The organism is Rhizobium esperanzae, from assembly GCF_002204185.1.
GTDB classification, from domain to species: domain Bacteria; phylum Pseudomonadota; class Alphaproteobacteria; order Rhizobiales; family Rhizobiaceae; genus Rhizobium; species Rhizobium esperanzae.
In genome coordinates this window covers 1-223,433 of sequence record NZ_MXPU01000007.1, presented here as the reverse complement: position 1 = coordinate 223,433, position 223,433 = coordinate 1, and the positions used below count along the sequence as shown (strand labels likewise).

Annotated in this window: 219 protein-coding genes, 2 tRNA genes and 8 pseudogenes (2 of these 229 only partly in view); 115 read left to right on the top strand and 114 right to left on the bottom strand. The window is 61.4% G+C overall.

The features are described 5' to 3' along the window. Positions 1–8, top strand: partial view of a UbiH/UbiF family hydroxylase gene (locus B5E41_RS13005; RefSeq protein ID WP_088394138.1) — the 3' portion only. Its footprint begins 1,204 nt before the window's first position; 8 of the gene's 1,212 nt are visible here — the last part of the coding sequence; the start codon falls outside the window, past its left edge; it ends in the stop codon at positions 6–8. Here the strand turns inward: B5E41_RS13005 and B5E41_RS13000 are convergent. Next, positions 1–938, bottom strand: the 5' portion of a protein-coding gene (locus tag B5E41_RS13000) for an AEC family transporter (protein ID WP_088394136.1). It extends 25 nt beyond the left edge of the window; only the first 938 of its 963 coding nucleotides appear in the window; the start codon lies at positions 936–938; its stop codon lies off the left edge, out of view. The genes B5E41_RS13005 and B5E41_RS13000 overlap by 33 nt on opposite strands. Positions 939–984: 46 nt before the next feature. Continuing rightward, a complete protein-coding gene (locus B5E41_RS12995; RefSeq protein ID WP_088394134.1) occupies positions 985–1,734 on the bottom strand; it encodes a cytochrome c biogenesis CcdA family protein in 750 nt (249 codons plus the stop codon). A gap of 211 nt (positions 1,735–1,945) precedes the next feature. On the opposite strand from B5E41_RS12995, the gene B5E41_RS12990 reads away from it, so the two are divergent. Further along, positions 1,946–2,021, top strand: a tRNA-Lys gene (locus B5E41_RS12990). 308 nt (positions 2,022–2,329) lie between these two features. Here the strand turns inward: B5E41_RS12990 and B5E41_RS12985 are convergent. Beyond that, entirely contained in the window at positions 2,330–2,941 is a 612-nt protein-coding gene (locus B5E41_RS12985; RefSeq protein WP_088394132.1) for a L,D-transpeptidase, read from the bottom strand. Between the two features lie 345 nt (positions 2,942–3,286). Here B5E41_RS12985 and B5E41_RS31660 point away from each other — a divergent pair, with 345 nt between their 5' ends. Both B5E41_RS31660 and B5E41_RS12980 read left to right on the top strand, forming a co-directional pair. Continuing rightward, complete coding sequence (locus B5E41_RS31660) at positions 3,287–3,457, top strand: hypothetical protein (protein ID WP_176439381.1); 171 nt, start codon at positions 3,287–3,289, stop codon at positions 3,455–3,457. 347 nt (positions 3,458–3,804) lie between these two features. Beyond that, complete coding sequence (locus tag B5E41_RS12980; protein ID WP_088394130.1) at positions 3,805–5,322, top strand: FAD-dependent monooxygenase; 1,518 nt, start codon at positions 3,805–3,807, stop codon at positions 5,320–5,322. On the opposite strand, the gene B5E41_RS12975 is transcribed toward B5E41_RS12980, so the two are convergent. Continuing rightward, positions 5,319–6,050 (bottom strand): hypothetical protein, encoded by a 732-nt coding sequence (locus B5E41_RS12975; protein WP_088394128.1) that lies wholly within the window; start codon positions 6,048–6,050, stop codon positions 5,319–5,321. The genes B5E41_RS12980 and B5E41_RS12975 overlap by 4 nt on opposite strands. Positions 6,051–6,331: 281 nt before the next feature. Between B5E41_RS12975 and B5E41_RS12970 the strand changes: the two genes are divergently transcribed. After that, positions 6,332–7,738: an adenylate/guanylate cyclase domain-containing protein gene (locus B5E41_RS12970; RefSeq protein WP_088394126.1), complete on the top strand. Its 1,407-nt coding sequence runs from the start codon at positions 6,332–6,334 to the stop codon at positions 7,736–7,738. Between the two features lie 416 nt (positions 7,739–8,154). On the opposite strand, the gene B5E41_RS12965 is transcribed toward B5E41_RS12970, so the two are convergent. Both B5E41_RS12965 and B5E41_RS12960 read right to left on the bottom strand, forming a co-directional pair. Next, positions 8,155–9,945 carry an ABC transporter ATP-binding protein gene (locus B5E41_RS12965; protein ID WP_088394124.1) on the bottom strand — a complete coding sequence of 597 codons (1,791 nt, stop codon included), beginning with the start codon at positions 9,943–9,945 and terminating at the stop codon, positions 8,155–8,157. A gap of 394 nt (positions 9,946–10,339) precedes the next feature. Further along, positions 10,340–11,203 carry a Rossmann-fold NAD(P)-binding domain-containing protein gene (locus B5E41_RS12960; RefSeq protein WP_088394347.1) on the bottom strand — a complete coding sequence of 288 codons (864 nt, stop codon included), beginning with the start codon at positions 11,201–11,203 and terminating at the stop codon, positions 10,340–10,342. A 570-nt stretch (positions 11,204–11,773) separates the two neighbouring features. Between B5E41_RS12960 and B5E41_RS12950 the strand changes: the two genes are divergently transcribed. Next, the gene (locus B5E41_RS12950) at positions 11,774–12,055 is read left to right on the top strand and encodes a DUF982 domain-containing protein (RefSeq protein WP_088394120.1); all 282 of its coding nucleotides are present in this window, start codon (positions 11,774–11,776) and stop codon (positions 12,053–12,055) included. A gap of 167 nt (positions 12,056–12,222) precedes the next feature. Here the strand turns inward: B5E41_RS12950 and B5E41_RS12945 are convergent, their stop codons facing one another. Then, positions 12,223–13,050 carry a nickel-binding protein gene (locus B5E41_RS12945; protein WP_088394118.1) on the bottom strand — a complete coding sequence of 276 codons (828 nt, stop codon included), beginning with the start codon at positions 13,048–13,050 and terminating at the stop codon, positions 12,223–12,225. 413 nt (positions 13,051–13,463) lie between these two features. Here B5E41_RS12945 and B5E41_RS12940 point away from each other — a divergent pair, with 413 nt between their 5' ends. From B5E41_RS12940 to B5E41_RS12930, 3 genes are all read left to right on the top strand, one after another. Continuing rightward, positions 13,464–13,721 carry a DUF982 domain-containing protein gene (locus B5E41_RS12940; RefSeq protein ID WP_011425300.1) on the top strand — a complete coding sequence of 86 codons (258 nt, stop codon included), beginning with the start codon at positions 13,464–13,466 and terminating at the stop codon, positions 13,719–13,721. Between the two features lie 120 nt (positions 13,722–13,841). After that, positions 13,842–14,012 carry a hypothetical protein gene (locus B5E41_RS12935; RefSeq protein ID WP_164517744.1) on the top strand — a complete coding sequence of 57 codons (171 nt, stop codon included), beginning with the start codon at positions 13,842–13,844 and terminating at the stop codon, positions 14,010–14,012. Next, the gene (locus B5E41_RS12930; protein ID WP_088394116.1) at positions 14,012–14,263 is read left to right on the top strand and encodes a hypothetical protein; all 252 of its coding nucleotides are present in this window, start codon (positions 14,012–14,014) and stop codon (positions 14,261–14,263) included. Before B5E41_RS12935 ends, B5E41_RS12930 begins: the two co-directional genes overlap by 1 nt. 48 nt (positions 14,264–14,311) lie before the next feature. Here B5E41_RS12930 and B5E41_RS12925 read toward each other — a convergent pair whose 3' ends face one another. Further along, positions 14,312–15,823 carry an FAD-dependent oxidoreductase gene (locus B5E41_RS12925; protein ID WP_088394114.1) on the bottom strand — a complete coding sequence of 504 codons (1,512 nt, stop codon included), beginning with the start codon at positions 15,821–15,823 and terminating at the stop codon, positions 14,312–14,314. A gap of 43 nt (positions 15,824–15,866) precedes the next feature. On the opposite strand from B5E41_RS12925, the gene B5E41_RS12920 reads away from it, so the two are divergent. After that, positions 15,867–16,379: a MarR family winged helix-turn-helix transcriptional regulator gene (locus B5E41_RS12920; RefSeq protein WP_088394112.1), complete on the top strand. Its 513-nt coding sequence runs from the start codon at positions 15,867–15,869 to the stop codon at positions 16,377–16,379. 129 nt (positions 16,380–16,508) lie between these two features. Here B5E41_RS12920 and B5E41_RS12915 read toward each other — a convergent pair whose 3' ends face one another. The 4 genes from B5E41_RS12915 to B5E41_RS12900 form a co-directional block, all read right to left on the bottom strand. Further along, positions 16,509–17,057, bottom strand: a complete 549-nt coding sequence (locus B5E41_RS12915; RefSeq protein ID WP_088394110.1) for a nuclear transport factor 2 family protein — start codon at positions 17,055–17,057, stop codon at positions 16,509–16,511. An 80-nt stretch (positions 17,058–17,137) separates the two neighbouring features. Next, the gene (locus B5E41_RS12910; RefSeq protein ID WP_088394345.1) at positions 17,138–17,941 is read right to left on the bottom strand and encodes an SDR family oxidoreductase; all 804 of its coding nucleotides are present in this window, start codon (positions 17,939–17,941) and stop codon (positions 17,138–17,140) included. Between the two features lie 53 nt (positions 17,942–17,994). Next, a complete protein-coding gene (locus B5E41_RS12905) occupies positions 17,995–18,393 on the bottom strand; it encodes a GlcG/HbpS family heme-binding protein (RefSeq protein ID WP_088394108.1) in 399 nt (132 codons plus the stop codon). A 171-nt stretch (positions 18,394–18,564) separates the two neighbouring features. Then, positions 18,565–19,452 carry a helix-turn-helix domain-containing protein gene (locus B5E41_RS12900; protein WP_088394106.1) on the bottom strand — a complete coding sequence of 296 codons (888 nt, stop codon included), beginning with the start codon at positions 19,450–19,452 and terminating at the stop codon, positions 18,565–18,567. A 189-nt stretch (positions 19,453–19,641) separates the two neighbouring features. Here B5E41_RS12900 and B5E41_RS31265 point away from each other — a divergent pair, with 189 nt between their 5' ends. After that, positions 19,642–19,950 (top strand): hypothetical protein, encoded by a 309-nt coding sequence (locus tag B5E41_RS31265; protein WP_141098764.1) that lies wholly within the window; start codon positions 19,642–19,644, stop codon positions 19,948–19,950. Here the strand turns inward: B5E41_RS31265 and B5E41_RS12890 are convergent. From B5E41_RS12890 to B5E41_RS12860, 7 genes are all read right to left on the bottom strand, one after another. Beyond that, positions 19,928–20,317 carry a RidA family protein gene (locus B5E41_RS12890; protein ID WP_088394102.1) on the bottom strand — a complete coding sequence of 130 codons (390 nt, stop codon included), beginning with the start codon at positions 20,315–20,317 and terminating at the stop codon, positions 19,928–19,930. The genes B5E41_RS31265 and B5E41_RS12890 overlap by 23 nt on opposite strands. Continuing rightward, complete coding sequence (locus B5E41_RS12885; RefSeq protein WP_088394100.1) at positions 20,318–20,899, bottom strand: NAD(P)H-dependent oxidoreductase; 582 nt, start codon at positions 20,897–20,899, stop codon at positions 20,318–20,320. Next, positions 20,899–22,305, bottom strand: a complete 1,407-nt coding sequence (locus B5E41_RS12880) for an FAD-binding oxidoreductase (protein ID WP_088394098.1) — start codon at positions 22,303–22,305, stop codon at positions 20,899–20,901. Before B5E41_RS12880 ends, B5E41_RS12885 begins: the two co-directional genes overlap by 1 nt. Position 22,306: 1 nt before the next feature. After that, entirely contained in the window at positions 22,307–23,620 is a 1,314-nt protein-coding gene (locus B5E41_RS12875; RefSeq protein WP_088394096.1) for a cytosine deaminase, read from the bottom strand. After that, entirely contained in the window at positions 23,620–24,462 is an 843-nt protein-coding gene (locus tag B5E41_RS12870) for an ABC transporter permease (protein ID WP_088394094.1), read from the bottom strand. The genes B5E41_RS12875 and B5E41_RS12870 overlap by 1 nt, the downstream gene beginning before the upstream one ends. After that, the gene (locus tag B5E41_RS12865; protein WP_088394092.1) at positions 24,459–25,286 is read right to left on the bottom strand and encodes an ABC transporter ATP-binding protein; all 828 of its coding nucleotides are present in this window, start codon (positions 25,284–25,286) and stop codon (positions 24,459–24,461) included. The genes B5E41_RS12870 and B5E41_RS12865 overlap by 4 nt, the downstream gene beginning before the upstream one ends. A gap of 66 nt (positions 25,287–25,352) precedes the next feature. Then, positions 25,353–26,369: an ABC transporter substrate-binding protein gene (locus B5E41_RS12860; RefSeq protein WP_088394343.1), complete on the bottom strand. Its 1,017-nt coding sequence runs from the start codon at positions 26,367–26,369 to the stop codon at positions 25,353–25,355. Between the two features lie 182 nt (positions 26,370–26,551). On the opposite strand from B5E41_RS12860, the gene B5E41_RS12855 reads away from it, so the two are divergent. Continuing rightward, positions 26,552–27,502, top strand: coding sequence for a LysR family transcriptional regulator (locus B5E41_RS12855; protein ID WP_011425315.1), 951 nt, complete (start codon positions 26,552–26,554; stop codon positions 27,500–27,502). Between the two features lie 18 nt (positions 27,503–27,520). Here the strand turns inward: B5E41_RS12855 and B5E41_RS12850 are convergent, their stop codons facing one another. Next, positions 27,521–28,318: a creatininase family protein gene (locus tag B5E41_RS12850; RefSeq protein ID WP_088394090.1), complete on the bottom strand. Its 798-nt coding sequence runs from the start codon at positions 28,316–28,318 to the stop codon at positions 27,521–27,523. Positions 28,319–28,552: 234 nt separating this feature from the next. Here B5E41_RS12850 and B5E41_RS12845 point away from each other — a divergent pair, with 234 nt between their 5' ends. Continuing rightward, positions 28,553–29,032, top strand: a complete 480-nt coding sequence (locus B5E41_RS12845) for a DUF2938 domain-containing protein (protein ID WP_088394088.1) — start codon at positions 28,553–28,555, stop codon at positions 29,030–29,032. Positions 29,033–29,240: 208 nt separating this feature from the next. Here B5E41_RS12845 and B5E41_RS12840 read toward each other — a convergent pair whose 3' ends face one another. The 3 genes from B5E41_RS12840 to B5E41_RS12830 are packed head-to-tail and all read right to left on the bottom strand — an operon-like array spanning position 29,241 to position 32,233. Beyond that, complete coding sequence (locus B5E41_RS12840) at positions 29,241–29,882, bottom strand: ThuA domain-containing protein (RefSeq protein ID WP_010065671.1); 642 nt, start codon at positions 29,880–29,882, stop codon at positions 29,241–29,243. Between the two features lie 18 nt (positions 29,883–29,900). Continuing rightward, positions 29,901–31,001, bottom strand: coding sequence for a Gfo/Idh/MocA family protein (locus B5E41_RS12835; RefSeq protein WP_088394341.1), 1,101 nt, complete (start codon positions 30,999–31,001; stop codon positions 29,901–29,903). 32 nt (positions 31,002–31,033) lie between these two features. Further along, positions 31,034–32,233: an ROK family transcriptional regulator gene (locus B5E41_RS12830; RefSeq protein WP_088394086.1), complete on the bottom strand. Its 1,200-nt coding sequence runs from the start codon at positions 32,231–32,233 to the stop codon at positions 31,034–31,036. A 199-nt stretch (positions 32,234–32,432) separates the two neighbouring features. Between B5E41_RS12830 and B5E41_RS12825 the strand changes: the two genes are divergently transcribed. From B5E41_RS12825 to B5E41_RS12810, 4 genes are all read left to right on the top strand, one after another. After that, positions 32,433–33,737 carry an ABC transporter substrate-binding protein gene (locus tag B5E41_RS12825; protein WP_088394084.1) on the top strand — a complete coding sequence of 435 codons (1,305 nt, stop codon included), beginning with the start codon at positions 32,433–32,435 and terminating at the stop codon, positions 33,735–33,737. 81 nt (positions 33,738–33,818) lie between these two features. After that, positions 33,819–34,757: a carbohydrate ABC transporter permease gene (locus B5E41_RS12820; RefSeq protein ID WP_064802485.1), complete on the top strand. Its 939-nt coding sequence runs from the start codon at positions 33,819–33,821 to the stop codon at positions 34,755–34,757. Continuing rightward, entirely contained in the window at positions 34,750–35,598 is an 849-nt protein-coding gene (locus B5E41_RS12815) for a carbohydrate ABC transporter permease (protein ID WP_064802487.1), read from the top strand. Before B5E41_RS12820 ends, B5E41_RS12815 begins: the two co-directional genes overlap by 8 nt. Positions 35,599–35,620: 22 nt before the next feature. Continuing rightward, positions 35,621–36,694 carry an ABC transporter ATP-binding protein gene (locus B5E41_RS12810; protein WP_088394082.1) on the top strand — a complete coding sequence of 358 codons (1,074 nt, stop codon included), beginning with the start codon at positions 35,621–35,623 and terminating at the stop codon, positions 36,692–36,694. 289 nt (positions 36,695–36,983) lie between these two features. Here B5E41_RS12810 and kdgD read toward each other — a convergent pair whose 3' ends face one another. From kdgD to B5E41_RS12795, 3 genes are all read right to left on the bottom strand, one after another. Then, the gene (gene kdgD, locus B5E41_RS12805) at positions 36,984–37,910 is read right to left on the bottom strand and encodes a 5-dehydro-4-deoxyglucarate dehydratase (protein WP_088394080.1); all 927 of its coding nucleotides are present in this window, start codon (positions 37,908–37,910) and stop codon (positions 36,984–36,986) included. A 32-nt stretch (positions 37,911–37,942) separates the two neighbouring features. Continuing rightward, entirely contained in the window at positions 37,943–38,917 is a 975-nt protein-coding gene (locus tag B5E41_RS12800) for a mannonate dehydratase (protein ID WP_064802501.1), read from the bottom strand. Between the two features lie 65 nt (positions 38,918–38,982). Then, the gene (locus tag B5E41_RS12795) at positions 38,983–39,693 is read right to left on the bottom strand and encodes a FadR/GntR family transcriptional regulator (protein WP_064802503.1); all 711 of its coding nucleotides are present in this window, start codon (positions 39,691–39,693) and stop codon (positions 38,983–38,985) included. Positions 39,694–39,825: 132 nt separating this feature from the next. Between B5E41_RS12795 and B5E41_RS12790 the strand changes: the two genes are divergently transcribed. From B5E41_RS12790 to B5E41_RS12770, 5 genes are read left to right on the top strand one after another with little or no spacing between them, the layout of a single operon-like run. After that, positions 39,826–41,421 carry an ABC transporter substrate-binding protein gene (locus B5E41_RS12790; protein WP_088394078.1) on the top strand — a complete coding sequence of 532 codons (1,596 nt, stop codon included), beginning with the start codon at positions 39,826–39,828 and terminating at the stop codon, positions 41,419–41,421. Positions 41,422–41,441: 20 nt separating this feature from the next. Next, a complete protein-coding gene (locus B5E41_RS12785) occupies positions 41,442–42,470 on the top strand; it encodes an ABC transporter permease (RefSeq protein WP_064802506.1) in 1,029 nt (342 codons plus the stop codon). 11 nt (positions 42,471–42,481) lie between these two features. Then, on the top strand, positions 42,482–43,384 hold the full coding sequence (locus tag B5E41_RS12780) for an ABC transporter permease (RefSeq protein WP_064806121.1): 903 nt from the start codon (positions 42,482–42,484) through the stop codon (positions 43,382–43,384). Beyond that, a complete protein-coding gene (locus tag B5E41_RS12775; RefSeq protein WP_088394076.1) occupies positions 43,371–44,231 on the top strand; it encodes an ABC transporter ATP-binding protein in 861 nt (286 codons plus the stop codon). The genes B5E41_RS12780 and B5E41_RS12775 overlap by 14 nt, the downstream gene beginning before the upstream one ends. Beyond that, positions 44,228–44,971 carry an ABC transporter ATP-binding protein gene (locus B5E41_RS12770; protein WP_088394074.1) on the top strand — a complete coding sequence of 248 codons (744 nt, stop codon included), beginning with the start codon at positions 44,228–44,230 and terminating at the stop codon, positions 44,969–44,971. Before B5E41_RS12775 ends, B5E41_RS12770 begins: the two co-directional genes overlap by 4 nt. A gap of 23 nt (positions 44,972–44,994) precedes the next feature. Here B5E41_RS12770 and B5E41_RS12765 read toward each other — a convergent pair whose 3' ends face one another. After that, positions 44,995–45,534, bottom strand: coding sequence for an NADPH-dependent FMN reductase (locus tag B5E41_RS12765; protein ID WP_088394072.1), 540 nt, complete (start codon positions 45,532–45,534; stop codon positions 44,995–44,997). A gap of 4 nt (positions 45,535–45,538) precedes the next feature. Beyond that, positions 45,539–46,603, bottom strand: coding sequence for a LacI family DNA-binding transcriptional regulator (locus tag B5E41_RS12760; RefSeq protein WP_088394070.1), 1,065 nt, complete (start codon positions 46,601–46,603; stop codon positions 45,539–45,541). A 189-nt stretch (positions 46,604–46,792) separates the two neighbouring features. Here B5E41_RS12760 and B5E41_RS12755 point away from each other — a divergent pair, with 189 nt between their 5' ends. From B5E41_RS12755 to B5E41_RS12735, 5 genes are all read left to right on the top strand, one after another. After that, positions 46,793–49,315, top strand: a complete 2,523-nt coding sequence (locus B5E41_RS12755; protein WP_088394068.1) for a hypothetical protein — start codon at positions 46,793–46,795, stop codon at positions 49,313–49,315. Between the two features lie 65 nt (positions 49,316–49,380). Then, positions 49,381–50,640, top strand: a complete 1,260-nt coding sequence (locus tag B5E41_RS12750) for an ABC transporter substrate-binding protein (protein WP_088394066.1) — start codon at positions 49,381–49,383, stop codon at positions 50,638–50,640. A gap of 11 nt (positions 50,641–50,651) precedes the next feature. After that, complete coding sequence (locus B5E41_RS12745) at positions 50,652–51,689, top strand: carbohydrate ABC transporter permease (RefSeq protein WP_088394064.1); 1,038 nt, start codon at positions 50,652–50,654, stop codon at positions 51,687–51,689. Then, a complete protein-coding gene (locus B5E41_RS12740; protein ID WP_064810363.1) occupies positions 51,686–52,735 on the top strand; it encodes a carbohydrate ABC transporter permease in 1,050 nt (349 codons plus the stop codon). Before B5E41_RS12745 ends, B5E41_RS12740 begins: the two co-directional genes overlap by 4 nt. 18 nt (positions 52,736–52,753) lie before the next feature. Continuing rightward, a complete protein-coding gene (locus tag B5E41_RS12735) occupies positions 52,754–53,833 on the top strand; it encodes an ABC transporter ATP-binding protein (protein ID WP_088394062.1) in 1,080 nt (359 codons plus the stop codon). A 56-nt stretch (positions 53,834–53,889) separates the two neighbouring features. Here the strand turns inward: B5E41_RS12735 and B5E41_RS12730 are convergent, their stop codons facing one another. Further along, positions 53,890–54,072, bottom strand: a complete 183-nt coding sequence (locus B5E41_RS12730) for a hypothetical protein (RefSeq protein WP_088394060.1) — start codon at positions 54,070–54,072, stop codon at positions 53,890–53,892. 378 nt (positions 54,073–54,450) lie between these two features. Between B5E41_RS12730 and B5E41_RS12725 the strand changes: the two genes are divergently transcribed. From B5E41_RS12725 to B5E41_RS12700, 6 genes are all read left to right on the top strand, one after another. Further along, positions 54,451–54,660, top strand: a complete 210-nt coding sequence (locus B5E41_RS12725; protein WP_064708964.1) for a hypothetical protein — start codon at positions 54,451–54,453, stop codon at positions 54,658–54,660. Between the two features lie 9 nt (positions 54,661–54,669). Next, on the top strand, positions 54,670–55,044 hold the full coding sequence (locus B5E41_RS12720; protein WP_088394058.1) for a GFA family protein: 375 nt from the start codon (positions 54,670–54,672) through the stop codon (positions 55,042–55,044). A 214-nt stretch (positions 55,045–55,258) separates the two neighbouring features. Then, on the top strand, positions 55,259–56,551 hold the full coding sequence (locus B5E41_RS12715; protein WP_088394056.1) for an efflux RND transporter periplasmic adaptor subunit: 1,293 nt from the start codon (positions 55,259–55,261) through the stop codon (positions 56,549–56,551). A gap of 12 nt (positions 56,552–56,563) precedes the next feature. Then, positions 56,564–57,280 (top strand): ABC transporter ATP-binding protein, encoded by a 717-nt coding sequence (locus tag B5E41_RS12710; RefSeq protein WP_088394054.1) that lies wholly within the window; start codon positions 56,564–56,566, stop codon positions 57,278–57,280. Continuing rightward, positions 57,270–58,472 (top strand): ABC transporter permease, encoded by a 1,203-nt coding sequence (locus B5E41_RS12705; protein WP_088394052.1) that lies wholly within the window; start codon positions 57,270–57,272, stop codon positions 58,470–58,472. The genes B5E41_RS12710 and B5E41_RS12705 overlap by 11 nt, the downstream gene beginning before the upstream one ends. A 267-nt stretch (positions 58,473–58,739) precedes the next feature. Beyond that, the gene (locus B5E41_RS12700) at positions 58,740–59,354 is read left to right on the top strand and encodes a GntR family transcriptional regulator (RefSeq protein ID WP_088394339.1); all 615 of its coding nucleotides are present in this window, start codon (positions 58,740–58,742) and stop codon (positions 59,352–59,354) included. Between the two features lie 52 nt (positions 59,355–59,406). Here the strand turns inward: B5E41_RS12700 and B5E41_RS12695 are convergent, their stop codons facing one another. Then, the gene (locus B5E41_RS12695; protein WP_088394050.1) at positions 59,407–60,219 is read right to left on the bottom strand and encodes a ferredoxin--NADP reductase; all 813 of its coding nucleotides are present in this window, start codon (positions 60,217–60,219) and stop codon (positions 59,407–59,409) included. Positions 60,220–60,571: 352 nt separating this feature from the next. Here B5E41_RS12695 and pcsA point away from each other — a divergent pair, with 352 nt between their 5' ends. From pcsA to B5E41_RS12620, 14 genes are all read left to right on the top strand, one after another. Continuing rightward, on the top strand, positions 60,572–61,300 hold the full coding sequence (gene pcsA, locus B5E41_RS12685; protein WP_064802532.1) for a phosphatidylcholine synthase: 729 nt from the start codon (positions 60,572–60,574) through the stop codon (positions 61,298–61,300). 10 nt (positions 61,301–61,310) lie between these two features. Continuing rightward, complete coding sequence (locus B5E41_RS12680; protein WP_088394048.1) at positions 61,311–62,291, top strand: quinone oxidoreductase family protein; 981 nt, start codon at positions 61,311–61,313, stop codon at positions 62,289–62,291. 39 nt (positions 62,292–62,330) lie between these two features. Beyond that, on the top strand, positions 62,331–63,899 hold the full coding sequence (locus B5E41_RS12675) for an ABC transporter ATP-binding protein (protein ID WP_088394046.1): 1,569 nt from the start codon (positions 62,331–62,333) through the stop codon (positions 63,897–63,899). Continuing rightward, positions 63,889–64,974 (top strand): ABC transporter permease, encoded by a 1,086-nt coding sequence (locus tag B5E41_RS12670; protein ID WP_088394044.1) that lies wholly within the window; start codon positions 63,889–63,891, stop codon positions 64,972–64,974. Before B5E41_RS12675 ends, B5E41_RS12670 begins: the two co-directional genes overlap by 11 nt. After that, the gene (locus tag B5E41_RS12665; RefSeq protein WP_088394042.1) at positions 64,971–65,891 is read left to right on the top strand and encodes an ABC transporter permease; all 921 of its coding nucleotides are present in this window, start codon (positions 64,971–64,973) and stop codon (positions 65,889–65,891) included. The genes B5E41_RS12670 and B5E41_RS12665 overlap by 4 nt, the downstream gene beginning before the upstream one ends. A gap of 55 nt (positions 65,892–65,946) precedes the next feature. Then, positions 65,947–67,023 carry a BMP family ABC transporter substrate-binding protein gene (locus B5E41_RS12660; protein WP_064810375.1) on the top strand — a complete coding sequence of 359 codons (1,077 nt, stop codon included), beginning with the start codon at positions 65,947–65,949 and terminating at the stop codon, positions 67,021–67,023. 143 nt (positions 67,024–67,166) lie between these two features. Then, on the top strand, positions 67,167–68,129 hold the full coding sequence (gene ytfQ / locus B5E41_RS12655; RefSeq protein ID WP_088394040.1) for a galactofuranose ABC transporter, galactofuranose-binding protein YtfQ: 963 nt from the start codon (positions 67,167–67,169) through the stop codon (positions 68,127–68,129). 119 nt (positions 68,130–68,248) lie between these two features. Then, positions 68,249–69,772, top strand: coding sequence for a galactofuranose ABC transporter, ATP-binding protein YtfR (gene ytfR / locus B5E41_RS12650; RefSeq protein WP_088394038.1), 1,524 nt, complete (start codon positions 68,249–68,251; stop codon positions 69,770–69,772). Then, positions 69,769–70,773 carry an ABC transporter permease gene (locus B5E41_RS12645; RefSeq protein ID WP_088394036.1) on the top strand — a complete coding sequence of 335 codons (1,005 nt, stop codon included), beginning with the start codon at positions 69,769–69,771 and terminating at the stop codon, positions 70,771–70,773. Before ytfR ends, B5E41_RS12645 begins: the two co-directional genes overlap by 4 nt. A gap of 5 nt (positions 70,774–70,778) precedes the next feature. After that, positions 70,779–71,747, top strand: a complete 969-nt coding sequence (gene yjfF / locus B5E41_RS12640; protein WP_011425356.1) for a galactofuranose ABC transporter, permease protein YjfF — start codon at positions 70,779–70,781, stop codon at positions 71,745–71,747. A 14-nt stretch (positions 71,748–71,761) separates the two neighbouring features. Then, a complete protein-coding gene (locus tag B5E41_RS12635) occupies positions 71,762–72,538 on the top strand; it encodes a FadR/GntR family transcriptional regulator (RefSeq protein ID WP_020921274.1) in 777 nt (258 codons plus the stop codon). An 83-nt stretch (positions 72,539–72,621) separates the two neighbouring features. Continuing rightward, positions 72,622–73,983, top strand: coding sequence for a bifunctional UDP-N-acetylglucosamine diphosphorylase/glucosamine-1-phosphate N-acetyltransferase GlmU (gene glmU, locus B5E41_RS12630; protein WP_088394034.1), 1,362 nt, complete (start codon positions 72,622–72,624; stop codon positions 73,981–73,983). Between the two features lie 101 nt (positions 73,984–74,084). Next, complete coding sequence (gene glmS / locus B5E41_RS12625; protein ID WP_088394032.1) at positions 74,085–75,911, top strand: glutamine--fructose-6-phosphate transaminase (isomerizing); 1,827 nt, start codon at positions 74,085–74,087, stop codon at positions 75,909–75,911. 134 nt (positions 75,912–76,045) lie between these two features. Beyond that, a complete protein-coding gene (locus tag B5E41_RS12620; RefSeq protein ID WP_088394030.1) occupies positions 76,046–76,753 on the top strand; it encodes a DUF502 domain-containing protein in 708 nt (235 codons plus the stop codon). On the opposite strand, the gene recG is transcribed toward B5E41_RS12620, so the two are convergent. Next, positions 76,750–78,855 carry an ATP-dependent DNA helicase RecG gene (gene recG / locus B5E41_RS12615; protein ID WP_088394337.1) on the bottom strand — a complete coding sequence of 702 codons (2,106 nt, stop codon included), beginning with the start codon at positions 78,853–78,855 and terminating at the stop codon, positions 76,750–76,752. The two genes, B5E41_RS12620 and recG, sit on opposite strands and share 4 nt — an antisense overlap. A gap of 92 nt (positions 78,856–78,947) precedes the next feature. Here recG and B5E41_RS12610 point away from each other — a divergent pair, with 92 nt between their 5' ends. The 3 genes from B5E41_RS12610 to B5E41_RS12600 are packed head-to-tail and all read left to right on the top strand — an operon-like array spanning position 78,948 to position 83,236. After that, complete coding sequence (locus B5E41_RS12610; RefSeq protein ID WP_088394028.1) at positions 78,948–79,253, top strand: FAD assembly factor SdhE; 306 nt, start codon at positions 78,948–78,950, stop codon at positions 79,251–79,253. After that, positions 79,250–82,753 (top strand): transcription-repair coupling factor, encoded by a 3,504-nt coding sequence (gene mfd / locus B5E41_RS12605; protein WP_088394026.1) that lies wholly within the window; start codon positions 79,250–79,252, stop codon positions 82,751–82,753. Before B5E41_RS12610 ends, mfd begins: the two co-directional genes overlap by 4 nt. Before the next feature lie 15 nt (positions 82,754–82,768). Then, positions 82,769–83,236, top strand: a complete 468-nt coding sequence (locus B5E41_RS12600) for an OsmC family protein (RefSeq protein WP_088394024.1) — start codon at positions 82,769–82,771, stop codon at positions 83,234–83,236. Positions 83,237–83,251: 15 nt separating this feature from the next. Here the strand turns inward: B5E41_RS12600 and B5E41_RS12595 are convergent, their stop codons facing one another. The 3 genes from B5E41_RS12595 to B5E41_RS12585 all read right to left on the bottom strand — a co-directional run bounded on the left by B5E41_RS12595 (position 83,252) and on the right by B5E41_RS12585 (position 86,352). Beyond that, positions 83,252–83,740 carry a GrpB family protein gene (locus tag B5E41_RS12595; protein ID WP_245303084.1) on the bottom strand — a complete coding sequence of 163 codons (489 nt, stop codon included), beginning with the start codon at positions 83,738–83,740 and terminating at the stop codon, positions 83,252–83,254. A gap of 77 nt (positions 83,741–83,817) precedes the next feature. Next, on the bottom strand, positions 83,818–84,489 hold the full coding sequence (locus B5E41_RS12590) for a DsbA family oxidoreductase (RefSeq protein WP_088394022.1): 672 nt from the start codon (positions 84,487–84,489) through the stop codon (positions 83,818–83,820). A gap of 60 nt (positions 84,490–84,549) precedes the next feature. Continuing rightward, positions 84,550–86,352 carry an extracellular solute-binding protein gene (locus tag B5E41_RS12585; RefSeq protein WP_088394020.1) on the bottom strand — a complete coding sequence of 601 codons (1,803 nt, stop codon included), beginning with the start codon at positions 86,350–86,352 and terminating at the stop codon, positions 84,550–84,552. A 287-nt stretch (positions 86,353–86,639) separates the two neighbouring features. Here B5E41_RS12585 and B5E41_RS12580 point away from each other — a divergent pair, with 287 nt between their 5' ends. After that, entirely contained in the window at positions 86,640–87,302 is a 663-nt protein-coding gene (locus B5E41_RS12580; protein ID WP_064802569.1) for an invasion associated locus B family protein, read from the top strand. Positions 87,303–87,422: 120 nt separating this feature from the next. On the opposite strand, the gene hspQ is transcribed toward B5E41_RS12580, so the two are convergent. From hspQ to B5E41_RS12565, 3 genes are all read right to left on the bottom strand, one after another. Next, positions 87,423–87,752 carry a heat shock protein HspQ gene (gene hspQ, locus B5E41_RS12575; protein WP_064802571.1) on the bottom strand — a complete coding sequence of 110 codons (330 nt, stop codon included), beginning with the start codon at positions 87,750–87,752 and terminating at the stop codon, positions 87,423–87,425. Between the two features lie 157 nt (positions 87,753–87,909). After that, a complete protein-coding gene (gene glnA, locus B5E41_RS12570; RefSeq protein WP_011425369.1) occupies positions 87,910–89,319 on the bottom strand; it encodes a type I glutamate--ammonia ligase in 1,410 nt (469 codons plus the stop codon). 78 nt (positions 89,320–89,397) lie between these two features. Then, positions 89,398–89,736, bottom strand: a complete 339-nt coding sequence (locus tag B5E41_RS12565) for a P-II family nitrogen regulator (RefSeq protein WP_003539626.1) — start codon at positions 89,734–89,736, stop codon at positions 89,398–89,400. Between the two features lie 343 nt (positions 89,737–90,079). On the opposite strand from B5E41_RS12565, the gene B5E41_RS12560 reads away from it, so the two are divergent. Next, positions 90,080–91,552 (top strand): NAD(P)H-hydrate dehydratase, encoded by a 1,473-nt coding sequence (locus B5E41_RS12560; RefSeq protein ID WP_088394018.1) that lies wholly within the window; start codon positions 90,080–90,082, stop codon positions 91,550–91,552. 21 nt (positions 91,553–91,573) lie between these two features. Here the strand turns inward: B5E41_RS12560 and B5E41_RS12555 are convergent, their stop codons facing one another. The 3 genes and pseudogenes from B5E41_RS12555 to uvrA all read right to left on the bottom strand — a co-directional run bounded on the left by B5E41_RS12555 (position 91,574) and on the right by uvrA (position 95,472). Continuing rightward, a complete protein-coding gene (locus B5E41_RS12555) occupies positions 91,574–92,380 on the bottom strand; it encodes a DUF72 domain-containing protein (protein ID WP_088394016.1) in 807 nt (268 codons plus the stop codon). A gap of 23 nt (positions 92,381–92,403) precedes the next feature. After that, positions 92,404–92,520: pseudogene (locus B5E41_RS32190) on the bottom strand (GNAT family N-acetyltransferase); the annotation flags it as partial. A gap of 30 nt (positions 92,521–92,550) precedes the next feature. After that, on the bottom strand, positions 92,551–95,472 hold the full coding sequence (gene uvrA, locus B5E41_RS12545; protein ID WP_088394014.1) for an excinuclease ABC subunit UvrA: 2,922 nt from the start codon (positions 95,470–95,472) through the stop codon (positions 92,551–92,553). 280 nt (positions 95,473–95,752) lie between these two features. Here uvrA and B5E41_RS12540 point away from each other — a divergent pair, with 280 nt between their 5' ends. Both B5E41_RS12540 and B5E41_RS12535 read left to right on the top strand, forming a co-directional pair. Continuing rightward, positions 95,753–96,268 (top strand): single-stranded DNA-binding protein, encoded by a 516-nt coding sequence (locus B5E41_RS12540; protein WP_004671899.1) that lies wholly within the window; start codon positions 95,753–95,755, stop codon positions 96,266–96,268. Positions 96,269–96,492: 224 nt separating this feature from the next. Beyond that, positions 96,493–97,059: a DUF2569 family protein gene (locus tag B5E41_RS12535; RefSeq protein ID WP_088394012.1), complete on the top strand. Its 567-nt coding sequence runs from the start codon at positions 96,493–96,495 to the stop codon at positions 97,057–97,059. Positions 97,060–97,193: 134 nt separating this feature from the next. On the opposite strand, the gene B5E41_RS12530 is transcribed toward B5E41_RS12535, so the two are convergent. Continuing rightward, positions 97,194–97,841, bottom strand: a complete 648-nt coding sequence (locus tag B5E41_RS12530) for a MarC family protein (protein WP_088394010.1) — start codon at positions 97,839–97,841, stop codon at positions 97,194–97,196. A gap of 235 nt (positions 97,842–98,076) precedes the next feature. Here B5E41_RS12530 and gyrA point away from each other — a divergent pair, with 235 nt between their 5' ends. Further along, positions 98,077–100,866: a DNA gyrase subunit A gene (gene gyrA, locus B5E41_RS12525; protein WP_088394008.1), complete on the top strand. Its 2,790-nt coding sequence runs from the start codon at positions 98,077–98,079 to the stop codon at positions 100,864–100,866. A 173-nt stretch (positions 100,867–101,039) separates the two neighbouring features. On the opposite strand, the gene B5E41_RS32565 is transcribed toward gyrA, so the two are convergent. The 3 genes and pseudogenes from B5E41_RS32565 to B5E41_RS12520 all read right to left on the bottom strand — a co-directional run bounded on the left by B5E41_RS32565 (position 101,040) and on the right by B5E41_RS12520 (position 101,811). Further along, positions 101,040–101,174 carry a hypothetical protein gene (locus B5E41_RS32565; protein ID WP_010056528.1) on the bottom strand — a complete coding sequence of 45 codons (135 nt, stop codon included), beginning with the start codon at positions 101,172–101,174 and terminating at the stop codon, positions 101,040–101,042. 36 nt (positions 101,175–101,210) lie between these two features. Then, entirely contained in the window at positions 101,211–101,366 is a 156-nt protein-coding gene (locus B5E41_RS31655) for a hypothetical protein (protein WP_176439380.1), read from the bottom strand. A 132-nt stretch (positions 101,367–101,498) separates the two neighbouring features. Beyond that, a pseudogene (locus B5E41_RS12520) lies at positions 101,499–101,811 on the bottom strand (hypothetical protein). Between the two features lie 90 nt (positions 101,812–101,901). On the opposite strand from B5E41_RS12520, the gene coaD reads away from it, so the two are divergent. The 5 genes from coaD to tgt all read left to right on the top strand — a co-directional run bounded on the left by coaD (position 101,902) and on the right by tgt (position 105,836). Continuing rightward, positions 101,902–102,396, top strand: coding sequence for a pantetheine-phosphate adenylyltransferase (gene coaD / locus B5E41_RS12515; RefSeq protein ID WP_064802587.1), 495 nt, complete (start codon positions 101,902–101,904; stop codon positions 102,394–102,396). Positions 102,397–102,439: 43 nt separating this feature from the next. Continuing rightward, complete coding sequence (locus B5E41_RS12510; RefSeq protein ID WP_012483798.1) at positions 102,440–103,012, top strand: peptidylprolyl isomerase; 573 nt, start codon at positions 102,440–102,442, stop codon at positions 103,010–103,012. Positions 103,013–103,040: 28 nt separating this feature from the next. Then, positions 103,041–103,550 (top strand): peptidylprolyl isomerase, encoded by a 510-nt coding sequence (locus B5E41_RS12505; protein WP_010029525.1) that lies wholly within the window; start codon positions 103,041–103,043, stop codon positions 103,548–103,550. Positions 103,551–103,622: 72 nt separating this feature from the next. After that, positions 103,623–104,705, top strand: coding sequence for a tRNA preQ1(34) S-adenosylmethionine ribosyltransferase-isomerase QueA (queA, locus tag B5E41_RS12500; RefSeq protein WP_088394006.1), 1,083 nt, complete (start codon positions 103,623–103,625; stop codon positions 104,703–104,705). Further along, the gene (tgt, locus tag B5E41_RS12495) at positions 104,706–105,836 is read left to right on the top strand and encodes a tRNA guanosine(34) transglycosylase Tgt (protein ID WP_088394004.1); all 1,131 of its coding nucleotides are present in this window, start codon (positions 104,706–104,708) and stop codon (positions 105,834–105,836) included. 19 nt (positions 105,837–105,855) lie between these two features. Here tgt and B5E41_RS12490 read toward each other — a convergent pair whose 3' ends face one another. The 5 genes from B5E41_RS12490 to B5E41_RS12470 all read right to left on the bottom strand — a co-directional run bounded on the left by B5E41_RS12490 (position 105,856) and on the right by B5E41_RS12470 (position 109,245). Continuing rightward, positions 105,856–106,284: a DUF4864 domain-containing protein gene (locus tag B5E41_RS12490; RefSeq protein ID WP_088394002.1), complete on the bottom strand. Its 429-nt coding sequence runs from the start codon at positions 106,282–106,284 to the stop codon at positions 105,856–105,858. 92 nt (positions 106,285–106,376) lie between these two features. Next, the gene (gene fabF, locus B5E41_RS12485; protein WP_088394000.1) at positions 106,377–107,642 is read right to left on the bottom strand and encodes a beta-ketoacyl-ACP synthase II; all 1,266 of its coding nucleotides are present in this window, start codon (positions 107,640–107,642) and stop codon (positions 106,377–106,379) included. A 13-nt stretch (positions 107,643–107,655) separates the two neighbouring features. Beyond that, positions 107,656–108,162, bottom strand: coding sequence for a winged helix-turn-helix transcriptional regulator (locus B5E41_RS12480; RefSeq protein ID WP_088393998.1), 507 nt, complete (start codon positions 108,160–108,162; stop codon positions 107,656–107,658). A 507-nt stretch (positions 108,163–108,669) separates the two neighbouring features. Then, on the bottom strand, positions 108,670–108,963 hold the full coding sequence (locus tag B5E41_RS12475) for a hypothetical protein (protein WP_088393996.1): 294 nt from the start codon (positions 108,961–108,963) through the stop codon (positions 108,670–108,672). A gap of 93 nt (positions 108,964–109,056) precedes the next feature. Further along, entirely contained in the window at positions 109,057–109,245 is a 189-nt protein-coding gene (locus tag B5E41_RS12470; RefSeq protein WP_088393994.1) for a hypothetical protein, read from the bottom strand. Positions 109,246–109,453: 208 nt separating this feature from the next. Here B5E41_RS12470 and B5E41_RS12465 point away from each other — a divergent pair, with 208 nt between their 5' ends. The 7 genes and pseudogenes from B5E41_RS12465 to B5E41_RS12440 all read left to right on the top strand — a co-directional run bounded on the left by B5E41_RS12465 (position 109,454) and on the right by B5E41_RS12440 (position 114,871). Next, positions 109,454–109,849: a hypothetical protein gene (locus B5E41_RS12465; RefSeq protein ID WP_088393992.1), complete on the top strand. Its 396-nt coding sequence runs from the start codon at positions 109,454–109,456 to the stop codon at positions 109,847–109,849. A 191-nt stretch (positions 109,850–110,040) separates the two neighbouring features. Next, positions 110,041–110,748 (top strand): annotated as a pseudogene (locus B5E41_RS12460) (metallophosphoesterase family protein); the annotation flags it as partial. Further along, positions 110,678–110,956: pseudogene (locus B5E41_RS32675) on the top strand (ATP-binding cassette domain-containing protein); the annotation flags it as partial. The pseudogenes B5E41_RS12460 and B5E41_RS32675, both read left to right, overlap by 71 nt. 98 nt (positions 110,957–111,054) lie before the next feature. Beyond that, on the top strand, positions 111,055–111,834 hold the full coding sequence (locus tag B5E41_RS12455; protein ID WP_342588078.1) for an ABC transporter ATP-binding protein: 780 nt from the start codon (positions 111,055–111,057) through the stop codon (positions 111,832–111,834). Then, a pseudogene (locus tag B5E41_RS12450) lies at positions 111,827–112,750 on the top strand (carbohydrate ABC transporter permease). The gene B5E41_RS12455 and the pseudogene B5E41_RS12450 overlap by 8 nt, the downstream one beginning before the upstream one ends. After that, positions 112,747–113,580, top strand: a complete 834-nt coding sequence (locus tag B5E41_RS12445) for a carbohydrate ABC transporter permease (RefSeq protein WP_088393990.1) — start codon at positions 112,747–112,749, stop codon at positions 113,578–113,580. The pseudogene B5E41_RS12450 and the gene B5E41_RS12445 overlap by 4 nt, the downstream one beginning before the upstream one ends. A gap of 25 nt (positions 113,581–113,605) precedes the next feature. Beyond that, positions 113,606–114,871: an ABC transporter substrate-binding protein gene (locus tag B5E41_RS12440; RefSeq protein ID WP_088393988.1), complete on the top strand. Its 1,266-nt coding sequence runs from the start codon at positions 113,606–113,608 to the stop codon at positions 114,869–114,871. 68 nt (positions 114,872–114,939) lie between these two features. Here B5E41_RS12440 and B5E41_RS12435 read toward each other — a convergent pair whose 3' ends face one another. Then, a complete protein-coding gene (locus tag B5E41_RS12435) occupies positions 114,940–115,908 on the bottom strand; it encodes a substrate-binding domain-containing protein (protein WP_088393986.1) in 969 nt (322 codons plus the stop codon). Between the two features lie 99 nt (positions 115,909–116,007). Continuing rightward, complete coding sequence (locus B5E41_RS12430) at positions 116,008–117,177, bottom strand: MFS transporter (RefSeq protein ID WP_176439379.1); 1,170 nt, start codon at positions 117,175–117,177, stop codon at positions 116,008–116,010. A gap of 145 nt (positions 117,178–117,322) precedes the next feature. Between B5E41_RS12430 and B5E41_RS12425 the strand changes: the two genes are divergently transcribed. Then, complete coding sequence (locus B5E41_RS12425; RefSeq protein ID WP_088393982.1) at positions 117,323–118,831, top strand: winged helix-turn-helix domain-containing tetratricopeptide repeat protein; 1,509 nt, start codon at positions 117,323–117,325, stop codon at positions 118,829–118,831. A 35-nt stretch (positions 118,832–118,866) separates the two neighbouring features. Here B5E41_RS12425 and B5E41_RS12420 read toward each other — a convergent pair whose 3' ends face one another. The 6 genes from B5E41_RS12420 to B5E41_RS12395 all read right to left on the bottom strand — a co-directional run bounded on the left by B5E41_RS12420 (position 118,867) and on the right by B5E41_RS12395 (position 126,061). Then, positions 118,867–119,547, bottom strand: coding sequence for a peroxiredoxin-like family protein (locus B5E41_RS12420; protein WP_064802623.1), 681 nt, complete (start codon positions 119,545–119,547; stop codon positions 118,867–118,869). A gap of 67 nt (positions 119,548–119,614) precedes the next feature. Further along, on the bottom strand, positions 119,615–122,860 hold the full coding sequence (locus B5E41_RS12415) for an adenylate/guanylate cyclase domain-containing protein (RefSeq protein WP_088393980.1): 3,246 nt from the start codon (positions 122,858–122,860) through the stop codon (positions 119,615–119,617). Between the two features lie 177 nt (positions 122,861–123,037). After that, positions 123,038–123,841 carry an ABC transporter ATP-binding protein gene (locus B5E41_RS12410; protein WP_088393978.1) on the bottom strand — a complete coding sequence of 268 codons (804 nt, stop codon included), beginning with the start codon at positions 123,839–123,841 and terminating at the stop codon, positions 123,038–123,040. 12 nt (positions 123,842–123,853) lie between these two features. After that, positions 123,854–124,552 (bottom strand): ABC transporter permease, encoded by a 699-nt coding sequence (locus B5E41_RS12405; protein ID WP_088393976.1) that lies wholly within the window; start codon positions 124,550–124,552, stop codon positions 123,854–123,856. Next, positions 124,552–125,277, bottom strand: coding sequence for an ABC transporter permease (locus B5E41_RS12400; protein ID WP_088393974.1), 726 nt, complete (start codon positions 125,275–125,277; stop codon positions 124,552–124,554). The genes B5E41_RS12405 and B5E41_RS12400 overlap by 1 nt, the downstream gene beginning before the upstream one ends. 34 nt (positions 125,278–125,311) lie before the next feature. Then, positions 125,312–126,061: a GntR family transcriptional regulator gene (locus B5E41_RS12395; protein WP_088393972.1), complete on the bottom strand. Its 750-nt coding sequence runs from the start codon at positions 126,059–126,061 to the stop codon at positions 125,312–125,314. A gap of 128 nt (positions 126,062–126,189) precedes the next feature. Here B5E41_RS12395 and speB point away from each other — a divergent pair, with 128 nt between their 5' ends. The 5 genes from speB to B5E41_RS12370 all read left to right on the top strand — a co-directional run bounded on the left by speB (position 126,190) and on the right by B5E41_RS12370 (position 132,718). Beyond that, positions 126,190–127,236, top strand: coding sequence for an agmatinase (gene speB / locus B5E41_RS12390; protein WP_088393970.1), 1,047 nt, complete (start codon positions 126,190–126,192; stop codon positions 127,234–127,236). A gap of 75 nt (positions 127,237–127,311) precedes the next feature. After that, a complete protein-coding gene (locus tag B5E41_RS12385; protein WP_064802640.1) occupies positions 127,312–128,154 on the top strand; it encodes a transporter substrate-binding domain-containing protein in 843 nt (280 codons plus the stop codon). A 120-nt stretch (positions 128,155–128,274) separates the two neighbouring features. Further along, positions 128,275–129,657, top strand: coding sequence for an aspartate aminotransferase family protein (locus B5E41_RS12380; protein ID WP_088393968.1), 1,383 nt, complete (start codon positions 128,275–128,277; stop codon positions 129,655–129,657). Between the two features lie 17 nt (positions 129,658–129,674). After that, complete coding sequence (gene ggt, locus B5E41_RS12375) at positions 129,675–131,267, top strand: gamma-glutamyltransferase (RefSeq protein ID WP_088394335.1); 1,593 nt, start codon at positions 129,675–129,677, stop codon at positions 131,265–131,267. Between the two features lie 17 nt (positions 131,268–131,284). Next, positions 131,285–132,718 carry an NAD-dependent succinate-semialdehyde dehydrogenase gene (locus B5E41_RS12370; RefSeq protein WP_088393966.1) on the top strand — a complete coding sequence of 478 codons (1,434 nt, stop codon included), beginning with the start codon at positions 131,285–131,287 and terminating at the stop codon, positions 132,716–132,718. A 5-nt stretch (positions 132,719–132,723) separates the two neighbouring features. Here B5E41_RS12370 and B5E41_RS12365 read toward each other — a convergent pair whose 3' ends face one another. The 5 genes and pseudogenes from B5E41_RS12365 to B5E41_RS12345 form a co-directional block, all read right to left on the bottom strand. Then, the gene (locus B5E41_RS12365; RefSeq protein ID WP_088393964.1) at positions 132,724–134,985 is read right to left on the bottom strand and encodes a bifunctional diguanylate cyclase/phosphodiesterase; all 2,262 of its coding nucleotides are present in this window, start codon (positions 134,983–134,985) and stop codon (positions 132,724–132,726) included. 372 nt (positions 134,986–135,357) lie between these two features. Then, positions 135,358–135,861 (bottom strand): annotated as a pseudogene (locus B5E41_RS12360) (GNAT family N-acetyltransferase); the annotation flags it as partial. 92 nt (positions 135,862–135,953) lie between these two features. Beyond that, positions 135,954–137,699, bottom strand: coding sequence for a mechanosensitive ion channel family protein (locus tag B5E41_RS12355; RefSeq protein WP_088393960.1), 1,746 nt, complete (start codon positions 137,697–137,699; stop codon positions 135,954–135,956). Positions 137,700–138,032: 333 nt separating this feature from the next. Next, positions 138,033–138,413: a hypothetical protein gene (locus B5E41_RS12350; RefSeq protein ID WP_064810417.1), complete on the bottom strand. Its 381-nt coding sequence runs from the start codon at positions 138,411–138,413 to the stop codon at positions 138,033–138,035. 58 nt (positions 138,414–138,471) lie between these two features. Beyond that, a complete protein-coding gene (locus B5E41_RS12345) occupies positions 138,472–139,149 on the bottom strand; it encodes a hypothetical protein (protein ID WP_088393958.1) in 678 nt (225 codons plus the stop codon). Positions 139,150–139,405: 256 nt separating this feature from the next. Here B5E41_RS12345 and B5E41_RS12340 point away from each other — a divergent pair, with 256 nt between their 5' ends. Beyond that, positions 139,406–140,014, top strand: a complete 609-nt coding sequence (locus tag B5E41_RS12340; protein WP_088393956.1) for a TerC family protein — start codon at positions 139,406–139,408, stop codon at positions 140,012–140,014. Between the two features lie 82 nt (positions 140,015–140,096). On the opposite strand, the gene B5E41_RS12335 is transcribed toward B5E41_RS12340, so the two are convergent. Genes B5E41_RS12335 through metG form a run of 3 tightly spaced genes read right to left on the bottom strand, consistent with a single transcriptional unit; the run spans position 140,097 to position 143,256 of the window. Further along, positions 140,097–140,915: an MBL fold metallo-hydrolase gene (locus B5E41_RS12335; RefSeq protein WP_088393954.1), complete on the bottom strand. Its 819-nt coding sequence runs from the start codon at positions 140,913–140,915 to the stop codon at positions 140,097–140,099. A 3-nt stretch (positions 140,916–140,918) separates the two neighbouring features. Continuing rightward, entirely contained in the window at positions 140,919–141,701 is a 783-nt protein-coding gene (locus B5E41_RS12330) for a TatD family hydrolase (protein ID WP_088394333.1), read from the bottom strand. A gap of 4 nt (positions 141,702–141,705) precedes the next feature. Next, positions 141,706–143,256, bottom strand: coding sequence for a methionine--tRNA ligase (metG, locus tag B5E41_RS12325; protein WP_088394331.1), 1,551 nt, complete (start codon positions 143,254–143,256; stop codon positions 141,706–141,708). 232 nt (positions 143,257–143,488) lie between these two features. On the opposite strand from metG, the gene B5E41_RS12320 reads away from it, so the two are divergent. After that, a complete protein-coding gene (locus B5E41_RS12320) occupies positions 143,489–144,277 on the top strand; it encodes a sulfite exporter TauE/SafE family protein (RefSeq protein ID WP_088393952.1) in 789 nt (262 codons plus the stop codon). Between the two features lie 21 nt (positions 144,278–144,298). Here B5E41_RS12320 and B5E41_RS12315 read toward each other — a convergent pair whose 3' ends face one another. The 4 genes from B5E41_RS12315 to B5E41_RS12300 all read right to left on the bottom strand — a co-directional run bounded on the left by B5E41_RS12315 (position 144,299) and on the right by B5E41_RS12300 (position 148,592). After that, positions 144,299–145,321, bottom strand: a complete 1,023-nt coding sequence (locus tag B5E41_RS12315) for a DNA polymerase III subunit delta' (protein ID WP_088393950.1) — start codon at positions 145,319–145,321, stop codon at positions 144,299–144,301. Positions 145,322–145,329: 8 nt separating this feature from the next. After that, positions 145,330–146,010, bottom strand: coding sequence for a dTMP kinase (gene tmk, locus B5E41_RS12310; RefSeq protein ID WP_088393948.1), 681 nt, complete (start codon positions 146,008–146,010; stop codon positions 145,330–145,332). Positions 146,011–146,224: 214 nt separating this feature from the next. Continuing rightward, on the bottom strand, positions 146,225–147,418 hold the full coding sequence (locus B5E41_RS12305; protein ID WP_088394329.1) for a D-alanyl-D-alanine carboxypeptidase family protein: 1,194 nt from the start codon (positions 147,416–147,418) through the stop codon (positions 146,225–146,227). A gap of 70 nt (positions 147,419–147,488) precedes the next feature. Further along, a complete protein-coding gene (locus tag B5E41_RS12300; RefSeq protein ID WP_088393946.1) occupies positions 147,489–148,592 on the bottom strand; it encodes a septal ring lytic transglycosylase RlpA family protein in 1,104 nt (367 codons plus the stop codon). A 532-nt stretch (positions 148,593–149,124) separates the two neighbouring features. Between B5E41_RS12300 and B5E41_RS12295 the strand changes: the two genes are divergently transcribed. Continuing rightward, on the top strand, positions 149,125–149,946 hold the full coding sequence (locus B5E41_RS12295) for an Ig-like domain-containing protein (RefSeq protein WP_088393944.1): 822 nt from the start codon (positions 149,125–149,127) through the stop codon (positions 149,944–149,946). Positions 149,947–150,276: 330 nt separating this feature from the next. Further along, positions 150,277–150,366: transfer RNA gene (locus tag B5E41_RS12290), tRNA-Ser, on the top strand. A gap of 308 nt (positions 150,367–150,674) precedes the next feature. On the opposite strand, the gene B5E41_RS12285 is transcribed toward B5E41_RS12290, so the two are convergent. Next, positions 150,675–150,992 carry a sunset domain-containing protein gene (locus B5E41_RS12285; RefSeq protein ID WP_088393942.1) on the bottom strand — a complete coding sequence of 106 codons (318 nt, stop codon included), beginning with the start codon at positions 150,990–150,992 and terminating at the stop codon, positions 150,675–150,677. 304 nt (positions 150,993–151,296) lie between these two features. Here B5E41_RS12285 and B5E41_RS32770 point away from each other — a divergent pair, with 304 nt between their 5' ends. Next, entirely contained in the window at positions 151,297–151,533 is a 237-nt protein-coding gene (locus B5E41_RS32770; protein ID WP_425350127.1) for a DUF2750 domain-containing protein, read from the top strand. Positions 151,534–151,564: 31 nt separating this feature from the next. On the opposite strand, the gene B5E41_RS12275 is transcribed toward B5E41_RS32770, so the two are convergent. Genes B5E41_RS12275 through B5E41_RS12255 form a run of 5 tightly spaced genes read right to left on the bottom strand, consistent with a single transcriptional unit; the run spans position 151,565 to position 153,762 of the window. Then, positions 151,565–151,939 (bottom strand): thermonuclease family protein, encoded by a 375-nt coding sequence (locus B5E41_RS12275; RefSeq protein ID WP_088393940.1) that lies wholly within the window; start codon positions 151,937–151,939, stop codon positions 151,565–151,567. Continuing rightward, positions 151,936–152,160: a hypothetical protein gene (locus B5E41_RS32180; protein ID WP_088394328.1), complete on the bottom strand. Its 225-nt coding sequence runs from the start codon at positions 152,158–152,160 to the stop codon at positions 151,936–151,938. Before B5E41_RS32180 ends, B5E41_RS12275 begins: the two co-directional genes overlap by 4 nt. 5 nt (positions 152,161–152,165) lie before the next feature. Then, a complete protein-coding gene (locus B5E41_RS12265; protein WP_425350126.1) occupies positions 152,166–153,239 on the bottom strand; it encodes an SOS response-associated peptidase family protein in 1,074 nt (357 codons plus the stop codon). Further along, positions 153,239–153,559 (bottom strand): hypothetical protein, encoded by a 321-nt coding sequence (locus B5E41_RS12260; RefSeq protein WP_088393938.1) that lies wholly within the window; start codon positions 153,557–153,559, stop codon positions 153,239–153,241. Before B5E41_RS12260 ends, B5E41_RS12265 begins: the two co-directional genes overlap by 1 nt. A 2-nt stretch (positions 153,560–153,561) precedes the next feature. Next, on the bottom strand, positions 153,562–153,762 hold the full coding sequence (locus B5E41_RS12255; protein ID WP_088393936.1) for a hypothetical protein: 201 nt from the start codon (positions 153,760–153,762) through the stop codon (positions 153,562–153,564). Positions 153,763–153,895: 133 nt separating this feature from the next. Here B5E41_RS12255 and ligD point away from each other — a divergent pair, with 133 nt between their 5' ends. Then, on the top strand, positions 153,896–154,948 hold the full coding sequence (gene ligD, locus B5E41_RS12250) for a non-homologous end-joining DNA ligase (RefSeq protein ID WP_088393934.1): 1,053 nt from the start codon (positions 153,896–153,898) through the stop codon (positions 154,946–154,948). Positions 154,949–155,245: 297 nt separating this feature from the next. Here the strand turns inward: ligD and B5E41_RS12240 are convergent, their stop codons facing one another. The 3 genes from B5E41_RS12240 to B5E41_RS12230 all read right to left on the bottom strand — a co-directional run bounded on the left by B5E41_RS12240 (position 155,246) and on the right by B5E41_RS12230 (position 156,418). Beyond that, positions 155,246–155,536 carry a CopG family transcriptional regulator gene (locus B5E41_RS12240; protein ID WP_088393930.1) on the bottom strand — a complete coding sequence of 97 codons (291 nt, stop codon included), beginning with the start codon at positions 155,534–155,536 and terminating at the stop codon, positions 155,246–155,248. Positions 155,537–155,720: 184 nt separating this feature from the next. Next, positions 155,721–155,984 carry a hypothetical protein gene (locus B5E41_RS12235; RefSeq protein ID WP_425350130.1) on the bottom strand — a complete coding sequence of 88 codons (264 nt, stop codon included), beginning with the start codon at positions 155,982–155,984 and terminating at the stop codon, positions 155,721–155,723. A gap of 8 nt (positions 155,985–155,992) precedes the next feature. Continuing rightward, positions 155,993–156,418: a hypothetical protein gene (locus tag B5E41_RS12230; protein WP_425350129.1), complete on the bottom strand. Its 426-nt coding sequence runs from the start codon at positions 156,416–156,418 to the stop codon at positions 155,993–155,995. A 753-nt stretch (positions 156,419–157,171) separates the two neighbouring features. Between B5E41_RS12230 and B5E41_RS12220 the strand changes: the two genes are divergently transcribed. The 4 genes from B5E41_RS12220 (at position 157,172) to B5E41_RS12205 (ending at position 161,226) form a co-directional block, all read left to right on the top strand. Continuing rightward, entirely contained in the window at positions 157,172–157,477 is a 306-nt protein-coding gene (locus B5E41_RS12220; RefSeq protein WP_088393922.1) for a hypothetical protein, read from the top strand. A gap of 531 nt (positions 157,478–158,008) precedes the next feature. Next, complete coding sequence (locus B5E41_RS12215; RefSeq protein ID WP_088394324.1) at positions 158,009–159,229, top strand: SIR2 family NAD-dependent protein deacylase; 1,221 nt, start codon at positions 158,009–158,011, stop codon at positions 159,227–159,229. Next, positions 159,229–161,013, top strand: coding sequence for an ATP-binding protein (locus B5E41_RS12210; RefSeq protein ID WP_088393920.1), 1,785 nt, complete (start codon positions 159,229–159,231; stop codon positions 161,011–161,013). The genes B5E41_RS12215 and B5E41_RS12210 overlap by 1 nt, the downstream gene beginning before the upstream one ends. Beyond that, positions 161,014–161,226, top strand: a complete 213-nt coding sequence (locus B5E41_RS12205; protein WP_088393918.1) for a KTSC domain-containing protein — start codon at positions 161,014–161,016, stop codon at positions 161,224–161,226. A 210-nt stretch (positions 161,227–161,436) separates the two neighbouring features. Here the strand turns inward: B5E41_RS12205 and B5E41_RS12200 are convergent, their stop codons facing one another. The 7 genes from B5E41_RS12200 to B5E41_RS12170 form a co-directional block, all read right to left on the bottom strand. Further along, entirely contained in the window at positions 161,437–161,847 is a 411-nt protein-coding gene (locus B5E41_RS12200) for a transposase (protein WP_088393916.1), read from the bottom strand. Continuing rightward, a complete protein-coding gene (locus tag B5E41_RS12195) occupies positions 161,844–162,302 on the bottom strand; it encodes a hypothetical protein (RefSeq protein ID WP_088393914.1) in 459 nt (152 codons plus the stop codon). The genes B5E41_RS12200 and B5E41_RS12195 overlap by 4 nt, the downstream gene beginning before the upstream one ends. 35 nt (positions 162,303–162,337) lie before the next feature. Beyond that, positions 162,338–162,556, bottom strand: a complete 219-nt coding sequence (locus B5E41_RS12190) for a hypothetical protein (protein ID WP_088393912.1) — start codon at positions 162,554–162,556, stop codon at positions 162,338–162,340. After that, entirely contained in the window at positions 162,553–162,756 is a 204-nt protein-coding gene (locus B5E41_RS12185; protein ID WP_088393910.1) for a hypothetical protein, read from the bottom strand. The genes B5E41_RS12190 and B5E41_RS12185 overlap by 4 nt, the downstream gene beginning before the upstream one ends. A gap of 82 nt (positions 162,757–162,838) precedes the next feature. Beyond that, positions 162,839–163,126, bottom strand: a complete 288-nt coding sequence (locus B5E41_RS12180; RefSeq protein WP_088393908.1) for a hypothetical protein — start codon at positions 163,124–163,126, stop codon at positions 162,839–162,841. A gap of 316 nt (positions 163,127–163,442) precedes the next feature. Further along, on the bottom strand, positions 163,443–165,458 hold the full coding sequence (locus B5E41_RS12175) for a toprim domain-containing protein (RefSeq protein ID WP_088393906.1): 2,016 nt from the start codon (positions 165,456–165,458) through the stop codon (positions 163,443–163,445). A gap of 111 nt (positions 165,459–165,569) precedes the next feature. Beyond that, positions 165,570–165,785, bottom strand: coding sequence for a hypothetical protein (locus B5E41_RS12170; protein WP_088393904.1), 216 nt, complete (start codon positions 165,783–165,785; stop codon positions 165,570–165,572). 169 nt (positions 165,786–165,954) lie between these two features. On the opposite strand from B5E41_RS12170, the gene B5E41_RS12165 reads away from it, so the two are divergent. Together B5E41_RS12165 and B5E41_RS12160 are read left to right on the top strand one after the other, a co-directional pair. Beyond that, positions 165,955–166,590: a hypothetical protein gene (locus B5E41_RS12165; protein ID WP_088393902.1), complete on the top strand. Its 636-nt coding sequence runs from the start codon at positions 165,955–165,957 to the stop codon at positions 166,588–166,590. After that, positions 166,590–167,822, top strand: coding sequence for a tyrosine-type recombinase/integrase (locus tag B5E41_RS12160; protein ID WP_176439378.1), 1,233 nt, complete (start codon positions 166,590–166,592; stop codon positions 167,820–167,822). The genes B5E41_RS12165 and B5E41_RS12160 overlap by 1 nt, the downstream gene beginning before the upstream one ends. A gap of 396 nt (positions 167,823–168,218) precedes the next feature. Here the strand turns inward: B5E41_RS12160 and B5E41_RS12155 are convergent, their stop codons facing one another. Continuing rightward, on the bottom strand, positions 168,219–168,701 hold the full coding sequence (locus tag B5E41_RS12155) for a RidA family protein (protein ID WP_088393898.1): 483 nt from the start codon (positions 168,699–168,701) through the stop codon (positions 168,219–168,221). 175 nt (positions 168,702–168,876) lie between these two features. Here B5E41_RS12155 and B5E41_RS12150 point away from each other — a divergent pair, with 175 nt between their 5' ends. Next, positions 168,877–169,572, top strand: coding sequence for a TetR/AcrR family transcriptional regulator (locus tag B5E41_RS12150; protein WP_088393896.1), 696 nt, complete (start codon positions 168,877–168,879; stop codon positions 169,570–169,572). Positions 169,573–169,993: 421 nt separating this feature from the next. Here the strand turns inward: B5E41_RS12150 and B5E41_RS32670 are convergent, their stop codons facing one another. Continuing rightward, positions 169,994–170,116: a hypothetical protein gene (locus B5E41_RS32670; RefSeq protein ID WP_261340622.1), complete on the bottom strand. Its 123-nt coding sequence runs from the start codon at positions 170,114–170,116 to the stop codon at positions 169,994–169,996. Positions 170,117–170,280: 164 nt separating this feature from the next. Here B5E41_RS32670 and B5E41_RS12140 point away from each other — a divergent pair, with 164 nt between their 5' ends. Then, on the top strand, positions 170,281–170,505 hold the full coding sequence (locus B5E41_RS12140; RefSeq protein ID WP_088393894.1) for an alkylphosphonate utilization protein: 225 nt from the start codon (positions 170,281–170,283) through the stop codon (positions 170,503–170,505). A gap of 38 nt (positions 170,506–170,543) precedes the next feature. On the opposite strand, the gene B5E41_RS12135 is transcribed toward B5E41_RS12140, so the two are convergent. The 3 genes from B5E41_RS12135 to B5E41_RS12125 form a co-directional block, all read right to left on the bottom strand. Further along, positions 170,544–171,350 (bottom strand): transglutaminase-like domain-containing protein, encoded by an 807-nt coding sequence (locus B5E41_RS12135; RefSeq protein ID WP_088393892.1) that lies wholly within the window; start codon positions 171,348–171,350, stop codon positions 170,544–170,546. Between the two features lie 126 nt (positions 171,351–171,476). Then, complete coding sequence (locus tag B5E41_RS12130; RefSeq protein ID WP_088393890.1) at positions 171,477–172,370, bottom strand: transglutaminase family protein; 894 nt, start codon at positions 172,368–172,370, stop codon at positions 171,477–171,479. 491 nt (positions 172,371–172,861) lie between these two features. Beyond that, positions 172,862–173,020: an entericidin gene (locus B5E41_RS12125; RefSeq protein WP_088393888.1), complete on the bottom strand. Its 159-nt coding sequence runs from the start codon at positions 173,018–173,020 to the stop codon at positions 172,862–172,864. 552 nt (positions 173,021–173,572) lie between these two features. Between B5E41_RS12125 and B5E41_RS12120 the strand changes: the two genes are divergently transcribed. After that, a complete protein-coding gene (locus B5E41_RS12120) occupies positions 173,573–173,827 on the top strand; it encodes a GlsB/YeaQ/YmgE family stress response membrane protein (RefSeq protein WP_088393886.1) in 255 nt (84 codons plus the stop codon). 79 nt (positions 173,828–173,906) lie between these two features. Here the strand turns inward: B5E41_RS12120 and B5E41_RS12115 are convergent, their stop codons facing one another. Further along, entirely contained in the window at positions 173,907–174,188 is a 282-nt protein-coding gene (locus B5E41_RS12115) for a hypothetical protein (RefSeq protein WP_088394322.1), read from the bottom strand. 220 nt (positions 174,189–174,408) lie between these two features. Between B5E41_RS12115 and B5E41_RS12110 the strand changes: the two genes are divergently transcribed. The 5 genes from B5E41_RS12110 to B5E41_RS12090 are packed head-to-tail and all read left to right on the top strand — an operon-like array spanning position 174,409 to position 179,867. Continuing rightward, the gene (locus B5E41_RS12110) at positions 174,409–176,301 is read left to right on the top strand and encodes a SurA N-terminal domain-containing protein (protein WP_088393884.1); all 1,893 of its coding nucleotides are present in this window, start codon (positions 174,409–174,411) and stop codon (positions 176,299–176,301) included. Between the two features lie 8 nt (positions 176,302–176,309). Next, positions 176,310–177,326, top strand: coding sequence for an anthranilate phosphoribosyltransferase (trpD, locus tag B5E41_RS12105; protein WP_088393882.1), 1,017 nt, complete (start codon positions 176,310–176,312; stop codon positions 177,324–177,326). A 9-nt stretch (positions 177,327–177,335) separates the two neighbouring features. Further along, positions 177,336–178,148, top strand: coding sequence for an indole-3-glycerol phosphate synthase TrpC (gene trpC / locus B5E41_RS12100; protein ID WP_088393880.1), 813 nt, complete (start codon positions 177,336–177,338; stop codon positions 178,146–178,148). A gap of 1 nt (position 178,149) precedes the next feature. Next, positions 178,150–178,647 (top strand): cyclic pyranopterin monophosphate synthase MoaC, encoded by a 498-nt coding sequence (moaC, locus tag B5E41_RS12095; RefSeq protein WP_088393878.1) that lies wholly within the window; start codon positions 178,150–178,152, stop codon positions 178,645–178,647. Continuing rightward, on the top strand, positions 178,644–179,867 hold the full coding sequence (locus tag B5E41_RS12090) for a molybdopterin molybdotransferase MoeA (RefSeq protein WP_088393876.1): 1,224 nt from the start codon (positions 178,644–178,646) through the stop codon (positions 179,865–179,867). The genes moaC and B5E41_RS12090 overlap by 4 nt, the downstream gene beginning before the upstream one ends. Positions 179,868–179,883: 16 nt before the next feature. Here the strand turns inward: B5E41_RS12090 and B5E41_RS12085 are convergent, their stop codons facing one another. The 5 genes from B5E41_RS12085 to B5E41_RS12065 all read right to left on the bottom strand — a co-directional run bounded on the left by B5E41_RS12085 (position 179,884) and on the right by B5E41_RS12065 (position 186,291). Continuing rightward, positions 179,884–180,543: a class I SAM-dependent methyltransferase gene (locus tag B5E41_RS12085; RefSeq protein WP_088393874.1), complete on the bottom strand. Its 660-nt coding sequence runs from the start codon at positions 180,541–180,543 to the stop codon at positions 179,884–179,886. A 43-nt stretch (positions 180,544–180,586) separates the two neighbouring features. Beyond that, positions 180,587–182,542 (bottom strand): DEAD/DEAH box helicase, encoded by a 1,956-nt coding sequence (locus B5E41_RS12080; RefSeq protein ID WP_088393872.1) that lies wholly within the window; start codon positions 182,540–182,542, stop codon positions 180,587–180,589. A gap of 98 nt (positions 182,543–182,640) precedes the next feature. Next, entirely contained in the window at positions 182,641–184,497 is a 1,857-nt protein-coding gene (locus tag B5E41_RS12075) for a CHASE2 domain-containing protein (protein WP_088393870.1), read from the bottom strand. A gap of 5 nt (positions 184,498–184,502) precedes the next feature. Continuing rightward, positions 184,503–185,021 carry a FecR domain-containing protein gene (locus B5E41_RS12070; RefSeq protein WP_088393868.1) on the bottom strand — a complete coding sequence of 173 codons (519 nt, stop codon included), beginning with the start codon at positions 185,019–185,021 and terminating at the stop codon, positions 184,503–184,505. 124 nt (positions 185,022–185,145) lie between these two features. After that, positions 185,146–186,291 carry a citrate synthase gene (locus B5E41_RS12065; protein WP_088393866.1) on the bottom strand — a complete coding sequence of 382 codons (1,146 nt, stop codon included), beginning with the start codon at positions 186,289–186,291 and terminating at the stop codon, positions 185,146–185,148. 84 nt (positions 186,292–186,375) lie between these two features. Here B5E41_RS12065 and B5E41_RS12060 point away from each other — a divergent pair, with 84 nt between their 5' ends. Continuing rightward, entirely contained in the window at positions 186,376–187,464 is a 1,089-nt protein-coding gene (locus B5E41_RS12060; protein WP_088393864.1) for a citrate synthase/methylcitrate synthase, read from the top strand. 58 nt (positions 187,465–187,522) lie between these two features. Here the strand turns inward: B5E41_RS12060 and B5E41_RS12055 are convergent, their stop codons facing one another. The 4 genes from B5E41_RS12055 to B5E41_RS12040 all read right to left on the bottom strand — a co-directional run bounded on the left by B5E41_RS12055 (position 187,523) and on the right by B5E41_RS12040 (position 191,730). Then, the gene (locus B5E41_RS12055; RefSeq protein WP_064806148.1) at positions 187,523–189,151 is read right to left on the bottom strand and encodes a CTP synthase; all 1,629 of its coding nucleotides are present in this window, start codon (positions 189,149–189,151) and stop codon (positions 187,523–187,525) included. Positions 189,152–189,295: 144 nt separating this feature from the next. Further along, positions 189,296–189,814, bottom strand: coding sequence for a preprotein translocase subunit SecG (gene secG, locus B5E41_RS12050; RefSeq protein ID WP_088393862.1), 519 nt, complete (start codon positions 189,812–189,814; stop codon positions 189,296–189,298). A gap of 119 nt (positions 189,815–189,933) precedes the next feature. Next, complete coding sequence (gene tpiA, locus B5E41_RS12045) at positions 189,934–190,704, bottom strand: triose-phosphate isomerase (RefSeq protein WP_088393860.1); 771 nt, start codon at positions 190,702–190,704, stop codon at positions 189,934–189,936. A 126-nt stretch (positions 190,705–190,830) separates the two neighbouring features. Continuing rightward, positions 190,831–191,730, bottom strand: coding sequence for a phospholipase (locus B5E41_RS12040; RefSeq protein ID WP_088394320.1), 900 nt, complete (start codon positions 191,728–191,730; stop codon positions 190,831–190,833). Between the two features lie 220 nt (positions 191,731–191,950). On the opposite strand from B5E41_RS12040, the gene parE reads away from it, so the two are divergent. From parE to B5E41_RS12025, 3 genes and pseudogenes are all read left to right on the top strand, one after another. Then, positions 191,951–194,038, top strand: a complete 2,088-nt coding sequence (parE, locus tag B5E41_RS12035) for a DNA topoisomerase IV subunit B (RefSeq protein ID WP_088394318.1) — start codon at positions 191,951–191,953, stop codon at positions 194,036–194,038. 153 nt (positions 194,039–194,191) lie between these two features. Next, a pseudogene (locus B5E41_RS12030) lies at positions 194,192–194,418 on the top strand (esterase-like activity of phytase family protein); the annotation flags it as partial. 115 nt (positions 194,419–194,533) lie between these two features. Next, complete coding sequence (locus tag B5E41_RS12025; protein ID WP_088393858.1) at positions 194,534–195,736, top strand: AI-2E family transporter; 1,203 nt, start codon at positions 194,534–194,536, stop codon at positions 195,734–195,736. Positions 195,737–195,753: 17 nt separating this feature from the next. On the opposite strand, the gene B5E41_RS12020 is transcribed toward B5E41_RS12025, so the two are convergent. Next, the gene (locus B5E41_RS12020; protein WP_088393856.1) at positions 195,754–196,212 is read right to left on the bottom strand and encodes a GNAT family N-acetyltransferase; all 459 of its coding nucleotides are present in this window, start codon (positions 196,210–196,212) and stop codon (positions 195,754–195,756) included. Between the two features lie 130 nt (positions 196,213–196,342). Here B5E41_RS12020 and B5E41_RS12015 point away from each other — a divergent pair, with 130 nt between their 5' ends. Next, positions 196,343–196,762: a hypothetical protein gene (locus tag B5E41_RS12015; protein WP_088393854.1), complete on the top strand. Its 420-nt coding sequence runs from the start codon at positions 196,343–196,345 to the stop codon at positions 196,760–196,762. On the opposite strand, the gene B5E41_RS12010 is transcribed toward B5E41_RS12015, so the two are convergent. The 3 genes from B5E41_RS12010 to B5E41_RS12000 form a co-directional block, all read right to left on the bottom strand. Beyond that, positions 196,759–197,904: a DUF2336 domain-containing protein gene (locus B5E41_RS12010; RefSeq protein WP_088393852.1), complete on the bottom strand. Its 1,146-nt coding sequence runs from the start codon at positions 197,902–197,904 to the stop codon at positions 196,759–196,761. The genes B5E41_RS12015 and B5E41_RS12010 overlap by 4 nt on opposite strands. A 101-nt stretch (positions 197,905–198,005) precedes the next feature. Continuing rightward, positions 198,006–198,623, bottom strand: a complete 618-nt coding sequence (locus B5E41_RS12005) for a flavin reductase family protein (RefSeq protein WP_064802717.1) — start codon at positions 198,621–198,623, stop codon at positions 198,006–198,008. Continuing rightward, positions 198,623–199,207 (bottom strand): nitroreductase family protein, encoded by a 585-nt coding sequence (locus B5E41_RS12000; RefSeq protein WP_088393850.1) that lies wholly within the window; start codon positions 199,205–199,207, stop codon positions 198,623–198,625. The genes B5E41_RS12005 and B5E41_RS12000 overlap by 1 nt, the downstream gene beginning before the upstream one ends. 113 nt (positions 199,208–199,320) lie before the next feature. Here B5E41_RS12000 and B5E41_RS11995 point away from each other — a divergent pair, with 113 nt between their 5' ends. Beyond that, on the top strand, positions 199,321–200,424 hold the full coding sequence (locus B5E41_RS11995; RefSeq protein ID WP_088393848.1) for a hypothetical protein: 1,104 nt from the start codon (positions 199,321–199,323) through the stop codon (positions 200,422–200,424). A gap of 258 nt (positions 200,425–200,682) precedes the next feature. Here the strand turns inward: B5E41_RS11995 and thrS are convergent, their stop codons facing one another. From thrS to B5E41_RS11975, 4 genes are all read right to left on the bottom strand, one after another. Beyond that, on the bottom strand, positions 200,683–202,689 hold the full coding sequence (gene thrS, locus B5E41_RS11990; RefSeq protein WP_088393846.1) for a threonine--tRNA ligase: 2,007 nt from the start codon (positions 202,687–202,689) through the stop codon (positions 200,683–200,685). Positions 202,690–202,811: 122 nt separating this feature from the next. Beyond that, on the bottom strand, positions 202,812–203,339 hold the full coding sequence (locus B5E41_RS11985; protein WP_088393844.1) for a DUF1697 domain-containing protein: 528 nt from the start codon (positions 203,337–203,339) through the stop codon (positions 202,812–202,814). A 115-nt stretch (positions 203,340–203,454) separates the two neighbouring features. Then, on the bottom strand, positions 203,455–203,859 hold the full coding sequence (gene yidD / locus B5E41_RS11980; protein WP_088393842.1) for a membrane protein insertion efficiency factor YidD: 405 nt from the start codon (positions 203,857–203,859) through the stop codon (positions 203,455–203,457). A 5-nt stretch (positions 203,860–203,864) separates the two neighbouring features. Beyond that, positions 203,865–204,311, bottom strand: a complete 447-nt coding sequence (locus B5E41_RS11975) for an iron-sulfur cluster assembly scaffold protein (RefSeq protein ID WP_088393840.1) — start codon at positions 204,309–204,311, stop codon at positions 203,865–203,867. Between the two features lie 310 nt (positions 204,312–204,621). Here B5E41_RS11975 and folE point away from each other — a divergent pair, with 310 nt between their 5' ends. The 3 genes from folE to B5E41_RS11960 all read left to right on the top strand — a co-directional run bounded on the left by folE (position 204,622) and on the right by B5E41_RS11960 (position 206,793). Then, the gene (folE, locus tag B5E41_RS11970; RefSeq protein WP_064802729.1) at positions 204,622–205,236 is read left to right on the top strand and encodes a GTP cyclohydrolase I FolE; all 615 of its coding nucleotides are present in this window, start codon (positions 204,622–204,624) and stop codon (positions 205,234–205,236) included. Positions 205,237–205,261: 25 nt separating this feature from the next. Then, the gene (gene hisI, locus B5E41_RS11965) at positions 205,262–205,714 is read left to right on the top strand and encodes a phosphoribosyl-AMP cyclohydrolase (RefSeq protein WP_064802731.1); all 453 of its coding nucleotides are present in this window, start codon (positions 205,262–205,264) and stop codon (positions 205,712–205,714) included. A gap of 116 nt (positions 205,715–205,830) precedes the next feature. After that, a complete protein-coding gene (locus B5E41_RS11960) occupies positions 205,831–206,793 on the top strand; it encodes a patatin-like phospholipase family protein (protein ID WP_088393838.1) in 963 nt (320 codons plus the stop codon). 50 nt (positions 206,794–206,843) lie between these two features. Here B5E41_RS11960 and B5E41_RS11955 read toward each other — a convergent pair whose 3' ends face one another. Beyond that, the gene (locus B5E41_RS11955) at positions 206,844–207,278 is read right to left on the bottom strand and encodes a CBS domain-containing protein (RefSeq protein ID WP_088393836.1); all 435 of its coding nucleotides are present in this window, start codon (positions 207,276–207,278) and stop codon (positions 206,844–206,846) included. A 94-nt stretch (positions 207,279–207,372) separates the two neighbouring features. Beyond that, positions 207,373–208,161 carry a rhomboid family intramembrane serine protease gene (locus tag B5E41_RS11950; protein ID WP_088393834.1) on the bottom strand — a complete coding sequence of 263 codons (789 nt, stop codon included), beginning with the start codon at positions 208,159–208,161 and terminating at the stop codon, positions 207,373–207,375. 260 nt (positions 208,162–208,421) lie between these two features. Between B5E41_RS11950 and B5E41_RS11945 the strand changes: the two genes are divergently transcribed. The 7 genes from B5E41_RS11945 to B5E41_RS11915 all read left to right on the top strand — a co-directional run bounded on the left by B5E41_RS11945 (position 208,422) and on the right by B5E41_RS11915 (position 215,131). Continuing rightward, positions 208,422–209,066, top strand: coding sequence for a PAS domain-containing protein (locus B5E41_RS11945; RefSeq protein ID WP_176439377.1), 645 nt, complete (start codon positions 208,422–208,424; stop codon positions 209,064–209,066). A gap of 124 nt (positions 209,067–209,190) precedes the next feature. Further along, positions 209,191–209,802: a PilZ domain-containing protein gene (locus B5E41_RS11940; RefSeq protein ID WP_088393832.1), complete on the top strand. Its 612-nt coding sequence runs from the start codon at positions 209,191–209,193 to the stop codon at positions 209,800–209,802. Positions 209,803–210,137: 335 nt separating this feature from the next. Continuing rightward, complete coding sequence (gene pip, locus B5E41_RS11935) at positions 210,138–211,109, top strand: prolyl aminopeptidase (RefSeq protein WP_088393830.1); 972 nt, start codon at positions 210,138–210,140, stop codon at positions 211,107–211,109. A gap of 352 nt (positions 211,110–211,461) precedes the next feature. Beyond that, a complete protein-coding gene (locus tag B5E41_RS11930) occupies positions 211,462–212,067 on the top strand; it encodes a transglutaminase-like cysteine peptidase (RefSeq protein WP_064802741.1) in 606 nt (201 codons plus the stop codon). 260 nt (positions 212,068–212,327) lie between these two features. Further along, complete coding sequence (locus B5E41_RS11925; RefSeq protein WP_088393828.1) at positions 212,328–213,074, top strand: hypothetical protein; 747 nt, start codon at positions 212,328–212,330, stop codon at positions 213,072–213,074. 142 nt (positions 213,075–213,216) lie between these two features. Further along, positions 213,217–214,743, top strand: coding sequence for a D-alanyl-D-alanine carboxypeptidase (locus B5E41_RS11920; RefSeq protein ID WP_088393826.1), 1,527 nt, complete (start codon positions 213,217–213,219; stop codon positions 214,741–214,743). Positions 214,744–214,855: 112 nt separating this feature from the next. Beyond that, on the top strand, positions 214,856–215,131 hold the full coding sequence (locus B5E41_RS11915) for a hypothetical protein (protein WP_088393824.1): 276 nt from the start codon (positions 214,856–214,858) through the stop codon (positions 215,129–215,131). A gap of 44 nt (positions 215,132–215,175) precedes the next feature. Here the strand turns inward: B5E41_RS11915 and B5E41_RS11910 are convergent, their stop codons facing one another. Both B5E41_RS11910 and B5E41_RS11905 read right to left on the bottom strand, forming a co-directional pair. Further along, positions 215,176–215,613, bottom strand: a complete 438-nt coding sequence (locus B5E41_RS11910) for a DUF1489 family protein (RefSeq protein ID WP_088393822.1) — start codon at positions 215,611–215,613, stop codon at positions 215,176–215,178. A 182-nt stretch (positions 215,614–215,795) separates the two neighbouring features. Continuing rightward, positions 215,796–217,199, bottom strand: a complete 1,404-nt coding sequence (locus B5E41_RS11905; protein ID WP_064810437.1) for an L-serine ammonia-lyase — start codon at positions 217,197–217,199, stop codon at positions 215,796–215,798. A 267-nt stretch (positions 217,200–217,466) separates the two neighbouring features. Between B5E41_RS11905 and B5E41_RS11900 the strand changes: the two genes are divergently transcribed. Together B5E41_RS11900 and B5E41_RS11895 are read left to right on the top strand one after the other, a co-directional pair. Next, on the top strand, positions 217,467–218,231 hold the full coding sequence (locus B5E41_RS11900) for a DUF599 domain-containing protein (protein WP_088393820.1): 765 nt from the start codon (positions 217,467–217,469) through the stop codon (positions 218,229–218,231). After that, positions 218,231–219,220: a heparan-alpha-glucosaminide N-acetyltransferase gene (locus B5E41_RS11895; protein ID WP_088393818.1), complete on the top strand. Its 990-nt coding sequence runs from the start codon at positions 218,231–218,233 to the stop codon at positions 219,218–219,220. The genes B5E41_RS11900 and B5E41_RS11895 overlap by 1 nt, the downstream gene beginning before the upstream one ends. Before the next feature lie 28 nt (positions 219,221–219,248). On the opposite strand, the gene B5E41_RS11890 is transcribed toward B5E41_RS11895, so the two are convergent. Further along, positions 219,249–219,641, bottom strand: a complete 393-nt coding sequence (locus B5E41_RS11890; RefSeq protein WP_011425479.1) for a MerR family transcriptional regulator — start codon at positions 219,639–219,641, stop codon at positions 219,249–219,251. A 65-nt stretch (positions 219,642–219,706) separates the two neighbouring features. Next, positions 219,707–221,119 carry a magnesium transporter gene (gene mgtE / locus B5E41_RS11885; RefSeq protein ID WP_088393816.1) on the bottom strand — a complete coding sequence of 471 codons (1,413 nt, stop codon included), beginning with the start codon at positions 221,117–221,119 and terminating at the stop codon, positions 219,707–219,709. A 239-nt stretch (positions 221,120–221,358) separates the two neighbouring features. Between mgtE and B5E41_RS11880 the strand changes: the two are divergent. The 4 genes and pseudogenes from B5E41_RS11880 to B5E41_RS11865 form a co-directional block, all read left to right on the top strand. Continuing rightward, positions 221,359–221,850, top strand: a pseudogene (locus B5E41_RS11880) (peptide deformylase); the annotation flags it as partial. Between the two features lie 73 nt (positions 221,851–221,923). Beyond that, the gene (locus B5E41_RS11875) at positions 221,924–222,436 is read left to right on the top strand and encodes a BON domain-containing protein (protein ID WP_088393814.1); all 513 of its coding nucleotides are present in this window, start codon (positions 221,924–221,926) and stop codon (positions 222,434–222,436) included. Positions 222,437–222,739: 303 nt separating this feature from the next. Continuing rightward, positions 222,740–223,105, top strand: coding sequence for a hypothetical protein (locus B5E41_RS11870; RefSeq protein WP_088393812.1), 366 nt, complete (start codon positions 222,740–222,742; stop codon positions 223,103–223,105). A gap of 86 nt (positions 223,106–223,191) precedes the next feature. Continuing rightward, the coding region (locus B5E41_RS11865; RefSeq protein ID WP_176439322.1) for a transposase at positions 223,192–223,433 on the top strand (242 nt) is incomplete at its 3' end.

Genomic DNA, 223,433 nt, shown 5'->3' with positions numbered 1-223,433 from the left:
AGGCCTGAGCGGATCGTAATCAGCCAGAGCGAAACGGTGGCCACCGAAAGCACTGTCGTGATCAGGATCGTCGCCGAGGCGCGCTCCTGCCACACGCCATATTGCTGGCCGATGACGAAGACATTGGTCGCCGTCGGCAGTGAGGCGAGCAGCACGGCCGACTGGATCCAGACCGGCTCGAAACCGCCGACGGTCGTCAGCGCGAGGAACACCGCGATCGGATGCAGGATCAGCTTCGCCGGCACGATATAGGAAATCTCCGCCGGAATCCGCTTCAGCGGCCTCAGAGCCAGCGTGACGCCCATGGCGAAGAGGGCGCAGGGAGCAGCTGCCTGAGCGAGGTAGTCGACAAGCCGCTGAAGGGCCAGGGGCTGGTCGATGTGAAAGGCGGCGACGGCAAAGCCTGCCGTCGTCGACAGGATGAACGGATGCAGCGCCACCTTGCGGGCAATATCGGCGGCGAGCCGGCCTGCCGAACGCTTGTCGTCGCCGGCTGCCGCCATCAACGCCGGCGCAACGATGAAATGCAGCGCATTCTCAAAGCAGATGATCAGCGCCACCGGCACGGCAGCGCCTTCGCCGAGCGCAAGCAGCGCCAGCCCCGGCCCCATATACCCTATATTGCCGTAGGCGCCGGCAAAGGACTGGATGGTGCATTCATCAAGCGGATTGCGGCGCACGAAACAGCCGATGACAAAGAGCAGGACGAAGACCGCATAGGTCGCGGCGATATCGGTGACAATGAAATCGACCCGCGTCAGCTCTTCGATCGGCGTGCGCGAGACGAGCTTGAAGAACAAAGCGGGCAGGGCGGCATAGATGATGAAAGTGTTCAGCCAGCCGAGCGCCTCGGCCGGCTGCTTCGTCGCCTTTGCGGCGACGTAACCGATCAGGATCAGGCCGAAGAACGGCAGGAGCAGGCTGACGATATCGGCCAAGGGAAAGTCCGGTTTTCGCGGGATAGTCGGCGGGGAAGAATCTCTTCTAGCCGATTTGCATCAGGATCGGAAAGGTCTGCTGGAACCAGATCGCCACATCGCTGACCCAGCCGAACAGGAAGGCGAGGCCGGTGAGGATGAGGAAGACGCCCATCACCTTTTCCACCGTGCCGAGATGGCGGCGGAAGCGCGACAGAAAGCGCATGAAGGCGCCGGAAAAGCCGGCGGCGATCCAGAAGGGAATGGCAAGGCCCAGCGAATAGATGGCGAGCAACCCGGCGCCGGAGCCGACCGTCTCGCGCGACGCGGCGACACCGAGAATCGCGCCGAGCACCGGGCCGATGCAGGGCGTCCAGCCGAAGGCGAAGGCAAGGCCCATGACATAGGCGCCGGTCAGCGTCGCCGGCTTGCCGCCGCCCTGGAAGCGCGCTTCGCGGGCAAGCAGGCCGATTCGGAAGAGACCGAGGAAATTCAGCCCCATGACGATAATGATCAGCCCGCCGATCTTGGAGAGCAGGTCGAGATGCTGGCGAAGCGCCATGCCGATGCTCGAAGCCCCGGCGCCGAGCGCCACGAAGACGGTGGCAAAACCGAGTGTGAAGAGCAGCGCCGAAAACAGCACGCCGCGCCGGATATCGGGCGAGACCGCCACCGCGCCGCCGCCGCGAAACTGCTCGACCGAAATGCCGGCCATATAGCAGAGATAGGGCGGGACGAGGGGAAGCACGCAGGGCGAAAGAAAGGAAAGCGCCCCTGCCAACAACGCACTCCACAGGGAAATATCGGCAATCGACACGCATTCTCTCCGGCTGCAATCTGCGCCCTGTTCCTAGCGTCGCAGGCCCTGGATTGCCAATCACCTTTTTGCGTAGGCGAGAAATCTGCCTTTGCGCGCCAGAGAAATGTGCCTTACCTTTGCAAAAGCCGAATTTTTCGGTTGACCGCAATGGGTCACCTGCCTATGTTCCGCCCACTTCCAGCCGGGGTGCCTCACACCCGCGGAGAGGGAGAGCGTAGCTCAGCCGGTAGAGCAACTGACTTTTAATCAGTAGGTCTCGGGTTCGAACCCCGACGCTCTCACCACAAGCAAAAGACAACCACAAATAGTGTATCGGATGCGCGGAACGATTGCTCCGGCGGATCGGCTGGGGAAAATCGACTCACCGTTTCCCCGGAGTTGTCATCCTTCCTCAATGCCCGTGCCGCCGAAACCAACGCCGCCCTCAAAATCGCATAACTCCTCGCCGGCGGTGACGGTTGCGAATAATCGTGTTTGCGAAAATACGCTCGTCCCCGCAAGAGCTATCCGGCAGGCGAGCACCGAGCCGTACACATACACCAAACGGAGTAAATTTCGCCTCGGCGGTGCGCCTATAGGATAATCGATCCGATTACCGTTGGACGATCACGCGGGTCCCCGGCTGGACCATGTCGTAAAGCTCCTCGACATCCTCGCGGTACATGCGGAAGCATCCGCTTGATGCATTGGTGCCGATGGAGGAGGGGTCGTTGGTGCCGTGGATGCGGAGCAGTCCGTCGGCAAGGTAGATCGCCCGGGTCCCAAGCGGATTTGCAGGCCCGGGTTTCACCACTGCCGGGAGCCTCGGGTTCTTCTGGCGCATGCTGGCCGTTGGCCGCCATTCGGGATGCAGTCGTTTCGACACGACCCGCGTTGTCCCGTACCATTGTTTGCCTTCGCGGCCGACAGCGATGGGGTAGGCAAACTGCTCACCCTCTGCCGTCGTGTAGATAAGCGTGTGCTCACGCGTGGCAATGACGATGGTTCCTCTTCCAACGCGCGTCGATGGATCCCGACGTTCTGGAAAGGGTTCCGGGTAGCCAGGCTCTGGCTCGTAGTCAGGAGGAGGGGGATAGGGGCTGTAAGGGTCATCATAGCCATAGCCGTCGTATTCATCGTATCCATCATACGGCGTGTAAACTTGGGCCTGGGCATGCACCACTGTCAGAAATAGGGCCGCAGCAAGGAGAACCAGCAATCTCATTCTTCGCATCCGCTTGTTATACAATCGTGATTGGTCCGAATTCTATGGCGGCACTATGGCGGGGTGGGACGGTGACCTTTCGTCGCTCCGAGAAGCCGACCAGCCAGAAACAAATGTGCGCTTGGCTGCTGGTGGCATGGCGACCTAGATGCTCAATAAGCGACTGGTTCAAACCTCGCAGAATCTCGGTTCGATAGAGTTCTGCCCCAACGCGCGAGCGTCACACCCGGACACGGCATCCAAATGTGGTTCGTTCAGACGCCGGCGGCGGTTCGAGACCTTCCTCCACGGAACCAAAAGCGCCCGCAACGACTTGACCCCAGAGTTACCTTGGAGGTCCCCCTGATGGACAGAACACCGAAAATGGCCATTCGCGGAATGTTGTCCTACGTGATCGCTCTTCTCGTCCTCGGCATTCTGGCGGGCGCCGTTTACACGCTCTACGGCCATCCCGCCGATCCGTCCGAGCAACCAGCGGCTGAGTCCATCCCGCAAAAGGCGACAGTTCCGCAATGAGAGGCGACACAACAGCAATTGAATCGGTCGCCCTTTGAGAACGAATGGTGAAACCGAAAGCGTTCTGCCAGATCCGGCGCCCACCCGGTCCGGTCGTGCTGAAACGCCCGCGCTCCACTGCGGGGCACCCCGCAAGCGGCAACCAACAAGGGCTTTGGAAAGCAAGGCAGAAATTCTGTCGCAAGTCCTTCCCACCAGTAGAGAGCTTATATTTATGGGGGGAACAACCTGCGACAGGGGAAATCGGACCCGCGCAGGCATTGCGAAACAGGGGAGAGGCAGCCGGCCCGGAACGGCCCGCTATGCCGGATTTTGCGCTCGGACAGGGTGAACAAAGGAGCTCGCCAATGAGAGACCATGCGGTCGTGATATCGGGAGGAGGGCCGACGGGGCTGATGCTGGCGGGTGAACTGGCCCTGGCGGGCGTCGATGTCGCCATCCTCGAACGTCGCGAGAATCAGGAGATCGTCGGTTCACGTGCCGGCGGTCTGAGCTCGCGCACGCTCGAAGTTTTCGACCAGCGCGGCATCGTCGATCGGTTCCTGGGGGAAGGGCAGATCGCCCAGGTCACGGGATTTGCGGTCACGCGGCTTGATATCAGCGATTTCCCGACGCGGCACAATTACGGGCTGGCCCTGCGGCAGAAGCACATCGAGCGCATCCTGGCCGGCTGGGTCGGTGAGCTGCCGGTGACGAGCTATCGCGGCCGCGAACTGACCGGTTTCGTGCAAGATGAGACCGGCGTCACCCTCGAACTCTCCGACGGATCGTCGCTGCGCGCGGGCTATCTCGTCGGTTGCGATGGCGGCCGAAGTCTGGTTCGCAAGGTGGCCGGCATCGCCTTTCCGGGATGGGATGCGACCACCAGCAATATTCTCGCCGAGGCCGAGATGGAGGAGGAGCCGCCGCTCGGTGTCCACCGCACCGCGCTCGGCATGCATGCCTTCGGCCGCGAGGAATATGAGATCCGCGACGGCAAGGTGATCTTCGCCAGCGAAGGTCCGATCAACGTCATGGTCACGGAACAGACGGCCGGCGGCGCAGGCGAGCCGACGCTTGATGATCTCAGGCAAGCGCTCATCGCCGCCTGCGGAACCGATTATGGCATCCACGGCCTGAAGTGGATCTCCAGGTTCACCGACATGTCGCGCCAGGCGGAGGTCTACCGCAAGGGCAGGGTGCTGCTGGCGGGTGACGCCGCGCATGTGCATTCCCCGGTGGGCGGGCAGGGCCTCAATACCGGTGTGCAGGATGCCGTCAATCTCGGCTGGAAGCTCGCCCAGGTGGTGAAGGGCATATCGCCCGAGGCCTTGCTGGACACCTATCACGCCGAGCGTCATCCGGTCGCCGCCCGCGTCCTGCGCACGACGATGGCGCAGGTCGCGTTGCAACGGACCGATGATCGCACCGAAGCCTTGCGCAACATCGTGTTGGAACTGCTTGGCCTTGAGGAGGCGCGCAAGAAGATTGCCGCCGAAATGTCCGGGCTCGGCATCCGTTATGATTTCGGCGAGGGGCACCCGCTGCTCGGCCGCCGCATGCCTGATCTCGACCTGGTCACGGCGGACGGCCCCTTGCGTGTCTTTACGCTGCTGAAAGATGCAAGACCGGTGTTGTTGAACCTCGGGCCGCGCGGCAGCCTCGACACCGGCCTATGGTCAGACCGCGTGGGTCTGGTCGATGCGCGCTATGACGGGCCATGGGAACTGCCGGCGCTGGGGGCGGTTGCGGCGCCGACCGCGGTGCTGATCCGGCCAGACGGATATGTGGCATGGGTGGGCGAGGGATCTCGGAATGGCCTCGACGCAGCGATGAGCACCTGGTTCGGGGCCGCCTCGCTAATAGAGGAAAAGCCGCAGCGCTAAGCGGCCAGCGAAATCGGCGCGCCGTCTGGCATTGGCTCCGGCATCGGTTTGCCGCGGCGCTCCCAGGTGCGGCGGCTGATGCCGAAGGCCTCCCAGGGGCGGGCTGCGCTGAGGGAATTGTCGATATAGTCGTCCCTGGTAACGGCGCCGGCGGCCCGCCGCTGCTCTTCCTTTCGGCTTCGGTCGCGCTGGCGCCGCTTTGCCTTCTGCAGTTTCGCCCTTTTCGCCTTCGGCACGTCGAAGGCGCCGATGGTGCGAATGTCGAGCGCGCTGCGTTCCGCATAGCTCAGATGCAGGGCGTGACCGAGCGCATCGGCGGTGAGGGGAGAAAAGCGCAGTTTCGTCCGCTCATAGATGATTTCCTCGATCGCGGCTTTCCGAGCCCAGGGCAGCCATCGCGCCGCCCAGCCGAGAACCACCTCGACAAACCCTTCCCTGAACTCGACGAAGGCGAGGCTGGCGATCACCTCGAGATAGATCAATGCGTCATCCGCCTCGGGAACGATTTCGCCGTGACGATGCCGGATCAATTTCTCGATCTCGCGCATCCGGCCGCGGAAGTGATTCCAGCGGCCGCCTCGCATGCGGCGCTGCACGGCCTTGTAACCGAGGAGGCAGTCGCCGATTTTGACCGCGGTAACGTCCCGCGCAAGACCCTCCGCACGCCCGGCCTCGTCAGCCCGATCTGCCGAGCTCGCCCCTTCATCCGCGCCGACGAGACGATCCATCGTTTCTCCTTTGCGATCTGCCCCATTGGGCCGAAACGACGGATTGTAGCGGAAGTCGAGGGGGTGACGTTCACTTTTTGTGCGCTGTTTCCACCGATTTTCGCGGTGCTGATGCAGCGGCGTAACGGCGAATCCGATGCCCTGTTCCCGGGTGGCGACGAAGCTTGACGGCCGGGAAACGAGCGGCATCCCGGGCCCCTTTGATTTCTATTGGCAACGTCCCGTGTTATGATCACGGGACTGGCCTTATCGGCCGTGTTGTCAGTACAGAGACTTGTCCGATGAGCGAAGTGGACGTGCTTTTTGCCAGCCTGCGACAGGCGGCTGACCCGCAGACGGTCGAGTGCATCGAAAATGTCGTCAAGCACGGCGCCGATCGTGATCTCAATCGCGTCAATGCGCTCGCCTTCGCCGCCAAGCACCATCTCGATGAAGAGAAAACCATCGCCGCCTTTCTGCATGCAGCCCGCATCGGCGCCTTCGAGATGACCTGGAACGTGCTTTGCCCAGGATGCGGCGGCGTCCTCGACAGCGGCGCAACCCTCAAAGGGGTCAACCAGGATACCTATCATTGCGCCCTCTGCGCGGCCGGATACGAACCGACTCTCGACGAGATGGTCGAGGTCACCTTCACGGTCAGTCCGCGCGTGCGCAGGATTGCCGCCCACGAGCCCGACCGGCTGCCGCCGCTCGAATATTACCGCCAGATTTTCTTCAGCTCCGGCGTCGACCTGCCGGAGGATCTGGAAGCCAGGTTCGACCGCATCCTGCTGGAAATGATCGAGCTGGCGCCGGGTGAGAAGGCTTTCGTGTCGCTGCAGCTGCCGGCGCAATTCGTCATCATCTTCGATGCGATGACCCATTCGGCGCAGTTCATCGACGTGCAGGGGGAACCCACCGACGAGCGCCAGAATCTTTCGATGGTGATCAGCCGCGGGCATGCCTTGAACGAAACCGTGACGCTGAGACCCGGCTTGCTGCGGCTCACGCTCGAGAACCACACGGATCGCCGGGTGGTGCCGAATGTCTGCATCGCCGGCGATGAGTTGCACGATCTCCTCGGCCGCAGGCGGCCATTTCTGACGGCCAAGCGCCTGCTGACGAACCAGAGTTTCCGCGACATCTACCGGACCGATACGCTCGATGTCGACCAGCGCCTGAAGATCACCAGCCTGACGTTCCTCTTCACCGATCTCAGGGGCTCGACCGCGCTTTATGAGCGTGTCGGCGATCTTGCCGCCTTCGATCTGGTGCGGGCGCATTTCCGCGTTCTTCACGAGATCGTCGCCACCGAGGCCGGCGCGGTCGTCAAGACGATCGGCGATGCCGTGATGGCGACCTTTCCGAGCCCGGACCGGGCGGTGGCGGCGGCACTCAGGATGCGCGAGGCAATGCGCCGGCTGAACACCGAACACGGCAGCGAAGACCTCCTGCTGAAGATCGGCATCCATGAGGGACCGTGCCTTGCCGTCAACTTGAACGACAGGCAGGACTATTTCGGCCAGACGGTCAATATCGCCTCCCGCGTCCAGGGCCTTGCCGATCCGAATGTAATCATGACGACGGAGGCGATCGTCGAAGATGCCAATGTCTCGGAGATCCTGCGCGACAGCGGCGTCACATCGGCCTCGCGGATGGCGGAGCTTCAGGGCATTGGCAGGGAGGTCAGGATCTTCGCCCTGTCGTGAGCCTCGACGTTGTTTTTCCGATCTAGCTAATAGCAGCCTGCCGTCAACCTGGCGCTCAACAGAAGTTGAGCTGACTTCAGGAATTGATCGTTGCAATTCTTATGGACCTATCGATTCTCGGGATAACGGTTTTCGCAATATCGTCGAAGACCGGATGATGCGGCAACGTCAGACGATATGCAGAAGAAGAAATGCCAGGACATCAGCTGGCGCTGGCTGCTGAAAGACCACTGCAAAACCCGCAACGTCATCCCCGGCCTTGTGCCCGAGGATCTGCGCCGGCCCGATTAAGTATCTGCAAATAAATATCTTTCCGTCAGGCAATTACAGTGGTTGAATGCTCGGCACAAGGCCGAGCATGACGGAGGAGACTTTGTCAACGAACTGCGCCAGAGCATCAGCCCCGGCGTTTCGATTCAAGCCACCAGCCCCTTGGTCAATTCCAGCGCCTGGCGCTCGAACAGCCGGCGATAGATGCCACCATTGAGCCGGATCAGCGCCTGGTGGTCGCCTTCTTCGACGATCTTGCCCTTGTCGAACACCAGCAGCCGATCGAGCGCCCGCACAGTGGACAGCCGATGGGCGATGACCAGCGTGGTGCGGCCGTCCATCAGCCGTTCCATCGCCTGCTGGATCTGCACTTCGCTTTCGCTGTCGAGGCTCGACGTCGCCTCGTCGAGGATCAGGATCGGGGCATCGGCCAGGAAAGCGCGGGCGATGGCGACACGCTGCCGCTCGCCGCCCGACAGCTTGACGCCGCGTTCGCCGACCATCGTCTCGTAGCCCTTCGGAAGGTCCATGATGAAGCCGTGCGCATTGGCCTGTTTCGCCGCCTGCTCGATCTCGCGCCGCGAGGCGTTCGGCCTGGAATAGGCGATATTTTCCGCCAGCGTCCGGTGAAACAGGATCGGCTCCTGCTGCACGATGGCGAGTTGGCCGCGCAGGCTCGATTGCCTGACCTCGGCGATATCCTGCCCGTCGATGCGGATGGCGCCCGAGTTCACATCATAGAGGCGCTGGATGAGCTTGACGAAAGTGGTCTTGCCCGAGCCTGAATGTCCAACCAGCCCCACACGCTCGCCCGGGCTGATGGTGACCGAAAAGTCCTCGTAAAGCGGGTCGGGATGAGCGCCATATTGGAAGGTGACGCGATCGAAGACGATTTCGCCCGCGCCGATCGAAATCGGCTTGGCGTCCGGCCTGTCCTCGATGCCGAGCGGCATCCTGTCGAGCAGCACCAGCTCCTCCATGTCGTTGACGGCACGCTGCAGATTGCGGATGTCCTGGCCGACATTGCGCAGATAGCCTTGCAGAACGAAGAACATGGCGAGCACGAAGGTGATGTCGCCCGGGCTCGCCAGCCCCTGCCGCCACATGATCAGGCCCGTTCCCAGAATGCCGGCCTGCATGGATACCATCATGAAGCCCTGGATCGTGCCGCTCAAGGTGCCGCGCTTCCATGTTCTGCGCGTGCGGCTGTCCCATTTGCCCAGCACATGGCGCAAGCGGGCTTCTTCGCGGGCTTCAGCGCCGAAGGCCTTGACCACCGAATTGCAGCTGATCGCATCCGCCAGCGCACCGCCGAGCCTGGTGTCCCAGGCATTGGCAAGCCTTGCCGCCGGCGATACGAAGCCCATGGAAAGCGCCACGGTGACGCCGATATAGACCAGCGATCCGAGAGCCACGATCAGGCCCATGACCGGCCAGTAGCTGCCGAGCACGATACTGGCGCCGACCAGCATGACGATGGACGGCAGCAGCGCGACAAGCAGCAGATCATTGAGCGAGTCGAGCGCCCACATGCCGCGGGTGATCTTGCGCACCGTCGAACCGGCGAAGCTGTTGGCATGCCAGTCGGTCGAGAACCGCTGCACCTTGTGGAAGCCGTTGTTGACCACATCCGCCATGATGCGCAGCGTCAGCCGGATGATGCCGTTGAAGATGAACCAGCGCAGTGCCACGCTGATAAAGCCGAGAACGACGACGACAACAAAGGCGCTGAGCGCGCCGTCAGCCGCATTGCCGCCGGCAATGGCATCGACGATCCGGCCGGAAAATACCGGCACCATGACTTCGGCCAGCGTGCTTGAAATTACCAGCACGATGATGATGCCGACCAATGCAGGCCGGTGGGTCCAATGATGAAAAACAAAGCCGAGCACGTGACGATAGGCATCGGCGCGGAAATCGAGCTTCTTGCGAGTCATTTTAACCAGTCCGGCTCGTATCTGAAACCGGTCCTCAAAATCGAGAGTTGAAAGGCGCAGCCCGCGCGGAAGACGAAATAATGCCGTCAGATCAATCGGGCTGAAGAAAGAGAAAACCGCATGTCGCGCGCGCTTAAGGCGGGGCGCGAATGGATATGACCTAGCGTCGGGACATACCACACGGGAAGACTTCGATGATTGCTGATGTCATTCAACGCCTCCCTTTGGTTCGATCTGAGCGGTAGCGTTTTGTAGCGAAGCAATTGCGCATTGCCAAGAGGGAATTTGCAACCCAAGGGAAAGTGATGCGGAAACGACACAATTTACGGACTTGGAAAGCTCGTGCGCGCCGAGGGTCGCGGGCCGGATCATGTCGAGGCGCAACGCCCGATCGTCAAGAGGTCGCCCACTCCATGAGTGCGTTCTGGGCATGCAGCAGGAATGCTTTTGCGGGACGGCTTTGGCAGGCTGGGTGCGACATCGCATCGGCCGTTACTTCCTGTCCCCTTGCGACTGGCGGGCAGGGCAAAAAGATCAGGTCGCGCCGCCCTTTGTCGAGGAGTGTTGCCGTCACCTGATACTCGACCAGCTCATTTTCCCTCGCGTCTTTCGGCCACGAGTCCGTGATGATGACATCCGCGTCAAGGGCATGCCTGATATCCCGGCTGATTTCGAAATTCGGGTTCAGGAGATTGGCATCGGCCACGTGCCAGCGCTCCGGATAGACTTGGACGACGCGGATGGGCATGGATTTCGATGCCTCGACCCAGGAACGAAGAATGTTGGCATCCGGCGCGATCCCGACCGCCTTGAGGCCGTCCAGTGATCCCCTGACGCTCTTGATATAGGCGAGATCGCCGAGCGTTTCACACGGATGATTTAGCTTTGTCCGGGCATTGATGACGGGCGCATCCATAACCGCCGCGAGCTCTTGCAAGGTAGCAAGTTCCTTCGTCCTGACGACGAGAAGATCGAACCAGTAATCGAGATAGCCTCCAAGGTCCGCTGTGGCCTCGCGGGTGTTGAGGCTGATCGGCGGTTGCACGCAGACGCCGCCCATGGCCTTGACGCCGAGATCGAAGGCCGCGGTGTTGCGCCATCCTGTGTCGTCGACGATAACACCAACTCGCTTGCCCAGCAGCGACTGTGGCATGGTGCGGTCCGCCCAATGCTTCGCAAGCTGGCCGGCTCTGTCGATAATTGCAGTGACGGTGTCCAGCGGCAATGAGTGGAACTCGAGGAAGTCTCTGTACGGCATGGAACTCACGGTGTTTCCAATGTTCTCGTGGCGATCGAGCGCTCGGCAATGGTTGTTTCCCGGCTCCTGATGCGCCAAACCGCCCATTGACGGAACGGATCTTTCAATAGCTGCACGAACGAGCATTGCCGGGTCTGAATCCGCCCGCACAGGCCGGGTTCCTCGAAGTATCCAACTGATATTGATAATCCTCCCGGTCCTGCGTTGCTGGCGAGGTGCAGGAAGCCGTGAGCGTGGACAAGCCGATGACCGCGCTGGTCGCGAACAAGGTGAGGAATCGGGTCATCTGCGCTTCTCCTGAGGTTGGTCTCGGCAATCTATCATGCCGGCACAAACAGATGCGAGAACCAGTGAGATCAATCACGCTCATCTGATGGGAAATGGCTTCGATGATCGGGACCGCTCTTCGCTCCATGGGAAAATTCGCGGATAATCTGGCCGGACTATTCTGCGGTTATGGAAGTAAATCCGCAGTGTCGTAAAGCGAGTGATTCCCGATTTTGTCTTGAACAAATCGCCGATTTTCAGTAATATAAATCCATAAAAAAGTAATATAAATGGGAGGTTACTATGTCGGAAGCTCGGTTCGAGCCGGTTTTTCTTCATCGTCATCATTTCGTCGCCGAGATCACATGTCTCGACGAAATCTTCGAACTTCTGGATGAGTGGCCGCAGGACAAGCGAGGTCTGGCATATGACACACTGCTGAAGGCGTGCAGGGATACCGCCAAGGGGGCATTTCCTCTCAGCGCCGCACGCGAGAATTTCCGCCGTTTTCTGAAGATGTCGGGCATGCTCGACAGCGGCCCCAAATTCGAGGGGATGGGCGATCGAAACGTCGGCAATGCTTGAAGAGCCAAGTCTGTTCGTGACGATCTGAGCCGCGTGCCGCCATGTCATAAGCGGCGCGTCCGGTCGCGAATCTCCAGTCATAGCCAACCGCGGCAAGCCGCGGGAAGCGGCAACAGTCTCAGCGGATTTCACCGGATCTATGCGCGTCGCACCGATCGCGACGCGCTTTAGCTAAGGCCGGCACCTGCCCAATCGCAGCGGAAGACCAGCATTGGTTTCGAAAATCCCTTGATGCGCCGGCGCGTCGCGTGGGCGAAGAGGTCGCCGGCGCCATATTCCCGGAATACATTCTCCGACACGAGGATCTGGTCACTGGCTGCGGCCGCGCAGAGGCGGGCTGCGAGCTGCACGGTGGAGCCGAAGAGGTCATTGCTGTCCTCGACCGGCTCGCCGCAATCGAGCCCGATGCGAACATGGATCGGCTCGGCCTTGCTGCCGTTGTAATGCTGGAATTCCTGCTGGATTGCCATGGCGCATTCGACGGCCGCGGTCGTCGCCGCGAAGGCGGCCATGATGCCGTCGCCGGTGTGCTTCACTTCGCGGCCGGAATTTTTGCCGAGGCACCGGCGCACGATCGCGTCGTGAGCCCTGACCAGCTCCGTCCCCATGCGGTCGCCGAGGCGCGCCGTCATCTCGGTCGAGCCGACAATATCGGTAAAGAGGATCGCCCGGTGGCCGGCATCCATCTGCGGCGTCGATTGGCCGGGGGCCGGATCGGGGTCATTAATGCGACCGAGAAAAGCCTCGACGGCCGACAGTGCCACCTCGACGACCTCATTGGCGACAAAACCGTGCGCCTCGCGATGCACGCAGTGGACGGTTTCGACATCGGGCGCATCCACCAGGCAGAAGGCCGTCCCGCGCCGCTCGTCGAACCAATACGTCAGAAACTTCACGCCGTATCGATCCTGAATGTCGATATCCATGCGATGCGCCTGCGCAACCTCGGCGGCTGACGTTCCTTCGAGAAAGTGCCGGTCCATGAAGATGGGCATCGCGCGTCCTCCCAGATCCGCCGCGTGCAGGAGGTGGCATTGTACGATCTGGAAGCATTCCCGTCCACCTTAGGGACAATCAATGGCCGATTGTTGCAAGGCGTTGCTTCCGGAAAGACAACCCGTTGCTGCAGATTCGATAGAATATGCATGGATACTGGCGGTTTTAATGAGTAGGCGTGGTGGGTTCCGTCTGATATTTACCATAATCGGTCGTTTAATGCTGATAGCCAGATTTCCGGAACCCCTCGAGAAGCTTCAGACGTTTCCCGTTTCAAGCGTCGCCTGCCGGATCCCGCTGTGAGAGACATGTCTGTCACGGTCATGGTGCCAAGGATCGAAGGCCGCTGCCAACGGCATGCTAATTGCATATATCGGTTAGCTTCGCTGAAATTAGGAAAAGCTGTAGCAAAGTGAGACAGACGGCAAATTTTCGACCGGTCGGCCTGGCCTCCATGGGGCTCGGGCATTATGCCGTTATTAACTCTGTATGGGATGCCGCGCGCACGCTGCTTCGTGACTGGCCGGTGGATGACGGCGAAGAATATTTCGAAGCGGTCAAAGCCTGCCTGGATGCGATTACCGGCGATCTCCCGCCGGATCATGTGCGCGCCGTCTTCATCAGGGCTGCGCAGGAGGCGGGCATCGCTGTCATAGAAGCTGCCGACTGACCAGCGGCCGCATCCTAGCTCCCCGTTTCTCCTCCTGTTTCCACGACAAGCTCGTCGTCGCGCTTGACTTCTTTGGGCGAAGGTCTAAATTAGAACAAAACAGGAACATTGGAGATGGTCATGACACATACGGAACAGGTGATCGCCAACGCCCTAGCCCTTGTCGAAGCCTCTCGGGCGGCCCGCGAGCGGGATCAGCAGCGCCGCGCCGCCTGGCAGAAAAAGGTGGAACTCAGCCGACCGCTGCCGCCTCTGCCGCGCCCGGTCCAATTGCCGCTGGCGTTGAACTGATGCAGCCGGCAAAGACATCCAAACCCGATGAGCCGCGGCCAGATCCGGCTTGCTCCAATCCGGCTTGGCCTGATCCCGCCTGGGAAGTGGAAGCCGTGCTCGCCTGGCATGACGACGACGCCAAGGCGGCGATCCGCTCGCTGCTCGACGACTGCAGACATCTGCGCCGGCAACTGGCGCTGGCGGAAAGCGTAATGAGCCGCGGAATGGCCCGCGGCTGGACGCCGCGATACGAACGCGACGCACTCTGAAATGTGCCTGTGGCGACGGCTGTTGCGATCGCCGCGACCCGGGCGTCATCACTGTTGGTCCGTAACCGGGCCAAGGCCGACGGTCGCGAGATAGGTCTCCAGCGCTGAAGCTTCACCGGATGAGACGATGGCGCCGATATAGCCGTCCGGGCGCACGAGCACCCACTCGCCGGGCGCCAGCGCATAGGCGTCGCGGAAATGCCCGCCTTCGTCAACGAGATCGCCGCGCCGGCCGATCCTGTGGATCTGCAGTCCTGGGCGTGGCGGCACGGCTGCTTGCTCCGCCTCATAACCGAGCAGCGTCCAGTGCGGACCCTTGATGAGGTCGAACAGACGCGTCGGTTGGCCGGCTGCGCGGGTGAGCGGCGCGTCCGGCGCGCGGTCGCCGGCAAGCACGCTGCCGCGGCGTTCCGGCTTTTCCAGCGCAAGCGAGGATTCGGGATAGCCGATATCGAGCTGATGGACCTCGCGGCCGCGCCTGATATCGCCGCGCGTCAGAGCGTCGAGCAGTCTGGTCGCCAGACCGAGCATCGCCGCAGCGATCGGGCGACGCTCTTCCTCATAACTGTCGAGCAGCGCATCGCAGGCCCCGGCGGCGACCGCCGCCAGTTTCCATCCAAGATTATACGCATCCTGGACGCTGGTATTGAGGCCCTGGCCGCCGGTCGGCGGATGCGTATGGGCGGCATCGCCGACGAGAAAGACGCGGCCGAGCCGGTAGCGGTCGGCAAGCCGGGCATTCATGTTGAAGGCCGAAGCCCAGGAAACCGCGTGTACCTGAATATCGTTGCGGCCGGTGCGCTCGCTCACCAGCGCCGTCAATCCCGCCGCCGACAGGTCCATCTCACCCTCGAGAGGGATCGGCCCTTGGATCTGGAACAGATCGGTTCCCGCCAGCGGGCAAAGTGCCAGCTGGCGCTGCATGTCGCCTTCACCGAAGCGATGCCAGGCATCGCGGTCCAGTCCCGTCAACTCGACATCGGCGACGATGGCGCGCACGCCGAGCGTCTTGCCGGGAAAGCCGATATCCAGCGCGTGGCGTACGAAGCTTCGGCCGCCATCGGCGCCCACCAGCCATCGCGCACGGATGATCTCTTCGCCGGATCGGCCCTTGAGCCGCGCCGTCACGCCCGTCTCGTCCTGCTCAAATCCGGTGAGCTCGCATCCGAGTTCCGGCCGGTGCCCGAGTTCGACGAGGCGCTCGCGCATCACCCCCTCGGTCAGGAACTGCGGCACCATCAGCGGAAGGTGATAGGGTTCGGCAGGCTTCGGCTGCTGGCGCAGCATGGCGTCGGATTCAACGAAGCTTCCGTCATCACGATATTCCCGCTGCGGAGGATATGCGCCGCCGCACGCGACGATCCGGTCGAGGATGCCGAGATCCTCGAAAACCTCCTGCGTGCGCGGCTGAATGCCCTTGCCGCGCGAACCGCGGAACGGGTCCTCCAACTTCTCGATCAGACGGAAAGATACGCCACGCCGGGCCAGCTCGATCGCCAGTGTCAGCCCGGCGGCACCGGCCCCCGATATCAGCACGTCGGTCGTCGAATTCTGTGTCATTGTGTTCTCCATATGTGTATTATGCACATAATAGGAGAATCATATGACGTCAAGAAAAAATGTGCAAAATACACATATATCGGAAAAACTACGGGAGTTGCATGGATCGCTGATCGAGATCGTCAGTGTCATGAACCGACCCCAGCGCGACGAGCAGATGGTCCGCGAGGCGGGCATTTCGCTCGATCGCGCCCTGTTTCCGCTGCTGGTGACGGTGGAGCGCCTCGGTCCGATCGGCGTGGTCGAACTCGCCGACCGGGCCGGGCGTGACTACACCACGGTCAGCCGCCAGGTCGCCAAGCTCGAAAGCCTTGATCTCATCGAGCGCCGCGGAAGTGCGTCCGACCGCCGCGTGCGTGAGGCCGTCATCAGCGCGAAAGGCAAGGCGATGACCGACCGCATCGACGCCGCTCGCGAAAAGATCGGCCGTGCAATCTTCGAAAGCTGGGACGAACACGACTTCAATGAACTGGTGCGGCTGATGCGGAAATTTGCTCAGGACATCGGTGGGGATATCGATAAGGGCGCGGAGAAACCGCAGGAATTGGGCGGCTGATCGGTATGACTGCCGTTCCTGTTAAACTTTCCACTAAAGCGCAGAGAAGGCGTCGGGCACCCAGCGATATGGTGCAGGATGCCCGCCGCGCCCCTAGGAACGGCAAGTTTGGTTCTGACCTGGAAAACGCTAGTCGGCCGGCGTCACACGGGTCCAAAACGCGTTGAACACGACCGAATCGAAGAAGGCCGAGGCACGGACGATACGTCCGTCGCGCATGTCGAGAAACCAGGCATAGGTGTTTGCGTATGGCTCTCCGTCGCGGGCGATGCCACGGGCGTCGAAAAAGACGATCACAGTGTCGCCGTCGGCATATAGGTTGCGGATCGCCGGCTTCAGCGGCGCCTTCATTCGGGCATTAAACGGGTGGATCACCTCACGCAAGAATGCCTCGCGACTTGGATAGGTCTTCGATGCCAGCGAGTAGCCCTCTATTGTCCAGCGGACGTCGTCGGCGAGGAGGTCATAAGGGCTGCCTGTGCCGGCCGCCCAGGCTTCGAAGCCAGCCTCGACGGCTGCCTTGTTGCGGCGTTCGGTTTCGGTGAGAGACTGGGCTGCGGCGCGAGCTTCGAGCCCGCCCAGAGCAAGGATGGTGGTGGCGATGCCGAGGATTGCATTGAAGACGCGCCTGGTCAGGGATTGCGGCCGACAGATGGCTGCCGTTGCGGTGTGGGACATGGTTATCTCCAGAGGGTCGAGTGAGTGGGGCGACACCCGCTGGCCGGGTGTCGCTTGCGGGCTCGCCGCTAGAAATCTGCTCAGATCTGGTTTTCCCAAGCTCTCAGCTGATGCTCCTTCAGCATGTCCTCGATAACCTTCGGAACGACATTGCGGAACCTGCCGGTGTCGGCCGGAACGACTTCGATCATCCGGTCGATCATTTCCTTCGGGTCCATCTTACCTTCGGGCGTCGCGAAGAAATCGTCGAAGCCCTTTCGCAGATCGGCGCGCTTGGTGAAGTTCTTGCTGTCATCCAGCCAGCGGAACGGATTGTCCGCCATCGTCTCATTGTAGCCGGTGTAATAGGCGCCCGGATTGATCGTCTGGACCTTGATGCCATAAGGGGCGAGTTCCTGCTGCAGTGCCTCGGCGATCGATTCCAACGCGTGCTTGGTGGAGACATAGGTGCCCCAGTTGGCCGGGGTGAAGAGGCCGCCCATCGAGGAGGTGAAGACCACCTTGCCCTTCTTGCCTTCGCGCACCCATCTCTGGACGACGCCCTGAGTCAGCACCAGCGGCAGAAAGACGTTGACTTCGTAGTTCTTGCGAACAAGTTCGATCGGGATTTCCCAAACCGGGCCGGCTTCGCCCATACCGGCATTGTTCCAAAGAACGTCGATATCCCATCCCTGCGCCTGTTTGATGTCGTAGGGATCGGTGAGGTCGAGTCGCTCGACACGGATGTTCTTCAGGCCGAGGGCGGCGACCTCCTCACGCAGCGGCGTTACCTGCGAGGAAACCTGCGTGGTTGCGATGATGCTGTGGCCGTTCTTGGCCATGCCGATGGCGGCACCCTTGCCGAAGCCGGAGCCTGCGCCGGTGATCAAAATGGTCTTGGTCATGAGACATTCCTTTCGATGGTTCGGGTTGGTCGAAATCAAGTGTCGCCGCAGCATCACGCGGCGGCTGCAGCCGCTGCCTGGGCTATTTCGAGATCCTGTGGAACCGCTCCGCCGGAAACGCCAACGGCGCCTATCACCGTGCCGTCGCGGGCAAAAAGCGAGATGCCGCCGGCAAAGGGAGCGAGGCCGCCGTTGGACAATTCGAGGCCATGGGCGGGAGCCCCGGGCTTGCAATAATCCCAGACGGCCTCGCTTGTGGTTTGAAACAAGACGGCCGTCCGGGCTTTGCCCATAGCGAGGTCGATCGAGCCGAGCACTGCGCCGTCCATTCGGCTGAACGCCTTGAGATGGGCTCCGGCGTCCAGGACCGCGATATTGACCGGCACACCGATCTCATTGGCCCGCGCCTCACCTGCGGCGATGATCCTGCGAGCTTCGTCAATGGTAAACATCTCCTGTCTCCTCTTTTCGTTCAGGGGCTGGCGCTCCCCGCTCGATGAGACAGGTGTATAGGCGGAACCGGTTTTGAAGTATTTTCAGCTCTTGCTGCGCTTTGTGCAAATCTTGCGCTCCGGCGTGCAGGCACGCACGAACGGCGAACTATCTCCGGCAGGCGGAACGCGCTAACCGCGGATGAGCGCGCGGAATTGGCCAGGCGTCAAGCCGGTCATCTTGCGGAAGACACGGGTGAAATTGGCCTGCGAGCCGAAGCCGGTATCGAGCGCGATCTCCGCGAGCGATGACCGTGCGAGCCGCAGCTTTTCCTTGGCCGCCTCGATCCGTCGCTCGGTGACGTAGCGATGCGGCGTCAGCCCAGTAGCCTTGCGAAACATCCTGGCAAAATGAAAGGGGCTGAGGCAAGCCTCCGCAGCAAGGTCATTCAGCGAGATTTCGGCTGCGATGCGGGCTTCAATGAAATCGAAGACGCGTTGCAGCCTTTTTGGGTCGACAGTCGGCGCCCGTGCGGCAGGTTGCCGGCGAACAGACGAATAGGTGCTGAGCAGGTGCGCCGCCAGCGCCGTCTGAATGCCGTCCAGATAGAGGCGATCAGTCGGTTCAAGGCTTCTGTTCAACAAACCTCGAAAGAGTTGACCGAACTGCAGCACCATGGGATCGGGGACGCCTCCCGCATAGGCGAGCTGCACCTTGGCCGGATCGATGTCGAAGTTTGAAAGTGCGCTCTCACCGACGAGCGACGGCGGTAGAAAGATGTGGAGGGACTCGGGCATGGTACCCATGATTTCCACGGCACTCTCATGGACACCCGCCGGACAAACCCAAGCGACACCGGGGCGGGCAATCGCCTCCCGCCTGTGGCCGTCACCCGTCCACCTGATCTTCGACTGCCCCGAGAGCAGGACAGCTATTTCCGTGCATTCGAGTGTAAGGTCGACCTGCCAGCCCGGATCGAAATGTCTGAGCTCGACCTGTAGCGATGAGCAATCAACAAGCCCACCCACTCGCTCGCTGGTCCGATACTTTCTGTCACCTTGCGATTCCACGAAAGACATGTCGCATCCATGCCGCCAATGAAACAAATTCGTATTGTTCAGTCCTGGTAGGCAGATTGCCGCTGCCACGCTGTGAAATCCGCACTCAATGTTGATTTATCGAATGAATGCGTAAAGGACACTGGATTGCTGTCGGAGCACAAGTATTCGATCAGTATTTTTGGCTAAATTTCAGAGGAGCGCAAGAGCTTGGCGCCAATCGATATGACACCTCATCTTGCGTTTTCCGCCCCCAGAGTGTCAGGCGTTCCGGTTGGATGTTCGTTCGCCTTGGCGACGCCCGGCAAGAGCAAATCAAGTCGTCTTTCGATGGCCAACCGCATCGATGCCGCACGCGAAAGCATCGGACGCGCGATCTTCGAAAGCTTGGACAACACGATCTCAATGAATTGGTACGTGCTGACGCGCAAATTCGCAGATGAGATCAGCGGCAAGATAAGCGTCAGCGCCCGTAAGCCGCAGAAAGCGTCTTGTGTCAAAATACTTTTGCGGCCGTAACTTCGACTTCCACAAGGAATTCGGGGCGGGTGAAGCCACCGACGACGATTAGCGTCGAGGTCGGCTTCGGCTCGAGCGTGTATCGATCCCGGACCTCCATATAATCTGCGAAGTGCTCGCGCTTTGTCACAAAACCCGAGATGCGAATAACGTCGGCAAAACTCATCTCCGCCTCGCCAAGAATCGCCTTGATCGCCTCGAAGCAAAGTTCTGCCTGCGCGCCGACATCCTCCGGCACCTCCTCCTCGAGGCTAATGCCAAGTTGCCCGGAGGTTACGAGCAACGAGGCGCCCGGTGGGACCAGCAAACCGTGATTGTAATTTCCGAATGGGAGGCGAACGGAGGAGGGATTGAAGATCCTCTTCATCTAGAAACGCTCCATCGCCATCTTCACCTTTTCCAGAAACCTCGCCCGTGTCTCCGGTGTGCAATTGTTCATGTCGTAATGCGCAAGAAAGGTGACCGGCCTTAGCGGGTTGATCTGCGCTCTCAGCACACGTTTGACGATCTTCTTCGGCGGATTGCCGGCTGCGAAGGCGCGAAACGGCGTGGCGCCGTATGTCAGAACCGCTGCGAGCTTTCTGATATGGCGCAGCCGCGATTCGACCTTGCCATCGACGAGATCGAAGGAAACACCGGGAAGCCAGACGCGGTCGAAATAGCCCTTCAGGATCGCCGGGAAACCGAAATTCCAGATCGGCGTCACCAGCACCAGCCCTTCGGCCTGCTTCAGCCGCTCGACATAGGGTTTCACCCGATCAGAATTGGCGGGATAGTCGTGATAGCTGAGCCGGTCGTTGCGTGAGAGAACGGGATCGAATTTCTCGGCGTATAGATCGCACGCATCCACGGCATGACCGGCTTTCCGAAGGCTTTCCAGGGTCTGTTTGTAAAGCGCCTTGCCGTAGCTTTCCTCAACCGGATGCGAATGTAGGACGAGAACGTTCATCAGGCCTCCATGACGCTCGCAAGCCCTGGAAACAGATAGTTCTTGCCGGCATTGAAATCGAAATTCGGATTCTCCCAGGCGATCATCTTGCCGGGGTTCAGCAGCCCGCGCGGATCGGTCTGGTGCTTGAAGGCGAGCTGCACCTTGTCGGTGCGCTTCATGCCGCCTTCCTCCAGTGTGTAGCGGTGCGGATTGAAGATCGGGCAGCCGTGATCCTGGTGGATCTTGATGATCTCCTCGAGCCGCGCCTCCGTGGTGTAGCGTACCAGCGGCAGGCCGGAGCACTGGATCTGCCCGTCGAACTTGATGAATTCGAGATGACCCGGCACTTCATCTCCGAAGATCTCCACCATCTTGGCGACCTTGGCCACATGATCCGGCCCCGGATACTGCACTTGCAGATAGGTGAAGTTGGGGTCGACCTTGAGAGCGCGCAGAGTCGTGTGGTTCCAGGCAAGCTCATAGGCATGCGGAATGCCTTTCATGCTTTCGACCCTGTCGGAGCGGAAGATGATCTCGCCCTTATGAGCGGCGGCAAAGGCGAGGAAGGCATCCATGGAATGCGGCGCGATCATCAGCACCACCACCGACTGGCCCTTGCTGATATAGGATTTATGGCGGCTGAAATAGTCGTGCGGTATGGGTGCGGCGATCGGTGCGATCTCCTTAACGAGGATGCCGTTGCATTTGGCGAGCGCATCGGAGAAGCGCACGGCAGCCATGAAGTCGTCATAGCCGACGAGAACGTCCACCCAATCATAGGCCGGCGCCAGCGGCATTTCGATCTCGGTAATGATGCCGTTGGTGCCATAGGCATGGCTGACCTTCTGCAGATCCCAGCCGGTGAGATCGAGCACACGTGGCTCGGCTTCCATGGTGACGACGCGCAGGCGCAGGATATTGCCGAGGTCGCGCAGGCCGCCCCAGGTAATCGAGCCGACGCCGCCGGAGCCGCCGGCAATGAAGCCGCCGACGGTTGCCATCTGCGCCGTGGACGGGTGGAACCGCAGCTCCTGGCCGGAATGGGCCTTGGTCTGCTTGTCGAGCTGGGCGATGATGATGCCAGGCTCGCAGATCACGCGGCCGGGATGGATTTCCTTGATCTTGTCCATGGCCGCCAGATTCAGCACGATGCCGCCGGAAAGCGGCATCGCCTGGCCGTAATTGCCGGTGCCGCCGCCGCGGGGCGTGACCGGCACGCCATGCGCGAAGGCAACCTTCAGCGTCCGGATGACCTCTTCTTGGTTTTTTGGCGTGACGACGAGATCGGCCGTCACGTTGTCCAGCTGCGCCTTCAGTATCGGTGAATACCAGTAGAAATCACGGCTCTTCTGGCGCACCAGCGCCGGATTGTCTTCAATGGCGATGCCTTCGAGTTCTTTCTTGATCGACTGATAATCCGGCATGTCAGGCTCCAACGACGCTGTCGAGTTCACGGTAGTCCGGCAGGCGGCGGTCGATCACCTTGCCGCGGCGAAGCACGACGCGGTCGGACTGCGGACGGGAAAGAAATTCGCTCCAGCGCCGGGCGCTGAAGAGCACCAGATCGGCCGAGGCGCCGGCGGCGATGCGCCCCTTATCGGGCCGGCCGAGAATATCGGCAGGTGAGGTGGTGACGACGCGCGCCGCCGTATCCAGCGGATGGTCGAGATGCAGGACGCGGACCGCCTCGCGGAACACCTCCACGGGGTCGAGATCGCCATAGGCATAGAAGGGGTCGCGGGTATTGTCGGAGGCGACCGCCGTTGCCACGCCGGCCGCGGCCAATTCCTTGAACAGGGTAACGCCGCGCCAGCGCGGTGTGCGGCCGGGGTAGCGGTCCTGCAGATACATGTTGCACATCGGCAGCGAAACGACGGCGATACCGGCCTCGGCGACGAGTGCGACTGTGCGCTTTGCCGTCTCTTGGTCGTGCCGGGCGAGCGAGCAGCAATGGCCGGCCGTCACCTTGCCGTCGAAACGGTTGCGCAACACGGCTTGCGCGATCGCCTTCAGTGTTTCAGCGCCCCGATCGTCTGTCTCGTCAACATGCAGGTCGACATCAAAGCCATTATCGGCCGCCGCTCTGAACAGCGTATCGAGCTGGCTGTCGAGATCCGGGCTCATCCGGGTGACGCCGCCCATCAGGCCACCCTTGTCGCGGACAACGGCGACAAGCTCGGCGAAATAGGCGGCATCCGCCATATTTTCCATCGGAAAGAGCGCCACCGCCTGCAATGCAATCCTGTCCTTCCAGGCCTCGCGCATCTCGGCGAAGACCTCGAAGGAAATGCGATGCTGTGGCGCCAGCGAATCGAGATGGGTTCGAATGAGGCTTGTGCCGTGCGCGTAGGCGCAGCGCAGGGAAAACTCCATGCGCTTCTTCACGTCGCCAGCCGACCAGTTCGCTTGGCGGTCTGCACGCACGGCCTCCAGCGCTCCCGGAAAGGTGCCGTCCGGATTGGCGTTGCGTGGCCAGATATGACCCTTGTCGAGATGCGTATGCATGTCGGCGAAGCAAGGCCAGACCATGCTCTCCTTCAGGTCGGACTTCGCCAGTTCCACGGGCGCTTCGCCGGGCGGCAGTACATCGGCAATGATGCCGTCGGCGATGACGATATCGGCCCTGACGAGCCCCTCGACAATAGGCGCCTCATAACCGGTGACGGCGGCGCTAGGCAGGGTCGCATTGCTCAGCACGAAGCGGCCGGAATTGGGCGGTGAAATGAAGGAATAGGTCATCAGTTTTCCCGTTTCAGGCTACTCTCGTGCCAGCGGTGCAGGGCAAGCCACGAAATGAAGGAGGTGACGGCGAAGATCGCCACACCTAGCAGCGAGAGCATCAGCAGGGCCGCAAAGAGTCGTGGAATGTTGAGCCGGTATTGCGCTTCGAGAAGCCGGAAGGCGAGGCCTGAGCCCGCACCCGCCGAGCCTGCGGCAAATTCCGCGACGACGGCAGCAATCAGTGCAAGGCCGCCGCCAATCCTGAGGCCGGTCATGAAATAGGGCTGGGCAGCCGGGAGCTTGAGAAAGAGCAGCGTCTGCCAGCGCGAGGCGCCGTAGAGCTCGAACAGATTGATGAGATTGTGATCGACGCTTTTCAGGCCCTGAACCATATTCGAAAGAATCGGGAAAAAGGCGACGAGGAAGGCGCAGATCAGAAGCGCCACCTGTGTTGACGGCGCATAAATCAGGATCAGCGGCGAAATCGCGACGATTGGCGTGACCTGAAGAATGACGGCGAGCGGATAGAAGGCGAGTTCGATCCAGCGCGACTGCACCAGGAAAATCGCGAAGCCGACGCCACCGACCAGCGCCAGCATCAACGATATCAGCGTGATTTTGGTGGTGACCCAGAGGGCAGGGGCAAGCGTACCCCAATCCGTGACGAAAGTGCTGGCGACGGCCGCCGGGCCGGGCAGGATATAGGGCGGCACGCCTGACAGTCTGACATAGGCATACCAGACCAGGACCAGGCACGCGATGACCAGCAAGGGCGTCAGGACGCGCAGCGCCAGTTCGCGGCGCCCGGCGCTTGAAGTCGCTTTGACAAACAGCGGCGCCGCGGATTTTTCGTCACTCATCGACGATCCTCCGCGGCGTTGATCGCTCCGATGAGCGCGTGCGAGACCGTCTCGCAGGCTTTGCGGTATTCTTCCGAAGTGCGATAACGGGCGTCGCGTCCCAGACTGGTCATCAGCGGCAGATCGGCATGTACACGCCCCGGCCTTGCCTTCATCACGACGATGCGGTTGGAGAGATAGGCGGATTCGAAGACCGAATGGGTGACGAAGATGACGGTGATGCCGGTCGTCTTCCAGAGCCTGAGCACGTCATCATTCAACTTCTGTCGGGTGATCTCGTCGAGAGCCGCGAAGGGCTCGTCCATCAGTAGCAGCTTCGGCTTCGTCACCAGAGCCCGGGCAATCGAGACACGCATCTTCATGCCGCCAGACAGTTCGCGCGGATAGGCCTTGGCGAAATCCTGAAGGCCGACGGTGGTCAGCGCCTCCACGATCTGATCATGTGCCGCCCTCTTGGAGACATGTCGAAGCTTCAGCGGCAGATGAGCATTGTCGAACACGGTCTTCCAGGGCATCAACGTCGGCTCCTGAAAGACGAAACCGATATCCCCTTCCGGAAGACCCTTGGAGTTGATCCGAGAACTCGGCCAGTCGATCGCGCCCGACGTGACATCGCCGAGCCCGGCGATGATCCGCAGCGCCGTCGACTTGCCGCACCCGGATGGGCCGAGCAGGCTGATGAACTCGCCGCTCTCCACTGTGAGCGACATCTCCGAAAGGGCAACGGTTCCGCTGGAGAAGACTTTCGAAACAGCTTGCATGACGACCAGCGGCCGTTTGCGCAACTCTTTCGGGGATAGGGCCTGAGCTTCTGCTGGGGGCATTGGCTGTCTCGTTCATCAGGGAATTGAATCCGCCGTATGAGGCGGATCTCCGACGGGGTCTTCGGCTTACTTCTTCATCGCCATTCCGGTGCCTTTGCAGACGAATTTCGTCGTGAAGGCTTTGGTGTAATCCGTCTCCGGCTTGAACACCTTGATCGCTACCATTTCGTCGAAGAAGGCCTTGTAATGCGCCTCGGTCAGGCAGCCGATGCCTTTGTCGAGGCTGTCGCCGGATTCGATGATGCCGTACTCCTTCATCTTGGCGATGGAATAGGCGATCTGACCATCCGTCATTTCAGGATTGTCCTTCTTGATCAGCTCGTTGGCCTTGGTGTTGTCACCGTACAGATAGTGGTACCAGCCTTCGATCGAGGCATCGACGAAGCGTTGGACGACATCGGGCCTGCTGTCGATCATCGCCTGCGTGGTGGTGATCATCGTCGAATAAGGGGAGTAGCCGTTGTCGGCGAGCAGGAAGACTTTCGGCTCGAAGCCGGCCTGCTTCTGAATCTCATAGGGTTCCGAGGTGAGATAACCTTGCTGCGCGGAATCCTTGTCGGCAAGGAACGGCGCCGGGCTGAAATTATAGGGCTTGTACTGTTCGTCCCTGAAGCCTTTGAAATTCGCCTTCATCCATTCGAAATATGTGAGATAGCCGTCCTTGCCGAGAAACAGCGTCTTGAGCTTGGCGAGATCTTCGAATTTCTCGATGCCGGCATCGGGATGTGCGATCAGCACCTGCGGATCCTTCTGGAAGATCGCCGCGACGTCGACGAGCGGAATGCCCTGTTCGACGGCCGAAATCTCGCCCTGCGGCCCGCCCATGTAGAAATCGATCTTGCCGGAGATCAGCAGCGCGCTGTTGGCCGCATTCGGACCGCCCTGGACGATGGTGACGTGGAGGCCGTGCTTGGCATAAGTGCCGTCGGCGACCGCCTGGTAAAAGCCGCCATGCTCGGCCTGCGCCAGCCAGTTGGTGCCATAGGTGACCTTGTCGGCCGCCTGAGCACAGGCGATGGAGGCAATCATGCCGCCAAGCCCGGCCAATGCGGAAAAGACCCTGTTCTTTTTTGTCATGGGCATGATCAACGTTCCCCTTCTGAGTTCGCAGCCGTCGCGGCGACGTCCGATTTTCTTCATAGGAGCCGTTGCTTTGCTCTTTGAAAAGCATCAAATTTCGTGCGCAATGATGCCTTTTCGGCATCTCACCGAAAGCCTGTGCCAATTTTGCGCTGCGTGCCTTATATTTGTGCAACGAGGTTCTGATGCTGCATTCCAGAAAGCTTCTCTATATCAACGAGATCGCGCGTTCGGGCTCGATCCGCAAGGCGGCGGCACGACTGAACGTGGCGTCTTCGGCGATCAACCGGCAGATTTTGGCCTTGGAGGAGGAAATGGGCGCGCCACTCTTCGAGCGCTTGCCGCGCGGGCTGCGGCTGACCGCCGCCGGCGAACTCTGCATCGAACATATCCGCGAGGTGCTGAAGAACTACGAGCGGCTGGAGGGTCGTATCCGCAGCCTGAAGATGCAGCAGGCGGGCAAGGTTCGGCTGGTGACAACCGTCGGCCTTGCGGCAGGGCCGCTGCCGGAAATCATCGCCCGCTTCCAGTCGGAACATCCGCGCGTCTTCATGCAATTGCGGAACGACGCCGGCACGATGACGGTCAACCCGGTGCTTTCAGGTGAGGTGGATATCGGCCTCGGCTTCAATATTCCGGCAACGCCCGGCATCCGCACGCTCGGCAATTTCGACATTCCGATCGGCGTGGTTCTGCCACCCGGTCACCATCTGATCGGTCCCGGCCCGATCAACCTGGCCGATATCGTCCAGGAGCGCCTGGTGCTGGCGCAGCAAGGGACCAGCCTGCGCGACGTGATCAATCTGGCTTTGGCGCGCCTCGACGTGCATGTCGAGCCGGTGCTAGAAACCAATGCCTCGGAGATGCTGAAAAAACTGGTCAAGTCGGGGGCGGGGCTAACGATCCTGAACCCGCTCGACGTCATCACCGAATGCCGGCAGGGCGAACTGGTCTTCCGGCCGATCGCGGAGCCGCATGCGCGCCACCAGCCGATGAAGCTTTTTGCCCGCGCCCGCGCGCCGCTCGACTCCGCCACCAGCCTGTTCGTCGAATATCTCCTGGCCGAGCTGGCCGGCCTCGTGCAGGAACTGCAGGCCAAGGGGCACATCGCGGCGGATACTTCCGTCGCGATCTGAGCCGCGGTTCGGCAGGCCCTACTTGGAATAAAGACTGGAAAGCGGATAGCGCTTCAGGTCGCAGAGCAGTTCGATGAAGCCCTTGACCTGATGGCGGCAGATCGCTTCGCCCTTTTCGGCCGTCCCGCGCGACGCGTCGCCGACGACCCCGTTGGGATTGAGATCGTGGGCGATCCAGGCGAGCGAATGCGGCGGCAGTGGCTGAATGTAATTCGATTGCTCCCGCATCCATACCGCCTTGGATTTGAAATTCTGCGCCTTCTCCATCCGTACCAGGTCAGGCCGGAAATGCAGCATCAGCGACGTTTCCACCTCGCCGCCATGGATGCCGTATTTCAGCTCATGCTCGCTGATCATGCCCCCGGGGTGACCGAAGCGGCCCCATTGCGTGGAGATGACGGCCATGGCGTAGCGCACGCGCAGCTCTCGCGCCACGATGTTCATGATATCGACATTGCCGCCATGCGAATTGATGATCACCATCTTGCGGATGCCGGCTTCGGCAACCTTTGCGCCAATCGCGGTCCAGACCGCGATGAGCAGTTCGGCGCCGAGCGACAGGGTTCCCGGACCATAGATATGTTCATTGGCCTTACCGATTTCCTGGGTCGGCAGCACCAGACAATCGAGATCGACGGGTTTCTGCTTGCGCAATTCGGCGAGCATGCCTTCGGCGATGGCCACATCGGTCGCGATCGGCAGATGCGGCCCATGCTGTTCCGTCGAGGCGATCGGCAGGATGGCGATCGTGGTGTCGGGAGACAGTCCGGCGAAGTCGTCGCTGACCAACTCGTTCCAGTAAAATGGCACTGTCATTGCCGTTCGCCTCTCATTGCCGTTCGAGACAGTGAGTAGGGAATAACGCTACCTGCGAAAAGCATCAATTTGCGGTCGCACCGATGCCTTTTTGCGGATGATGGAGCAACGGCCCCGTCGAACGCGGCGCTTTGCCGTGTGTCTCCGCGAAGGTCTTGCCGAAACCATTGCGCAAGTGCGTCCGCAATGGTTTTCTACCGCCTCTGCAATCGCAACGCTTTCCGGTGATTCCCAATGTTCGATATTCTGTGGCGCGGTCTGGTGATCGGCGCCGGCGCAACCATCCTCATGGACCTCTGGGCGATTGTGCTCACGAAGGTCTTCGGCCAGACGCCGCCGAACTGGGCGCCGGTCGGCCGCTGGTTCTGGCATCTTGGTGGCGGCAAGGTCTTTCATGAGAACATCGCCGATGCAGCGCCTTATGCGAATGAACTCGCGCTCGGCTGGATCAGCCACTACGCCGTCGGCATTCTCTATGGCGTGATCTTTGCGCTCATCATGGGAGAGGGATGGCTCGCCGCACCGACATTTCTTCCCGCCTGGATTTTCGGCATCGTCACCGTCGGGGCAGGGTGGTTCCTGCTGCAGCCGGGCCTCGGCCTCGGCTGGGCGGCTTCGAAACATCCGAAGCCGATGAAGGTCCGCTGCTTCAATCTGCTCGCGCATACAGTGTTTGCGCTGGGGCTATTTGGGACGGCGTTGATCATTCGCTGAGCCAAAAACCCGTCCCCAACCCTCCCCACAAGGGGGAGGGGCTAAGATGCCGCACCGCTTCACATAAACTCTATCGTATCAATCCGTCGGCGGGTAACAGCCAGCAAGACCTCTGCTTTTGGTCGCCGCCGGACGCCACAGCTTAGTCCCTCCCCCTTGTGGGGAGGGGTTGGGGAGGGGTCTTTTGGTTTCCCGCGAATTGAACAGACTACCGCGCCGCCCAGTTGGCGCCGCGGCGGAAGATCGTCTTCATCTCCGGGACGTCGAATTCCTTGGCCTGGTGACCGAGCGAGGAATAGAAGACGCGGCCCTTGCCGTATTTGCGCTTCCAGACGACAGGCATGACGACGCCGTCGATCCAGTAGGCGTGTTCGCCGGTGAACTTCGTCGTTGCCAGAACCTCGTTCGAGGGGTCGACATGCATGTAATATTGCTCGGAGGTGTAGGGAAAATCGGCAATCCCCTCCATCAGCGGATCATCCGGCCGGGTGATGTTGACGGTATAGTCGATGATGTTGCCGGGATGGGCCACCCACTGGCCGCCGATGATGAATTGGTAGTCGACGGAGTCGCGGAAGGCATCGCCGGCGCCGCCATGATAGCCTGATATGCCGACGCCGCTTTCGATCGCGGCGGCGAGGTTCTTGACCTCTTCCTTTTCGATCTTCGACATCGTCATGATCGGCACCACGAGGCTGAGATCATGGACCGAAGGGTCGGCAAGCGCCTCGGTACCGTGTTCGAGATAGACCTTGAAACCGTCTTCCTCGAGCATGGTCTTGATGATTTCGGCGCATTCCTGCGGCTCGTGTCCGCTCCAGCCACCCCAGACGATCAGTGCTTCACGCATTCTCTTTCCTCCTGAAACTTATTTCGCCAGCCGTCCGTCGACGATCGAATCGGACAAGGGGGCAGGGCGTTCCACCGCCGTGGTGATCGTCACCGTCCGGCCGGTCTCGGACGCTGTATGGAAGGCTTCCATGACTTCGAGCACATGCAGCGCCAGATCGCCGTTGGCGCGATGCGGCCGGTTCGTGCGGATCGCATGCGCCATGTCGGCAACGCCGAGCGAGCGAAAATTGCCCTCGGCATAGGGCGCGGTGACCGGCTGGTCCTCGAAGGCGCCGCCCTTCTTCAGATATTCGACGGGGCCGGCGAATTTGTTGGGGTCGGGGACAATAAGCGTGCCCTCGGTTCCATAAATCTCCAACGGCACATGCTTGTGGCCGGCGACGTCGAAGCTCATGGCGATCTGGACCACCGCGCCGTTGGCAAAAGCCATCAAGCCGGCGACATGGGTCGGCACATGCACGGGGATGCGCTCGCCATTGCGCGGCTCGCTGGTAATGAGCCGTTCGGCCCGCGGCGTCGTCGCAAAGCCGGCGACCTGGGAAACCGGCCCGAGGAGATTGACGAGATCGGTGATGTAGTAAGGGCCCATATCGAGCATCGGCCCGCCGCCGACCTCGTAATAAAAGGCCGGGTTCGGATGCCAGCGCTCGTGCCCAGGGCACATGAAGGTCGCCGAGCCGCCGACCGGCTGGCCGATAACGCCCTGGTCGATCAGGGCGCGCGCCGTCTGGTGACCGCCGCCGAGGAAGGTGTCGGGGGCCGCGCCGATGCGCAGATTCCGCGCCTTGGCCGCCTCCGCCAATTTTTTCCCTTCCGCGAAATTAATCCCGAGCGGCTTTTCCGAATAGGTATGTTTGCCGGCCTCCAGCGCCTGCATCGCCACGGCCACATGGGCCTTCGGGATGGTCAGATTGACGATGATCTCGACCTTGGGATCGGCGAAAAGCTCCTCGACGGATTTGACAGGCACGTTGAATTCGGCAGCTTTTGCCTCTGCCAGTCCCCGGTCGAGATCGGCGACGCCGCGAATGTCGAGAATGGGGAAGGATGCCATCGCCGTGAGATAGGCGCCCGAAATATTGCCGCATCCGATGATGCCGATACCGACCTTGTCCATGAATTCCTCCATTGATCTTGAGTGTGCGCTCCTCAGAGCGCCGGCCCTGTGGTGCTCCAGGGCGATTCGTAGAGTTCGTAGAGCGCGACTGCAGCAGCACCCTGTGCCCAGAAATCATCGCTCGAATCGTCGAAGACGAGTTCGCTGACGCCTTTCAGCGACGGCGGAATGGCGAGCGCATAGGCATCGCGCAGGCTGTTCAAGAAGGGTTCGCCGAGCGCCAGGCTGGAGCCGACCAGGATGACGCGCGGCGGCGCAAACAGCGTGACGATATTGGCAATGGTCAAGCCGACTGCTTCGCCGGCGCGGATGGCCGCGCCGATCAGCCGGTCGTCATCGGCCTTGATCAGCGCCTGGGCATGGGTCATGCCGCGCCCGAGACGGATGGCTTCGGCAAAACGCCCGTCGGTCTGATGCTCGCCGAGGATTGCGCTTTCGCCGGCCTGGCTGAAAAGCCGCACGATGCCGTTCGGTCCCATGCCAAGCACGAGATCGCCGAGATTGTGGCTGAGGCCGCCGGCGCCGCGGAACAGGCGGTTGCCGTGCAACACGCCGAGCCCCAGCGTCTGTTCCAGCGAAATCAACACCATATCCTCGAGATCCCTGGCTCTTCCGAACCAGTGATGGCCGAGCGTGATGGCGTGCGCGTCGCTTTCGACGATGGTCGGCGTCGATAGCCGCGTCGACATTTCGGCGGCAAAATCGACATTGGTGTCGCGAAAGATCGGGCTGCTTCTGATATAGCCGGTGCGATGCTCGACGACGCCGGGAAAGCCGAGGCAGATACTGTCGACATCTTCCAGCGACAGTCCGGCGTCGACGACGCAGCGCCTGACCCCGTCCTCGACCAGATCGGCGATGACGCCGATCGGCTGCCGGTCGATGCGGATCGGCAAAGCGAGCTTCGACAGCACGTCGCCGCGGAAATTGGTGACGACGAAGACCATGCGGCTGGCGGCGATCTTGCCGCCGACGACGCGGGCGGCGTCGGGATTGAGCTCCAGCGCCACACGCGGCCGCCCGCGCACCGCCTCATTACGGATATCGCCTTCGTGGCGCGGCAGGATCAGTCCGTCGTCGAGCAGTGACGCGGTAATGGCGGAAACGGTCGTGGTGGAAAGCTCGGTGCGTTCGCTGATCTCGATGCGCGAGATCGGACCGTGGCGCCGGATAGTGTCGAGCACGTTCAAGCGATTGATCGCGCGCATCAATTCTGGATCTGCGGTCTTCATGAAAAACTAGCCGGCATTGTTCGTTGGGCGGAAGCCAATATTTTTAACGGGTTACGAAATAAATAGCAGGCAATTCCGTGGGCCTGTCAAGCGCATTTGCTAAAAATAGCCGAAGTTGGGTTGACATCCGGCGCAAGCTCCGCTGAATTATTCCGTATAGGGGAAAAATTTTGAGGATAGGTCCCCTGGGAGGAAAATCATGAATTTTATGCTGAAGAACGCCGCTTTCGGCGGCAGGCGTATCGTATCCATGGCCGCGGCCGCCGGCATGTTGCTGGCCGGAGCAGGAGCTGCCTCGGCGACGACGGTGGTCAAGTGGCTGCATCTCGAAACCGATCCGAAAAACGTCGCGGCCTGGGAAGAGATCGTCAAGAAATACGAAGCCCAGCATCCCGATGTCGATATCCAGATGCAGTTCCTCGAAAACGAGGCCTTCAAGGCCAAGCTTCCTACGCTGCTGCAGTCCGACGACGTGCCAGATTTCTTTTTCAGCTGGGGCGGTGGCGTCCTGAAGCAGCAGTCCGAGACCGGCGCGCTGCAGGATGTGACGGCAGCCCTCGATGCCGATGGCGGCAAGCTGCGCAAGGCCTATACCCCGGCCTCGGTCGACGGCCTGACCTTCGACGGCAAAACCTGGGCGGTCCCCTACAAGGTCGGTCTGGTCAGCTTCTTCTACAACAAGGCGCTCTTTGCCAAGGCGGGCGTCAAGGCCGAGGACATCAAGACCTGGACCGATTTTCTTGCGGCGGTGAAAAAAATCAAGGCGGCCGACATCGTGCCGATTGCCGGCGGCGGCGGCGAGAAATGGCCGATCCACTTCTACTGGAGCTATCTCGTCATGCGCGAGGGCGGCCAGAAGGTCTTCGATGCGGCCAAGAAGGGCGAGGGTGAAGGTTTCCTCGATCCGGCCATCATCAAGGCCGGCGACGATCTCGCCGAGCTCGGCAAGCTCGAACCGTTCCAGCCCGGCTATCTCGGCGCGACCTGGCCGCAGACGCTCGGCGTCTTCGGTGACGGTAAGGCGGCGATGATCCTCGGCTTTGAAGCGACCGAAGCCAACCAGCGCAAGAATGCCGGCGACGGCAAGGGACTTTCATCAGACAATATCGGCCGGTTCGTCTTCCCCACGGTCGAAGGCGGCGCCGGCAAGCCGACGGATACGCTCGGCGGCCTGAACGGCTGGGCGCTTACCAAGAAGGCCTCCAAGGAAGCGGTCGATTTCCTCGCTTTCCTGACAAATGCGGACAATGAGCGCGCGATGGCCAAATCAGGCATGCTCCTGCCCGTCGCCGTCGGCGCCGATGACGGCGTGGTCAATCCGCTGCTGGCTGAATCGGCCAAACAGCTTGCCGGTTCGACCTGGCATCAGAACTTCTTCGACCAGGATCTCGGTGCGGCCGTCGGCCGTGTCGTCAACGACGTCTCGGTGGAAATCGTCTCCGGACAGATGAACTCCAAGGACGGCGCCCAGATGATCCAGGACGCTTTCGAACTGGAACAATAACCAGCGCCCGCAGAACCTTCCGGCGCTCCTGCCAATCGGGAGCGCCGGCATCGCTGCCGACGAAATGCGAAAGCAGGATCCATGGCCAATATCTCAGTCCTATCGACACCGAGCGCAGCAAGGCCGGCAAGGCGAGCCGCAAACCGGAAGAGTTCGGTCGCCCACGACCGCCTGACCGTGCTGTTGCTGTTTCTGCCACCGGCGCTGCTGCTCTTCACGCTCTTCGTCATCATGCCGATGGGCGAGGCGGCCTGGTACAGCCTCTACAAGTGGAACGGTTACGGCACGCCGACGGAGTTCATCGCGCTCCGTAATTTCCAGGTCCTGTTCCGCAACGCGGCGTTTACCCAGGCGCTGGTCAATAACGGCCTGATCATCATCATTTCGATCTGCATCCAGGTGCCGCTCGCCATCTGGCTGGCCACGATGCTGGCGCACCGCATTCCCGGTGTCGTCGCTTACCGCCTGATCTTCTTCCTGCCTTATGTGCTGGCGGATGTTGCCGCAGGCCTCATCTGGCGCTTCGTCTATGACGGCGACTACGGCCTGTTTGCCGCCATTTCCAGCTTCTTCGGTTTCGCCAATCCTTACGTGCTCGCCGACAAGGACGTGGCGATCTATGCCATCCTCGGGGTTATCGTCTGGAAGTATTTCGGCTTCCACATGATGCTGTTCATCGCCGGCCTTCAATCGGTGGACAAGAGCGTGCTGGAGGCGGCCGAGATCGACGGCGCCACCGGCTGGCAAAAATTCCGTTACGTCACCCTGCCGCTGCTCGGCTCCACCCTGCGCCTTTCGATATTCTTCGCCGTCGTCGGCTCGCTGCAGCTCTTCGACATGATCATGCCGCTGACCGGCGGCGGACCGTCGAACTCGACGCAGACGATGGTCACCTTCCTCTACACCTACGGCGTCATGCGCATGCAGGTCGGCCTCGGCAGCGCCGTCGGCGTGGTGCTGTTCATCATCTGCGTGACGCTCGCCTTCGGTTACAAAAGGATTTTCATGCGCCATGACTGATATGAGCTCTTCCGTCCGCATGAGGACATCCACCCGGATCTATCTCTACGTGTCGCTGAGCCTGATCGCTGCGATCGTGCTGGTGCCGCTGCTGACGACGGCGCTCGGCGGCTTCAAGACCCTGGGCGACCTGCGCACCAACCCCTTCGGCCTGCCGACGGAATGGCAATGGGCGAATTATACCGACATTCTCTTCGGCGAGCGCTACTGGCTGCAGATCGGCAATTCGCTTGTCATCGCAGCCCTCACCGTGCTCTTGACGCTGATCGTCTCGTCCATGGCGGCTTTCGCCTTCGCCCATGTCCGCTTTTTCGGCTCGTCCTTCCTGCTCAATTATTTCCTGCTCGGCCTGATGTTTCCGGCCGCAACCGCGATCCTGCCGCTTTTCATCCGCATCCGCGATCTCGGCCTGCTCAATACCTATTGGGGCGTGGTGCTGCCGCAGGTGGCCTTCGGCCTCGGCATGAGCATCCTTTTGTTCAGGAACTATTTCCGCAATCTTCCGGAAGAATTGTTTCAGGCGGCCTTCGTCGATGGCTGCGGTTATATGAGATTCTTCTGGCATATCTCGCTGCCGCTATCCCGGCCGATCGTCGCCACCGTCAGCATCATCTCCTTCGTCGGCAGCTGGAATAGCTACATCCTGCCGCTAATCATGCTGAACTCGGAATCCAAATATCCCTGGCCGCTGGGCATCATGGTCTATCGCGGCGAATACGGCACGGAGTGGCAACTGGTGCTGGCCTTCATCACGCTGACCATCCTTCCCACCATCATCGTCTTCTTCGTCGCGCAGAGACACATCATCGCCGGATTGACCGCTGGCGCCGTGAAGTCCTGAGCCGAACCATTGGAGTGCAATCATGGCATCCGTTGAGCTGAACAATATTCGCAAGGCCTATGGCGCCGTCGACGTCATCCACGGCATTTCGCTTCATATCGAGGATGGCGAATTCGTCGCCCTCGTCGGCCCGTCCGGCTGCGGAAAATCGACGCTGCTGCGGATGATTGCCGGCCTCGAGGAGATCACCGACGGCGAGATCGCCATCGGCGGTAACGTCGTCAACGCGATGACGCCGCGCGAGCGCAACATCGCCATGGTCTTCCAGTCCTATGCGCTCTATCCGCATATGACGGTCGCTGAAAACATGGGTTTCAACCTGAAGCTTGCCGGCGTTGCCAAAGCGGAGATCGAGGCGCGCGTTGCCGAGGCCGCCCGCATGCTCGATCTCGCAAAGCTGCTCGACCGCAAGCCGGCGCAGCTTTCCGGCGGCCAGCGCCAGCGTGTCGCCATGGGCCGGGCCATCGTGCGCAACCCCGCCGTCTTCCTGTTCGACGAACCGCTTTCCAACCTCGATGCGAAACTGCGCGTGCAGATGCGTTCGGAGATCAAGACGCTACACCAGAAGGTGAAGACGACCTCGATCTATGTCACCCACGACCAGATCGAAGCGATGACGCTCGCTGACCGCATCGTTGTACTCAATCACGGCAAGGTGGAGCAGTCGGGTACGCCGCTCGAACTCTATAAAAAACCCGCCAATCTCTTCGTCGCTGCCTTCATCGGGTCGCCGGCGATGAACATGCTCGACGGCACGGTCACCGGAGAAGACGGCCAACCCACCGCCCGCCTCGACGATGGCACAGCGATTCGCATCGCACCCGACCGCCGGGTCAGACCCGGCCAGGCCGTCACCATCGGCTTGCGTCCGGAACATCTCGTTCCCGGCCTATCGGCCGGTACGGCGCTCGCCGGCCGCACCATGCTGGTGGAACCCACAGGCGCCCAGACCCATATCGTCTTCGATCTAGCCGGCCAGCAGGTGACGGCGGTCGTCGACGGCGAATACCCCGCCCGCTACGGCGCTGTGTTCGAAGCGAGCATCGCCAGCGATCAGGTCCACGTTTTCGACCGCGGCAGCGGGGTGGCGCTGTAGGCGACGATCAGTCTGCTGGGGAATGGCGAGGGTGCGGCGCATCGTCTTCTCCCCTCGGGGAGAAGGTTTCGGCAGGCGGATGAGGGGGCGGAACGGTACCCCCCCAACGTAAATTCGATTCCGGCACGCGGCCGGAAATACCGTGCGCAGCATCCCGCACATAGTCGAGATGAGCTGGAGGAGAAGACCGGCATCGTCGGCCCCGTCATCCGCCCCACGGGCACCTTCTCCCCGAGGGGAGAAGAGGGAATCGAGAGGGCGCGGCAGATACTCCTGCCGTCCTCGGCGATTATTCGGCCGCAATCCGCGGGACGCCGTTGGCCTGCACGATTTTCTCCAGCAGCGCCAATTCTTCCTGGGTGAGATCCGTCAAAGGCGGGCGCACCGGGCCGGGGTTCTGTCCAAGCACGCGAAGCCCGGCCTTGATGATCGAGACGGCATAACCCTTCTTGCGATTGCGCAAGGCGACGAAGGGGAAGAAGAAGCCCTTCAGGATCTCGTCGACGGTCGCCTGGTCGCCGGTGCGCAAGGCGCCGTAAAAGCGCTGGGCCAGCGCCGGAACGAAGTTGAAGACGGCGGACGAGTAGGTCGTCACGCCGGCGGCGAAATAGGCTTGCGCATAGACCTCGTGGGTCGGCATCCCGCCGACATAGACGAGGCGGTCGCCAAGCCGCGTGGTGATCTCGATGACTTTGTCGACATCGCCGACGCCGTCCTTGAAGCCGATCAGATTCGGGCATTCCTCCGCAAGGCGAGCGATGCTGTCGGCGGTCAGGATGGCGTTGTCGCGATTATAGACGATGACGCCGATATCGACCGATTGGCAAACCGCCTTGACATGGGCGATCAATCCGGCCTGTTCGGCAAACATCAGATAGGGCGGCAGGAGCAGCAATCCGTCCGCGCCGGCCTTTTCGGCCGCCTGTGCGATCTCGATGGCAAGCGAGGTGCCGTAGCCGGTTCCCGAGATGATCGGCGTATTGCCGGCTGAGGCCTTGGCGGCGCGCACGACCTGAGGGATTTCGGACGGATTGAGGGAGAAGAACTCCCCGGTGCCGCCAGCGGCAAACAGCGCGGCGGCGTCATAACCGGCAAGCCACTCGACATGACGGCGATATTTCGCCTCGTCGAATTTCAGCTGGTCGTCGAAATGGGTGACCGGAAACGAGAGCAGGCCACTGCCGACGGCCTTCTTCAATTCAATCGGGTTCATCATCAAGTCCTATTCCTTACGTGTTGAAAATCGTGTCAGGCGTTCTCGAGCACTTGCAGAAGTGCCGCGATGTAGCCGTAGCAGAAGGCAAATGCGGTGGCGGACGGATCCTGGCCGCTGACGGTCGGCACATGGTCGGGCATCAGCATGTATTTGTAGCCGACTTCCTTGTAGATCCTGGCCGAGCGGACCATGTCCATGTCGCCCTCGTCCGGGAAGGTCTCCATGAAGGAGAGCTTGCCGCCGCGAATGTTGCGGAAGTGGACGTTGAAGATCTTGTTGCGCTCTCCGAACCAGCGAATGATGTCGTCGATCTCTTCGCGTGGATTTTCGAGCATCTCGCCGACCGAGCCCTGGCAGAAATTGAGGCCGTGATAGGGGTTCTCGCGCATCTGCACGAATTTCTTCAGCCCTTCCACCGTGCCGAGCACGCGCGTGACGCCGCGATAGCCGGGCGGCGTATAGGGGTCGTGCGGATGGCAGGCGAGCCTGACGCGATTGCTTTCGGCGACCGGCACGACGCGTTCGAGGAAATAATCGATCCGTTCCCAGTTTTCGTCCTCGGAGAGCACGCCGGCAAGGCCGGGGGCTGCCTGCTGATCGGTCTTCTCCCAGCGAAAGCTCGCGTTCAGCGAGCCGCCGCGTCCGGGTTCATCAGGCGTGCGCGGAATGCCGATCAGGTTGAGATTGTATTTCACAGCCGGAATGCCGGCCGCCGCGACATCCTCGATCATCTGGCAAACCGCGTCGATCTGCCGGTCACGCTCAGGCCCGGCAAGCAGGATGTCGGGATAGGAAGCCTTCTCGATCGGCTGCGAGGGCAGGGGCAGCTGGATCATGTCGAGGATCAGGCCGAAGCTCTCGACCTTGTCGCGATGGCGTTCGATGTCGGCAAGCGTCCAGCTGCTCGGCTGTCCCGGCGGATCGGCGCTGATATGCTTCACCCCCAATTGCGCGAAGATCCGATAATCGTCATCGTCGCGCGCCGCCACCTGTGTTCCAAGATACATCAGAGACCCTCTCCAAGTTCAACAATGTCATATGACATAATATGAATTTTTGAGAGTGTCGAGCCCTATTGCTGTTCGGCGAGCATCCGATAGCGACGTTGGCTCGCCATCAGATGCGCGCGCATCGCCTGGCGGGCACGGTCGGGATCCTGATCGGCGATTGCCGACAGGATTTCCACATGCTCGGCATAGACCTTCTGCAGATATTCGCGGTCATTGGCTTCCGGCAGCGTCGGAAACTGCCCGCGGGGAATGGCGCGCGGGCCGAAATGACGGAGAACATCGACATAGAACCGGTTGTTGGTGGCGGCGGCGATCGCCATGTGAAAGGCATAATCAGCCTCGACCGTCTGCTGTCCGCTTTCGATCAGTTGCGCCATTCGGCGGTTGGCCTCGCGGATTGCCGCTTCCTGCTCGGCTGTGCGGCGATAGGCGGCAATCGCTGCCGCTTCACCCTCGGTCGCCATACGAAACTCCAGCAACTCAAGGGTTTCCGGAATGCTTTTAATTTCCACCGGCGTCAGCGACATGACCGAATGAACCTTCGGATCCGCGACGAAGACGCCTTTGCCCTGGATCGGCCGGACAAAACCCGCAGCCCTCAAATCCGCAATCGCCTCGCGCACCACGGTGCGGCTGACGCCGAAGGTCGATTCGAGCTGCGGCTCGGTCGGCAGCTGGTCGCCGACGCGCAATTTCCCCGTCTCGATTTGCGCGCGCAATTGATCGATGACCTGCTGCGCCAGTCTTTGCCGACCACGGCCAAGTGTCGTCATTCTCGTTTCCCCAGTTCCTTCGCCTCACGCCTTCCGCACGGGTCTTGCAAATCAAATCGGACTTCGATAAATCATAATACGACATACGGACGACATAATATGTCTCTTATAGTAATCCAGGGAGGAGTTACAATGAAGCATTTTTCGAAAGGCCTGTTCGTCGGCGCCGTCATCGGCGCTCTGACGATCGCTGCGCCGCTCTCGCACGCCGCCACCCCTAAGGATCAGCTGGTGATCGGGACATCGCTGGCCCAGGTCCTGTCGCTCGATCCGCATCAAGCGACCGAGGGCAAGGCGGTCGAGATCATGTCGAACCTCTACGACCGCCTGGTCAACAGCACGCCGGATGGCAAGATCGTGCCGCAGTTGGCCGAAAGCTGGAAGGTCGATGACAAGGGTATCACCTTCACCCTGCGCCAGGCCAATTTCGCCTCCGGTAATCCGGTGACGTCAAAGGACGTCGTCTATTCCATCGGGCGGCTCCTGAAGCTCGACCAGGCTGCTGCGGCGAACCTCAAGCGCGTCGGCTACGACAAGACCAATGTCGACAAGCTCGTCACCGCAGTCGATGACAAGACGGTGCGCATCGATTTTTCCGGCCAGGTGACCGCCGAGATGCTGCTCTACCGGCTGACGACCTCGACCACCAGCGTCGTCGACAGCGTCGAAGTCGAAAAGCACGTCGCTGACAATGATTACGGCAATGCCTGGATGCGCACGCATTCGGCCGGCTCCGGTCCGTTCACCCTGAACCGCTGGTCCCCGAATGAGCTCGTGATCCTCGACGCCAACAAGGATTATGTCACCGGCGCTCCGAAGATGAAGCGCGTCATCGTCCGCCATGTGCCTGAAAGCCAGGTCGAGCGGCTGATGCTCGAACGCGGCGACATCGATATCGCCAGCGCCATGACCGCCGCCGACCTCGCCACCTTCAAGGACAAGCAGGGCTTTACCATCCAGCGCATTCCCACAGGCGGCTTCTACGTGCTGTCGATGAATGCCGGCAACCAGTACCTGTCCAACCCGAAGGTGCGTGAGGCCATTGCCTATGGCATCGACTACAAGGGCATCGAGAAGACGATCATGGGTCCCTACGGGCGGGCGAGAAACGTTCCGGTTCCGGAGAATTTCGAATCTGCGATCCCGAATCCCGACTGGCATCTCGACGTCGAAAAGTCCAAGCAGCTGTTGGCCGAAGCAGGGTTCAAGGACGGCTTCTCGCTGACGCTGAAGACGATCGCGCAGACGCCGCGCATCGATCTTGCCACGGCCATCCAGGCGTCGCTCGCCCAGGTCGGCATCAAGATCGACATCCAGCAGGGCAACGGCTCGGAAATCATCGCCGCCCATCGCGCCAGGGATTTCGATCTGCTGATTCCGCAGACCAGCGCCTACATGCCGAACGTGCTCGGCTCGATGGAGCAGTTCTCCTCCAATCCCGACAACTCGAAGGAAGCCAACAACGCCGGCAACTTCGTCTGGCGCTCGGCCTGGGACATTCCCGAACTCACGGCGCTGACGGCGAAGGCTTCGATGGAGCCGGACGCCAAGAAGCGCGGCGAGCTCTATGTCGAGATGCAGAAGATGTTCGTGGAACAGAAGCCGGCGGTGCTGCCGATGTTCGAACGCTTCGAGCCGATCGTCCTGTCGAGCAAGGTGCAAGGATATGTAGGGCATCCGACCCAGCTGACGCGTCTCGAGAACGTCACGAAGTCTGAAGCCCAGTAATACTCCCGAGGCAGCCGAACATGAAGGAACTCTCTGTAGCCGAATTCGGCCGACGCCTGGCGCATCTGCTGGTCAGCCTGTTCATCCTCCTCTGTGTGACCTTCGTGATCGGCCGCGTCCTGCCCACGGATCCCGTCGGCGCGATCGTCGGCGAACTCGCCGATCCCGCCGCCTATGCCGCGATGCGGACGCGTCTGGGGCTCGATCTGCCGATCTATCAGCAGTTCTTCCTTTATCTGAACGGCCTCGCCCATGGGGATTTCGGCACGGCCGTGCTCACCGGCAACCCCGTCTCTTCCGATCTCGCTCAGGCCTTTCCGGCGACCTTCGAACTGGCCACGCTGGCTGTGATCATTTCGACCTTCGTCGGCGTCCCGCTCGGCCTGGTCGCGGCGCTGTTTCGCGACAGCGTGATCGACAAGGTCGCGCGCGTAGTCGCCCTCGTCGGTCATTCGATCCCGGTTTTCTGGTTCGGCATCGTCGGCCTCGTCATCTTCTATGCCGGCCTGAACTGGGTCGGCGGGCCAGGCAGGATCGATGTGTTTTACGAAGGTCTCGTCACCCCGCAAACCGGGCTGCTGCTGGTCGACAGCCTGCTGCAGGGCGAGACGGAAATCTTCTGGAATGCCCTCGGCCATATCATCCTTCCGGCTATCATCCTCGCCTATGCCGCGATGGCCTACATCACCCGCATGACCCGCAGCTTCACGTTGGAGCAGTTGAGCCAGGATTACGTCATTGCGGCCCGCGCCAAGGGTGTGAGCCCCTTCGGCACGATCTGGCGCCACGTCCTGCCGAACATCGCCGTGCAGCTGATCACCATCCTGGCCATTTCCTACGGGGGATTGCTCGAAGGCGCCGTCGTGACCGAGATCGTCTTTTCCTGGCCGGGCATCGGCCAATACATGACGAATGCGCTGATGATCGGCGACATGAACGCCATCGTGGCCGGCACCATCATTGTGGGATTCATTTTCATGCTGTTGAACTTCCTCGCCGACGTCGCCTACGCCATATTTGATCCGCGCATGCGGGAGGTGGCGCGATGAGCCCCAGCCCGATGAGCAATGTTATCCGCGGCGAGATTCAGATCCGTCCTCCGAGCGTGCCGAGCCGCATGGCGGCGTCGTTTGCCCGTGCCGGCCGCAAGCTGGCTGCCGAGCCGCTCGGCCTTGCCGGCTTCGTCATCCTCGGCCTGCTTTGCCTGATTGCGATCTTCGCGCCGTTACTGGCGCCTTATGACCCGGTCATCCAATCGCTTGGCGACGCCCTGCAGCCGCCGAGCCTCGCACATTGGGCCGGCACCGACGAATTCGGTCGCGACATTCTGAGCCGCCTGATCTTCGGCACGCGCATCACCATTCAGACCGTGCTGTCGATCTCCCTGATCGTCGGGCCGATCGGCCTGTTGATCGGCGTGGTCGCCGGTTTTTTCGGCGGGCGCACCGATGCGCTGCTGATGCGGGCCACCGATATCGTTCTGTCCTTCCCGTCGCTGATCCTGGCGCTCGCCTTTGCGGCGGCGCTCGGCGCTGGCCTGACCACGGCCATCATCGCCATCTCCCTGACGGCATGGCCGCCGATCGCCAGGCTCGCGCGCGCCGAGGCGCTGGTCGTCAGAAATGCCGACTATGTCGTCGCCGCCCGCCTTTACGGCGCCTCGCCGATCCGCATTCTTCTTCTCTATATCGCGCCGATGTGCGTGCCGTCGGTCATCGTGCGCCTGACGCTCAACATGGCGGGCATCATCCTGACGGCGGCCTCGCTCGGCTTCCTCGGCCTCGGCGCCCAGCCGCCGGCACCGGAATGGGGCGCGATGATTTCCAACGGCCGCAAATTCATGCTCGATTACTGGTGGGTCGCCGTCATGCCCGGTATCGCCATCCTGCTGACGAGCCTTGCCTTCAACATCGCCGGAGATGCTCTGCGCGACATTCTGGATCCGCGCCATGCCAGATCGTGAAAAGAAGGATCGTGATTTGCAGCCCGTTCTGTCCGTCAAGGACTTGAGCGTTCGCTTCGGGCGAGGGGCCGTGCCCGCCGTCTCTGATGTCAGTTTCGATGTCGGGCGCGAACGGGTCGGCATCGTCGGAGAATCCGGTTCCGGCAAGTCGACGACCGGTCGCGCCATCATGCGTCTGCTGCCGCCGGCCGCGGTCATCACCGCCGAACGTCTGGATCTCGGTGGCGATCCGTTGCTGTCGAAGAGCGAGCGGCAGATGGGCGCGCTTCGCGGCAAGGATATCGCGCTGATCATGCAGGATCCGCGCTATTCGCTGAACCCGGTGCTCTCGATCGGCAAACAGATCGCCGAAGCCGCACGCCTTCACCTCGGTCTTGGCAAGAGCCAGGCGTTGGAAGCAGCCCGCGCCATGCTGGAGCGCGTGCGCATCAGCGATCCCGATCGGGTCATGGCGCTTTATCCACACCAAATATCGGGCGGCATGGGCCAGCGCGTGATGATCGCCATGATGCTGCTGGCCCGGCCGAAGCTTGTCATTGCCGACGAGCCGACCTCGGCGCTCGATGTCAGCGTCCGCAAGGACGTGCTGCTGCTGCTCGACGAACTGGTGCGCGAAAACAATTCTGGCCTTCTCCTGATCAGCCACGACATCCGCATGGTGGCAGCCTTCTGCGAGCGCATCGTCGTCATGTATGCCGGCCGCATCGTCGAAACGCTGACCAATCTCGAAGAGGCTCGCCATCCCTATACGCGCGGGCTGATAGCGGCGCTGCCCGACCCGAAGCACCCGGTTCGCCGGCTTGCCGTTCTCGACCGGGCGAAACTCGATCTGGAGACGGCGCAATGATCAATGTCCGTGGCCTCGACGTCGTCTTTTCCTCCGGCAAATCAAGCAATCATGTCGTCAGGAGCATCAGTTTTCAGGTGAGCCAGGGTGAGACCCTCGGTATCGTCGGCGAATCCGGCTGCGGCAAATCGACGGTGCTGCGCTGCCTCGCCGGCATGGAAGCCGGTTGGACCGGTCAGATCGAGCTTCGCGGAAGGCCGATCGGCAAGACGCGCTCCCGCGAGGAGCTGACCTCAGCCCAGATGGTTTTTCAGGATCCCTACGGATCCCTGCATCCGCGCCACCGCATCGGCACCGCGCTTGCCGAACCGCTGCGCGCCATGCGCCATTCCGACATCTGGTCGAAGGTCGAAAGGGCGTTGATCCAGGTGGGGCTGCCGGCAAGCTTCGCAAACCGGTTTCCACACGAGCTTTCCGGCGGCCAGCGGCAGCGCGTGGCGATCGCCCGGGCGCTGATCCTGTCGCCGCCGATCCTGCTGCTCGACGAGCCCACCTCGGCGCTCGATGTCTCCGTCCAGGCCGAAATCCTCAACCTGCTGGCCGATCAGCGTGAGGAGAAGGGGCTGACCTATCTGCTCGTCAGTCACGATCTCGCGGTCATTGCCCATATGTGCGACCGGGTGCTGATCATGAAGAACGGCGGCTTCGTCGACGAACTCACAAAGGCGGATCTGCAGGCCGGCACGACGCATGATGCCTATGCGCAGGAGCTGTTCGAGGCGAGCTTCATGGAGGCTTGACGGGGTCGTTGCGCAGCCGAGCCTCAGGCTGCACTGCAATAGCGTGCGAAAGCCTCGAGGAAATCGCGCATCTCCTCCTGATGCCGGGGCGCGGAAAGATGCTCGGCAATTTCTTCCGGGGAAAGCTTCATCAGATGGAGGCGAAGAAAGAGCTGCTCGTTGAAGCGCTCGCTCAGCGTGGCGAGAACGGTGCGAAGTTGCTGCAGCATGTCTTCGCCGCGATGCGACGCGTGCGCAAGCACGATCGGTTTGCCGATCACTTCGTTGCGGGAGACGAGCCAGTCGATGGCGTTCTTCAGCCCGCCTGGGATTGACCTGATATATTCGGGGCTCGCCAGGATCAGTCCGTCCGCATCCGCGATCGCCTTTGCAAGAGCCGCCACTTCGGAAGGAGGCTCGGGAAGTTCGAGATCGGGCGAGAAGACCGGGAGCTGGCCGATACGATCATAGACCGAGAGCATATGCGCCGGCCCGGCAGCCGACTGGAGGGCATATAGCATGGCCGTATTGGTCGAGGCTCTGCGGGCGCTTCCGGATATCGCCAGGAATTTCGTGATCGGCATAACCTCATGCGATTGGCTTGATGTGATCCATGGCAACCGGATGGCGGACGGCTGCGACGCTGCCTCTTTCGACGACATGGCAGGCAAGCTCGATACGGCGGCGCGGCAAGGCAAGGCGGAGCATCATGTCGCGCAACAGGTCCAGCGCGGTGGCGCCGAGTTCGCGCATCGGAATGTGCACCGTCGACAGTGGCGGATTGAGAAAGGCCGATTGCGGCAGGTCGTCTATGCCCATGACGGAGACATCCTGCGGCACCGCATAACCCATCGCCTGCAATCCGCGCACGGCGCCGTTGGCGAGACTGTCGCCCGCCGTCAGAACGGCGGTGAAGCAAAGACCCTTGTCGCCGACGAGACGGGTGATCGCCTCGGCGCCGAGTTCCGGCAGCCAGTCGTCGACCTCGAGCACCAGGTCGGCGTCGGCTGGAAGCCCGTGCTGCTGCAGCGCGTCGCGCCACCCCTCCAGGCGCCGCTCGATCGTCCGCCGTCCCGGCCGCAGCATGAACAGGATGCGTTGATGACCGGCCTCGATCAACCGCTCGGCGGCGATGAAGGCGGCCGAGCGGTTGCAGGGCGTCACACTCGAAAGCCGCATATAGGGATCGTCGCTGTTGACGAGCACGACAGGCTTCCCGAGATCGGCGGCGGCCGCCAGCATGTCCTCCTCGTCGACCGTCAGGATCAGCATGCCGCCGAAACTTGCATCATTGCGCATCTCAGCGATGACGCGGGTTTCATCGGCCTTGTCGGCCACCGGGCGCATCGCCATCTCGATGCCGAGGGCGGACGCGCGCGCGTTCAATCCTTCGAGCACGTGGAGCGTGAACTGGTTGCGGACATAGTCGATCATCGCCGCGCCGGAGGCGACGAGCATGACCTTCTTGCCGGCGACACTTGCGGGCAGGGCATAGCTGGCCGCACTTGCCGTTTCCAGCACCAGCTTGCGGATCTCGGGCCTGACGCCCTTTTCGCCGGCCAGCGCCCGCGACACTGTGCTGATCGAAACGCCGCAGCGGGCGGCGATGTCGTCGAGGCGTGTGCGCCTGCCTTTTTTCTGCTCCGCGGCCATGACATTTCCTCGCTCCAGCTCCTTTATGCAAAAATCTTTCACGTTGCGCAAATGGAATGCCTATGCACAATTGCCCCCGAGGAGTCCGCGACAAGCGGCAGAGCAGGGAGGCTTTGAAGATGCGGCTTGACCGCCATCCATGCGTCGGCGTTTTCTCGAAAATCCCAAGGCAGCCGGAGCAGGTTTCAGATGGCCGCTGAGCAGCTAGCCCATCTCCGCCGCGCAACCGCCAAGAATAGCCCAATCGTCTATTGGCAGCTCGGTCCTCTCTCGCAGGCGCGCTACGACGTCGCCGACCGGCCGATGGAAGGCAGCATGGATCCGTTTTTCTTCGTCACCAAGACGAAGAACTTCATCCCCCATGAATATCCCTGCCGCACCGAATTCAAGGCATGCTTCTCCGGCCAAAGACCGCAACCGGTTGGCGAATTCGAGCCCATCCGCTGGTGGCTTCCCTTTGCCTCGCCGCGAGTCGATCTCTCCGGCTTCTGGTTTCGCCCGACCCGCATCGGCTGCTGGGCGCGCACCTTCCTCGATGCCGGCATGGCCGGGTCCGCCAGGCTCCGTCTGTCGACCTGCGGCGGCGCCATCCTCTTCGTCAACGGCCGCGAGCAGGGCTTCATGGCGCCCTACGAGCGCAATCTGGAAGCCCAACAAATCTTCGAGGTTGAGCTCGCCGCCGGCCTCAATGAGATCCGCATCTATTTCGACGATCTCGCCGAGCGCGACGCCCGCTTCTATTTCCAGCTGGATTATCTCGATGGGCCGGAGGTCGAAACATCGGTGCCTGTCCCCATCGCGGCCGGTGACGCGGACGGGCTGGAAGCAATCCTCGAAGGCATGCGCTTCGACCGCACCGCCTATCTCGGCGAAGACGTGACGATCCTGTTTCCCGCGCGGCTGCCGGTGGCGTTGAGCTGTCAAGTAGAGATCGAAGGCGACTTCATGTCGGTCGAGCGCTTCGATTATGAATTCGCGCTGAAAGCGGGAGCAACGAAGCTGGAACTCGGCCCCTCGGCCGATATGCCCGCCGATTTCCGCCATTTCCGGATCACGTTCAAAGCAGGCAAACTTTCGCTCGGCCGCACGCTCGGCGTCGAAATTTGTCACGCCCAGCGCCAGGGGCAGGCACCCGCGGCGCTCAAGGATCGCGTCAATGAGGCGCTTGCCGAGGTCGCAGCCAACGCCGAGCCCGACACGATCTGCGCTTTTGCGCGGCTTGCATTGGGTCAGAGCGGCGAGGAGACCGAGGCGATGATTTCGGCCATGCTGCCGGTCATCGAGGATTGCCACGACTGTGCCGATTTCGTGCTGGTGCCACTGCTCTTTGCCTATACGCGCTGGAGCGATCTGCTGTCGCAAGCCCTGCGGCAGCGGATTGAGCATGCCGTTCTCAATTACCGCCACTGGATGGACGAGCCGGGCAACGACGTTCAGTGGTATTTTTCGGAAAACCACGCGCTGCTCTTCCACACCGCCGCCTATCTCGGCGGCAGGCTGTTCCCCGATGCCGTCTTCGTCCGTTCCGGCCGCACCGGCGCCGAGCAGATGAAGGTCGGCGAAGAACGCGTCCGCGCCTGGCTCGATCATTTCGAGCGCTGGGAAATGGCCGAGTGGAATTCTGTTCCCTATTTTCCGATCGACCTCAAGGGGCTGACGGCGCTTGCCGCCTGCGCCCCGGATGAGGCGATCCGCGCCCGGGCGAGCGCCAGCATCGTCCGCCTGATGGAAATTGTCGCCCGCTCGGCCCATCACGGCATGCTGACCGGCAGCCAGGGCCGCTCCTACGAACACACGCTGCGTCCCGGCCGCTCGGTCGAGCTGTCGGCCATCGCCCGGCTGCTCTGGGGCCGCGGCTGGTACGGCCGCCGCGTCCACGCGCTGCCGCAGCTGGCCGTCTGCATCCGCGATCATGGTCTGCGATTTCCGCAAGAGCTCGCGGCCATCGCTGCGCACCAGTCCGACGACGCGCAGGAATGGACCTTTTCCCAGGGCGAGAACCGCTTCGCCGCCCTCTATCACTACAAGACGCGCGACACCGCACTCGGCACCATCGCCCATTATCGCCCAGGCGCCTGGGGTTATCAGGAGACGGTTCTGCACCTGCGTTTGGGCGAGCGGCCGGAAGCGCAGATCTGGATCAACCATCCCGGCGAAACCATCCAGTTCGGCTACGGCCGGCCGAGCTTCTGGGGCGGCTGCGGAACGCTGCCGCGCGTGCATCAATATCGTGACCTCGCCATTCTCGATTTCGACATCCACGAGGGCCAGCCGGATTTCACCCATGCCTGGTTCCCGCTCGAAGCCTTCGACGAGAAGCTGGTCGACGGCAAGCTGGCGCTCGCCCGCTCTGGTGGCGGCCTCGCGATGCTGGTCGGGAACGGCCTGCTCGAACCGGTGAAACACGGGCCGGCGACGGATGTCGAGTTGCGCCTGGCCGGCCGCACGGGGCGCTGGATTGTCCGTCTCTCCGATCTCGGGCGCGAAGACGGCCTCGACGGCATGCGGGCGCGCTTCGCCACGCTTACAGCCCGCCGCGACAATGAGGGTGCACTGATCATCGTCGATCCGGATTACGGTCAGGTCGTCTTCGAAGAGGACGGCACCGTGCGCGCCGAAGGCCGTATTCTGAGACCCTCGGACTGGTCGGTGCGGGGAGAAGCGGTACATCTGGAGATACCAGGCAGGCAGCGGCGGCGCGCTGCCTCGTAGACGACTGTTCGGCCGGTGGAGGATCCGGCCGGGCGCAGGAATTCAGCGGTCAAGAGGAGGAGACTATGACCAGAATGAAATCGATCGGCGCGGCTTTTGCTGCGGTTCTCTTGAGTTCCGTTGCCACCCATGCCGGCGACGTGCGCATCATGTGGTATTCCGACGGCGGCGAAGGCGAGGTGATCAAGGATCTGCTGGCGCGTTTCTCCAAGGCCAATCCCGATGTCAACGTCATCCTCGACGAAGTCTCCTATGACGTCGTCAAGGAACAGCTGCCGGTGCAGCTGGAGGCCGGGAAGGGACCCGATATCGCCCGCGTCACCAATCTGAAGGCGCAGGCGCAGCATTGGCTCGACCTTCGCCCGCTACTCGCCGATGCGAAATATTGGGACGAGAATTTCGGCGCCCAGGCCGATTGGATGCGCCCCGATGGTTCGAACGCCATCACCGGCTTCATGACCCAGCTGACGCTGACCGGCGGCTTCGTCAACAAGACGCTGTTCGAGCAGGCCGGCGTCGAAATTCCCGGTCCGAAAGCCACATGGGATGACTGGGCGGCAGCGGCCAGGAAGGTCGCTGACAGCCAGAAAGTCTTCGCCATGGCGATCGACCGCTCCGGCCACCGCGTCTCCGGCCCGAATATTTCCTATGGCGCCAACTATATCGCCGCTGATGGCAAGCCGGCGCCCATCGATCAGGGCGCCAAGGAATTCCTCAGCCGCTTTGTCAAATGGAACGAGGACGGCACCGTCAACAAAGACGTCTGGGTCAGTGCTGCCGGCAGCACCTATCGCGCTGCGGCCGAAGATTTCATCAATGGCGGTCTCGCCTATTATTATTCCGGCAGCTGGCAGGTTTCCGGCTTCGCGCAGAAGATCGGCGACAGTTTCGACTGGATCATGGCCGGAAGCCCCTGCGGCACGGTCGCCTGCACCGGCATGCAGGGCGGTGCGGGTCTCGTTGCGGTCAAGTACACCAAGAACCCGAAGGACGTCGCCAAGGTGATGGACTACCTGGCAGGCGCCGACGTGCAGAAGGAATTTGCCGAGCGCAGCCTGTTCATTCCCGCGCATAAGGGTGTGGCCGCCGGCCAGGTGGACTTCAAGACCGATAATCCGCATGTGAAGGCGGCGCTGAAGGCCTTCGTCGAATCGGCCGGCCAGACAGCCGCTCCTGCGATGAAGCTGCCGGGCTGGAAGTGGTCGGACGCCTATTACAGCGCCATCGTTGCCCGCATCAGCCAGGTTATCGCCGGCGAAATGAAGCTCGACGACGCCTACGCCCGCATCGACGAGGACATCAAGGCCAAGGTTGGCGGCAACTGACGGACGAACGAATGGCGGAGAAGACGGTTTCTTCCGAACCACCGGCGAAAGCCGGTCTGCGGCAAGCGCTCCTTGCGCCTGTCAGGCTGGCCATGGGGATGATCGACATCCCGATGCGCGCCTGGCAGAAGCTGACGGGGCTGAACGGCATGGCGGGCGTCTTCCTGGCGCCCAACATGCTGATCTTTTCCATCTTCGTGCTCCTGCCGCTGGTCATCAACTTCATCTATTCGACGACGAGCGGCGGCGCCATCTTCCTGCCGAACAGGACCTATGTCGGCGCTGAGCAGTACCGCATCCTCTTCGATTGCCGCTCTTATCTCGACCCCTCCACTTGTGCCGCCGACACCTTCTGGGCCGCCGTGCGCAACACCGCCGTCTTCGTCGTTTTCCAGGTCTCGGCAATGCTGGTCGCGGCACTCGCAACGGCGTTGATCCTCAATCGCGAACTTTCCAATCGCGGCTTCTGGCGCGCCGTCTTCTTCTTTCCGGTGCTGCTGTCGCCCGTGGTCGTCGGCCTGATCTGGAAGTGGATCCTTCAGCGCGAGGGCCTGTTGAACTATGCGTTGAGCCCGTTCGGCTTCGAACCCTTCTCCTGGCTCAGCGATCGTTTCTGGGCCTTCTTCTTCGCCGTCTTCGTCTCGGTCTGGGCGCATATGGGTTTTTACGCGCTGATCCTGCTCGCCGGCCTGCAGGCGATCCCGAGGGATCTCTACGAAGCGGCCGCGATGGACAAGGCGAGCCCCACCCGTATCTTCCGGCGGATCACCCTGCCGCTGCTGATGCCGAACCTCATCGTCGTCCTGGTCCTGGCACTGATCCGCGCCGTGCAGATCTTCGATGAGGTTTTCGTGCTCACCGGCGGCGGGCCCGGCACCAGCACCATGTACATCACCCAGTTTATTTACGAGACAGGCTTTGCCAGTTCGCTGCGCAATCCCGGCCTGGCATCGGCCGCCTCGATCCTGATGGGCGTCGTGCTCGTTATCCTGACCCTGGTCCAGCTCGCCGCAAGCAGCCGCAACGAGAAGAAGGGGAAACGTCTATGAGCGCCGTCGCCACCTTCCTGCTTCGCCGCCGCGGCCGCGGCTGGCACTGGACCGATGTCGTCACCTGGATCTGGCTGATCTCAGGCGTCATCCTGATGTTCGGCCCGGCCATCTGGCTCGTCTTCTCCTCGTTCAAGACACCGGCCGCCCTTGCCGAGTTCCCGCCGTCCGTCCTGCCCTATGTCACCGAGCAGGCCGTGGTGCCGGGTTACGACAAGCCTTTGCCGCTCTATAATGTGACGATGCCGGATGGTAGCACCCATGTTCTCGCCGAAGTCCGCCGCATCGGCATCATGGGCCAGATGGTCGATCCGAAACAGCCTGGCGAAATCGTCAAGGTCAACATCAAGGACCGCACGCCGGTGCGTGAGGTCGAATTCGCGACCAACAACTACACCGAGCCGTTCCAACGCTTCGACTTCTTCCTGTTCCTGCGCAACTCCGTCTTCGTGACGGTGGTGGCGACGGCCATCACCCTGCTGGTCAATTCGATGGCCGCTTTCGCGCTGTCGAAATACCAGTTTCCCGGCCGCACCGCCGTCATGCTGATGATCCTGGCGACGCTGATGGTGCCGCTCTCGGTGATCGTCGTGCCGCTCTATTCGGTCATCGGCAGCTTGAACCTCTTCGACAGCCTCTGGGGCGTCATCCTGCCGACCGTCGCCACGCCGACGGGCGTCTTCCTGCTGCGCCAATATATGCTGACGATCCCCGACGAGCTGATCGATGCGGCACGCATGGACAAGGCCAGCGAATGGCAGATCTACTGGCGCATCATCCTGCCACTGTCGGCGCCGGCGCTCGCGGTGCTGGCGATCTTCTCGGTCGTCTGGCGCTGGAACGACTTCCTCTGGCCGCTGATCGTGCTGTCGCGCAAGGAACTCTACACCCTGCAAGTCGGGCTCAACGTCTATGCCGGCGAGCTCAACGTGCAATGGCACTATATCCTCGCCATGACCGTCGTCTCGATGATCCCCGTCGTGCTGATCTTCGTCTTCCTGCAGCGCTTCATCACGACTGGTATCGCCGGGTCGGGACTGAAATAGTATGAAACAGGAGAGTGCATGAGCGGACTCGAGCTCAGGAACATCGTCAAGAATTTCGGCGCCGTCGAGGTCATCCGCGATGTCTCGCTTGAGGTCAATGACGGCGAGTTCGTCGCTTTCGTCGGCCCATCCGGGTGCGGAAAATCGACGTTGCTGCGCCTGATCGCCGGTCTCGACAAGCCCACAGGCGGCAGTATCGCCATCGACGGCAGGGACGTCACCGCGATCGGTGCGGCCGACCGCGGCCTTGCCATGGTCTTCCAGTCCTATGCGCTTTATCCGCATATGAGCGTACGCGAAAACCTTGCCTTCGGCTTGGAGAACACCAAGGTGGCGAAGGCGGAGATCGAAGCACGCATCGCTGACGCCGCCCGCATGCTGGAGATCGAGCCGTTTCTGCAGCGCCGTCCGGGCCAGCTCTCCGGCGGTCAGCGCCAGCGCGTCGCGATCGGCCGTGCCATCGTGCGCCGGCCGGATGCCTTCCTGCTCGACGAGCCGCTCTCCAATCTCGATGCCGAGCTCCGGGTGAGCATGCGCGCCGAACTCGCCGCGCTCCACGCCCGCCTGAAGGCGACGATGATCTACGTCACCCATGATCAGGTCGAGGCGATGACCCTCGCAAACCGCATCGTCGTGCTGAGAGGCGGCAGGATCGAGCAGGTGGGAACGCCGCTGGAACTCTACAACAAGCCGGCCAACCGCTTCGTCGCCGGTTTCATCGGCGCGCCGCACATGAATTTTCTGGAAGCCTCAATCGTCGGTCACCAGGACGGTTTGGCGCAAGTCGAAACCGTCGGCGGCCACCGTTTTTCCGTCATTGCCAAGGAGGCGGGCCCCGTGGGCGAACGGATCAGTATCGGCATCCGGCCACAACATATCAGCCTCGCCGATGCAGCCGCCGCGGCCAGGCTGGACACGCGGATCACCCTTGTCGAGGAACTGGGTTCTGAAACCGTCGTCCACACCGAAGCCGCCGGCAAGAAGCTGATCGCCGTCTTTGCCGGCCAGCAGAAGATGAAATCCGGCGACAGCCTGCCGCTGCATCTGGACCCCCAGGTTCTCCACCTCTTCGGTGAGGACGGCCGGCGTCTGTCTTGAAACAAAAAGCCCGCGCCGGAATGGGGGCGCGGGCCGAGTTTCATGTCGCGACAGCTTTAGTGGCTGTTCTTGTGACTTTGTTGACCAGCCTTTACATGCTGCTCATGGCTGCCGCCGCGGGTTCCGCTGGACTGCGCGTCGCGGGTGCCTGAAGAGGCGCTGCGGGTATTGGAGTCGTTCTTGTGACTCTGCTGCCCAGCCTTGACGTGCTGTTCATGGGTTCCACCTTGGTTTGCCATTTGGTTTCTCCTTGGTTTTGAACTGAGGCCACGTCGACCTCGTCTTGACAACCTCGCCCCGGCGCATGCGTTCCGCATTTTAACATTTCGTGATCTCACCGGAGAATGAGGATTGAGGAAGCGGACCGGGCGGGTAGGGAGCTCGCCTGCCATTTCGTTGGCCATCGGGAGAAAGCGGAAAAATCCCGATGTTCTCCAGCGCCGCCGCGTCCGCTTGGCGCGGCCCGCAGCCCCGCTTCGAAAACCGTCGCTCGGCAAAAAGGTTCCAGGAAAATCAGCCGTATCCGCCCCGGTTGACGGCCCCGCCGAGGCCGCTCGACTCTTTTCAAATAGATGGACCGCTCTAACTTACAGGGAAGCTGAGGAAAGGAGAAAACCATGACCGACGCACCGAAAACGGCGACCCCGGCGCGAAGAGTGTTGCGTGGCCGCCCCTACAGCATGAGCGAATTTGCCAGGAAATACCGGTTGGACGACAAGGAGGCCAAGCGCCTCTATGACAAATTTGGCCCCTCCGCCACCGAGCTCGACCTGTTGATGGCGGCCAAGCGGCGCCCGCCGCGACTGCCCACCAAGCTCGACTCCTGACGGCAGTCCATGAGCATCAGAACGGGAAGCTGCCTTTGCGGAGCGGTCGCCTACCGAGTGGAGGGCGAGCCGCTTCGCGTCGGCCTCTGCCACTGCGCCGATTGTCGCAAATCGAGTGGGTCCGCCTTCGTCTTCTTTGCGCTCTGGCCCCGATCGGCTTTCTCCCATAGCGGCGAGATCGCCACCTTCGCCGGCCGCAGCTTCTGCCCCGCCTGCGGCAGCAGGCTGTTCTGCCTGCAGGAGGCGGCGGTGGAAATCCGCCTCGGCTCGCTCGATAGCCCGCCGACGGATCTTGAGCCGAGCCATGAAGTCTGGGTCAAGCGGCGCGAAGCGTGGCTGCATCCGCTGACGGGTGCCGGGCAACATGCCGAGGATGCCGATTGACCGTCGGCAATTTGCTGCCTGTCGGGAGCACGAAAGCGCTGCAGAATTTTGCGCGATAGGCTCCGCCGTGCGGAAACTTGAGTTTTCTTACCAATATTTCATTTCACCTGTCCGCAATTCCGTGCCAGTTCGGCGGCAACGCTAATTCCCGGTTCATCTGCGGTGTGATTATTTCATTGCAGGCCGATGCGGCCACCGACTGATCGAGGATGACATGAACAAAATCGTAAGCGGCGACGAAACCGGAGCAAAGGCCGGCGCGACGCCCGACCTCGCAGCGGTTCTTGCCGCGTCGGCAAGGCAGAACAAGCGGGGCCGCTGGCGCGGGCGTCTGCTCGTTCTGCTGATCATCCTCGCCGCCGCCGCGGGGGCCGCATACTTCTATGCTGGCCGGGGGGAAGGCGAAGTGAGCTACGCAACCCAGCCGGCAAAACGCGGCGACCTGACGGTACTCGTCACCGCCACGGGTTCGGTGCAGCCGACCGAGCAGGTGGACATATCGAGCGAACTTTCCGGCACCGTCCGCGACGTCAACGTCGATTATAACAGCACGATCAAGGCAGGCGACGTGCTGGCGCTGCTGGACACCAACAAGCTCGAAGCGGATGTGAAGAGCTCGCGCGCCAAGGTCAATTCGGCTAAGGCGAATGTCGCCAAGGCCAATGCCGATCTCGAATCGGCAAGCACCTCGCTCGAGCGGTTGAAGAGCCTGGTGAGGAGCAACGTCTCCACCCAGCAGAGCCTCGACGACGCCACCTACAAATATGATTCCGCCGTGGCCGCCAAACAGATCAACGAAGCCGAGGTTCTCGCCTCGGAGGCCGACCTGCAGCTTGCCGAGGTCAATCTCGCCAAGGCAAAGATCGTCTCGCCGATCGACGGCGTGATTCTCACCCGGTCCGTCAATCCGGGCGCCACCGTCGCCGCGTCGCTTTCGGCGCCAATTCTCTTCACCATCGCCGGCGATCTCAAGAAGATGGAGCTGCAGGTGGATGTCGACGAGGCCGACGTCGGCAAGATCGCCGTCGGCCAGAAGGCGAAATTTACCGTCGATGCCTATCCCGACCGGTCCTTCCCCGCCGAGATCGAGCAGATCCGCTTCGCCTCCGAAGTGGTCAACAACGTGGTGACCTATAAGGCGGTGCTCTCGGTCGACAATGCCGACCTGCTGCTGCGCCCCGGCATGACCGCGACCGCCGACATCACCGTCGAGGCCGTCAAGGATACGCTGATGGTGCCGAACGCCGCCTTGCGTTATGCCCCGCCGCAGGCGGAACGGCGCGGACGCGGCATTCTCGGGATCTTCGGGCCGCCACGCCGGCGCGGCGGCAATTCCGGTGAGATGCTGACCGGAGCGCAGCGCCGCGTCTGGGTGCTGCGCAACGGCCGCGCCGCGCCCGTCATTATCCTTGTCGGTTCGTCCGACGGCCAGTTCACCCAGGTGGTCTCCGGCGACCTCAAGGCAGATGACGCGTTGGTGACCGACGCCACGGTGCGGACGAATTAGGCGGAGAGACGGATGACAAACCCGCCGCTGATCGAATTCAGGAAGGTCTCGAAAATCTACGGCGAGGGCGAGGCGGCGATCCGCGCGCTCGACCATGTCGATCTTGCGATCGATGCCCATGAGTTCGTCGCGATCATGGGGCCGTCAGGCTCCGGCAAATCGACGGCGATGAACATTCTCGGCTGCCTCGACGTGCCGACATCGGGCGATTACATCTTCCAGGGCGTTCCGACCAGCGGCTTCGACCGCAGCCACCTGACGCTGTTGCGCCGCCACATGCTGGGCTTCGTTTTCCAGGGTTTCAACCTTCTGTCGCGCACATCCGCGGTCGAGAATGTCGAATTGCCGCTGATCTATCGCGGCATGGCGGTACGTGAACGCCGCGAACGGGCGCGCGAGGCACTGGCGTTGGTCGGCCTGTCCGGCCGCGAACATCACAAGACGCAGGAACTGTCCGGCGGCCAGCAGCAGCGCGTTGCCATCGCCCGCGCCATCGTCACCCAACCGGCGCTGCTGCTCGCCGACGAACCGACGGGCAATCTCGACACGAAGACCAGCGTCGAGATCATGGATTTGATGACGCGGCTGAACCGCGAGCAGGGCATCACCATCGTCATGGTCACGCACGAGCCCGATATTGCCGCCTATGCCGGGCGGCTGCTGCGCTTCGTCGATGGCAAGCTCGAGACGGAACTGGAGCATCGGAGGAGGGCGGATCATGTTCTTTGAGACGCTGAAGCTCGCGCTGCGCGCCATCAGCCGCAACATGCTGCGTTCGTTCCTCACCGTGCTCGGCGTCGTCATCGGCGTTGCCGCCGTCATCGCGCTCGTGACGATCGGCAACGGCACGACGGCGCAGGTTTCGACCGAACTGTCGCGGCTCGGCACCAACATGCTGTTCGTCCGTCCCGGCCAGTTCGGCCCCGGCCGGGCGAGTTCCGAGGCCAAGCGCTTCAGCGTCAAGGATGTCGCCGCCATCCGCGACCAGATCGGCGGCTTGAGGGCGGTGGCGCCGCTCAACCAGTCGACGGCAACGGTGATATTTGGCGGCCAGAACCATTCGACCAGCGTCTCGGGCACTACCAACGACTATTTCACCGCGCAGGACTGGAGCCTGGCGCTCGGCCGCACTTTCACCCCCGCAGAAGAGCGCGGCCAGTCCCGCTGCATCATCGGCGAGACGGTTCGCTCGCAGCTCTTCGGCGCCGGCGATCCGATCGGCCAGCAGATCCGCGTCGGCAAGGTTTCCTGTCCGGTCATCGGCGTCCTTGCCAAGCGCGGCCAGTCCGGCATGGGCACCGATCAGGACGATGTGGTCATCATGCCGGTCAAGGTGTTCCAGCGGCGCATCAGCGGCAATAGCAATGTGCCGCAGATCATCATCTCGGCGCGCGACGGTGTGCCCACGGCCAAGGTGCAGGCCGACGTCGAAAATCTGCTGCGCGAACGCCGCAAGATTATTCCCGGCCGGCAGGACGATTTCAACGTCAACGACATGACCCAGATCGCCGAGGCGATGACCGGCACGACGACGCTGCTCACCGGCCTGCTCGGCGCCGTCGCCGCCATCAGTCTGCTTGTCGGCGGCATCGGCATCATGAACATCATGCTGGTCTCCGTCACCGAGCGGACCCGCGAAATCGGGATTCGTCTCGCAATCGGTGCGCTCGAAAACCAGGTGCTCACCCAATTCCTGGTCGAGGCGGTGGCGCTCTCGCTCTTCGGCGGCATCACCGGCATCGTGCTCGGCCTGAGCCTCGGTCTGGTGGCGGTCACCCTCCTGAAAGTGCCCTTCGTCTTCAGCCCGATGATGGTCGCCGTCGCCTTTCTTTTCTCCGCGGCAATCGGCATGATTTTCGGCTATTTCCCGGCGAGACGGGCAGCGCAGCTCAATCCGATCGAGGCGCTGCGGCACGAGTGACGCATGATAAATGCGTCATGGGAAAATGCCTCTGTAGGCGAGCGAGTTGGCGAGAAAGCCAACCGCACTCTCCGTCCTTCTCGGCCCTGAGCCGAGCAGGACGGAGAGTGGGGCGGCCAATGAGTTCCTTCGGAGCGTAGACGCCTGAGTCCCCGAAGCTCATGGCGCTGTTATCTATTTGTCTCTTTTTTGATATTTCGATGGCGACTTGTCACCGGTTTTCGACCGTGCCAAAATGTGATATATCAGTTCGGCGGGATTTTCGGCATGGAGACGTCACAGAGCCATCGCGCCTATCTTGCGCTGGAGCACCTGATCGTCACGCTGGCGCTGAAGCCCGGCGCCCTTGTCACCGAAAAGGAGCTGATCGATATGGCCGGCCACGGGCGAACGCCGGTGCGCGAAGCCATTCAGAAACTCGCCTGGCAGGGGCTGATTCTGGTGAAGCCGCGGGTTGGACTGCAGGTTGCCGAGATCGCGCCGGAGGATCATGGCAATGTCATGCAGGTGCGCCGCGAGCTGGAGCCGATTGCGGCAAGCCTGGTTGCCGAACATGCGACGGACGAGCAGCGCCTCCGCCTCGGCGCTTGCGCCGACGCGATGGAGGAATGCGCCGCCACCGGCGATCTCACCGGCTTCTTCGCCGCCGATAAGACCTTTGACGAAATCCTCGAGGATGCCTGTCCGAACGGCTTCATCATGGCCGCGCTCGGCCGGGTGCAGACGCATGCGCGTCGCCTCTGGTATTCCACTGCAAGCCCCGAGCGCATGGACCGCGCCATCGCGTTGCATGTCGCCGTCATTCGGACGATTCAGCGGGGCAGGCCGGATGAGGCGCGTGCGGCCATGGCGGCCTTGATCGACTATCTCGCCCGCAAATAAAAACGGCCCCGTTTCCGGAGCCGCTTCAGATCTGCTTGTCGCAAAAAAAACGTCAGCCGACGAAAGCGCGTTCGATGACGAATTCGGCGGGCTTGCTGTTGGCGCCCTCGTTGAGGCCGGCCTTTTCGAGCAGTTCCTTGGTATCCTTCAGCATCGCCGAGGAGCCGCAGATCATGCCGCGGTCGATTGCGGGATCGAGCGGCGGGACACCGAGATCGGTAAAGAGCTTGCCTGACGAGATCAGGTCGGTGATACGGCCGCGATATTCGAAATCCTCGCGCGTGACGGTCGCATAATGGCGCAGCTTGTCGCCGACCACTTCCTTCAGCAGTTCGTCGTTCTCAATCTCGTGCACGAGGTCGAAGCCGTATTTCAGCTCGGCGACATCGCGGGTGGTATGGGTGAGGATGACTTCCTCGAACTTTTCATAGGTTTCGGGATCTCGGATCAGGCTGGCGAAAGGCGCAACGCCGGTTCCCGTCGAGAACATGTAGAGGCGACGGCCGGGGGTCAACGCATCGAGCACCAGCGTGCCCGTCGGCTTCTTGCGCATAAGCACCTGGTCGCCGGGCTTGATCGCCTGCAGATGCGAGGTCAGCGGGCCGTCCGGCACCTTGATCGAGAAGAATTCCAGCTCCTCGGCCCAGGCGGGGCTGGCGATCGAATAGGCGCGGAAAACCGGCTTGCCCTCGACCATCAAGCCGATCATCGCGAATTCGCCGGAACGGAAACGGAAGCCCTGCGGCCGGGTCATCGTGAAGCGGAAGAGCCGGTCGGTGTAATGCGTCACGCTCAGAACCGTCTCGGCGTAGACGCCGGCGGGGATGGACGAGGCGAAGTCTTCGGTCTTTGCAGGCGCGTTCATTTCGGTAGCGGATCCCGTATTCGTCGGATGAACTGTCGGATTGGGAGCGAGATATTACAAATCCGGCCGGAATTAAAGGCATTCCATTCCACGTGACGCTTCAGTAGGGAAATATGCATGTCATTGTCAGGATTCAATGGCGAGCGGAGAATGTCATATTTCCCGCTGGCGAAGCCGGGCAAAGGATGCATATTAGAGCGGCGGACCGCAGCGTAATGCTGATTTTCGGCAAAAGCGGTGCGACAACAAAGACCTACGGCGTCGAACCCAACCCGATTCAGGAACAGGGTCCGGTGATGATGGCGAAAAAAACACGCTTGCCGGGGCGAGCGCGACAGGCGGTCGGGGGACTATGAAGATTTTCAACTACAAGCGTGTTCCTTACGCCGAGATGCGCGCCTTTTCCGTTCATATCCTGACGGCGTCCGGCTCGTTCCTCGCCTTTCTCGGGGTCGTCGCCGCCGCCGAGCACCGCTTCATCGACATGTTCTGGTGGCTGGGTCTTGCCCTCCTCGTCGACGGCATCGATGGCCCGATCGCCCGCAAGGTGCGTGTCAAGGAAGTGCTGCCGAACTGGTCGGGAGATACGCTCGACAACATCATCGATTACGTCACCTATGTGCTGCTGCCGGCCTTCGCCCTCTATCAGAGCGGCATGATCGGCGAGCCCTGGTCCTTCGTCGCCGCAGGCATGATCGTCGTCTCAAGCGCCATCTATTACGCCGATATGGGCATGAAGACCGACGAGTATTTCTTCTCCGGCTTTCCTGTCGTCTGGAACATGATCGTCTTCACCCTATTCGTCATCGATGCGAGTGCGACGACGGCGCTTGTCGTCGTGACGATTTCGGTGGTGCTGACCTTCCTGCCGATCAATTTTCTCCACCCGGTCCGGGTGAAACGACTGCGCCCGCTCAATCTCGGCGTCTTCCTGCTATGGTCGGCGCTCGGCGTCTATTCGCTGCTGATGCATTTCGAAACGCCGGAATGGGCTCTCATTCTCTTTATCGTGACCGGGCTGTATCTTTACGTCATCGGCGCGGTGCTGCAATTCTTCCCCTCCCTTGGACGCGAAGCTTAGGATAGGCAATATGACGAAGACGCATGCGGTTTCATTCTCGCAGACGGGCGGACCTGATGTTTTCGATTATGTCGAGATCGATCTTCCGCCACCGGCGGCAGGCGAGGTGCAGATACGGCAGGCGGCGATCGGCCTCAACTTCATCGATGTCTACTTTCGCAACGGCTCCTATAAGGTGCCGCACCTTCCCTTTGTCACCGGCAAGGAGGGCGCCGGAACAGTGACGGCGGTCGGGCCCAATGTTACCGATTTCAAGCTCGGCGACCGTGTCGCCTATGCCAGCGCCGACGGCGCCTATAGCGTCGAGCGCAATATCGAGGCGCGCCATCTGGTGCATGTGCCTGACGGCATAGAGCTCGAAACGGCAGCGGCGATGATGCTGAAGGGCATGACTGCCGAATATCTCTTGAACCGCACCTTCAACGTCGGTCCGCAGACGGTGCTGTTGTTCCATGCTGCCGCCGGCGGCGTCGGCCTGATCGCCGGCCAATGGGCAAAAGCGCTCGGCGCCACCGTCATCGGCACGGCCGGTTCCGAGGACAAGATCGAGCTGGCGCTGGCCCATGGCTACGATCATGTGATCAACTACAAGAGCGAAGACTTTGTCGGCCGCGTCCGCGAAATAACGAGCGGTAAGGGTGTCGATGTCGTCTATGATTCGGTCGGCCGGGACACTTTTCCACAGTCGCTCGATTGCCTGAAGCCGCGCGGCCTTTTTGCCTCCTTCGGCCAGTCTTCCGGGCCGATCGAGAATTTCACCCTCGCCATGCTGGCTCAGAAGGGTTCGCTCTTCGCGACGCGGCCGTCGCTCTTCGCCTATATCGCCACGCGGCAGGAATTGGACGACAGTGCAAAGGCGCTATTTGATGTTGTGCAAAGCAACAAAGTGCGTATCAATGTCAACCAAACCTATCCGTTGCGTGAGGTTGGGCGGGCTCACGGGGATCTGGAAGCAAGAAAAACAACAGGAACGACGCTGCTGATTCCATGAGATCCGAACGGACCGGTCGGCAGAAGAAATGAGGGGAACGTGTCTGCATTGAATGTGCCGGATTCCGGTGCGTTGTTATCCGTCCAGAAGCTGACGAAGTTTTTCGGTGGCTTTGCCGCCTGCAATGACATCGATCTCGACATCGCGCCGGGCGAAATTCATGCACTTCTCGGCGAGAATGGCGCAGGCAAATCCACATTGGTCAAGATGCTGTTCGGCGTGCTGGAGCCGACGCACGGGCAGATCCGCTGGGGAGACAGACAGGTCGCCATCACCTCGCCGGGCGAAGCCCGCAAGCTTGGCATAGGCATGGTCTTTCAGCATTTTTCGCTGTTCGAGGCGCTGACGGTGGCCGAAAACATCGCGCTGTCGCTCGAGGACGCCATCCCGATCGACAGGATCGCCGCGGAGGCGAGGGCGCTGTCGCACGCCTACGGCCTGCCGCTCGATCCGCACGCCCATGTCGCCGATCTCTCCGTCGGCGAGCGCCAGCGCATCGAGATCGTTCGGGCGCTGCTGCAGAACCCGAAACTGATTATTCTCGACGAGCCGACCTCGGTGCTGACGCCGCAGGAAGCCGACAAGCTGTTCGAGACGCTGTTCAAGCTGCGCGCCGAGGGCCGTTCGGTTCTTTATATCAGCCATCGCCTGGAGGAGGTGCAGCGCATCTGCGATCGCGCCACCGTGCTGCGCCATGGCCGGGTGACCGGCGCCTGTGATCCCAGGCAGGAAACCCCTGCTTCGCTCGCCCGCATGATGGTCGGCAGCGAAGTGGCGACCGTCACCCATCCCGAGCGCAGCGACAGGGGCGAGGTGCAGCTTGCCGTTTCGAACCTGTCGGTTGCCGCGCGCACGCCCTTTGCCATGCCGTTGCGCGACGTCTCCATGACGGTGTGTTCGGGTGAGATCCTGGCTATTGCCGGTGTGGCGGGCAACGGCCAGAGCGAGCTGTTCGACGCGCTGTCGGGCGAGTATCCGGTTGCCTCCGCCGAAGCGATCATCATCCGCAAGAAGCCGGTGGGCACTGAGGGCATTACCGCCCGTCGCCTGCTTGGCGCCGGTTTCGTGCCGGAGGAGCGGCACGGGCACGCGGCCGTTTCCGCCATGAAGCTGTCCGACAATCTGGTGCTGGCCCGCAGCCAGTCGGATCGCAAAGCCTTTCTGGGCGTGCTCGGCATCATCAGACAGGGCGCGGTAAAGTCTGCGGCGCGGCGCATTTCCGAAGCGATGGATGTCCGCAAGAGCGGTGATGATCCCGCCGCCGGCTCGCTCTCCGGCGGTAATCTGCAGAAATTCATCGTCGGCCGCGAGCTCGACCGCCAGCCGGCCGTCCTCGTCGTCAACCAGCCGACCTGGGGCGTCGATGCGGGAGCCGCAAGCCGCATTCGCCAGGCGCTCGTCGATCTGGCAAAGGCCGGCTCCGCCGTCGTCGTTATCAGCCAGGACCTCGACGAAATCTTCGAAGTGGCAACCGATATCGCCGTCATCTCCGAGGGGCGCCTTTCCCGGCCCTATCCGGCCGGCGAACTCACCCGCGAAAAGATCGGCCTGCTGATGGGCGGTCTGCATGAAGGCAGCTCGGCCGCGGAGACTGCCCATGCGCATTGAACTGGAAAAACGTCCCGACGTCTCGAAGCTCTTCGCCTTCGTCTCGCCGCTCCTGGCCCTTGCCCTGACGCTCGCTTTCGGCGCCATCATGTTCGCCATGCTCGGCAAAGACCCCGTCGAGGCGCTCGATGCATTCTTCGTCGAGCCGCTGCTCGAGGTCTGGTCGCTGCACGAGCTGGCGATCAAGGCAGCACCGCTGATCCTGATCGCCGTTGGCCTTGCGGTCAGCTACCGCTCGAACAACTGGAATATCGGCGCCGAGGGGCAGTTCACCATTGGCGCCATCACCGGCTCCTATCTGCCGATTGTCTTTTACGACTGGCATTCGCCGCTCGTTCTGCCGCTGATGCTGCTGCTCGGAGCGCTCGGCGGCGCGCTTTTTGCCGCCATTCCGGCGCTGTTGAAGGCCCATTTCAACACCAATGAGATCCTGACATCGCTGATGCTGGTCTATATCGCCCAGCTCTTCCTCGACTGGCTGGTGCGCGGCGCCTGGCGCGATCCGCAGGGCTTCAACTTCCCGGTGTCACGGGATTTCGCTCCGGAAGCGGTGCTGCCGGCGATTTGGGAGGAATCGGGCCGGGCGCATTGGGCCTTCATCTTCGCCCTCATTGCGGCGGTCGGCGTCTGGTTCATGCTGCGCTATACGCTGAAAGGCTTCGAGATCGTCGTGCTCGGCCAGTCGGAGCGGGCAGGGCGCTTTGCCGGCTTCTCGTCGAAGAAGATGATCTGGTTCAGCTTTCTCTTCTCGGGCGCGCTTGCTGGCCTTGCCGGGATATCAGAGGTCTCCGGCTCGATCGGCCACCTGCAGCCGGCGATCTCGCCGGGATACGGCTTCACCGCCATCATCGTCGCCTTCCTCGGCCGGCTCAATCCGCTCGGAATCATCGCGTCCGGCCTGGTGCTGGCGCTGACCTATCTCGGCGGCGAGGCGGCGCAGCTGTCGCTCGGCGTCTCCGATAAGGTCACGCGTGTTTTCCAGGGGCTGCTGCTTTTCTTTGTGCTCTCCTGCGACACGCTGATCTACTACAAAATCCGCATTGTCTGGTCGCGGGTCAGGGGCGTGGGGGTATGAGCATCTTCGAAGCCATTCTGCTGACGGTTATCACCGCCTCGACGCCGCTCGTCATCGCCGCGCTCGGCGAACTCGTGGCGGAACGCTCCGGCGTTCTCAATCTCGGCGTCGAAGGCATGATGATCATGGGCGCGGTTGCCGCTTTTGCCGGCGCGCAGCTATCAGGCTCGCCCTATGTTGGGATCATCTGCGGCATAGCGGCGGGTGCGCTGTTCTCGCTGCTGTTCGCCTTCCTGACGCTGACGCTGGTGGCCAACCAGGTGGCGACGGGACTGGCGCTTACGCTTCTCGGCCTCGGCGCATCCGGCATGCTCGGTGAGCCCTATGTCAGCGTTCCCGGTATTCGCCTCGAAGAGATCGTCGTTCCCGTCCTGTCGGATATTCCCGTCATCGGCCATGTGCTTTTCAGGCAGGATCTGATCTTCTACCTGTCGATTGCACTTGTGATCGGCGTCAGCTGGTTCCTGTTCCGCAGCCGGGCCGGGCTGAAGCTGAGAGCGATCGGCGACAGTCATACGTCGGCCCATGCGCTCGGCATCGGTGTCATCCGCACGCGCTACTTGGCGGTAATGTTCGGCGGCGCCTGCGCCGGTCTTGCCGGCGCGCAGCTGTCGCTCGTCTATACGCCGCAATGGGCGGAGAACATGTCGGCTGGCCGCGGCTGGATAACCCTGGCGCTTGTCGTTTTCGCCTCCTGGCGGCCATGGCGGGTTTTTGCCGGCGGGTATCTCTTCGGCGCGGTCACCATCCTGCAGTTGCACGCGCAAGCCTTCGGCCTCGGCATTCCCTCGCAGTACCTTTCGATGCTGCCCTATGCCGCGACTATTGTGGTTCTCATCATCATTTCCCATAATCGGCGCACGACGTTGATCAACACGCCCGCGTCGCTCGGCAAAGCCTTCGTGCCGGAGCGATAAAGCAACAAGATCAAAGACGGCTTTCCGCAATAACTTCAAACCAACAGGGGTCACCATGAAGAAATTCGCATTCGCACTCGCCGCTTCGGCTGCCGCCGTGATCGGCATTTCCTCCGCCGCTCAAGCCGCGGACAAGACGAAGGTCTGCTTCGTCTATGTCGGTTCGCACACCGATGGTGGTTATTCGCAGGCCCACGACCTCGGCCGCCAGCAGGTCCAGGCAGAATTCGGCGACAAGATCGAAACGCCTTATCTCGAAAACGTCCCGGAAGGCCCGGACGCCGAGCGCGCCATCGAGCGCCTTGCCCGCTCCGGCTGCAAGCTGATCTTCACGACCTCCTTCGGTTTCATGGATGCGACAGTGAAGGTCGCCGCCAAGTTCCCGAAGGTCAAGTTCGAGCATGGCACCGGCTACAAGACTGGCCCGAATCTCGCGACTTACAACTCGCGATTCTATGAGGGCCGCTATATCCTCGGCCAGATCGCCGCCAAGACCTCGAAGAATCACGGCGCCGCCTACATCGCTTCCTTCCCGATCCCCGAAGTGGTGATGGGCATCAACTCCTTCGAGCAGGGTGCGAAGTCGATCGACCCGAGCTTCAAGCTGAAGGTCATCTGGGTCAACACCTGGTTCGACCCCGGCAAGGAAGCCGATGCCGCCAAGGCGATGGTCGACCAAGGCGTCGACGTCCTGACGCAGCACACCGATACAACTGCGCCGATGCAGGTTGCCGAAGAACGCGGCATCCATGCCTTCGGTCAGGCGTCCGACATGATCGCAGCCGGCCCGAAGGCGCAGCTGACGGCGATCGTCGACACCTGGGGCGCCTACTACTCCAAACGTGTGCACGCGCTGCTGGACGGCACCTGGAAGTCGGAACAGAGCTGGGACGGCCTGAAAGACGGCATCCTGAAGATGGCGCCCTATACCAACATGCCTGACGACGTGAAAAAGATGGCCGAGGAAACGGAAGCCAAGATAAAATCGGGCGAGTTGCATCCCTTCACCGGCCCGATCAACAAGCAGGACGGCACGCCCTGGCTGAAGGCGGGCGAGAAGGCAGATGACGCCACGCTGCTCGGCATGAACTTCTATGTCGAAGGTGTCGACGACAAGCTGCCGGCTCAATAATTCCGCAGGCTTTCTGCAACTTCCAAGGGCGTCCCGGCGGGCGCCCTTTTTTCTTCTGTAACGCTAAAAAAAGTGATTGCCAAAAGTAATACTATATGATTTTTTGACCCTGCGCCGCGAAGGAGCGGCATTGGGAGGATATCATGAAATTGAAGACTGCACTTTTGAGTGCCACGGTTCTGGCTGCCTGCATGTTCGGTTCGGCTTCGGCCGGTGGCTTGACGGTCGGCTTTTCGCAGATCGGCTCGGAATCCGGCTGGCGTGCGGCTGAAACCACTGTCACCAAGGAACAGGCCAAGAAGCGCGGCATCGATCTGAAGTTTGCCGACGCGCAGCAGAAGCAGGAAAATCAGATCAAGGCTTTGCGCTCCTTCATTGCTCAGGGCGTTGATGCCATTCTGATCGCTCCGGTTGTCGAAACCGGCTGGGACGACGTTCTGAAGGAAGCCAAGGAAGCCAAGATCCCGGTCATCCTTCTCGACCGCACCATCAAGGCCCCCGACGATCTGTACCTGACGGCTGTTACGTCGGATCTCGTTCACGAAGGCAAGGTCGCAGGCGACTTCCTGGTGAAGACTGTCGGCGACAAGAAGTGCAACGTCGTCGAACTGCAGGGCACGACCGGCTCGTCGCCGGCGATCGCTCGCAAGAAGGGTTTTGAAGAAGCTCTTGCCGGCCACGACAACCTCAAGATCGTTCGCAGCCAGACCGGTGACTTCACCCGCACCAAGGGCAAGGAAGTCATGGAAAGCTTCCTGAAGGCCGAGAACGGCGGCAAGGATATTTGCGCTCTTTATGCCCATAACGACGACATGGCCGTCGGCGCCATCCAGGCGATCAAGGAAGCCGGCCTGAAGCCGGGCAAGGATATCCTCGTCGTCTCCATCGATGCCGTTCCGGATATCTTCAAGGCGATGTCCGAAGGCGAGTCCAATGCCACCGTCGAGCTGACGCCGAACATGGCTGGTCCGGCCTTCGATGCGCTCGAAGCCTATCTGAAGGACAAGAAGGCTCCGGCGAAGTGGATCCAGACCGAGTCAAAGCTCTACACGCCGGCCGACGAGCCGATGAAGGTCTACGAAGAGAAGAAGGGTCAGGGCTACTGATTTGAACCTGGAACCGCACTGGCCCATAATGGGCCGGTGCGGAACTGCCGGTGCCGGATCGGGCGTCAGCCCGGTCTCGGCGCGGGCGCACGGCGCAATATCAGGACACAGCAGCCCTCATGGTTCACAATAACGAGAACATTCTCGCAGCCTCGGCCATATCCAAGTTTTTTCCCGGCGCCGTCGCCCTTGATAAGGTTGATTTCACGCTGCGCCGCGGCGAGGTTCATGCGCTTCTCGGCGAGAACGGTGCCGGAAAATCGACGCTGATCAAGTGCGTCACAGGCGCCTATCATCGCGACGGCGGCAGCCTGGTGCTCGACGGCCAGGAAATCAATCCGGCCAACACGCTCGCCGCCCAGAAGCTGGGTATCGGCACTGTCTATCAGGAGGTCAACCTTCTCACCAATCTGAGTGTCGCCGAAAATCTGTTTCTCGGACGCCAGCCGAGGCGGTTCGGTATGACCGACGTGCGCGCGATGAACCGCAAGGCGCGCGAACTGCTCGCCGGCTACGGCGTCGATATCGACGTCACCGCCGAACTCGGACGTTTCTCCGTCGCCGTCCAGCAGGTCGTCGCCATCGCCCGTGCTGTCGATCTCTCCGGCAAGGTGCTGATATTGGACGAGCCGACGGCCAGCCTCGACAACCAGGAAGTCGCGCTGCTCTTCCGGATTATCGAGGACCTGAAGAAGCGCGGGCTCGGCATCGTCTTCATCACCCATTTCCTCGAGCAGGTCTATGCGATCAGCGACCGCATCACCGTGCTGCGCAACGGCAAGCTCGTCGGCACCCGCAACGCCGCCGAGTTGCCGCGCCAAGGCCTGATCGCCATGATGCTCGGCCGCGAGCTCGCCCAGGCCGAAGAGACGGTCGGGGAACGCAGCATTCCAGCCGGCGAGGTCCGGTATCGTTTTTCCGGCTACGGCAAACGCGGCAAGGTCAAGCCCTTCGATCTCGATGTGCGCGCCGGCGAGGTGGTCGGCGTTGCCGGGCTGCTCGGATCCGGGCGCACCGAAACCGCCGAATTGCTCTTCGGCGTCGAACATGCCGACAGCGGCAGCGCGACGATCGATGGCCAGCCCGTCACCCTTTCCAGCCCGCGCGCTGCAATCGAAAAAGGTTTCGGCTTCTGTCCTGAGGACCGCAAGACCGATGGCATCGTCGGCGACCTGTCGATCCGGGAAAATATCGCGCTGGCGCTGCAGGCTCGCCGCGGCTGGACCCGACCGCTGTCGCGCGCCGAGCAGAATGCGCTCGCCGACCGCTATATCAAGGCGCTCGACATCCGCACCACCGACCGCGAAAAGCCGATCCGGTTGCTCTCCGGCGGCAACCAGCAGAAGGCGATCCTCGCCCGCTGGCTGGCAACCAATCCGAAGTTTCTCATCCTCGACGAGCCAACCCGCGGCATCGATGTCGGCGCCCATGCGGAGATCATCCGGCTCATTGAACAGCTCTGCGCCGAAGGCATGTCATTGATCGTAATTTCCTCGGAACTTGAAGAGCTTGTCGCCTATAGTTCACGTGTCATCGTACTTCGCGACAGGCAGCATATCGCCGAATTGACGGGCGAACGCATCACCGCGGCCGGCATCGTCGATGCCATCGCCGCCGCCGAGTACAAGAAGGAGGATGCATGAAGTCCTCTCGCAATGCGCTGGCCTATCGCCTGGCGCCGCAATTGATCGCGCTCGTTGTCATTCTTCTGTTGAATTTCATAACGTCGCCGCAGTTTTTTAACGTTGTTGTTCAAAACGGACGCCTGTATGGCAGCCTGATCGACGTGCTCAATCGCGGCGCGCCGGTGGCTTTATTGGCGATCGGCATGACGCTGGTGATTGCCACAAAGGGCATCGATCTTTCCGTCGGCGCGGTCATCGCCATTTGCGGCGCCGTTGCCGCATCCTCGATTGTTTCGGGAAATTCAGTCGCTTATACGATTGTCCTGACGTTGATGATCGGGCTTGCCTGCGGCGTTTGGAACGGCTTCCTGGTGGCAATCCTCAACATCCAGCCGATCATTGCCACGCTGGTGCTGATGGTGGCCGGCCGCGGCATCGCCCAGCTCATCACCGAGGGCGCCATCCTGACCTTCAACGATGACGGTCTGATCTTCTTCGGCAGCGGCTCCATGGCGCTCCTGCCGATGCCGGTCGTCATCTGGCTGCTCGTCGGCCTGCTCGTCATCCTGCTCGTTCGCCGCACGGCGCTCGGCATGCTGCTCGAGGCTGTCGGCATTAACCGACGTGCCAGCACGCTCTCCGGCATTCAGACGCCGGTGCTGCTGATGGCCGTCTATATGCTGAGCGGGCTCTGCGCCTCGATCGCGGGCATTATTGTCGCGGCCGACATCAAGGGCGCCGATGCCAACAATGCCGGTCTCTGGCTGGAGCTTGATGCCATCCTCGCCGTCGTCGTCGGCGGCAATTCGCTGCTCGGCGGGCGGTTCAGTATTGTCGGTTCGCTGATTGGCGCGATGATCATCCAGGCGGTCAACACCGGCATCCTGTCCTCCGGATTTCCGCCTGAGTTCAACCTGATCATCAAGGCGGTCATCATCATCGTGATCCTCGTCATTCAGTCGCCGGCGGTGCAATCGCTCGCCATCTTTGCCAGCCGCCGGCAGGGCGGAAGGGAGTAGCCGAAATGAACTCCAAATATCTGCCGCTGCTTGCGACCATCGTCATCTTCGTGCTCGCCTATGCCGGCTGCACGCTGCAATATCCGAACATGCTGTCGACGCGCGTCATCGGCAATCTTCTCACGGATAATGCCTTTCTCGGCATTGCCGCCGTCGGCATGACCTTCGTCATCATCTCCGGCGGTATCGACCTGTCGATCGGTTCGATCATCGCTTTCACCGGCGTCTTCCTCGCGGTGATCCTGCAGAACACCTCGATCCATCCGCTTCTTGCTTTCGCGCTCGTTCTCGTCATCACCACCGCCTTCGGCGCTATCATGGGCGCGATCATCCACTATCTCGAAATGCCGGCCTTCATCGTCACGCTTGCCGGCATGTTTCTGGCGCGCGGCATCGCCTTCGTGCTCTCGATCGACAGCATTCCGATCAACCACGACTATTATTCGACGCTGACGAGCCTCTACTGGCGGCTGCCCGGAGGCGGACGGCTGACGCTGATCGGCGCCGTCATGCTTCTGGTCTTTGCCGCCGGTATCTTCATCGCTCACCGCACCCGCTTCGGCACCAATGTTTATGCGCTCGGCGGCGGGCCGCAGACGGCGCGGCTGATGGGCGTGCCGGTTGGCCGTACGACGATCCAGATCTATGCACTGTCGGGTTTTCTCGCCGGTCTATCCGGAATCGTTTTTTCGCTGTACACATCTGCAGGATATTCTCTTGCTGCAGTCGGCGTCGAACTTGACGCCATCGCTGCAGTGGTCATTGGGGGGACGCTGCTGACCGGAGGAGCGGGCTTCGTGGCGGGAACCTTGATCGGGATTCTGATCCAGGGGCTCATTCAGACCTACATCACCTTCGACGGCACACTGTCGAGCTGGTGGACGAAGATTCTGATCGGCCTGCTGCTGTTTGCATTCATCCTGATGCAGAAGGCGATCCTGTTCCTTTCCAGCCTGAACAAGAGGTATGCCTGAGGGGGGCGGGTCCTTTGCGCAACAAATTCATCGAGACACGCAAGACAGGGCGCCGAACCCGGACGAGCCATGCACAGGTGGTCGACGAACTCGGCAAGGCGATCGTCGCCGGCACCTATCCGGTCGGTTCGATCCTGCCGGGCGATACGGAACTGGCGCAGCGCTTCAAGGTTTCGCGCACCGTTCTGCGTGAAACGATGAAGACGCTCGCAGCCAAGGGCATGGTCGTCGCCAAGGCCCGGGTCGGCACGCGCGTGACCGAAAAGAACCTCTGGAACATGTTCGACAGCGAGATTATCGCCTGGCACTTTGACAATGGCGTGACGGAAGAGTTCCTGCTGCAGCTTTACGATATCCGCCTTGCCGTCGAACCCTTCGCCGCCGGTCTGGTCGCCGAGCGCGCCAGCGCCGAGGAAATCGAGACGCTGCGCGAACTGGCGCTGGAAATGGCGGCGAGCGGGCATACGGCCGACAGCCTGGCGCTCGCCGATCTGCGCTTTCACCTGGCGATCGCCGAAGCCTCGCACAATCCCTTCATGCGCACCCTTGGCAGCCTCATCGAAGCGGCTCTGGTCGGCATGTTCCGCATCAGCACGCCGCCTTCCGAAAACGGGTTCGCCAATATCGCCGATACCCATATGCGCATCGTCGATGCCATCGTTTCCGGCGACAGCGCCGCGGCGCGGCGTGCGATGGAGGTCGTCATCGTGGATGGCCGCGATCACGTGCACGAGGCCTTCGCGGCCCACGGCTCTCCTGTTGTCCTGGGGCCGATTTCGCCCGCAATCTAATCCTGAAATCGATTTCCGATTTCAGGAATTATGCAGTATGAGGCAGAAAAGCCGCCTCATCGCGCGGATTCGCGGAGCAGATCATGGAACGTACTTGTCTTGCCGTCATCCTTGCCGCCGGTGACAGCACGCGGATGAAATCCTCAAAATCGAAAGTGCTGCATCCGGTCGCCGGCCGTCCGATGATCGCCCATGTGGTCGAGGCGGTCGCCTCTGCCGGCATCTCCTCCGTCGCCCTGGTCGTTGGCCGCGATGCCGGGGAGGTGGCAAAGGCTGCCAGCATCGACGGTGTCGGCGTTGAATCCTATCTGCAGCAGCAGCGCCTCGGCACCGGCCATGCGGTGCTGGCGGCGCGCGAGGCGATCGCCAAGGGCTATGACGATATCCTCGTCACCTATGGCGACGTGCCGCTGCAGACCGACGGCCCGTTGAAAGCCGCCCGCCAGGGTCTTGCCGATGGCAGCGACATCGTCGTCATCGGTTTCCACACCGACCGCCCGACCGGCTACGGCCGCCTGCTTGTCAAGGACGGCGAACTCATCGCCATCCGCGAAGAGAAGGATGCGACCGACGCCGAGCGGGCTGTCACCTGGTGCAACAGCGGTCTGATGGCGATCAACGGCCGCAAGGCGCTCGATCTTCTCTCGCGGATCGGCAATGCCAATGCCAAGGGCGAATTCTATCTCACCGATCTCGTCGAGATCGCCCGTTCGCTCGGAGGCCGCGTCACTGCCGTCGACGCGCCTGAAATCGAGATGACCGGCTGCAACAACCGTGCCGAACTCGCCGTCATTGAACGCTTCTGGCAGGAGCGTCGCCGCCGTGAGATGATGCTGGCGGGGGTCACCATGATCGCGCCGGAAACGGTATTCCTCTCCTACGACACCGTCATCGGCCAGGATGCGCTCATCGAGCCGAACGTCGTCTTCGGCCCCGGCGCGGTGATCGACAGCGGCGCCGTCATCCATGCCTTCTCGCATATCGAAGGCGCCCATGTCAGCGAAGGCGCGACCGTCGGCCCCTTTGCGCGGTTGCGGCCGGGGGCCGATCTTGCCATGGGTTCGAAGGTCGGCAATTTCTGCGAGGTCAAGAACGGCCGGATCGGCGTGGGCGCCAAGGTCAACCATCTCACCTATATCGGCGATGCGGTCGTCGGTGCCGGCAGCAATATCGGCGCCGGCACGATCACCTGCAATTATGACGGGGTCAACAAGAGCGAAACGGTGATCGGCGAAAACGCCTTCATCGGTTCCAACTCGTCGCTGGTCGCGCCGGTGACGATCGGCGACGGCGCCTATGTCGGCTCCGGAAGCGTCATCACCGCCGACGTGCCGGCCGATGCACTGGCGCTCGGCCGCGCCCGCCAGGAGATCAAGCCCGGCCGTGCGTCCTTGCTGCGCGAACGCGCGCTCGCCATCAAGGCCGCCAAGAAGGCGAAGGCTTAAACCGTAACCGGCGGAAATTGAAAGTGACCGCCGAGGCCATTGAGAAATAAGCAGGAATCGTTAGGACTGGCCTCGCTATCGAAGCCTTGTGGGGATGTTATATGTGCGGAATTGTGGGGATCGTCGGAACTCAGCCTGTTGCCGGGCGCCTGGTCGATGCGCTGAAGCGTCTCGAATATCGCGGCTATGATTCCGCCGGCGTCGCCACCATCCATGAGGGTGTGATGGATCGCCGCCGCGCCGAAGGCAAGCTGTTCAATCTGGAAAAGCGCCTCGACGTCGAACCGCTGCCGGGTCTCGTCGGCATCGCCCATACGCGCTGGGCGACGCATGGCGTTCCGAACGAGACGAATGCCCATCCGCATTTCGTCGAAGGTGTCGCCGTCGTCCATAATGGCATCATCGAAAACTTCTCCGAGCTTCGCGACGAACTGACCGAGGAGGGCTCGGTCTTCGAAACCCAGACCGACACCGAGGTCGTCGCCCAGTTGATGGCGAAATATCTGCGCGAGGGCCTCGGTCCGCGCGCCGCCATGCTGAAGATGCTGAACCGCGTGACCGGCGCCTATGCGCTGGCCGTCATGCTCAAGGCCGATCCCGGCACGATCATGGCCGCGCGTTCCGGCCCGCCGCTTGCCGTCGGCTATGGCCGCGGCGAGATGTTCCTCGGCTCGGACGCCATCGCGCTCTCGCCCTTCACCAATGAGATCACCTATCTCGTCGACGGCGACTGCGCCGTCATCACCCGCGATAGCGTCTCGGTCCTGGATTTCGCCGGCAAGCCGGTCAAGCGCGCCCGCCAGATCTCGCAGGCGACCGCCTATGTGGTCGACAAGGGCAATCACCGCCACTTCATGGAAAAGGAAATCTACGAGCAGCCGGAGGTCATCTCCCATGCGCTCAGCCATTATGTCGATTTCGCCGAGAACACGATCGGCGCCAATGCCGCGGCGATCGACTTCAAGGCGGCGACCGGCCTGGCGATCTCGGCCTGCGGCACGGCCTATCTCGCCGGTCTCGTCGGCAAATACTGGTTCGAGCGTTATGCCCGCCTGCCTGTTGAGATCGACGTCGCCTCCGAATTCCGCTACCGCGAAATGCCGCTCTCGCCATCGCAGGCCGCGCTCTTCATCTCCCAGTCCGGCGAGACCGCCGATACGCTGGCGTCACTGCGTTATTGCCGCGACAACGGGTTGACGATCGGCGCCGTCGTCAATGTCCGCGAATCGACGATCGCCCGCGAATCCGACGCCGTCTTCCCGATCATGGCCGGCCCCGAAATCGGCGTCGCCTCGACCAAGGCCTTTACTTGCCAGCTTGCCGTGCTGGCGTCGCTGGCAATCGGTGCCGGCAAGGCGCGCGGCACGGTCAGCGCCGCGGAGGAGAGGGCGCTGGTGCGCCATTTGGCCGAGATGCCGCGCGTCATGAGCCGGGTGCTGAACCTCATCCAGCCGCAGATGGAAAGCCTGTCGCGCGAATTATCGAAGTGCAAGGACGTGCTTTATCTCGGCCGCGGCACCAGCTTCCCGCTCGCCATGGAAGGCGCCCTGAAGCTCAAGGAAATCTCCTATATCCATGCCGAAGGCTATGCTGCCGGCGAATTGAAGCACGGTCCGATCGCGCTGATCGACGAGAATATGCCGGTTATCGTCATCGCCCCCTATGACCGCTTCTTCGAAAAGACCGTCTCCAACATGCAGGAGGTCGCAGCGCGCGGCGGCCGCATCATTTTCATCACCGACGAGGCGGGTGCGGCGGCCTCCAGACTGCCGACTATGGCGACGATCATCCTGCCTGTCGTCGACGAAATCATCGCGCCGATGATCTTCTCGCTGCCAATCCAGCTGCTCGCCTATCACACCGCCGTCTTCATGGGCACCGACGTCGATCAGCCCCGCAATCTGGCGAAATCCGTGACTGTGGAGTAAGCCGGCAAGGTCGGATCTCGGCGCCGAAACATATTGTGCGGCGCCTGGAATTCTGGCAATTTTACCAAATGGACAAGGGGGAAGGGTCGGCGTTCCGGCCCGTCCAGGACTGAGATGGAGTTCATCAGGAAACGATGGCCGACAACGCCCCCAGAATGCCGGTAGCGACCCGGCTGAGGAACAATTTTCTCGCAGGCCTGATCATCTGCGCGCCGATTGCGATTACCATCTGGTTGACCTGGACCTTCATCCACTGGTCGGACAGCTGGGTCAGGCCCTATATTCCGGCGCGTTGGAACCCCGAAAGCTATCTTAATTTCGCCATTCCGGGTTTCGGCCTGCTGATTGCTGTCGTGCTGATCACCGTCGTCGGTTTCCTCGGCAAGAACCTCATCGGCCAGAGCATCGTCCGTTTCGGCGAATCGATCGTCCAGCGCATGCCGCTGGTGCGCACGATTTATCGAAGCGTGAAGCAGATCTTCGAAACCGTGCTGAAGGAACAGTCGAACTCCTTCAAGAAGGTCGGACTGATCGAATATCCGGGTCCCGGCCTTTGGGCGCTGGTTTTCGTCGCCACCGACGCCAAGGGCGAGATCGCCTCGAAGTTTAACGCCATGGGTCAGGACATGGTGGCCGTCTTCCTGCCACCGACGCCGGTGCCGACGGCCGGTTTCCTCATTTTCGTACCGCGCGAAAAGATCGTCATGCTCGACATGAGCCCGGAAGACGCCGCCAAGTACCTGATATCAGGCGGCCTCGTGGCTCCGGAGCATAAGCCGTCCGAGCCGAAGCAAAAGCATTTGCCGCGGCCGAAGCCGGTGGCCGTTTCGAAAGCCGATTAACCAGCCCTCAGGAAGCGGATCGCCTCATCGCGGCGGAAGAGATAGAGCAGGGTGCGGATCGCCTGTCCTCTTTCACTGGTCAGCTCCGGATCGCGCTCGATCAGATAGGCGGCGTCCTTGCGGGCGATTTCGAGCAGGTCGGCATGCGCCTCGAGGCTGGCGATGCGGAAGCCTGGGGTGCCGGACTGGCGGGTGCCGAGCAATTCGCCTTCTCCGCGCAGCTTCAGGTCCTCCTCGGCGATACGGAAACCATCCTCCGTCTCCCGCATTATCGACAGTCTGGCATGACCGGTCTCGCCGAGTGGCCCCTTATAGAGCAGGATGCAGGTCGAAGCCTCGTCACCGCGCCCGACGCGGCCGCGCAGCTGATGCAGCTGCGCCAGGCCGAAGCGCTCGGCATGTTCGATCACCATGATCGTCGCGTCCGGCACGTCGACGCCGACCTCGACGACGGTGGTGGCGACGAGCAGGCGGGTCTCGCCGTTCTTGAAGGCCATCATCGCCGCATCCTTCTCGGCACCGCCCATGCGGCCATGGATGAGACCGATATCGGGCCCGAGCGAGGAGACGAGTGTCGCATGCCGCTCTTCCGCCGACATCAGATCGAGCTCCTCGGATTCTTCAACCAGCGGGCAGATCCAGTAGGCCTTCTTGCCGTCGGCGATTGCGCTGCGCAGCCGCCCGACGATTTCGCCGGTCCGCTCCATCGGCACGGTGATCGTCTGGATCGGCTTGCGCCCGGCCGGTTTCTCGGTGAGCTTGGAAACGTCCATATCGCCGAAGGCGGCCAGCACCAGGGTGCGCGGGATCGGCGTCGCGGTCATCACGAGCATATGCGGCGAGATGCCTTTGGCCGTCAGCCGCAGGCGCTGGTGAACGCCGAAGCGGTGCTGCTCGTCGACGACGGCGAGCATCAGATTGGCGTAAGTGACGCTCTCCTGAAACAGCGCATGCGTGCCGATGATGATCTGCGCGGCACCGGAGGCGATGCGCTCCAGGATTTCTTCCCGCTCGCGTCCTTTGGTGCGCCCCGTCAGCACCTCGATGCCGAGGCCGGCGAAGGCGGCGAATTTCGAGATGGTCGCGTGGTGCTGCCGCGCCAGGATTTCGGTCGGCGCCATCAGCACGGCCTGGCCGCCGCTCTCGATCACCGCCGCCATTGCCATCAGCGCCACCAGCGTCTTGCCGGAGCCGACATCGCCCTGCAGGAGTCGCAGCATGCGCTCGTGACCGGCCATGTCCTTCAGAATCTCGGCGATCGCATCGTTCTGGCTTGATGTAAGGGAAAAGGGCAACGCCTTCATGATCTTGCTGCTGACCGCACCGGTCGCATGCGCCGGCCGGCCCGCCACTTTGCGAAGCCTCTGGCGCACCAGGCTCAGCGATAGCTGGCCGGCCAGGAATTCGTCATAGGCGAGCCGCCGGCGGGCAGGGGCCTGCGGGTCGATATCGGCGGGGTCGCGGGGCTCATGCAGCATATGAAAGCTATCGCGGATCGACGGCAGCCCCTGCTTCTGCGTCAGCGTCAGGTCGATCCATTCCGGCATCTCCGGAAAGCGCGGCAAGGCGGCGTCGATGATCTTGCGCAGCGTTTTTGGCGAAAGCCCGGCCGTCAGCGGATAGATCGGCTCGACGAGCGGCAGGCTCTCCGCCTCCTCCGCTTTGACGATATAGTCGGGATGCACCATCGAGGCGCGGCCGTTGAACCAGTCGATCATGCCGCTGACCGTCACCTCCGCATCGATGGGCAGCTGCTTTTCCAGCCACGCCGCCTGGCCGCGGAAGAAGACCAGCGTCAGCTCGCCGGTGTCGTCATGCAGGAAGACCCGATAGGGGACATTGCTTTTGCCGCGCGGTGGCACCTGATGCCGATCGACACGTGCGGTGATGGTGACGATCGCGCCCTGCGGCGCCTGGGCAATCCCCGGCTGGTTGCGGCGGTCGATCAGCGAGAAGGGGGCGTGAAACAAAAGGTCGATGACCCGGCAATCCTCCGGCGTCTCGCATCCGAGCAGCTTGACCAGCAGTTCGGCGATCTTCGGGCCGACGCCCGGAAGGCCCGAAACGGGAGAAAACAGCGGATCGAGAATGGCGGGGCGCATGCGGCCAAAATGCGATGAACAATGCGGCCTTGGCAAGGCTGACAAGCCGCTTTCCAGGGTCTATAGAGGCGCATCAACAGGAAGGTAATGCCATGACAGGTGTCACGCTCACGAGTGCCGGTCTCGACCCGCGCCGCCGCAGGATCCTTTTCCGCTGCTGGCATCGCGGCATCCGCGAGATGGATCTGGTCTTCGGCCAGTTCGCCGAAGCCGAGATCGCGACGCTTTCGGACGCAGAGCTCGACGAGTTCGAGATGATCATGGCCGAAGAGGATAACGACCTGGTCCGCTGGATCATGGGAACCTGGCCGGTGCCTGAGCGTTTCCAGACACCGATGTTTGCCCGCCTTGCCGCCTATACGCCCGATTTCGATAAGCCCCTCAGGACGCCGGAATGATCCCTGGTTTCGATGCGAAGAAGCTTGCGGCCATTGCCGAGCCGCTGACGATCGGCAATGTGCCTGGCGGTCTGGAACCGCTGCTGCTCGCCGAACTCGCCCGCACGGGAGAGCCGGTCGCCTATGTGATGTCGGACGGCCACCGGATGGCCGATCTCGAGCAGATGCTGGGCTTCGTCGCCCCCGACATTCCGGTTCTCACCCTGCCGGCCTGGGACTGTCTGCCCTATGACCGCGTCTCGCCGAGCGCCGATACCTCGGCCCGCCGGCTTGCGGCACTCGGCGGTCTCATAGCCCACCGCAAAAAGCCGCATGCGGCCATCGTGCTCGTCACCGCCAATGCCATGTTGCAGAAGGTCGCGCCGCAGGATGTCATTGAAAGCCTGAGCTTTTCGGCCCGTCCCGGCAACCAGCTGCGCATGGACGATCTCGCCGGACGTCTGGAGCGCAACGGCTTCGACCGTGTCGCGACCGTTCGCGAAGTCGGCGAATATGCCGTGCGGGGCGGCATCCTGGACGTCTTCGTGCCGGGGTCGGAAGAGCCGGTCCGCCTCGATTTCTTCGGCGATACGCTGGAATCGATCCGCAGCTTCGATCCGGCAAGCCAGCGCACCACGGGCCAGGTGCGCTCGCTCGATCTCAATCCGATGAGCGAGGTAACGCTGACGCCGGATACGATCAGCCGCTTCCGCAAGAACTACCTCTCGGCTTTCGGCGCGACGACGCGCGATGACGCGCTTTATCTCGCCGTCTCCGAAGGCCGCCGCTACCCCGGCATGGAGCATTGGCTGCCGCTCTTCTACGAAAAGCTCGATACCGTTTTCGATTATCTCAGCGGCTTCCGAGTCGTCACCGACCATACTGTGCGTGAGGCGGCCGAGGAGCGCTCCAAGCTCGTCCTCGACTATTTCGACGCCCGCCTGAATTCCGGCCAGCCGGCCAAGGGCCAGATGGCGCAGGGCACGCCCTACAAGCCGGTGGCACCGGGACAGCTCTACCTGGACAGCAAGCTTTTCGCCAAAACCCTCGACGCGCTCGGCGCGATCCGTGTCAGCCCTTTCAATGAAATCGAGGGCGAGGCGAGGCGGGTCGTCAATATCGAAGCCCGCCAAGGTCAGCGCTGGGCTCGCTCGAATGCCGAGGGCGGCGGCGACGCAGAGCGCGTCAATATCTTCGACGTCGTCGTCAAGCATATTGCCGACCGGCGCGCCGGCGGGGCGCAGGTGCTGGTCACCGCCTGGACCGAGGGTTCGCTGGAGCGCCTGCTGCAGGTGCTGAACGAGCATGGCCTGGAAAAGGTCAAGCCCGTCGAGGCGCTGAAAGATCTCGCCACGCTGGGCAAAGGCGAGGCGGCCGCCGCCGTGCTCAATCTCGAATCCGGCTTCGAGGCCGGTGATCTCGTCGTCATCGGCGAGCAGGATATCCTCGGCGACCGCATGGTGCGCCGCTCCAAGCGTCGCAAACGCGCCGCCGACTTCATCGCCGAGGTCGCCGGCCTCGACGAGGGCTCGATCGTCGTCCATGCCGAGCACGGCATCGGCCGCTTCATCGGCCTGAAGACGATCGAGGCGGCAGGCGCCCCGCATGCCTGCCTCGAACTGCAATATGCCGATGAGGCCAAACTCTTCCTGCCGGTCGAAAATATCGATCTGCTCTCGCGCTACGGCGGCGAGGGCACCGAGGCCCAACTCGACAAGCTCGGCGGCGGCGCCTGGCAGATGCGCAAGGCCAAGCTCAAGAAGCGGCTGCTCGATATGGCGGACGCGCTGATCCGAATCGCCGCCGAGCGCCTGACTCGCCATGCGCCTGTTCTGACGACGCCGGACGGGCTTTACGACGAGTTTGCCGCCCGCTTCCCCTATGACGAGACCGAGGACCAGGACAATGCCATCGAGGCGGTGCGCTCCGATCTCGGCGCCGGCCGGCCGATGGATCGCCTGGTCTGCGGTGACGTCGGCTTCGGCAAGACGGAAGTGGCGCTGCGCGCCGCCTTCGTCGCTGCGATGAACGGCGTCCAGGTTGCCGTCGTCGTGCCGACGACATTGCTTGCCCGCCAGCATTTCAAGACTTTTTCCGAGCGATTCCGTGGCCTGCCGGTGCGTGTCCAGCAGGCCTCCCGCCTTGTCGGCGCCAAGGATCTGGCGCTGACCAAGAAGGAAGTCGCCGAAGGCAAGACCGATATCGTCGTCGGCACCCATGCGCTGCTCGGCGCCGGCATCAAATTCGCCAATCTCGGCCTGCTCGTCATCGACGAGGAGCAGCATTTCGGCGTCAAGCACAAGGAGCGGCTGAAGGAGCTGAAGAGCGACGTGCACGTTCTGACGCTGTCGGCGACACCGATCCCGCGCACGCTGCAGCTTGCGATGACCGGGGTGCGCGAGCTGTCGCTGATCACCACGCCGCCGGTCGACCGCATGGCGGTGCGCACCTTCATCTCGCCCTTCGACAGCCTTGTCATCCGCGAGACGCTGATGCGCGAGCACTATCGCGGCGGCCAGAGCTTCTATGTCTGCCCGAGGCTTGCCGACCTCGCCGACGTGCATGCCTTCCTGCAGTCCGACGTGCCGGAGCTGAAGGTCGCCGTCGCTCATGGCCAAATGCCGGCCGGCGAACTCGAAGACATCATGAACGCCTTCTATGAAGGCCGCTATGACGTGCTGTTGTCGACCACCATTGTCGAATCCGGCCTCGACGTCCCCACGGCCAACACGCTGATCGTCCACCGCGCCGATATGTTCGGCCTTGCCCAGCTTTATCAGCTGCGCGGCCGCGTCGGCCGCTCGAAGGTGCGCGCTTTCGCGCTCTTCACTCTGCCTGTGAACAAGGTACTGACGGCAACGGCCGACCGACGGCTGAAGGTGCTGCAGTCGCTCGATACGCTTGGCGCCGGCTTCCAGCTGGCGAGCCACGACCTCGATATCCGCGGCGCCGGCAACTTGCTCGGCGAGGAGCAGTCGGGTCACATCAAGGAAGTCGGCTTCGAACTCTATCAGCAGATGCTGGAAGAGGCAGTCGCCGAGGTCAAGGGTGTCGACGAGATCCACGACACCGGCTGGTCGCCGCAGATCTCCGTCGGAACGACGGTGATGATCCCGGAAGACTACGTGCCCGACCTGCATCTGCGCATGGCACTTTACCGCCGTCTCGGCGAACTCACCGAACTCAAGGAGATCGACGGCTTCGGCGCCGAGATGATCGACCGCTTCGGGCCGATGCCGATCGAAGTCCAGCATCTGCTGAAGATCGTCTACATCAAGTCACTCTGCCGCACCGCCAATGTCGAAAAGCTCGATGCCGGCCCGAAGGGCGTCGTCGTGCAGTTCCGCAACAAGGAATTCCCCAATCCGGCAAACCTCGTCGGTTATATTGGCAAGCAGGGCACGATGGCGAAGATCCGCCCTGATCACAGCCTGTTCCTGACTCGCGACCTGCCGACACCGGAAAAACGCCTGCAGGGCGCCGCTGTTATCATGACGCAACTGGCCGAAATGGCGAAGTAACGGAGCGAGACTGATATGGCGACATATGGCGCGACAATTGCCTGGGAGCGACACTGCGAGACCTTCACCGACAACCGCTACAGCCGCGCCCACCGCTGGACCTTCGACGGCGGAATCGAGGTGAGGGCATCTTCATCCGCGCATGTCGTTCCGCTGCCTTATTCAGCCGAAGACGCAGTTGATCCGGAGGAAGCCTTCATTGCCTCGCTTTCGAGCTGTCACATGCTCTGGTTCCTCTCCCTTGCGGCCAAACAGCGCTTTTGTGTCGACAGCTACACCGATGCCGCCGAGGGCGTGATGGAGAAGAATGCCGAAGGCCGTCTCGCCATGACTGTCGTGACGCTGAAGCCATATGTCGTCTTCAGCGGTGAAAAGCAGCCCTCTCTGAGTGAGTTCGAAGCTCTGCATCATCGCGCCCACGACGAATGTTTCATCGCCAATTCGGTGAAGACCGAAGTGCGCTGCGTTCCGGTTCTGGGCTGAGTTAAAGCCGCGGCTTCAGTCGCCCGGTGGCTCCGACCAGCCAATCAGCTTTGCCCATTCATTGGCGCCGTCCATGATGATGTCGAATACCGGGTCCTTGATGTCGTAGTAGAAATCGACGTCCTCGGGGAAACGCTGGGCGAGCCGCTGTTTGATCAGCGCATAGGCATTGGCCGCCGTCGGATGGGCGCGCAGGAAGTCTCGGCAGAGAAGGGAGTAGCGCTGATTGGAACGGCCTCCTTGCCGGATATGCAGATTGGCAGGGCGTCCTTTGCTGCGATAGAAGGCCTTGCGAAGTTCGCCTTCCGCCAGTTCAAGTCCCGGAGGGCAGTGATCGATGGTGATGGGCCGGCGCTCGAAGCCTGCCTGTTCGAATGCGTCGGCATCGACCTCGGCCAGATCGTTCACCGTAAGCTGGAGATCGATGATATCCTTGGCCGGAAGGCCGGGAATGGCCGTCGAGCCGATATGATGCAGATAAGCTCCGGCGGGTGCTGCGCCCATGACGGTGCGCTTGAGCGCTGCGAAATCCTCGATCCAACTTTGTCACGGCTGTTCGATCTCGATTCGCATCGATTGACTCAGTTCAATCCCGATCGCGCCTCGGCCTTTGCCTTTGCGATGTCGCGCAACGCGTTCGCCAGCACGTCAGGCGTCTGCGCGCCGCTCACGGCATATTGTTGGTCGAAGATGAAGAACGGCACGCCGTTGACGCCCATCTCCTGTGCCGCCTTGATTTCGGCGACGATCAGATCGCTATCGGCATTGGACGCAAGCAGCGAGGCGATGACCGAACGGTCGAGGCCGGCCTTCTCGGCGATGTCGAGCAGCACCGCATGGTCGCCGACATTGCGGCCTTCCTCGAAATTCGCCTTGAACAAGGCGGTGACGACCTTGTCCTGCTTCTCGCGGCCTTCGATCATCGCCCAGTGGATCAGCCGGTGGGCGTCGAGCGTGTTCGGGCCGATCTTGATCGCTTTGAAATCGAAGGCGATGCCGACCTCCTGACCGTAATCGGTCAGCATCTTGTGCGCCTGCGCCACGCGCTCCTCGCCGCCGAGCTTCTCCGCCAGCGCCTTCTTCTGGTCGACACCTTCCTTGGGATAGTCGGGATTGAGCCGGTACGGCCGCCAGTTGATGTCGACACCGATCTCGTCCTGCACTTCCGCAATGGCGAGTTCCAGCCGCGCCTTGCCGAGATAGCACCAGGGGCAGACGACATCCGAGACGACGTCGATGGTGATGCGCTCCATGATGATGTTCCTTCTGTGTGTCTCCGGGGGAGACATAGGGCCGAAGTGTTTCGGCCGCTTCTATTGGGCGCTTGTATCCCACCAAACCGGCAGCTGGTAGCCGTAAAGCGGTACCGCGTCGGGATGGCCGATGCGCTTGCTGCGGGCAACCCACTGCTGGTCCATATGATATAGCGGCAGCACATAATGGCTGGATAGCAGCAGCCGGTCGTAGGAGCGCACCGCCGCTGTGAAATCTTCCGCAGAGCGTGCCCTCAGTAGATGGTCGATCAGCGTATCGAGATCGGGATCGTTGGCGCCGGCAAAACTATCGGTCCCCTCGCGGGTGCGCGCAGCCGAAGACCAGCGGCCGAGCTGCTCGTTTCCAGGTGACAGCGACGAAGTATAGGACTTCATGATCATGTCGTAATCGAAGCTGTTCGTGCGGATCTGATACTGCGAATCATCGACAGTGCGAATCGAAGCCGCAATACCGATTGTCTGCAGCGAACGCTGATAGGCGACAGCAAGCTTCTCCTGGTCGGCATTCTGCGTCATGATCTCGAAAGCAAGTTGGCGGCCGGAGGCGTCAAGCATCTTGCCGCCCTGGATAGTATAGCCGCCCTGTTTCAACAACCCAACCGCCTGCTTCAGCACGTTGCGGTCACGGCCGGAGCCGTCGGTGACCGGCAGCTTATAACTGCCGTCGAGAATGTCGGGTGCGATTTTGTCCTTGATCGGCCCGAGCAACGCAATTTCCTTCGCATCGGCGGGAATGCCGAAGCTTGATAGATCGGAATTCTGCCAGAAGCTCTGGGTGCGCTTGTAGGCGCCGGAATAAAGGTTCTTGTTCGCCCATTCGAAATCGAACACCAGCGACAGGCCTTCGCGCACCTTCGCGTCGGTAAAGATCGGCCGGCGCGTGTTGAACACGAAGCCGAGCATGCCGCTTGGGAGTTTCGGCGTGAACACGTCCTTGATCACGGTCCCGGAGGTGGCGGCGGGGAAATTGTAGGCATTGGCCCAATGGCCGGGATTGCCGTCGGGATAGAGGTCGACATCGCCCTTCTTGAAGGCTTCGAACAGCGTTGTGTCCTGCAGGAAATACTGGACAGTGATCTGGTCGTAATTGTCAGTCCCGACCTTCGCCGGAATGTCCTTGCCCCAGTAATTCGGATCGCGCTCATAGGTGATGCTCTCGCCGGGCTTCACCGTCTTCACCTTGTAGGGACCGGAACCGACCGGTGGCGTCAGGGACGTGCGGTCGAAGGTTTCCGGATCGACCGCGTGTTTCGGCAGCACCGGAAAAAGACCGAAAATCAGAGGCGTCTCGCGGTCTGCCTTGTCGTTGAAGGTGAAGCGTACGCTGTGCTCGTCGACCTTCTCCATCTTGGCGACGACGTTGATGCGGTTGGAGTAGGGCACGCGTCCCTTGTCGCGCATCAGTTCGAAGGTGAACATCACGTCCTCCGGCGTCACCGGCTGACCGTCGGACCACTTCGCTTTCGGATTGAGGTTGAACTGGATGAAGCTCCTGTCCTCATCCCATTCGACCGTTTCGGCAAGCAGGCCGTAAAGCGTGAAAGGCTCGTCCCGGGAGCGCTGCATCAGCGATTCGTAGACGAGGTTTCCATATTCCGGATCCCACATGCCGCGCGCCGTCGTGCGCATGCTCTTCAGGATGAACGGGTTGAGGTTGTCGAAAGTGCCGACGACGCCATAGGTGATCTTGCCGCCCTTTTTCACGTCGGGATTGACGTAGGGAAAGTGCTTATAGTCAGGCGGCAAGGCCGGCTCGCCATGCATAGCGATGCCGTGCAGCGGCTCTGCGGCGACGGTGCCGCACAGCAAGGAGAGGACGAGAGGGACGATGATCCGGAGCATTCGGCAATCCTTGATCCGCGAAAAACAAGTGCATGATTCATCGCGAGATTAGCATGGGGTCGACTGATTCCAACACGCAGGCGCGATTTCTTTGGCCTGTCGATGAAATTGACTCTTAAATTGCCAAAGAAAAGCTGGATATCTTGAACGCTGCGATGTAACAGGTGAACCCGAAGTTTCGGGGTCATGCATTTGCCTTATTTTTCCATGAGGTGGAGTGCCGAACGACCCGATGGTTGGGGCGGCACGTCGCTGCTCCGAACGGATATCAGGAGACGGAATTCGTTATGATGTTCAAGTCTGAAAAGAAAATGCGGGCAGCACTGTCCGTTCTGGCAGTGGTGTTCGGCGCTTCGGCACCGGTCTCCTCCTTCGCACAGGATGCGGCGGCGCAGGCTCCGGCCGATGCCCCGGCACAGGCCGCTGGCGCGCCGAAGCTCGGCTGGTACAAGACCTGCAGCAAGCAGGAAGACAACGACATCTGCGTCGTCCAGAACCTGATTCTCGCCAATGGCGGCCAGCTCGTCACGGCTGTCGGCCTGATTTCGGTCACCGGCAAGATCAACCGCAAGCTCCTGCAGGTCTCCGTTCCCACGGCACGCCTCATTCCTCCGGGCATCAGCATGCAGATCGACGGCGGCAAGGGCCAGAAGCTCGATTACGCCGTCTGCCTGCCGGACAAGTGCACCGCTGAAATTCCGCTGACCGACGCGATGATCGCCAGCCTCAAGAAGGGCAGCGACGTGATCTTCACTTCGATCAACTTCCGCCGCGCCCCGAACCCGATCAAGATTTCGCTCGAAGGCTTCACCGGCGCTTATGATGGCGAACCGGTTTCCGAATCCAAGCTCGCTGAAAGCCAGCGCAGCCTGCAGGAAGGCATGCAGAAGAAGGCTGAAGAAGCCCGTAAGAAGCTGGAAGACGCTCAGAAGGCTGCCAAGGCTCAGTAATCTAGCCGACAGGCTTGAACAAAAAACCCGGCTTCGTGCCGGGTTTTTGTTTCTCGCCAAGAAAAAGGCCTCGCCGGGAGATGCGAGGCCTCGTTTAATCGATCGGCGTGTCTGATCTTATTAGTGGGCGAAGCTCATCTTGGGTTTGAACTGCCCTGACGGGGCCTGATCGAAAATCTGGTAGATCTGCGGGTTGCGAAGCGGCGTGCCGCTTTCGTCATTCACCAGGTTCTGCTCGGAGACATAGGCGACATATTCGCTTTCGTCGTTTTCGGCGAGCAGATGGTAGAAGGGCTGGTCCTTGCTGGGGCGCACTTCGGCGGGAATGGAGTTCCACCATTCCTCGGTATTCGCGAATTCCGGATCGACATCGAAGATGACGCCGCGAAACGGAAAAACCTTGTGCCGGACCACTTCGCCGATACTGAACTTTGCTAGTCTTTCTTTCATGGTACGACTTCCTTTCATCACCAAATTTGGTGATTGGTGCGGTGCAAATCAAGAATTTTGCACCAGCGCGTCACATGAACGTCATATCCTCCTTCTGCCGTTCATGACCGGGGAGGTAAAAGTCCCGGCGAACCGGGACTTTCCGCGTGGCGGCCGATCAGGCCGAATAATACATGTCGTATTCGACAGGATGCGGCGTCATCTCGAAACGCATCACCTCTGCCATTTTCAGCTCGATGAAGGCATCGATCTGGTCGTCGTCGAAGACGCCGCCGGCGGTCAGGAACTTGCGGTCCTTGTCGAGGCTTTCGAGCGCTTCGCGCAACGAACCGCAGACGGTCGGGATCTTCTTCAGTTCCTTCGGCGGCAGATCGTAGAGATCCTTGTCCATGGCCTTGCCGGGATGGATCTTGTTCTTGATGCCGTCGAGGCCGGCCATCAGCATGGCGGCGAAGGCGAGGTAGGGGTTGGCGGTCGGATCCGGGAAGCGGACTTCGACGCGCTTGGCCTTCGGGTTGGAGCCGAACGGAATGCGGCAGGAAGCCGAGCGGTTGCGGGCCGAATAGGCGAGTAGCACCGGCGCTTCATAACCCGGCACGAGACGCTTGTAGGAGTTCGTCGACGGATTGGTGAAGGCATTGATTGCCTTGGCGTGCTTGATGATGCCGCCGATGTAGTAGAGGCAGGTCTCGGAGAGGCCGGCATATTCGTCGCCGGCAAACGTCGGCTTGCCGCCCTTCCAGATCGACTGGTGCACGTGCATGCCCGAACCGTTGTCGCCGAAGATCGGTTTCGGCATGAAGGTCGCGGTCTTGCCGTAGGCGTTGGCCACCTGGTGCACGACATATTTGTAGATCTGCATCTTGTCGGCGTTGCGCACCAGCGTGTCGAACTTGATGCCGAGTTCGTGCTGGGCGGCGGCGACTTCATGGTGATGCTTTTCGACGACGACGCCCATTTCCGAGAGCACCGTCAGCATTTCCGAACGCATGTCCTGAGCGCTGTCGACCGGGGGAACCGGGAAATAGCCGCCCTTGACGCGCGGGCGATGGCCGAGGTTGCCGGTTTCATAATCGGTGTCGTCGTTCGACGGCAGTTCGGTCGAATCGAGCTTGAAGCCGGTATTGTAGGGATCGGCCTTGTACTTGACGTCGTCGAAGACGAAGAATTCGGCTTCCGGGCCGACGAAGATCGTGTCGCCGATCCCGGAGGCTTTGAGATAGGCTTCGGCCTTCTTGGCGGTGCCGCGCGGATCGCGGTTATAGGCCTCGCCGGAAACCGGATCGAGAATGTCGCAGACGATGACCATGGTCGACTGGGCGAAGAATGGATCCATATGCACCGTTTCGGTATCGGGCATCAGCACCATGTCGGACTCGTTGATGGCCTTCCAGCCGCCGATCGAGGAGCCGTCGAACATCACGCCGTCGGCGAACATGTCTTCGTCGACGACGGCAACGTCCATCGTCACATGCTGCAACTTGCCCTTCGGATCGGTGAAGCGCAGATCGACGAACTTCACGTCGTTTTCCTGGATCTGCTTCAGAATTTCGCTTGCGGTCGCCATTAAAAGCCTTCCTCCAATTAGCAATGACAATAGGTGGGCGCGGTGACGGTATCGGACTTTGCGCGGTAGGCAAAGTGGTCAGATGGCATCGATGCCGGTCTCGCCGGTGCGGATGCGGATAACCTCTTCGACATTGGAGACGAAGATCTTTCCGTCGCCGATGCGGCCGGTTTGCGCCGCCTTGCGGATCGCGTCGATGACCGCCTCGGCGTTTTCATCGGCCAGCACCACCTCGACTTTCACTTTCGGCAGGAAATCGACGACGTATTCGGCACCGCGGTAGAGTTCCGTATGGCCCTTCTGACGACCGAAGCCCTTGGCTTCCGTGACTGTGATACCCTGCAGGCCGACTTCCTGAAGGGCTTCCTTCACTTCGTCCAGCTTGAAGGGCTTAATGATCGCTTCGATCTTTTTCATGAGAAAATGTCTCTCCGCTTCTCCTGTTATGGCAGGGATGTTCCCGCTCGCGGATATGATGCAGATATCGTGCCAGTTTGAAATCCGCGTTATCGAAAAAAAACGTCGATTTTGTCGAAACCGGCGCGTCTGCGGGGAATTTAATGTCGATTTGGTGACGAGAGGGGTGGAAAAACGTCGGCTATCGGAGAAAAATCGGCCGAAAACCGGAAAAGCCAGGTTTTCCTTCGATTGCAAAACCAAGTTGCGAGGCGATTAAAAGATAAGCAAATGCACAAATTTAGATCTCTGTCGCTTCTCTCCAGACGGTTGTTTTTTGTGCTTTTTTGAATTGAATAGGCTGATGAGCAAACATCTCTCCGAGCTTCTGGTGACGCCTGCCGAAATGAGCGCCATCGATGCGGCCGCAGCTGCCTCCGGAATCGATTCCTTCGGCCTGATGGAAAGGGCAGGGGCCGCCGCCGCGGCTGCCGCGCTCAGGCTTCATCCCGGGGCGCTGCGTTTCGTCGTGCTCTGCGGCCCCGGCAACAACGGGGGCGACGCCTATGTCGCGGCAAGGCATCTGCTAGAGGCCGGAGCGACCGTGGCAGTTTTTCATCTCGGCGATCCCGCAAAGCTGAAAGGCGATGCCGCCCGCGCTCGGGCTGGCTGCGCATTGCAGGGCCAAGAACTCGGCCGCTATCGGCCGGAAGCCGGCGACGTCGTCATCGACGGTCTGTTCGGAGCAGGCCTCGGGCGCGCGGTGCCGGCCGATGTGGCTGCCTTGACCAAGCGTGTCGCCGAGGCCGGTATCGCGGTGCTCGCCATCGATCTGCCCTCAGGCGTCGATGGCCGCACCGGCAAGGTGCTGGGTGCTGCCTTCCAGGCTCGCAACACCATCACCTTCATGACCCGAAAGCCCGGCCATCTCCTGATGCCGGGCAGGGAGCTTTGCGGCGAGTTGGAAGTCTTCGACATCGGCATTCCCGCCCGGATCATCCGGGCTGAGGCGGGCGGCGCCGTCGCCGAGAACACACCTGACGCCTGGAAGGGCGTGCTGCCGGCCGAGCAGCTGGAAACCCACAAATACAAGCGCGGTCATCTGGTTGTTTTTTCGGGCGAGGCCGACAAGACCGGGGCTGCCCGCATGTCGGCGGTCTCCGGCCTGAAGGCCGGCGCCGGCCTGGTAACGATCGCCGCCCCCGGCGCAGCGATGGCCGCCAATGCCGCGCATCTCACAGCCGTCATGCTGCATGCAGTCGACGACGAGGCGGATCTGGCAGAGTGGCTGTCCGACAAGCGGCTGCAGACATTCGTCCTCGGTCCCGGCTTCGGTGTCGGCGCGAGAGCCCGCGGCTTCGTCACCGCGCTTGCCGATCGCCGACTCGTGCTCGATGCCGACGGCATCTCTTCGTTCAAGGACGATCCGCAACAGCTTTTTGACCTTTTCCAGGGCGAGCAGCGTCTGGTGCTGACGCCGCACGAGGGTGAATTTTCGCGGCTCTTTCCGGATATTGGCGACGACGAAACGCTGGGGAAGGTAGACAAGGCCGTGGCGGCCGCCCGCCGCGCCAATTCCGCGATCGTCTATAAGGGCGCCGATACCGTAATCGCCTCGCCGGACGGGCGCGCGCTCATCAATACCAATGCGCCTGTCTGGCTTGCCACGGCAGGTTCCGGCGATGTGCTTGCCGGCATCATCGGCGGATTGCTCGCCCAGGGCCTGCCGACTTTTGAAGCTGCGGCCGCCGCCGTCTGGCTGCACGGAGAGGCTGGCCAGCGCTCCGGCAAGGGGCTGACGGCGGAAGAGCTTGCAGCCGAGGTGCTGCCGCTTTAGCCCCGGCTAAGTCTCAATCGCCTATTTCGCCAGCAACTGCTGCAGCGCGATCGCCCCGTGCGGCGCATTGACCTTGCCCTCGTGGATCATGAAGGCGAAGACGTCGCGCGGCTCAGCCTTCACCTGACGATCCCCGTCGATCAGCGGCAGATCGTCCGGAACTTTGCCCTCGGCCCAAGTCTCGAGCCGCTTTGCCCAAGCCTTCAGATCCTTGTCGGGATAGCAGGTCGGAATATCATCCGATCCCTTCTGCAATCGGGCATAGACGAAATCTGCCGTCACATCGGCGATCATCGGATATTCGAAATGTTCGGCACAAACCGGCGCCACGCCATATCTAGCAAGCAGAGCAACGAATTCCGGCACCTTGAAGGAATCGTGCCGCACCTCCACCACGTGACGGAGCGCCAGTCCGTCCTGCTTTGCCGGCAGCAGCTTCAGGAAGGCTTCGAAATCGTCCGGATCGAATTTCTTTGTCGGCGCGAATTGCCAGAGCAGCGGCCCGAGATGATCCCCGAGTTCGCTGATTCCAGAGGTGAGGAAGCGCTCCATCGATTCACCGGCTTCCGCGAGCACCCGCCGATTGGTGACAAACCGCGTTGCCTTCAGCGAAAAGATAAAGCCATCGGGCACATCCGCTGCCCATTTCGCAAAGACTGCAGGCTTTTGCGTGCTGTAATAGGTGCCATTGACCTCGATGACCTTCAACTGACGGCTGGCATAATGCAGCTCGTCCTTCTGTTTCAGATCGGCGGGAAAGAAATGCCCCCGCCAGGGCTCGAAGGTCCAGCCGCCGATGCCGGTGCGGATAGTGCCGGATTTCGTCATGTCGTCCTCCCAGTTCGCGGCAGTCAAGCCGCATGAATCTCTTTCATCATGTCGACGAGCGTCCATCCTGGCCGACAAGGGTTCAGCCGACGACCCGTTTTCCGGAATCCGAAGACACTATAAAGCGCGATATACCGCTTGGAGATCGTCGGGCGACGCCAACCTCATCGTCATTCCGCCGCGACTGCCTTCTTCGCCGGCCGCCGCTCCAGCAATTCCTTCAGGAACTGGCCGGTATAGGAGCGCTTTTCCCGGACGATCGCTTCCGGTGTGCCGGTCGCGACGATTTCGCCGCCGCCATCGCCACCCTCGGGGCCGAAATCGAGCACCCAGTCCGCTGTCTTGATGACTTCGAGATTGTGCTCGATCACCACGACGGAATTGCCCTGGTTGACGAGCTCGTGCAACATTTCCAAGAGCTTTGCGACGTCGTGGAAGTGCAGGCCAGTCGTCGGCTCGTCGAGAATGTAGAGCGTGCGTCCGGTCGAACGTTTCGACAGTTCCTTGGCGAGCTTGACGCGCTGCGCTTCGCCGCCCGAGAGCGTATTGGCCTGCTGACCGACCTTGATGTAGCCGAGGCCGACATCCTTCAGCGATTGCAGCTTGTCGCGCACGGCGGGAACTGCCGCAAAGAAATCGACGCCTTCCTCCACCGTCATGTCGAGCACGTCGGCGATCGACTTCTGCTTGAAGGTCACGTCGAGCGTCTCGCGGTTATAGCGCTTGCCGTGGCAGACGTCGCAGGTGACATAGACATCGGGCAGGAAGTGCATCTCGATCTTGATGACGCCGTCGCCCTGGCAGGCCTCGCAGCGTCCGCCCTTGACGTTGAAGGAGAAGCGGCCCGGCTGGTAGCCGCGCGCCTTGGCTTCCGGCAGGCCGGCGAACCAATCGCGGATCGGCGTGAAGGCGCCGGTGTAGGTCGCGGGGTTCGAGCGCGGCGTGCGGCCGATCGGCGACTGGTCGATGTCGATCACCTTGTCGATATGCTCGAAACCGTCGATCCGGTCGTGGTCGGCCGGAATTTCGCGCGCGCCCATGACGCGGCGTGCCGCCGATTTATAGAGCGTCTCGATCAGAAAGGTGGATTTGCCGCCGCCGGAAACGCCGGTCACTGCCGTGAAGACACCGAGCGGGATCGACGCGGTGACGTTCTTCAGATTGTTGCCGCGTGCGCCGATCACCTTAATTTCGCGGCCCTTCTTCGGCTTGCGGCGCACTTCGGGAACGGGAACGCCGAGTTCGCCGGAGAGATATTTGCCGGTCAGCGATTTCGGATTGTCCATTATGTCCTGCGGCGTGCCATGGGCGATAACCTCACCGCCATGGATGCCGGCGGCCGGACCGATATCCACCACGTCGTCGGCCGTCAGGATCGCATCCTCGTCATGCTCGACGACGATGACAGTGTTGCCGATATCGCGCAGATGCTTCAGCGTGTCGAGCAGCCGCGCATTGTCGCGCTGATGCAGGCCGATCGACGGCTCGTCCAGCACGTAGAGCACACCCGTCAGCCCCGAACCGATCTGCGAGGCGAGCCGAATGCGCTGGCTCTCGCCACCCGATAGCGTGCCGGAATTGCGCGAAAGGCTCAGATATTCCAGGCCGACATCGTTCAAAAAGCGCAGGCGGTCGCGGATTTCCTTGAGAACGCGGACGGCGATTTCGTTCTGCTTGGCGTTGAACGTCGCCGGCAATGCCTCGAACCAGTCGCGCGCAATGCGGATCGACATGCTGGTGACTTCGCCGATATGCAGCTTGTCAATCTTCACCGCCAGCGCTTCCGGCTTCAGGCGGAAGCCGTTGCAGGCCGGGCAGGGGGCGGCCGACATGAAGCGCTCGATATCCTCGCGCGCCCAGGCGGAATCGGTCTCCTTCCAGCGGCGTTCGAGATTGGTGATGATGCCCTCGAAATTCTTGTGCGTCGTATAGGAGCGGGCGCCGTCGGCGTAGTGGAACTCGATCTTGTCGTCAGTGCCGTTGAGAATGACGTCCTTGGCCTCGTCGGACAGGTCGTTCCAACGGGTGCCGAGCTTGAAGCCGTAATGTTTGCCGAGCGCTTCCAGCGTCTGGTTGTAATAGGGCGAGGTCGACTTGGCCCAGGGCGCGATCGCTCCGTCGCGCAAAGTCCGCTCCGGTTCCGGCACGATCAGGTCCGGGTCGATCTTTTGCTGGGCGCCGAGACCGTCGCAGGTCGGGCAGGCGCCGAAGGGATTGTTGAAGGAGAAGAGCCTGGGTTCGATTTCCGGGATGGTGAAGCCCGAGACCGGGCAGGCGAATTTCTCCGAAAACAGCACGCGCTCATGCGTTTCGTTCAGCGACTTGTTAGCCGAACCGCCGGCCGAGGTCTCTTCGGGCGGCAGCGGCTTGTCGGCGAATTCGGCGATCGCCAGCCCGTCGGCGAGCTTCAGGCAGGTTTCAAGGCTGTCGGCCAGGCGTGCCGAGACATCAGGGCGCACGACGATACGGTCGACCACGACGTCGATGTCGTGCTTGTATTTCTTGTCGAGAACAGGCGCCTCGGCGATCTCGTAGAACTGACCGTCGATCTTGACGCGCTGGAAGCCCTTCTTCATCAGCTCCGCCAGTTCCTTCTTGTATTCGCCCTTGCGGCCGCGCACGAGCGGCGCGAGAATATAGAGACGAGTACCCTCGCCGAAAGCGAGGATGCGGTCGACCATCTGGCTGACGGTCTGGCTCTCGATCGGCAGGCCTGTCGCCGGCGAATAGGGAACGCCGACGCGGGCAAAGAGCAGGCGCATGTAATCGTAGATCTCGGTGACCGTGCCGACCGTCGAGCGCGGGTTGCGCGAGGTGGTCTTCTGCTCGATCGAAATGGCAGGCGACAGCCCGTCGATCTGGTCGACATCGGGCTTCTGCATCATTTCCAGGAATTGCCGGGCATAGGCCGACAGGCTTTCGACATAGCGCCGCTGGCCCTCGGCATAGATGGTGTCGAAGGCGAGCGAGGATTTGCCGGATCCCGAAAGCCCGGTCATGACGATCAGCTTGTTGCGCGGCAGATCGAGATCGATGCTCTTCAGATTGTGCTCGCGCGCGCCGCGGATGGAGATCGTCTTCAGTTCGCTCATCGTCTCTGCTTTGGTTTTCTGGATAACAGCCCTTATTTAGTGATGCCGACGGGCGAGTCGAGGCTGAATATCCTGGATGGCTCAAGGTTTTCGATTCTGTTGACAGGATCATACGGATAAACTAGAACAAATAAAGAACAAAATTCCTGATGAATGCATGCGGCATTCTGATGGATAAATTGTGGATTAAACGCCGTTCACGCGCATCTGCGGTCTCTATGGTTTAAGGTGCGCTGATCGATTAACGCCGCCGGGCAGGGCGGCAGGCAGGGTGAGAAGCATGGCTGGTAGCGTGAACAAGGTAATTCTGGTTGGAAACGTGGGTGCAGACCCTGAAATCCGCCGCACTCAGGATGGCCGGCCGATTGCCAACCTTCGCATCGCGACCTCGGAAACCTGGCGCGACCGCAATTCCGGCGAACGCCGCGAAAAGACCGAATGGCACACGGTCGTCGTCTTCAACGAAGGCCTCTGCAAGGTCGTCGAGCAATATGTGAAGAAGGGCGCCAAGCTCTATATCGAAGGCCAGCTGCAGACCCGCAAGTGGCAGGACCAGCAGGGCCAGGACCGCTACTCGACGGAAGTGGTGCTGCAGGGCTTCAGCTCGACGCTGACCATGCTCGACGGTCGGGGCGATGGCGGCGGCGCGAGCTCCGGCTTCGGCGGCGGCCGCGGCGGCAGCAGCAATAATGATTACGGCGATGACTACGGCGCCCCGGCTCCTTCATCATCGCCGAGCCGGGGCGGCGGCGGCGGCAACTTCTCGCGCGATCTCGACGACGACATCCCGTTCTAAAGAGAATTGTGCGAACCCCGGCGGATCAGCATTGGAAGAACGGGTTGAAATTGTCCGACTTCCTTGCTCGGGCTCGGTCGGCGAGACGCCAAGTGGTCTTTGGCGAGATTCATTGGTTCCAGATGCTCCGCGAATAAAAGCGGGTGATCGGCCAGAACTGGTGTCGGGGATGAACGGAACCGCCTTATGCAGGTGGAGATTTCAGGCTTTCGGGGGATTTGCTGATGGGATCGTTTTCTATTTGGCATTGGCTGATTGTTTTTCTATTTTTCGGAGTTCCAATTTACTTTGCTGTTAGATCAGCCAGGAGAACAACAGACCCAGTCAGCGGCCCGTCGGGTTTCGGTGGGTGGCTTCTGCTTTTAGCAATAGCAGAGGTCGTAGGACTACTTAAAACACTGGGAGCTGCTGCGAAGTCGATAGAAAATTACGCTGAATATGATGGTGGCGGAGGAGGCCAATTGGTGTTTATTGGCGAGGCCGCCTTGAACTTTGCGCTTATGGCGCTTCAAGTAGTGGTAGTCTGGTTTATGTTTAAAAAGGACAGAATATTTCCGAAGTTGTTCTTCTATCAGTGGATAGCTATCCCAGTCGCCCTCGTACTCGATATTGCCTTCGTTTCCACCGTCCTAGGAATCGGTGTTAATCAACTTCTGACAGCCGAGATTGTTGCCCCGAGCGTATTTGCGATTATCGTCACCGGCCTGTGGGTGTGGTACCTGTCCAAATCGGTAAGGGTTCGGAACACATTTATCCAGCAAGTCCGCACTCGGAGCGAGATATTTTCGTAGAAAGCGACGATTTGATCCTCCCATTCAGTCTATACGCCGTGTTCTGATTTTCCGTTCTGACCGGTGGACTTGCGTGGTAGTACTTCGGAGCAGGATGTTCGAAGACGGCGTCAATGCTCTCGTTGATTTTCCGATCAATGCGGCGTCGCGCTGATGAGATTGAGCGCCGCTTTCGCGCCGTCGACGACGAACTGCACCGCAAGGGCTGCGAGGATGACGCCGAGGAGGCGGGTCAGGATTGCCCGGCCGGTGACGCCCAGAAAACGGTCGAGCCTTTCGGCGATCAGCAGCATGAGGAAGGTCAGCAGCAGAATGGCGGCGATGACGCCGATCAGCTGGGCCTTTTCGACCGAGGTCGCAAGCGTGCCGGAAAGCAGGATGGTTGCCGAGATCGCACCGGGGCCGGCAATCAGCGGCAGGGCGAGGGGAAAGACGGCGATATTCTCGATATGATCCTTGGTGATCGCCACCTCGGTCGCCTTCTCCTTGCGGTCCTGCCGCTTCTCGAACACCATCTCGAAGGCGATCCAGAAGAGCAAGAGCCCGCCGGCGAGGCGGAAGGCGCCGATCGAGATGCCGAGCACGCCGAGCACACCTGCGCCGAACAGGGCGAAGACGGCAAGGATGATGAAGGCGATGGTCGAGCCGCGCAACGCCACCTGCCGGCGCTCGGCCCGGCTCATGCCGATCGTCAGCCCCAGGAAGAGCGGTGCGAGCCCCGGTGGGTCGATGGTGACGATGAGCGTGGTGAAGGCGTTGATCAACTGGTCGGCGCTTGCCATCGTCTCTCCGGAACATCATATGAATGCGTGGTCTCATGATTGTGAAGCGCCGCTTCCGATTTGGCAAATATCCCGCGGCGGCCCGCGACGGATTTGCCTGGTCCGGCCGTAAAACTTGCGCGCTTTACCGTCTTTACGCCGCAAAAGCCTGTTCAAAACGCGCTCAGAAATTGGCGTGGGAACAGGCTTTCCGCTATAAATCTTCAAGTGATTCTAGAAGAGATCGTGATCTGTTTTGACTGAGCAAACACCCCCCGGCGGCGGGAAGCTCCCGCCAGGCATCGAGCCCATCTCCATCATGGAGGAAATGCAGCGGTCGTATCTCGATTACGCCATGAGCGTCATCGTCAGCCGCGCGTTACCCGACGTGCGCGACGGCTTGAAGCCCGTGCACCGGCGCATCCTCTACGGCATGTCCGAGCTCGGCATCGACTGGAACAAGAAATACGTCAAATGCGCCCGCGTCACCGGCGACGTGATGGGTAAATACCATCCGCACGGCAACGCCGCGATTTATGACGCGCTCGCCCGCATGGCGCAGCCCTGGTCGCTGCGCCTGCCGCTGATCGACGGTCAGGGCAATTTCGGCTCCGTCGACGGCGATCCGCCGGCGGCCGAACGATACACCGAATGCCGCCTGGAAAAGGCTGCCCATTCGCTGCTCGATGATCTCGACAAGGAAACCGTCGACTTCCGCGACAACTATGACGGCACGCTCTCCGAGCCGGTCGTGGTTCCCGCCAAATTCCCGAACCTGCTCGTCAACGGCGCCGGCGGTATCGCCGTCGGCATGGCGACCAACATTCCGCCGCACAACCTCTCCGAAGTCATCGACGGCTGCATCGCGCTGATCAACGATCCGGCGATCGACCTGCCGGAGCTGATGCAGATCATTCCCGGCCCTGATTTTCCCACAGGCGCCAAGATCCTCGGTCGTGCCGGCATCCGCTCGGCCTACGAGACCGGCCGCGGCTCCGTCATTATGCGCGGCGTCGCCGCCATCGAGCCGATGCGCGGCGACCGCGAGCAGATCATCATCACCGAAATTCCCTATCAGGTGAACAAAGCGACGATGATCGAGAAGATGGCTGAGTTGGTGCGTGAAAAGCGCATCGAGGGCATCTCCGATCTGCGCGACGAATCCGACCGCCAGGGCTATCGCGTCGTCATCGAATTGAAGCGCGATGCCAATGCGGAGGTTATCCTCAATCAGCTTTACCGCTACACACCGCTGCAGACCTCCTTCGGCTGCAATATGGTGGCGCTGAACGGCGGCAAGCCGGAGCAGTTGACGCTGCTCGACATGCTGCGCGCCTTCGTCTCCTTCCGCGAAGAAGTCGTTAGCCGGAGAACGAAATTTCTGCTTCGCAAGGCGCGCGAGCGCGCCCACGTCTTGGTTGGTCTCGCCATTGCCGTCGCCAATATCGACGAAGTCATTCGCGTCATTCGTCAGGCGCCGGATCCGCAGTCGGCCCGCGAAGAGCTGATGACGCGCCGCTGGCCGGCTGAAGATGTCGAAAGCCTGATCCGTCTGATTGACGATCCGCGCCACCGCATCAACGACGATCTCACCTACAACCTTTCGGAAGAGCAGGCGCGCGCTATTCTCGAGCTGCGCCTTGCCCGCCTGACTGCACTCGGTCGTGACGAAATCGGTGATGAACTCAATAAGATAGGCGAGGAAATCCGGGATTATCTCGATATTCTTTCCTCGCGTGTCCGCATCCAGACCATCGTCAAGGACGAGCTTTCCGCCGTCCGCGACGAGTTCGGCACGCCACGCCGCACCGAGATCGTCGATGGCGGCCTGGAGATGGACGACGAGGATCTGATCGCCCGCGAAGACATGGTGGTCACCGTCTCGCATCTCGGCTACATCAAGCGCGTGCCGCTGACCACCTACCGCGCCCAGCGCCGCGGCGGTAAGGGCCGCTCCGGCATGACGACCCGCGACGAGGATTTCGTTAGCCGGCTATTCGTGGTCAATACCCATACGCCGGTCCTGTTCTTCTCCTCCCGCGGCATCGTCTATAAGGAGAAGGTCTGGCGTCTGCCGATCGGCACGCCGACCTCGCGCGGCAAGGCGCTGATCAACATGCTGCCGCTCGAACCCGGCGAACGCATCACCACCATCCTGCCCTTGCCCGAGGACGAGGCGAGCTGGGACAATCTCGACGTCATGTTCTCGACAACGCGCGGTACGGTTCGCCGCAACAAGCTGTCGGACTTCGTCCAAGTCAACCGCAACGGCAAGATCGCCATGAAGCTGGAGGAGGAGGGCGACGAAATCCTCTCCGTCGAGACGTGCACCGAGCGGGACGACGTTCTCCTGACCACGGCGCTCGGCCAGTGCATCCGCTTCTCCGTCGATGACGTCCGCGTCTTTGCCGGCCGCAACTCGATCGGCGTGCGCGGCATCAATCTCGGCGAGGGCGACCGCATCATCTCGATGACGATCGTCGGCCATGTCGATGCGGAGCCGTGGGAACGGGCCGCCTATCTCAAGCGTTCCGCCGCCGAGCGTCGCGCGACGGGCGTCGATGAAGAGGATATCGCGCTCGTCGGCGAGGAAGTCACCGAAGAGGGACAGCTTTCCGACGAACGCTACGAAGAGCTGAAGGCACGCGAGCAGTTCGTGCTCACCGTCTCCGAGAAGGGCTTCGGCAAGCGCTCGTCCTCTTACGATTTCCGTATCTCCGGCCGCGGCGGCAAGGGCATCCGCGCCACCGACACATCGAAGACCGGTGAGATCGGCGAACTGGTTGCAGCCTTCCCGGTCGATGACGGCGACCAGATCATGCTCGTCTCCGATGGCGGCCAGCTGATCCGCGTGCCGGTCGGCGGCATCCGCATCGCCAGCCGCGCCACCAAGGGCGTCACCATCTTCTCCACGGCCAAGGACGAGAAGGTCGTTTCGGTCGAGCGCATCAGCGAGCCGGAGGAGGATGAGACGGAAGGGACCGTCGAAGGCGCCGATGAGACGCCTGTCGCCGATGGCGATCCGGGCGGTGCTGCCGAAGAATGATCGACTGAACGGGGCGGCTTCCAGCCGCCCTTTTCTGTTAGAGCCTTGCTTCCAGGCTGAAGCATTCAGTTGGCTGACTCACCGCCCAAGAAAAAAGCCGGACGCTGGTTGCATCCGGCTTTGAAAGGCCCAGGCGGCGAACGGTGCCGCTCATGGGAGGGGAGAGAGGAATGTCAGAACGCGCTATGCTTTTCGTTCAGCGCCTTCACCTCTTCGCCTTCGCGCCGCAGCGCTGATATCGTCGAGGCCACAGACACGATGAACATGACGCTGATGAGGGCGGTGAGCACTGTCAAGATCGTGAACATAGGCATTCCTTTCCTGGGGAGTTGCGTACTCGCTCCTCAGTGCTGGCCCAGTACGGCCGTGCGAGCCGAAGCATAGGGGCCATAAACCTTGGAGGTATCGACCTTCTGATCGTAAAGAGCGACAGTTGCGGTGAGCATGCCCGTGACCATGACCATCCAGAGCACGTTAATCATCGTAATCTTGCCGGGCATTTTTGGTCCTTCCTGCCGCGCTTTGACGCATTTCTGTGTCGGTTAAGTGAACGCATCCGTTTAAATATGGTTCCGCCGGATGTTGAGCGGGTGTTTACCAATGGCGATCTGAAGCCTCCTTGAATGTCTCGTTCATCTGGCGTTCAGATTCGAAGTCCGTTTTTCCAAGCGCAGTCGGTCTTCATTTCCGCGCAGCGGCGTTTGGGCGCGCGCGATCGCCGCATGTTCTGCAAGCTCCGGCCGCACCCAGCTCACCTCGTAGCGATCGGCGAAGTGGCCATAGGCTATCTCGGCGGCGAGGGAGAGAACAGTGGCGAGTGCAACGAGCACGATCAGCATGGATTTCGGTCTTTCGTGGAGCGCCGGCTGCCGGAATGGCATCGGCTGGGTCGATGATCCGAATTAAACAGATCCCGTCTGAAACGGCCTTGAATGGCATGTTCATCCGCTGTTCAGCCGTGCGCCACGGCCGGGTAAATCACTTGCGACAAGTCCGCATCCGTGACAAAAGGCGTCAAACGAATGGCCGGGCCAGATGACGACAGCTTTTTATCCTGGGTCCTTCGACCCGATCACCAACGGACATGTGGATGTTCTGGTCCAGGCGCTGAACGTCGCCGAAAAAGTCATCGTCGCGATCGGCATCCATCCCGGCAAGGCGCCGCTCTTTTCGTTCGAAGAGAGAGCCGAGCTGATCCGCCTGTCGCTGGCCGAAGCCTTGCCCGGCAAGACCAGCGACATCACGGTCGTTGCCTTCGACAATCTGGTCGTTGATGCCGCCCGCGCCCATGGCGCCACCCTTCTGATTCGCGGCCTTCGCGATGGCACGGATCTCGACTACGAAATGCAGATGGCCGGCATGAACCGAACGATGGCGCCCGACATCCAGACCATCTTTTTGCCAGCCGGCACGGCGTCGCGGCCCATTACCGCCACATTGGTCCGCCAGATCGCCGCCATGGGCGGCGATGTCAGCGCTTTCGTCCCGGCCGCCGTCCTGCAAGCCCTCACATCCAAGCGCCCAAACTAGCAAGCGCAAAAGCCTAGGCGGATAACGCCGCAACGGAGCTCACATGAAACTCTTCTATCTCGCATTTGCCGGCGTGCTGTATCTGGCCTCCTTCGCGGGGGATGCCTTCGCCCAGGCGGCCGATCACTATCTCACCATCCAGCTGAAGAACGGCCCCGTCGTGATCCAGTTGATGCCCGAGGTGGCGCCGAAGCACGTCGCCCAGATCGAGGCGCTGGCCAAGAAGGGCGAATACGACAACGTTGCCTTCCACCGCGTCATCGAGGGCTTCATGGCCCAGACCGGCGACGTCAAATACGGCAACATGGAAAAGGGCTTCGATGCCAGCCTCGCCGGCACCGGATCCTCCGACATGCCCGACATCCCGGCTGAATTCTCCAAGACACCGTTCGTGCGCGGCACCGTCGGCATGGCCCGCTCGCAGGATCCGAATTCCGCCAACTCGCAGTTCTTCATCATGTTCGCCGATGGTTCCTTCCTGAACGGTCAGTACACCGTCGTCGGCAAGGTCGTTTCCGGCATGGAGAATGTCGACAAGATCAAGCGCGGCGAAGGCCAGAACGGGGAAGTCAAAAATCCCGACCGGATGATCAAGGTCACCCTGGGCAAGAAGTAGATTACGAGAGAAACAAGAGGAGAAGACAATGGCCGAGATCAAGGATCCCGAAAACACCATCATTCTGGAAACCACCAAGGGCAAGGTTGTCATTCAGCTTCTGCCGCAGGTCGCCCCGGAGCATGTCGCCCGTATCAAGGAACTCGCCCGCGAGAAGGCCTATGACGGCGTCGTCTTCCACCGCGTCATTCAGGATTTCATGGCCCAGACGGGCGATGTCGAATATGGCAAGAAGGGTTCTGAAACCTTCAATCCCGGCCGCGCCGGCATGGGCGGCTCCTCCAAGCCGGACCTGAAGGCTGAATTCTCCGCCACCTCGCATGTTCGCGGCACCTGCTCGATGGCCCGTTCGCAGAACCCGAACTCGGCCAATTCGCAGTTCTTCATCTGCTTCACCGACGCGCCGTGGCTGAACAAGCAGTATTCCGTCTGGGGCCAGGTGATCGAGGGCATGGACAATGTCGACAAGATCAAGCGCGGCGAACCGGTTTCCGATCCGGACTCGATCGTCTCCATGCGGGTTGCCGCCGACGTCTGATTGTGATTTCTGCTGAAACCCGCCCTTGCGCGAAAGCGCGGGGCGGGTTTCGCTTTGCCTGAAAGTACCTCGATGCGCGTAGACCTTTTCGATTTCGACCTGCCGGACGAACGCATTGCGCTGCGGCCCGCCGAACCGCGCGACAGCGCGCGCCTGCTCGTCGTCGATCCCAATGCGGAAAGCGCGCTCTCGGATCATCACGTCTGCGATCTGCCGTCGTTTCTTCGGGCCGGCGACGCGCTGGTGTTCAACGATACGAAGGTCATTCCCGCCCAGCTCGAGGGCATCCGCCATCGCGACGGCGCCGGCGGCCAGCAGGTCTCAGCAACGCTGCATATGCGCATCGGCCCCAGCCGCTGGAAGGCCTTCGCCAAGCCCGGCAAACGCATCAAGGAAGGCGACCGCATCGCCTTTGGCCATTCCGGCGAAAGCTGCATGATCGGCTCGCTCGATGCGACGGTGGAGGAAAAGGGGGAAGCGGGCGAAGTGACGCTCGCCTTCGATCTGTCCGGCCCGGTGCTCGACGAGGCGATCGCCGCCGTCGGCCATATTCCGCTGCCACCCTATATCGCCGCCAAACGGCCGGAGGACGAGCGCGACCGCGCCGACTACCAGACGATCTATGCCCGAGAGGAGGGCGCCGTCGCCGCCCCCACCGCCGGCCTGCATTTCACGCCAGCGCTGTTCGAAGCGCTCGACAGGGCCGGCATCGAACGCCATTTCGTTACGCTGCATGTCGGCGCCGGCACCTTCCTGCCCGTCAAGGCCGACGATACGGACGATCACAAGATGCATCTCGAAAGCGGTTATGTCAGCGCAGAAACCGCTGCCCGGCTGAACGCGGTAAAGCAAAGAGGCGGGCGCATCGTCTGTGTCGGCACCACCTCGTTGCGGCTGATCGAGAGTGCCGCCGAGGAGAGTGGAGAGATCAAGCCCTGGGCCGGGGCCACGGGCATCTTCATCACGCCCGGTTACCGCTTCAAGGTCGTGGACATGCTGATGACCAATTTCCACCTGCCGCGCTCGACGCTGTTCATGCTCGTCTCGGCCTTCGCCGGCTTCGAAACCATGCACGCGGCCTATGAACACGCTATTTCCACGGGCTACCGCTTCTACTCCTACGGCGACGCGAGCCTTCTTTTCCGGAAAGACTAGATGACAGAGAACTTCCAATTCACGCTCGAGAAGAGCGATGCCGGCGCCCGTCTCGGTGAGATTTCCATGCCGCGCGGCACGATCCGCACGCCGGCTTTCATGCCGGTCGGCACGGTCGGAACCGTCAAGGCCATGTATCTCGACCAGGTGCGCGAAACCGGCGCCGACATCATCCTCGGCAACACCTATCATCTGATGCTGCGCCCGACCGCCGAGCGCGTCGCCCGCCTCGGCGGCCTGCACAAGCTCATCCGCTGGGAACACCCGATCCTGACCGACTCCGGCGGTTTCCAGGTCATGTCGCTGTCCGGCCTGCGCCAGCTCGACGAGCAGGGCGTCACTTTCAAGTCGCATGTCGACGGCAGCCTGCATCACATGTCGCCGGAACGCTCGATCGAAATCCAGGGCCTGCTCGGTTCCGACATTCAGATGCAGCTCGACGAATGCGTGGCACTGCCGGCCGAGCCGAAGGAGATCGAGCGCGCCATGGAAATGTCGCTCCGCTGGGCCGAGCGCTGCAAGGTGGCATTCGGCGAGCAACCTGGCAAGGCCATGTTCGGCATTGTCCAGGGCGGCGATATCCCGGCGCTGCGCGTCCGTTCGGCCGAGGAGTTGACCAAGCTCGATCTCAAGGGCTACGCCGTCGGCGGTCTTGCGGTCGGCGAGCCACAGGACGTGATGCTGAATATGTTGAAAGAGACGCTTCCGGTCCTGCCCGTTGAAAAGCCGCGTTATCTCATGGGCGTCGGCACCCCTGACGACATTCTAAAATCCGTCGCCCGCGGCATCGATATGTTCGACTGCGTCATGCCGACCCGCTCCGGCCGCCATGGCCTGGCCTTCACCCGCCGCGGCAAAGTGAATATCCGCAATGCCCGCCATGCCGAGGATATGCGCCCGCTCGACGAACAGTCGAACTGCCCGGCCTCGCGCGATTATTCCCGCGCCTATCTCCACCATCTCGTCCGCGCCAACGAAGCCCTCGGCGGCATGCTGCTCTCCTGGCACAATCTCGCTTACTACCAGGAACTGATGCAGGGCATCCGCAAGGCGATCGCCGAGGGCCGCTTCGCCGATTTCATGGCGGAGACGATGGAGGAATGGGCGAGGGGTGATCTCGACCCAGTTTGATCGGCCGAACGCAGCTCGATCAGATTCCCTTGCTGTCCGCATCGGGCATGATCTGCACGCCATTGATCCTGTAGCTGCCGTCGGGCTGGCGGGTGACCTGGTAGATCGCCGTCCAGTCCTTGCCGTCACGGCCCGAAATCAGCACCTCGTGATAGATCAGCGCGCCGTTGTCGATCGAGCGGCTGCGGCCGAAGGCGTAATTGCCGGGATGATAGACCGGTTCGTAGCTCTTCTTCACCATGGCGAAGAACAGGTTCTTGTCGGGATACATCGCCTTGATGGCGGGAGCGGCGAAGGAATAGGCGGTCTCGACATCCTCGTTGAGGAAGGCTTTGATCTGCTCCTCGATCATTGTCCGTGTCGTGTCGATTGGGTCTTCGGCGCGGCTTGAGACGGTGGAGAGGAGGGACGCGGCACACAGGATGAGAACTGCGAAGAAGGCGCGCATGGATGATCTCCGGCTCTATCGGAGAAAGATCCCCGATAGCACGGAAGTGTAGGCGATTTCTGGCGCAATTCCAGCAAAACTGCGCAGCCGCGTTACGACCAGCGGCGGAAGAGGGCGCTGGCATTCACCCCGCCGAAGCCGAAACCGTTGGTGATGGCATAGTCCATCGCCAGCGGCCGCGCCGTCTTACCGACGATATCGATGCCGTCGGCGGCCGGATCGGCTTCGTTGAGGTTACGGGTCGGCGGCGCGATCTGGTCGCGCAGCGCAAGAATGGTGAAGATTGCTTCCAAGCCGCCCGCTGCGCCGAGCAGATGGCCAGTCGCCGACTTCGTCGCGCTGACGGCAATGGCGCCATTGCGGCCGAAGACCGTGCCGATCGCAGCGATTTCGCCTTTGTCGCCGACCGGTGTCGAAGTCGCGTGCGCGTTAAGGTGCCTGACCTCCGCGGCCGGAATCTTCGCCTGCCTGAGTGCGGCCTCCATCGCCCGGCGCGCGCCATCGCCATCTTCTGGGCCTGCGGTCATGTGGTAGGCATCCGCCGCGGTGCCGTAGCCGACGAGTTCGGCAAGCGGTGTCGCCCCGCGGGCCAGCGCATGGTCGAGCGTTTCGATCACCAGGATGCCGGCGCCTTCGCCCATGACGAAACCGTCGCGCGCCGTGTCGAAGGGCCGCGAGGCCAGTTCCGGCGTCTCGTTGAAGCCAGTGGAAAGCGCACGCGCGGCGGCAAAGCCGCCGAGGCTCACCTTGTCGATGCACGCCTCGGCGCCGCCGCAGATCGCCACATCGGCTTCGCCGGAGCGGATCAGCCGCGCCGCATCTCCAATCGCCTGGACGCTGGCGGCACAGGCCGTCACCGGCGCGCCGAGCGGCCCCTTGAAGCCGTAGCGGATGCTGACTTGGCCGGCCGCGAGGTTGACGAGGAAGGAGGGCACGGTGAAGGGCGACAGCCGCCGTACCCCGCGCGTCTCGCCGATGCGTACCGCCTCGGCAATGGCGGGAAAGCCGCCGACGCCGGAGGCGATGATCGTTGCGGTGCGTTCGCGCGCGCTTTCGTCGGTCGGCATCCAGCCGGCCTGCTTTACTGCTTCCTCCGTCGCCGCCATGGCGAAATGGATGAAGCGGTCCATCTTCTTCTGGTCCTTGGGTGTGATGTAGCGGTCCGGGTCGAAACCGGCCTCGCCATCCTCGGTAATACCGGGAACGATACCGCCGACCTTGGCCGCGAGTTCGCCGACGACATCCTCGGGCAGTGCCCTCAGACCCGCGGCGCCGTCGACGAGACGTTTCCACGCAGGCTCGACGCCGGTACCGAGTGGCGAGACAAGTCCCATGCCGGTGACAACGATGCGATCCATGATATTTTCCTCTCTATGCGTCGATGCCGAGGTACCAGGCGCGCATACGGGCGATCCGCCCACGCACCTCATCATCGGCGGCTGGGCCTGCAAGCAGGCTGGTGTTTTCGGGCGTTACTTCTTCGCCGGTCCGTGCGTCCACAAGCACCGTCTCGCGCGCTTTGCCGGAGTTCGAGTCGCTGAGCAGAAAGGCGAGATCCTCTTCCGGAATGTGCCGGCTCCCCCAGGAAAACAGCGCCATCAACACCGGAAAGAAATCGCGGCCTTTTTCTGTCAACAGATATTCGTAGCGGGCAGGGCGCTGCTGGTAGAGCCGTCGCTCGAACAAACCTTCATCCGTCAGGTGTTTGAGCCGCCGCGTCAGGATGTTCGGCGCCACGCCGAGGCTTTTCTGGAATTCATCGAAACGCGACAGCCCCTGGAAGGCATCACGCAATATCAGAATGCTCCACCAGTCGCCGACGCTATCGAGCGCGCGCGCCGCCGGGCATTTGAACTGGCTGAAACTTGTCCGCTGCATGGCAGATGTCAGTACAGGAGTGACTATCATCATGCAAGTAACATAAGTGCGGGAAATGCTCCTAGCAGGCTGCTGACTGACCAGTGCAAAACCCGCGATGTCATCCTCGGCCTTGTGCCGCGGCTGTCCGGTTTAAAAATGTGGACCGGATAAATGGTATTGATTCTTTTACCGTCAGACGCTTCCTGCGAATTGAGACACGAGCAGGAGTTCAATGCCAAGGGCATCCGGACACCGGAGATTGGCGGAACCAGCCCCTCATCCGCTTGCCGGCACCGACCGGGGTCGAGCCACTCGTCTCGCCCCGTCCTTCAGAGCCTAATCTAGCGCATGAGGGTTAGGGTTAGGGGCAAGCCGTCGACGCGAGCCGGACAGCAGTGGCCTTGTGCCGAGGATTTATGCGACCCAATAAGCATCTGAAAATAAACGTTTTCCCGTCAAGTATTGCGGTGCTCAGGTGCTCAGCACGAGGCCGAGCATAGTGGAGGAGACTTTGTCAACAAACTGCTAGATCCCGCCGCCTCCGAAGAAGCGAGCGAGCAGGATGCCGGTGACCAGCATGCCGGCCGCAGCGAAAATCGTATCGCCCGGAGTGCCGATATAGAGCGGCCCGATATTGGCAAAGAGCAGGAAGGCGATGAGGAAGTTCGCCCAGCCCCATATGACATTAACCGTCGGCGAACTGGGATTGGCGAATGGGGTGCGGAAGGGCCGGCCGCTGACTCCGTTGACGAAATGCGGGATGCCGTTGGCCAGAAATGCCGCGGCGATGAAATGGGCGATATAGGCGATCCAGGGCAAAGGCTTCTCCTGACCTGCGCGAGTGGCGTCAAAGGAGAATGTGGCCGGGATCAACTGGCCGGCAAGAGGAGGTTGTGGCCTTCCGTAGGCTGCTTAGACGAAGCCGAGCGGCAGTTTTTCCAGTTTTCTGTCGGCACCGTAATCGCGTTCATGCGGCGAGCGACGGCGGTCGTCGCGGCGCGACGAAAGGTCGATGCGGTTTTCGGCGAAAATCCCGTCGGGATAAGTGCCGGTGTCATGGCAGTCGGCTTCGATCTTGGGAGCAAGGATTTTCAGGATCATCGAGGTTCCTCCACGGCGCAGCACCAACATTCGGAAAGGTCGCTTTGTTCCAACCATAAACCTCGAATTATTAATAAATTAACCATAAATGCCAGCCGAGTTTCAGCCGATCTAATCCTCGGCGCGCATACACGCGCATTGAAATGGCCTCGTCGTGGAACTCCTGCTGCTGATCGCCGTTGGTTTGGCATGAACACAGGAGGTTCCCATGCAGTTGATCGATACGCGCGTGACACAGTCCGGCAACTTCTTCACGGTGGAATTCCTGGGCGAGGGAGGAGAGTCGATTGCCGTCAAAATCAACAATTCCCATGGCGAGCTCGACAGTTCGACGGCGCTCGACCACGCCAAGGTGATGATGGTTCAGCTGACCGCCTTTCCCGGCCGCAGCGCGGACGGCAGCATCAACCGGTACGACGCCTTGAGCAACGGCAACTTCGACGAAGGCAGCAAGGGCCTCGTCGGCCAGCCAAGCGCGCGTTCCACCCACGACAGCGAAACGCTGGAAGAGGAGTTGAACGAAGGTCTCGAAGACACCTTCCCCGCAAGCGACCCCGTTTCGGCGACCGTGTCGTCCATTCCCGCCAACGCGCCGCGGCACTGATCTCCACCCAATCCAGCAGATGGGCCGGCTCCCAGTCCGGAGGCGGCCTGCGGCTGTGTGACGGAATGATGTCAAAATTGGAAAACAACTGAAAACCGTGGATGTCTGATTGACATGGGAGCCCTCTAGAGAGGGGCCGAGTAGGGAGCGTCGAGGAGACGCTTCCAAGGTTCTCGGAGACGCGCGCGCCCATGAAAATCATTCAGATTACCGACACCCATTTCAGCCCCGGCAAGCCGCATTTCAACGGCAACTGGGCACCACTTTTGAGCTGGATCGAAGAGACCGGCGCCGATCTGATCGTCCATACCGGGGATCTCACCGTCGACGGCGCCGACAAGGACGAGGACATCGCCTTCTCGATGGATCTCATGCGCCAGGTATCGATCCCGATGCTGATCGTTCCCGGCAATCATGATGTCGGCCACCTCAAAGGTTCGGACCAGCCCGTGAATGCCGACCGGCTGGCTCGCTGGCGCAGCCTTGCCGGTGACGATCGCTGGCTGGAGAATGCGGCCGGCTGGCGCTTCATCGGGTTGAATTCACTGCTTCTCGGCCATGAAGATGATGAGGAGGAGGCCCAGTTCGAGTGGCTTGCCAAGGCGCTCGAAGATAGGGCAGGGCGGCGAGTGGCACTCTTCGCCCATAAGCCTCTGTTCGTCGATGCGCCCGATGAAGGCGATACCGGCTACTGGAGCGATCGCCCGGCTCAGCGCCGGCGGCTCTATGATCTGATATCGGCCCATGACGTGGCGTTGTTTGCCAGCGGCCATCTTCACTGGGCCTGGCAGGGTCGCTTCGACAATACCCAGCTGACCTGGGGTCCGTCTGCTGCGTTCATCATCGACAAGATGGAGCGCGAGATGCGTCAGCCTCGATGTCGGCGCCTGCGAATTCATCGCCCTGGTCGGCCCCTCCGGCTGCGGCAAGAGCACGCTGCTGCGCGTCCTTGCCGGCCTCGACCACGCCGATCGTGGCGAGATCCTGATCAGCGGGAAAGATATGTCCGGTGTCGCGGCCGCCGACCGCAACATCGCCATGGTTTTTCAGTCCTACGCCCTCTATCCGCATCTGACGGCCTCTGAGAATATCGCCGTGCCCTTGGCGATGCGCCGGCTGTCGACGACGCAGCGGCTGCCCTTCATCGGCTCATTGATGCCGGGCCAACGCGCGATCCGTGCGGCGATTACCCGCGACGTCAGGAAATGGCGACATCACTCAAGATCGAACCCCTGCTCGACCGCAAGCCCGGCCAGATGTCCGGCGGCCAGCGCCAGCGTGTGGCGCTCGCCCGCGCCATGGTGCGCCGGCCAAGCATCTTCCTGATGGACGAGCCGCTGTCCAATCTCGACGCCAACCTGCGCGTCCATGCCCGTGGTGAGATCGTCGACCTCCATCGCCGCGCCGGTGTGCCGACGCTCTACGTCACCCATGATCAGGCGGAAGCGCTGTCGATGGCGGATCGCGTCGCTGTGATGATGGGCGGCCGGTTGCTGCAGATCGCAAGCCCTGAGGTCATCTATGACGATCCCGCCCATATCGAGGTCGCCCGCTTCATCGGCCAACCGCGCATCAATCAATTACCGGCGGAAGCCGAGGGCGGTTTGGTTGCCTTTGGCGACCTGCGTCTGACACTGGAAAACCCGCCCGCCGGCAAGATGCCGGTCACGCTCGCCATTCGCCCCGAGTTCGTGTCTCTCGACCGGAACCGCCAGGATGGGCTCGCCGCCCGGATCGAGCGCATCGAGTTCCTGGGATCGGAGGTCATTCTCTATTGCCGCCTCGATGCGATCGGCGAGATCGTGATCGCCAAGGTTCAGCCGCCAGAAGCTGCAGGGCTCGCCGCCGGCGATCCGGTCGGGCTGCGGCTCGACACGAGCCGGACGATGGCCTTCGCCGAGGATGGTAGACGGCTGGCTGCTCGCGCCGAGGCCGGCAATGGGCTCGCCGCAGGCGACATCGCGCGGGAGAGGGCGCATGGCTAGCGTCGTTTCCATGGGCGTAGTTGGCAATCCCGCCGTTTCGCATCGGCGCAGCGAGGCCCGCATCGCCTGGATGCTGGTGCTGCCGGCGATCGTGCTGCTGTTCCTCTTCGTGCTTTTGCCGGTCGCGGCTGTCATCTTCCTGGGCTTTACCGATTTCGAACTCGGCTACGGCAAGTTCCGTTTCGTTGGCTTCGAAAATTACGCGCACCTGATCACCGACCGCACGTTCCGCAAGTCGCTGTGGAACACGACGGTCTATACGGCGATCGTCGCGCCCGTCTCGATCATGCTCGGCCTCGGTATCGCCATGCTGATCGAGAGCGAGACGGCAGCGCGCAGCTTCTTCCGCACCGCCTACTTCCTGCCGGTCGCTTCACTGATCGTCGCTATGGCGACCGTCTGGCAATATATGTTCCACCCGACCATCGGACCTATCAACGCACTTCTTGCATTGGCGGGAGTGCCCGGCCCCAACTGGCTGGGCAGCTCCGGCACGGTACTTTACAGCCTCTCGATCATCGGCGTCTAGCAGTCGGCCGGCTTCAACATGGTGCTGTTCCTGGCCGGACTGACCGCGATCCCGCGCGAGCTTTACGCAGCCGCCGAAGTGGACGGCGCCAAATCCGCCCTCGATCGCTTTCTGCTGGTCACCTGGCCAATGCTCGGGCCGACCACGCTCTTCGTCATCACGATCAGCATCACCAACGCCGTGAAGGTCTTCGAGACCGTCAAGACACTGACGGAAGGCGGCCCGAACAAGGCGTCGGAGGTGCTGCTCTTCACGATCTACCAGGAAGGTTTCGTCTACCTGCGCGTCGGCTATGCCTCTGCGATGACCGTCGTCTTTCTCCTGATCCTCGTGGTGCTGATGTTCCTGCAGTACCGCATCCTCGATCGGCGGGTGCATTACACATGACGAGCGCTTTTTCCCTCGGCCGGATTATCCGCCTGACGCTGCTTGCCCTGGGCGCGATCATCTTCCTTTCGCCCTACGTCTTCATGATTTCGGCGGCGGGCAAGGCCCAGAGCGATATTTTCACTTCGTCGCTGTCGCTGATCCCGGCGCACCTCACCTATCCGGAGAATTTTGCCAAGGCCCTGAGCCGGGTGCCGATGGTGCGGCTCCTGTGGAACGGCGTCGTCGTCTGCGGGCTGATCTTCTTCTTCCAGGTGCTGGTGGCGATCCCTTGCGCCTATGCGATGGCGAAGCTGCGCTTTGGGGCCGCCCGGGCCATGATGGTGCTTGTTATGCTCGGCCTGCTGGTGCCGATCCATGCGACCGCCTTGCCGCTCTATGTCGCCTTCGACCGCGCCTCGCTGCTCAACGGCTACGCCGCCCTCGTTGCGCCCTTCACCATTTCGGTCTTCGCGATCTTCATGTTCCTGCAGTTCTTCCGCGCCATGCCGGATGATCTCGTCCATGCCGCGCGTCTCGACGGAATGTCCGAGCTCGGCATCGTCGCCCGCGTCATCGTTCCGAATGCCTGGCCGGCCGTTACTGCCTTCGCTATCTTCTCGGTCGTCGCGCACTGGAACGATCTCTACTGGCCGCTGGTCGTCATCAGCAAGCAGGACTACGCCACGCCGCCACTCGGGCTGATGTACTTTCGCGCCGCCGAGGCCGGCGACGATTACGGCGCGCTGATGACGGCGACCCTCATTATTACCCTTCCCCTCGTTATCGCCTTCCTGCTTGCGCAGAAGCGTTTCGTCGAGGGCATCACCATGACCGGTCTCAAAGGCTGACCGGCTTCAACCAGGAGAACGAGCGATGAAACATATCACCCAGCTTCTCGCCGCAGCGGCCGTATCCTTGGCAATCGCGCTTCCCGCGCAGGCCGAGACGACGCTGACGGTTCATTACCCGATGCCGGGTTTCTTCAAGGACGTGATGGACACGATCTCGAAGAAGTTCATGGCTGAGAACCCCGACATCAAGATCCAGTTCGCCAGCCCCTCGGCGACCTATGAAGAAGGCATCCAGACGATCCTTCGTCAGGTCGGCACCAGCGAAATGCCCGACATCACCTTCATCGGCCTGAACCGCCTGCGCATGCTCGACGAACGCGACGTCGCCGTCGATCTCGGTCCGCTCGTCAAGAAGGACGGCAATATGGCCGAACAGGGCTTCTCGGACACGATCCTCAAGCTCGCCCAGGTCAAGGGCAAGCAGGTGGGCCTCGCATTCGCCACCTCCAACCCGATCATGTATTACAACGCCGATCTGGTGAAGGCGGCCGGCGGCAATCCCGACAATCCGCCGAAGACCTGGGACGAGGTCATCGCGCTCGGCGGCAAGATCAAAGCGCTCGGCAACGGCGTCGACGGTATCGATTTCCGCTGGCAGGGCGACGACTGGATGTTTTCAGCGCTGCTCTTCGGCGCCGGCGGCAAGATGCTGAGCGACGACGAAAGCAAGGTCACCTTCAACGGTCCGGAAGGCCAGAAGGCCGTCGAAGTCCTGCATCGCCTCGTTGCCGAAGGCGGCATGCCCGTCTTTACCAAGCCTGCCGGTGAGCAGGCCTTCGCGGCAGGTAAGGTCGGTTTCGAATTCCAGACGACGGGCGCCTTGCGCAATACGATCAAGAATGTCGGCAACAAGTTCGATTTGCGCACCGCCAAGATCCCGCTGATCGATCCGGTGAACGGCCGCCTGCCCACGGGCGGCAACGCCGTCGTCATCCTGACCCACGACGCCGCCAAGAAGGACGCCGCCTGGAAGTTCGCCAAATTCGCCGCCGGCCCCTATGGCGCCTCGGTCGTCGTGCCGGGCACCGGTTATGTCCCGAACAATGAGCTCGCCGCCAAGTCGCCCGACTATCTCGGCGATTTCTACAAGCAGAACCCGCTGTTCCAGGCAGGCCTCAGCCAGATGCCGGTGATGATCCCCTGGTATGCCTTCCCCGGCTCCAACGGCGTCAAGGTCACGCAGACGATCGTCGATAACCTCTCGCGCATCGTCGACCAGTCGGCCGATCCGAAGGAAGCGCTCGACGATGCTGCGGCGGATGTCGAGGGCATGCTGCCGCGCAGCTGATCGCCTTCCTTGCCAGACACAGGGGCCACCGCGTCGAGTGCGCGGTGGCCTTTTCATTGCTAAGCGCTTCAGATGGCGCGCACTGTGCCGCCGCGGCGAAGCGTATAGGCGACATCGAGATGGCGGGCAGGGGCGGCGTTCTCCGCCATGTCGAGAAGCAGTGAGGCGGCTGTCGCACCCATGCTGGCATCCGGCATTTCGATCGTCGTCAGCGGCGGATCGATCAGCCGGCCGATGGCGATGCCGTCGAAACCGGCGACCGAAACATCTCCCGGCACCGAGAGCCCCTCGCGTTTCAGCGCACCGATGACCCCCAGCGCGAGGAGATCGTTGGAGGCGATGATCGCCGTCGGTGAAAGCGAAGTCATCGCTGCGTTGAGATCCAGCTGATCATAGCCGCCGACGAAGGAGATCTGAATCGCATCAAGCGGTGTCAGGCCGTTTTCCGCCATGGCGTCGAGATAGCCCTGGTGGCGAAGGCGGGCGCGGTCGGAGGCGGCGAAATTACCGGAGAGAAAGAGAATGCGGCGGTGGCCCATACCGATCAGGAAGGTCGTGATCTCGCGTCCAGCACCGCGATTGTCGGCGGTGACCGCCGCGGGAAAATGCGCCGTCGGCGGGTTGTTGAGGAGCACGGTCGGCGGCAGCCTGGCAAGCAGCGCCTCGCTGGTCGACGGATCGCAGACGGTGAGGATCAGCCCGGTAGGCCGGTCGTTCAGGAGGGCCGCGACGGCATCGGCCTCGCGTGCCGGATCGTAATTCGACTGGGCGATCAGAACGCCGTGGCCAGCCACCAGCATGCGATTCTGGATGCTCGACAGCGAGGAGGCAAAGACCGGATTGGTGATGCTGGGGATTAGAACGCCGATCACGGGCCTGCGCCCGAGCCGCCCGGCGGAATGATAGCCGAGTTCTGCGGCAGCGCGGCGCACCTTGTGCACCATTAATTCGCTGGCTGGTCCGTTGCGGTTGAGAACTCTGCTTGCGGTCGCCAGCGAACATCCTGCTCGGAACGCGACCTGCTGCAATGTCGCCATCGAAGGCACCTCGCATCAATCCAATTCATTGCGGGGCGCTTTAAGGGGTTTCGATGACATTGATCTGACAGTTCACTGCGGCGATCGGGAGGGCGCCGGTCAGAGGTGGTGCCGCGCCTCAACCCATAGAAGCAACGCCAGGACACCGCTGAGCAGACCGAGAGATAGTGGCAGACCCTGATGCCCGATCAGCTGCATCGCCAGTCCGGCCGCCGGTGAACCCGCCATGCCGCCGATGCCCCATGCGAAGGCGAAGGCCGCATTCCCAGCCACAACGGTCTGGCCGTTGAAACGCTCGCCGAGCTCGATCAGCGACGTGGTGTAGAGCCCGAAGGAGACGCCGCCCCAGACAAAAACCAGCGGCCAGACGAGCCAGGTGTTGAAGATGAACGCCAGCAGCAGGCAGCCGGTGAGGCAAGCCAGCACACAGAACAACATGGTGCGCGCCGCGCCGAACCGTTCGGCCGCCCGCCCGAGCAGGATCTGCAGCACGGCATTGCCGGCCACGAAACAGGTAATGAGCGAAGCAATGCGCCCCTCGGCGCTGCCGAGTGCCGCTCCATAGACGGCGAACAGCGAAAGCATGACCTGCTCGAAGGCGGCGGCGGTGAAAACCGCAAACAGCAGCAGCGGCGCCAGCGCGAAGAAGCCGCCGACCGACGTTCCCTTGCCGTCATCGGGCATGTCAGGCAGGCGTGGGGCAACGGCAAGCATGATCAGGCCGCAGGCAAGGAAGGCCGAGACGCCGATGATGAATGGCGGCCAGCCTTCTGTGCCGGCGAGGCAAAGGGATAGTGGGCCCACGCTGAAACCAGCCGAAACGATCGATGAATAGAGGCCGAGGATCCGGCCGCGGCGCGGTGCCGGCGTGATCGTGATCAGCCAGGTTTCGCTGATCACGTAGAGCGGATTGGCAAAGAAGCCGAGCAAGAAACGCAGCGGCATCCAGGCCCAGACCTGCTGGATCCAGGCAATCGCGACCAGGGTAAGGGCAGCCAGGATCGAACAGAGGATGGCCAGCCGCGCCCCGCCTACGCCTCGCGAGAGCCTCGGGATGAGGGGCGCCGATATGATGAAACCCAGGGGCGTCATCGCTGCCGAGAGGCCGATCAGGCCTGATGGTATTCCCTGTCGCTCCAGGATGAAGCTCAGCAGCGGATAGGTCAGTCCCTGCGCCACGGCAAACACCGTCACCGTCGCGATAATGCCGGCCATCGCAGCCCATGGAATCCGATCCTCTCGTGGTGATGTCGTGCTTGCGGCAGTCACGCAGATATATCCTTGTCTGGCAGTGGGCCATGGAGCTGGAGCCCGGATCTGAAAGAGGATGGAATTCTGCAGGATAGGGAGAGCGGCGTAATTAAGTCTCGCCAAAACATTCTCAAAAACTTCCAAACGGATTATAGGTCCGCTTATGCAGGGATCGCGCTTTGCCTTTGGTCCGTTCGTGCTTGATCCGGATGCGGGAATGCTGCTTCGGAACGACAACCCCGTTGCCGTCAGCCACCGCGGGCTGAAGCTGCTTGCAGCGCTCGTCGGGCGACCAGGTGAAATCCTTGCGAAGACCGATCTGATGGACGCGGCCTGGCCCGGCTTGGTGGTCGAGGAAGGCAACCTTACCGTCCAGATCGCGCAGCTGCGCAAGCTGCTCGGCCCATCCACCGGCGGCGGTGAATGGATTGCAACGGTTCCGCGCGTCGGCTACCGTTTCATGGGAGCCGTGCATCGGCTCAGCGGTGTGAAGCGAAAAACCTTGCCGCTGCCTGATAAACCGTCGATCGCCGTGCTGCCCTTCCTGAATATCGGCAACGATCCCGAACAGGAATCCTTCGCGGATGGGCTGACGGAAGACCTTATCACCGACCTCTCCAGGATGCCCGGCCTGTTCGTCATCGCCCGCAACTCGGTCTTCGCCTATAAGGGCAAGGCGATCGAGGTACGAGGGATCGCTGAAGAGCTCGGTGTGCGCTACTTGCTTGAAGGCAGTGCAAGGCGTGCTGCCGGGCGCGTTCGTATCAACGCCAAGCTGATCGACGCCGTGAGTGGCGATCATCTCTGGGCGGAACGTTTCGACCGCAGCCTCGACGACATCTTCGCGGTTCAGGACGAGGTGACGGGCAGGATCGTCGAGGCGCTGCTCGGCCGACTGCGCGCACCGCCGCCGCGAAATCGGCCGAAGAACCTCGAGGCCTACGATCTTTGCGTGCGGGCGCGCAAGCTCATGGACGATTCCCCGCAGACGGCTGAGGAAGCGCATTTGATGCTGACGCGCGCTGTCACCCTCGACCCCCACTATGCCGAGGCCTATCGCTGGCTTGCCATGAACCATTGGATGGGATGGGTCCATAGCGGCGGGCCGACGGAATCGAACCGAGACGTTGCTTTGCAGTTGGCGCGCAAGGCCGTTGTGATCGATCCCAACGATGCCGGCTGCCGTTGGGTTCTGGCCTATCTGCTTGCCTATGAACGCGATTTCGCCGAGGCGGATGCGCAATTCGCCAAGGCAATCGAACTCGACCCGAACGAGGCCGATACCTTTGCCGCATTATCCGACATCACGGTCCTGGCCGGGCGGATTGACGAGGGCCTCGAACACGCTCGCAAGGCGTTCCGGCTGAATCCCTTTCCGGCAAGCTGGTATTATCTGGCACTCGGCCAGGCGCAATATGCAGCCGGACAATATGAGGCCGCTGTCGAGACGCTGCGTCGCGATGAAACCTATCGCACGAGCTCCCGTCGTTTCCTGGCGGCAAGCCTGGCTCAGCTTGGACGGCTCGACGAGGCGCGGGCGGAAACCGAGCTCTTCCTTGTCGCCAACCCCGGCTTTTCCACCCGCCACTGGGCTGCGACCGAACCGTTTCGCGACGCCCGGACGCTTGACCATTTCGTGGACGGCTACCGCAAGGCCGGCCTACCGGCTTGAAGCGGCCGGCCCGCCCAAGGGCCAGGGAAGTCGCGTCAAACAGCCATGTTCGCCGCTGCAGACATCACATCCCGAGGCGCTGGACCACCGAACAAGTTGCGGCCACCTTCCTCGACTTCCGTGAAACACCAGCGCACGACGCCATCGCGGTCGAGCAGGAATTCGCCGACAAGCTGGCCATGGCCGGTGGCGATCATCCGCGTGTCATCCTCCGTGAATTCGTAACCGTCGGCCTTGTCGAGATATTCGGTCGCCGCCATCACATCCATAGGCTCCGGCAGCTCGCCCGGCATGTCGATCCGCATTGAGGACATCGTGCTCATGCTGACCTTGTGCGGCCATTCATTCTCGGATTCGGTGAACTCGATATTCGGCAGGCCGAAGGCTCTGTGCGATACCCGTTCGGGGTCGGAGGCCGCCAGCAAATTGGGAAGCGGGTGGTAGCGGAAATAGAGGCGCGCTCGCTCGATCGGCGTATTGACGACTGTCAGGCTGTCGATGCCTTTCTCCTGCAACGCGTCGGTGAGCTCGGCCATGGCGGCGATCTGCCGGCGGCAGAAGGGGCAGTGCAGGCCGCGAAACAAGCCGACGAGCACCGGCTTCTGGCCGCGAAAATCATCGATGGCGATCTTGCCATGGCGGGTGATCGCATCCAGCACGACGTTGGGCGCGCGATCCCCAGGCTGTAATGGTTTATCGGCGTGGTTCTCCTGCATTGTTAGTTCCTCCCTTTATGTTTCTGAATCGTTTGGTCTAATTGATGCAGAGCGAGATACGAAGCCTTCAGTCGAGAAACGGCAAGACGACGAATGTGCCGGGGTCGAGCTTGTGGCGGATGCACACATCCTGCGCCAGCGCAAAATACCGTTCCGCTTCGTCCATGTCGTCGTGTTCAAGGCTCAGTGTCGCCAAGCCATCATAACACGGAAACAGCAGTTGCGGCTCGTCAATTTCCTTCGCAACCTCAAGGGCTTCCTCGTAATACTTACGAGCTAGCTTCGGCTGCCCATGACATTGATGTATCTGCCCGAGCACGATCAGCGGTACAGAGAGATGGTCGCGCTGATCGAGCGCCCGGTCGATTTCCACCGCCTTTTCCGCCGCCGGCACGCCCTCGGCTCCGCAGCGATCGGTGAAGGTGCAGCAGGAGACCGCGAGATTGGCGAGAAGACGCGCCTGGAAGCCGAGATCGCCGATACGGGTGGCGACCTCCAACCCGCGCCGGCAGATCCTGATGGCGTTGGCCGGATCGACGATCGTGTAGAGAACGCCGAGGTTGGAATAGGCGCGGCAGGCGGCGCTTTGCAGATCGGCCTTTTCGGCGACCGAAAGGCTGCGCTCCACTTCCTGCACGGCATCACGGCGGCGTCCGAGCCGCGCGAGCGCTGCGCCCTTGGTGTTCAGTGCCTCTGCCATCGCCCGCGCTGCCTCCCGTCCAGCCTCCGTCGTTCCATCGATCGGCAGCGTTTGCAGGCATTGCAGCGCCTGTGTCGCCCATTCGGCAGCAGCAGCTTGGTCGCCGGTGCGGAAGGCGAGGTGGCCGCGTTCCTGCAGGAGATGGGCATGTTCGACCGGCGCATCGATCGGCGCGATCATCGCTTCGGCTTCGGCGCAATAGGCCTCCGCCTGATCGCGGCGCCCCGCATCGAGATGCAGGCGGCTGATCTTGCGCAAGATCCTCGCCACGGCGATCCGATCATCTTTTGCGCGATGGGTCGCAAGTGCTCGCTGATAATGGTTCAGGGCGGCCTCACGCCGGCCGGCAGGACCGCAGAGATCGCCAAGGCGCTCCAGCAGTGCCGATTGCTCCGGCGTCGCCTCCGGCTCGTCGGCAAAGGCAGCAAGAGCCTGGCGGTAGAGACGCATGGCATCGTCATTGGCGTAAATCTTGCGCGCCATATCGCCCGCCGCCATAAGATAGCTGGCGCCCTTGGCCTTTTCCGTGGTCAGGCTGAAATGATGGCCGAGCTGCGCCAGATGCTCCGCCCGATCGGGCGCCACGCCATATTGACGTTCCAGCGCCCGGCCGATCCGTCGGTGAAGCTCCATGCGCCGTTGCAGCAGCAGATTGTGGTAGATGACATCGTGCATCAGCGTCTGGCTGAAGCGGTAGCCTGGCGCTATCTCGGCGTCGGGCCCGCGCAATTCCTCGATGATATTGGCATCGCAGAGATAATCCAACGCCGCATCGATGCCGGCCGGGTCGGTCGCGACGGTGCGGAGCAGGGCGGTATCGAACTTCGGGCCGACGACCGCCGCCTCCTGCGCCAGACGCCTGATCTCCTGCGGCAACCGGTCGACACGGGCAAGCAACAGGGCCTGTAGATTGACGGGTATATCGACATCCGTGTCTTCGGCCGCGACATGCCAGCGCTGGCCGTCATTGTGCAGCGTACCCATGTCGATCAGCCCGCGCAGGATTTCTTCGATGAACAGCGGATTGCCGCCGGCGCGATCGAGGATGCGCTTGCGCATCGGCGCCGGCAACTTGCCGTGACCCTCGCCAAAAAAGGCGGCAAGCAGCTTCTGCCCCTCGGCAGCAAGGAGGGGACCGAGACGCTGGACCGTGACGCTGACGCGATTGGAGTCCAGCGGGTCCGTCTGCGACGTCGGCCGATAGATCGCAAGCAGCATCAGCCGGCTGCGCTCCAGTCGGTCCATCATGAAGCGCAGCACCTCCAGCGAGGCGACATCCGCCCAGTGGAGATCCTCGATGACAAGAAGGAGAGGGCCTTGCGCCAGCCTCCGCTCGAAAACGGTGCGGACCGCATAGAAGATCTGCCGCCGCAATTGTTCCGGCTCGATGTGCCGGAGCGCGCCATCGGGATCGCCGAGGCCGAGAACATGCAGAAAGAGCGGCAAAAGCGCCTCGATGTCATCAGGCCTGAGATCGAGGGCACGGAACCCTGTTGTCAGCAGTTGCCGTGTCTTGTCGGGATCGTCGCGCTCGCCGATTCCGTAAGCGCTCCGCACGACCGCGGCGAGCGTGCCGTAGGATTGTTCGCCGAGGGGAGAGCAGCTGGCTTTGCGGATGGCAAGGCCGGGGAAACGGTCCGCATCGGCGGCGACTCCGACGAATTCGCTGGCCAGGCGCGATTTGCCGATGCCTGCTTCGCCGATCAGGCGGACGAGCTGCGCGGCCCCGCCACAGGCAAGATCGAGGCAGGTCAGCAGGCGCGACAATTCCGCGTCCCGTCCGACCATCGGCGCCTGAAGGCCAAAACTTTCGAGCCCGCGTGCCGTATGCGGCGCTTCCAGCAGCCCGCTCAGCCGATGCACGAGCACGTTTCCACTCTTGCCGCGCAATGCCTGCGCGCCGAGGCTGTCGAAGGCAAAGGCGTGGCGGGTGAGGCGATAGGTCAGCGGACCGACGAGAATATCGTTTTCGCCAGCCATGGATTGCAGCCGTTGCGCGGTGTTCACCGTATCGCCGGTCACCGAGTAGGATTTGGCGCCAACCGCGCCGAAGCCGCCGGTAACGACGGGGCCGCTGTTGATGCCGATGTGCAGGCGCAGCGGCACGCCGGCACGCGACTGCCAGCGTGTGCCGACCGCGGCGGCCCGGTCGATCATATCAAGTGCGGCGCCAAGCGCGCGCACCGGATCGTCCTCATGGGCAACCGGCGCGCCGAACAGCGCCAGAAGGGCGTCGCCGACGAACTTGTCGACGAAGCCTCCATAGGTTTCCACCGCCCGGGTCATCTCTTCGAACAATTCGTTCTGCAGCACCCGCATGGTTTCGGGATCGATCTGCTCGCTCAGCGTGGTGAAGCCGCAGAGATCGGCAAAGAGCACCGTCACCGGCCGCCGGTCGGCATCGCTGTCGGATTTCGTCGGCACCACCTCAATAATCGGCTTCGGCGCAGGCGAGGCTTTGCCTGAAATCGATGCGCCGCATTTGGGGCAGAAGGCAAAATCGGGCTGGCACGCATAACCGCAGGCGGCGCAAGAGAGAGGCTGCCTTGCGCCGCATCGCGGACAGAAAGCAAAACCGCTCTGAATATCGAAACCGCAGCCGGCGCAGTCCATCGCTGGCATCTCACGAACCCGGTATCCGACGGCTATATCAGCCGCAACCAACGGGCCTCAACAGAAGAGCAGCATGAACCTGTTGCCCCGTGCCCGCAAGCGTCAAACAGGAGGCAGAACAACGATCGCCGTTGAACGCCTGACTTTCTTGAGATCCGCGTCGGAGGTCAAACGACATCACCTCGTCCCTGCCAGAAACTGGCGGAACCGTTCCGATTTCGGATGGGTGAAAAGCTCGGTGGGCTCCCCTGTCTCTTCGACGACGCCCCGGTGAAGAAAAACTACTTTGCTCGACACGTCTCGCGCGAAGGCCATTTCATGGGTGACAACAAGCATGGTTCGACCTTCCTCAGCGAGCGAGCGCATCACTTTCAGCACTTCGCCGACGAGTTCGGGATCCAGCGCCGAGGTCGGTTCGTCAAACAGCATGACCCTCGGCCGCTGCGCGAGAGCGCGGGCGATCGCAGCCCGTTGCTGCTGCCCGCCAGACAAATGCGCCGGATAGAAATTTCGTTTTTCGGCGATGCCGACCCGTTCGAGCAGAGCTTCGGCCTCCGCGATACATTCCGCGCGGTTGCGCTTCTGCACGTGCACCGGTGCTTCGATCACATTTTCAAGAATGGTCATGTGCGACCAAAGATTGAAATTCTGAAACACCATGCCGATGTGTTCGCGCATCCGATCGACTTGCCTGCGGTCAGCCGGCAACGTTCTGTGCCCCGATTTCTTCAGAGCGTACATCTCGCCGCCGATGCGAATTTCCCCGCTGTCGGGGATTTCGAGCATATTGAGGCATCTCAGCATCGTCGATTTGCCGGAGCCGGATGAGCCCAGGATGGAAATCACGTCCCCCTCATGCGCTTCAAGCGAAATTCCCTTCAGCACTTCCAGCGGGCCGAAGCATTTTCGGAGATCCTTGATCGAAACGGCAGCGCTTTTGTCCTTGTTGTCGCTGACCAAAACTGTTCCCCTGTCAGACATGCACACTCCCGTTTAAGATTGCAGCCGCATACGCATATGAGGCGAAAGCCAGAAATCGACCGCCATGAGCATCCGTGTGACGATGAAAATGATCGCGAGGTAGATCGCGCCGGCGACAATGAAGATCTCGAAAGCGCGGAAGCTGTCGGCGATCAGTTTTCCAGCCAGACCGGTGACTTCCATGATTGTGATGACAGACGCGAGCGCTGTTGCTTTGATCATCAGGATGATCTCATTGCCGTAAGCGGGCAGCGCATGCCTGATGGCGATCGGCAGGATGATCCGTCTGAACAAGAGAATGCCCGACATGCCGCAAGCGCGAGCCGCCTCGATCTCCTGAGCGGACACGGCCAGCAGTCCTCCGCGAAAAATTTCGCTGCAGTAGGCGGCAGTATTCAGAGTGAGGGCGAGCACCGCACACCAGTAGGGTTCGCGAAAGAACCCCCAGACGCCGAGGTCCTGCAGGCCGTGTCTGAATTGGCCGAGGCCATAATAGATCAGGAACATTTGGACGAGGAGCGGCGACCCTCTGAAGACAAAGACATAGGCGCGGGTTATGGTGCAGCCTATTTCACCGCCGGTCACGGCCAGGAGCGAGATCGCCAGCGCCAGCGCGCTGCCTGCCACGACGGACGTGACGGCAAGCTCAAGCGTCAGCGGCAAACCGGTCAGAAGCGTGAGAAACGTATCCCACATAAAGCCCAGATCCATCACAACGCTCTCCTTGTGCCCTGGATCGTTCGCGCTTCCATGCGTCTGAACAGGATTGATGAAAGCCAGGTGATGACGAGATAAAGAACGACCGCCGTCAGGTAGAACTCGAACGGCCGGCGCGTCGATCCGGCTGCGATCTGCGATTGGCGCAGCAGTTCGACGAGACCCGTGACGGAGATCAATGCCGATTCCTTCAGGACGAGCTGCCAGGTGTTTCCGAGGCCTGGAATAGCGTAGCGCAGGACGAGGGGGGCAACGATGCGCCTGAATTTGGGCCATGGCCGCATGCCGACGGCGCTGGCGGCTTCGATTTCGCCGCGTGCGACCGACCTGTAGGCGCCGCGAAATACCTCAGCCTGATAGGCCGCCGAAACCACGCCAAGCGCCAGGGTTCCGGTCAAAAATGCCGGCATTCCAATGAAGCCTTGATAGCCGAACAGGCCGCCAAAGGATCCAAGGAATGCGCTGCCGCCGAAATAGAAAAGATAGATTACCAGAAGGTCGGGCACGCCGCGCAGAACGGTCGTGTAGCAATCCGCAAGCCACCGGATGGTCAGGTGGCGGGACAGCTGCATGAAGGTAATGACCGTCCCGATCAACGTTCCGGTCAGGAAGCCGCAGACGGACACACCGATGGTCATCGCGGCCGCAGTCAGTAGTAGCCAACCCCAACCCGTCTGCTCGAAGCCGACCAGAGCCAGGTAACTGTCGATAGGTGCCATGCGGGGACCCCTTGGTAAAAGATCGGGTTGCGCGTCAGTCGGCTGCGCGCCGATGCGCCCAGATGCGCTGGAGCTTCGACATGTTTTTGAGCGAGCTTTGCACATGCGCTCTTGCTGCTGCCGCCGCCGCCTCGCGGTCGCGTGCACAGATGGCGTCTGCGATCGCCCGGTGTTCGTCGAGATCGGTGTGCTCCAGATCCACCCAAAGAACTTCGAGCCACAGGGCCAGGCGAAGCTGCTGATAAACTTGATCCGTCACCCTGACGAGGGCCTCGTTTCGGGTCGATTCCACGATGACGCGATGGATGTATAGTCCAAGGTCAAGGTTGCGGGCCGCGTCAGAGGGCGTCTTGTTCGTCGTATCCTTCAGTTCCACCATCTGGGCAATGACGTCACGGAGCCGATCGAGGTCTTCCTCGCTCGCTATCTCGCAGGCGAGTTGCGCGGCGCAAACGTCGAGCGCTTCGCGAACGACCAGCAGATTGCAGAACTTGGTGACGTCGAGGTCGGTCACCGTATAGCCGAAGTTCCGCTGACCGACGATAAGCCCTTCTTCTTCCAGCTTCATCAGCGCTTCGCGCAGCGGTGTTCGGCTGACGCCGAAGCGCTTGGCGAGCGTCACTTCCGACAGGCGCTCGGAGGGGCGAAGCTGGCCGGTGAGGATCAGATCCTTCAATTGCGAATAGGTGCTCTCACGCAACGATCCTCGCTGTTCTGTCTTGGTCGATGCCAATCGATTCCCCTTCCGTCTCTGGTCCATTCGCCCCTCGGTGAGCGGCACCATAACTTTTTCCCTCTTGCTCCATCAAGCGGAATACGATTATGTATACAATGTTGGCTACAACAAGCAATCGTCTTTTCGCCGGCGTTCAAAAAGTCGCCCGCGATCTGGTCGCAACATCTGGAGGTCCGATGCCGGAGATTCTCAGTCTGGACGAACTGCGGGAGCGCTTTTCGAACGCTTCAGGCGGTGAGATGTTCGATCCGGAGTTTCGCAAGGTGGCCGACCTGGTCTTCGGCGAGGGCGATCGTCGCCAGGCGCCTTACTGCGGCGTCCCGACATTGCTGAAGGCCCCGCATCGTCCGGACGCCGCGCCCAGTTTTACCGATATAGATATTGCGCTTTTCGGCATTCCGATGGATCTCGGGGTGACGAACCGGTCGGGCGCGCGGTTCGGGCCAAGAGCCGTACGCAACGTCGACCGCGTTGGCCCTTACGATCATGTCCTGCGGACCGTCCCGACTGCCCATGCCCGTGTTGCCGATGTCGGCGATGTCCCGTTCAAAAGCCGCTTCGATCTCGAGGCATCCCATGACGATATCGAGGAATTTGTCGGCGGCTTGATAAAAGCGGGGGTCGTGCCCCTGGCCGTCGGCGGCGACCACTCGGTCGGCCTTCCCATCCTGAGGGCCGTCGGCAGGGATCGCCCTGTGGGGATGATCCATATCGACGCCCATTGCGACACGGGCGGTTCGTTCGAAGGATGCAAATTCCATCACGGCGGACCCTTTCGCCAGGCGGTTCTGGACGGTGTGCTTGATCCCAGGCGAACGATCCAGATCGGAATTCGCGGCAATTCCGAATATCTATGGGAATTCTCCTATGCGTCCGGCATGACCGTCATTCATGCGGAAGACGTCGGTGATCTCGGCATCAGCGCCGTCATCGCCAAGGCGAGAGAGATCGTCGGGGCGGGGCCGACCTATGTCAGCTTCGACGTCGATTCTCTCGATCCGGCATTTGCGCCAGGCACGGGAACCCCCGAAGTCGGCGGCCTGTCCTCGGCCCAGGCCCTCGGCATTCTGCGCGGTCTTATCGGCTTGAACATTGTCGGCGGCGACGTTGTCGAGATCGCTCCGCAATACGACCCGACGTCGAATACGGCACAAATTGCCGCTCAGATTTTGTTCGAACTCCTCTGCCTTGCGGCCGAGGCAATCAAGATTCGCGCGTCCTAGCAAACGGACGTCGCGGAGTCTGCAACCGCCTCGCTTGGGAAAAGGGCAGGGCGCACCAAAAAGGGGAATAAAAACATGCGAGTATCAAAACTTTTGCTGACGTCCGCTTTGCTCGGCGTCATCTCGGCCGGCGCTGCCGCTGCGCAGACGAAACCAACCGAAATCACCATTGCGACCGAAGGCGCCTACGAGCCCTGGAATTTTACCGGTCCTGACGGCAAGCTGGCAGGGTTCGAGATCGATCTCGCCAACGACCTGTGCGCCCGCATGAAGGTGAAATGCACCATCGTGGCGCAGGACTGGGATGGGCTCATTCCATCGCTCACGGCCAAAAAGTTCGACGCCATCATGGCCTCGATGATCGTGACCGAGAAGCGCCTCGCCGTCATCTCCTTCAGCAAGCCCTATGCTCCGACCGCGGCCGCTTTCATGGTCGAGAAAACCGGTCCTCTTGCAGATCTGCCTGGGACCGGGACGACGGTCGACCTCGCTGCGGACAAGGCGAAGGTAGAGCAGGAATTGCAGCCGCTTCGGGACGCTCTCAAAGGCAAGGCCGTGGGCGCCCAGGTGTCGACGGCGAACGCAGTCTTTCTCGACACCTATTTCAAGGGCGTTGTCGATCCAAGAGAATACAAGACCGTCGAGCAGCATGATCTCGACCTCCAGGCCGGTCGCATCGACGCCGTCGTCGCGCAGAAAACTTCGTTGACTGCAACGCTCGGCAAGGACGACTTCAAGGACTACAAGATCGCCGGCCCGACCTTCAAAGGCGGGGTCTTTGGACAGGGGATCGCGGCAGGTCTTCGCAAGGATGATACGGTGTTGAAGTCGATGTTCGACGCGGCGATCGAAGCGGCGGAAGCCGACGGCACGATCAACAAACTTGCTCAGAAATGGATCAAGACATCCCTTGATTGATTAAGCGGCAAAGCTCCCACGGCAGCAATTGGCAGCCGGCGCACCGAGTAGGTCGCGCCGGCTGACCGGCGCAGCTTTACCGCGTCGCCAATGAAATAGACCCACATTTGGAGAACCTCTGTGACCATCCTTCTCAACTCCGTCGAATCCCGCGACGCTGCGTTTGTTCTTCATCCCTATACGAACGCTTCGCAGCATCTGAAGGACGGCCCGCTGGTGATCACCAGGGGCGAGGGGATCCATATCGTCGACAGCGAAGGCAACAAATACATCGAAGGTCTTGGCGGGCTGTTCTGCGCGTCGCTGGGCTTCAGCGAACAACGTCTGGTAGACGCCGCGACTCGCCAGATGAAGGAATTGCCGTTCTATCACAGCTTCGGCGGCAAAACGCATGAGACGGCGGTCGAGCTTGCCGAACGGCTCATTCAGCTTTCACCGGTTCCCATGTCGAAAGTGTTCTTCGCCAATTCGGGTTCCGAGGCCAACGACACGGCCATGAAGCTTGTCTGGTACTATCACAATGCCATCGGCATGCCGGAAAAGAAGAAGATCATCTCGCGCATGCGGGCTTACCACGGCGTGACCATTGCTTCGGCTAGCCTCACCGGGTTGCCGAACAATCACCGCGATTTCGATCTGCCGATTGATCGGGTGCTGCATACCGATTGCCCGGAGTTTTATCGCTATGGCCGCCCGGGTGAAACGGAGGAAGAATTCGCGACGCGCTGTGCCAACTCGCTTGAGCAGATGATCCTCGCCGAGGGACCGGAAACCATCGGCGCATTCTTCGCCGAGCCATTGATGGCATCCGGCGGCTGCATCGTTCCGCCGCCAACCTATTACGAGAAGATCCAGGCGATTCTCAAGAAATACGACGTGCTGCTGATCGCCGACGAAGTCATCTGCGGCTTTGGCAGGCTCGGCACGATGTTCGGTTCGGAAAGCTTCGGGCTTAAGCCGGATATGATCGTCATGGCAAAGCAGCTTTCGGCAGCCTACCAGCCGATCTCCGCGCTGATGATCAATGAAAAGATCCATTCCGGTGTCGTTGCCGAGAGCGAGAAAATCGGAACATTCGGACATGGTTTCACCTATAGCGGCCATCCGGTCGCGACGGCCGTCGCCCTGGAAACCCTGAAAATCTACGAGGAACGTGACATCATTGGCCACGTCCGCACCATCGCCCCGGTGTTCCAGCGGCGGTTGAACGAGCTTGGCGACCATCCGCTCGTCGGCAACGCCCGCGGTCGTGGGCTCATCGGCACCCTTGAACTGGTTCGCAACAAGGAAACGAAAGAGCCGTTCAAGCCGACGGACGGCATTGCCATTCACGCAGGCAAGCAGGCCCAGGTCCATGGCGTCATCACGCGCGCCCTTGGCGACAACTTCTCGCTTTGCCCGCCGCTTATCATCACCGAGGCTGAGATCCACGAATTGTTCGATCGCTCCACGCGCGCATTGGATGATACCTATACATGGGCGAGGGCAACCGGCCTCTATTGAGCGAAGGAAGCGACGATATGCGAAATTTCGAATTGCCGGGAAGATCGATGGCCGTCGGCCGCAATGGCATGGCCGCGACATCGCACCCGATGGCGACTTTGACAGCGATCGAGATCCTGAAAGCCGGCGGCAAGGCCATCGACGCCGCCGTCGGCGCCTGTGCCGTCCAATGTGTCGTGGAGGCCGGATCCACCGGCATAGGCGGCGATTGCTTTGCGCTGCTGGCGTCGAATGGAAGTGATGATGTCCTTGCCTATAACGGCTCGGGACGGACGCCGGCGGCGGCGCATTTTGACTGGTTTCAGGAAAACGGCATCACTTCGATCGAGCGGTCATCGCCGCATGCGGTGACCGTTCCTGGGGCGGTGGACGCCTGGACCCGCCTCGTTGCCGATCACGGCAGGATGCCGCTGTCGGAAATTCTTGCGCCGGCAATTGCACTAGCTCGCGACGGCTATGCGATCACGCCACGGGTTGCCGCCGACATTTCGAACCAACGCGACCTGCTGCTGCGCGATCCATCAACCCGTCGCCTTTTCCTGATCGACGATCAGGCGCCACCGGTCGGATCGGTTCAATATCAGCCGGAACTGGCGCAGACGCTGGAAACGATCGCAACGTCGGGCCGTGACGGCTTCTATCGCGGTCCGGTGGCAGCCGACATGGTGACCCGGCTGAATTCCCTTGGCGGCCTCCATACAGCTGAGGATTTTGCCTCAACTGCCGGCGAATATGTGAAGCCGGTCAGCGCGACATACCGCGGATGGACGGTGCATGAATGTCCGCCGAACGGGCAGGGCATTGTCGCTCTGATGATCCTGAAGATCCTGGAGCGGTTCGAACGCAAAGGCGACCCGCTTGGTGTGGACAATCTGCACATCGAAGTCGAGGCCACGCGGCTGGCTTATGCGGCTCGTGATCGATGGGTCGCCGACATGGCCGCCTCAAACGTTCCGGTCGACTTCCTGTTGTCCGATGAACTCGCCGACAGCCTTGCCGCCAGGATCGACCTGAACACCATCGCCGATGCCGGGGCCGTTATCGACGGCGTCGAGCATGCCGACACCGTCTACATTTCCGTTGTCGACAAGGATAGAAATGTCGCCAGCTTCATCAACTCGATCTTCCATTCCTACGGAAGCGGAGTGATGGCACCGAATTCCGGCGTCTTGTTCCACAATCGCGGCCAGAGCTTCAGTATGAAGCAGGGGCATCCGAACGCGATGGGGCCGCGCAAGAGGCCCATGCATACGATCATCCCGGGTCTGGTCACCCGCAATGGCAGAAGCGTCTTGTCGTTCGGCGTGATGGGTGGACACTATCAGGCGATGGGCCATGCCCACTTCCTTTCCAAGCTGTTCGATTTCAATCTGGACATACAAAGTGCGATTGATCTGCCTCGGCTCTTTCCGCTGCCCGGCACGACATCAATCGAAACCGAAGCGCTTCTGCGAACCTCGATCGGGCGTGATCTCGAAGCCCGCGGCTTCAAGGTCGTCGCACCGAATTGGGCGATCGGCGGCGCCCAGGCGATCTGGATAGACGATCAAAACAACACGCTGCTGGGCGCCTCCGATCATCGAAAAGATGGTTGCGCGCTCGGCTACTAGAGGCGGTGGAGAGCTGAATGTCGGCATATCCGAATACTCAACTTTATATCAATGGCCGCTGGAGGCGGGGTTCAAACGACGATCTGACCGTCGTCAATCCGGCCTCGGGCGAAGTCATCGGCCGTGTTTCCAATGCCGGCGCTGCTGATCTCGACGAAGCGCTTTCGGCAGCCGCCGCCGGGTTTGAGCAGTGGCGGCGCATAAGTGCGTTCGAGCGGGCAAAGCTGATGCATGCGGCGGCGGAGATCCTGCGGCAGCGCGCTGCGGCGATCGCTCGAATAATGACATTGGAACAAGGCAAACCGCTCGCCGAGTCCGAGGCAGAGGCAGCCGCGGCTGCCGACATCATAGACTGGTTTGCCGAGGAAGCCCGCCGTGCCTACGGCCGGCTCGTCCCACCACGAGCGGCCAATGTCAGGCAGATGGTGATCAAGGAGCCTGTTGGCCCGGTGGCGGCCTTCAGCCCCTGGAACTTTCCGCTTAACCAGGCCGTCCGCAAAGTTTCGGCCGCCGTTGCGGCCGGCTGCTCGATCATATTGAAGGGGCCGGAGGAAACGCCGGCAAGTTGCGCTGAACTGGTTCGCGCCTTTGCCGAGGCGGGTCTGCCGGCGGGCGTCCTCAATCTCGTTTTCGGGATGCCGGCCGATATTTCCAATCACCTGATCCCGCACCCCGTTATCCGGAAAATTTCCTTCACCGGATCGACCATCGTCGGCAAGCAGCTTGCCTCCCTGGCCGGCGCCCACATGAAGCGGGTGACCATGGAACTCGGAGGCCATGCGCCGGCAATCGTCTTCGATGACGCTGATATTGATCTCGCGGTCAGACTGTTAGCCGCTGCGAAGTTTCGAAATGCCGGGCAAGTCTGCGTGGCGCCGACCCGGTTTCTCATCCAGGAACCCGTCTTCGATAAATTCCTCGATGGCCTGGTAAAGGCGGCCGAGGCGATTAAGGTCGGCGATGGATTGAGCGACGGCGTAACCATGGGACCGCTTGCCAACGCGAGGCGGGTAGGGGCCATGGAGGCACTGACAGCCGACGCGGTGATGCACGGTGCGAAGATTGCGACCGGCGGCAAAAGGATCGGCAATCTCGGCAACTTCTTCCAGCCGACGGTTCTCACCGACGTTCCACAGCATGCCCGCGTGCTCAGCGAAGAACCATTCGGCCCCTTGGCGATAGTGAGCGCATTTTCGGACTACAATTCTACCATTGCGGAAGCCAACCGCCTGCCATACGGCCTGGCGGCCTATGCCTATACGACTTCGGCAAAGACCAGCGCAGCCCTTGCCCGCGATATCGAGAGCGGCATGCTGTCGATCAATCATCATGGGCTGGCGCTGCCGGAATTGCCTTTCGGAGGCATAAAAGACTCCGGCTACGGTTCGGAAGGCGGCTCTGAAGCAATGGAGAGTTACCTCATTACGAAGCTCGTCACCGAGGCGGCTTGAGCAGGCTATCGGCTTGCCTTTGCTGTTCCCGTGTCCTTCATCCGGCAAAATTCGATCAACTGATCCGAGGTCATGGGCCGGGCCAGGGCGTAACCCTGGAGCAAATGGCAACCGAGATCTTTCAGGATCTTCGCGTGCTCCATTGTCTCCACGCCCTCGGCAACGATGTCGATGTTCTGCGACCGGCCGATTTCGATGATGGAGGAGACCAGACGGCGTTGCGAGGGGGAGGCGATGATCGGCTTGATGATCTCTCGGTCGATCTTGAGCCGTCGCGGTTCAAATCGAAGCAGGCTGACGATACTGGCGTGTTCCGTGCCGAAATCGTCGATCTCGATTTCAATGCCGAGCGCTTTGATTGCCGGAATGACCTCGTTGAGAGCAGGCTGAAGCTCGTCGAAGGAGATTGTCTCGAGCAGCTCGAAACATAGGCGACCCTTCGCTGCGGGAAGCGCGGCCAGCTCGGCGAGCAGATTTGCCTGCGCCAGCCGGCGCGCTGAAATATTGACGGAGACCCGTGGAATTTGCATCCCTAAGCCGTCCCATCGCGTCAGCTCGAACAGCGCCTTTTGCAGGATCAGCCTGTCCATGTCGCCGCTGCGCCCCAGTTTTTCCGCAGCATCCAGAAATGCGTTCGGGCCGAGCAGACCTTTTCGCGGATGATCCCAGCGGGCAAGCGCTTCGACACCTGCGATATCAAGCGTGTTTGCATTGAACTGCGGCTGGAAGAATGCAACGAGTTCATCGCGTTCGAGCGCTTGATTGAATTCATCCGCCAGTTCTTTTGCATGGATTGCCGCGCTGCGAAGCTCCTCGGTAAAAACGGCCGCGCGGCCGCGGCCGGCTTTCTTCGCCTCGTACAGCGCCAGATCGGCATTCAGAAGCAGCTGACCGAGATCGCGGTCGCGCACGCGTTCAGTCTCCCAGGCGACACCGACGCTTGCGCCGACCACATAACCGGCTCCATCGATAAAGATGGTCTGCTGCAGCGCGTCGACAATCTGCCTAGCCAATTCGGCTGCTTTAGGCTCTGGATCGGTGCTCCAACTGGCGAAGACGAACTCGTCTCCGCCGATGCGCGCTGCGACATCGTTCGGGCCGGTCAAATCGGCAAGCCGCGAAGCCGTTGTTTGCAGGACCATGTCCCCGCCGGCGTGCCCCTTCGTGTCGTTGATCTCTTTAAACCGGTCAAGGTCGATATGGATGAGGATCAGACGGTCTTGCGGATCGGGCCTTGGCGGCTGCGAGATCATCTGATCGACAAACCGCCGATTAGGTAGCCCGGTGAGGGCGTCATGCAGTGACAGGTGCTCCAGCCTCTGTCGGGCTCGGACGAGCTTGTTCTTGTGAAGGCGGAGTTTTTCGATGGTCTTCTGGCGCGATTTGGTCAGAAAGCCCACCCAGACGATCGGTGCGACAACGCACAAGGCCAACAGACTGGCATAGAGCTCAAAAGTGCCGATGCCGTTATTCTGGCCCCAGCCATTCCTGGGAAGTGCGGCGAGGGACCATCGGCCGTAAGTCATATCGACGGAGGCGACGACCGGCTTCTTCCCAAAAGTTTCCAGGCTGCCGAGAAAGACCTGTTTGGGCGAATTCGGCTCCGGCGTCGTGCTGATGGCGATCTCAAGGTCGGTCGAACCGAGGCCGCTATCCCGGTATAGCCTCGGAATATCGACGATTCCAGAAAGCAGACCCCAAAAGATCTGGCTGTTTCCGTCGTCGACGTAAACCGGACACCTGACAACGAAAGCCGTTCCGCCTTGGACAAGTTCCACCGGGCCCGTGAGGACGATATTGTGGGTGTTGCGCGCCAGCATCGCAGCGGCCCGTTGCTTCTCATTTTTTCGGTAGTCGAGTCCGATGGCTTTTTCGTTTCCTTTTTCCGGATAGACCCACTGGACCACCATGTCAGGCGCTGCAGCGAAGCTTCGCAATTGTGAATCAGGCTGCAGAATCTGCGCGGCAAGTTTGGAAAATTTGCTCTGGCCCATCGCCGGATCGATCGCGATACCCGCCGCCAAACCTTGCAACAGCTTCACATTGCTGTTGAGGTTTGTCTGAAGTCGAGATGATATCGTCGCAAGCTCGCCGGCAACGACCGAGCGTTCGTCGGCCAACGACCGCTCAAGCCGCCAGTTCGTTGCCACCCAGACGACGATGGCTGCGATAATGGCCGCAAATAGTGCCGGAGCGAAGGCGCTCCCATGGCTCATCAGGGAGCCCGCGAGGCTGCGAATTGCCTTTGTATGTCTTCGAAACTTCATCAGGTCGCCAGTGTGAATGACAGGCTTGCATCCTTGCACAGTTTCTTTAAGGCAACGCTAAACCGTCGATCTGGTTGCAGGAAAGACAATCCAGTGGGGAATATCGTCAGTCGGCACGCACAGGTGCGTCCATCTTTGTGGAGCCGGGCGGGTAAGCGAGGAGGCGAGACTGTCGCATCTCTGACTGGCCCATCTGTCGCACTTGGAAATAGAATGTACCCCAGACACAGCAAAAAATCGCATAAGGTAGATTATGGAACACGGGAGCGAATTTCCGACACTTTGCTTTTGACCACAAACCGTCTCTCCTCAATGGTCACCAGGATTTATCGCTGAACGAGATGATCGGATAAAAGGCCGACATGCCGAGTTCGGTCGGTCGAATGAAAGTAGCAGACTTTCCACTCCGCCCTCGATGACGTCTCGATACGGCAGAAACCCTGCGGACAGCGAACCCCGAATAGCTATTTTGTTCTCTTTAGCGTGACAAATGAAACATTTGCAGTCCTGGGGAAAAAGCGAAGGAACCACGTTCAGCACATATGAGCGAAGCATAGCTTTCCCCAAGCCTCTTCCTATGAACTGCACATCTCCGATAAATAAGTCGACCGCTACGCCGTCGTGTTCGCCCATCTCAGACGCGAATTCGGGATAGTCGCGAAGCAAATAGCACTGCAATTTTCCGAAAGGCTCACCATTATAACAAGCTATATGGCAATGGGTAGGATGGCTGGGGCTCAGGCGCTCAGAATACTTCCTCTGAACTTCCTCGATCGTTATCGGCGTCTTCTGGTAGTGAGCACGCATATGAGGGCTATTTAGCCACTCACATAACATCGGAAAATCTGCTTCGGTGAGTGGCCTGAAATCAATCATCTGGCTGAATCTTTAGGTCGATTGCTCGACAAGTTCTACTCGCACATCGCCCGCGGGCGTTCAAACAAGGGGCATGGAAGCCCTGCGGTTTGTCACTCCTCAATCGGCAAGATGGGTTTTGTTGGTCTCTGGAGCTCCGACGCGGCGGCTGATGACGCTGCGTCGGCCGTTCCGCCGGAGACATGCACCGTCGGTGTTGCAAACTGAATGCCCTTTTCGGCGAAGGTCTTCTTCAGCATGGCAAGCGCCTTTCGGCGGACGCCAAACTGTTCGCCCGGTTTGGCCATGAATTTCAGCCTTATCTGCACGCCATAATCCGCCATCTGCTCAATGCCCTGCATTTTCAAGGGCTCGATGATATTGGGCCCCAGCTCGGCATCGTCCAGAAGCTCGACGCCAATGCGCTTGATGGTCTTGCGGACCTCCTCGAGGTCGCTGTCATAGTTCAGCGTAAGTGTGATGATGTCGATGACCCAGTCGCGGCTCAGATTTTGCACCGCGCCGAGTTCGCCGAATGGAACGATGGTGACAGGACCGCGGTGGTGTCGCAAGCGGATCGATCGCAGCGAAAATCCTTCGACAGTACCTTTGTATTTTGCCGCCTGGATATATTCTCCAATGCGGAAGGCATCGTCGAACAGATAAAAGACCCCGGAGATGATGTCCTTGACGAGCGTTTGCGCACCGAAGCCGACGGCTATGCCGACGACACCGGCGCCCGCAAGCAGCGGTCCGATCTGAATGCCGACGGCATCCAGGATCATCAGGAAGCCGACGGCGCCGATCGCGAGGAACAGCACGTTGCGAAGAATGGGAAGAAGCGTATTCAACCGCTGACGGCGGCGCGCCTCTGGCCCCTCCTGATGGCCTGCATTCACGCTTCGCGACGCCACTTCCATCTGCGTGTCGATCAGAGTGCTGACGAGCTTCCAGATGACGTCGGTCACCAGCAGCGCGATCGAGACGGCCGCGAGCCATGCCGCGGTAAAAAGATCGATCAATATGGCCGGAGCTCTTATCGTCCGAATCACTTCGATCGTGGCCCAGCCGGCTGCTAACAGCGCGGCCGTTGCAAGGAGCCAATAGTACCAGAACCACGCAAGCGACGTCACAAGGGTCACAAGCCGCATATGCGGCAGGCGGGCGCCCGGCGCGATCACGATGCGTCCCACCAGCACGCCGAGGCGCACCATGAGCGCAGCTGACAGCAGAATGAGCGCAACATCGCGAAACACAGCGGGCCACGGAAACAGGATGAAGGCGCCGAGGCTTCCGATGAGGTAGCCGATCAATGCGAGAAGTCCCATCGACAGCCGCCCGGCGTGCAGTTTGATCCGCTGCCGGACCGTGTCGGCAGGTGCGGTCAGTATAAAATGAAGAAGCCCTCGCCCAGACCACCAGGCGATGCGCTGCGCGAGAAATCCGCCTGCTACGAAGAGTGTGACCGCCAGGATCAGACCTAGAGGGTCGATACGATTGTCTGTCTGGAAGAGCCGGATCGCCGCCTGGATCTGCCCCGGAAGGGTCGGAACTGCGTTGATGAGCGAGAGCAAGCGCTGGCGCAACTCCTGCAGTGAGGTCGCGATTGACGGCGACGCTGGCTCTGGTGAGACGGCGGCTGGCGGCGTGGGCTCCTGATTGCCTGGAACGATCCGATCGACCAGAGCGCGACCGGAATCGTCGTTCGGCAATTCGATAATGACCCGGATCGGCGCCGACGACCCGGATGACTCGGCCGAGGAAGCAGGATTGATGCCGATTGGCTGCAGCGTCGAAAACACGACCGTCAGGATTGTGAATATTTTCCGCAACAGATGGCGGTCGTCGTTGCTGCGCATGTGATCGTGGTCCTCGGGACGGTGCCGCTTCTGCTGTAGAGGCTTGGCACTTTGTGAAGCGTCGTGCCATCTACGTCAATCGACGAACCTGTCTGGCCGAGGCGGGCTGATCGTTGCCCCAGCTGCGGTCATTGCCGATCTTTGTCTCGGTGACAGATCATAGGGGCGCCTCCCCGGCCTGCAGACTCTCTACGGCACGGTGCCGGCGACGGTTGGCAATGTCAGAAATGAATTTGGGGCAACAGCTGGTGCGGCCCGCGGTCAGACCGCGGGCCGCACATCCGGCTCTCCCCCGAGTTGCCGGAGGACCTGGCGTCTCAGATGGTCAGCACTTCACCACCGTCTCGTCTCGGAGAGGTGCCCCGCAGCTCCCGCCAGCAAGATGCCGAACGGCAGACTGCGAATGATTCTGGCGGCGATGAAAGCCGCGCCCGTGGCCAAGGCGAGCTTTGCCCAGGGATAGCTGCCGAGTTGCACATGGGCGTTTGCATCGATCAAGTTTGCCTGAGCTTTCAGCGCCGATTCCGCATCCTCGCGCAGGATGCCGATCCGGGCGCGCAACAGCCTTACTTCGTGCTGTAGGGTGTCGAGATCGTGATCGGCCTTCTCGCGGGCGGTCGCGGTAGCGGCATCGGCAAAAGGCGGCTCACCTTCCGCGACCAGCTCGTCGGGATCCGGCGGAAGGAAACCGTCGCGATTAATGGATGATTGCATGGACGTCTCCTCAATTATTCAGCAAGGGCGAACGTGGCCGGCTCTCGAGCCAGACACATCAGTGATCACGTCGGAATCCCTGACTTTGGCTGGATCCGCCTTGCGTCTGTGTCTGCGTTTGCCGATCGGGATCGGCCGATGGCGAGCCAGCGCTGGTGAAGGTATAGGCGCGCACCTTGGCGCTTCCATGGGTAGTGTCGCGGGTCGCGACCGGTCGCGTATCGTCGGAAGACGGCGCTTCGAATGCGCTCTCGGACACAGCCAGATCTTCAGCGGCCTTGCCGCCATGGGCCGAACCGGCAAAACCGGTATTCGACCCCCCTTGACGGCCGCTTTCCGATAACCACAGATCCGCCCGCTCATCGATGTCGATGCTGCCTTCGTCGTCCAGAATATCGTGAACGGTCTCATAGAGCGCGTCGTCGATATCATTGACCTGAACGAGGAAGCCGCCTCGCCGCAGCCCTTCCGCGTACATCGCGCGGTCTTCGTCCGGGAAGAAGAAGTCGGCCAGCGCGTCGAAGAAGCCGCTACGGTCGTCGCTGACGACGCCGGCATTCTTCCCATCCGCCTCATATCCCGGCATCAATCTTATTCTCGCGACCGGCACGCCCGCGTCCTCGAGACGGGAGATCGCAGATTCGGCTTCGGACCGGCTGTCGAAGAATGCGGCAAGGCTGCCGCCGCCCACCGGGCCTGAAAAACCCGGATTGCTATCCTTGTGAATGTTGCTCACGGAACGCTCCTCTCGATGTCTCCTTCCAGCCGTCGACCCGACGCTGGTTTCTGACTTGAAGAACCGGCAGCCAAGATGAATGTTCCACGGGCAGTGGGACGGATCGGCCGCATTCCGTGGAGGTTCCATAACGTTGCCGCCTGTCCTTTTTCAGATACACCAGGCAGTGAATCGCACCGTCTGTTGCCGCCTTCGGCGGTTGACGTCAAACCATCGAGACGCTAGCACGGCTTTCGACGCATTGGGGACATTTCATATGGACATCTTCACGGCAGCCGGTCTGGCGGCTTTGCTGCAGGTCATTGCTATCGACCTTGTTCTCGCCGGAGACAACGCTGTGGTTATCGGTCTTGCCGCTGCCGGCCTCGAGGCGACGCAACGGCGCAAGGCGATCATCGTCGGCATTCTTGCCGCAACGGTTCTGCGTATTCTCTTCGCCAGTGTCGCCGTCTATCTGTTGGCGATCGTCGGCCTGCTGCTGGCCGGCGGCCTGCTGCTGCTTTGGGTCTGCTGGAAGATGTGGCGCGAGCTCCGCGACGGCCACAACGAGGATCTCGTAGCGGAAAGCGGCGAAGGCGCGCCGAAAAAGACCTTCTTCCAGGCGGCAACCCAGATCGTCATCGCCGACGTTTCGATGTCGCTCGACAACGTGCTCGCCGTTGCCGGTGCTGCGCGCGAACATCCGAGCGTCTTGGTCATCGGCCTCGCACTGTCAATCGCGCTGATGGGTATTGCCGCGAACCTGATCGCCCGGCTGCTCGGCCGCCATCGCTGGATCGCTTATATCGGTCTGCTGATCATCCTCTACGTCTCGCTCGACATGATCTATCGCGGCGCCGTCGAGGTTCTTCCCTATATGCTGTGACCTGTGCCAGGATCGGGGCTCAGTCCCCGATCCTGCTGCGCCGCGCGTCTTTTTGGATGTAAAAGCAAGCTGCAGCGCCGGGTTAGGCGCGAAACTCCGACTCGAAGCTCATCTGATCAAACGCCGGCACTACGTGGTCCGGCGTCTGCGCCATCACTGCGTCGTAATCCAGCGGCGTATGCATATGGGTGAGAATCGCCCGTTTCGGCTTCAGCCTGCCGATCCAGTCGAGCGACTGTTCCAGCGACAGATGGCTTGGGTGATAGGTGTACTGGAGGGCGTCGATGATCAGCACGTCGAGATTTTGCAGTTTCTCGACGGTCTGGGGCGGGAAATCGCTGATATCGCTGCAATAGGCTACATCGCCGATGCGGAAGCCGAGCGAATTGATATCACCATGCTGCTGAATATGGGGGAAAAAGTCGATCTTGCCGCCGGGGCCGCGGATCTCGACGGGCTCGTCAAGACTTTCAATGACGACAGGCAGCACGATCGGCGGATAATTGCTGCCCGGCGGCGTCTCCAGGCAATAGCCGAAGGCTTCACGCAGTCTGTCCATCGTAAATTGGTCGGCGTAGATCGGCACTCGCCGGCGCGTATTGTGAAAATAGCCGCGCAGATCGTCGATGCCATGAATATGGTCGGCATGCGGATGGCTGTAGAGCACCGCATCGACATGGTCGGCCCCTGCCCTGATCATCTGCTCGCGAAAATCCGGCCCGGTGTCGATGACGACAGTCGTCACACCGCCATCAGGAGCGAATTGCTGCACCATGAACGAGGCGCGGGTGCGCCGGTTTTTTGGGTTGTCGGGATTGCAGGCGCCCCAATCGCCGGTGATACGCGGCACGCCCGGTGACGACGAACAGCCGAGAATGGTGAAGCGCCGCCGATAGAGCACCTGCTAGATCCTTGGCATTTTCGAGAACAGGCGCAACGCGTTCTCCGTCGTGATCCGTGCGACGTCCGCATAGGAAAGGCCGATGGTCTCGGCGAGCACTTCGGCGGTGTTGACGACATAGGACGGCTCATTGCGCTTGCCGCGCCAGCGCTTCGGCGCGAGATAGGGCGCGTCCGTCTCCACCAGCAGCCGTTCATGCGGGATTGCTTTGGCAATCTCGCGCAGCTCTTCCGATTTCGGGAAGGTCAGGATACCGGAGAAGGAAATATAGCCGCCGAGTTCGACGCCGGTCCTTGCCAATTCCGGGCCCGCCGAGAAGCAGTGCAGGATGAAGGGGAAGGCCCCCTTCCCTGCTTCCTCGGTCAGGATGGAAGCCATATCCTCGTCGGCACTGCGGCTGTGGATGACGAGTGGAAGCTGCGTTTCCCGTGCAGCGGCAATATGCCGGCGAAAGCCGGTCTGCTGGTCCTCGGGCTTCTGCGTGTCATAGAAATAGTCGAGGCCGGCCTCGCCGATCGCCACTACCTTTTCATGGGTGTTGGCGAGGCGCACCAAGTCTTCCGTCTGGATGTCCAGCTCGTAGCCGGCATTGTTCGGATGCGTGCCGACGGAGCAGAACACCGACGGATATTTCTCCGTGATGGCGAGCAGCCCGTCGAGCTTGCGCACGCGCGTCGAGATCGTCACCATCTGTTTGACGCCGGCTTGGTGGGCGCGCGTGACGATCTCGTCGCGCTCCGCCTCGAAGTCGGCAAAATCGAGATGGCAATGGGTATCGATCAGCACGGCCTCAGGCCTCCGGAGCCACATAGCGCGGGAAGACCGGCGCCGGCGCTTCGAGCGCCGTCCCGGTAACAAGACGGCCAGCCTCGCCAAGCGCGGCAAAATCGCGCTTGTCGGCAGGCGCGGCCACGAGATCGAGCAGCTTGCCGGATGATTCCGGCATAAAGGGCTGCAACAGGATGGCGATCTGGCGCACCACCTCGGCCGTGACGTACAGCACCGTGCCCATCCGCGCCGGATCCGTCTTCTTCAGCGCCCAGGGCGCCTGACCGGCGAAATAGCGATCGGCCTCCGAAACGACTGATATGATCGAGGCGAGAGCGCGATGGATGAGCTGCTTGCCCATGTCCTCGCGCGTCGATGCATGCAGCGCGTCGGCCTGGGCCAGCATCGCCTTGTCCTCGTCGGTCAGCGGCCCGCATTCCGGGATCTTGCCGTCGCAATTCTTGACGATCATCGACAGCGACCGGCTGGCGAGATTGCCGATGCCGTTGGCGAGGTCGGAATTGATGCGCGTGCCGATCGCTTCTTCGCTATAGCTGCCGTCCTGACCGAAGGAGACTTCGCGCAGGAAGAAGTAGCGCACCTGGTCGAGCCCGAAATGATTCACCAGATTGACCGGATCGACGACGTTGCCGAGCGACTTCGACATCTTCTCGCCCTTGTTGAGCAGGAAGCCGTGGGCAAAGACTCGCTTCGGCAGCGGCAGCTTCGCTGACATCAGGAAGGCCGGCCAATAGACGGCGTGGAAGCGGATGATGTCCTTGCCGATGATGTGCACATCCGCCGGCCAGTACTTCGCCCTCGGACCATTCTTGTCCTCGATATAGCCCGTCGCCGTGATGTAGTTGGTCAGCGCGTCCACCCAGACATACATGACATGCGACGGGTCGTTCGGCACCTTGATCCCCCAGTCGAAGGTCGTGCGCGACACCGACAGGTCCTTGAGGCCCGACTTGACGAAGGAGATCACCTCGTTGCGGCGTTCGGCCGGACCAATGAAATCGGGATTGGCCTCGTAATGGGCAAGCAGCCTGTCCTGGTATTCGGAGAGCTTGAAGAAATAGCTTGCCTCTTCCACCCACTCGACGGGCGTGCCTTGCGGGCCGTAACGCACGCTGTCGGCGCGCAGCTCCGTCTCATTTTCCTGATAATAAGCCTCGTCGCGCACCGAATACCAGCCGGCATAGCTGTCCTTGTAGATGTCGCCATTGTCGGCCATCAGTTTCCAGATATTCCGCGACGTCTCGTGATGACGCTCCTGCGTGGTGCGGATGAAGTCATCGTTGGAGGCGTTGAGCAGCTTTGCCATCGCCTGGAATTCGCCGGAGTTGCGGTCGGCAAGCGCCTGCGCGGAGATTCCTTCGGCGCGCGCCGTCTGCTGCATCTTCTGGCCGTGTTCGTCGGTGCCCGTCAGGAAGAAGACATCCCTGCCGTCCAGGCGCTGGTAGCGCGCCATCGCATCCGTCGCGATCAGCTCATAGGCGTGGCCGATATGCGGCTTGCCGTTCGGATAGGAAATCGCGGTGGTGATGTAGAAGGGTGTCTTGTCTGTCATGGCGGCCAATGTCCGGCTTATTCTATCAATGGTCAGCCGCTCTTAGCGCATGTCACCGTCAAGCGAAACATCAAGTTTGGCCGCCGTCCATGATTTCCAGGACACGGGGTCGTGAGCTTGACTCCGTCTCGCACGCAATTTACCGGTCGTCAGAAAGAGAGGCGGGACCGAACGAAGTGCCAGTTTTCACCTACCACAATCCCCGTGGCCGGGCGCCGTTGGAGGCGCTTGCTTGACATTCGAGCCTCTCTATTCAATTTCGGGACTGTTAGTAGGCGCCCTTGTCGGCATTACCGGCGTTGGCGGCGGTTCGCTGATGACACCCCTGCTGGTGCTGCTCTTCGGCGTCCATCCTGCAACTGCCGTCGGCACCGATCTTCTCTATGCGGCGATCACCAAGACGGCGGGCACCGCCGTTCACGGCGTGCATGGGCGCATCAACTGGAAGGTCGTCGGCAGTCTCGCCGCGGGCAGCGTCCCGGCCGCCTTGCTGATGCTCTGGCTGTTGGCAGGCGTCGATCGCAAGAGCATCGGCGTGACCAACACCATTACGTCAGCCCTCGGTTGGCTTCTCGTCATGACCGCGATCATGCTGATCTTTCGCGGCCCAATCCTTCAATTGGCGCGCCGCGCCATCGGCGAACGCAACCCGCCGCGGCCGACGACTATCCTGGCCCTCACCGTCATTCTCGGATTCTGTCTCGGCGTGCTTGTCACCTTGACCTCTGTTGGCGCCGGTGCGCTGGGGGTGACGATCCTGCTCGTGCTCTATCCGAGGCTAGATGTGCGCGAAATCGTCGGTTCCGACATCGTCCACGCCGTACCCCTGACCCTGATCGGCGGCACCGGCTATTGGCTGATCGGCGAGATCGATTGGGCCATGCTCTTTGCCCTGCTCGTCGGCTCGATTCCCGGCATCATTCTGGGAAGCCTTCTGGCGCCGAAGCTGCACGAACGCATCATTCGCATTGTCCTGGCCGTCACCCTTGCGCTCGTCGCATGGAAGCTGCTGGCCAGCTGATCCACCCCGACCTTGGCCTGGCTAGAGTCTGGGCTGCTTGATGTCGGCGAGAATACTGATGATCGTCTGCTTGCGGTCGAGATTATAGGCGTCGGAAACGGTAAGCCGCTCGATAACCTCCGAGTAGAGCCGCGCCAGCCGTTCGGCCGTGGCGATCTGCCCCTCGCCTGCCGCCGCGCGAGCGCGGCTCATGATGTCGTCGCCGACGTGACTGACGAAGAAATCGAAAATCGTATCGCTTTCCTTGCCCGAGAGCGCCTCGGCCAGGCGGTGCATCGCCTTCCGGGCGGTTGGCCCCTCGGCGGAAAGCACTTCGTCATAACCGGCGATGATTTCGCTGCCGCCATAGTTCAAGAGCTTCAAGGCTTCACCGACGCTTCCCTTGGCCGCCGAAAGCACGCTGGCCTCGCCTGCTATGCCGAGATGGGCAAGGGCCGCAACGAGTGCTTCGTCGGCAAGCGGCGCCAGTTTCAGCGGCAGGCAGCGCGAGCGGATCGTCGGCAGCAGCCGCCCCGGCGCATGCGACAACACCAGGAACAGGGCCCGCTTCGGCGGCTCCTCGAGGATCTTCAGAATGGCGTTGGCCGCATTGCGGTTCATGTCGTCGGCCGGGTCGATAATGACGATTCGCCAGTTGCCGGTGCCTGAGGTCTGCGAGAAGAACTTGCCGGCGCGGCGCACCTCGTCGACGGTGATCGCCGATTTCACCTTGCCCGTCTTTTCGTCCACCGGCCGGGCGAGATGCAGGAGATTGTGCGAGGCGCCGGAGGCGATCTGCCGGCTGACGGCCGAGGCGGGATCTGGATCACCGATCTTCTCTGGCGCCGCGTCGGGATCGGGATGCGAGAGCACGTGGTTGGCGAAGCGGAAGGCGAGCGTCGCCTTGCCGATGCCCTCCGGCCCTTCGATCAGAATGGCGTGATGGCCCTTGCCGGATCGGTAGGACTGGGCAAGGAAGGATTCCGCCTCCTCATGGCCAAACAGCCTGGTATTTTCGGCGGGCCAGATGGCGCCGTCCAGCAGTCCCGGCCGATCTTCACTCATAATGGACTTCACTCATAATGGGCGGCTTCCGGCATCCGAGCCCGGTCTGCGGGCGACATCAGCCGCTTGACGATCGCCAGAATTTCGGCGGCGATCGCCTCTTCCGTCCGCATGGCGTCGACCACGTGGCAGCGCTCCGGCTCGCGGGTGGCGATATCGAGGAAGGCTTCGCGCCGTTTTTCGTGCGTTTCGAGCTGCTCCTTTTCGAAGCGATCGGGACCTTCCGAAGCGCTGCGCTTCTGCGCCCGCTCCAGGCCGACCTTTGCGGGAATATCCAGTATCAAGGTGCAATCCGGCATGACGCCGTTGATGGCGACCCGCTGCAGCGTCTCAATGAAATCGGGCTCGAGATTGCCGGTGATGCCCTGGTAGACACGCGAGGAATCCATGAAGCGGTCGCAGAGCACGATCTTGCCTGATGTCAGGGCCGGCCGGATCACCTCTTCGACATGATCGTTGCGCGCCGCCGCAAAGAGGATCGCCTCCATCCGCGTGCCGAAGGCCTCGGCAGCGCCTGACAGAAGCACATGGCGCACGGCTTCCGCGCCCGGCGAACCGCCCGGTTCCCGCGTCACCAGCACGTCATGCCCTTCGCCTTTCAACGCCTCGGCGAGGCGGCGGATCTGCGTGGATTTCCCCGCGCCTTCCCCGCCTTCGAACGTAACGAATAGTCCCGTACCGGATGACAATGACAACTTCCCGCATTCCGGACGCCGCACGCCCGCGCGCCCCGCCTCTTCTATCTATCCGAAGACATCGGGAAGGAAAACCTTTCGCGGCGGCGACATAATCACCTTCCCCGCAAATTGTGTCAGAAGGTCAGGCATTCAAGTCTGGAGCATGACTGCGCGGCCACGGCACGCGGAAAAAGAAGCGCTGTGCGCAAGAGCCTCATCCCGGCGTTCAGCCGGGGGCGGACTTGTCCCAGAGCCAGGAGAAGAACAGCGATTCGCCGAGTTCCAGCACGGCGTCGACCGCCCGGCTGCTGAGCGAGCCCTCCCCGACCGCCTGCGCGGTATAGAGCGGCACTTCCCTGAGCAGCCGGCTGCCGGCGAAAATCCTGAGCGTGCCGGCCTGATAATCCGGCTTCACCGGCGCGGTCAGGGGCCAGTGATAGACGATGCGCGCCGAAAGCCGGTCGGGGTTGCTGATCGGAATATAGACACTGACCGGCGCCTTGGCGACGAGATCGACGGTGCGCGCCGAGCCGCCATAGACACTGGCTGCGCCGATCACTTCATGCTCGGTGAAGATCTGACGGCTCTCGAAGGCAGTCAGCCCCCATTCGAGCACGCGCTTGGCCTCCTCCGTCCGCTCCTTGTCGGAAGGGATGCCGGCAAGCGCCAGAAACAGCCGCCGGCCGTCGCGCCGGACCGACGCGACGATCGAATAACCTTCTCCCTCGGCAAAGCCTGTCGCAAGCCCGTCGGCGCCGAGATCGAGCCCAAGCAGCGGATTGCGGTTGCGCTGGAAGATCTTGTTCCATTCAAAATCCAGCTGCGCGAAATAGGGATAGAGATTGGGATAGGATTGCTGGAGAGTGGTGGCAAGCGTCACCATCTCGCGTGCCGTCACCTTGCTCTTGCCGTCCGGAAGGCCGGTGGAATTGCCGAACACCGCTTTTTCCATGCCGAGTTCGCGGGCGCGGCGGGTCATCGACTGCGCGAATTGCTGCTCGCTACCGGCCATCCCCTCGGCGAGGATGATGCAGCTGTCATTGGCGCCCTGGATCGCGACGCCCTTGATCAGATCCTCGACGCGCACGCGCGATTTGAGGGCGGCGAACATTGTCGCCGTCCTCGACGGCGCGCCGCCGGTGCGCCAGGCATATTCGGAAACGGGATATTCGGTATCGAGCGTGATCTGGCCCTTGGTCACTGCATCGAATACCAGATCCATCGTCATCAGCTTGGCGAGCGAAGCCGGCGAAAAGCTCTGATCCTCATTCTTGGCAAGCAGCACCGTGCCGGTGGAAGCCTCGATCATATAGGCCTGCGCCGCCTTGGTGGCGAAACCGGCTGCGCCCCCGTCGGCGGCGTGTGCGCCGGCGGCGAGCGGCATCAGGCATGCAAGCAGACGAAGCACAGGCCTCAGCATCGCAATTCCCATCGGTCAACGGCATTTTGAGAAGGTTAGAGCGCGGCGAAATTCGATGCAATCGCCATGCTCAACGCCCTGCCGATTTTGCCTGCTGGCGCTTGGCCGAGGCAAGGATGGAAGCCTGCGTCAGCCCGTCATTGCGCACCATCACCGCGTCGAAAGCGAGATCGACCGTTACCGTCTTCACCGCCTCGTTCTGGTAGCCGAGCGCGAGGGAACCCTGCGAACCGCCATAGGGCCGCTCATAAGGCATGGGACCGATCTCCGGCAGCACGACCATCTGATCGAAGGCCGGCGCGGCGCTGGAGGCAGAGGCCGAGGGAGCCACCAGAACATGGGCGGCCGGCGCAAGGGCGGGCGCCGCGTTGTAGCGTGCGCTCGGCGTCGAACCCGCATAGGAGGTCGCCGACATCGGCACCGGCACATTCGCCGGTTGCGTTTCATAATCTTCCGCACTCTGCAGCTGGTCGCGGGTGATCTTGCGGCTATTGGAGGCGACCATCACGCCGGTAGCGATCTGCCCTTCTGGATTGACGCCGGGGATGCGGCTACCCTTCGGCACGTAAGAGGCCATCAGATAGGGCATGTCATGGCCGTCCATGCGGGCGCGGCCGACATATTGCACACGCACCTTGCCGGTGCCGCTGTGCTGCAGATCCAGCATGTCGGCCGTCTTGTTGGAAAGGTCGATGATGCGGCCTTCGTGATAGGGACCGCGATCGTTGACCCGCACAATGATCGACGAACCGTTCTCGACGTTGGTGACGCGAGCATAACTCGGCAGCGGGAAGGTCGGATGCGCGGCGGAAAGATGCATCTGATCGTAGACTTCGCCGTTCGCCGTCAAGCGTCCGTGAAAGGCCGAGCCGTACCAGGAGGCGATGCCGACCTTATTATAGGAGAAGTCTTCCTTCGGATAATACCATTTACCCTTAACCACATAAGGATTGCCGACCATGTAGCGGCCGCCGCCCTTCGGGATGTTGTTGCCGGTGGCGACCCGCGGGCTGGCTTTCACGCCATATTCGGATTCAGAGAAATATTCCTTGCCGTGAGATCTCTTTTTCGGCACGGCCTGTGTGGTGCCGCACGCTGCAACCGTCGCACACATCGCCGAAATCGCCAGCCACCGCCCTGCCGTTGCGAAAGACGCCCCGTATTCCAGTTTCATGTGCCCCACGCCGCTCAAAGATCGTTATGGTTAAGGAACCCTGCCCCATCCTGGGTCAACAACGCCTTATCCCCGCCCGCCTAACGAGACTTTAATCTTGCTGAGTTCGTGGCAAATTTACGAACGATTTCGCAGCGATAGCGACAATTCCAATGATTATGGTTTACAAATTGCTAACGCGACGCCTCCGCCCTGCCCTCTCGCTGTTGCAATGAGAGCCGAAATCGGCGTGCCGATGCGGGGCACATGGTAAACGTTGGCTGGACTTCAGAGGCCGAGAAGTACCGGATCGAGACACCGACGACAGCAGCAGCTGTTCTCCGGACGCCGGGCTGCAACTGGAGCCGTTGTCCCAAGCTAGGAGATCGGCTTTTGCTCTCTTGTTTACGTGTCCTTCACGGCACTGGCATCGGCCGTCTCTCCCCTAGCGCGTGTAGTTTGTTGCTTGACTCAAAGTGGAGTAGAAAGTTTATTTGCAGCGTTCGGGCCGCAGCCCGGCGTCCTTTCCACGCTCATCTTTAGGAGACGAGCCATGGCAAATCACAAACCAATAGTGCCTGACGTGTCGGTCCACGACTACGCACCAGCGGAAGCCATCGAAGGAAACCTTCTCGACAACGCCTCGGATTCGGACGGCGATCGGCTACAGGTTCAGTTCGTCAACGGAATGAGAATTCCCAACAAAGCGGGCGAGCCGGGATATCTTACCATTGAAGGTGAGCACGGAACGCTGACGATTTGGAGCAACGGCAGCTACAGTTACACGGTCAATGATCCGAGCGCGCTTGAGCCCGGCGGAGTCTTCGGCGAGAATTTTTCATTCAAAATCTCCGATGGAAAAGGCGGCACGGATGTCGGCAGTCTCAACATCGGAGTCCACACTCCTCCGCAAGGACAGTATTCCATCGATTTCGAGAATGCTCCCACGGAATATCCCGGGCTGCCTGACATCGCCTCGGGCTATGCAGGATTAAAATTTGGCGACAAACTCGATGGCAACCTTTGGGCGGTCGCCGAATCCGCCGGCAACGAGTACGTCGTCACCAATCCCTACAATCCGTTTTTCGAACGTGTTGACGGCAAGCTCTTCACCATAGAGGGCGTCGATGTCGCAACCAATTTCGACCCCGCCTACGAAGGTGTCGATGCCCTCGTAACCTTCGAGGGTTATATCGGTGGCAACAAGGTGAGCGAGATGTCGCTGACGGTCTATGGTGACACCATTGCCGACGGCCAGCACATTTCGTTGGCAGCCCTGGGAGCGGTCGATTTTGTCCGCTTCGATATTCAGCCCGACGTCGAGCCGACGGGCTTTCCGCAGCTCGCATTTGACAACTTCACCGTCCTGGTCTGACGGCGGCAGAGAGAAGCGGCTGTCAAAGCCGCTTCTCTGCAGAACAGGTTGACGCTGCCATCAAAGCTGCTAAAACGCCGGCCTGTGAGTGAATGGGCAGCAAATCGGCAGAAACCACCGATCCACCGGAAAGACCGAAACGGAATTTCTTCTGGCTTCCCAAATACTTGGAAGAGTGTCCGAGTGGTTTAAGGAACCGGTCTTGAAATTTAGAATCGACGGCGTCTTAACCGTCTGAAGCTAAAAGGAAATCCCGGGGGTATAAAACGAATTTCGGCATGTTTTCGGCATTTGCGTAGAAACGAATGCCGAAGCGGGCGCGAGTCCATTGGATGGGTGGCCGAGTGGTTTAAGGCAACGGTCTTGAAAACCGTCGTGCGGGGAACCGTACCGTGGGTTCGAATCCCACCCCATCCGCCAACCCGAACGCAAGCCGGGTGACGATTCGGCCCTGCTCTGGCATTCTCACGATATGCCGCGCCGAAGCTTCACTCCACCTGATGCCCCGCCTGCCGCCTGCGGAGCCCGACAGCGCGCGTTATCGGTAAGCCGGGGAAAGATAGCTGCGGCAGGAAATGGCAGCCTAGGGCCGCCCTCTTTGGCGAGTAGGAACCACTGGGGTAATGGATACCGCGGTGCCCTTGTATTGTTCGCCGCCCGCAAGCCCGACCGTTACTTTCTGCTCTACTGGGCCATCTACGCTAGCCGAGTGCGGCGCGAAGAAAGAATCATGATTTCGATTTCCGCCAGCCGGCCGCCCAGGCTTCAGATTCCGAGCAGAACCATCGTTCCCCATACTGGGGGCTGATCCTAGTCTCTGCATAGCGTCGCTGCCCCGGTACGTGGAAGATGCGCTCGCCGGTGTTGATGCTGATATTGCCCTTGATCGTGCACGCTTGCCCGGAGCCGCCAGAAGCGCTCCACGATGCTAGCAGGTCGCTCGCAGTCCAGCCGCCGGCCGCACCAAACGCGACCGCGCTGATCACCAAGCCCGGAAACTTGAACAGCACCGATTTCTTCTGCGGATTGCGATAACCCTGACGCATGCCCCCATCTCCGTCATTTCGCGCGAAGATGGTAACCGTGCTGGAGCATGACGAATATCTATCCAAAAGGCTTATCTGAGACGGCGAAACCCTCTCAGCCTGCGTCAAGCCTCTTGCGGGCGCATGGATTTTCGAGTTTCGCTCACTTGCGGAAATCTGAATTTGCTGCTCCTTCTTGAAGGATGAGTATTTCTGCGATCAATGCCGATGCCTTCGTCTCCGAATTGCTGAACGGCGCACAAGTCTGGGGCATCAGAGACAGGGCGGCTTCCCTACCTCCACAAACGCTTCCGGCGAAACCGCAATGCCGTTTTGGTCGTCGGAAAAAAGGGCCATATCGATCATTAAAACCGTACCAGAATACAGCGCTTTCAAGCCGGAGCCGATTCCCTTGTCGGCATTCATCGACCGGTGGCTACCGGGCTTGCAAAAGGATGGCCTCTATTGTGGTCTCAACTGGTCAGGTGAGAGGGCAACGGGATACGATCTAGCTCCCATGGATTTGATGGCTCGATTGGCGGCGGCCCAAGAAAAATCCTAGTTCCGCTACGCAGCGAATTTGTCCACGCCGCCTAAGCACACCAATCGTTCCTCCGCTTCGGGCTCCATGGCCGTGCGAATCCCTCCCGCAGTAGCTTGACGCCGATCTCTTCCCCGTTCGTTCGATAGATGTTGATTAGCGGCCGGTGCGATGGCGTCTTGTCCACCGCACCGCTCCATTCGATCCGCAAACCCTTTTCAGCCAGCAGCTCTTTTAGCCTTCCCTTGGCGATCAGCGCCAGCTTTCGTTCATTCACGCACTTTGCGTGCGATCCGATCTCCGGCGTGTCGATGCCGGATATGAACGGAACACCTTCCCCCAGCAATCGCATGTTCTGCCCATCGCATTTGACGGTGTCGCCATCGACCGCGGTCAGCGACGCACAGACAATCAGTTCAGCAATCATTGATCAGCATCCCCTCGCTCGGCCGCTTCGATCTTCCGTCGAAGCGCCTGCTCCTGTTCGTAACTTTTGTAAGGAAAGTGCTCCCAACACCACCAGCGGACGGGGATCGCCTTGGATGGGCTGTGACCGAATCCGCCCCACTTTTTGCAGCCCGCCTCCTCGCAATAGTGCTCAAAGTGCACAGTCGAGCCGGGCGCGGTTGAATGGTTGGTGATGCTCATCGGGGTCAAATTAAAGCGGGTTGCGGGTCAGCTACGGTCAATGGCTCCGCGGCCGGCAGCAGGATGATCCTGTCGTCTGCCAGCGGCCGCTGCAGCCGGCTTGCCTCTTCCCAGGGCGCAGTGAGCCACGTCTCTATTTCTTCTTGGCCGCCGAGAATGACAGGCATCGCCTTTTGATGGATCGGAGCTACGATTGCGTTGGGCTCTGTGGTGAGGAAGCCGAACAGGTCTGTCGTGATCAGTCCTTCCTTGATCTTCCGCACGCTCGTCCACTGCGGCACCCACAGCCCCGCGAAGAACATCAGAGGCTCGCCGGGAGCGCCGAACCAAGCATTCGGCGTCCTGCCGCCGTCTGGCTTGTTCGCCGGGTCCGGCTCGGCAAAGCGCGTGAACGGAACCACGCACCGGTTCTCGACGCCAAGCCAGCGCTTCCAATGCTTGCTGCTGACATTGCGAACGTTCGTCGTTCCACCATCCGGCTCCATCTTCAGCAGCTCGTCGAAATCGACCGGCTTCCCCTTCGTACGCAACCCGTCAGCCCGTTTGGTCGCTGCATCGAATAGAGCCTTCGAAGAGCTCGGCAGTCCCCAGCGGACGTTGGCGAGTTCTCGTCCAGCCGGAGTGTTGCGAACAATCGGTGCCATTCTGTCGGGCCAGATCTCTTGCTGCGGCTCCATGTTGCCGGTGCTGTCGATCATCGCCCGCGTGACCGCTCGGATGGCCTGTTGGTTGCTCATCATCCGGTATAAATTGCACACATCACCCTCCCTTGGCGTCCACACGCCTTTTCTGCTCACTTCGTCCGTATCGATGAATTGACCGTTCCAGCGGTCGCTGAATTGCGTCGCAGCTTCGCGACTTCCGAAGCAGAAAACAAGATACTGATCCCATTCGACCGAAGCGGAATAGGACTTCGAAGACCGGTCTAGAGCCAGCGCAGAGTTGATTATCTCGCCTCGCTGGCGGAAGTGGTGAGCAGGCTCTCCGGAATGATAGTTGCCCCAAAAGATGATCACATGATGGGGCAGAAGGGCATTCAAGCGCCAGCGGGCGAGAGGATTATCGCGGCGGTCGGCCATTATAGAACTCCATCTTCCCAGATCGGCTTCTTGAGCGTGGTGACCTTGATCAGACGCCGCACCTCGAGCTTTCCGTATTCAGAGCCCCACAGTTGAACAACCTTGAGGACCATATAGTCGGACCGATCGCAGCGCTGGCAATGGAAGCGGCTTGCCATTCGATCGAGGCTGACGTTCTCGGTCAGCTTCAGAAGATCGTGCGGAAAGTATCGATGCATCCTTCTGCAAAACTGACAGGTGACTTCCAGCAGCTGGCCGGCGTCGGCTGCGTCGCTCAAGCTCCAGCCGCGCAGCTTCTTGGCATAATTCATTTCCGGCATTGTCAGTCTCGGTCATAGGTCGGCCGCCACCCCCGCGCGATCCCTCGGCCCATCGCGCCTTCTGTCAAAACTAGCTGCCAGCGAAGATGGCGGATGTCACCCAGGAGGGTCCCTATTGCGGCTTGTGCATTGCCTTTGTGATAGGCAAGCACCTCCGCAATCTCATCATCAACCATGGCTTCGCCGATCGGATGCTCGCGCATATCCGTGCTCCATACTCAAGTTTTCAGATTGGCGGCCGCCTCGCCGATGTTCTTATTATGTTCTCGTTCGCGGGTGAGTCAATAATGAATCTGGGTCAATTGCTTTTTAAGACATGGCTGATGAAGTGCGGGTATGACAAAGCCGCCTCGCAAGCCTTCCAAGCTGCTGCTCGGTGAAGCTGAAGCGCCGATCCGCAGCCGGCCTCGAAAGAAGCGCGACCCCGCCCAGCATCAGCTTACTCTCGACCCGATGCCGGCGCGCATTGATCCGTGCCTGGCGCTGCTGAAGCCGCGGCCGCCGAAGGGGCGGCAGTGGGCGTTCGAGGTGAAATGGGATGGCTACCGCCTGGCCGTGCACATCGAGCCGAAGGGCATCAGGATCCTGACCAGCGGCGGTCATGACTGGACGGATCGTTTTCCTGCTATCGCAGCAGCGGCTAAACGCCTTCCGGTTTCGACTGCCATACTGGACGGCGAGGCCGTCGTCTTCGACGAGCTCGGCCGTTCGGATTTCGGGAAGCTCCAGCAGTCGCTCGGCGGCCGCGGCGGAAAGCGGACATCGTGGGAATCGGTCCTTATGGCCTTCGACCTCCTCTACCTCGATGGCCATGACCTCACCGGGACCGAGCTCACCGCGCGGCGTCATCTCCTCGAGGGGATAGTGCCGGCCGGCGGGGAGGAGGCCATTCGTCTCTCCGAGGAGATCGAAGCGGATGGTGACAAGCTCTTTCGCATTGCCTGCGAGCATGGCCTTGAAGGCATCATCGCCAAAGACCGGAACAGCACATACCGTGGCGGACGCGGTGGCGAATGGCAGAAGATCAAATGCATCCAGAGCGATGGCTTCGCTATTGTCGGCTATCAGCGCTCCAACGCGGCCTTCGGAAATATCCGCGCGCTGCTGCTGGCGGCTCGGAAGGGTGGCGAGCTGGTTTACGTCGGTTCCGTCGGAACGGGCTTCAAGGCAGACGAGGCGTTGAAGCTTCGCGCGATGATGGAAAGGATTAAGGTGGCAGCTCCCGCGGTGAGGTATACCGGCCGGCGCAAGAACCTAATCTGGATCAAGCCCACACTCGTCGCCGAGATCGAATACAGAGCTTGGACACATGACGGGAAGCTCCGGCACCCGTCATATAAGGGACTGAGGGAGCAGCAGGACAACGCGGAGATCTATGAGCTGGAGTAGTGCGGCAACTGTTACGATCCGCAACCGACACTAAAGCCTGAGAAGAGCCAAGAGCAGCGCAGAACTCACAGCCACAACAACGGGCCACCCGATCAGAAACTTTTCTCTCGGCTTGGCTTGATCGAGATCGTCATGGAACTCGGACCAGAACATACTAGGGCCGAAGTCTACGCTGAAATCGAAGCCATTTTTAAGGTAAAAGATGACCGACCTGATGTACCAATACCAACTGTAGGCGCAACTGGCCCCCACAAAGATGACGAGCACTACCCACAGCGCAATTTGATCTCCACTCAATTAAGCTTCCCCATCCACATCGCCATCTTCATCCAGGTCATGCACCGGCAGATATGTGTTCTTCTCCATCCATTCCCGAACGATATGCCGTACGGTATCATTGCGCGTTTTGCCGAATTCGCCCGCCAAGTCGCGAATTACCTCTTCCATGTCATCGTCGAAGGCGATCGATCCGGAGTTGCGCAATAGCAGGGCGGCGCGGCGAAGCATGATCTGTAGATCAGCCCGGGAGATATCGGCGATGCGATCGGCGGCGTCTTCGAGGAGTATGGCGGTGTCAGGCTTGGTCATGGTATCTTGCTCAGAGCTGGTTCCTTAGCGGGCTCCACGCACCTGAATGTGTCGCCGATCGAGACCGTTCTTTCAGACGGGCAACCATCCAAATTTCGTTGGAATGGAAAAGCGCAGCCGCCGAGGAGCGAGGCCGATAGGATTATGAAAATGAAGCGACTTGTCATCGCGAACGTATCCAATGCTACTCCACAATCTCATTTCCATCATCATCATATTCGCCGCCGCGGTTCGGATCCTCGACGTATGTTTTGCATCCTTCTTCGAACGACGAAGAGTTGCCTGAGCAATCATCTTCACTTTGAATGCCATTCTCCTCTGCCCATTCGTAGCCAGCCCGGTGACCCTCGCAGTCGTCGACACAGTAGTTCCCACCGAAGCTCTGAGCGGCGCTCGTGCCCGGGAAGCTCGACGCCAGCACGGCGCTCAATTGTAGGATCGCTAACATCTTTTGCATTACCATCCTCCTGGCCGTGACATAGCGCTTCTGTTCCCGCACAAGCTGCCGTCCGCAGCGCGGTCGTAATAGGAATAGCAATTGCCGGGATACCGTCTATACGGCGTGTAGCCGCCTCCGCCGCAATTGCCGTTAGCACATATCGCGGCCGCGGTTCCGACCAATGCAAGCCCTGCCACGACCGCGGCCGCCTGCTGTTGCTGGATAACCATTTGCTGACATTCCGGAATGGTCATCCCGCGCCGGTTTATCTCCGAAACGAGCTGGAGCTGGAACGCCGGGTCTTGCGTTTCCAGGACGGTCTTGCAGAGCGCTGCCTTGCTAACCGCCGACGGCTTCTTGTTGAACTCAGCGGGCGTCGTTGTGCAACTCGCCAAAGCAAGTGAAATCGCCACGACGCCGAAGCGCCGAGCACCCAAATGAATATTCACGGATAACCCCTCAGTTGCCCGGCACTAGCATCGCAGATTTCAGCTCGACGTCAAATTGCATATTAAGCTAGCGTTAACGCATCTTAAGAGCGCATCTCCCCGCGCCTTGTTCCACCGTGTGCTTCAGAGTCAGACCCGCAACTGTCGACGTAATTGCTTCCGGAGGCCCCGGCTGAAGAATGGTTTCAATTCACGATGCATGCGGCCTTCAGCCGGCCGGCCGTGGCGCGAATTCCGACCAGCCGAAGCGCGACCGCAACGTGAACCTGATCGCCTTCAAAGCGACGGCGTCTCTACCTCCGGCGATGCGGAGGAGGTGGCAAGTAAGGGCGCATTCGAGCTTTGCGGCACCGATGTCTAGCTCGCTCCGATAGTGCTTCCGAAGCGTCTTCTCGGAGACGCCCAGAACGCGGCAGATTTCCGCCTGTGGGATGCCCTGAGAGGCGAGCATCTGCACGAGACGTCGTTGCATGTCTGTGGGGTGATGCGCGGGTCTTCCAGGGGAGATTTTCGGGTTCTTCATGGATAGGCGGGAAAAAACCATGGCGTAGCTCTCGACACTCTGCCGAGGCTGCTGGGTCAAATCAGATTCCGGCCGTTTCAAGTTTGCCATTTTAGCGCATCGCCACTGCAAAACATCGCCGGCAGTATACTAACGCTTGTAGCCATTCTGACCTAGCCCGCATGCCCTAATTGCTCTCATGCCGCCCGCTGTTAACCTTGCTCTTCTAATGGGAGGGGACTGAAATGAACGCATCAACAAAGGCTTTCTATCTGGCAGTTGCGGGCAGTGCCATCGCGGTGGCCGGCATATATTGGTTTTTCACTTGGGAGCGGGACTGGGGCCTATCAACTTATCTCCTGATCTGGCTCTGCGCCACAATGATTGCATGGCCCGGCGTCTTGCAAGACATGGCGAATGAGAAGATCGTGGATGGTGACCGGCCGCCGCCCCCGCCGCCCCCCAAGAAAGAGGAACGCGCGCGTCCGGCAACTGAAGACGAATTCCTGCCGCATATCCCCGCAAGTGAGCGCTTTATGCGCGACTACTAGAAGGAGTCCGATTGATCCCTTTTTGTGCGCAAAAAAATTTGCGGATGAGAGGGCACGCCGGTCCCTGGCTGCTGTGCCTTTCAAGGGTCGACCCGCCCCCAGGGGCCGGCCTAGGGCACCGTTAGTCTAACTTGCTCGTTGCGGCCTTGGAGACATGCTGGATTCATCCGTCGCTTTGCGAGGCACGTCATCGTCGTCGGTCGCACCGGCGTCTAGCTAGCTAGAAGTCCGCCCCGAGTTGATTACCCGCAATGCCTCAGAAGCGGTCATCATAGATGTTGTTCGTACTGGTCAAAATGGCGCAGCTTCCGGACAGGCTGCTTTCGGTGCTCAAGTTTACTAAACGGACATCCTGGATTTTGTCGCGCTAGTCTTAAAGCGGGCTGTCTCCCCGCGTTAAGGTTTTTCTACAAGGCTGGCCGAGCCGCATGTGAAATATGCTGTGCTAGTGCATGAAGTGGCGGTGTGATTTTGGCGAGAATCAATTTATCGTTGAGGTTGAAAGTTGCGATAGCCTTTGTTGGGGAAAGTATGCCAAGCGAGATCGTGCACAATCCTGACCAATACATGACCGCGTTGCGTACTATTATAGCCGGAGGCCGGAAGAGAATCGGACTATTGCTGGGTGCCGGCGCTTCAGCAGGAATGAAGAAAGAAGATGGCACCTACCCTCTGATCCCGGCGGTTGCCGGTTTGACCAAAATTGTCCTCGATGAACTTGAGGCCGAATATGGAAAGCAGATCGCGGAGCTGAAGAAGGAGCTCGCCCCCAAAGACGACATTGAGACACTCTTGTCCAGGATAAGGTCACTCGCGAAAGTGATAGGTCCGGCCAAGATCCATGACTTAGATGGTCCGGGATATTCGCGGTTCAGCGAGCGCGTGTGCGAGGAAATCGGGAAGGTCGTGACGGTGACTTTGCCCACGATCGGCTCGGCCTATAGTGACATCGTGACCTGGATCACTGGCGCTGGTCGTGACCATCCCATTGAGATCTTCACGACAAATTACGACCTGCTGCTCGAGGAAGCGCTGGAGCGCGTGCGCGCGCCGTACTTCGATGGCTTCACGGGAGGTCGCGAGCCTTTTTTTGACCCAGTCACGGTCTCTAACAACGACCTGCCTGCAAGATGGACGCGCCTCTGGAAACTGCATGGATCGCTGGGGTGGTGCTCTAACAACAAGGGCGAGGTGATCCGCTCCGGCAAGGACAACGCCCGGCACCTCGTCTTCCCTGAGCACCTCAAGTACGAGCAGACGCAAAAGGCACCTTACGCAGCGCTCCTCGACCGATTGCGCGCCTTTCTAGCCACGCCGGATACGCTGCTCATCTCGATCGGGTTCTCGTTCGCCGACGCTCATATATCGGCGCGTATCGACGAGGGACTCGCGGGGAACCCATCCGCTAGCGTATTCGCGTTCCAGTTCCAGAAGCTTGTTAACGAGACCTGCGCCAGAGACCTCGGTCGTCGGCTACCCAACTTCAGCGTCTACGCGCGTGATGCTGCGCTGGTGAATGGTTCGGAGGGCCCGTGGCGTGTGCCTTCGGAGCTTCCCTCAAAAGACTGGGGGCCAATTCGGGCCTCGTACTGGTCGGAACCGCACGGGGGCGGCCAGCACGAGTTCACGCTTGGAGCAATCGAACCGTTCGCACGCTTCTTCTCTGCTTCGCGGTCTATACAGGTCTTTGTGACACCGGCCGCACCTGCAGCGGCGGTCGTACCGACCGCACCCGCCTCCGCGGTGGCGTGATGAGCGCACCAACCCTCCTCGGTCATGTCGGAGCTGTCGCGGGCGCGACGATCAACGTGCGACAGTTCGAAGGAACCGCCTCCGGGATAGCTATTATAGGCGGTCGCAGTTACCGCATCGGCCAGGTCGGAAGCTTCGTCCGCATCCCACAAGGTTATCATGACCTGTACGGTATCATCTCCGACGTCGGTGCTACGGCCACGCCTGAGACCCTGATCGATAGCGGGGCCCGGGGGGAACGCTGGATAAAGGTGCAGCTCGTCGGCGAGGTCTTAGAGGCAACCTTCGAGCGAGGGATCAGTCAGTATCCGGCGATTAACGACCAAGTGCATCTCGTCGTGGAGGAAGATCTCGCACGCATCTATGGGACCGCCGACACGGGTCAGGTAACCATCGGTAGACTGTCGGGAGCGGAAAGCATCCCCGTACGTGTCGATCTGGACAAGCTCGTGACGCGGCACTCCGCCGTGTTAGGATCGACGGGCGCTGGCAAGTCGACGACAGTCACGAGCCTGCTCCGCTCCCTTTCGGTCGGCCAGGGCGGCCATTCCGGCTTCCCAAACGCACGTGTGCTCCTAATTGACATCCACGGCGAGTACGGCCGCGCGCTCGGCGAGGTCGCCAAGGTCTTCCGCGTGAACCCGCTAGAGAATGAGGAGCGCCTCTACATTCCCTACTGGGCACTCGATCTGGATGACCTGTTGACGTTTCTGCTCGGCAAGACCGAGGAAAAGGCGCTAACGGCAATTCAGGATCGCATCCTACGAGCAAAAACTGCACTATTAGCCCAAATGAACTATCCCGGCGTGGATGGGAATTCGCTGACCGCCGGCAGCCCTCTGCCGTTCAGCCTGAAATCGCTTTGGCTCCGCCTAATCGACCCGGAAATCAAGACATGGATGGAGAACACTCAGCAGAACTCGGCTCAAACCGCACCGGGCGATGCTGAAACACTTACGGCACCTACCTATCCGCTTCCCGGCCAGGGCAATACTTCGCCGTTCGCAAACAAGACGAACGTTCTTTCGATCCGGCGACAGCTCGAACAACTCCGGTCACGGCTGCTGGATCGACAATATGACTTCATGCTCCATCCTGGACCTTGGGAACCAAGCCTCAACGGGGTGCCGCAGAACGACCTGCCGCAGCTCCTCGCGAGCTGGCTCGGTCACGACCGACCGATCACGGTGCTCGATCTATCGGGCGTGCCAAGTTCCATCCTTACGCGACTCATTGGAGGCATCCTGAACATCATTTACGAGGCCCTCTTTTGGAGCCGCGAAATGCCCGAAGGAGGCCGGGCGCGCCCTCTCCTTGTGGTTATGGAGGAGGCACATCGCTACTTGGGCCGGGAAGACGCCGGCCCTGCGCGGGATGCCGTCCAGCGCATTGTTAAGGAGGGCCGCAAGTTCGGCCTCGGCGCGATGATTGTAAGCCAGCGCCCATCCGAGATCGACGACACCATTCTCTCTCAGTGCGGCACGTTCTTTTCGCTGCGCCTCTCCAACTCGTCAGACCGCAGCAAGGTTCAGGCTGCTCTACCTGACAGTCTTAGTGGCATTGTAGACAGTTTACCTGTGCTTCGTACAGGCGAGGCGGTGATCACCGGCGAAGCTGCCAAGCTGCCTGTGCGATGCCGGATTACCCTCCCCGAGGAAGGCAAGAGGCCCGCCAGCGAGGATCCTCGCGTTGCTCACAATTGGAGTAAGGACCGCGGCAATGAAAATTACGTGAACGTCACGGCCGCGTGGAGGTCACAAAACCCGCGGTGGACGGAGGATTAAATGGAGCGACACCCAGTAAGCTCGTCAAGTTTGGCGTCGGTTGGCTACGACACGGGGTCTGAGACACTTGAAGTGGAGTTCGCCGTCACGGGCAAGGTTTACGAATACTACAATGTTCCCCAATTTATGTACGATCGGCTGCTAGAGGCAGCCTCTATCGGACAGTTCTTCAATACTGAAATTAGAAACGCATACTCCTGCAATCCGGTCTGAACTAAGCGCATCGCCTACACGCCTCGGCGAAAGGCGGTCGGCTTCACTGAAGTCTCGTCGTTGGGGCATCGGGCTCGTCGAAATATCGGAATACGGCTGCAACGATCATCGCGGCTTCCTCATCCGTGAGGGGCCTTTGCAGGTGCTCGGCAGCGAGCTCCCAAGCTCTTTCGACTGCGTCGGCTATTCGAGGAGGTAAATCGATGATCATCATGCCGGGGTCGATACCGCCATGGTGCGTTTCACCGGTCTGTCGCCTTTCGAAGCCAGTTGCCAGCAGGCTGGATCGCTGCCGGGTGCCGTGCCCTCTGCGACAGTCTTCAGGGCAACCCAAAGGCTTCCGGAATGCGTGACGGTATCGCCTTTGCTGTAGGAGGATGCGCGCTGATAGTTCCCAAGATATCTAATTCCACCTTCCTCAATTGCTTCGATCCGGGCAGCGAGCGCCTTCAGCTTCGCGGCTGTAGCGGCGGTCGTGGCCGCGACGAGTGCGTGAGCCGAACGCCTGCTCAAGGGCCGTTGAAGCTGCTCCTCCGTGAGGTTGGTGTTGAGGCCGATCCTGATCTCCTCGGCGCGCGCCGCGATAAAGGCTAGCTGCTCTTCATCGTCGTTGCCGGTCATTGCCCTATGCTCCCGAAAATTTCCCCGAGCTCGGTGCCCGAAATGCAGCGGCGTTTATCAAGGATGCCGGCCAGCTTTTCGATCTCCACGCGATGATCGAGAACGAAACGCTCGGCGAGTACCGAAAACGCGCGGCTCATCTCGGCCGGACAATCGGCAAATGAGCCCAAAAAACACGCATTCGCCAACAGAAGTTGGTCTGACACCGACATGCCAGTTTTAGGCGCTGCAGCTTGGCCGGCCAGCGCGATGACCGCGTATCCTACGGCCAGGGAGCCGTGGTGTCGTCCCTGCTCGATAAAATCGCCAGCAGGCTCGATTTCGCACTCGTCAAGTGACACACGGAGGACACCGATCCCGTACCTGAGGGCGGCCATGCAGTGCCCGGCCTCGTGCAACGCAGCATCGCTGATCGTGCCCGACTTCACTATGTCGCATGCTTTCAATTCAACCATGTTTCCATGGTAGCAAATCGCGGAGTACCTCGGCGTTACGTGTCATCGGCCATTGCGCGGCAGAGTACCCCGAGCAGGTTCTGCAACGCACGCTGGACTGCCTCGTCGTCGTCTGCGTTCAGCGGGTTGAGAAAACGCAATTTTTCCAGCACTGCGGCAAGTTCGACCTCGTCGACCTCGAGCATGATCACGCGGCGGCCGGCCTTCTGGCGGCTCCTGTAGCGGCGCTGACGCGCTGTGGAAGTGGCACTCATCGTTCAGTCCCGGCTATTGATTGCGTAGGAAGTTCCTTCGCTCTGGAAAGCGCGAGTTGCAGTTCGTTCGGCTGAACCTCGGGGAACGCATCGACCGCCACATGGATCATCTTGTCGGAAAGCCACCGCTGGTGCCTCACTTCGGGATGCTGCTTGACCCAGTTCAGCATCCATTGCGCTAATCTTTCGTTTTCACTCATAGCCCGGTCTCATCCTCGTTGCGGCCCGTTCCCTCTGCGGTAAAACCGGGAGATGCCAGTGGGCAGCAACCGCCTGGTTTGATTACTCGCCTCGCATCACCGGTATCAGGCTCTGCGGAGTCGGCGCGCAGAAGCCGAGCGGTTCAGGATCGGATGGATCGCCCGGCCATGTTTCGGGCAGACCCGCGACCGTCAGCTCATAGTCGCGCGGAAACTCGTCGCGGAACATTGCGATCAACTCGGTCGGTGATGGCGCGTCGGGTTCGGTGCGTCGGATCACGCCGCTGCGCGGCTCGCAATGCCAGCCGCCATACCTGGCGCAGGCGGCATAGAGGGCGGCGCTGAAAGCCGGTGTCGGTGCGATGTTCATGTTCTTTTCCTTTCTGTCGGACTTCGGGGTGACACTTGTGACAGGTCCTCACATGGCCGGCTCGGGCGCGGTCTTGCTGCCCGAAGCCGGGGCCAACGGCTGTCGTTTTGGTCTCCGCCGGCCTCTGTGATCGCCGTCACATGGTTCGCACCAGCGGTCCCGGACGTATTGCGGATTGTGGGTCGTCTTCTTGCAGCGCGGACATGTCCAACTCGTTAGCTTGTTTCTCATCGCCTTTACCTCTCAGTTGGTGGGGGGTGTGTCATACCCCTCCTGAAACAGCGCAACTGCGCAACAGCGGGGTATCTGTGGTTGTCTATCCAGATTTTTCCTCCAGTTCTTCAGCTGTAGGGAGCACCTCGACCTCGTCCGGCAACGGATCGCCGGGGATCAACCGCGCGGGTTGGCGCTCGCGCTTTTCCAGATTGTCGAGATAACCAAGATCGACTGCCTCACGCGCCCTTCTCGATACGGTCGCCTTGTCGAGATGCAGAAGGTCCATGAGCGCGCGATAACCGATGGGGTTTTCGTAGGAGCCGTTCAATTGCTTGACGGCTGAGACGATTTCCTTGACGTGCGGCTTGACCGTGGCTCCGACTCCTTGCGCGATGATATCGACGACCAGGACGCGGACGGCCTCGTAATCGATGATCGTCGCGACGATCCGGCCGTGGTTGTCCTTGATGCGGGTGGCGGCATGCAAAAGTGCATGTGCTTTGATCAGCGACAGCAACGTCGAGAAGTCGCGCCTGAGCCGGACCGCAACCGGTGGCACGAGCCTGGCAAGCGCATCCGCATAAGGGACGATCACTTCGCAAGCACCACTGGCCAACCAGGTCTGCAAGGCTTGCCAATGATCGAGACCGTTTTCGGCACGTGGTATCTGCCGGGCGATTTCCGCAAGCACCGCCGTTGTCTGTTCTCGGCTGTCGGTGACCGTGAGCGAAAGCATTCGTGTTTCATTTTCGGGATGCAGCGTGAATCGCGTCGTGGTGCAAAGCAGCCCCGTAGGTCCGGGTCGTTCGATCAGCTTCGGCTTGAGACCGTCCCGTGTCTTCTCCACCGTCTCATAGCGCAAGCACCCTTCCGAAAGTAGCGAGCGCATCAGATAGCTGCCGAACTGGCCCATACCACCAGCCTCGAACAGCACCAGATGCCGGTGCGCCAGCGGTTCGTCGCTATAGGCCAGTGACCGTTCCGACATCGCCGAAAGCGAGTAATAGGCGCTCTGCGGGAAAAACTTCAACGTCTGTTCGGCGATGTACGACTTGCCGCCAGAGCTCGGCCCCTTGATCACCAATGAGACCGGCCGCTCCAGGAGCCGCGATGTCAGAGCCAGGTAAACGATCTTGGCCGTCTTCTCTTCTCCCGCCACACCATGGTCGGCGAGTTCTTTAGCGAAGTCGGCGAGGATGTTGCGGCTCTTCGCCAGCGGCTCGCAAAGGCTCCATGCTTCGGCACGCTCTTCGGTGTTGAGTTCGGCCGCAACGGTCGTCCATGGCAAAGCTCCGAGTGAGGCGACGCGCCAACGTTCCTTGAAGCGCGCCGGATCATCAAGATAGAGCGCGGAAGCGTCCTTCGTTGGCAATTCAAGCAATTTGACGCGATGCCGGATGGCCGAGCGCGACAGCCATTCCCGAACCGCATCGCCGCCCTTGTCCGGTTCGATCACCACATAGATTTCGCCGATGCCCTCGAAGAGCGACGCATCCCGGCTTTCATTCCAACTGCTGGCACCCGGCAGGCCGAGCGCCGGAATGCCGTGATACCAGAGCGTATGACAATCGCTTTCGCCCTCAACCAATACCACCGACTGCCGCTTGCGAGCTTCCTCGATGCGGCTCTGGCCGTAGATGCAGGGTTTGGAACCGGCTTTCCACCGGAAGCGGTCGCCATTGAGGGCGATGCGGAAGCGTGACGCCAGCAATTCCCCGCTGGGTCCGATATAGGGAATGCGAACCGCCGGTTGGCCGGCATAAGTCATGTCGCTGAGGCTCCACTGTCGCAGGAACTCGGTCGGCAGCCTTTTCGTCTCGGCGTAGGCGGCGAGCGTAAAGCCCGACTGTTGCACTGTAGCGCTGTTTCTGGAGGGATTAGTGGGAGACCCCTTCTTCTTTCTCTTGCCTTCGGCGAAGAGATCCGCAACGTCGATGCCGATCGCTGCGGTTATGGTCGCGAGTTCGCATCCGGCATGGCACTTCAACAGCCATCGGCCGTCGTCGCCCAGGCCGATGCTCAGGCTGTTCTGGCGATCCTCGTGACCGGGACAAAGAGCCGTCCAGCCCCTGCCGTTCGTGCGGACATTGCTGAACTTGGCGAGAAGATCCATCATTGCAGCGTCTCCGCCGGCACGCACCGTCCATCGTGGTTCCACTGCGGAACCACTGCCGAGCATGCTGGCCTGTCTGAGATTTGGCGGGCTATGTCGCGCCCGCAGGACATCTTATTCTGCGGCCTGAGTTTCGATGCCGTAGGCCCGAAGGATGCGGTCCCGTTCTGTCTCGGGAATTCGCCGAACGCCGCCCAACGTCACCGAGGCGATTTCCCCAGCCGCCACCGCCTTCTCGACGCGCCGATAGGGCATGCCAGTTACGCGCGAGAACGCCGCAATCGAATATCCCGGACCCGTCCGCTTCGTTGTCTTCCGCTGGCCAGCCATGTCATGTGCCTCCAATTTTTGCCGGTCGAGCCGCCTCACCGCAACTCATTCGTTCGCCAACGAAACTATGCCAAATGAGCGATTTATCCGCAATAACTTTATTTTATTCGCTTATTTTTGTGTTATATGTTGCTGTACGACGCGCAATCATGCGATGCGAGGGTAAGGAATGGAATTCGGGGAACTAATCTGGAAGGGCCGTGCATGGCCTGCGGCGGAAATCGTGGGTCGAACCGGAGAAACCTTTGCCTTCAGGACCAGCGGAAAGGGTCGCCCGTTGGAACTTGTTGGGCCGGCCGCTTGGTGGCGCAATTTTTCCGAGCTGAATTTCGATAATAGTGATGCGATCGTCGACTTCCTCCGCCGTCGCGGTGACCCATTCGGCCAATTGTCGCCGACGACGCAAGGAGACACCGGCGGTTGGAAATACCTCTCCGGCCTGCTGAAACTCGCCGCTTCTTGCTGGACGACGATCATACCGCCAACCAGCCTCTGCACCGAGTTTGATAACGGCTACGTCATCGAGGCATTGCTCGCCTCGCCAATGTTCGACGTCACCTTCGTGCCGCATGTCGCTGAGATCAGAATCGGCGCAAGTGTTCGCCGTGGCCTGAACATGCACATCATCCCCAAAGACCTAGGGGCCTACATGGTTGCGAGCGCTGCCCTTCACCTTGAGAACCATGTCGACATGGCAGTCTGCGAGCAATGCGGAGATTGGTTCGTTTTGCAGCGACGCGGAACGCAGTTCTGCTCGCCCTCATGCCGGGCGGCGCACAGCACATCAAAAAAGGAGAGAAGGTGATGGCCTCAGTTCGACGGCAAGTAAGCTCGACCGGAACTACATACTTCCAAGCAGTCTGGAGTCTGACCGGTAGGGACGGCACAACAAAGCGGCAAACCAAGTCATTCACCCGACAAGCCGAGGCGAAAGCGTATGCAGCGAAAATGGAGGCTGAGTGTGAAAAGCGCGGCATTGGCGATGCCGAAAAGCAGACCTTTACCGCCTTTACAGAACGGCTTCTCGCATATTGGCAAGCGCGTGGTGAATTGGCGGAAACCAGCCTGATCGGCTATCGACGCAATCTCGGTCTGCTATGCCGCGAGATTGGCCATATCCAGATCGGTAAGCTTTCTCCTCTCCACATCGACGAAGCGCTCGCCGTGCTCAAAGTGAACGGCGGCGCGGGAAGGAAGCTAGCGAAAGAAGGAGAGCCGCGTGGGACGAGGCCGCTCGCCGACCGCACCCTTCTGCATCTTTATCGAATCGGCTCCAACGCTATGGAACAAGCCCGGCGCTGGAAGTTGGTTGCGTCCAATCCGTTTAAGGACGTGAAAGCGCCCTCGCCCGGCAAATCGAAAATCAGGATCATGACGGAGGCGGAAGCCGTCAGCGTTTATCAGGCGGCAGCACGCGCCGATGATAGCGGCAAGCACCCCGGCATGACCTTGCTGGTTGCCTTGCTGATGGTCTGCGGTATGCGGCGCTCGGAAATCCTCGGCCTTGCCTTCGACGCCATCGACCTCAACGCGGAGACGATTAGCATTTTCCGCACCGTGGTGGCGGGTGAAAAGGGCGAGCCGATCCTGCGCGACGATCGGGCGAAGTCGGAAACTTCGATTAGGACGATCAGCATCCCTTCCGAGTTTGTGCCGATGGTCCAAAAGCATCGCACAGTGATTAACGAAATGATGCTTGCATGGGGAAAAGGATATCAGCGTGAGCCGCTGTTACTCTTTCCGACGTTCGGCGGAGCGCCATTGCCACCCGGCGTGCTGACGATCCGGCTCCGTCAACTGCACAGACAGTCGGGCGTCAAGGGCGTTGCGCCTACCCATGGCTTTAGGCACGGCATGGCAAGCGCAATGGTGGCCGGTGGCATCGACATTAAGACCGTCTCCGAGAGGCTCGGTCACAGCACAACAAGCTTCACGTTGCAGACTTACGTGCATGCGGTCAAGGGCCGAGACAAGGCCGCAGCGGATCAGCTAGGCAAGCAGTTTTCCGCAATGATTGCCGCTTCCGACAAGCCTTGATTTCGGCATTTTTTCGGCATTCGCTGTTTCAAAAACGGTACCATGCGCCGCAGAACGACTTAACACGAAGCCGATAAGCGCCGAGATTCGCTTCTAACTAACAAGGCGTTACGCTGAGAAACGCGACGAAGTGCGAAACGGCAATAGCCCGGTTCCCTATCTTGAAAACCGGCGTGCGGGAAACCGTACCGTGGGTTCGAATCCCACCTCTTCCGCCACTTTCCACTTATCATGTGCCGGCGTTCAGCCGCCCGATGCTGCAGGCCTTGAGGCGTGCCCCCAGGAGATCGACTTCAGGCGGCGGCAGAAAACGGCGGCCCCGCAATTTTCTGCAGCGATAATCCTCAGGTCGAAAGAAAGTCGGCAGCCTTGCCGTAGCCGGATCCATCGCTGCGACTATTCCAGAACGACGACGGCTTCGACCTCGAAGAGCATCGGGTCTATTGCAAGCTTCGGAACCGGGACAAGGGTCTGCGCCGGCAGCGCCGCGCCGAAGGTTTCTTTGACGTTTCTGGTCAGCACTTCGAGCTTGGACATGTCGTGATCGACCACGAAGACCGTAAGCTTGGCGACCTGATCCGGCCTTGCGCCGAGCCCGTCGAGAGCGGCACGCAAATTGGCGTAGGCCTGCTTAACCTGGACGGCGAAGTCCGGCGACAAGACGCCGGTGCTGTCCTGGCCGCCCTGCCCAGAGATATAGGCCAACCGCGCGCCGCCCGGTACGATCACCGCCGTGCTGTAGCCATTCGGCGTCGGGTCGTAGAGGTTTTTCGGATTGACGATGATTGGCTTGAGGTCGCCCGCATTCGCCATCGCAGTGGAAATTCCCGTGGTCATGATGATCAGCCCTCCGATAAGCAGATGTTTGATGTGTGACATGTTGTTCTCTTGGCCTGCGGACTGCGAGCAATGTCGCCCGCGGTCCCCGAATCGCAAAATTGACTCGTACAATGTACGACCCAATCGCATCGTACGTTGTACGAGTCAATCGGCCGGAGTCGACATTCGCGGCTTTGTCGGCTTAAAACGACCTTCAAATCATTAGGAAGGACGCATGGCAGCCAAAGGCGGCTCTCAGGGCAAACGACCTCAATGGCCAACTGGGCCGCTTCTGTCCATGCAGGAGACGGGCAGTGAACCGGCCCTGTCGATCGAACGAATCGTGGCAACCGCGGTCGAACTGCTGGACGCCGAAGGTGTCGGCGGATTGAAGATGCGCCGCCTGGCTGATCGCCTCGGCGCTGGCGCGATGAGCCTCTATTGGCACGTCGACAACAAAGAGCAAGTCTTTGATCTGGCGCTCGACTCGGTGCTCGAATATCGCGGGACGCCGCAAAGCATTGAGGCTGGGGATTGGCGCGGCGCAATCTTTCACATGCTCGAGGACTGGCGCGCCAGCATGCTGCGCCATCCCTGGTCGGCATCGCTGCTGCCGCGCCGGGCGCTCGGCCCGAACATCCTCGGGCGTCTGGAGTTGCTGGGCAGGGTCTTATCCAGAGCCGGTGTCGAGGAGGCGGATTTGAACGGCGCGATATGGTCCCTCTGGAACTATGTGATGGGGGCGACCATCACTCGTGCGAACTTCAACCTTTCGGACGAAGACATGCTCGCCGGGCAGCAGCGCCTTGCTCATCTCAGCGCACAATACCCGACGATCGAGCGTGCTCGTCTGCTGCTGGACAATGACTGGGACGGCGTTTTCAGGAAAGGTCTGGGCTTGCTGCTTGACGGGCTTGTTCCGAGCCGATGAACAAGGGCTCAGCTCCCGAACAGAAAACTCGGTCAGGATACTGACCAGCTGGTCTTTCACGATCTGTACCCGGGGCGTCCGAGCCGCCTAATTCTGCACAAGAAGCCACAGATCTAGCGTATGCCTGGGAATGTCTTTGAGGATGGGCACCAGCCAGGTTCAACGCGCTCCTCAAGTCCGCTTCTGGGCCGCGAACGAAAGTGCAACATCCGTTCACGACAACATCGAGTATATCAGCGCACCGATGGAACCCCAGAAAATAACCGGCGTCAGGATCATCCCCACAACGAAGATTTTGGTCACCGCTAAACTCCGCAAGTTCGTTCCACCGCGAAAACCTATTGCAGCGACAGAGGGTTTGGTATCGGCATGAAGTCCGGGGCGGATCGGACCTTGGTCTCAGTCTCGACGGCGCTCTGCTTCAGCGGCCGCGGCGGCAAGTCACGGCCGCAATGGCGAGTGCCGCGGCGATCGCCATGGCGGCGACGGCAAAGGTGATCTGCATCCCTGAGTGAATCGCCTCGGGGGCCTGCCACGGCGACATCCGACGTTCCCGATCCCGCGCATCGCTGGCTGTGCAGCTGTGTTCGTGAGGTCTGTTCAGCCGCTGACGGGGGGCAGGAGAACGAGCATCGGACGGGACGGGCTGGTGATTGACTCTCCCCTGTTGTCGTGATTTCCCCTCTCGGATCATCAAGCGAGGACATCATGGTCGAAGACATTATTGTAAAGGACAGCAACGGAGCTCAGCTTCACGACGGCGATTCCGTGACGTTGATCAAAGACCTCAAGGTTAAGGGCACCTCGGAGACGCTGAAGCGCGGGACCTTGGTCAAAGGCATTCGTCTGACCGACAATCCCGGCGAAATCGAGTGCAACACCAAGCAGGTCAAAGGCCTCGTGCTGAAAACGGAGTTCCTGAAGAAGGCGTAGGATCTACCTGCGGCGGCCCGTGGGTGCCTGGCTGCAACTTACGGCACTTCCTCGGTGATCACTTGAAAGCGGGAAAGCTTCGCCGGGCCGAAAGCCGTCGACATCGCGACGTCCGTGGCATCTCGGCCTGTCGCCATCAGAATTCTGCCGATACGCGGGGTGTTGTGGCGGGCATCGACCGTGTGCCAGTGGCCGCCGAGAAAGACCTCGAACCAGGCGCTGAAATCCATCGGATTGGGATCGGCTGGGACGCCGATGTCGCCAAGATAGCCGGTACAATATCTGGCGGGAATATTCATGCATCGGCAAAGCGCCATAGCGAGATGGGCGAAATCGCGGCAGACGCCGCTCTTGTCGGTAAATCCGCCATGAGCGGTCCGGAGAACGTCGGCCTTCTGATAGTCGAAGGTGATGTGGTTATGCACAAAATCGCAGATCGCCTGCACGCGCGCCCAGCCGAGCGGCGTCGATGAAAAGGTTTCCCAGGCAAAATCCGAGAGCCTGTCGGTGTCGCAGTAACGGCTGCCGAGCAGGAAGACGAGCACCTCGTCAGGCAAGTCCTTGATCGCGTGCTGCACGGCCTCGGTGGGCACGACGTCGGCTTGTCCCGTATCGTAGATCTCGAAGCTGGTTGAAATCGTCGTCAGCCCCGGCGGAGCGACGATCCGGCTGCAGGCGTTGCCGAAACTGTCGGTATATTCCCAGGCTTCGATCGGCCGATCGAATGTCAGGACCTGCTCGCTTAGAAGATCGGCGCGACGCGAGGGGTGAATGTTGAGGACCAGCAGCATCGGCGTCGGCTGGATGCATTCATAGCCAAGATGAAATCCGGCGCGTATTTTCATTGCGGTTTCCTCGACCTCTCCCAGCATGGGTGGAGGTGAGTATGGAACGTCGGTCGGGCTGCCCGGTTCCGCCGACCGTGGCTGTCGTTCGGCGCCGATCCGGCATCCCCGGCCGGCAATCGACCGCTACCCCTCTTTGATCCATGGCTGCCGCGTGGTCACGTTGACCTGCACCGTCATGCTGTCGAAATCCGAGCCATCGCCGTCATAGCTGCCGCTCAGGGGAATTGCCTGGCGCGGGTCGCGGGCAACGGCCACGCGGATGAGATCGCGATTGCCGACGATGCCGTTGGTCGGATCGAACTCAGCCCAGCCCGCACCGGGAAGATAGACCTGGCACCAGGCATGTGTTGAGCCGCCGCCGAGCACGGTGGAGCCGTCTCGGTCGGGGACATAGATATAACCGCTGACGAACCGGGCGGCCAGACCGAGCGTGCGGGCCGCCTCCATCATCAGAAGTGCGAAATCCCGGCAGGTGCCGGAACGAAGCTGCAAGGTTTCGATCGGCAACTGCGTCCCGTGTTCCTGGCGCCGCGCATAAACGAAGCTTTCGCGAATGGCATAACACATCGTCATCAGCAGGTGCCCGGTCTCAGTCGGGTGGCCCACACGCACGAACCGCCGCGCCCAGCGGCCGACCTCATCGCCTGGATCGGGATAGTGGCGCTGCATCGCCGGCGCGAGATCGGCGATTTCGTCCTTGTCGTAAGAGAAGGGATAGGTCAGCGCCGCTTCGTCGATGCGGATATCGGGAGCGAATTGAGGTGTGTGATCGAGCGTGATCCAGGTTTCGAAACGAAGCTCCGCCGACGGCCGGGAAAAATCGACCAGCGCCACGCAATTGCCGAAAACATCGTGGATCCAGCGAACATGGCTTTGTTCCGGATAGGTCATCAGCGACGCCTCGATCAGCCGCTGGTCGAAACTGTCGCGCGGCCGGAACATGAGGCGATGCTCGCCGAAATCGACCTGCCGGCGGTAACGATAGGACGTGATGTGGCGGACGGAGAAAATCGTCATGGGCTGGCGCCGGCTGATTTGTTCACGTTGCTGCTCCTACAGCGCCGCGCGTCTTATCAGACGCCGCAAGCGCCTGCTCCTTTCCCTGCTCATCCCGATTTCTTGTCATATAAGCAGGTTCGAAAGATTGCTATTGTACCTTCACCGATCGACGGCAGAGCCGTCCAACCTGAGAGGATAACATGCATATCATCTGGGACGTTCTGACGCTTCTGCTGACCATCGGTTCGCTCTATGGCGGTCGCGAATACCGGATTATTCGCGCCCGTGCCCGCGCTCAGAATTGGGGCAACTTCTGACCCGATTCTAACGCCGCTGCCGGAACCTTTCGGTCGCGGTTACGTCGAATGACGTACGGCGGCGCCTTTAGGAAATGCTGTATCAGTCGGGACGGTTTTCGTCCGTCCATTCTCTCTGTTGTGCTAAGCCCGCCTCACCCCAGGCGGGCTTTTTTTCATGCAAGATTTGCCGTGTGTCGCCGGCAGCCGCCATTACTTCTTGGCGCCGGCCGAAAGCACCCGATGGGTCGCATTATCCATTGCGTGGCTCGCCTCCTGTCCATCCTTCTTCAGCCCGTATGCGGTATTGCCGCAGCCGGAGAGCGTAAGCAGGCAGAGGCAGCAGGCGATGGCCATTGCAGCTTTTGGCATCGAGGTTTTCCCTGATTGAACGAACCCTCGGAAAAATGACGCAGTCCGAGCTAAAATCAATGCGCCGGCGGCCGGACATAATTCAGCACCTGCGCCGAATTGGTGCATCCGGCGGCTACCTGTTCCGCCAAGAGCCGAATTACTCCAGTTAAAACTCGCCGAAATGTAGAATTGTTGGCGGGAATCGAAGTTGGTGCCAGTCATCCGTGTATTTCATCCTCATATCTCTAGGATTTTCGCGACTGCGTCCCTGAAGTTTATCATTTTACTTAAATGTCGCACTTAACCAATTGTTAGTAATAACCTTGCGTAACACGCGCTTCGGCTTATGCTTTACTTAAAAACGGAGAGGAAAGAATGTTTAGCAAAAGCCTGATCATGCCTTTCGGCTTCGCAATTCTTGCCATTGCCGGCCTGCTGTTCCAGCTCATCGCTTACTTGCTCGAGACGCCGGTCACCCTGCTGCATCCGTGAGCGCTCAAGTTCCTCCAGGAGTGGAACTTTCTTTGGTTTCGTGCATTCTTGCGAGTCGTTTCACCAGGAGGGATCACTATGGAAAACGCAGGCGTGGGTTGGATTGCGGCCATCATCATCGGCGGCATCGCCGGATGGTTGGCAGAAAAGGTCATGAGCAGCAATATGGGCGTGCTCATGAACATATTGCTCGGCATCGTCGGCGCGATCGTCGCCAACTGGATTTTGGGTCTGTTGCACATCCAGCCGTTGGGGGGGTGGCTTGGTTACCTTATCACAGGCTTCATCGGTGCCTGCATTCTGATCTTCATCGGCCGCGCTATCCGCCGCTGATTGTGCAAGCATAACTGGCGGACATGACTAGAAGCCGGGCGCGCCTTGCGTCCGGCTTTTTCTGTCCCGAATTCCATGTTCAGCGGCGGCTCAGCAGGCCGAAGAGATAGGCTACGCCTGCCGTTACCGCGAGCGCCATCATCGGTTCTTCGCGAACCTTGTCGCGCAGCCGTTCCGTCATCAGCGAAGCTTCGTCCGTAACTACCGACTTTGCCCCCTGCCCCAGCGCCCGCACACTGTCCGTCAATCTGGAGAGATCTTCACGGAGTGCCGTAACCTGCGCCGACAGATCGTCTGCTGCAATATCCGCCTTGACGCGCGCAGCGGTGGATTCGGCGGAAGCGGTTTTCAATTCTGCCATGGTCTGCTCCTGTTTCATGGGATGCCGCTTCAACGAAATGGCGGCCTGAAAGGTTCCGCCGCGAGCCGATCTTTTGTTCACCATCAACGCCTTGCGTCGCCCTCGCGGCCATGCGCAGCTTTTCGCGTGACAAACCCTTCATTTCCTGTCGGCTTTGTTTTAAGGAACGTCGAATGTCTGCCCGTGCGCGGGTCAATAATACTGCGAGGTTTGCGTTTCCATGTTCCATCTTCTGAGAAGAGCTGCTCAGACCTGGGTTGCCAAGCTGCTCCTGCTTCTCCTGGTGGCCTCCTTCGGCATCTGGGGCATATCGCGTGAGCTGATATCGGGCGGCAGCAGCACCACGGTCGTGACCGTCGGTGATCAGAAGGTGGGGGTCAACGAATTCCACCTTGCCTATCAGCGTCAGGTGGCAAGCATCGGCCAGCAGTTCGGCATGCGCCTCACGCCCGAGCAGGCCCGCGCCTTCGGAGTCGAGCAGCAGGTGCTGTCACAGCTCGTTGCCGGCGCCTCACTCGACCAGCTCGCCGAAGATATGAACCTCGGACTGTCCGAGGATCGTCTCGCCCAGCTCATTGGCGACGATCCGGCTTTCAAGGCTGTCAATGGCCAGTTCGATCGCGAGCTGTTCGTTTCGCGCCTGCGCAATGCCGGCATCCGCCAGGACGATTACATCAAGGAGCGCAGCAAGGTCGCCGTTCGCAGCCAGATCGTCGATGCCGTTTCCAACGGCTTTACCGCGCCGAAGACGCTGATCGATGCACTGAAGCTCTACGGCGATGAAAGCCGCAGCATCGACTACCTCTTGCTGACCAACGCCAATATCGAGCCGATCAAGGCCCCCGCCGACGACGTGCTGGCGAGCTGGTTCGAAGGCGTCAAGCAGCGCTACCGCGCACCGGAATACCGCAAGCTCATCTATCTCAAGCTGCAGCCGGCCGATATCGCAGATGCCGCGACCGTTACCGACGACCAGATCCGCGAAGCTTTCGAGAAGGGCAAAGATAGTTATCGCACGCCGGAAAGCCGGACGATCGAACAGCTGACCTTCACCAGCAAGGATCTCGCCACCGCCGCCGAAACGGCGCTGAAGGGCGGCACCAGCTTCGACCAGCTGGTCACCGACCAGGGCAAGACGGCAAGCGACGTGCTGCTCGGCGAGTTCACCAAGGACAAGGTTCCCGACCAGGCCGTCGCCGATGCCGCCTTTGCGGTGTCGAAAGATGGCGGCACGACGCCTGTCGTCGACGGCTCGTTCGGCCCGGTCATCCTGCGCATCACCAACATCAAGCCGGAAACGGTCAAGAATTTCGACGAGGTGAAGGAAGACATCCGCAAGCAGCTGGCGCTTTCCAATGCTTCTCAGGAAGTGATCAACGTTCATGACCGTATCGAGGACATGCGCGCCGGCGGCTCCACGCTCGAGGATATCGCCGGTCAGCTGAAGCTCAAGGCGGTGACCATCGACGCCGTCGATGCGACTGGCGCCGACAAGAACGGCAAAGAGGTCAAGGATCTTCCCGCCAAGCAGCAGCTGCTCGGCGAAGCCTTCAAGACCGAGGTCGGCGTCGATGCCTCGCCGCTTCCGATCGGCAATGACGGCTATGTCTGGTTCAACGTCCGCGAAATCACGCCGGACCGGGACCGCCCGATCGCGGAGGTGCGCGAGAAAGCCGTCGAGGACTGGACAGCAGAGCAGCAGAAGGCCGAACTCGCCAAGAAGGCCGAGGAATTGAAGGCTGAGGCGCAAAAGGGCACCGCCCTTGCGGACATTGCCGCGCCGCTCGGCATTGCCGTCGAAAGCAAGAGCGGTATCACCCGCTCCACCGATGATCCGGTTCTCGGACGCGCCGCCGTCAAGGCCGCCTTCTCCGGCCCGGTCGATACGGTTGCGAGCGCGGTCGGCGCCGATCCCTCGACGCAGATCCTGATGAAGGTCACCGAGGTCAACAGCCAGCCGACCGGCGACGTGCTGAACAACCGCGACGCCCAGCTCACCGCCATGGCCAATGCCGCCGGCGATGATATCCTCGACCAGATGGTCAACCTGCTGCAGACGCAGTATGGGGCTTCGATCAACCAGACGCTCGCCGAACAGGCAACGACCCGCTAGGAGGTTTTATGACCGATCTGAAGCCGTTCCTGGCCAAGGCCGCAAGCCGCGAGCCGCTGACGCGTGACGAGGCCCGCGATGCCTTCGACATCCTGATGTCGGGCCAGGCAACGCCCTCGCAGATCGGTGGCTTCCTGATGGCGCTGCGCGTGCGCGGCGAAACCGTCGACGAGATCGTCGGCGCCGTCAACACCATGCGGTCGAAAATGCTGACCGTCGAGGCGCCGGCCGATGCGATCGACATCGTCGGCACCGGCGGCGACGCCAGCGGCACCTATAATATTTCGACGCTGGCAGCGCTGATCGTCGCCGGCGCCGGTGTTCCCGTCGCCAAACACGGCAACCGGGCGCTGAGCTCGAAATCGGGTGCTGCGGACAATCTGGCGGCACTCGGCGTCAATATCGACGTCGGTCCCGAGATCATCACGCGCTGCATCGCGGATGCCGGGGTCGGCTTCATGTTCGCGCAGCTGCATCATTCCGCCATGCGCCATGTCGGCCCCTCCCGGGTCGAACTCGGCACGCGCACCATCTTCAATCTTCTCGGGCCGCTCTCCAATCCGGCCGGCGTCCGCCGCCAGCTGCTCGGTGTCTTCTCGCCGCAGTGGCTGGTGCCGCTCGCGGAAGTCATGCGCGATCTCGGTTCCGAATGCGTCTGGGTCGTCCATGGCGATGGCCTCGACGAAATCACCACGACCGGCATCACCAAGGTGGCGGCGCTCGAAGACGGCAAGATCCGCACTTTCGAGCTATCGCCTGCCGATTTCGGCATCAGCCCCTGCCTGCTCACCGATATCAAGGGCGGTGACGGTGTCGCCAATGCCGCAGCGCTTCGCGAGGTGCTTGGCGGTGCAAAGAATGCCTATCGCGATGTCTCGCTCGCCAATGCCGCCGCCTCGCTTGTTATCGCAGGCAAGGCGGAAACGATCCGCGACGGCATGGCGCTGGCCGCGCATTCGCTGGATAGCGGCGCCACCGCGCTCGCCCTCGACAAACTCATCGCCGTTTCCAACGATATCGATTAGGATTGGCTGATGACCGATATCCTGAAGAAGATCGAACTCTACAAGCGCAAGGAAATCGCCGCCGCCAAGGCTGCGGTGTCGCTTGCCGATCTGAAGGCGATGCAGGCCGGCCAGTCCGCCCCGCGTGGCTTTTACAAGGCGCTCGTTTCCAAGCGTGAGGCGGGCCATTTCGGCCTGATCGCCGAGATCAAAAAGGCAAGCCCGTCCAAGGGCCTCATTCGTCCAGATTTCGATCCGCCGGCGCTGGCAAAGGCCTACGAAGCCGGCGGCGCAGCCTGCCTTTCCGTGCTTACCGATACGCCAAGCTTTCAGGGCGCGCCGGAATTTTTGACGGCGGCACGCGCCGCCTGCGTCCTGCCCGCTTTGCGCAAGGACTTCATGTTCGAGACCTATCAGGTCCATGAGGCCCGCGCCTGGGGCGCCGACTGCATTCTGCTGATCATGGCGTCGCTGAGCGATGACGATGCGGAGCGTCTGCAGGACGAAGCTTTTTCGCTCGGCATGGATGTGCTGGTCGAGGTTCACGACGGGCCGGAAATGGAACGGGCGCTGAAGCTCAACTCGCCGCTTATCGGCATCAACAACCGCAATCTGCGCACCTTCGAAGTCAGCCTGACGGTCAGCGAGACACTTGCCTCCATGGTTCCGGCAGACCGGCTACTGGTCGGCGAAAGCGGCATCTTCACCCATGCCGATTGCCAGCGCCTGCAGGCCGTCGGCATCAATACCTTCCTTGTCGGCGAAAGCCTGATGCGCAAGGACGACGTGGCGGCCGCCACCCGCGCGCTGCTCTTTGGCGAAGCCGCCATCGCGGCCGAATGAGATGAGCGGCGGTAAGCCCGGCCTCACCCATATCGATGCGTCAGGCGAGGCGCATATGGTCGACGTCTCCGACAAAGCCGAGACGGTGCGCATTGCCACCGCCGAGGGTCATGTGAAGATGGCGCCGGAGACCCTTGCGCTCATCCGTCAGGGCAATGCCAAGAAGGGCGATGTCATCGGCACGGCGCGCTTGGCCGGCATCATGGCGGCAAAACGCACCGCCGATCTCATCCCGCTCTGCCATCCGCTGATGTTGACGAAGATCACCGTCGAGATTGAGGAAGATGCCGCCCTGCCCGGCCTGCGCGTCACGGCAACCGCCAAGCTGACCGGCAAGACCGGTGTCGAGATGGAGGCGCTGACCGCCGTCTCGGTCGCTTGTCTGACGATCTATGACATGGCCAAGGCCGCCGATAAGGCGATGGAGATCGGCGGCGTCAGGCTGCTCGAAAAATCCGGCGGCAAGTCAGGCGACTTCCGTCATCCGGAGGCAAGATGAACCTTCTGCCGGTCGCCGACGCCTTGGACCGCCTGCTCTCCCGCGCAAAGCCCGTCGCTGCGTCCGACACGCTGCCGCTTGCCGAGGCTGAAGGCCGCGTTCTGGCGGTTGATCTCACGGCGCGCCTGACCCAGCCGCCCTTCAATGCCTCGGCCATGGACGGCTACGCATTGCGCAGGGAAGACGCGCCGGAGCCGGGCGCCGTGTTGAAGGTCATCGGCACGTCATCCGCCGGCCATGGCTTCGAAGGAAGCGTCGGCCAGGGAGAGGCCGTGCGTATCTTCACCGGCGCGCCTGTTCCGCCAGGCGCCGACAGCGTCCTGCTGCAGGAGGATGCGGAAAAGATCGATGGCGGCATCAGAACCAGGTCCCCGGTGCGGAAGAGCCAGCATGTGCGCCCCCGCGGCCAAGATTTCACCGAAGGCGAAGCGGTGCTGCCTGCCGGCACCGTGCTCGATTTCTCCCGGCTGACGGTCGCCGCCGGCATGAACCGGCCCGATATCGAGGTTCTCAAGCGCCCGCTGATTGCCATCCTCGCAACCGGCGACGAGTTGCTGCCGCCCGGAAGCCAACCCGGCCCTTCGCAGATCATCGCCTCCAATACGTTCGGTATCGCAGCCCTTGCCCGCAGAGCCGGCGCCGATGTCATTGATCTCGGGATCGTGCCGGACGACAAGACGAAAATCATCGCGGCGGTCGACAAGGCACGGGATGCGAAGGCCGACGTCATCGTGACGCTCGGTGGCGCGTCCGTCGGCGACCATGATCTGGTGCAGGCCACCTTGATCGAGGCCGGCATGCAGCTCGATTTCTGGCGCATCGCCATGCGCCCCGGCAAACCGCTGATGGTCGGCAGCTTCGGCCAAACCCATGTGCTCGGCCTGCCCGGCAATCCGGTCTCAAGCCTCGTCTGTTCGCTGCTGTTCCTCGAGCCCCTGATCCGCAAGCTCGCCTCCCTGCCCCCAGTGCGACGCGAGACAGTAGTCGAGGCGGCCGTCACGTTGCGCGCCAATGATCACCGGCAGGACTATATCAGGGCTAGGCTTGCGAAATCCACGACCAGAAACTGGCTGGCCGAACCCTTCGGCAAGCAGGATTCCTCGATGATGAAGGTGTTTGCGCAGGCCGACTGCCTTATTATCCGCCCGCCGCATGCCCCGGAGCTGCCGGCCGGAGCGTCCTGCCCGGTCATGCTGCTGCGGCCGGATCTTCTCGTATAGTCTCGCCCCTTCCTGATCAGGAGAGCGAAAAAACGCCCGCTTGCACCGCGCCACCGCTGGCAGCCTCGCCGAAGTCCGCAACCTCCTGTGTCGAGATTCGTTTGAGTTCTCGATCCGGCAAATAGGCCCGCTCGGGATCGCCGACCAGCACCTCGATGCGGCTTGCCCGGCAAAGCCGCAAGAAAGGCATAACCCGCAGGGCAAGCGAGGGATCATAGAAAAGATCTCCGACCACAATGAGATCAGTCGCTTCCGGCGGCGGCGTATCAAGGATATCGGCGGCGACTGCCGAGATGGTCACGTCGTTGATCGTCGCGTTGAGACCGATCGCTGCAATCGCATTGGCATCGACATCGACCGCCGTCACCATCGCTGCTCCGGCTTTTGCCGCCGCTATGGCGACCAGCCCGGAGCCGGCGCCGAGATCGAGGACGCGTCGGCCGGCGACGATTTCCGGCCGGTCCAGCAGATGGCGGGCAAGCACCACGCCGCCGGCCCAGGGATAGGCCCAGTAAGGCGGCGCGTCGGCTTCTCGACGGCCGGCAAGCCGCCAGAGCCCGCTCGCAGGCCCGGCGGTGTGGAGCAGGATCTCGGGGATTGAGGGGACCGGAGAGATCGGCAGATTGGCCGTGATGAAGGCGGCCGGATCGGGACACGGCGTTCCGGAGCGTTTCATCGTCGTCTGATCCTGCCGGTCAAGAAGTCACGCGGCGATCAAATCAGCCGGACTTCTTCTTCGAGAATTTGCCTTTCGGCCCAGCGCCGCCTTTGCCCTCATGCTTGCCGCCTTCAAATTTCGGCTTTTCATATCTGGGCTTGTCGGATTTCGCGCCATCGTAGCCGGGCTTGGTCGTCTTCTTGCTCCAAGGCTTGGCGTCCCGCCGTTCGCCGCCGCCATTGTCGGCTGCTGAATATCCGCCGCTCGAACCCTTGCCGAACTTTTTCTTCGGCCGCTCCTCGCGGAATGCCTCGCCCGGCCGTTCGTCACGGGACGCCTTGCCGGCATAGGGTTTCGGCGACGGCGCGCGGCTGAAATCCGGCGTGCCGGCAAGCCTCGTCACGCGGATGCCGCGTTCGAGCGCCTTGTTCGGTCCGATCGCATTCAGGAAGCTCTCGGCGCTCGCTGCCGCGATCTCCACATAGGTTTCCTCGGGCTGCATCTTGATCGCGCCGATCTCGCGCTTCATCACGTTGCCGTTGCGGCAGAGCATCGGGATCAGCCAGCGCGGCTCGGCATTCTGTTTGCGCCCGACCGAGACGGAAAACCACACGCTGGGGCCGAAATCTTCGCGCGGTCCCTTTTGCGCCGGCTCGAAAGGGGCGGCATTGTCGCGGCGCTTACGGCCGCGATCGTCCTGAACGGTAACCTCGATCAGATCTTCCGGCGCCGAATGATTGGTGCGGTAGAGACGCAGGAAAGCGGCTGCGAGCTTGTCGGCGCCGTGGCTCGCGAGAAGCTGCTGCACCAGCTTCTGTTCTTCCTCCTGTGGCGCGTCGTGGAAGATCGGATCGGCAAGCAGCCGCTCGTCGTCGCGCTCGTTCACCTCCTCGGCCGACGGCGGCCGTGCCCAGGCTGCCGAAATGCCGGCATTCTCCAGCAAACGCTCTGCCTTGCGCCGTGCACTCAGCGGCACGATCATGGCGCTGATGCCCTTGCGACCGGCCCGGCCGGTGCGGCCGCTGCGATGCAGCAGCGTTTCCGGATTGGTCGGCAGGTCGGCGTGGATGACGAGATCGAGGCCCGGCAGATCGATGCCGCGGGCAGCGACGTCGGTTGCGATGCACACGCGGGCGCGGCCGTCTCGCATCGCCTGCAGCGCGTGGCTGCGCTCGTTCTGCGTCAGCTCACCGGACAGCGCCACCACGGAGAAATTGCGGTTGTTGAAGCGTGCGGTCAGGTGATTGACGGCGGCGCGCGTCGAGCAGAAGACAATGGCGTTGGTCGCTTCGTAATAACGCAGCACGTTGATGATCGCGTTCTCGCGGTCGCTCGGGGCGACGACAAGCGCGCGATATTCGATATCGACATGCTGTTTTTCCTCGGCCGCGGTGCTGATGCGCACGGCGTCGCGCTGATAGCTCTTGGCAAGCTTGGCGATTGCCGCCGGCACGGTCGCCGAAAACATCAGCGTCCGCCGCTCGTCCGGCGCCGAATCGAGGATGAATTCCAGGTCCTCGCGGAAGCCGAGGTCGAGCATCTCGTCGGCCTCGTCGAGCACCGCGGCCTTCAGCTCCGACATGTCGAGTGCGTGGCGGCGGATATGGTCGCAGAGCCGGCCGGGCGTGCCGACGACGATATGGGCGCCGCGCTCAAGCGACCGGCGCTCGCTCCGGATGTCCATACCGCCGACGCAGCTGGCGATCACCGCGCCGGTCATCTCATAGAGCCATTCGAGTTCACGCTTTACCTGCAAGGCAAGCTCCCGCGTCGGCGCGATGACGAGGGCAAGGGGCGCGCCGGGAGCACCGAAGCGCTCGCTGCCTTCGAGCAGTGTCGGCGCCAGCGCCAGGCCGAAGGCGACAGTCTTGCCGGACCCGGTCTGGGCCGAGACCAGCGCGTCCGAAGCGGCAAGCGCCGGATCGAGCATCGCCTGCTGCACCGGGGTAAGTTCGGTGTAACCGCGCTTCTGCAACGCCTTGGCGATCGCCGGAACGACGCCGTTGAATTCTGTCATGAGTTCGATCTTTCGGAGCTGTCAGGCGCGAAATGCGCCATGGCCGGAGCCAGCCGGCGGGATATTTGCGCCGTTCCTAGCCGCTCCCGCAGCGATTGTCAAAGCGTGCGGCTGCGCCACAGCCAGGCGTCGATGTGGCTGGCCCGGCCGCGCAGTTCCGTTTCCAGTGGCCCTTCGATCCGGCCCGATTTGAGGAGCACGCTGTCCGGGCCCGCGGCGCCGACGATTTCGGCACTGAGCGCCAGCTCGACGCCATGGCGGGCGGCGACCTCCATCAGGCGGCTCCCGACGTTCACCGTATCGCCCGCCGCCGTGATCTGCTGCCTGTCCCCGGTGCCGAGCCGCGAGGCTACGATCGGCCCGCAATGGGCGCCAACCTTGAAGCCGATTTTTTTCCCGGCAAAGCTCCCCTGCGTTCGAAGCCAGGCGCGGGTGCGCTCGCAGAGCCTGACCGCGCAGGCGATGGCCCGGGCGGCATCGTCGTTGGTCGGCTCCGGCAGGCCGAACAGGATCATCGCCCCGTCGCCCATGAAGCTGGTGATGGCGCCGCCGTGGGCGCGCGTCTCCTCATCGATGATTTCGAAGAAACCGCTCAGCATTTCGCTCACCTTGACCGGGCCGAGGGTTTCGCTGAGGCCGGTGAAGCCCGAGAGATCGATGAAGACGACGGCAGCGTTCTGGCGCACCGGGGTGGCAAGGAAATTCGGATGGCGCGCCAGCCATTCTCCAAGGCCGGGCGCCTCGATACGCTGCAGCAGCGCGCTTTGTTCGGCGAAATGGCGGGCGCGGCCACGGTCGAGCCAGAGCTCGGCTGCGCCGAAGATCAGGGCTGGCGGCAATGCTGCGGCGATCGGGAGGGCGGCACTCAGCCAATAGCCATGCGCAAACGCCGCCAGATTGAGCATTGCCCAGACGACCAGCGCCAGCACGATGATGGCATAGCCCGCAGCACTTCGCCGCCAGGCGGTCAGCGAAACCAGCATGATCGCCAGCCCGACGGCAATGGCGGCATCGATCAGCCTGATCCTGTGGTCGCGCACCAGGCCGTCGCCGGTGACGAGATGGGTGATCGCGGTAGACATCACCTCGACGCCCGGCATGACGGGATCGAACGGCGTCGGGAAGACGTCGCCGCCGCCGGTGACGGTCGAGCCGATGACGACGATGCGGCCGGTGATCGCGTCCGCCGCCAACTTGCCGTCAAGCGCGTCGGCGGCGCTCGACGTGGCGATGCTGCCGCGCCGGCCATAAAAGGTCACCGGCAGGCGCTGGCCGATATCCGTGGGAATGCGCAATGCTCCGAGCATGATCGCATCGCGTTCGATGCTGGGATCGACACCGAGCGCCACCGAGGCGGCGCGCAGCGGAAAAGCCGGATCCAGCCGGTCTGCGGCGCGCGAAATCAGTGGAATGAAACGCGGCGTGCCGGTCTGGTCGGTCGCGACGTTGACAACACCGACCGCGGCCGCGTCGGCAAAGCGGGGAAGCGGCAAGAGAAGCTGATCTGCCTCAGGGATGGCGGCAAGCGGATCGTCCGCCAGGTCGGTAACCCGCTGCCGGCTCTGCGCAAAGGTGGCCGCCGCCGCAATCACGCTCGGTCCCGCTCCAAGGGCAGCGGTCACCGCCGCATCGCCCTCCTCCGGTCCCGGATCGACGAGCAGAATGTCGAGAGCCAGAGCCTTCGGTTTCAAAGCGTTGATCGCATTGATGAGGCGCGCCAGTGTCGCCCGGTCAAGCGGATAGCCGTGGGCCGCCGCCGTACGGTCGTCGATCGCGACGATCGAGACGACGGGAGGCGGCGCCTTCGCTCCGACGACGATGCTGCGAATGTCGGCGAGCGAGGCCTCCATCCGATCGAGAAGGCCTATCCCGCCATTGAGATTGAGATAGCCGAGCGCCGCGCCCCAAAGACCGGCGAGCAGCAGCGCGACCACGGTCAGCTGGCGATGATTCATGGCATTTATTGGCCGAGCCGGGCGAGAAGGGCGGCGACACGCGGTGCGGGCCAGCGGCGCACGACCAGCGGCTCGGTCCCGCTGCTAACATCGACGCCCTCGCCCGGTGACAGCACCACCGGCTCGGCGGCAGGCCGGCGGACGGCCACGCTGCCTCTGACGACGAAGACCGAGGTCTTGCCGCCTGCGACGTCCACAGCCCATTGTGTGCCGCGCACGGCAGCGATCGCCTGCGGTGTCACCACCTGGAAACCACCGGCATGCTGACTGCCGTCGACATCGACGAGAATGGCCTTGCGCCGCACCGAGGCCGAATCGGGACTGCCGTCACGGTTGCGGTCGGAGAGTTGGAAAGACGCGCCGGCCTCCGCCGTCACCTTGACGCCACCAGGGCAACTGAGCGTCTGGCGGGCGCCGGCATCGCGCGAGATCGCGCAGCCCGCAGGTTGCGCGAGCGCCGCGTCATGCGGAATGAGGCCGGCAACGAGCGCGGCGGCAAACAGCTTGAGAAACGTCATATTCATGGAAAGCCCCCGTGACCGTGCGGAACTGCTTCTGCGAAAGCACCCGCCAACCGTCTTCTTCCATGCGAGGCATGATAGCCGAATTCGGACATTTCCATAGGCGAAAAAAGCAGGCCGCGCATCCTCAAGTGCTGCTCTTCATATAGGGCACCGGTCCGGTATACCGTGCCCGTGGCCGGATCAATTCGCCGCTTTCGATCTGCTCCATCGCATGCGCAAGCCATCCGGTGCAGCGTGCAAGCGAAAAAATGACGATCGGCGCCTCTCTCGGCAGATCGAAGGCCGCCGCCATCGCGGCAAGTGCGAAATCGATATTGACCTTTTCCCCGACGATCTCCTCGCCCCTCTCCCTGACCTCGGCGAACTCAGGCGGCAGTGAAAATTGCGAAAGCAGCGCCAGCGCCCGGATATCGCCGTCCGGATAGAGCGGGTGACCGAAGGCGGATAAGCGATTGCCCTGTGCAAGGGTGCGGCGGATCGCCTGTGCCGGACCGAGGGTGCAAGCCGCCTCGATCAACGCATCGACGCTCAGCCAGGCGGCGCCATGCAGCGGTCCCGTCAGCGTCGCCAGACCGGAAAGCACGGCGGCCGATAGCGCCGCACCCGATGACGCGGTGACTCGTGCCGCAAAGGCCGAGGCGTTGAGTTCATGATCGGCAAGCAGCACCAGCGCGCGACGCAGGCAATCGCCGGCCTCCGGCCGCTGCCAGCTTGCCGCGAGCCTGAGATGCAGCGGCATCTCGGAAGCGCCGGGCGCCAGCGCATCCGCGATCGTTGCAAGAATCCCATGCGCCTCGCGCCGGAGTACCGTCGGCGAGCGGCCAAGCGACGGCAGGTCCGATGCCACCCGCCCGGCAAGCGCCAGGAACGCGGCATGAAGCGATGGAAGGCCATGCGCGGTCGCGGTTGAGAAGGCAGGCGTCTCCACTCCATTCCAAAGCAATGCCGCCGTCTGCTCCAGCGTCGCCTTCTCTGCAAGATTGGCCACGTCCTGGCCGCGATAGAAAAGGCGTCCGCTCGAAACGGTGGAGATTGTCGAGGAGAGAACGGGATCGCCCCAGCGGATTGTCTCGGCCGCGACCGTTTCGGCCTTGCGGCGGCCGGCATGGCGATCGGCAAGCCGCCGCACGTCTGCAGCGTGATAGAGGCTGCGGCGCGGATCGGCGGAATCGGGCTTGGCGCGGATGCGCCCTCGGCTGACATTGGCGTAGAGCGTCTGCGGTTTGGTCTTCAGCGCCTGCAGCGCCTCCTCGGCGGTCAGCCACGGCATCACGGCCTCACATTGATCAATTGCGTCAAGATTGACGTCAATGAAACTAGATCGGATCATCCTCGCGGTAAAGGAGAAAACATCATGCAGAACGGCTTGGAAGACGTCATTGCCGCCGAAACGCAGCTTTCGGATGTTGATGGCGAAGCGGGGCGACTGATCATTCGGGGCGTGTCGCTGGATCAATTGGTCGCTGGCGGAACCTATGAGGGCGTGGCAGCCCTGCTGCTCGACGGATTGATGGAACGGAGCTTCGATGAAGCGCAATTGCGCAACTGGCTGACGGAAGCCCGAACAAGGACCTTCGTCCATATCGAGGCCGCCGACGCCGCCTTGCTCGCCCTGCCGCCGGTCGATGCGATGCGGGCGCTGATCGCCAGGCTGCCGGATGGTGAGGATTTCGACACCGCCCTCGCCCTGCTGGCAGCACCGGCAGTTTTCCTGCCGGCGATCCTCAGACTGCAGCGCGGGCAAAAACCGATCGCGCCCGACGCCGCGCTGCCGCAGGCGGCCGATATCCTGCGCATGCTGACCGGACGATTGCCGACCAGGGAGCAGACGGCGGCACTCGACACTTATCTCTTGACGATATCAGACCATGGTCTCAACGCCTCGACCTTCGCATCACGCGTCATCGCCTCGACGCGGGCCGGCCTCACCTCTTCGGTTCTGGCGGCATTGAGCGCTCTGAAGGGGCCGCTGCATGGCGGCGCGCCCGGTCCCGTCCTCGACATGCTGGATGCGGTGAGAACGCCTGACAATGCCGGCAGATGGCTTGCCGATGAACTCGATCGCGGCGAAAGGCTGATGGGCTTCGGCCACCGCATCTACCGCGTCCGCGACCCGCGCGCCGATGCGCTGAAAGGCGCGCTGAAGCCGCTGATCGCGTCAGGCCAGGTCGACGGGGCCCGCGTCGAACTCGCCGAGGCGGTGGAAGCCGCCGCATTGGCGATCCTGAAAGCGCGCAAGCCGAACCGGCCGCTCGACGTCAATGTCGAATTCTATACCGCGCTGCTACTCGAAGCACTCAGCTTCCCGCGGCAGGCCTTCACCGGCGTATTTGCAATCGGCCGCACGGTCGGATGGCTGGCGCATGCCCGCGAACAGGCGCTCGACGGCCGGCTGATACGCCCGCGTTCGGTCTATATCGGGCCGTTGCCAGCCGCTGCCTGAAATTGGAATGGCCGATTAGCCAGATCGCGCATAACCGCGCGATCTGGCGCCGCATGCGTCAGACGAGACGGCTCTGTTCGGTCGCCGCTTCGATGAAGCTTGCAAACAGCGGATGCGGGTCGAGCGGCCGGCTCTTCAGTTCCGGGTGATATTGCACGCCGATGAACCACGGATGATCGGGGTATTCGATCGTCTCCGGCAGCACGCCATCCGGCGACATTCCGGAGAAAACGAGGCCGCAGCTCTCGAGCCGATCCTTGTAGTCGATATTGACCTCGTAGCGGTGGCGATGACGCTCGGAGATGTCCGTCGAGCCGTAGATATCCGAGATCTTCGTGCCCTTCTTCAGCGCCGCCTTGTATGCGCCGAGACGCATGGTGCCACCGAGATCGCCGGCTGCTGTCCGCTTCTGCAGCTCGTTGCCCTTGACCCATTCGGTCATAAGGCCGACCACCGGCTCCTTCGCCGGGCCGAACTCGGTCGACGACGCGTCCGGCACATCGGCGAGATTGCGCGCCGCCTCGATGACGGCCATTTGCATGCCGAAGCAGATGCCGAAATAAGGCACCTTGCGCTCTCGGGCGAAGCGCGCCGCATGGATCTTGCCCTCGGAGCCGCGCTCGCCGAAGCCACCGGGCACCAGGATGCCATGCACCTTTTCCAGATAAGGTGCCGGATCTTCCTTCTCGAAGACCTCCGACTCGATCCACTCGAGCTTGACCTTGACGCGATTGGCAATACCGCCATGATGCAGCGCCTCGATCAGCGATTTATAGGCATCCTTGAGGCCGGTATATTTGCCGACGATCGCGATCGTCACTTCGCCTTCCGGCGTGCGGATGCGATTGCAAACCTCTTCCCACTGGTCAAGGCGCGGCTTCGGCGCCGGCTCGATCCCGAAGGCGGCGAGCACTTCGTCGTCGAGGCCTTCCTTGTGGTAAGCCATCGGCACGTCATAGATGTTGGCGACATCGAGCGCCTGGATGACGGCGGACGGACGCACGTTGCAGAACAGCGAGAGCTTGCGGCGCTCGGCTTCCGGAATTTCGCGGTCGGCGCGCACAAGCAGGATATCGGGGTGAATGCCAAGCGCCTGTAGTTCCTTCACCGAATGCTGGGTCGGCTTGGTCTTCAGCTCGCCGGCAGCCGGAATGTAAGGCATCAGCGTCAGATGGACATAGACGGCGGTGCCGCGGGGCAAGTCATTGCCTAGTTGGCGGATCGCCTCCATGAAGGGCATTGCTTCGATATCGCCGACCGTGCCGCCGATCTCGCAGATGACGAAATCGTAGTCCTGATTGCCCTCGGTGACAAAATCCTTGATCTCGTTGGTGACGTGCGGAATGACCTGCACCGTCGCGCCGAGATAGTCGCCGCGGCGTTCCTTGTCGATGATGTTCTTGTAGATCCGGCCGGTGGTGATGTTGTCGGTCTTGGTCGCCGAACGCCCCGTGAAGCGCTCATAGTGGCCGAGATCGAGATCGGTTTCCGCGCCGTCGTCGGTGACGAAGACCTCGCCGTGCTGGGTCGGGCTCATCGTGCCCGGGTCCACGTTCAGATAGGGATCAAGCTTGCGAAGCCGGACCCTATATCCACGGGCCTGCAGCAACGCTCCGAGAGCCGCGGCCGCAATTCCTTTTCCGAGGGAGGAAACCACGCCGCCAGTGATGAATACGTATCGCGCCATGGGCTTCACCGGATACCTTTTCAAAAACGATTCCGCCAGCCCCAAAAATTCTTTTCCGGAATTTTCGGAGAGTGGCGCGGGAATCTGCACAAAAGAAAACCGGCAGACCCGAGGGCCTGCCGGCGGTTTATGTCGAAGTCCGGTTTACTGTCCCGTCGGAACGCCGGAAGGCTGAGCCGGCGCCGGCGCGGCCGGAGCTGCGGGCGTTGCCGGGGCAGTGGCTGCCGGAGCAGTCGTTGAAGGCGCGGTGGCTGCCGGAGCACCTGCTGCGGGAGCTTGCACGGCCGGAGCCTGTGGTGCGGGCGCAGCCGCACCGCTGCTTGGGACACCGTTGCCGGCCGGCTGGTTCGCCGGAGCCTGTGCGCCGCCGCCGAGCGAATCGAGAATGCCATTGCCCTGGCCGCTCGTCGCGGGGATGCGGTTGAGGATGTCGCTCGGACGGCCCTCGTAGCGCGTCAGTATGCCGAGGCCAAGCGACGTGAGGAAGAACAAGGTCGCAAGGATCGCGGTCGTGCGGGTCAGCGCATTGGCCGTGCCGCGGGCCGACATGAAGCCCGAACCACCGCCGATGCCGAGGCCGCCGCCTTCCGAGCGCTGGATGAGCACGACGCCGACGAGGGCGAGCACGATCATGAGATGGATGACAATCAATACTGTCTGCATGGGTCCAGTCCTGCCCGTCTGGAGACGGACATAAAATAAGAATTCTGGCGGCTCTTTACATGAGGCTCTCGCCTATTCCAAGCCCTTCTGCCGGAATAAACCGAGCTATGAACAACGCGTCAGGCGAGCAGCGCCACATAGGCCCGGTAGATGGCGAGGAACTCGGCGGCTTTCAAGCTCGCCCCACCGATCAGCGCACCGTCGACATTAGCGATGCCAAGCAGTTCTCCGGCATTGGCGGGCTTGACGGAGCCGCCGTAGAGAAGCCGCATCTTGCGGCCCTCATCGCCGAAGCGGGACACGAGCTCCGCCCGCATGAAGGCATGCGCCTTCTCGACATCGCCTGATGTCGGCGTGACCCCGGTGCCGATCGCCCAGATCGGCTCGTAGGCGATGACTGTGTTCTCGGCGGTTGCGGCATCGGGAACCGATGCGGAAAGCTGGCGCTTGATGACGTCGAGCTCCTGCCCGGCGCGGCGTTCGTCGGCCGTCTCGCCGATGCAGATGATCGCAGTGAGCTCGGCAGCGAAAGCCGCCTCCGCTTTGGCGCGGACCAGATGATCCGTCTCGGCATGGTCGGTGCGACGCTCGGAATGGCCGACAATCACGTAGGTGCCGAAGCTATCGGCAATCATCTCGGCGGAAATATCGCCGGTATGCGCGCCCGACGGCTTCTGGTGGCAGTCCTGCGCGCCGATCGCAAGCGGGCTGTCGGTGCAGAGCGCGGTCGCCACGTAGAGCAGCGTCGTCGGCGGGCAGATCAGCGCCTCGACCTTGTCGGCGAGCGGCGGGCGAACACCCTCGGCGATCGCCTTGATCTGATCCAGGGAGGCACGCGTGCCATTCATTTTCCAATTTCCCGCCACCAGCGGGCGCACGTCAGGTGTCATGCCGGCCTTCCACAAACTTCATATCCCTGGCCGCATATCAAAAGCTTGCGCCAAAGAAAAGCATCATGCCCCTGACGTATCGGGAATCTCTGCGATCCCGGGCATATTTCTGCCGGAAGACGCCCGTTAAGCCGCAAGAATCCAGTTCAAGACCCTGCGCCAGTCGATCATTCGGATCGGCGTTCCGTGGTTACCGGTCTGAAACAGCGTGAAGCGCGTCGGATATTTTGCCTTGCGCAGGCTCTCGAACAGCGCCTGCTGGTCGGCAGCGGCATAGACCGGATCGCGGCTGCCATGCGCGAACCAGAGCGGCAGCTTCGCCTTGTAGAAGGCGCTTCTGGTGAAATCCGGATCGGTGACGCCACTCATGATCAACATGCCCTTCAACCGCTTGACGCTGGCCTCGTCGCGCGCGATGCCCCAGCAGACCTGACTGCCCATGGAGGCGCAGGACAGGATCACCGGCCGGCCCGGCGATTGCGCGCCGGCATAGCGGATGAGGCCTTCGATCGCGGCAACGCCGTTGCTGTCGAAGCTCCTGACCGTCGGTGAATAATAAACCCCGCCATTGCCGGCGACGAGGTTCTTCAGCCGGTTGAAATTGCCACCGAAGCTGTAATCATTGGCCCCGAGCCGGCGGTCGCCGTCGCGGCCGTGAATGAAAATCACAGTGAAGGCGGCATTCGCCGCCGGTCCCACCCTGGTGACATCGAGCCTGATGCCGTCGAGTGAAAGGGTTTCATCCGCCTGGGCCTTGCGGATGCCGAGTCCCACATATTTCTGCTGCGCCCGCTTCTCCGGGATCTGGTCGCGGCCGTTGATATCGCGCATCTCGTCATAATCGACGACCTCAAAGGCGCCGCCGTCGCTAGTCTGCAGCACAGTCTGCTTCGAGAACAGATCGTCCTTGAAAGGCGGCAGCGCGTCGGCCGCCCGTGTCGGTCCCCCGGCGGAAAGAACGGCCGCGGATAGGAAAAAGGCCGCAATTGCTGATATAACGGTGTAATCACTTGTGGACATTCGCATGCGGATGGTTTCCTGAAGCCTGCCGCCGCTTGCCATTCCGCGCCCGGCAACGCAAATCATGGGTCAAAGCACCGCCAATCCGGCGGTGTCGCGTATCGCGGTGCTTTCTGGCAGAATCTGCCTGATTCGCAAACGTGACATGAAATGCGGTGATTTTGGGTCGGCGGCGGATGCAAGCCCCAAGCCAGACCCAAGACAGGATGAAGATCTGAACGGCCCCATGGACGACAGCAACGACCTTTTTTCCGGACTGCCCCTCTCCGAAAAACGCGAGGAGGCGCAGAAGCCAGCCGCGCCGAGCGAACGTCCGTCGGCGGCCGCCCCCTTGACGGCCGTGCCCTCGACGCCGACGCGCCCGGCACCTGTCGCCTCGAACGCGGATGACTATGGCGCCTCGTCGATCCGGGTCCTGGAAGGCCTCGAGCCGGTGCGCATGCGTCCGGGCATGTATATCGGCGGCACCGACGAAAAGGCGCTGCATCACCTCTTTGCCGAAGTCATCGACAACGCGATGGACGAGGCGGTCGCCGGACACGCCAATTTCATCGAGGTCCATCTCGATCTGCAGGGCTATCTCACCGTCACCGATAACGGCCGCGGCATTCCGGTCGAGAACCATCCGCAAGTGCCGGGAAAGTCGACGCTTGAAGTCATCATGACCAAGCTACATGCCGGCGGTAAATTCGACGGCAAGGCCTACGAGACATCGGGCGGCCTGCACGGCGTCGGCGTTTCGGTGGTCAACGCGCTCTCCGACTTCCTCGAGGTCGAGGTGGCGCGAAACCGCAAGCTTTACCGCCAGCGCTTTTCCCGCGGCCTGCCGCAGGGTGGGCTCGAAGAACTGGGCGACGTCCACAATCGACGCGGCACCCGCGTGCGCTTCCATCCCGACCCCCAGATCTTTGGGGACCACATGAAGTTCGAGGCCGCCCGCGTCTTTCGCATGGCGCGCTCCAAGGCCTACCTCTTCGGCGGCGTCGAGATCCGCTGGAGCTGCGAGCCCGGCGTACTGCCGGAAGGGTCGGAGGTGCCCGACAAGGCCACCTTCCATTTCCCCGGCGGCCTCAAGGACTATCTCCAGGCGACGATGGGCAAGGAATTCACCGTCACCCGCGAAATCTTCGCCGGCAAGACGGAGAAGGCCAGCGGCCACGGTTCGATGGAATGGGCGATCACCTGGTATGGCGGCGACCCGCAGGTCCATTCCTATTGCAACACCATCCCGACGCCTGAAGGCGGCACACATGAGGCCGGCCTGCGCATCGCGCTGACCAAGGGCCTGAAGGCCTATGCCGAACTGACCCAGAACAAGCGCGCCGCCCAGATCACCACCGACGACGTGATGATCTCGGCGGTCGGCATGCTGTCGGTCTTCATCCGCGAGCCGGAATTCGTCGGCCAGACCAAGGACAAGCTTGCGACGGTCGAGGCCCAGCGCATCGTCGAGAATGCGCTGCGCGACCCCTTCGACCACTATCTGGCCGACAACCCGAACGAAGCGGCCAAGCTGCTCGACTGGGTGATTGAGCGCGCCGAGGAGCGGCTGCGCCGCCGCAAGGAAAAGGAAGTCAACCGCAAGACGGCGGTGCGCAAGCTGCGCCTGCCGGGCAAGCTTGCCGACTGCTCGCAGAACACCGCCGAAGGCGCCGAACTCTTCATCGTCGAGGGCGATTCGGCAGGTGGCTCAGCCAAGCAGGCGCGCAACCGCGCCAACCAGGCGATCCTTCCGCTCCGCGGTAAGATCTTGAACGTCGCCAGCGCCGGCCGCGAAAAATTCGGCGCCAACCAGCAGCTTGCCGACCTTATCCAGGCGCTCGGCTGCGGCACGCGCTCGAAATACCGTCAGGAAGATCTGCGCTACGAGCGCATCATCGTCATGACCGATGCCGACGTCGACGGCGCCCACATCGCTTCGCTGCTCATCACTTTCTTCTATCAGGAGATGCCGGAGCTGGTGCGCGGCGGTCACCTCTTCCTCGCCGTGCCGCCGCTCTACAAGATCACCCAAGGGGCGAAATCCGCCTACGCCCGCGACGACAATCATCGCGCCGAACTGATGCAGACGGAATTCAAGGGCAAGGCCAAGGTGGAGATCAGCCGCTTCAAAGGTCTCGGCGAAATGATGCCCGCCCAGCTCAAGGAAACCACCATGGATCCGGCCAAGCGCACCCTGCTCCGGGTGCTGATCGACGAGGTGGATTTCGAAGGCACCCGCAGCGCCGTCGACGATCTGATGGGCACTAAGCCCGAAGCCCGCTTCCGCTTCATCCAGGAGCGTGCAGCCTTCGCCGAAAACCTTGATATTTAAACACCTCTCAGGCGCGCCGAACGATCTGACAGATACGCCCGGCGCGTCGCATTTTAGCATCTGCGATTTCACGGAACTGACGAAGAACCGGAACAACTCCGTCAAATAACGGGCGCATGAAGCGGACGGCGCGCGACCGCCCCAGGGAATGGCGCCATCCGCTCACTCGCCAAGAACGACCTGCCAGTCTTCCTGCCTGCAAGAGCCAGGTACTCGACCTCAGAGCAATTGGCCTCGTTCCCGACAATATCGAGGCGATGTCGCTCGGCAAGGCCGAGGACGGTACCGGCGTCCTCATCCTCGGCTCCGACAATAATTTCTCGACCACTCAGAAGACGCAATTCTACGCCTTCAAGGTTCTCAGCCGCCCGCGGCAGTAAGATGCCGTGTCTGACGGCCGAACAATGATGCTTTATATCAGCTTTCACGGCGCGGACCTTGAAACCGCCGGGTTCATGGCCCATAACCAGAGTACAAGAATAAGAAGAGGCGCGGGTGGGTGTGTTCGACCGTCAGAAAAGCAATCAAGAGCCGCGATGGCTGGGGCCGTCGGCGCCGACGCGCACACCGCTGATCCCCTCCATTTCGGCGGCGCGATGGCTGCTGGTGCTGGTCGTCGCCGCCGGAGTCTACTTCTTCTACGGTTTCCTCGTGCCGGTGCTTGCGGCCCTGGTCATCGGCTTTGCCAGCTGGCCGCTCTATCGCAAGCTGCTTTCCCGCGTCGGGGGCAATACGACGATCGCCGCGACCATCGCCATCGTTATGATCGTTACCTTCCTGGTCATTCCGATCGGGCTCGCGGTCACCTATACGACGGGCGAGGTGCGAAACTGGGTCACGTGGGCGATACACGCCAACCGCACTGGCGCCGCGACGCCAGACTGGATCGTCGCGCTGCCCTGGGCAGGAGCCTATCTGGATGACGTCTGGACAAAATATATCGGCAGTCCCGGCGCCTTGGGGGAACTCATTCAAGCGGTTAGCGGCGCCAATATCGGCAACATCTATCGCGCCCTACTGGCAGCCGGCGGTGGAGCCTTCCACCTTCTGCTGACGCTGCTCTTCATGCTGATCGCGCTGTTCTTCGTCTACCGCGACGGCTTCTCCTTCTCCAAGCAGATCGACATGCTGGGCGAACGCATCCTGCCGAACCGCTGGGAGCGCATTTCCCGCGTCGTCCCGGCAACGATCAGTTCCACCGTCATGGGCATGACGCTGATTGCGATCGGCGAAGGCATCGTGCTCGGCGTGGCATATTGGATCGCCGGTGTGCCGTCGCCGGTAACGCTTGGCGTACTGACGGGCGTGATGGCGCTGATACCGGGCGGCGCGCCGCTCTCCTTCACGCTGGTTTCGGTCTATCTCCTGGCAAGCGGCTCGCATGCCGCGGGCATCGCCCTCTTCGTCTGGGGCACTGTCGAACTCTTCATCGTCGACAAGACCCTGCGGCCGAAGCTCGTCGGTGGCCCGATCAAGCTGCCCTTTCTGCCGACCTTTTTCGGCCTTATCGGCGGGGTCAAGACAATGGGCTTTCTCGGCCTCTTCATCGGCCCGGTGCTGATGGCGCTGATCGTCGCAATCTGGCGCGAATGGATTCATGAGGCCCGCAATGCCGAGAGCGGCGAGAAGCTCCCGCAGATCGTCATCGACGAACAGGCCCCGCCATCCAAGCCGATCCCCCGCGTTGCGGAAGGCTGACCTGCCTTCGCAAACTGCTATCCCAGCCGCTTTTCCATGAACAGGCTGAGCGGATCCGGCAGATAGGTGCCGAAAGCCTCGATCTCCCGATATCCGTATTTGCGGTAGAGGGCGATCGCCTCCGGCTGGTAGATGCCGGTCTCGAGCCGGATCGCCGTCAGCCGCTTTTCCCTCGCGTTCGCCTCCAGCGCATTCATCAACCGGCTCGCGATCCTCAAGCCCCTCGCCTCCGGGTCAACGAACATGCGCTTGATCTCCGCCGTGCCGTCGCCGGCCTCGACCAGCGCGCAGCATCCGACGATCGCCCCCTCATTGCGGGCGACGAAGAAGCTTACCGAAGGTTTCTCCAGCGAGGAGAGATCGACCATGTGGTTGCTCTCCGCGGGATAAAGTGACGCTGCATAGGCGTCGGAAAGATCGAGCAGGCGAATGACGCCGTCCTGGCGCGGCGGCTCCTGGGCGATGGTGACGGACATGATGGTTTCCAATGTTTGCGGGAGATGCAAATTTCTGCTGACATGACGAAGAGTTAATGCCTCCGCCTTCTTTCGGTTGGAATTGCACCGTCTAAGGCGCTTTCAGGTTCAATAGCCAAGGAGGCAGAATATGCAAGCGGTGCTCATCGCAATGACTATTCTCGGTTGCGACGATTCCGTCAGCCAATGCAACTATGTCGCGACGGTCGACAAGCGTTGGGAAACCGTTGCCGCTTGCGATGCCGAAGCCGAACGCCGGCTCAAGGCCTATGCCAATGTCAGCTATCCCTCGGTGATCGCCGTGTGCGAGGCGCCGAAAGCGCTTGCCGCCGCCGAACCGCCGAAACCGGCGCCCTGGCCTACCACCGCAGCCAACACCGCTCCTGTGGCACCCGAAGAACCAACAGGCCTCGCCGGCTTTGCTGAAAACATCGCTGGCCAGGTCCGCGCACATCTGCCATCCGGTCGGGACGTCAAGGAGACGCTTTCCAAACCCGTGCATTTCGTATCCGCAAGCTATTCCTGGGTGGTGACCCGGCTGAACGACTAGGCCGCCGCAAGCGCCGCATAGAGACGGGCCGATTGGCGCTGCTCGGCGACATGAAGCTTTTCCACCATGTCGAGCAGTTCCCCGGCCGCGCCGTGTGCGCCATGGTGATGGCGGAATTTTTCCAGAAGACGGCCGCCGACAGTGCCCAGCACGCTGCCCGGCGCCTTTCGAACGGCCTCGCGCCACAGAAGCGTCGCCTCGACGAAGATCACGCTGATATCCCGCGGCAGGCCGGCGGATTCATAGAGGGCGCGCACGGCATGCATGCGCCCGGTTGCCAGGATCGAGCGCACCCTGCGCTCGCTGCACGCTGTCAGATCGACGATTGCAGCTGCGAAGAAGTCCAGCTTGCCGGCGCAGAGCGCATGCATCAGCAGGGAGGGCGTCAGCCGGCCGTTGAGGCGCAGATGCTCGACGAGATCCGGTATCTCTCGCGGCGCGATCTCCCCGGCGATCGAAACGATGGCTGCCTCGGTCGCCTCGCGACTGATGCGCTGGAGCCGCTGCAGGCCGATCGCCGCCTGCGCCAGCGGCAGGCCGAGCAGCGCATTGCTGACATGCTGGGTGAGCAACTGGCGGGCATCGGCCGGAAGATCGCTGCGGTCGAGCAGCAGGTTGCGAATATCGCAGCAATCGCCAAGCCGCTCAGCGATGCGTTTCAACGACTGGCTGGAGATGGCCGCGCCGTCGTTTTCGAGCAGGCAGAGCACTTCGTCTTCATCGCCGACCTCCGCGAGTGCAGCCGAGACCGGACGGGTGACATGGCCTCTGGCCGCGATCAGCATGCGGGTGGCACCGTTGCCGCGTGCGGCGAGGTCGACAAGATCGGCGTCGCTGAGAAGCGGCGAACAGGTGACGGCGTGGCAGGCAACCTCGGGCTGGTCCGCGGCAAGCGAAAGGATCAGGCTGCGCGGCGCGTCGGGCGACCAGGCGACCGCCTCGGCCAGCGCCAGCCGCACACGCGGCGACGGGTCATCGAGAAGAAAGGTCATCGCCATCTCGGCTGCCGCCCGCTCCTCGCCGCTCATCTCGGATTGCAGATAGGCTCGACCGAGTGCGTTCGCGGCCCTGGCCCGATCACCGGTCTTGGCCGTTTCGATCCAACGAAGGAAAGCTTCTACGATCACGCGACGCCCCAGCACTTGAACGCGATTCCTTCGCGTTTCATTCAATGCTGTGACCGTAGCGACAAAAGGTTTAAGATTGGTTCACCATATTTCTTAAGCCTTTGCATGCCTTGCGCTCAGGCTTCCGCCTTTGGTATCTGCGGCCGAAACATCTCGAAAACATCGCTGCCTTCGCTGTAATCCATGTAGCCCATGCGAGCCACAGGTCGGGCGATCGACATGTCCAAGCGGCCGTCCCTGACGATCGCCTCGTCGATATGGATGCCGACCACCTCGCCGAAGACGAGAACGTTTTCGGACGGCGCGCCCGATAACGTCTTCGGCTCGATGATTTCGGTGACCCTGCATTCGAGCACGGCGTAAGCCTCGCCGACATAGGGGGCGTCGATCAGTTCGGACTGTTTCGGCGTCAGCCCGGCGAAATCGAATTCGCTGTTGCCGTAAGGCAGCGCCGCCGAGGAGAGGTTCATCTTTTCGGCGAGATCGCGGCTGACGAAATTGCAGGTGAAGGCGCCGGTTTCCGCCGCATTGCGCTGGCTGTCCTTGCGTCCGGCGGAAGAAAACATCACCAGCTTCGGCCGGTCGGCGACGGCGTTGAAGAAGGAATAGGGCGCAAGATTGATCGAACCGTCCCTGCCCTTGCTGCCGATCCAACCGATCGGCCGCGGCGATACAATCGCCTTGAAGGGATCATGCGCGAGGCCGTGCCGGTTGCCGTCGGTGGTGTAGAACATCAATCCTCTCCGCCGACCCAGGTGACGGTGTCGGCAAGCTCCGGCCGCGGCCGCTCGATCGCCGGGAATGTCGTCGACCCGATATGGATGAAACCCGCCACCTTTTCGCCGGGCTCGACGCCGAGCAGCGGATAGGCGCGCTCGTCATAGGCGAACCATTCCGTCAGCCAGTTGGCGACATAGCCGCTGGCATTGGCGGCGAGAATGACATTGAAGCAAAGCGCGCCCGCCGACATCAGCTGCTCCCATTCCGGGATCTTGATATGCGGCCCCGCCTTGCTGACGACGGCGACAACGACCGGTGCGCGGGTGAAGCGGGTGCGCTCGACCTGGATCATCTCTTCGGAAAGCTCCGGCTTTGCCTCGATCGCCAGTTTGAGAAGCTCCTCGCCGAGGCGCGCACGCTCATCTCCGCGATAGACGATGAAGCGCCAGGGAGCGATCTTGCCGTGATCGGGAACACGCGAAGCAAGCCGCAGGATCTCCTCGATCTCGGCCTTTTCGGGGCCGGGTTCGCACATCTGGAAAGCGGGGATGGAACGGCGCACGGCGAGGTAATCGATCAGCTTGATATCGGATTTCATGCGGGAGAAACTTTCATTTTTATGCTGCTGCAAAGCGTGGGTCTTGAATTTGCCATCGCGTTGGTCTTGAAGTGGCCTTTGCGATTTCAGAAGTCAATCGGTTCACGAAACAGATGTTTGGCATTTCGCCTCTTGCACGCATCGGCCTCGCCATCGCTCTGATGGTATTGATGCCCATCGGCGCCGGTGCGCAGGATGCCTTCAAGGATTTCAAACAGCTTGACTCGACATCGAAGATGCCGAAGCTCAACGCCTTCATCGCGCCCGGCACCGCGCCTGAGGGCGCCAAGCTGCGCGACGTCGCGATGGAAGCCAAGCTGACGGCCGACGGTACGCCTGTCGAGGATGGCCTTTCCTGGTATGTCTTCAGCCCGATCGCCGGAGCCGACGGCAAGCTGCCGCTGATCGCCAGCGCCAAGGGCGGACCCGCCGCCTTCCAGCTCGCTCCGGGCGATTATTTCGTCAATGTCTCCTTCGGCCGCGCCGGCGTCACCAAGAAGCTGACCGTGCCCGCTGACGGCGAGGTCGACAAGCAGGTGATGGTGCTCGATGCCGGCGGCCTGCTGCTCAACGCCGTCTCCGGCACCGATGCCCGCATCCGCCCCGACCAGTTGAGTTTCTCGATCTATTCCTCGGAAGTTCGCGACGATGGCGAGCGCGGTCTCGTCGTGGCCGATGTCTCGCCGAACACTGTCGTGCGCCTCAATGCCGGCACCTATCACATCGTTTCCGAATATGGCAGCGTCAACGCCGTCATCCGCGCGGACATACAGGTCGAGGCCGGCAAGCTCACAGAGGCAACAATCCAGCACCGCGCCGCCCAGATGACCTTCAAGCTGGTCTCCGAAGCCGGCGGCGAGGCGATCGCCGACACGGCCTGGTCGATCCTGACGGCAGCCGGCGACAGTGTCGGTGAAAGCGTCAGCGCCTTCCCGACCATGGTCCTTGCCGAAGGCGAATACTCGGCCGTCGCCCGCAACAAGGACAAGATCTATCAGCGCGATTTTACCGTGGTTGCCGGCCGGAACACCGACGTCGAAGTTCTGATGAAGGACCAGCAGCCGCAGCAGCCCGAGAGCCCGGCGGCCCGCACGGTGCAGCAGGCGCCGGCCGGCACCCCGCCGCCCCCGGGTGTCCAGCCGGCTCCGGAGGAGCCTTTGCCCTCCTACGAACAGCTCGTGCCGCAGGGCGGCGGCGACGGCGCCAGCCTGGATTGATTCTGCCGGGCACGCTTCTCCGGCGTACCAGCGATCAAGCCGATCGGCCGGTGTTCTGCAGCGCCGCGCGTCTGATTAGACGCGCAAACGACGCTATCATTTTGGATCTACGCATCGGCCGATGCCGCTAGACTAAGCGCGGATTTCATTCATTGGCAGGAAGATTTGGAAGTGGAGACGGGAGGCGCACGAGTGGCTGCCCCTCGCGAAAGACATTTCCGACAGCGCCGAAGTCGGCGCTGTCGTATTCCCCTATTTTCAGGCCGCCTTGGCTTTCTTTGCCTCGGCCTTGCGGCGGACGTCGGGCGGCGTCGCCTCGAGCGTGAGACTCTCGACGGCGGCGTCAAGCTCCACCGAAACCTGGTCCTGACTGCCGAGGCGGCGGATGTTGACCGTGCGCTCCTCGGCTTCCTTCCTGCCGCAGACGATGATGACAGGAACCTTGGTGACGGAATGCTCGCGGATCTTGTAGTTGATCTTCTCGTTGCGGAAGTCGGTTTCGACGTTGAGGCCGGCGTCGCGCAGCGCCTCGGCCACTTCAAGCCCATAGGCGTCAGCTTCGGAAGTGATCGTTGCGACCACCACCTGCAGCGGCGATACCCAGAGCGGCATGTGACCGGCGAAGTTCTCGATCAGGATGCCGAGGAAGCGCTCCATCGAGCCGCAGATGGCGCGATGGATCATCACCGGCTGCGTCTTCTCGGAATTGCTGTCGATGTAGAAGGCGCCGAAGCGTTCCGGCAGGTTGAAGTCCACCTGCGTCGTGCCGCACTGCCATTCGCGACCGATCGCGTCCTTCAGCGTATATTCGAACTTCGGACCGTAGAAGGCACCCTCGCCCGGCAGGATGCCGGTCTTGATGCGGCCTTCGGACTGCGCCTCGATCGTCTTCAGCACATCGGTCATGACGGCTTCGGCTCGATCCCAGAGAGCGTCGGAACCGACGCGCTTTTCCGGACGGGTGGAAAGCTTGACGACGATTTCCTTGAAGCCGAAGTCTTCATAGACCGAGAGGATCAGGTCGTTGATCTTCAGGCATTCGGCCGCCATCTGCTCGTCCGTGCAGAAGATGTGCGCGTCGTCCTGGGTGAAGCCGCGCACGCGCATCAAGCCATGCAGAGCGCCCGAAGGCTCGTAACGATGCACCAGCCCGAATTCCGCCAGACGGATCGGCAGCTCGCGATAGGACTTCAGGCCATGCTTGAAGATCTGCACATGCCCGGGGCAGTTCATCGGCTTCAGCGCGAAGACGCGGTTGTCCGCTTCCTTGTCGTCGGGATGCGTCATCGCATGCGCCGATTTTACGCCGAACATGTTTTCCTGATACCAGCCCCAGTGACCGGAGGTTTCCCAGAGCGAGGTGTCGAGCACCTGCGGTGCGTTGACTTCTTCATAATCGATGGCAAGCCGGCGGCGCATATAGGCGACGAGCGTCTGGAAGATGCGCCAGCCCTTGCCGTGCCAGAAGACAACGCCCGGACCTTCCTCCTGGAAATGGAACAGGTCCATTTCGCGGCCGAGCTTGCGGTGGTCGCGCTTTTCCGCTTCCGCCAGCATATGCAAATAGTTGTCGAGATCGGCCTGGTCTGCCCATGCCGTGCCGTAGATGCGTGACAGCATGGCGTTGTTGCTGTCGCCGCGCCAGTAGGCGCCGGCGACCTTCATCAGCTTGAAGGCAGTGCCGACCTGGCCGGTGGAGGCCATATGCGGGCCGCGGCAAAGGTCGAACCATTCGCCCTGATGATAGATCTTCAGATCCTGGCCTTCCGGGATCGCATCGACGAGTTCGACCTTGTACTGTTCGCCCTTGGCGGCAAAGACTTCCTTGGCCTTTTCGCGCGACCAGATCTGCTTTGTGAACGGCGCGTTGCGGGCGATGATTTCCTTCATCTTCTTTTCGATCTTCGGCAGATCGTCGGGCGTGAAAGGCTCGTTCTTGGCGAAATCGTAATAGAAGCCGTTCTCGATGACGGGACCGATCGTCACCTGAGTGCCGGGCCAAAGCTCCTGCACCGCTTCGGCCATCACATGCGCAGCGTCATGGCGGATGAGCTCCAGCGCGCGCGGGTCCTTGCGGGTAATGATCTCGATCTTGCCGTCGGTGACGGCATCGGAAAGGTCGCGCACGCCGCCGTCGATCGCAATCGCGACGGCGCTCTTGGCGAGCGACTTGGAAATGGATTCGGCGACATCCCGGCCGGTCGCGCCAGCAGGGAAGCTGCGCACGGAACCATCGGGAAATGTCAGGGAAACGGATTGGGACATCAAAATTCTCCTTGTCCAGTCCCGCCAACGAATGCGGGTGGTTGCAACGACAGCGCCTCCCTTTGTTGGATGCGCTGCCGCCTGATACTCAGATTTCACCTGGGAGTAAAGAAGCAGCCGGCTCACATGATCATTTGCGCAAGACCGCAAACGGTGTTCCAGTTGCGCATCGTTCCGACGCCGAGCCGCTGGGTCGTCAGCGCCGAAAGCAGTTTCGATTGACTCGGTTTGCCGGCGAAATCGATCCAGAGGTCGCCGCCGACGATGGCAATGCGTTGCCCTTCCGTCATCAGCGGTTTCAGCGCCTCCACCTTCTCAGGATCGATCGGCAGGCGCATCACCCGGACGATCACCTGGTCTCCGCTGCCGTCCCGGAAGGGATTGGTGCCGCAGAGCGCCATCCAGGTGCAGTCGCTGCGCACGATGATATCGACATGTTTGCCGAACTTCTCTTCGAAACCCTCTTCCAGCGCGACCTCGAGTTCATGCGGACGTATTTGGTCGGCCTCGAAAACGAGATTGCCCGTTGAAACCAGTGTGCGCGGCTCGCGATAGCCGAGCTCTCTGGCAAGCGCGCGCAGGTCTTCCATGATCACCCGGCGGTCGGGCGAGAGCACGATGCTATGCAGGAGGGCGACAAACATGCTCATAGCAACTCGCTCTCCTCCTCGCGATCGTCGTCACCGAACAGTGACCGCGCCTCACGCGTCCTCGCTGCCCTGACCTCCGAAACACAATGATGTTCGCCGGGCATCGTCACCGCGGTCACCCTCTTTTGCGTCCAAGCGAGAGATACCGCCACGGTGTCCACCAGCGAAAATCGTTGCCAAGTGTCTCGGGCACCTGGTCGAGGCCGCTGGTGCCGCCCGGACCGCAGCGGCCGACGCGAAACAGCGTCATCCAGCCGCCGGCCCAGAGACCGTGGCGGGCGATCGCCTCGTAACCATATTCGGAGCAGGTCGGGATATGGCGGCAGGAATTGCCGACAAAGCCGGAAAGCGTCAGCTGATAGAGGCGTATAATCCCCATGCCGAGCAGGCGGTCCGGGGTCTTGTGGAACGGTCCGGTGTAATTGCGCGAGTAGCGCGCAGTCCTTGCGTGCGGCTGTCTCGATGCGGCCGCGCCGCCATCGTCCTCATCGTCAGCCTGCCGGACGCAGAACTCGCACATCTCGGTTACGCCTCGACAACTTCCGCCCGTTTCGCCTCGATCTGCCCGATCGCATCGACGACCGCATCGAAGGTCAGCATCGTCGAAGCATGGCGGGCCTTGTAGTCCCGCACGGGCAGGAGATAACGCATGTCTTCGAACCGTCCGCCGGGGCCTGCCCCATCCGCCTTCAACATGGCAAGCATGTCCAGGCGCGCCTGCCGCAATTCGCCCGATGTCGCGCCGACGACATGGCGCGCCATGATCGAGGACGAGGCCTGGCCGAGCGCGCAGGCCTTCACGTCATGGGAAAAACCCGTTACGACATCGCCATCCATCTTCAGCCAGATCCGTACCTTGGAGCCGCAAAGCCTGGAGTGCGCCTGGGCGGTCGCATCGGCATCATCGAGCGTCCCGGTCAACGGAATGTTGCCGGCGAATTCGAGGATTTTGCTGTTGTAGATGTCGTCCATGCTGGATTTCCGCTCCAAAATCGCTGCGGATCGGCCTAAATCGGGCTGTCATTGTCGTTGAAACAAAAAACACACCGTGTCATCTGATGATACTTACATATAATGGCCGTCTTCCTATATGTATGTCGTTCCAAGGCCATGAAAATGCAATGGCCTTGTGTAAGTTTGATTGGGAAACCGTGCCGGATGGGCGCTTGAATTAGCCCTGAAAGCCCCGGAGCCTGCCAAAGGTGCATGAATTCCCGCATGGGACTGACCAGTGGCGATTCCGACAGATGGGTCCGCGATGCGGGCCAGGAGACCATTGATCATGGACGCCATCGTAAAGAACTTTCCGCAGCCGAACCGTGACTCGGACCGCCCCTCCCAGCAGGAGGCCGAGGAAGCCGTGCGCGTTCTGCTGCGCTGGGCCGGTGACGATCCGACGCGCGAAGGCCTCATCGAGACGCCCGCCCGTGTCGCCAAGGCCTATCGCGAGCTGTTCGCCGGTTACGACATGGCGCCTGAGGACGTGCTCGGCCGGACCTTCGAAGAGGTCGCAGGCTACGACGACATGGTCCTCGTCAAGGACATTCCCTTCTATTCGCATTGCGAACACCACATGGTGCCGATCATTGGCAAGGCCCATGTCGCCTATATGCCTGATGGCCGCGTGCTCGGGCTGTCGAAGATTGCCCGAGTCGTGGAAATCTATGGCCGGCGCCTGCAGACCCAGGAAACCATGACGGCCCAGATTGCGCGGGCCATCGACGATACGCTCAATCCGCGCGGTGTTGCCGTACTGATCGAGGCCGAACATATGTGCATGGCGATGCGTGGCGTTCAGAAGCAGGGTTCGACCACCTTGACCACGACGTTTACCGGAACGTTCAAGACCGAACCGGCCGATCAGGCCCGTTTCATGAGCATGGTGCGGAGCCGCTGATACCGGCTCCCTCAGGAGGGCCGCAATGAGTCAACTGATCTTCAATCAACCATCCGAAGACAAGTCGGCGTTGGAAGACGCCGGCGATTTCACGCCGCGTTTCGACGACCGCGGCCTGATCACTGCGATCGTCACCGACGCCGGCGATGGCGAACTGCTGATGGTGGCGCATATGAATGCCCAGGCCCTGGCGCTGACCATCCAGACGGGCACGGCCCATTATTTCAGCCGGTCGCGTGGCAAGATCTGGAAAAAGGGCGAGACCTCGGGCAATCTTCAGACGGTGAAGGAAATTCGCACCGATTGCGATCAGGACGCCATCTGGCTGAAGGTCGAGGTCGCCGGCCATGACGCCACCTGTCACACCGGCCGCCGTTCCTGCTTCTATCGGACGGTGACGCTGCGCCAGGGAAAACCGATGCTCGACATCGTCGACGACGAGCGTCATTTCGATCCGCAGGACGTCTACGGAAAATAGACTGACCGTCCCGGGCATTTGCCCCTTATTGCGCCAGAAACCGGTTCTATATACCATTTGGCAACCGATCGGGCACACTATCGTGACATACGTGTTCTGCTGGAGGGGAGAGCGCAATGCTGAACTGGAGTCTGCACCGTCAAAGCGCTGAAGGCGAAGGTTCCGGTTCCGGCATATCGACGATACTCGAGACAATCCCTGCGCCCGCGCCTGTCAACAGAATCAAGATCGCGCTCGCGCTTGGCGGCGGCGCAGCCCGCGGCTGGGCCCATATCGGCGTCTTGCGCGCTCTGGACGAGGCCGGGATCGAGATCGGCATGATCGCCGGCACATCGATCGGCGCGCTGGTCGGCGGCTGCTATCTCGCCGGCAAACTCGATGAACTCGAAAGCTTCGCACGCTCGCTGACCATGCGCCGCATCGCCAGTCTGCTCGATCTGACGATCGGCGGCAGCGGATTGTTCGGCGGCATGCGGCTGACCAAGCGCATGCAGGAGCATCTCGAGGGCCTGAACGTCGAGGATCTGGACCGGCCGTTCGTCGCGGTCGCGGCCGAGGTCAATACCGGCCACGAGGTCTGGATCGCCAATGGTTCGCTGATCACGGCGCTGCGCGCCTCTTATGCCCTGCCGGGCATCTTCGAGCCGGTCCGCAGCAATCATCGCACCCTGGTCGACGGCGCGCTGGTCAACCCGGTTCCCGTCTCCGTCTGCCGTGCCTATGAGCAGCCGCTGGTCGTCGCCGTCAATCTCAATTACGATCTCTACGGCCGCTCGGCCGTGGTCCGGCACAATGCCAGCCTCTCGCAGCAGGAATTGCAGAAACAGGAAGAGGCGCCCTATGCCCGCCTCGGCATGACCGGTGTCATGGTGCAGGCTTTCAACATCATCCAGGACAGGATTGCCCGCGCCCGCCTGGCCGGCGATCCGCCCGACATTTCGCTGCAGCCGCGCCTGAGCTATATCGGCCTCTCGGAATTTCACCGCGCCGGTGAGGCGATCGAACGCGGTTACGAGGAAGCGAGAGCCAGGCTTCCCGAGATCAAGCGCATGCAGGAAGTCTACGCCAGTCCTCCGTGAAGCGTCGCCCCGATAGGAGCGACAGCACGTTTAAACGCACAGCCGGACCCTCAGCCGGCAATATAGGCCTTGATGTCCTCGGCCTCGCGCTCGACTTCGGCGATCCGAGACTTCACCACGTCGCCGATCGAGATGATGCCGGCAAGCTTGCCGTTGCTTTCTACCGGAACGTGGCGAAAGCGGCGGCTGGTCATCAGTTCCATCAGTTCGTTGACGGTCGTCTCCTCGTGGCAACGGTAGACCTTTGAAGTCATCACCTGCGAGAGCGGCTGATCGAGGCTCTCCTTGCCGTGCTTGGCGATGGCATGCACGAGATCGCGCTCGGTGAACATGCCGGAAATCCGGTTTTCCATGCCGACGACCACGATGGCGCCGATCTTCTTCTTGCTCAGAATGGCGGCCGCCTCAGCGACGGTGGTGTTCGGCCCGGCGGTGATGACGTCCCTGCCCTTCAGGTCGAGGATTGCTTTGACTGAACTGGTCATTCGAACCTCCTATGTCGAGCCCGTGACATCTGTCACAGGCGTCCGCGGCGGTTTCTCCCCCGATCGCGGATCGTTCGATGGTGCACCGCCCCGCTCAGGATTGCAACATATCCTTCGCCGCTCCCGTCGGTTCTGCAGGCGGCCGTGGCGCCCGGTCGAACAGCGAAAACAAAAGGAAGCCGAAGACGAAGCCGCCGATATGCGCGTCCCAGGCGATCTCCTGGTCGCTGTCGCCGACGAGCGGAATGCCGACGGCGATGAGCGCGTTGCCGACCAGCCAGAGAAGCATGAAGATGACGACGGTCCGGCTCTTCAGGGCGTCGATGATGGAAAGCCGGGCATTGAGATGCGCCACCGGCATCGGTCGCCGATCGGCCGGAAAGGCGAATCGGCAGGCGGCGCCCATCAGCCCGGAAATGACGCCCGACGCGCCGATCAGCAGCGATACGTCTCCCCAGTTGAGGATCGCGTGCAGGGCGGCGGAAGCGACGGCGGACAAGATCCAGAAGAACAGGAACCGCAACGTCCCGATGCGGCGCACGACCGGCGCGCCGAAGGCCATCAGCCAGAAGGCGTTGAAGACGATATGCTGGGTGCTGCCGTGCAGTAGCGAATAGGTAACGGGCGTCCAGAACAGCTCCAGCCCCTGCTGCGACAACGGAATCACGTAACGAGCGGGGACAAAACCAAAGGTAAACAGCAGCCAGCTCACCGCATCGTCCGAGAGAACGAGCGCCTGCACCGCATAGATGAGGATGAGCAGGCAAAGGCTGAAGAGCAGCGCCGGCGGAAGGTTGAAGATCGGCACGCGCGGGGGCCGTGCCGGCGGCTGGACCTCGGAAGGTTCGGGCGCCTTGTCTGGCTCGCCCGTCTGCTCGTTCATATTTATCGCCTCGTTGAGGCCTCAGCCATACAGGAGCGCCTGTCAAAAAAAAAGCCGCCCGTAGTGCCGGGCGGCGTAACCCGAATTCCTGGAAAGACCCAGGATCGGCAGATCGTGCTGAACTCCGAAAGTCGAAGCGATGGCTGGACATTGTCACGAGAGACGGCACGCCTCAACCGAAACCCTTTCTTAACCTTAACGGCCTGGATCTGGCATGAAATCCGCAAGGTAGAAGCTGTACGGGCAATGACTGCCCGAAAATGCTCCTGAATGGGACAGGTTGGTGTGAAATGCGTGTGCAAACGACCATCGAAATTTTTGACTATTGGAACCGTATCCGCGGCGCTGCCGATGCGCCGCTGAAATCACAGGTCGAACCCTCTGCCGTTCCGCACCTACTGCAAAGTCTCTTCATCCTCGAGACGCGCGACGGCGGAGACATCGTTTTCCGGCTCGCCGGCACCCGCATCTGCGATTTCTTCGGGCGCGACCTGCGCGGTGAACGTTTTTCGTCTCTTTGGGCGCATGGCCAGCACGCGGATATTGAACGCACAGCGATGGGTGTCATGGACCATGCCATGCCGGCCCTGTTCAACACCACCGGCTACAGCACCGTTGGTCATCAGGCCTCCTTCGAGATCATCATGATGCCGCTGCGCTCGTCGGACGGCGCCTGCGACCGGCTGCTCGGCGCGATCGCACCGAAGGCGCCTGCGAGCTGGCTGGAGATCGTGCCGCTGGAATTCCTGGCGCTCGACCGCAGCCGTCTGCTGCCCGAAAAATTCAGCAACGCCACGCCGGCCGAACTGCGCTCGATCAACGAGGTCGTCGCGGCAAAAGGCATCGGGTTCGGCCAGGCCATGCGCCGCATGGTGTCACAGCTGCTGAGTGCCGAGGCGCGTTAAGCGTCTCGTTTCAGGACAAGGCGCGCACTCGTTTTCGGCTATGTCACAATAAGGCGAAACAACCTTCTGTTAATGGATTGGAGGTAAGGATTGATCTCTCCAGTTTTTGTGAAGAAGCCCTTTGATGCACTCGTTCCAGCCAGCTCAGACGCAACGACCTGCGCCGCGCCCTGAACAAGGCGTTTTCCAGCGCGTGCCGATCAATATGCAGGGCCGGCTGATGCTTGCGAATTACGAGGAGTTCGAATGCATGGTGATCGACATGTCGCCCGGCGACATGTACGTCATCTGCTCCGGCCGGCCGCGCGCCAACGAACGCGTCGTCGCCTATATCGACCATCTCGGGCGCGTCGAAGGTTACGTCCAGACCCTCGACGGCCGCGGCTTCACCATGTCGATCAATGCCACCGAGCGCAAGCGCGAGAAGCTCGCCGCCCAACTCACCTGGCTTGCCAACAAGCACGAGCTCGGCCTGCCGGAAGATCGTCGCCACGACCGTCTGACACCGCGTGATACGAAGACCGAACTCACGCTCGAGGATGGCACGCGCTATACCTGCCGCATCATGGACCTGTCGCTGTCAGGCGCCGCCATCGATGTCGAAATGCGTCCGTCGATCGGAACGGCGGTGCGCCTCGGCAACATGCGCGGCCGCGTCGTGCGTCACTTCGTCGAAGGTGTGGCGATCGAATTCCTCTCGATCCAGTCCCGCGAGACACTGCGCGAATTCCTTTGACAGCCTGAAAAATCGCGATGCCTTGCGGCGGATCAATTCGTGCCAGGTCCTGAGCACACCGGGTCGGGTCGTGTTGAAAGCGCGAGCCTCACGACAAGCGATCTGCAAGCGGCGGCAAATCCGGCTTTGGAAGGCTGGTGCGAAATCTTGTCGCAAGTTGTTCCAACCAGTAAAGCATGTTGAATTATGGGTGGAACAAGCTGCGACACTGGTCGGGCGGAAGCCGGCAGCGCGAAATTGAGCAGGATCTTGGGTCGATGAATTTCCGGCCGCCGTCCGTCTTCCCTTCGTCATGAACATGATGGATAAGATCCGCCTCGACCGCAGGTGCACCGATGCCAGCCCTCTACCCGGAAATCGAACCCTATGATCACGGCCTGCTCGATACGGGCGATGGCAACCTGATCTATTGGGAAGCTTGCGGCAACCCGAGGGGGCGGCCGGCACTCGTCCTGCATGGCGGGCCGGGCTCGGGCTGTTCGACCGCGGCGCGCCGGCAGTTCGATCCGGACGCCTATCGGATCATCCTCTTCGACCAGCGCAATTGTGGCCGGAGCCTGCCGAGTGCTGCAGATCCCGAAACCGATCTCTCCCTCAATACGACCTGGCATCTCCTGGCCGATATCGAGAAGCTGCGGCTCTTTCTCGGCATCGACAGATGGCTGCTTTTCGGCAACTCCTGGGGCTCGACGCTGGCGCTCGCCTATGCCGAAACGCATCCGCAGCATGTCACAGCGATCATCATATCGGGCGTGACCACCACGCGGCGATCGGAAATCGACTGGCTTTGTCGCGGCATGGCGCCGCTCTTTCCGGAAGAATGGCACCGTTTCCGCCAGGGGATACAATCCTGCGCGCCACGACTGGATGAGGACATGGCCAGCGTCTATCACCGCCTCCTCAACGATCCGGATCCTGAGACGCGCCTCAAGGCGGCGCAAGACTGGCATGATTGGGAATCAGCTTCGATCCCGCTCGCCGGGGAAGGACTGCCGCGCCGCTGGGCCGATCCGGCTTATGTGCTGGCGCGCGCCCGCATCATCACCCACTACTTCGTCAACGGCGCCTGGCTGGAGGATGGCGTGCTCTTGAAGAACGCCGCGCGGCTTGCCGGCATTCCCGGCATCCTGCTGCAGGGACGGTTCGACATCGAGGCTCCGCTCGTCACCGCCTGGGAACTGGCCCGCGCCTGGCCGCAAAGCGAGCTCGTAATCCTGCCGCGCGCTTCCCATTCCACTGCAAACCCCGATATGAGCGCGGCAATCGTCGCCGCTACCGATCGATTTCGCGATTTTCCTCAAAAATAATTTTAATGCCGCCCCCCGGAATCCGAGCGATATTCTGCTTTCGGCAGGTTCCAACCGACCGATTCCGCCGGCATCGCCACCGCAAGCATCGCGCCGCAGCGCCGCAGGCATTTATCCGGCTCAGCGACAGCTCTTAACGACGCGACGGCAGCGCAGGCTTTCCGTCGGCGAAGTCCTTGTCGCGTCCATTACAATTTTAATCGACTTCGACACAAATGCGTGCCGAATTTTATTGGTATTCGAGCCAAGTTTTATCGGCATTTGACTCAACTAAGCATTTAATTCTATTGCGTAATTTTGCATGAGATAAAAACGTCCGTGTCATTGTCACCTCAACTTAGGGGAGACGGCAATGACAGCTGCGAATATCCTGAAAGGCGGCCTTTTGGCCGGTGCGCTCATGATGGCACTGACGGGCGCGGGACAGGCAACGCCCGCCAGCATGGCGTTGGCGGGCAATGCCAGCCCGCCGATCGGACACTATGAATTCTGCAAGGCCAATCCGGCGGAATGCACCTATGCCGGCGGCGATGCCGGGCCGGCCGTGCTCACGGAGGATCGCTGGAAGGAAATCCTCAAGGTCAATTACACCGTCAATTCGTCGATCCAGCCGGAGACGGATGAACAGATCTACGGCGTCGAAGAGCGCTGGGCCTATCCGACCACCGTCGGCGATTGCGAGGACTATGCCCTGCTGAAGCGCAAGATGCTGATCGAGGACGGCTTCTCGCCATCCGACACACTGATTACGGTCGTGCTGCAGCCGAACGGCGAAGGCCATGCGGTGCTGACGGTCCGCACCGATCACGGCGACTTCATTCTCGACAACATGCGCAACAAGGTGCTGCTGTGGTCGGACACCGAATACACCTATCTGAAGCGCCAGTCCGCAAGCGATCCGGCCCGCTGGTCGAAGCTTCAGGACGGCCGCGCTGTTGCGGTCGGTAGCGTCAAGTAGGCCCACCGCCGGCCAAGCCGGCACAGGTTTCGGCCCGGTCAGTCCCCGCATCCCGTCCCCGACCGGTGCCCAAGAGCCGTTCCCGCTGTCCCGGGAACGGCTCGCTCCTTTTTGGGACAAGGGGTCCATCCCGGCACAACTGCGACCCCGAAATCTTAGCGAAGTATTAACCTTGCCGGTTCGATCATGTCGATGAGATTCATCATCGGCACCGGCGGCTCACGTTCATCCTGCGGCGGACCGAAACGCGAAGAACCGCCATGAGCCAAGCCGCCCAAAGCGCACCCGACGAGCAGCCGCTTCTTTCCACGAGGTTTCTCCTGCGCACGATGGCGGCGATATCAGTCCTGGCGGTCCTGACCGTCGCCATCAGCATCGCCGGCCGTTGGTTCGGCCGGCACATCTCCCTTGCCGGCAATACCGACAGCACGGCTGAAATCACGCTGACCATCGGTCGCGACACAGTGAAATTCCCCGAAAATACCATTCGCTTCCCGAGCCAGAGACATGACGGTGCCGCCGAGCGCGTCGATCTTTACCTCGCCTGGCCCTCCATGCGGGGTTACGGCAAGGACAACCATCTGCGATTCGACGATATCTCCCAATCCTCCGGCCTCATCTTCCTGCAGATCGCCCAGAGCACCATGTCACGCGACATGTCCGGCCGGCTGGAGCCGATCTATTCGCATCTGATCGAAGGAACAGCCGAGCCTTTCCGGGACGGATTGACACTCCATCGACTTCGCGCCGACGCAGGTTATGGCGGAGAAGTGCTGCTCACGGCACCGGTCAAAGGCGGGCCGGACTACGTCGTGCGCTGCATATTGCCTTCAACTCCGGACAAGGCGGCAAGCGGAGATTGTCAGCGCGACATCAAGGTCGGCAAGGATCTCAGCGTCCTCTACCGCTTCTCCAGCAGCCATCTCGCGGACTGGGAACATATTGATGCCGCGATCAGACTCTTTGTGGAGCCGCGTCTTGTGAACCGTTCTGTGACAGGTCCCTAAAATGCCGGCGGAGAAGGCATGAAACGATTCATCATAAACGGATTGGTAACGCTGAATCGGTAATTTCAAAAAGACGAGCTGTGCGGCGGGGGGGTGTGCGGTTCCTGCCCATTGTCTGAAATGCAAAGCGAAGAGTGGAATAGTGTCAAGGTCAGTCTCCTCCGTATCATCATCCCGGTCCGGCAGCTTTTTCGCAAAGCTCCTGGCGATCCTTTCGATGGCTCTCACGGTCGTCTTGATTGATTCGGTCAATGCCGACGCGGAGGCGGCCAATCCGAAATATGCGGGCATCGTCGTCGACGCCAAGACCGGCAACGTTCTCTACAGCGAGAATGCCGATCGGCTGCAATATCCTGCCTCGCTGACTAAGATGATGACCCTTTATATGACCTTCGAGGCTTTGGAGCAGGGTCGCATCCGCCTCGATACGCCGGTTCCCTTCTCCGCTCACGCGGCCGCCCAGGCGCCGACCAAGCTTGGCGTGCGCGCCGGCGGCACTATCACCGTCGAGCAGGGCATCCTCGGTCTCGTCACTCTGTCGGCTAATGATGCGGCAACCGCGCTTGGCGAGATGCTCGGCGGCAGCGAAGACCGATTCGCCCAGATGATGACCGCCAAGGCGCATGCGCTCGGCATGACGCGCACCACCTATCGCAACGCCAACGGCCTGCCGAATACGGCGCAGATGACGACGGCGCGCGACCAAGCCCGCCTCGGCATCGCCCTTCGCCAGCATTTCCCGCAATATTACGGTTATTTCTCCACCCGCGCCTTCAAGTTCGGCACCCGCACGATTCGCAGCCACAACCGGCTGGTCGGCTCCGTGCGCGGCGTCGACGGCATCAAGACCGGTTATACGCGCGCCGCCGGCTTCAACCTTGTGAGTTCGGTACAGGTCGACGGGAAGTCGATCGTCAGCGTCGTGCTCGGCGGCACTTCCGGGTCGGCTCGCGATGCCCAGATGCGCAATCTGATCGCCACCTACCTGCCGAAGGCGTCGAGCCGCGGCGGAAATTCGGCGCTGGTGGCCCAGGCAGCCCCTGCCCCTGAAATGATCGAAACGCCTGCTCCGGTTCAGCCGCAGAAGGCTCGGCAGCAGGTCGCCCCGGAACAGGTCGCAAAGACGATCACTGCGGCGCAGCCGCCGATTTCTGCCGCTGTCGCCGATCTCAGCCTGCCGCATAAGGGCCCGCTGCCGGATGCCCGTTATCAGGTGGCCGAGGCCGAAGTCGCCTATACCGAAACATCGGCCCCGAAGTCCGACAATCCGCTGGTCGCCCAGACGATGCCGGCGCCGACGAAGGTCAAGACCACGAGCTTCAAGCAGCAGGCTCCGGTCGCCGCACCTGCTGCACAGGATAACGCCGCCGTCGATCACGTCACGACCGCATCGACCAACGCCACCCCGGCAAGTGCTGCGCCTGCGGGCTGGGTCGTCCAGGTCGGCGTCTCGCCGAGCCGGCAGATGGCCATGGACCTCCTGGAGAGCGCCAAGAGCAAGGGCGGCAAGGCGCTGGCCTCGGCAAAGCCCTTCGCCGTCGCCTACGGCGCTGGCAACGACCAGGTCTACCGCGCCCGCTTCGGCGGCTTTGACGATCAGCGCGATGCGGTCAATGCCTGCAAGGCCTTGAAGAAGGCCGGCATCAAGTGCTGGGCCGCAGCACAATGAGTTATTCGGTGCTGCCTGCGACAATGCCGGCGGCATCCGTAACGGCCGGAATCGGTGTTTGCGTTTCCGGCCATCGGTTTGAACTCGATCAGTAATGCGTACGGGGAAAACTATGGCGATCAATGAGAATGTTCCGGGAATGCCAGGCGACCGCCGCGGCGGGGCCAAAGGGCGTTCATCCCTGCATCCGCTGCACGAAGCGGCTCTGCGACTTGCCGAAATCGGTCTGCAACGGCCGAGAGCGAAGTCTGCCAAGACCCGGGATCTCATCAATCTGCTGCTTTGCCATGGCGCCCGCGCCTGGCGCTATTCGCAGCCGGAAGCCCGCATTCATCTGCATGTGACGTCGCCGGACGGCAGCGCGCCGGTGCAGCTGCGGCTGCGCTGAAATCCGCATGCCGTCGTCCGAAACAGATATTTTGGGCGATAGAATTAGAGCAGGCCGAGATCTGTCAGCTCGCGGCGCAGCTCCGCGGGCATTTCGGCGATCCCGGAGCCCAAGCTCGTCAGATCGGCCGGCACGTCATCCTGCATATAGTAGCGCCAGCCCTGGAACGGCCGCTTCGGCTGCACCGCCGTTTCGATCACCTCGGGACCGAGCATCAGACGGCAGCGTGAGATCCCTTCGTCGTCTGTGAACGTTTTGATGTCGAGCAGCCTCTGCCTCGCCTGCACCTGTCCCTTGATCACCCAATAGAGCGAGCCGCCGTCGAGAAGCTCCTCCATGCGTTTGGGCACCATGCGCGTCGTGTGAACCGAATGAGGTTCGAGCCCGGCGGCAATGGCGCGCAGCGAGCGCTCCGCCACCCATTCGCGCAGATCCTCGATCGAGTCGGCGCCGACACAGAGTTTGATGAGATGCAATGCCATGCCGCCGTTGAAATCCTTTTGGCGGCAGGCGTCAAGCGTCTAAAGCAATTCCAGGAAAAGTGTGAAGCGGTTTTCCCAGGCAAAGCGCGAAGCGTTTGCCGATAATTTTGCAAAACAATGGCTTAGAGCGGTTAAGCGCTCGTGTGAAGCGCTCAACCGCGCTAGCGAATCAGTTCGCACGCTCAGCATTCGACGACATTGACGGCGAGGCCGCCGGTCGAGGTTTCCTTGTATTTCTCGCTCATGTCATGGCCGGTCTGGCGCATCGTCTCGATGCAGGCGTCGAGCGGCACGAAATGCTGGCCGTCGCCCTTGACGGCAAGCGATGCCGCCGTGACGGCCTTGACGGCGCCAAGCGCATTGCGCTCGATACAGGGAACCTGCACGAGGCCTGCGACGGGATCGCAGGTCATGCCGAGATGATGTTCGAGCGCGATCTCGGCGGCATTTTCGATCTGCTCCGGCGTGCCGCCCATCACCGCTGCCAGGCCTGCAGCCGCCATCGCCGCGGCCGAGCCGACCTCGCCCTGACAGCCGACCTCGGCGCCAGAGATCGACGCATTGTGCTTGATGATGCCGCCGATCGCCGCAGCCGTCAGCAGGTAATCGCGGATACCGTTCTGGTCCCAGTCTTCATGAAAGTGCTCGTAATAGCGGATCGTTGCCGGAATGACGCCGGCCGCGCCATTGGTCGGCGCCGTGACGACGCGCCCGCCGGCGGCATTCTCCTCGTTGACGGCCATCGCATAGACGCTGAGCCAGTCATTAGCGAGCAGCGGATTGACGCGATTGCTGCGCCACTCCTCCTGCAGCTTGTCGTGAATTCGGCGGGCGCGGCGCTTGACGTTGAGGCCGCCCGGCATGACACCCTCGACCTTGAGGCCGCGCTCGATGCAGGAGCGCATTGCTTCCCAGATGCGGTCGAGCCCCTGATCGAGCTCTTCTCGGCTGCGCTGGCTCTCCTCGTTCGCCCGCTTCATCTGCGCGATCGACAGCCCGGAGCGCTCCGCCATCTCGAGCATCTGTTTGGCGGTCGAGAAGGGATAGGGCACGCGCACGCCGCCCGTGGCATTCTTCTTCGCCCGCATCTGTTCCAGCTCGGTATCGGTAACGACGAAGCCGCCGCCGACCGAATAATAGATGCGCTTGAGGAGCAGCCGGCCGTCCTTGTCAAATGCCGAAAAGATCATGCCGTTGGCATGGCCTGGCAGCGGCTGCTTCTTGTCGAAGATCAGATCGGTCTTCGGCTGGAACTGGTAGGCCGGATGGCCCGCAGGCGTGATGCGGCCGGTGCGCTCCACGGTATCGATGATGCCGTCCATCCTGTCGGGATCGACACTGTCGGGCGCCTCGCCCATCAGTCCGAGAATGACAGCCCTGCCCGTGCCATGACCGATCCCTGTATGGGCGAGCGAGCCATGCAGGCTGACCTTGATCGCGACGACCTGAGCGCCCGATGACGGACGCGGCCATTCATTCGACAGGATCAGGTCGAGAAATCGGTTGGCGGCCGACATCGGACCCATCGTGTGCGAGCTCGACGGTCCGACACCGATCTTGAACACGTCGAATACCGAAAGAAACATGGATGCGCCTTCTGAACACTGGAATGCAAATTTAAACGCCGCCGGCGCCGGATCCAAGCGGCGAACCGACATCGCCTGGAGTCGGTGCGACATTTCACACTAGCGCAGAGCCATGAAAATCGGAATCGCTTTTCAGAGCTATATCGCCGTGAGTGTCCCCTTATGGACGCGCAGCGCTCTAATTCCGTGTGAGCCCGGCTTACCGGTCATTGCAGCATCTCAGCGCATATGTAAGGTGGCCGCAATCATGCGGAGACTGAATCATTGATGACGACGGCGGATTATATCGCTCTGGCTTTCTTTGCCTGTGTCTGGATGGGCTACTCCTGGCTGCTGAAGGGTCGCACCTTCTTCGGCCGCACCAGCCTGACCCATGCGATGACCGAACGGCGGCGGGAGTGGATCTATAATTCACTGCGGCGCGACCTGAAGATGATCGACACGCAGATCATGTCCGGCCTGCAGAACGGCACCGCCTTTTTCGCCTCGACCTCGATCTTTGCGCTCGGCAGTTGCTTTGCCCTGCTCGGCGCGACGGAAAAGGTCGACGCCGTCTTTGCCGACCTGCCCGTCGTCTTCCATGGTGGCCATGCCGCCTTTGAGCTCAAGGTCGGCGGTCTGGCGGCGCTGTTCGGTTATGCCTTCTTCAAGTTCGGCTGGTCCTATCGGCTGTTCAACTATTGCACCATCCTTTTCGGCTCCATTCCGATGATGCGCGAAGCCGAGAGCGACGTCATCGCCGCGGAGCGAGCCGCCGAACGCGTCATCCGCATGAATGTCATCGCGGGCAGCAATTTCAACGAGGGCCTCAGGGCGATCTTCCTGTCGATCGGCTATCTCGGCTGGTTCATCAATCCCTACGTCTTCATGCTGACGACGGCGACCGTCATCTTCGTGCTGACACGGCGGCAGTTCTTCTCGCAGGCGCGGCTGGCGATCATGGATGCCGGCCCGCCATCAAATCCACACCTTTCTGCTATTCGCCACGGCACGCCGTCGAACGACGGAAGTGATTTGACCGGGGGACTTTGATGACAATGCCGGCAATGCAGGCAGATGCGGTGGCAAGACCGCCGCGCATCGGTCTATTGGATACGGCGCGCGGCGTCGCGCTGATCGCCATGGCGAGCTATCATTTCACCTGGGACATGGAGTTCATGGCCTATCTGGCGCCGGGTACGGCCGAGACCGGCTGGCTGAAGATCTATGCCCGGGCGATCGCCACGACCTTTCTCTTCATCGTCGGCATCAGCCTGGCGCTCTCCAGCACGCCGACGATTCGCTGGCCGTCCTTCTGGAAACGTTTCGGCATGATTGCCGCGGCGGCCGCGGTCATTTCGATCGCCACCCGCGTTGCAATGCCGGACACTTGGATCTATTTCGGCATCCTGCATTGTATTGCGGTGCTCACGCTCATCGGCGTCGTTTTTGTCAGATTGCCGCTCGCCTTCACGCTCCTCGTCACAGTCGCGCTCCTTGCCGCCTGGATCCTCGATAATTTCGGCACACCGGGCCTGCTCCGCTCATCCTTCTTCGATCCGAGATATCTCGCCTGGATCGGCGTTGCCGAAACGCCGCAACGCTCCAACGATTACGTGCCGCTGTTTCCTTGGGCTACGCCGTTCTTCGTGGGCTTGAGCATCGCCTTGATTGCCATCAGAACCAGGCTGCCGCATCGGCTCGCGGCCATCGGCACAGGCTCCTGGTGGCCGGCGAAGCTTGGCCGCCACAGCCTCGCCTTCTACCTCATTCATCAGCCGGTGCTGATCGCGATCGCTTACGGACTTTCCCTTGTCGTCCCACCGCCGCAGCCGGATCCGGTCGAAACTTACCTTAGGCAATGCAACTCCGCTTGCGTCATGCAGCAGGGCGAAGCCCTCTGCCGCAGCTTTTGCCAGTGCACGCTCGACAGATTGCAGGCCCAGGCGCTGCTGATACCGCTGCAGGCCGGCAAGATCGATCTGCAGAATGATGAGCGGGTCCAGACGATCGCCGGCGAATGCAGCGCCGAGGCGCAATAAAGGACCGGCAACCGTTCTGCGGCACGTCTCAGGTGGTGACGCCGATTTCGGCGAGGCGGCCGAGGCAGGCCTCTTCGATATTGTCGAGTTCCGTCAGCGTGTCGTCTATGTCCTTGCGCTTCTGGCGCAAGTCCTCGCGCTTCTCGTCGACCCGCTTCATCAGAAGCTTCAATTGGCCGAGCTCGCCGGGCGGCTCCTTATAGACTTGGATGATCTCGCGGATTTCCGCGATGGTGAAGCCGATCCGCCGGCCGCGCAGGATTTCTCCGATGAGCCGGCGGTCCGCCGGCCGGAAGAGACGCGTGCGCCCTCGCCGCTCCGGATGGATCAGTCCCTCGTCTTCGTAGAAGCGGAGCGTGCGCGTCGAGACACCGAATTCGCGCGTCAGCTCCGTTATGCTATAATATTTGTTCACCGGCATGAGTTCCCCGTCATCGAACCGGCAATAATATTGACTTTTACGTAATAGTCAATTTCGGCGAACCGTCAGATGCCGAACCACCAGGTGGCGATGCCGAGAAAAGCGAAGAAGCCGGTACAATCGGTTACCGTCGTGACGAACACCGACGAGGCAATCGCCGGGTCCGCTCCCACCTTATCGAGCAGCAGCGGCAGCAGGATGCCGGCAAGCGCGGCCGCCATCAGATTGATGATCATCGCCGCCGCGATCACCCCGCCGAGCTGATAGTCGTTAAACCAGATGCCGGCGATCGCGCCCATGATCGTCGCAAAAACGGCGCCGTTGAGAATGCCGACGCCGGCCTCCCTGCGGATGATGCGACCGGCATTGTAGATGTCGAGATCGCGGGTGGCGAGCGCACGCACGGTCACCGTCATTGTCTGCGTGCCGGCATTGCCGCCCATCGAAGCGACAATCGGCATCAGCACCGCAAGCGCGATCATTTTCTCGATCGAGGCGTCGAAGAGGCCGATGACGCTCGCCGACAGCATCGCCGTGCCGAGATTGATCAGAAGCCAGAGAAAACGCGAGCGCGCCGTCGAGATCACGTTGTCCGACAGCTCTTCGTCGCCGACACCGCCGAGGCGCTTGATGTCCTCGTCCGCCTCTTCGTGGATGACGTCGACGACGTCGTCGATGGTCAGCACGCCGACCAGCCGGCCGTTCTCGTCGACGACGGCAGCCGACAGAAGATCGTATTGTTCGAAAAGCTGGGCCGCCTCCTCCTGGTCCATCTCGGCGGGCACCGGGTGGTTGGTCTCCCGCATGATCTGCTCGATCTTCGTCTGCCGCTTGGTGCGCAGGATCTGATCGAGATCGACGGCGCCGAGCAGCTTGAAGGTCGGATCGATGACGAATATCTGCGAGAAGGAATAGGGCAGATCCTCCTCGTCGCGCATATAGTCGATCGTCTGGCCCACCGTCCAGAATGGCGGCACGGCGACGAACTCGGTCTGCATGCGGCGTCCGGCCGAGCTTTCCGGATAATCGAGCGCCCGGCGCAACCGCACCCGCTCGGTAAACGGCATCTGGGCGAGGATTTCTTCCCGGTCCTCCTTGTCGAGGTCTTCGAGAATGTAAACGGCATCGTCCGAGTCGAGCTCGCCGATGGCGGCCGCGATCTGCTCGTTCGGCATCTGGTCGACGATCTCGCGGCGAATTGCCTCGTCGACCTCGGTCAGCGCCGTCATGTCGAAATCTTCGCCGAGCAGCCGCACCAGCGCCAGGCGCTGATCCGGCTGGATCGATTCGAGCAGGTCGCCTATCTCGGATTCATGCAGGCGGGCGACATTCCCGCGCAGGAACAGCGTGTCGCGATCGGCGATCGCCGCACCGACGAGCGCCAGGAAATCGCCGCGGACATTGCCGTCCTCGTCGTAGATATCCGCTTCTTCGTCATCGCGCCGGCGAATGCGGTCGTCCCCATCGGTCGTCGTCATCTGCCGCCCTCGCACCTGGTTCGAATTTCAACGACTGCCGCACCGCATTCGCAAATGTCGGCCGAAAACACAATTGTCAACAAGCGGATAAGCGAATTCCGCGCGAGGCCGCAGTCGGAATTCTTGGCCCCTGCTAGCTCAAAGCATCCTTGTCGTAAAGCGCCAACCGTGCTTCGTGATGACAATGTCTGCGGCCGGCGATAGTTTCCCCGCCGCTCAAAGAGAGGGGAACCCGCTTCATGCCCATCCGTCCGATCCTGCGCTATCCGCATCCGGGCCTGAAGACCGTCTGCCAACCGGTGACGGACTTCGATGCGTCGTTGGCCGCGCTCGCCGACGACCTGCTGGCGACGATGCGCGCAGCCCCCGGCGTCGGCATCACCGCCGCCCATATCGGCGTCTTCCGCCGTGTGACGGTGCTGGAGCTCGATCGGGCCGACGGTGTGCGCCTCTACGTCAATCCTGAGATTACCTGGAGGTCGCAGGAGACGATGAACCATGCCGAGGGCAGCGTCTCCATGCCCGACGCGACCGAAGAGGTCACACGTCCACGGGCGATCCGCTTTCGCTATCAGGATGCCGGCGGCATCGTGCACGAGGAGGCCGCCGAAGGTTTCCTCGCCATCTGCGTCCAGCACGAGGTGGACCAGCTCGACGGCATCTTCTGGCTGCAGCGGCTTTCGCGGCTGAAACGCGAACGCCTCGTCAAAAAATGGGAGAAAACCCAAGGCCGACAAATCGCCCGCCACACCGAACCATTCGCCCCTGTCGGCGTTGTCCCGAAAGAAACTAGGAGCGACTATAATGGCAAGGATCGGTGACAAGACCCCGATTTCACGCGAGGCCCCCGAGCTTTCCCGTGAAGAAGAATATCGCGACCTCGAAGAACGCAATCTCGATGACGGCTGGCCTTATGCCGACGGCACCGCCACCAGCGACCCGGCAAACCGTCCCTATGGCGAGACCGCGGCAAATTTCGACAGCGATCCCAACGCAGGTTTCCGAATCGACGGCACAGACCAGGACGGCAACGAGAATCGCCTCAAGGATTCGTTGCGCGCGGGTCTGATCGATCGCGATGAAAGCGACGAGCTCGAGGCGCGGGTGAACGACGCTCTCGAAAACATTCCCGAGGTCGATATCAAAAGTATCGAGGTTCATGCGGACGGTCACGTCGTCACCCTCGAAGGCTCGGTCGAGACGATCGGCATTGCCCGCAAGGTCGAGCTCGGCGCGCTATCGGTCGACGGCGTCCACCATGTCCGCAACAAGCTGCAGCTGACCGGGGTCGACGCGCATATCCCGAACGAAGACTGACCAGAGGCGCATCACGATGACCATCGCCAGGAGGCGGGCACACCGCCTCCTATTGGTTCCTGACATTACCAAAAGTTAACAATTTCCGATTGCAGCAGGAGCAGGTAGCCTGCCGTCTGTTTTGCTACGCGGCTGCCGTAACGCAAACGTCACGTTCGTTGACAACACCGTGATTTCATTTGAACAAAAGGCAATGAAGCGATCGGCTTCCGTTCACAATATCGCCGCAATTGGCGCGCGAAATCTTATCTGCCGGGGATGGTTTATGTTGTTGAATGCAACAACAGATTGAGGAGAAGAACCATGCGCATCAAATTTGCCCTCGCCGCGTCCCTGTTCGCCGTCAGCCTTGCCGGCGCTGCCTTCGCTCAGCCGACTTATTCCGATGACTATACCAACGACAGCGATGGCTTTGCGCCCTCGAAGATGGCGCCGCCTGCTCCGGTGCACTACAGCAACAACCACAAGGCTCCGGCCTATTCCAGCGATTACACCAATGACAGCGACGGCTTCGCCCCAGTTGCCATGACACCGGCGGTCGACAAAACCGCGACCGCAAGCATCAAGCCCCTGCCCCCGTGCCACAGCATGGTCGGCCCGAGGGGCTCCCATACCAAAGGTGCCGACAGCGGCGCCTCGCGCACCGAGGCCTGCCGCGCAACGCATTGATCCAATAAATAAGGGGCCGGAAAATCGGCCCCTCAGATTGCTGACAAACCCCTGGCGAGAGCTGGGGGTTTGTGATTCACTGGGACATGTTGAAGAAACCCAGCCCTGAACAGACAGCTCTCGAGATGGTGACGCTCGATAGTCTGGTGCCAAAGGATCACCTGCTTCGCAAGATCGAGGCGGTGATTGACTTCTCCTTCATCCACGACCGCGTTGCGGGATTGTATTGCGCCGACAACGGCCGACCACCGCTCGATCCAACCTTGATGTTCAAGGCGTTGTTCATCGGCTACCTGTTCGGCATCCGCTCCGAGCGGCAGTTGGTGCG

Coding starts and splice junctions, on each gene's coding strand:
- B5E41_RS12985 (WP_088394132.1), bottom strand. CDS start 2,941: ATGAGATTGCTGGTTCTCCTTGCTGCGGCCCTATTTCTGACAGTGGTG.
- B5E41_RS31660 (WP_176439381.1), top strand. CDS start 3,287: ATGGACAGAACACCGAAAATGGCCATTCGCGGAATGTTGTCCTACGTG.
- B5E41_RS12980 (WP_088394130.1), top strand. CDS start 3,805: ATGAGAGACCATGCGGTCGTGATATCGGGAGGAGGGCCGACGGGGCTG.
- B5E41_RS12975 (WP_088394128.1), bottom strand. CDS start 6,050: ATGGATCGTCTCGTCGGCGCGGATGAAGGGGCGAGCTCGGCAGATCGG.
- B5E41_RS12970 (WP_088394126.1), top strand. CDS start 6,332: ATGAGCGAAGTGGACGTGCTTTTTGCCAGCCTGCGACAGGCGGCTGAC.
- B5E41_RS12965 (WP_088394124.1), bottom strand. CDS start 9,945: ATGACTCGCAAGAAGCTCGATTTCCGCGCCGATGCCTATCGTCACGTG.
- B5E41_RS12960 (WP_088394347.1), bottom strand. CDS start 11,203: ATGCCGTACAGAGACTTCCTCGAGTTCCACTCATTGCCGCTGGACACC.
- B5E41_RS12950 (WP_088394120.1), top strand. CDS start 11,774: ATGTCGGAAGCTCGGTTCGAGCCGGTTTTTCTTCATCGTCATCATTTC.
- B5E41_RS12945 (WP_088394118.1), bottom strand. CDS start 13,050: ATGCCCATCTTCATGGACCGGCACTTTCTCGAAGGAACGTCAGCCGCC.
- B5E41_RS12935 (WP_164517744.1), top strand. CDS start 13,842: ATGACACATACGGAACAGGTGATCGCCAACGCCCTAGCCCTTGTCGAA.
- B5E41_RS12930 (WP_088394116.1), top strand. CDS start 14,012: ATGCAGCCGGCAAAGACATCCAAACCCGATGAGCCGCGGCCAGATCCG.
- B5E41_RS12925 (WP_088394114.1), bottom strand. CDS start 15,823: ATGACACAGAATTCGACGACCGACGTGCTGATATCGGGGGCCGGTGCC.
- B5E41_RS12920 (WP_088394112.1), top strand. CDS start 15,867: ATGACGTCAAGAAAAAATGTGCAAAATACACATATATCGGAAAAACTA.
- B5E41_RS12915 (WP_088394110.1), bottom strand. CDS start 17,057: ATGTCCCACACCGCAACGGCAGCCATCTGTCGGCCGCAATCCCTGACC.
- B5E41_RS12910 (WP_088394345.1), bottom strand. CDS start 17,941: ATGACCAAGACCATTTTGATCACCGGCGCAGGCTCCGGCTTCGGCAAG.
- B5E41_RS12905 (WP_088394108.1), bottom strand. CDS start 18,393: ATGTTTACCATTGACGAAGCTCGCAGGATCATCGCCGCAGGTGAGGCG.
- B5E41_RS12900 (WP_088394106.1), bottom strand. CDS start 19,452: ATGTCTTTCGTGGAATCGCAAGGTGACAGAAAGTATCGGACCAGCGAG.
- B5E41_RS12890 (WP_088394102.1), bottom strand. CDS start 20,317: ATGAAGAGGATCTTCAATCCCTCCTCCGTTCGCCTCCCATTCGGAAAT.
- B5E41_RS12885 (WP_088394100.1), bottom strand. CDS start 20,899: ATGAACGTTCTCGTCCTACATTCGCATCCGGTTGAGGAAAGCTACGGC.
- B5E41_RS12880 (WP_088394098.1), bottom strand. CDS start 22,305: ATGCCGGATTATCAGTCGATCAAGAAAGAACTCGAAGGCATCGCCATT.
- B5E41_RS12875 (WP_088394096.1), bottom strand. CDS start 23,620: ATGACCTATTCCTTCATTTCACCGCCCAATTCCGGCCGCTTCGTGCTG.
- B5E41_RS12870 (WP_088394094.1), bottom strand. CDS start 24,462: ATGAGTGACGAAAAATCCGCGGCGCCGCTGTTTGTCAAAGCGACTTCA.
- B5E41_RS12865 (WP_088394092.1), bottom strand. CDS start 25,286: ATGCCCCCAGCAGAAGCTCAGGCCCTATCCCCGAAAGAGTTGCGCAAA.
- B5E41_RS12860 (WP_088394343.1), bottom strand. CDS start 26,369: ATGCCCATGACAAAAAAGAACAGGGTCTTTTCCGCATTGGCCGGGCTT.
- B5E41_RS12855 (WP_011425315.1), top strand. CDS start 26,552: ATGCTGCATTCCAGAAAGCTTCTCTATATCAACGAGATCGCGCGTTCG.
- B5E41_RS12850 (WP_088394090.1), bottom strand. CDS start 28,318: ATGACAGTGCCATTTTACTGGAACGAGTTGGTCAGCGACGACTTCGCC.
- B5E41_RS12845 (WP_088394088.1), top strand. CDS start 28,553: ATGTTCGATATTCTGTGGCGCGGTCTGGTGATCGGCGCCGGCGCAACC.
- B5E41_RS12840 (WP_010065671.1), bottom strand. CDS start 29,882: ATGCGTGAAGCACTGATCGTCTGGGGTGGCTGGAGCGGACACGAGCCG.
- B5E41_RS12835 (WP_088394341.1), bottom strand. CDS start 31,001: ATGGACAAGGTCGGTATCGGCATCATCGGATGCGGCAATATTTCGGGC.
- B5E41_RS12830 (WP_088394086.1), bottom strand. CDS start 32,233: ATGAAGACCGCAGATCCAGAATTGATGCGCGCGATCAATCGCTTGAAC.
- B5E41_RS12825 (WP_088394084.1), top strand. CDS start 32,433: ATGAATTTTATGCTGAAGAACGCCGCTTTCGGCGGCAGGCGTATCGTA.
- B5E41_RS12820 (WP_064802485.1), top strand. CDS start 33,819: ATGGCCAATATCTCAGTCCTATCGACACCGAGCGCAGCAAGGCCGGCA.
- B5E41_RS12815 (WP_064802487.1), top strand. CDS start 34,750: ATGACTGATATGAGCTCTTCCGTCCGCATGAGGACATCCACCCGGATC.
- B5E41_RS12810 (WP_088394082.1), top strand. CDS start 35,621: ATGGCATCCGTTGAGCTGAACAATATTCGCAAGGCCTATGGCGCCGTC.
- kdgD (WP_088394080.1), bottom strand. CDS start 37,910: ATGATGAACCCGATTGAATTGAAGAAGGCCGTCGGCAGTGGCCTGCTC.
- B5E41_RS12800 (WP_064802501.1), bottom strand. CDS start 38,917: ATGTATCTTGGAACACAGGTGGCGGCGCGCGACGATGACGATTATCGG.
- B5E41_RS12795 (WP_064802503.1), bottom strand. CDS start 39,693: ATGACGACACTTGGCCGTGGTCGGCAAAGACTGGCGCAGCAGGTCATC.
- B5E41_RS12790 (WP_088394078.1), top strand. CDS start 39,826: ATGAAGCATTTTTCGAAAGGCCTGTTCGTCGGCGCCGTCATCGGCGCT.
- B5E41_RS12785 (WP_064802506.1), top strand. CDS start 41,442: ATGAAGGAACTCTCTGTAGCCGAATTCGGCCGACGCCTGGCGCATCTG.
- B5E41_RS12780 (WP_064806121.1), top strand. CDS start 42,482: ATGAGCAATGTTATCCGCGGCGAGATTCAGATCCGTCCTCCGAGCGTG.
- B5E41_RS12775 (WP_088394076.1), top strand. CDS start 43,371: ATGCCAGATCGTGAAAAGAAGGATCGTGATTTGCAGCCCGTTCTGTCC.
- B5E41_RS12770 (WP_088394074.1), top strand. CDS start 44,228: ATGATCAATGTCCGTGGCCTCGACGTCGTCTTTTCCTCCGGCAAATCA.
- B5E41_RS12765 (WP_088394072.1), bottom strand. CDS start 45,534: ATGCCGATCACGAAATTCCTGGCGATATCCGGAAGCGCCCGCAGAGCC.
- B5E41_RS12760 (WP_088394070.1), bottom strand. CDS start 46,603: ATGGCCGCGGAGCAGAAAAAAGGCAGGCGCACACGCCTCGACGACATC.
- B5E41_RS12755 (WP_088394068.1), top strand. CDS start 46,793: ATGGCCGCTGAGCAGCTAGCCCATCTCCGCCGCGCAACCGCCAAGAAT.
- B5E41_RS12750 (WP_088394066.1), top strand. CDS start 49,381: ATGACCAGAATGAAATCGATCGGCGCGGCTTTTGCTGCGGTTCTCTTG.
- B5E41_RS12745 (WP_088394064.1), top strand. CDS start 50,652: ATGGCGGAGAAGACGGTTTCTTCCGAACCACCGGCGAAAGCCGGTCTG.
- B5E41_RS12740 (WP_064810363.1), top strand. CDS start 51,686: ATGAGCGCCGTCGCCACCTTCCTGCTTCGCCGCCGCGGCCGCGGCTGG.
- B5E41_RS12735 (WP_088394062.1), top strand. CDS start 52,754: ATGAGCGGACTCGAGCTCAGGAACATCGTCAAGAATTTCGGCGCCGTC.
- B5E41_RS12730 (WP_088394060.1), bottom strand. CDS start 54,072: ATGGCAAACCAAGGTGGAACCCATGAACAGCACGTCAAGGCTGGGCAG.
- B5E41_RS12725 (WP_064708964.1), top strand. CDS start 54,451: ATGACCGACGCACCGAAAACGGCGACCCCGGCGCGAAGAGTGTTGCGT.
- B5E41_RS12720 (WP_088394058.1), top strand. CDS start 54,670: ATGAGCATCAGAACGGGAAGCTGCCTTTGCGGAGCGGTCGCCTACCGA.
- B5E41_RS12715 (WP_088394056.1), top strand. CDS start 55,259: ATGAACAAAATCGTAAGCGGCGACGAAACCGGAGCAAAGGCCGGCGCG.
- B5E41_RS12710 (WP_088394054.1), top strand. CDS start 56,564: ATGACAAACCCGCCGCTGATCGAATTCAGGAAGGTCTCGAAAATCTAC.
- B5E41_RS12705 (WP_088394052.1), top strand. CDS start 57,270: ATGTTCTTTGAGACGCTGAAGCTCGCGCTGCGCGCCATCAGCCGCAAC.
- B5E41_RS12700 (WP_088394339.1), top strand. CDS start 58,740: ATGGAGACGTCACAGAGCCATCGCGCCTATCTTGCGCTGGAGCACCTG.
- B5E41_RS12695 (WP_088394050.1), bottom strand. CDS start 60,219: ATGAACGCGCCTGCAAAGACCGAAGACTTCGCCTCGTCCATCCCCGCC.
- pcsA (WP_064802532.1), top strand. CDS start 60,572: ATGAAGATTTTCAACTACAAGCGTGTTCCTTACGCCGAGATGCGCGCC.
- B5E41_RS12680 (WP_088394048.1), top strand. CDS start 61,311: ATGACGAAGACGCATGCGGTTTCATTCTCGCAGACGGGCGGACCTGAT.
- B5E41_RS12670 (WP_088394044.1), top strand. CDS start 63,889: ATGCGCATTGAACTGGAAAAACGTCCCGACGTCTCGAAGCTCTTCGCC.
- B5E41_RS12665 (WP_088394042.1), top strand. CDS start 64,971: ATGAGCATCTTCGAAGCCATTCTGCTGACGGTTATCACCGCCTCGACG.
- B5E41_RS12660 (WP_064810375.1), top strand. CDS start 65,947: ATGAAGAAATTCGCATTCGCACTCGCCGCTTCGGCTGCCGCCGTGATC.
- ytfQ (WP_088394040.1), top strand. CDS start 67,167: ATGAAATTGAAGACTGCACTTTTGAGTGCCACGGTTCTGGCTGCCTGC.
- ytfR (WP_088394038.1), top strand. CDS start 68,249: ATGGTTCACAATAACGAGAACATTCTCGCAGCCTCGGCCATATCCAAG.
- B5E41_RS12645 (WP_088394036.1), top strand. CDS start 69,769: ATGAAGTCCTCTCGCAATGCGCTGGCCTATCGCCTGGCGCCGCAATTG.
- yjfF (WP_011425356.1), top strand. CDS start 70,779: ATGAACTCCAAATATCTGCCGCTGCTTGCGACCATCGTCATCTTCGTG.
- glmU (WP_088394034.1), top strand. CDS start 72,622: ATGGAACGTACTTGTCTTGCCGTCATCCTTGCCGCCGGTGACAGCACG.
- glmS (WP_088394032.1), top strand. CDS start 74,085: ATGTGCGGAATTGTGGGGATCGTCGGAACTCAGCCTGTTGCCGGGCGC.
- B5E41_RS12620 (WP_088394030.1), top strand. CDS start 76,046: ATGGCCGACAACGCCCCCAGAATGCCGGTAGCGACCCGGCTGAGGAAC.
- recG (WP_088394337.1), bottom strand. CDS start 78,855: ATGCGCCCCGCCATTCTCGATCCGCTGTTTTCTCCCGTTTCGGGCCTT.
- B5E41_RS12610 (WP_088394028.1), top strand. CDS start 78,948: ATGACAGGTGTCACGCTCACGAGTGCCGGTCTCGACCCGCGCCGCCGC.
- mfd (WP_088394026.1), top strand. CDS start 79,250: ATGATCCCTGGTTTCGATGCGAAGAAGCTTGCGGCCATTGCCGAGCCG.
- B5E41_RS12600 (WP_088394024.1), top strand. CDS start 82,769: ATGGCGACATATGGCGCGACAATTGCCTGGGAGCGACACTGCGAGACC.
- B5E41_RS12595 (WP_245303084.1), bottom strand. CDS start 83,740: ATGGGCGCAGCACCCGCCGGAGCTTATCTGCATCATATCGGCTCGACG.
- B5E41_RS12590 (WP_088394022.1), bottom strand. CDS start 84,489: ATGGAGCGCATCACCATCGACGTCGTCTCGGATGTCGTCTGCCCCTGG.
- B5E41_RS12585 (WP_088394020.1), bottom strand. CDS start 86,352: ATGCTCCGGATCATCGTCCCTCTCGTCCTCTCCTTGCTGTGCGGCACC.
- B5E41_RS12580 (WP_064802569.1), top strand. CDS start 86,640: ATGATGTTCAAGTCTGAAAAGAAAATGCGGGCAGCACTGTCCGTTCTG.
- hspQ (WP_064802571.1), bottom strand. CDS start 87,752: ATGAAAGAAAGACTAGCAAAGTTCAGTATCGGCGAAGTGGTCCGGCAC.
- glnA (WP_011425369.1), bottom strand. CDS start 89,319: ATGGCGACCGCAAGCGAAATTCTGAAGCAGATCCAGGAAAACGACGTG.
- B5E41_RS12565 (WP_003539626.1), bottom strand. CDS start 89,736: ATGAAAAAGATCGAAGCGATCATTAAGCCCTTCAAGCTGGACGAAGTG.
- B5E41_RS12560 (WP_088394018.1), top strand. CDS start 90,080: ATGAGCAAACATCTCTCCGAGCTTCTGGTGACGCCTGCCGAAATGAGC.
- B5E41_RS12555 (WP_088394016.1), bottom strand. CDS start 92,380: ATGACGAAATCCGGCACTATCCGCACCGGCATCGGCGGCTGGACCTTC.
- uvrA (WP_088394014.1), bottom strand. CDS start 95,472: ATGAGCGAACTGAAGACGATCTCCATCCGCGGCGCGCGCGAGCACAAT.
- B5E41_RS12540 (WP_004671899.1), top strand. CDS start 95,753: ATGGCTGGTAGCGTGAACAAGGTAATTCTGGTTGGAAACGTGGGTGCA.
- B5E41_RS12535 (WP_088394012.1), top strand. CDS start 96,493: ATGGGATCGTTTTCTATTTGGCATTGGCTGATTGTTTTTCTATTTTTC.
- B5E41_RS12530 (WP_088394010.1), bottom strand. CDS start 97,841: ATGGCAAGCGCCGACCAGTTGATCAACGCCTTCACCACGCTCATCGTC.
- B5E41_RS32565 (WP_010056528.1), bottom strand. CDS start 101,174: ATGTTCACGATCTTGACAGTGCTCACCGCCCTCATCAGCGTCATGTTC.
- B5E41_RS31655 (WP_176439380.1), bottom strand. CDS start 101,366: ATGCCCGGCAAGATTACGATGATTAACGTGCTCTGGATGGTCATGGTC.
- coaD (WP_064802587.1), top strand. CDS start 101,902: ATGACGACAGCTTTTTATCCTGGGTCCTTCGACCCGATCACCAACGGA.
- B5E41_RS12510 (WP_012483798.1), top strand. CDS start 102,440: ATGAAACTCTTCTATCTCGCATTTGCCGGCGTGCTGTATCTGGCCTCC.
- B5E41_RS12505 (WP_010029525.1), top strand. CDS start 103,041: ATGGCCGAGATCAAGGATCCCGAAAACACCATCATTCTGGAAACCACC.
- queA (WP_088394006.1), top strand. CDS start 103,623: ATGCGCGTAGACCTTTTCGATTTCGACCTGCCGGACGAACGCATTGCG.
- tgt (WP_088394004.1), top strand. CDS start 104,706: ATGACAGAGAACTTCCAATTCACGCTCGAGAAGAGCGATGCCGGCGCC.
- B5E41_RS12490 (WP_088394002.1), bottom strand. CDS start 106,284: ATGCGCGCCTTCTTCGCAGTTCTCATCCTGTGTGCCGCGTCCCTCCTC.
- fabF (WP_088394000.1), bottom strand. CDS start 107,642: ATGGATCGCATCGTTGTCACCGGCATGGGACTTGTCTCGCCACTCGGT.
- B5E41_RS12480 (WP_088393998.1), bottom strand. CDS start 108,162: ATGCAGCGGACAAGTTTCAGCCAGTTCAAATGCCCGGCGGCGCGCGCG.
- B5E41_RS12470 (WP_088393994.1), bottom strand. CDS start 109,245: ATGATCCTGAAAATCCTTGCTCCCAAGATCGAAGCCGACTGCCATGAC.
- B5E41_RS12465 (WP_088393992.1), top strand. CDS start 109,454: ATGCAGTTGATCGATACGCGCGTGACACAGTCCGGCAACTTCTTCACG.
- B5E41_RS12455 (WP_342588078.1), top strand. CDS start 111,055: ATGGCGACATCACTCAAGATCGAACCCCTGCTCGACCGCAAGCCCGGC.
- B5E41_RS12445 (WP_088393990.1), top strand. CDS start 112,747: ATGACGAGCGCTTTTTCCCTCGGCCGGATTATCCGCCTGACGCTGCTT.
- B5E41_RS12440 (WP_088393988.1), top strand. CDS start 113,606: ATGAAACATATCACCCAGCTTCTCGCCGCAGCGGCCGTATCCTTGGCA.
- B5E41_RS12435 (WP_088393986.1), bottom strand. CDS start 115,908: ATGGCGACATTGCAGCAGGTCGCGTTCCGAGCAGGATGTTCGCTGGCG.
- B5E41_RS12425 (WP_088393982.1), top strand. CDS start 117,323: ATGCAGGGATCGCGCTTTGCCTTTGGTCCGTTCGTGCTTGATCCGGAT.
- B5E41_RS12420 (WP_064802623.1), bottom strand. CDS start 119,547: ATGCAGGAGAACCACGCCGATAAACCATTACAGCCTGGGGATCGCGCG.
- B5E41_RS12415 (WP_088393980.1), bottom strand. CDS start 122,860: ATGGACTGCGCCGGCTGCGGTTTCGATATTCAGAGCGGTTTTGCTTTC.
- B5E41_RS12410 (WP_088393978.1), bottom strand. CDS start 123,841: ATGTCTGACAGGGGAACAGTTTTGGTCAGCGACAACAAGGACAAAAGC.
- B5E41_RS12405 (WP_088393976.1), bottom strand. CDS start 124,552: ATGGATCTGGGCTTTATGTGGGATACGTTTCTCACGCTTCTGACCGGT.
- B5E41_RS12400 (WP_088393974.1), bottom strand. CDS start 125,277: ATGGCACCTATCGACAGTTACCTGGCTCTGGTCGGCTTCGAGCAGACG.
- B5E41_RS12395 (WP_088393972.1), bottom strand. CDS start 126,061: ATGGTGCCGCTCACCGAGGGGCGAATGGACCAGAGACGGAAGGGGAAT.
- speB (WP_088393970.1), top strand. CDS start 126,190: ATGCCGGAGATTCTCAGTCTGGACGAACTGCGGGAGCGCTTTTCGAAC.
- B5E41_RS12385 (WP_064802640.1), top strand. CDS start 127,312: ATGCGAGTATCAAAACTTTTGCTGACGTCCGCTTTGCTCGGCGTCATC.
- ggt (WP_088394335.1), top strand. CDS start 129,675: ATGCGAAATTTCGAATTGCCGGGAAGATCGATGGCCGTCGGCCGCAAT.
- B5E41_RS12370 (WP_088393966.1), top strand. CDS start 131,285: ATGTCGGCATATCCGAATACTCAACTTTATATCAATGGCCGCTGGAGG.
- B5E41_RS12365 (WP_088393964.1), bottom strand. CDS start 134,985: ATGAAGTTTCGAAGACATACAAAGGCAATTCGCAGCCTCGCGGGCTCC.
- B5E41_RS12355 (WP_088393960.1), bottom strand. CDS start 137,699: ATGCGCAGCAACGACGACCGCCATCTGTTGCGGAAAATATTCACAATC.
- B5E41_RS12350 (WP_064810417.1), bottom strand. CDS start 138,413: ATGCAATCATCCATTAATCGCGACGGTTTCCTTCCGCCGGATCCCGAC.
- B5E41_RS12340 (WP_088393956.1), top strand. CDS start 139,406: ATGGACATCTTCACGGCAGCCGGTCTGGCGGCTTTGCTGCAGGTCATT.
- metG (WP_088394331.1), bottom strand. CDS start 143,256: ATGACAGACAAGACACCCTTCTACATCACCACCGCGATTTCCTATCCG.
- B5E41_RS12315 (WP_088393950.1), bottom strand. CDS start 145,321: ATGAGTGAAGATCGGCCGGGACTGCTGGACGGCGCCATCTGGCCCGCC.
- B5E41_RS12305 (WP_088394329.1), bottom strand. CDS start 147,418: ATGCTGAGGCCTGTGCTTCGTCTGCTTGCATGCCTGATGCCGCTCGCC.
- B5E41_RS12300 (WP_088393946.1), bottom strand. CDS start 148,592: ATGAAACTGGAATACGGGGCGTCTTTCGCAACGGCAGGGCGGTGGCTG.
- B5E41_RS12295 (WP_088393944.1), top strand. CDS start 149,125: ATGGCAAATCACAAACCAATAGTGCCTGACGTGTCGGTCCACGACTAC.
- B5E41_RS12285 (WP_088393942.1), bottom strand. CDS start 150,992: ATGCGTCAGGGTTATCGCAATCCGCAGAAGAAATCGGTGCTGTTCAAG.
- B5E41_RS32770 (WP_425350127.1), top strand. CDS start 151,297: ATGCCGTTTTGGTCGTCGGAAAAAAGGGCCATATCGATCATTAAAACC.
- B5E41_RS12275 (WP_088393940.1), bottom strand. CDS start 151,939: ATGATTGCTGAACTGATTGTCTGTGCGTCGCTGACCGCGGTCGATGGC.
- B5E41_RS32180 (WP_088394328.1), bottom strand. CDS start 152,160: ATGAGCATCACCAACCATTCAACCGCGCCCGGCTCGACTGTGCACTTT.
- B5E41_RS12265 (WP_425350126.1), bottom strand. CDS start 153,239: ATGGCCGACCGCCGCGATAATCCTCTCGCCCGCTGGCGCTTGAATGCC.
- B5E41_RS12260 (WP_088393938.1), bottom strand. CDS start 153,559: ATGCCGGAAATGAATTATGCCAAGAAGCTGCGCGGCTGGAGCTTGAGC.
- B5E41_RS12255 (WP_088393936.1), bottom strand. CDS start 153,762: ATGCGCGAGCATCCGATCGGCGAAGCCATGGTTGATGATGAGATTGCG.
- ligD (WP_088393934.1), top strand. CDS start 153,896: ATGACAAAGCCGCCTCGCAAGCCTTCCAAGCTGCTGCTCGGTGAAGCT.
- B5E41_RS12240 (WP_088393930.1), bottom strand. CDS start 155,536: ATGACCAAGCCTGACACCGCCATACTCCTCGAAGACGCCGCCGATCGC.
- B5E41_RS12235 (WP_425350130.1), bottom strand. CDS start 155,984: ATGTTAGCGATCCTACAATTGAGCGCCGTGCTGGCGTCGAGCTTCCCG.
- B5E41_RS12220 (WP_088393922.1), top strand. CDS start 157,172: ATGAACGCATCAACAAAGGCTTTCTATCTGGCAGTTGCGGGCAGTGCC.
- B5E41_RS12215 (WP_088394324.1), top strand. CDS start 158,009: ATGCCAAGCGAGATCGTGCACAATCCTGACCAATACATGACCGCGTTG.
- B5E41_RS12210 (WP_088393920.1), top strand. CDS start 159,229: ATGAGCGCACCAACCCTCCTCGGTCATGTCGGAGCTGTCGCGGGCGCG.
- B5E41_RS12205 (WP_088393918.1), top strand. CDS start 161,014: ATGGAGCGACACCCAGTAAGCTCGTCAAGTTTGGCGTCGGTTGGCTAC.
- B5E41_RS12200 (WP_088393916.1), bottom strand. CDS start 161,847: ATGACCGGCAACGACGATGAAGAGCAGCTAGCCTTTATCGCGGCGCGC.
- B5E41_RS12195 (WP_088393914.1), bottom strand. CDS start 162,302: ATGGTTGAATTGAAAGCATGCGACATAGTGAAGTCGGGCACGATCAGC.
- B5E41_RS12190 (WP_088393912.1), bottom strand. CDS start 162,556: ATGAGTGCCACTTCCACAGCGCGTCAGCGCCGCTACAGGAGCCGCCAG.
- B5E41_RS12185 (WP_088393910.1), bottom strand. CDS start 162,756: ATGAGTGAAAACGAAAGATTAGCGCAATGGATGCTGAACTGGGTCAAG.
- B5E41_RS12180 (WP_088393908.1), bottom strand. CDS start 163,126: ATGAACATCGCACCGACACCGGCTTTCAGCGCCGCCCTCTATGCCGCC.
- B5E41_RS12175 (WP_088393906.1), bottom strand. CDS start 165,458: ATGATGGATCTTCTCGCCAAGTTCAGCAATGTCCGCACGAACGGCAGG.
- B5E41_RS12170 (WP_088393904.1), bottom strand. CDS start 165,785: ATGGCTGGCCAGCGGAAGACAACGAAGCGGACGGGTCCGGGATATTCG.
- B5E41_RS12165 (WP_088393902.1), top strand. CDS start 165,955: ATGGAATTCGGGGAACTAATCTGGAAGGGCCGTGCATGGCCTGCGGCG.
- B5E41_RS12160 (WP_176439378.1), top strand. CDS start 166,590: ATGGCCTCAGTTCGACGGCAAGTAAGCTCGACCGGAACTACATACTTC.
- B5E41_RS12155 (WP_088393898.1), bottom strand. CDS start 168,701: ATGTCACACATCAAACATCTGCTTATCGGAGGGCTGATCATCATGACC.
- B5E41_RS12150 (WP_088393896.1), top strand. CDS start 168,877: ATGGCAGCCAAAGGCGGCTCTCAGGGCAAACGACCTCAATGGCCAACT.
- B5E41_RS32670 (WP_261340622.1), bottom strand. CDS start 170,116: ATGTCGCCGTGGCAGGCCCCCGAGGCGATTCACTCAGGGATGCAGATC.
- B5E41_RS12140 (WP_088393894.1), top strand. CDS start 170,281: ATGGTCGAAGACATTATTGTAAAGGACAGCAACGGAGCTCAGCTTCAC.
- B5E41_RS12135 (WP_088393892.1), bottom strand. CDS start 171,350: ATGAAAATACGCGCCGGATTTCATCTTGGCTATGAATGCATCCAGCCG.
- B5E41_RS12130 (WP_088393890.1), bottom strand. CDS start 172,370: ATGACGATTTTCTCCGTCCGCCACATCACGTCCTATCGTTACCGCCGG.
- B5E41_RS12125 (WP_088393888.1), bottom strand. CDS start 173,020: ATGCCAAAAGCTGCAATGGCCATCGCCTGCTGCCTCTGCCTGCTTACG.
- B5E41_RS12120 (WP_088393886.1), top strand. CDS start 173,573: ATGGAAAACGCAGGCGTGGGTTGGATTGCGGCCATCATCATCGGCGGC.
- B5E41_RS12115 (WP_088394322.1), bottom strand. CDS start 174,188: ATGGCAGAATTGAAAACCGCTTCCGCCGAATCCACCGCTGCGCGCGTC.
- B5E41_RS12110 (WP_088393884.1), top strand. CDS start 174,409: ATGTTCCATCTTCTGAGAAGAGCTGCTCAGACCTGGGTTGCCAAGCTG.
- trpD (WP_088393882.1), top strand. CDS start 176,310: ATGACCGATCTGAAGCCGTTCCTGGCCAAGGCCGCAAGCCGCGAGCCG.
- trpC (WP_088393880.1), top strand. CDS start 177,336: ATGACCGATATCCTGAAGAAGATCGAACTCTACAAGCGCAAGGAAATC.
- moaC (WP_088393878.1), top strand. CDS start 178,150: ATGAGCGGCGGTAAGCCCGGCCTCACCCATATCGATGCGTCAGGCGAG.
- B5E41_RS12090 (WP_088393876.1), top strand. CDS start 178,644: ATGAACCTTCTGCCGGTCGCCGACGCCTTGGACCGCCTGCTCTCCCGC.
- B5E41_RS12085 (WP_088393874.1), bottom strand. CDS start 180,543: ATGAAACGCTCCGGAACGCCGTGTCCCGATCCGGCCGCCTTCATCACG.
- B5E41_RS12080 (WP_088393872.1), bottom strand. CDS start 182,542: ATGACAGAATTCAACGGCGTCGTTCCGGCGATCGCCAAGGCGTTGCAG.
- B5E41_RS12075 (WP_088393870.1), bottom strand. CDS start 184,497: ATGAATCATCGCCAGCTGACCGTGGTCGCGCTGCTGCTCGCCGGTCTT.
- B5E41_RS12070 (WP_088393868.1), bottom strand. CDS start 185,021: ATGAATATGACGTTTCTCAAGCTGTTTGCCGCCGCGCTCGTTGCCGGC.
- B5E41_RS12065 (WP_088393866.1), bottom strand. CDS start 186,291: ATGCCGTGGCTGACCGCCGAGGAGGCGCTGCAGGCGCTGAAGACCAAA.
- B5E41_RS12060 (WP_088393864.1), top strand. CDS start 186,376: ATGCAGAACGGCTTGGAAGACGTCATTGCCGCCGAAACGCAGCTTTCG.
- B5E41_RS12055 (WP_064806148.1), bottom strand. CDS start 189,151: ATGGCGCGATACGTATTCATCACTGGCGGCGTGGTTTCCTCCCTCGGA.
- secG (WP_088393862.1), bottom strand. CDS start 189,814: ATGCAGACAGTATTGATTGTCATCCATCTCATGATCGTGCTCGCCCTC.
- tpiA (WP_088393860.1), bottom strand. CDS start 190,704: ATGACACCTGACGTGCGCCCGCTGGTGGCGGGAAATTGGAAAATGAAT.
- B5E41_RS12040 (WP_088394320.1), bottom strand. CDS start 191,730: ATGCGAATGTCCACAAGTGATTACACCGTTATATCAGCAATTGCGGCC.
- parE (WP_088394318.1), top strand. CDS start 191,951: ATGGACGACAGCAACGACCTTTTTTCCGGACTGCCCCTCTCCGAAAAA.
- B5E41_RS12020 (WP_088393856.1), bottom strand. CDS start 196,212: ATGTCCGTCACCATCGCCCAGGAGCCGCCGCGCCAGGACGGCGTCATT.
- B5E41_RS12015 (WP_088393854.1), top strand. CDS start 196,343: ATGCAAGCGGTGCTCATCGCAATGACTATTCTCGGTTGCGACGATTCC.
- B5E41_RS12005 (WP_064802717.1), bottom strand. CDS start 198,623: ATGTTCTACACCACCGACGGCAACCGGCACGGCCTCGCGCATGATCCC.
- B5E41_RS12000 (WP_088393850.1), bottom strand. CDS start 199,207: ATGAAATCCGATATCAAGCTGATCGATTACCTCGCCGTGCGCCGTTCC.
- B5E41_RS11995 (WP_088393848.1), top strand. CDS start 199,321: ATGTTTGGCATTTCGCCTCTTGCACGCATCGGCCTCGCCATCGCTCTG.
- thrS (WP_088393846.1), bottom strand. CDS start 202,689: ATGTCCCAATCCGTTTCCCTGACATTTCCCGATGGTTCCGTGCGCAGC.
- B5E41_RS11985 (WP_088393844.1), bottom strand. CDS start 203,339: ATGAGCATGTTTGTCGCCCTCCTGCATAGCATCGTGCTCTCGCCCGAC.
- yidD (WP_088393842.1), bottom strand. CDS start 203,859: ATGTGCGAGTTCTGCGTCCGGCAGGCTGACGATGAGGACGATGGCGGC.
- B5E41_RS11975 (WP_088393840.1), bottom strand. CDS start 204,311: ATGGACGACATCTACAACAGCAAAATCCTCGAATTCGCCGGCAACATT.
- folE (WP_064802729.1), top strand. CDS start 204,622: ATGGACGCCATCGTAAAGAACTTTCCGCAGCCGAACCGTGACTCGGAC.
- hisI (WP_064802731.1), top strand. CDS start 205,262: ATGAGTCAACTGATCTTCAATCAACCATCCGAAGACAAGTCGGCGTTG.
- B5E41_RS11960 (WP_088393838.1), top strand. CDS start 205,831: ATGCTGAACTGGAGTCTGCACCGTCAAAGCGCTGAAGGCGAAGGTTCC.
- B5E41_RS11955 (WP_088393836.1), bottom strand. CDS start 207,278: ATGACCAGTTCAGTCAAAGCAATCCTCGACCTGAAGGGCAGGGACGTC.
- B5E41_RS11950 (WP_088393834.1), bottom strand. CDS start 208,161: ATGAACGAGCAGACGGGCGAGCCAGACAAGGCGCCCGAACCTTCCGAG.
- B5E41_RS11945 (WP_176439377.1), top strand. CDS start 208,422: ATGCTCCTGAATGGGACAGGTTGGTGTGAAATGCGTGTGCAAACGACC.
- B5E41_RS11940 (WP_088393832.1), top strand. CDS start 209,191: ATGCACTCGTTCCAGCCAGCTCAGACGCAACGACCTGCGCCGCGCCCT.
- pip (WP_088393830.1), top strand. CDS start 210,138: ATGCCAGCCCTCTACCCGGAAATCGAACCCTATGATCACGGCCTGCTC.
- B5E41_RS11930 (WP_064802741.1), top strand. CDS start 211,462: ATGACAGCTGCGAATATCCTGAAAGGCGGCCTTTTGGCCGGTGCGCTC.
- B5E41_RS11925 (WP_088393828.1), top strand. CDS start 212,328: ATGAGCCAAGCCGCCCAAAGCGCACCCGACGAGCAGCCGCTTCTTTCC.
- B5E41_RS11915 (WP_088393824.1), top strand. CDS start 214,856: ATGGCGATCAATGAGAATGTTCCGGGAATGCCAGGCGACCGCCGCGGC.
- B5E41_RS11910 (WP_088393822.1), bottom strand. CDS start 215,613: ATGGCATTGCATCTCATCAAACTCTGTGTCGGCGCCGACTCGATCGAG.
- B5E41_RS11905 (WP_064810437.1), bottom strand. CDS start 217,199: ATGTTTCTTTCGGTATTCGACGTGTTCAAGATCGGTGTCGGACCGTCG.
- B5E41_RS11900 (WP_088393820.1), top strand. CDS start 217,467: ATGACGACGGCGGATTATATCGCTCTGGCTTTCTTTGCCTGTGTCTGG.
- B5E41_RS11895 (WP_088393818.1), top strand. CDS start 218,231: ATGACAATGCCGGCAATGCAGGCAGATGCGGTGGCAAGACCGCCGCGC.
- B5E41_RS11890 (WP_011425479.1), bottom strand. CDS start 219,641: ATGCCGGTGAACAAATATTATAGCATAACGGAGCTGACGCGCGAATTC.
- mgtE (WP_088393816.1), bottom strand. CDS start 221,119: ATGACGACGACCGATGGGGACGACCGCATTCGCCGGCGCGATGACGAA.
- B5E41_RS11875 (WP_088393814.1), top strand. CDS start 221,924: ATGGCAAGGATCGGTGACAAGACCCCGATTTCACGCGAGGCCCCCGAG.
- B5E41_RS11870 (WP_088393812.1), top strand. CDS start 222,740: ATGCGCATCAAATTTGCCCTCGCCGCGTCCCTGTTCGCCGTCAGCCTT.